This is a genomic window from Actinokineospora xionganensis, assembly GCF_014323725.1.
GTDB classification, from domain to species: domain Bacteria; phylum Actinomycetota; class Actinomycetes; order Mycobacteriales; family Pseudonocardiaceae; genus Actinokineospora; species Actinokineospora xionganensis.
The window spans coordinates 114,274-339,223 of sequence record NZ_JABVED010000002.1 but is presented as its reverse complement, the minus strand read 5'-3'; the positions used below and the strand labels follow the sequence as shown (position 1 = coordinate 339,223).

233 protein-coding genes and 4 tRNA genes (2 of these 237 running past the window's edge) are annotated in these 224,950 nt (G+C 69.2%); 181 read left to right on the top strand and 56 right to left on the bottom strand.

The window, feature by feature from the left end; all coding sequences use genetic code 11:
* A protein-coding gene (locus GPZ80_RS05205; protein ID WP_187218592.1) for an FtsX-like permease family protein crosses the window boundary here: on the top strand, positions 1-1,444 show its 3' portion. It extends 851 nt beyond the left edge of the window; the window shows 1,444 of its 2,295 coding nt (coding positions 852-2,295); its start codon lies off the left edge, out of view; its stop codon occupies positions 1,442-1,444.
* Between the two features lie 53 nt (positions 1,445-1,497).
* On the opposite strand, the gene GPZ80_RS05200 is transcribed toward GPZ80_RS05205, so the two are convergent.
* Positions 1,498-2,205 (bottom strand): phytanoyl-CoA dioxygenase family protein, encoded by a 708-nt coding sequence (locus GPZ80_RS05200; protein ID WP_187218591.1) that lies wholly within the window; start codon positions 2,203-2,205, stop codon positions 1,498-1,500.
* A gap of 220 nt (positions 2,206-2,425) precedes the next feature.
* Here GPZ80_RS05200 and GPZ80_RS05195 point away from each other — a divergent pair, with 220 nt between their 5' ends.
* Both GPZ80_RS05195 and GPZ80_RS05190 read left to right on the top strand, forming a co-directional pair.
* Positions 2,426-3,760 (top strand): 3-hydroxybutyrate oligomer hydrolase family protein, encoded by a 1,335-nt coding sequence (locus GPZ80_RS05195; protein ID WP_187218590.1) that lies wholly within the window; start codon positions 2,426-2,428, stop codon positions 3,758-3,760.
* 125 nt (positions 3,761-3,885) lie between these two features.
* Positions 3,886-4,830, top strand: a complete 945-nt coding sequence (locus GPZ80_RS05190; protein WP_222718863.1) for a zinc metalloprotease — start codon at positions 3,886-3,888, stop codon at positions 4,828-4,830.
* Positions 4,831-4,907: 77 nt separating this feature from the next.
* Here the strand turns inward: GPZ80_RS05190 and GPZ80_RS05185 are convergent, their stop codons facing one another.
* The 3 genes from GPZ80_RS05185 to GPZ80_RS05175 all read right to left on the bottom strand — a co-directional run bounded on the left by GPZ80_RS05185 (position 4,908) and on the right by GPZ80_RS05175 (position 8,994).
* The gene (locus GPZ80_RS05185; RefSeq protein ID WP_187218588.1) at positions 4,908-6,776 is read right to left on the bottom strand and encodes a helix-turn-helix domain-containing protein; all 1,869 of its coding nucleotides are present in this window, start codon (positions 6,774-6,776) and stop codon (positions 4,908-4,910) included.
* Positions 6,777-6,847: 71 nt separating this feature from the next.
* On the bottom strand, positions 6,848-8,176 hold the full coding sequence (locus tag GPZ80_RS05180) for an MFS transporter (RefSeq protein WP_187218587.1): 1,329 nt from the start codon (positions 8,174-8,176) through the stop codon (positions 6,848-6,850).
* A 56-nt stretch (positions 8,177-8,232) separates the two neighbouring features.
* Positions 8,233-8,994, bottom strand: coding sequence for a 3-hydroxybutyrate dehydrogenase (locus GPZ80_RS05175; RefSeq protein WP_187218586.1), 762 nt, complete (start codon positions 8,992-8,994; stop codon positions 8,233-8,235).
* 123 nt (positions 8,995-9,117) lie between these two features.
* Here GPZ80_RS05175 and GPZ80_RS05170 point away from each other — a divergent pair, with 123 nt between their 5' ends.
* From GPZ80_RS05170 to GPZ80_RS05155, 4 genes are all read left to right on the top strand, one after another.
* Positions 9,118-9,471, top strand: coding sequence for a TFIIB-type zinc ribbon-containing protein (locus GPZ80_RS05170; protein ID WP_187218585.1), 354 nt, complete (start codon positions 9,118-9,120; stop codon positions 9,469-9,471).
* 110 nt (positions 9,472-9,581) lie between these two features.
* A complete protein-coding gene (locus tag GPZ80_RS05165; RefSeq protein ID WP_312880150.1) occupies positions 9,582-10,091 on the top strand; it encodes a P-loop nucleotide/nucleoside kinase family protein in 510 nt (169 codons plus the stop codon).
* 327 nt (positions 10,092-10,418) lie between these two features.
* Complete coding sequence (locus GPZ80_RS05160) at positions 10,419-10,727, top strand: type II toxin-antitoxin system prevent-host-death family antitoxin (protein WP_187218583.1); 309 nt, start codon at positions 10,419-10,421, stop codon at positions 10,725-10,727.
* 3 nt (positions 10,728-10,730) lie between these two features.
* Entirely contained in the window at positions 10,731-11,252 is a 522-nt protein-coding gene (locus GPZ80_RS05155) for a type II toxin-antitoxin system RelE family toxin (RefSeq protein ID WP_187218582.1), read from the top strand.
* Between the two features lie 63 nt (positions 11,253-11,315).
* Here the strand turns inward: GPZ80_RS05155 and GPZ80_RS05150 are convergent, their stop codons facing one another.
* Both GPZ80_RS05150 and GPZ80_RS05145 read right to left on the bottom strand, forming a co-directional pair.
* Complete coding sequence (locus GPZ80_RS05150) at positions 11,316-11,978, bottom strand: hypothetical protein (RefSeq protein WP_187218581.1); 663 nt, start codon at positions 11,976-11,978, stop codon at positions 11,316-11,318.
* The gene (locus GPZ80_RS05145) at positions 11,975-12,430 is read right to left on the bottom strand and encodes a helix-turn-helix domain-containing protein (RefSeq protein WP_222718861.1); all 456 of its coding nucleotides are present in this window, start codon (positions 12,428-12,430) and stop codon (positions 11,975-11,977) included. The genes GPZ80_RS05150 and GPZ80_RS05145 overlap by 4 nt, the downstream gene beginning before the upstream one ends.
* 170 nt (positions 12,431-12,600) lie before the next feature.
* Here GPZ80_RS05145 and GPZ80_RS05140 point away from each other — a divergent pair, with 170 nt between their 5' ends.
* A complete protein-coding gene (locus tag GPZ80_RS05140; protein ID WP_187218580.1) occupies positions 12,601-12,894 on the top strand; it encodes a DUF2516 family protein in 294 nt (97 codons plus the stop codon).
* Complete coding sequence (locus tag GPZ80_RS05135) at positions 12,891-13,604, top strand: alpha/beta fold hydrolase (protein ID WP_312880122.1); 714 nt, start codon at positions 12,891-12,893, stop codon at positions 13,602-13,604. Before GPZ80_RS05140 ends, GPZ80_RS05135 begins: the two co-directional genes overlap by 4 nt.
* On the opposite strand, the gene GPZ80_RS05130 is transcribed toward GPZ80_RS05135, so the two are convergent.
* Positions 13,584-13,874, bottom strand: coding sequence for a hypothetical protein (locus GPZ80_RS05130; RefSeq protein ID WP_187218579.1), 291 nt, complete (start codon positions 13,872-13,874; stop codon positions 13,584-13,586). The two genes, GPZ80_RS05135 and GPZ80_RS05130, sit on opposite strands and share 21 nt — an antisense overlap.
* Positions 13,875-13,885: 11 nt before the next feature.
* Positions 13,886-14,107 carry a PspC domain-containing protein gene (locus GPZ80_RS05125; protein ID WP_187218578.1) on the bottom strand — a complete coding sequence of 74 codons (222 nt, stop codon included), beginning with the start codon at positions 14,105-14,107 and terminating at the stop codon, positions 13,886-13,888.
* 100 nt (positions 14,108-14,207) lie between these two features.
* Between GPZ80_RS05125 and GPZ80_RS05120 the strand changes: the two genes are divergently transcribed.
* Entirely contained in the window at positions 14,208-15,080 is an 873-nt protein-coding gene (locus tag GPZ80_RS05120; RefSeq protein WP_187218577.1) for an AAA family ATPase, read from the top strand.
* A 127-nt stretch (positions 15,081-15,207) separates the two neighbouring features.
* Here GPZ80_RS05120 and GPZ80_RS05115 read toward each other — a convergent pair whose 3' ends face one another.
* Together GPZ80_RS05115 and GPZ80_RS05110 are read right to left on the bottom strand one after the other, a co-directional pair.
* The gene (locus tag GPZ80_RS05115; protein WP_187218576.1) at positions 15,208-16,530 is read right to left on the bottom strand and encodes a M1 family metallopeptidase; all 1,323 of its coding nucleotides are present in this window, start codon (positions 16,528-16,530) and stop codon (positions 15,208-15,210) included.
* Between the two features lie 83 nt (positions 16,531-16,613).
* Positions 16,614-20,501 carry a Pls/PosA family non-ribosomal peptide synthetase gene (locus tag GPZ80_RS05110; protein ID WP_187218575.1) on the bottom strand — a complete coding sequence of 1,296 codons (3,888 nt, stop codon included), beginning with the start codon at positions 20,499-20,501 and terminating at the stop codon, positions 16,614-16,616.
* A 247-nt stretch (positions 20,502-20,748) separates the two neighbouring features.
* Between GPZ80_RS05110 and GPZ80_RS05105 the strand changes: the two genes are divergently transcribed.
* From GPZ80_RS05105 to GPZ80_RS05065, 9 genes are all read left to right on the top strand, one after another.
* Positions 20,749-21,057 (top strand): PadR family transcriptional regulator, encoded by a 309-nt coding sequence (locus GPZ80_RS05105; RefSeq protein ID WP_187218574.1) that lies wholly within the window; start codon positions 20,749-20,751, stop codon positions 21,055-21,057.
* 34 nt (positions 21,058-21,091) lie between these two features.
* Positions 21,092-22,177, top strand: coding sequence for a vWA domain-containing protein (locus GPZ80_RS05100; RefSeq protein ID WP_187218573.1), 1,086 nt, complete (start codon positions 21,092-21,094; stop codon positions 22,175-22,177).
* Positions 22,170-23,273: an XdhC family protein gene (locus GPZ80_RS05095; protein ID WP_187218572.1), complete on the top strand. Its 1,104-nt coding sequence runs from the start codon at positions 22,170-22,172 to the stop codon at positions 23,271-23,273. Before GPZ80_RS05100 ends, GPZ80_RS05095 begins: the two co-directional genes overlap by 8 nt.
* A gap of 294 nt (positions 23,274-23,567) precedes the next feature.
* A complete protein-coding gene (locus tag GPZ80_RS05090; RefSeq protein WP_187218571.1) occupies positions 23,568-24,110 on the top strand; it encodes a (2Fe-2S)-binding protein in 543 nt (180 codons plus the stop codon).
* A complete protein-coding gene (locus GPZ80_RS05085) occupies positions 24,107-26,539 on the top strand; it encodes a xanthine dehydrogenase family protein molybdopterin-binding subunit (RefSeq protein ID WP_187218570.1) in 2,433 nt (810 codons plus the stop codon). The genes GPZ80_RS05090 and GPZ80_RS05085 overlap by 4 nt, the downstream gene beginning before the upstream one ends.
* A complete protein-coding gene (locus GPZ80_RS05080) occupies positions 26,536-27,390 on the top strand; it encodes an FAD binding domain-containing protein (protein WP_187218569.1) in 855 nt (284 codons plus the stop codon). Before GPZ80_RS05085 ends, GPZ80_RS05080 begins: the two co-directional genes overlap by 4 nt.
* An 11-nt stretch (positions 27,391-27,401) precedes the next feature.
* Positions 27,402-28,178: an SRPBCC family protein gene (locus tag GPZ80_RS05075; RefSeq protein ID WP_187218568.1), complete on the top strand. Its 777-nt coding sequence runs from the start codon at positions 27,402-27,404 to the stop codon at positions 28,176-28,178.
* 132 nt (positions 28,179-28,310) lie between these two features.
* The gene (locus GPZ80_RS05070) at positions 28,311-29,453 is read left to right on the top strand and encodes a CapA family protein (protein WP_187218567.1); all 1,143 of its coding nucleotides are present in this window, start codon (positions 28,311-28,313) and stop codon (positions 29,451-29,453) included.
* 80 nt (positions 29,454-29,533) lie between these two features.
* The gene (locus GPZ80_RS05065) at positions 29,534-31,786 is read left to right on the top strand and encodes a HelD family protein (protein ID WP_187218566.1); all 2,253 of its coding nucleotides are present in this window, start codon (positions 29,534-29,536) and stop codon (positions 31,784-31,786) included.
* 108 nt (positions 31,787-31,894) lie between these two features.
* Here GPZ80_RS05065 and GPZ80_RS05060 read toward each other — a convergent pair whose 3' ends face one another.
* From GPZ80_RS05060 to GPZ80_RS05050, 3 genes are all read right to left on the bottom strand, one after another.
* Positions 31,895-32,380: a carboxypeptidase regulatory-like domain-containing protein gene (locus GPZ80_RS05060; protein ID WP_376771635.1), complete on the bottom strand. Its 486-nt coding sequence runs from the start codon at positions 32,378-32,380 to the stop codon at positions 31,895-31,897.
* Positions 32,377-32,982 carry an RNA polymerase sigma factor gene (locus tag GPZ80_RS05055; protein WP_187218565.1) on the bottom strand — a complete coding sequence of 202 codons (606 nt, stop codon included), beginning with the start codon at positions 32,980-32,982 and terminating at the stop codon, positions 32,377-32,379. The genes GPZ80_RS05060 and GPZ80_RS05055 overlap by 4 nt, the downstream gene beginning before the upstream one ends.
* Positions 32,983-33,113: 131 nt before the next feature.
* Entirely contained in the window at positions 33,114-33,434 is a 321-nt protein-coding gene (locus tag GPZ80_RS05050; RefSeq protein WP_187218564.1) for a protease inhibitor I42 family protein, read from the bottom strand.
* Positions 33,435-33,661: 227 nt separating this feature from the next.
* Here GPZ80_RS05050 and GPZ80_RS05045 point away from each other — a divergent pair, with 227 nt between their 5' ends.
* Entirely contained in the window at positions 33,662-34,204 is a 543-nt protein-coding gene (locus GPZ80_RS05045) for a YbaK/EbsC family protein (RefSeq protein WP_187218563.1), read from the top strand.
* Between the two features lie 77 nt (positions 34,205-34,281).
* Positions 34,282-34,974, top strand: coding sequence for a response regulator (locus GPZ80_RS05040; protein WP_312880121.1), 693 nt, complete (start codon positions 34,282-34,284; stop codon positions 34,972-34,974).
* On the opposite strand, the gene GPZ80_RS05035 is transcribed toward GPZ80_RS05040, so the two are convergent.
* Complete coding sequence (locus GPZ80_RS05035; RefSeq protein WP_187218562.1) at positions 34,945-36,081, bottom strand: LOG family protein; 1,137 nt, start codon at positions 36,079-36,081, stop codon at positions 34,945-34,947. The two genes, GPZ80_RS05040 and GPZ80_RS05035, sit on opposite strands and share 30 nt — an antisense overlap.
* A gap of 43 nt (positions 36,082-36,124) precedes the next feature.
* Here GPZ80_RS05035 and GPZ80_RS05030 point away from each other — a divergent pair, with 43 nt between their 5' ends.
* A complete protein-coding gene (locus GPZ80_RS05030; RefSeq protein ID WP_187218561.1) occupies positions 36,125-36,565 on the top strand; it encodes an SRPBCC family protein in 441 nt (146 codons plus the stop codon).
* The gene (locus tag GPZ80_RS05025; RefSeq protein WP_187218560.1) at positions 36,565-37,569 is read left to right on the top strand and encodes an NADP-dependent oxidoreductase; all 1,005 of its coding nucleotides are present in this window, start codon (positions 36,565-36,567) and stop codon (positions 37,567-37,569) included. The genes GPZ80_RS05030 and GPZ80_RS05025 overlap by 1 nt, the downstream gene beginning before the upstream one ends.
* Here GPZ80_RS05025 and GPZ80_RS05020 read toward each other — a convergent pair.
* Positions 37,566-38,420, bottom strand: coding sequence for a GNAT family N-acetyltransferase (locus tag GPZ80_RS05020; protein WP_187218559.1), 855 nt, complete (start codon positions 38,418-38,420; stop codon positions 37,566-37,568). The two genes, GPZ80_RS05025 and GPZ80_RS05020, sit on opposite strands and share 4 nt — an antisense overlap.
* 195 nt (positions 38,421-38,615) lie before the next feature.
* Complete coding sequence (gene purU, locus GPZ80_RS05015; protein WP_187218558.1) at positions 38,616-39,491, bottom strand: formyltetrahydrofolate deformylase; 876 nt, start codon at positions 39,489-39,491, stop codon at positions 38,616-38,618.
* A 166-nt stretch (positions 39,492-39,657) separates the two neighbouring features.
* Between purU and GPZ80_RS05010 the strand changes: the two genes are divergently transcribed.
* On the top strand, positions 39,658-40,401 hold the full coding sequence (locus tag GPZ80_RS05010) for a tyrosine-protein phosphatase (protein ID WP_187218557.1): 744 nt from the start codon (positions 39,658-39,660) through the stop codon (positions 40,399-40,401).
* A gap of 515 nt (positions 40,402-40,916) precedes the next feature.
* Here the strand turns inward: GPZ80_RS05010 and GPZ80_RS05005 are convergent.
* The 4 genes from GPZ80_RS05005 to GPZ80_RS04990 all read right to left on the bottom strand — a co-directional run bounded on the left by GPZ80_RS05005 (position 40,917) and on the right by GPZ80_RS04990 (position 43,871).
* Positions 40,917-41,588 carry a maleylpyruvate isomerase N-terminal domain-containing protein gene (locus GPZ80_RS05005; protein WP_187218556.1) on the bottom strand — a complete coding sequence of 224 codons (672 nt, stop codon included), beginning with the start codon at positions 41,586-41,588 and terminating at the stop codon, positions 40,917-40,919.
* A 161-nt stretch (positions 41,589-41,749) separates the two neighbouring features.
* Positions 41,750-42,505, bottom strand: a complete 756-nt coding sequence (locus tag GPZ80_RS05000; RefSeq protein ID WP_187218555.1) for a MerR family transcriptional regulator — start codon at positions 42,503-42,505, stop codon at positions 41,750-41,752.
* 52 nt (positions 42,506-42,557) lie between these two features.
* On the bottom strand, positions 42,558-43,370 hold the full coding sequence (locus GPZ80_RS04995) for a class I SAM-dependent methyltransferase (RefSeq protein ID WP_187218554.1): 813 nt from the start codon (positions 43,368-43,370) through the stop codon (positions 42,558-42,560).
* A 3-nt stretch (positions 43,371-43,373) separates the two neighbouring features.
* Complete coding sequence (locus GPZ80_RS04990; RefSeq protein ID WP_187218553.1) at positions 43,374-43,871, bottom strand: DUF2505 domain-containing protein; 498 nt, start codon at positions 43,869-43,871, stop codon at positions 43,374-43,376.
* Between the two features lie 25 nt (positions 43,872-43,896).
* On the opposite strand from GPZ80_RS04990, the gene GPZ80_RS04985 reads away from it, so the two are divergent.
* Positions 43,897-44,988: a UDP-N-acetylmuramate dehydrogenase gene (locus GPZ80_RS04985; RefSeq protein WP_312880119.1), complete on the top strand. Its 1,092-nt coding sequence runs from the start codon at positions 43,897-43,899 to the stop codon at positions 44,986-44,988.
* On the opposite strand, the gene GPZ80_RS04980 is transcribed toward GPZ80_RS04985, so the two are convergent.
* The gene (locus GPZ80_RS04980) at positions 44,985-45,716 is read right to left on the bottom strand and encodes an SDR family NAD(P)-dependent oxidoreductase (RefSeq protein ID WP_187218551.1); all 732 of its coding nucleotides are present in this window, start codon (positions 45,714-45,716) and stop codon (positions 44,985-44,987) included. The two genes, GPZ80_RS04985 and GPZ80_RS04980, sit on opposite strands and share 4 nt — an antisense overlap.
* Positions 45,717-45,834: 118 nt before the next feature.
* Here GPZ80_RS04980 and GPZ80_RS04975 point away from each other — a divergent pair, with 118 nt between their 5' ends.
* From GPZ80_RS04975 to GPZ80_RS04895, 17 genes are all read left to right on the top strand, one after another.
* A complete protein-coding gene (locus tag GPZ80_RS04975) occupies positions 45,835-46,998 on the top strand; it encodes a L,D-transpeptidase (protein ID WP_376771634.1) in 1,164 nt (387 codons plus the stop codon).
* Positions 46,999-47,212: 214 nt separating this feature from the next.
* Entirely contained in the window at positions 47,213-48,505 is a 1,293-nt protein-coding gene (gene mshA, locus GPZ80_RS04970) for a D-inositol-3-phosphate glycosyltransferase (RefSeq protein WP_187218549.1), read from the top strand.
* Positions 48,506-48,566: 61 nt separating this feature from the next.
* Positions 48,567-49,088, top strand: a complete 522-nt coding sequence (locus GPZ80_RS04965) for a type III secretion system chaperone family protein (RefSeq protein ID WP_187218548.1) — start codon at positions 48,567-48,569, stop codon at positions 49,086-49,088.
* 69 nt (positions 49,089-49,157) lie between these two features.
* Entirely contained in the window at positions 49,158-50,090 is a 933-nt protein-coding gene (locus GPZ80_RS04960) for a DUF4349 domain-containing protein (RefSeq protein WP_187218547.1), read from the top strand.
* A gap of 488 nt (positions 50,091-50,578) precedes the next feature.
* Entirely contained in the window at positions 50,579-51,319 is a 741-nt protein-coding gene (locus GPZ80_RS04955) for a phosphoglyceromutase (RefSeq protein WP_187218546.1), read from the top strand.
* Positions 51,320-51,599: 280 nt separating this feature from the next.
* Positions 51,600-52,844 carry a sensor histidine kinase gene (locus GPZ80_RS04950; RefSeq protein ID WP_312880118.1) on the top strand — a complete coding sequence of 415 codons (1,245 nt, stop codon included), beginning with the start codon at positions 51,600-51,602 and terminating at the stop codon, positions 52,842-52,844.
* Positions 52,841-53,530: a response regulator gene (locus GPZ80_RS04945; protein WP_091375785.1), complete on the top strand. Its 690-nt coding sequence runs from the start codon at positions 52,841-52,843 to the stop codon at positions 53,528-53,530. The genes GPZ80_RS04950 and GPZ80_RS04945 overlap by 4 nt, the downstream gene beginning before the upstream one ends.
* A gap of 23 nt (positions 53,531-53,553) precedes the next feature.
* Positions 53,554-54,507, top strand: a complete 954-nt coding sequence (locus GPZ80_RS04940) for a Ppx/GppA family phosphatase (RefSeq protein ID WP_187218545.1) — start codon at positions 53,554-53,556, stop codon at positions 54,505-54,507.
* Positions 54,508-54,594: 87 nt separating this feature from the next.
* Complete coding sequence (locus GPZ80_RS04935; RefSeq protein WP_187218544.1) at positions 54,595-56,214, top strand: Rv0497 family membrane protein; 1,620 nt, start codon at positions 54,595-54,597, stop codon at positions 56,212-56,214.
* Positions 56,211-57,017, top strand: a complete 807-nt coding sequence (locus GPZ80_RS04930) for a sugar phosphate isomerase/epimerase family protein (RefSeq protein WP_312880117.1) — start codon at positions 56,211-56,213, stop codon at positions 57,015-57,017. Before GPZ80_RS04935 ends, GPZ80_RS04930 begins: the two co-directional genes overlap by 4 nt.
* 126 nt (positions 57,018-57,143) lie before the next feature.
* Positions 57,144-58,070: a proline dehydrogenase family protein gene (locus tag GPZ80_RS04925; RefSeq protein ID WP_187218543.1), complete on the top strand. Its 927-nt coding sequence runs from the start codon at positions 57,144-57,146 to the stop codon at positions 58,068-58,070.
* Positions 58,071-58,131: 61 nt separating this feature from the next.
* Positions 58,132-58,989: a thioesterase family protein gene (locus tag GPZ80_RS04920; RefSeq protein WP_246476770.1), complete on the top strand. Its 858-nt coding sequence runs from the start codon at positions 58,132-58,134 to the stop codon at positions 58,987-58,989.
* A 30-nt stretch (positions 58,990-59,019) separates the two neighbouring features.
* The gene (gene proC, locus GPZ80_RS04915) at positions 59,020-59,850 is read left to right on the top strand and encodes a pyrroline-5-carboxylate reductase (protein ID WP_187218542.1); all 831 of its coding nucleotides are present in this window, start codon (positions 59,020-59,022) and stop codon (positions 59,848-59,850) included.
* Between the two features lie 144 nt (positions 59,851-59,994).
* Entirely contained in the window at positions 59,995-60,213 is a 219-nt protein-coding gene (locus tag GPZ80_RS04910) for a helix-turn-helix domain-containing protein (RefSeq protein ID WP_091376928.1), read from the top strand.
* Positions 60,214-60,351: 138 nt separating this feature from the next.
* Positions 60,352-60,453 (top strand): 30S ribosomal protein bS22, encoded by a 102-nt coding sequence (locus GPZ80_RS04905; RefSeq protein WP_018684825.1) that lies wholly within the window; start codon positions 60,352-60,354, stop codon positions 60,451-60,453.
* Positions 60,454-60,640: 187 nt separating this feature from the next.
* Positions 60,641-61,669 carry an NAD-dependent epimerase/dehydratase family protein gene (locus GPZ80_RS04900; RefSeq protein ID WP_187218541.1) on the top strand — a complete coding sequence of 343 codons (1,029 nt, stop codon included), beginning with the start codon at positions 60,641-60,643 and terminating at the stop codon, positions 61,667-61,669.
* A 26-nt stretch (positions 61,670-61,695) separates the two neighbouring features.
* The gene (locus tag GPZ80_RS04895; protein ID WP_187218540.1) at positions 61,696-62,673 is read left to right on the top strand and encodes a lysophospholipid acyltransferase family protein; all 978 of its coding nucleotides are present in this window, start codon (positions 61,696-61,698) and stop codon (positions 62,671-62,673) included.
* A gap of 11 nt (positions 62,674-62,684) precedes the next feature.
* Here the strand turns inward: GPZ80_RS04895 and GPZ80_RS04890 are convergent, their stop codons facing one another.
* The 4 genes from GPZ80_RS04890 to GPZ80_RS04875 all read right to left on the bottom strand — a co-directional run bounded on the left by GPZ80_RS04890 (position 62,685) and on the right by GPZ80_RS04875 (position 67,042).
* On the bottom strand, positions 62,685-63,941 hold the full coding sequence (locus tag GPZ80_RS04890) for a cytochrome P450 (protein WP_187218539.1): 1,257 nt from the start codon (positions 63,939-63,941) through the stop codon (positions 62,685-62,687).
* Positions 63,942-64,045: 104 nt separating this feature from the next.
* On the bottom strand, positions 64,046-64,942 hold the full coding sequence (locus GPZ80_RS04885; RefSeq protein WP_187218538.1) for an HAD family hydrolase: 897 nt from the start codon (positions 64,940-64,942) through the stop codon (positions 64,046-64,048).
* Between the two features lie 104 nt (positions 64,943-65,046).
* Positions 65,047-66,294 carry a DUF5667 domain-containing protein gene (locus GPZ80_RS04880; protein ID WP_187218537.1) on the bottom strand — a complete coding sequence of 416 codons (1,248 nt, stop codon included), beginning with the start codon at positions 66,292-66,294 and terminating at the stop codon, positions 65,047-65,049.
* 139 nt (positions 66,295-66,433) lie between these two features.
* The gene (locus GPZ80_RS04875; RefSeq protein ID WP_187218979.1) at positions 66,434-67,042 is read right to left on the bottom strand and encodes a sigma-70 family RNA polymerase sigma factor; all 609 of its coding nucleotides are present in this window, start codon (positions 67,040-67,042) and stop codon (positions 66,434-66,436) included.
* Between the two features lie 336 nt (positions 67,043-67,378).
* On the opposite strand from GPZ80_RS04875, the gene GPZ80_RS04870 reads away from it, so the two are divergent.
* The 10 genes from GPZ80_RS04870 to GPZ80_RS04825 all read left to right on the top strand — a co-directional run bounded on the left by GPZ80_RS04870 (position 67,379) and on the right by GPZ80_RS04825 (position 78,273).
* Positions 67,379-68,896, top strand: a complete 1,518-nt coding sequence (locus tag GPZ80_RS04870) for an AMP-binding protein (protein ID WP_187218536.1) — start codon at positions 67,379-67,381, stop codon at positions 68,894-68,896.
* Between the two features lie 14 nt (positions 68,897-68,910).
* Positions 68,911-69,126 (top strand): glutaredoxin family protein, encoded by a 216-nt coding sequence (locus tag GPZ80_RS04865; RefSeq protein ID WP_187218977.1) that lies wholly within the window; start codon positions 68,911-68,913, stop codon positions 69,124-69,126.
* A gap of 63 nt (positions 69,127-69,189) precedes the next feature.
* Positions 69,190-70,722 (top strand): molybdopterin-dependent oxidoreductase, encoded by a 1,533-nt coding sequence (locus tag GPZ80_RS04860; protein WP_187218535.1) that lies wholly within the window; start codon positions 69,190-69,192, stop codon positions 70,720-70,722.
* 95 nt (positions 70,723-70,817) lie between these two features.
* Complete coding sequence (locus tag GPZ80_RS04855; protein ID WP_312880116.1) at positions 70,818-71,474, top strand: fasciclin domain-containing protein; 657 nt, start codon at positions 70,818-70,820, stop codon at positions 71,472-71,474.
* A gap of 501 nt (positions 71,475-71,975) precedes the next feature.
* On the top strand, positions 71,976-72,788 hold the full coding sequence (locus GPZ80_RS04850; protein WP_187218534.1) for a redox-sensing transcriptional repressor Rex: 813 nt from the start codon (positions 71,976-71,978) through the stop codon (positions 72,786-72,788).
* Complete coding sequence (locus GPZ80_RS04845; RefSeq protein WP_187218533.1) at positions 72,785-74,131, top strand: glutamyl-tRNA reductase; 1,347 nt, start codon at positions 72,785-72,787, stop codon at positions 74,129-74,131. The genes GPZ80_RS04850 and GPZ80_RS04845 overlap by 4 nt, the downstream gene beginning before the upstream one ends.
* On the top strand, positions 74,131-75,066 hold the full coding sequence (hemC, locus tag GPZ80_RS04840) for a hydroxymethylbilane synthase (RefSeq protein WP_187218532.1): 936 nt from the start codon (positions 74,131-74,133) through the stop codon (positions 75,064-75,066). Before GPZ80_RS04845 ends, hemC begins: the two co-directional genes overlap by 1 nt.
* Before the next feature lie 20 nt (positions 75,067-75,086).
* On the top strand, positions 75,087-76,619 hold the full coding sequence (locus tag GPZ80_RS04835; protein WP_091375725.1) for a bifunctional uroporphyrinogen-III C-methyltransferase/uroporphyrinogen-III synthase: 1,533 nt from the start codon (positions 75,087-75,089) through the stop codon (positions 76,617-76,619).
* 61 nt (positions 76,620-76,680) lie between these two features.
* A complete protein-coding gene (gene hemB, locus GPZ80_RS04830; RefSeq protein ID WP_187218531.1) occupies positions 76,681-77,658 on the top strand; it encodes a porphobilinogen synthase in 978 nt (325 codons plus the stop codon).
* 243 nt (positions 77,659-77,901) lie between these two features.
* Positions 77,902-78,273 (top strand): hypothetical protein, encoded by a 372-nt coding sequence (locus tag GPZ80_RS04825; protein WP_187218530.1) that lies wholly within the window; start codon positions 77,902-77,904, stop codon positions 78,271-78,273.
* A 1-nt stretch (position 78,274) separates the two neighbouring features.
* Here the strand turns inward: GPZ80_RS04825 and GPZ80_RS04820 are convergent, their stop codons facing one another.
* Positions 78,275-79,276, bottom strand: coding sequence for an SIS domain-containing protein (locus tag GPZ80_RS04820; protein WP_187218529.1), 1,002 nt, complete (start codon positions 79,274-79,276; stop codon positions 78,275-78,277).
* Positions 79,277-79,610: 334 nt separating this feature from the next.
* Between GPZ80_RS04820 and GPZ80_RS04815 the strand changes: the two genes are divergently transcribed.
* The 12 genes from GPZ80_RS04815 to GPZ80_RS34205 all read left to right on the top strand — a co-directional run bounded on the left by GPZ80_RS04815 (position 79,611) and on the right by GPZ80_RS34205 (position 89,454).
* Positions 79,611-80,114, top strand: a complete 504-nt coding sequence (locus GPZ80_RS04815; protein WP_187218528.1) for a hypothetical protein — start codon at positions 79,611-79,613, stop codon at positions 80,112-80,114.
* Positions 80,111-80,563, top strand: a complete 453-nt coding sequence (mce1N, locus tag GPZ80_RS04810; protein WP_187218527.1) for a transport-regulating membrane protein Mce1N — start codon at positions 80,111-80,113, stop codon at positions 80,561-80,563. Before GPZ80_RS04815 ends, mce1N begins: the two co-directional genes overlap by 4 nt.
* A gap of 36 nt (positions 80,564-80,599) precedes the next feature.
* Positions 80,600-81,124, top strand: coding sequence for a hypothetical protein (locus tag GPZ80_RS04805; protein ID WP_187218526.1), 525 nt, complete (start codon positions 80,600-80,602; stop codon positions 81,122-81,124).
* A 45-nt stretch (positions 81,125-81,169) separates the two neighbouring features.
* Positions 81,170-81,550 (top strand): hypothetical protein, encoded by a 381-nt coding sequence (locus GPZ80_RS04800; RefSeq protein WP_187218525.1) that lies wholly within the window; start codon positions 81,170-81,172, stop codon positions 81,548-81,550.
* A 4-nt stretch (positions 81,551-81,554) separates the two neighbouring features.
* Positions 81,555-81,878: a hypothetical protein gene (locus tag GPZ80_RS04795; RefSeq protein ID WP_187218524.1), complete on the top strand. Its 324-nt coding sequence runs from the start codon at positions 81,555-81,557 to the stop codon at positions 81,876-81,878.
* A gap of 28 nt (positions 81,879-81,906) precedes the next feature.
* Positions 81,907-83,229 (top strand): glutamate-1-semialdehyde 2,1-aminomutase, encoded by a 1,323-nt coding sequence (gene hemL / locus GPZ80_RS04790; RefSeq protein WP_187218523.1) that lies wholly within the window; start codon positions 81,907-81,909, stop codon positions 83,227-83,229.
* Positions 83,226-83,855, top strand: coding sequence for a histidine phosphatase family protein (locus tag GPZ80_RS04785; RefSeq protein WP_187218522.1), 630 nt, complete (start codon positions 83,226-83,228; stop codon positions 83,853-83,855). Before hemL ends, GPZ80_RS04785 begins: the two co-directional genes overlap by 4 nt.
* On the top strand, positions 83,852-84,424 hold the full coding sequence (locus GPZ80_RS04780; protein ID WP_187218521.1) for a TlpA disulfide reductase family protein: 573 nt from the start codon (positions 83,852-83,854) through the stop codon (positions 84,422-84,424). The genes GPZ80_RS04785 and GPZ80_RS04780 overlap by 4 nt, the downstream gene beginning before the upstream one ends.
* Positions 84,425-84,562: 138 nt before the next feature.
* Positions 84,563-85,333, top strand: a complete 771-nt coding sequence (locus tag GPZ80_RS04775; protein WP_312880115.1) for a cytochrome c biogenesis CcdA family protein — start codon at positions 84,563-84,565, stop codon at positions 85,331-85,333.
* A 47-nt stretch (positions 85,334-85,380) separates the two neighbouring features.
* Positions 85,381-86,874, top strand: a complete 1,494-nt coding sequence (gene resB, locus GPZ80_RS04770; protein ID WP_187218971.1) for a cytochrome c biogenesis protein ResB — start codon at positions 85,381-85,383, stop codon at positions 86,872-86,874.
* On the top strand, positions 86,874-87,815 hold the full coding sequence (ccsB, locus tag GPZ80_RS04765) for a c-type cytochrome biogenesis protein CcsB (protein WP_187218520.1): 942 nt from the start codon (positions 86,874-86,876) through the stop codon (positions 87,813-87,815). Before resB ends, ccsB begins: the two co-directional genes overlap by 1 nt.
* A 355-nt stretch (positions 87,816-88,170) precedes the next feature.
* On the top strand, positions 88,171-89,454 hold the full coding sequence (locus GPZ80_RS34205; RefSeq protein WP_312880147.1) for a MinD/ParA family ATP-binding protein: 1,284 nt from the start codon (positions 88,171-88,173) through the stop codon (positions 89,452-89,454).
* A 132-nt stretch (positions 89,455-89,586) separates the two neighbouring features.
* On the opposite strand, the gene GPZ80_RS04755 is transcribed toward GPZ80_RS34205, so the two are convergent.
* Positions 89,587-89,772 (bottom strand): hypothetical protein, encoded by a 186-nt coding sequence (locus GPZ80_RS04755; protein ID WP_187218518.1) that lies wholly within the window; start codon positions 89,770-89,772, stop codon positions 89,587-89,589.
* A gap of 67 nt (positions 89,773-89,839) precedes the next feature.
* Positions 89,840-90,055: a BldC family transcriptional regulator gene (locus tag GPZ80_RS04750; RefSeq protein WP_187218517.1), complete on the bottom strand. Its 216-nt coding sequence runs from the start codon at positions 90,053-90,055 to the stop codon at positions 89,840-89,842.
* 147 nt (positions 90,056-90,202) lie between these two features.
* Here GPZ80_RS04750 and GPZ80_RS04745 point away from each other — a divergent pair, with 147 nt between their 5' ends.
* The 9 genes from GPZ80_RS04745 (at position 90,203) to GPZ80_RS04705 (ending at position 95,984) form a co-directional block, all read left to right on the top strand.
* A complete protein-coding gene (locus GPZ80_RS04745; RefSeq protein WP_187218516.1) occupies positions 90,203-90,673 on the top strand; it encodes an Lrp/AsnC family transcriptional regulator in 471 nt (156 codons plus the stop codon).
* Positions 90,663-90,956 (top strand): DUF4229 domain-containing protein, encoded by a 294-nt coding sequence (locus GPZ80_RS04740; protein WP_187218515.1) that lies wholly within the window; start codon positions 90,663-90,665, stop codon positions 90,954-90,956. The genes GPZ80_RS04745 and GPZ80_RS04740 overlap by 11 nt, the downstream gene beginning before the upstream one ends.
* 1 nt (position 90,957) lies before the next feature.
* The gene (locus GPZ80_RS04735; RefSeq protein ID WP_187218514.1) at positions 90,958-91,311 is read left to right on the top strand and encodes a DUF1304 domain-containing protein; all 354 of its coding nucleotides are present in this window, start codon (positions 90,958-90,960) and stop codon (positions 91,309-91,311) included.
* Positions 91,308-92,423, top strand: a complete 1,116-nt coding sequence (gene cds1 / locus GPZ80_RS04730; protein WP_187218513.1) for an L-cysteine desulfhydrase Cds1 — start codon at positions 91,308-91,310, stop codon at positions 92,421-92,423. Before GPZ80_RS04735 ends, cds1 begins: the two co-directional genes overlap by 4 nt.
* A gap of 92 nt (positions 92,424-92,515) precedes the next feature.
* Positions 92,516-92,869, top strand: a complete 354-nt coding sequence (locus GPZ80_RS32450; RefSeq protein WP_246476768.1) for a hypothetical protein — start codon at positions 92,516-92,518, stop codon at positions 92,867-92,869.
* Positions 92,866-93,783 carry a WXG100 family type VII secretion target gene (locus tag GPZ80_RS04720; protein WP_187218512.1) on the top strand — a complete coding sequence of 306 codons (918 nt, stop codon included), beginning with the start codon at positions 92,866-92,868 and terminating at the stop codon, positions 93,781-93,783. Before GPZ80_RS32450 ends, GPZ80_RS04720 begins: the two co-directional genes overlap by 4 nt.
* Positions 93,780-94,223 carry a hypothetical protein gene (locus GPZ80_RS04715; protein ID WP_187218511.1) on the top strand — a complete coding sequence of 148 codons (444 nt, stop codon included), beginning with the start codon at positions 93,780-93,782 and terminating at the stop codon, positions 94,221-94,223. Before GPZ80_RS04720 ends, GPZ80_RS04715 begins: the two co-directional genes overlap by 4 nt.
* The gene (locus GPZ80_RS04710; RefSeq protein ID WP_187218510.1) at positions 94,220-94,663 is read left to right on the top strand and encodes a hypothetical protein; all 444 of its coding nucleotides are present in this window, start codon (positions 94,220-94,222) and stop codon (positions 94,661-94,663) included. The genes GPZ80_RS04715 and GPZ80_RS04710 overlap by 4 nt, the downstream gene beginning before the upstream one ends.
* A 319-nt stretch (positions 94,664-94,982) precedes the next feature.
* A complete protein-coding gene (locus GPZ80_RS04705; protein ID WP_312880114.1) occupies positions 94,983-95,984 on the top strand; it encodes an ABC transporter substrate-binding protein in 1,002 nt (333 codons plus the stop codon).
* Between the two features lie 40 nt (positions 95,985-96,024).
* Here GPZ80_RS04705 and GPZ80_RS04700 read toward each other — a convergent pair whose 3' ends face one another.
* The gene (locus tag GPZ80_RS04700) at positions 96,025-97,218 is read right to left on the bottom strand and encodes an RNA-guided endonuclease InsQ/TnpB family protein (RefSeq protein WP_187218509.1); all 1,194 of its coding nucleotides are present in this window, start codon (positions 97,216-97,218) and stop codon (positions 96,025-96,027) included.
* A 143-nt stretch (positions 97,219-97,361) separates the two neighbouring features.
* Here GPZ80_RS04700 and GPZ80_RS32445 point away from each other — a divergent pair, with 143 nt between their 5' ends.
* From GPZ80_RS32445 to GPZ80_RS04670, 6 genes are read left to right on the top strand one after another with little or no spacing between them, the layout of a single operon-like run.
* Positions 97,362-98,240 carry an ABC transporter permease gene (locus GPZ80_RS32445; protein WP_312880113.1) on the top strand — a complete coding sequence of 293 codons (879 nt, stop codon included), beginning with the start codon at positions 97,362-97,364 and terminating at the stop codon, positions 98,238-98,240.
* Entirely contained in the window at positions 98,237-99,028 is a 792-nt protein-coding gene (locus GPZ80_RS04690) for an ABC transporter ATP-binding protein (RefSeq protein WP_187218508.1), read from the top strand. Before GPZ80_RS32445 ends, GPZ80_RS04690 begins: the two co-directional genes overlap by 4 nt.
* Complete coding sequence (locus GPZ80_RS04685; protein WP_187218507.1) at positions 99,025-101,619, top strand: sensor histidine kinase; 2,595 nt, start codon at positions 99,025-99,027, stop codon at positions 101,617-101,619. Before GPZ80_RS04690 ends, GPZ80_RS04685 begins: the two co-directional genes overlap by 4 nt.
* On the top strand, positions 101,616-102,050 hold the full coding sequence (locus tag GPZ80_RS04680; RefSeq protein WP_187218506.1) for a roadblock/LC7 domain-containing protein: 435 nt from the start codon (positions 101,616-101,618) through the stop codon (positions 102,048-102,050). The genes GPZ80_RS04685 and GPZ80_RS04680 overlap by 4 nt, the downstream gene beginning before the upstream one ends.
* Positions 102,040-102,396, top strand: a complete 357-nt coding sequence (locus GPZ80_RS04675; protein WP_187218505.1) for a DUF742 domain-containing protein — start codon at positions 102,040-102,042, stop codon at positions 102,394-102,396. The genes GPZ80_RS04680 and GPZ80_RS04675 overlap by 11 nt, the downstream gene beginning before the upstream one ends.
* Positions 102,374-102,964 (top strand): GTP-binding protein, encoded by a 591-nt coding sequence (locus tag GPZ80_RS04670; protein ID WP_187218504.1) that lies wholly within the window; start codon positions 102,374-102,376, stop codon positions 102,962-102,964. The genes GPZ80_RS04675 and GPZ80_RS04670 overlap by 23 nt, the downstream gene beginning before the upstream one ends.
* Here the strand turns inward: GPZ80_RS04670 and GPZ80_RS04665 are convergent.
* Complete coding sequence (locus GPZ80_RS04665) at positions 102,957-103,829, bottom strand: 1,4-dihydroxy-2-naphthoate polyprenyltransferase (protein WP_187218503.1); 873 nt, start codon at positions 103,827-103,829, stop codon at positions 102,957-102,959. The genes GPZ80_RS04670 and GPZ80_RS04665 overlap by 8 nt on opposite strands.
* 95 nt (positions 103,830-103,924) lie before the next feature.
* On the opposite strand from GPZ80_RS04665, the gene GPZ80_RS04660 reads away from it, so the two are divergent.
* Both GPZ80_RS04660 and GPZ80_RS04655 read left to right on the top strand, forming a co-directional pair.
* The gene (locus tag GPZ80_RS04660) at positions 103,925-104,551 is read left to right on the top strand and encodes a hypothetical protein (protein WP_187218502.1); all 627 of its coding nucleotides are present in this window, start codon (positions 103,925-103,927) and stop codon (positions 104,549-104,551) included.
* Entirely contained in the window at positions 104,539-104,787 is a 249-nt protein-coding gene (locus GPZ80_RS04655; RefSeq protein ID WP_312880112.1) for a helix-turn-helix domain-containing protein, read from the top strand. The genes GPZ80_RS04660 and GPZ80_RS04655 overlap by 13 nt, the downstream gene beginning before the upstream one ends.
* 6 nt (positions 104,788-104,793) lie before the next feature.
* Here the strand turns inward: GPZ80_RS04655 and GPZ80_RS04650 are convergent, their stop codons facing one another.
* The 3 genes from GPZ80_RS04650 to menE all read right to left on the bottom strand — a co-directional run bounded on the left by GPZ80_RS04650 (position 104,794) and on the right by menE (position 107,043).
* Positions 104,794-104,979, bottom strand: a complete 186-nt coding sequence (locus GPZ80_RS04650; protein WP_222718858.1) for a DUF397 domain-containing protein — start codon at positions 104,977-104,979, stop codon at positions 104,794-104,796.
* The gene (locus GPZ80_RS04645) at positions 104,945-105,820 is read right to left on the bottom strand and encodes a helix-turn-helix domain-containing protein (RefSeq protein WP_187218500.1); all 876 of its coding nucleotides are present in this window, start codon (positions 105,818-105,820) and stop codon (positions 104,945-104,947) included. The genes GPZ80_RS04650 and GPZ80_RS04645 overlap by 35 nt, the downstream gene beginning before the upstream one ends.
* Positions 105,821-105,909: 89 nt before the next feature.
* Positions 105,910-107,043 carry an o-succinylbenzoate--CoA ligase gene (gene menE / locus GPZ80_RS04640; RefSeq protein ID WP_187218499.1) on the bottom strand — a complete coding sequence of 378 codons (1,134 nt, stop codon included), beginning with the start codon at positions 107,041-107,043 and terminating at the stop codon, positions 105,910-105,912.
* A 30-nt stretch (positions 107,044-107,073) separates the two neighbouring features.
* On the opposite strand from menE, the gene GPZ80_RS04635 reads away from it, so the two are divergent.
* Complete coding sequence (locus GPZ80_RS04635) at positions 107,074-107,964, top strand: arylamine N-acetyltransferase family protein (protein ID WP_187218498.1); 891 nt, start codon at positions 107,074-107,076, stop codon at positions 107,962-107,964.
* Here GPZ80_RS04635 and GPZ80_RS04630 read toward each other — a convergent pair.
* On the bottom strand, positions 107,958-108,869 hold the full coding sequence (locus tag GPZ80_RS04630; RefSeq protein ID WP_187218497.1) for a 1,4-dihydroxy-2-naphthoyl-CoA synthase: 912 nt from the start codon (positions 108,867-108,869) through the stop codon (positions 107,958-107,960). The two genes, GPZ80_RS04635 and GPZ80_RS04630, sit on opposite strands and share 7 nt — an antisense overlap.
* 71 nt (positions 108,870-108,940) lie before the next feature.
* Here GPZ80_RS04630 and GPZ80_RS04625 point away from each other — a divergent pair, with 71 nt between their 5' ends.
* The 11 genes from GPZ80_RS04625 to GPZ80_RS04575 all read left to right on the top strand — a co-directional run bounded on the left by GPZ80_RS04625 (position 108,941) and on the right by GPZ80_RS04575 (position 121,031).
* The gene (locus GPZ80_RS04625) at positions 108,941-110,257 is read left to right on the top strand and encodes a hypothetical protein (protein ID WP_187218496.1); all 1,317 of its coding nucleotides are present in this window, start codon (positions 108,941-108,943) and stop codon (positions 110,255-110,257) included.
* A 295-nt stretch (positions 110,258-110,552) separates the two neighbouring features.
* On the top strand, positions 110,553-112,238 hold the full coding sequence (menD, locus tag GPZ80_RS04620; protein WP_187218495.1) for a 2-succinyl-5-enolpyruvyl-6-hydroxy-3-cyclohexene-1-carboxylic-acid synthase: 1,686 nt from the start codon (positions 110,553-110,555) through the stop codon (positions 112,236-112,238).
* Positions 112,239-112,309: 71 nt separating this feature from the next.
* Complete coding sequence (locus tag GPZ80_RS31995) at positions 112,310-113,398, top strand: DUF3592 domain-containing protein (RefSeq protein WP_222718857.1); 1,089 nt, start codon at positions 112,310-112,312, stop codon at positions 113,396-113,398.
* A gap of 42 nt (positions 113,399-113,440) precedes the next feature.
* Positions 113,441-114,364 carry a 1,2-phenylacetyl-CoA epoxidase subunit PaaA gene (gene paaA, locus GPZ80_RS04610; RefSeq protein WP_187218494.1) on the top strand — a complete coding sequence of 308 codons (924 nt, stop codon included), beginning with the start codon at positions 113,441-113,443 and terminating at the stop codon, positions 114,362-114,364.
* A complete protein-coding gene (gene paaB, locus GPZ80_RS04605; protein WP_187218493.1) occupies positions 114,361-114,654 on the top strand; it encodes a 1,2-phenylacetyl-CoA epoxidase subunit PaaB in 294 nt (97 codons plus the stop codon). The genes paaA and paaB overlap by 4 nt, the downstream gene beginning before the upstream one ends.
* Positions 114,651-115,532 carry a 1,2-phenylacetyl-CoA epoxidase subunit PaaC gene (gene paaC / locus GPZ80_RS04600; protein ID WP_187218492.1) on the top strand — a complete coding sequence of 294 codons (882 nt, stop codon included), beginning with the start codon at positions 114,651-114,653 and terminating at the stop codon, positions 115,530-115,532. The genes paaB and paaC overlap by 4 nt, the downstream gene beginning before the upstream one ends.
* Positions 115,526-116,017, top strand: coding sequence for a 1,2-phenylacetyl-CoA epoxidase subunit PaaD (gene paaD / locus GPZ80_RS04595; RefSeq protein ID WP_187218491.1), 492 nt, complete (start codon positions 115,526-115,528; stop codon positions 116,015-116,017). The genes paaC and paaD overlap by 7 nt, the downstream gene beginning before the upstream one ends.
* Positions 116,018-116,032: 15 nt before the next feature.
* Entirely contained in the window at positions 116,033-117,097 is a 1,065-nt protein-coding gene (gene paaE / locus GPZ80_RS04590; RefSeq protein WP_187218961.1) for a 1,2-phenylacetyl-CoA epoxidase subunit PaaE, read from the top strand.
* Between the two features lie 68 nt (positions 117,098-117,165).
* Positions 117,166-117,984, top strand: a complete 819-nt coding sequence (locus GPZ80_RS04585; RefSeq protein WP_187218490.1) for an ABC transporter ATP-binding protein — start codon at positions 117,166-117,168, stop codon at positions 117,982-117,984.
* Between the two features lie 30 nt (positions 117,985-118,014).
* Positions 118,015-118,974 (top strand): ABC transporter substrate-binding protein, encoded by a 960-nt coding sequence (locus tag GPZ80_RS04580; RefSeq protein ID WP_187218489.1) that lies wholly within the window; start codon positions 118,015-118,017, stop codon positions 118,972-118,974.
* A complete protein-coding gene (locus tag GPZ80_RS04575; RefSeq protein ID WP_187218488.1) occupies positions 118,974-121,031 on the top strand; it encodes an iron ABC transporter permease in 2,058 nt (685 codons plus the stop codon). The genes GPZ80_RS04580 and GPZ80_RS04575 overlap by 1 nt, the downstream gene beginning before the upstream one ends.
* A 138-nt stretch (positions 121,032-121,169) precedes the next feature.
* Here GPZ80_RS04575 and GPZ80_RS04570 read toward each other — a convergent pair whose 3' ends face one another.
* A complete protein-coding gene (locus GPZ80_RS04570; protein WP_187218487.1) occupies positions 121,170-122,003 on the bottom strand; it encodes an inositol monophosphatase family protein in 834 nt (277 codons plus the stop codon).
* Between the two features lie 176 nt (positions 122,004-122,179).
* Here GPZ80_RS04570 and GPZ80_RS04565 point away from each other — a divergent pair, with 176 nt between their 5' ends.
* The 3 genes from GPZ80_RS04565 to GPZ80_RS04555 are packed head-to-tail and all read left to right on the top strand — an operon-like array spanning position 122,180 to position 125,116.
* Positions 122,180-123,298, top strand: coding sequence for a glycosyltransferase family 4 protein (locus GPZ80_RS04565; protein WP_187218486.1), 1,119 nt, complete (start codon positions 122,180-122,182; stop codon positions 123,296-123,298).
* Positions 123,298-124,407, top strand: a complete 1,110-nt coding sequence (locus GPZ80_RS04560; RefSeq protein WP_187218485.1) for a glycosyltransferase — start codon at positions 123,298-123,300, stop codon at positions 124,405-124,407. Before GPZ80_RS04565 ends, GPZ80_RS04560 begins: the two co-directional genes overlap by 1 nt.
* A 22-nt stretch (positions 124,408-124,429) precedes the next feature.
* Positions 124,430-125,116: a demethylmenaquinone methyltransferase gene (locus GPZ80_RS04555; protein WP_187218484.1), complete on the top strand. Its 687-nt coding sequence runs from the start codon at positions 124,430-124,432 to the stop codon at positions 125,114-125,116.
* Here the strand turns inward: GPZ80_RS04555 and GPZ80_RS04550 are convergent.
* The 3 genes from GPZ80_RS04550 to GPZ80_RS04540 form a co-directional block, all read right to left on the bottom strand.
* On the bottom strand, positions 125,106-125,744 hold the full coding sequence (locus GPZ80_RS04550) for a DUF4328 domain-containing protein (RefSeq protein ID WP_187218483.1): 639 nt from the start codon (positions 125,742-125,744) through the stop codon (positions 125,106-125,108). The genes GPZ80_RS04555 and GPZ80_RS04550 overlap by 11 nt on opposite strands.
* Positions 125,745-125,800: 56 nt before the next feature.
* A complete protein-coding gene (locus tag GPZ80_RS04545; RefSeq protein WP_187218482.1) occupies positions 125,801-126,481 on the bottom strand; it encodes a DUF4328 domain-containing protein in 681 nt (226 codons plus the stop codon).
* 68 nt (positions 126,482-126,549) lie between these two features.
* Entirely contained in the window at positions 126,550-127,245 is a 696-nt protein-coding gene (locus tag GPZ80_RS04540; protein WP_187218481.1) for a DUF4328 domain-containing protein, read from the bottom strand.
* 129 nt (positions 127,246-127,374) lie between these two features.
* Between GPZ80_RS04540 and GPZ80_RS04535 the strand changes: the two genes are divergently transcribed.
* The 16 genes from GPZ80_RS04535 to nuoN all read left to right on the top strand — a co-directional run bounded on the left by GPZ80_RS04535 (position 127,375) and on the right by nuoN (position 146,216).
* Positions 127,375-128,568, top strand: a complete 1,194-nt coding sequence (locus GPZ80_RS04535) for an RNA-guided endonuclease InsQ/TnpB family protein (RefSeq protein WP_187218480.1) — start codon at positions 127,375-127,377, stop codon at positions 128,566-128,568.
* Positions 128,569-128,656: 88 nt separating this feature from the next.
* Positions 128,657-129,958, top strand: a complete 1,302-nt coding sequence (locus GPZ80_RS04530) for a geranylgeranyl reductase family protein (RefSeq protein ID WP_187218479.1) — start codon at positions 128,657-128,659, stop codon at positions 129,956-129,958.
* 295 nt (positions 129,959-130,253) lie between these two features.
* On the top strand, positions 130,254-130,652 hold the full coding sequence (locus tag GPZ80_RS04525) for an NADH-quinone oxidoreductase subunit A (RefSeq protein WP_091382944.1): 399 nt from the start codon (positions 130,254-130,256) through the stop codon (positions 130,650-130,652).
* 21 nt (positions 130,653-130,673) lie between these two features.
* Positions 130,674-131,225 (top strand): NuoB/complex I 20 kDa subunit family protein, encoded by a 552-nt coding sequence (locus GPZ80_RS04520; RefSeq protein WP_187218478.1) that lies wholly within the window; start codon positions 130,674-130,676, stop codon positions 131,223-131,225.
* A 4-nt stretch (positions 131,226-131,229) separates the two neighbouring features.
* On the top strand, positions 131,230-132,045 hold the full coding sequence (locus GPZ80_RS04515; RefSeq protein WP_187218477.1) for an NADH-quinone oxidoreductase subunit C: 816 nt from the start codon (positions 131,230-131,232) through the stop codon (positions 132,043-132,045).
* The gene (locus GPZ80_RS04510) at positions 132,042-133,382 is read left to right on the top strand and encodes an NADH-quinone oxidoreductase subunit D (RefSeq protein ID WP_187218476.1); all 1,341 of its coding nucleotides are present in this window, start codon (positions 132,042-132,044) and stop codon (positions 133,380-133,382) included. The genes GPZ80_RS04515 and GPZ80_RS04510 overlap by 4 nt, the downstream gene beginning before the upstream one ends.
* The gene (nuoE, locus tag GPZ80_RS04505) at positions 133,379-134,239 is read left to right on the top strand and encodes an NADH-quinone oxidoreductase subunit NuoE (RefSeq protein ID WP_187218475.1); all 861 of its coding nucleotides are present in this window, start codon (positions 133,379-133,381) and stop codon (positions 134,237-134,239) included. Before GPZ80_RS04510 ends, nuoE begins: the two co-directional genes overlap by 4 nt.
* Positions 134,236-135,540 carry an NADH-quinone oxidoreductase subunit NuoF gene (gene nuoF, locus GPZ80_RS04500; RefSeq protein WP_187218474.1) on the top strand — a complete coding sequence of 435 codons (1,305 nt, stop codon included), beginning with the start codon at positions 134,236-134,238 and terminating at the stop codon, positions 135,538-135,540. Before nuoE ends, nuoF begins: the two co-directional genes overlap by 4 nt.
* The gene (locus tag GPZ80_RS04495) at positions 135,537-137,981 is read left to right on the top strand and encodes an NADH-quinone oxidoreductase subunit G (RefSeq protein ID WP_187218473.1); all 2,445 of its coding nucleotides are present in this window, start codon (positions 135,537-135,539) and stop codon (positions 137,979-137,981) included. The genes nuoF and GPZ80_RS04495 overlap by 4 nt, the downstream gene beginning before the upstream one ends.
* On the top strand, positions 137,978-139,285 hold the full coding sequence (gene nuoH / locus GPZ80_RS04490) for an NADH-quinone oxidoreductase subunit NuoH (protein ID WP_187218472.1): 1,308 nt from the start codon (positions 137,978-137,980) through the stop codon (positions 139,283-139,285). Before GPZ80_RS04495 ends, nuoH begins: the two co-directional genes overlap by 4 nt.
* A complete protein-coding gene (gene nuoI, locus GPZ80_RS04485) occupies positions 139,227-139,874 on the top strand; it encodes an NADH-quinone oxidoreductase subunit NuoI (RefSeq protein WP_312880109.1) in 648 nt (215 codons plus the stop codon). The genes nuoH and nuoI overlap by 59 nt, the downstream gene beginning before the upstream one ends.
* Positions 139,871-140,704 carry an NADH-quinone oxidoreductase subunit J gene (locus GPZ80_RS04480; protein ID WP_187218471.1) on the top strand — a complete coding sequence of 278 codons (834 nt, stop codon included), beginning with the start codon at positions 139,871-139,873 and terminating at the stop codon, positions 140,702-140,704. Before nuoI ends, GPZ80_RS04480 begins: the two co-directional genes overlap by 4 nt.
* Positions 140,701-141,000, top strand: a complete 300-nt coding sequence (gene nuoK, locus GPZ80_RS04475; protein WP_187218470.1) for an NADH-quinone oxidoreductase subunit NuoK — start codon at positions 140,701-140,703, stop codon at positions 140,998-141,000. The genes GPZ80_RS04480 and nuoK overlap by 4 nt, the downstream gene beginning before the upstream one ends.
* 22 nt (positions 141,001-141,022) lie before the next feature.
* Complete coding sequence (gene nuoL, locus GPZ80_RS04470; RefSeq protein WP_187218959.1) at positions 141,023-142,987, top strand: NADH-quinone oxidoreductase subunit L; 1,965 nt, start codon at positions 141,023-141,025, stop codon at positions 142,985-142,987.
* Positions 142,984-144,633: an NADH-quinone oxidoreductase subunit M gene (locus GPZ80_RS04465; RefSeq protein WP_187218469.1), complete on the top strand. Its 1,650-nt coding sequence runs from the start codon at positions 142,984-142,986 to the stop codon at positions 144,631-144,633. The genes nuoL and GPZ80_RS04465 overlap by 4 nt, the downstream gene beginning before the upstream one ends.
* Positions 144,633-146,216, top strand: a complete 1,584-nt coding sequence (gene nuoN / locus GPZ80_RS04460; RefSeq protein ID WP_187218468.1) for an NADH-quinone oxidoreductase subunit NuoN — start codon at positions 144,633-144,635, stop codon at positions 146,214-146,216. The genes GPZ80_RS04465 and nuoN overlap by 1 nt, the downstream gene beginning before the upstream one ends.
* 46 nt (positions 146,217-146,262) lie before the next feature.
* On the opposite strand, the gene GPZ80_RS04455 is transcribed toward nuoN, so the two are convergent.
* Positions 146,263-147,126, bottom strand: coding sequence for a hypothetical protein (locus tag GPZ80_RS04455; RefSeq protein WP_187218467.1), 864 nt, complete (start codon positions 147,124-147,126; stop codon positions 146,263-146,265).
* 167 nt (positions 147,127-147,293) lie between these two features.
* Between GPZ80_RS04455 and GPZ80_RS04450 the strand changes: the two genes are divergently transcribed.
* From GPZ80_RS04450 to GPZ80_RS04435, 4 genes are all read left to right on the top strand, one after another.
* Positions 147,294-148,310 (top strand): polyprenyl synthetase family protein, encoded by a 1,017-nt coding sequence (locus tag GPZ80_RS04450; RefSeq protein ID WP_312880108.1) that lies wholly within the window; start codon positions 147,294-147,296, stop codon positions 148,308-148,310.
* A 145-nt stretch (positions 148,311-148,455) separates the two neighbouring features.
* Complete coding sequence (locus GPZ80_RS32440; RefSeq protein WP_246476764.1) at positions 148,456-150,063, top strand: sunset domain-containing protein; 1,608 nt, start codon at positions 148,456-148,458, stop codon at positions 150,061-150,063.
* Positions 150,064-150,285: 222 nt separating this feature from the next.
* Complete coding sequence (gene arfA, locus GPZ80_RS04440; RefSeq protein WP_187218466.1) at positions 150,286-151,371, top strand: channel-forming protein ArfA/OmpATb; 1,086 nt, start codon at positions 150,286-150,288, stop codon at positions 151,369-151,371.
* 11 nt (positions 151,372-151,382) lie between these two features.
* On the top strand, positions 151,383-153,143 hold the full coding sequence (locus GPZ80_RS04435) for a sunset domain-containing protein (protein ID WP_187218465.1): 1,761 nt from the start codon (positions 151,383-151,385) through the stop codon (positions 153,141-153,143).
* A gap of 129 nt (positions 153,144-153,272) precedes the next feature.
* On the opposite strand, the gene GPZ80_RS04430 is transcribed toward GPZ80_RS04435, so the two are convergent.
* From GPZ80_RS04430 to GPZ80_RS04415, 4 genes are all read right to left on the bottom strand, one after another.
* Complete coding sequence (locus GPZ80_RS04430) at positions 153,273-154,331, bottom strand: 2-oxoacid:ferredoxin oxidoreductase subunit beta (protein ID WP_187218464.1); 1,059 nt, start codon at positions 154,329-154,331, stop codon at positions 153,273-153,275.
* The gene (locus GPZ80_RS04425; RefSeq protein ID WP_187218463.1) at positions 154,328-156,238 is read right to left on the bottom strand and encodes a 2-oxoacid:acceptor oxidoreductase subunit alpha; all 1,911 of its coding nucleotides are present in this window, start codon (positions 156,236-156,238) and stop codon (positions 154,328-154,330) included. Before GPZ80_RS04425 ends, GPZ80_RS04430 begins: the two co-directional genes overlap by 4 nt.
* Positions 156,239-156,554: 316 nt before the next feature.
* Positions 156,555-157,316: an enoyl-CoA hydratase gene (locus tag GPZ80_RS04420; RefSeq protein WP_187218462.1), complete on the bottom strand. Its 762-nt coding sequence runs from the start codon at positions 157,314-157,316 to the stop codon at positions 156,555-156,557.
* A 175-nt stretch (positions 157,317-157,491) separates the two neighbouring features.
* Positions 157,492-157,941 carry an Lrp/AsnC family transcriptional regulator gene (locus tag GPZ80_RS04415; protein ID WP_187218461.1) on the bottom strand — a complete coding sequence of 150 codons (450 nt, stop codon included), beginning with the start codon at positions 157,939-157,941 and terminating at the stop codon, positions 157,492-157,494.
* Positions 157,942-158,015: 74 nt separating this feature from the next.
* Here GPZ80_RS04415 and ddaH point away from each other — a divergent pair, with 74 nt between their 5' ends.
* Positions 158,016-158,882, top strand: a complete 867-nt coding sequence (gene ddaH, locus GPZ80_RS04410; RefSeq protein ID WP_187218460.1) for a dimethylargininase — start codon at positions 158,016-158,018, stop codon at positions 158,880-158,882.
* Between the two features lie 178 nt (positions 158,883-159,060).
* Here the strand turns inward: ddaH and GPZ80_RS33280 are convergent, their stop codons facing one another.
* Positions 159,061-159,189 (bottom strand): hypothetical protein, encoded by a 129-nt coding sequence (locus tag GPZ80_RS33280; protein ID WP_281401158.1) that lies wholly within the window; start codon positions 159,187-159,189, stop codon positions 159,061-159,063.
* A gap of 155 nt (positions 159,190-159,344) precedes the next feature.
* Here GPZ80_RS33280 and GPZ80_RS04405 point away from each other — a divergent pair, with 155 nt between their 5' ends.
* Entirely contained in the window at positions 159,345-160,838 is a 1,494-nt protein-coding gene (locus GPZ80_RS04405; RefSeq protein ID WP_187218459.1) for an IMP dehydrogenase, read from the top strand.
* Here the strand turns inward: GPZ80_RS04405 and GPZ80_RS04400 are convergent.
* Positions 160,835-161,353, bottom strand: a complete 519-nt coding sequence (locus tag GPZ80_RS04400; protein WP_187218458.1) for a DUF6228 family protein — start codon at positions 161,351-161,353, stop codon at positions 160,835-160,837. The two genes, GPZ80_RS04405 and GPZ80_RS04400, sit on opposite strands and share 4 nt — an antisense overlap.
* Positions 161,354-161,404: 51 nt before the next feature.
* Between GPZ80_RS04400 and GPZ80_RS04395 the strand changes: the two genes are divergently transcribed.
* Together GPZ80_RS04395 and htpX are read left to right on the top strand one after the other, a co-directional pair.
* The gene (locus tag GPZ80_RS04395; RefSeq protein WP_187218457.1) at positions 161,405-162,190 is read left to right on the top strand and encodes a siderophore-interacting protein; all 786 of its coding nucleotides are present in this window, start codon (positions 161,405-161,407) and stop codon (positions 162,188-162,190) included.
* 71 nt (positions 162,191-162,261) lie between these two features.
* The gene (htpX, locus tag GPZ80_RS04390) at positions 162,262-163,113 is read left to right on the top strand and encodes a zinc metalloprotease HtpX (RefSeq protein ID WP_187218456.1); all 852 of its coding nucleotides are present in this window, start codon (positions 162,262-162,264) and stop codon (positions 163,111-163,113) included.
* Between the two features lie 77 nt (positions 163,114-163,190).
* Here the strand turns inward: htpX and rfbA are convergent, their stop codons facing one another.
* The 3 genes from rfbA to GPZ80_RS04375 all read right to left on the bottom strand — a co-directional run bounded on the left by rfbA (position 163,191) and on the right by GPZ80_RS04375 (position 164,852).
* Entirely contained in the window at positions 163,191-164,069 is an 879-nt protein-coding gene (gene rfbA, locus GPZ80_RS04385) for a glucose-1-phosphate thymidylyltransferase RfbA (RefSeq protein WP_187218455.1), read from the bottom strand.
* Positions 164,066-164,284 carry a hypothetical protein gene (locus GPZ80_RS04380; protein ID WP_187218454.1) on the bottom strand — a complete coding sequence of 73 codons (219 nt, stop codon included), beginning with the start codon at positions 164,282-164,284 and terminating at the stop codon, positions 164,066-164,068. The genes rfbA and GPZ80_RS04380 overlap by 4 nt, the downstream gene beginning before the upstream one ends.
* Before the next feature lie 76 nt (positions 164,285-164,360).
* Positions 164,361-164,852 (bottom strand): YajQ family cyclic di-GMP-binding protein, encoded by a 492-nt coding sequence (locus GPZ80_RS04375; RefSeq protein ID WP_187218453.1) that lies wholly within the window; start codon positions 164,850-164,852, stop codon positions 164,361-164,363.
* Positions 164,853-164,985: 133 nt separating this feature from the next.
* Here GPZ80_RS04375 and GPZ80_RS04370 point away from each other — a divergent pair.
* Positions 164,986-165,066, top strand: a tRNA-Tyr gene (locus GPZ80_RS04370).
* 650 nt (positions 165,067-165,716) lie between these two features.
* Positions 165,717-166,214, top strand: coding sequence for a hypothetical protein (locus GPZ80_RS04365; protein WP_187218452.1), 498 nt, complete (start codon positions 165,717-165,719; stop codon positions 166,212-166,214).
* A 56-nt stretch (positions 166,215-166,270) separates the two neighbouring features.
* Here the strand turns inward: GPZ80_RS04365 and GPZ80_RS04360 are convergent, their stop codons facing one another.
* Both GPZ80_RS04360 and GPZ80_RS04355 read right to left on the bottom strand, forming a co-directional pair.
* On the bottom strand, positions 166,271-167,470 hold the full coding sequence (locus GPZ80_RS04360) for a hypothetical protein (RefSeq protein ID WP_187218451.1): 1,200 nt from the start codon (positions 167,468-167,470) through the stop codon (positions 166,271-166,273).
* On the bottom strand, positions 167,467-167,991 hold the full coding sequence (locus GPZ80_RS04355; protein ID WP_187218450.1) for a SigE family RNA polymerase sigma factor: 525 nt from the start codon (positions 167,989-167,991) through the stop codon (positions 167,467-167,469). The genes GPZ80_RS04360 and GPZ80_RS04355 overlap by 4 nt, the downstream gene beginning before the upstream one ends.
* Positions 167,992-168,118: 127 nt before the next feature.
* Between GPZ80_RS04355 and GPZ80_RS04350 the strand changes: the two genes are divergently transcribed.
* Positions 168,119-169,099 (top strand): winged helix DNA-binding domain-containing protein, encoded by a 981-nt coding sequence (locus GPZ80_RS04350; protein WP_187218449.1) that lies wholly within the window; start codon positions 168,119-168,121, stop codon positions 169,097-169,099.
* A 79-nt stretch (positions 169,100-169,178) separates the two neighbouring features.
* Here GPZ80_RS04350 and GPZ80_RS04345 read toward each other — a convergent pair whose 3' ends face one another.
* Positions 169,179-170,084 carry a GNAT family N-acetyltransferase gene (locus GPZ80_RS04345; protein ID WP_312880107.1) on the bottom strand — a complete coding sequence of 302 codons (906 nt, stop codon included), beginning with the start codon at positions 170,082-170,084 and terminating at the stop codon, positions 169,179-169,181.
* Positions 170,085-170,378: 294 nt separating this feature from the next.
* Here GPZ80_RS04345 and GPZ80_RS04340 point away from each other — a divergent pair, with 294 nt between their 5' ends.
* From GPZ80_RS04340 to rplA, 13 genes are all read left to right on the top strand, one after another.
* Positions 170,379-173,042 carry a putative bifunctional diguanylate cyclase/phosphodiesterase gene (locus GPZ80_RS04340; RefSeq protein WP_187218448.1) on the top strand — a complete coding sequence of 888 codons (2,664 nt, stop codon included), beginning with the start codon at positions 170,379-170,381 and terminating at the stop codon, positions 173,040-173,042.
* A gap of 64 nt (positions 173,043-173,106) precedes the next feature.
* A tRNA-Thr gene (locus GPZ80_RS04335) sits at positions 173,107-173,179 on the top strand.
* A 63-nt stretch (positions 173,180-173,242) separates the two neighbouring features.
* Positions 173,243-173,315, top strand: a tRNA-Met gene (locus tag GPZ80_RS04330).
* 193 nt (positions 173,316-173,508) lie between these two features.
* On the top strand, positions 173,509-173,673 hold the full coding sequence (rpmG, locus tag GPZ80_RS04325; protein WP_091382724.1) for a 50S ribosomal protein L33: 165 nt from the start codon (positions 173,509-173,511) through the stop codon (positions 173,671-173,673).
* A 102-nt stretch (positions 173,674-173,775) separates the two neighbouring features.
* Positions 173,776-174,234: a MaoC family dehydratase N-terminal domain-containing protein gene (locus GPZ80_RS04320; RefSeq protein ID WP_187218447.1), complete on the top strand. Its 459-nt coding sequence runs from the start codon at positions 173,776-173,778 to the stop codon at positions 174,232-174,234.
* Complete coding sequence (locus GPZ80_RS04315; protein ID WP_187218446.1) at positions 174,231-174,635, top strand: MaoC family dehydratase; 405 nt, start codon at positions 174,231-174,233, stop codon at positions 174,633-174,635. Before GPZ80_RS04320 ends, GPZ80_RS04315 begins: the two co-directional genes overlap by 4 nt.
* 103 nt (positions 174,636-174,738) lie before the next feature.
* The gene (locus tag GPZ80_RS04310) at positions 174,739-174,954 is read left to right on the top strand and encodes a hypothetical protein (RefSeq protein ID WP_091382932.1); all 216 of its coding nucleotides are present in this window, start codon (positions 174,739-174,741) and stop codon (positions 174,952-174,954) included.
* A 76-nt stretch (positions 174,955-175,030) separates the two neighbouring features.
* Entirely contained in the window at positions 175,031-176,137 is a 1,107-nt protein-coding gene (locus tag GPZ80_RS04305; RefSeq protein WP_187218445.1) for an aminotransferase-like domain-containing protein, read from the top strand.
* Between the two features lie 153 nt (positions 176,138-176,290).
* Positions 176,291-176,363, top strand: a tRNA-Trp gene (locus GPZ80_RS04300).
* Between the two features lie 69 nt (positions 176,364-176,432).
* Positions 176,433-176,858: a preprotein translocase subunit SecE gene (gene secE, locus GPZ80_RS04295; RefSeq protein ID WP_091382715.1), complete on the top strand. Its 426-nt coding sequence runs from the start codon at positions 176,433-176,435 to the stop codon at positions 176,856-176,858.
* A gap of 71 nt (positions 176,859-176,929) precedes the next feature.
* Positions 176,930-177,748, top strand: a complete 819-nt coding sequence (gene nusG, locus GPZ80_RS04290) for a transcription termination/antitermination protein NusG (RefSeq protein WP_187218444.1) — start codon at positions 176,930-176,932, stop codon at positions 177,746-177,748.
* A gap of 82 nt (positions 177,749-177,830) precedes the next feature.
* Positions 177,831-178,262 carry a 50S ribosomal protein L11 gene (gene rplK, locus GPZ80_RS04285; RefSeq protein WP_187218443.1) on the top strand — a complete coding sequence of 144 codons (432 nt, stop codon included), beginning with the start codon at positions 177,831-177,833 and terminating at the stop codon, positions 178,260-178,262.
* A 120-nt stretch (positions 178,263-178,382) separates the two neighbouring features.
* Complete coding sequence (rplA, locus tag GPZ80_RS04280) at positions 178,383-179,102, top strand: 50S ribosomal protein L1 (RefSeq protein WP_187218442.1); 720 nt, start codon at positions 178,383-178,385, stop codon at positions 179,100-179,102.
* Between the two features lie 279 nt (positions 179,103-179,381).
* Here the strand turns inward: rplA and GPZ80_RS04275 are convergent, their stop codons facing one another.
* On the bottom strand, positions 179,382-180,170 hold the full coding sequence (locus GPZ80_RS04275) for a hypothetical protein (protein WP_187218441.1): 789 nt from the start codon (positions 180,168-180,170) through the stop codon (positions 179,382-179,384).
* A gap of 269 nt (positions 180,171-180,439) precedes the next feature.
* Here GPZ80_RS04275 and rplJ point away from each other — a divergent pair, with 269 nt between their 5' ends.
* The 15 genes from rplJ to GPZ80_RS04200 all read left to right on the top strand — a co-directional run bounded on the left by rplJ (position 180,440) and on the right by GPZ80_RS04200 (position 201,185).
* Positions 180,440-181,015 (top strand): 50S ribosomal protein L10, encoded by a 576-nt coding sequence (gene rplJ, locus GPZ80_RS04270; RefSeq protein WP_091382706.1) that lies wholly within the window; start codon positions 180,440-180,442, stop codon positions 181,013-181,015.
* 65 nt (positions 181,016-181,080) lie between these two features.
* The gene (gene rplL, locus GPZ80_RS04265; RefSeq protein WP_187218440.1) at positions 181,081-181,467 is read left to right on the top strand and encodes a 50S ribosomal protein L7/L12; all 387 of its coding nucleotides are present in this window, start codon (positions 181,081-181,083) and stop codon (positions 181,465-181,467) included.
* A gap of 211 nt (positions 181,468-181,678) precedes the next feature.
* Positions 181,679-182,878 (top strand): ABC transporter ATP-binding protein, encoded by a 1,200-nt coding sequence (locus GPZ80_RS04260; protein ID WP_187218439.1) that lies wholly within the window; start codon positions 181,679-181,681, stop codon positions 182,876-182,878.
* The gene (locus GPZ80_RS04255; RefSeq protein ID WP_091382700.1) at positions 182,875-183,669 is read left to right on the top strand and encodes an MlaE family ABC transporter permease; all 795 of its coding nucleotides are present in this window, start codon (positions 182,875-182,877) and stop codon (positions 183,667-183,669) included. Before GPZ80_RS04260 ends, GPZ80_RS04255 begins: the two co-directional genes overlap by 4 nt.
* Positions 183,670-183,672: 3 nt before the next feature.
* Positions 183,673-184,512: an MlaE family ABC transporter permease gene (locus GPZ80_RS04250; protein WP_187218438.1), complete on the top strand. Its 840-nt coding sequence runs from the start codon at positions 183,673-183,675 to the stop codon at positions 184,510-184,512.
* Positions 184,509-185,858 carry an MCE family protein gene (locus GPZ80_RS04245; protein WP_187218437.1) on the top strand — a complete coding sequence of 450 codons (1,350 nt, stop codon included), beginning with the start codon at positions 184,509-184,511 and terminating at the stop codon, positions 185,856-185,858. The genes GPZ80_RS04250 and GPZ80_RS04245 overlap by 4 nt, the downstream gene beginning before the upstream one ends.
* A complete protein-coding gene (locus GPZ80_RS04240; RefSeq protein WP_187218436.1) occupies positions 185,855-186,889 on the top strand; it encodes an MCE family protein in 1,035 nt (344 codons plus the stop codon). The genes GPZ80_RS04245 and GPZ80_RS04240 overlap by 4 nt, the downstream gene beginning before the upstream one ends.
* Positions 186,886-187,878 carry an MCE family protein gene (locus tag GPZ80_RS04235; RefSeq protein ID WP_187218435.1) on the top strand — a complete coding sequence of 331 codons (993 nt, stop codon included), beginning with the start codon at positions 186,886-186,888 and terminating at the stop codon, positions 187,876-187,878. Before GPZ80_RS04240 ends, GPZ80_RS04235 begins: the two co-directional genes overlap by 4 nt.
* Positions 187,875-189,071: an MCE family protein gene (locus tag GPZ80_RS04230; RefSeq protein WP_187218434.1), complete on the top strand. Its 1,197-nt coding sequence runs from the start codon at positions 187,875-187,877 to the stop codon at positions 189,069-189,071. The genes GPZ80_RS04235 and GPZ80_RS04230 overlap by 4 nt, the downstream gene beginning before the upstream one ends.
* Positions 189,071-190,279 (top strand): MCE family protein, encoded by a 1,209-nt coding sequence (locus GPZ80_RS04225; protein ID WP_187218433.1) that lies wholly within the window; start codon positions 189,071-189,073, stop codon positions 190,277-190,279. The genes GPZ80_RS04230 and GPZ80_RS04225 overlap by 1 nt, the downstream gene beginning before the upstream one ends.
* Positions 190,279-191,544 carry an MCE family protein gene (locus tag GPZ80_RS04220; protein WP_187218432.1) on the top strand — a complete coding sequence of 422 codons (1,266 nt, stop codon included), beginning with the start codon at positions 190,279-190,281 and terminating at the stop codon, positions 191,542-191,544. Before GPZ80_RS04225 ends, GPZ80_RS04220 begins: the two co-directional genes overlap by 1 nt.
* Positions 191,545-191,574: 30 nt before the next feature.
* A complete protein-coding gene (locus GPZ80_RS04215; RefSeq protein WP_187218431.1) occupies positions 191,575-192,138 on the top strand; it encodes an Rv1363c family protein in 564 nt (187 codons plus the stop codon).
* A 389-nt stretch (positions 192,139-192,527) separates the two neighbouring features.
* Positions 192,528-193,331, top strand: coding sequence for a hypothetical protein (locus GPZ80_RS04210; RefSeq protein WP_187218430.1), 804 nt, complete (start codon positions 192,528-192,530; stop codon positions 193,329-193,331).
* A 346-nt stretch (positions 193,332-193,677) separates the two neighbouring features.
* Positions 193,678-197,184 carry a DNA-directed RNA polymerase subunit beta gene (gene rpoB, locus GPZ80_RS04205; RefSeq protein ID WP_187218429.1) on the top strand — a complete coding sequence of 1,169 codons (3,507 nt, stop codon included), beginning with the start codon at positions 193,678-193,680 and terminating at the stop codon, positions 197,182-197,184.
* 101 nt (positions 197,185-197,285) lie between these two features.
* Positions 197,286-201,185: a DNA-directed RNA polymerase subunit beta' gene (locus tag GPZ80_RS04200; protein WP_187218428.1), complete on the top strand. Its 3,900-nt coding sequence runs from the start codon at positions 197,286-197,288 to the stop codon at positions 201,183-201,185.
* 444 nt (positions 201,186-201,629) lie between these two features.
* Here the strand turns inward: GPZ80_RS04200 and GPZ80_RS04195 are convergent, their stop codons facing one another.
* The 4 genes from GPZ80_RS04195 to GPZ80_RS04180 all read right to left on the bottom strand — a co-directional run bounded on the left by GPZ80_RS04195 (position 201,630) and on the right by GPZ80_RS04180 (position 205,893).
* Positions 201,630-204,179 carry a hypothetical protein gene (locus GPZ80_RS04195; protein WP_187218427.1) on the bottom strand — a complete coding sequence of 850 codons (2,550 nt, stop codon included), beginning with the start codon at positions 204,177-204,179 and terminating at the stop codon, positions 201,630-201,632.
* A gap of 134 nt (positions 204,180-204,313) precedes the next feature.
* Positions 204,314-204,511 carry a tautomerase family protein gene (locus tag GPZ80_RS04190; protein WP_187218426.1) on the bottom strand — a complete coding sequence of 66 codons (198 nt, stop codon included), beginning with the start codon at positions 204,509-204,511 and terminating at the stop codon, positions 204,314-204,316.
* Positions 204,511-205,239, bottom strand: coding sequence for an SDR family NAD(P)-dependent oxidoreductase (locus GPZ80_RS04185; RefSeq protein WP_187218425.1), 729 nt, complete (start codon positions 205,237-205,239; stop codon positions 204,511-204,513). The genes GPZ80_RS04190 and GPZ80_RS04185 overlap by 1 nt, the downstream gene beginning before the upstream one ends.
* Before the next feature lie 63 nt (positions 205,240-205,302).
* Complete coding sequence (locus GPZ80_RS04180; RefSeq protein ID WP_187218424.1) at positions 205,303-205,893, bottom strand: TetR/AcrR family transcriptional regulator; 591 nt, start codon at positions 205,891-205,893, stop codon at positions 205,303-205,305.
* Positions 205,894-206,046: 153 nt separating this feature from the next.
* On the opposite strand from GPZ80_RS04180, the gene GPZ80_RS04175 reads away from it, so the two are divergent.
* The 30 genes from GPZ80_RS04175 to secY all read left to right on the top strand — a co-directional run.
* A complete protein-coding gene (locus tag GPZ80_RS04175) occupies positions 206,047-206,388 on the top strand; it encodes a hypothetical protein (protein WP_187218423.1) in 342 nt (113 codons plus the stop codon).
* Between the two features lie 420 nt (positions 206,389-206,808).
* On the top strand, positions 206,809-207,546 hold the full coding sequence (locus GPZ80_RS04170) for a D-Ala-D-Ala carboxypeptidase family metallohydrolase (RefSeq protein WP_187218422.1): 738 nt from the start codon (positions 206,809-206,811) through the stop codon (positions 207,544-207,546).
* A gap of 477 nt (positions 207,547-208,023) precedes the next feature.
* Positions 208,024-208,398 (top strand): 30S ribosomal protein S12, encoded by a 375-nt coding sequence (rpsL, locus tag GPZ80_RS04165; protein WP_030473471.1) that lies wholly within the window; start codon positions 208,024-208,026, stop codon positions 208,396-208,398.
* A 1-nt stretch (position 208,399) separates the two neighbouring features.
* Complete coding sequence (gene rpsG / locus GPZ80_RS04160) at positions 208,400-208,870, top strand: 30S ribosomal protein S7 (protein ID WP_018682836.1); 471 nt, start codon at positions 208,400-208,402, stop codon at positions 208,868-208,870.
* A gap of 68 nt (positions 208,871-208,938) precedes the next feature.
* Positions 208,939-211,038, top strand: a complete 2,100-nt coding sequence (gene fusA / locus GPZ80_RS04155) for an elongation factor G (protein WP_187218421.1) — start codon at positions 208,939-208,941, stop codon at positions 211,036-211,038.
* Between the two features lie 131 nt (positions 211,039-211,169).
* The gene (gene tuf, locus GPZ80_RS04150; protein WP_091382664.1) at positions 211,170-212,363 is read left to right on the top strand and encodes an elongation factor Tu; all 1,194 of its coding nucleotides are present in this window, start codon (positions 211,170-211,172) and stop codon (positions 212,361-212,363) included.
* 389 nt (positions 212,364-212,752) lie between these two features.
* Positions 212,753-213,058, top strand: coding sequence for a 30S ribosomal protein S10 (gene rpsJ / locus GPZ80_RS04145; protein ID WP_003938093.1), 306 nt, complete (start codon positions 212,753-212,755; stop codon positions 213,056-213,058).
* A gap of 38 nt (positions 213,059-213,096) precedes the next feature.
* A complete protein-coding gene (rplC, locus tag GPZ80_RS04140) occupies positions 213,097-213,747 on the top strand; it encodes a 50S ribosomal protein L3 (RefSeq protein ID WP_187218420.1) in 651 nt (216 codons plus the stop codon).
* Positions 213,747-214,643 carry a 50S ribosomal protein L4, sunset domain variant gene (gene rplD / locus GPZ80_RS04135; protein ID WP_187218419.1) on the top strand — a complete coding sequence of 299 codons (897 nt, stop codon included), beginning with the start codon at positions 213,747-213,749 and terminating at the stop codon, positions 214,641-214,643. The genes rplC and rplD overlap by 1 nt, the downstream gene beginning before the upstream one ends.
* Positions 214,640-214,939: a 50S ribosomal protein L23 gene (gene rplW, locus GPZ80_RS04130; RefSeq protein WP_091382657.1), complete on the top strand. Its 300-nt coding sequence runs from the start codon at positions 214,640-214,642 to the stop codon at positions 214,937-214,939. The genes rplD and rplW overlap by 4 nt, the downstream gene beginning before the upstream one ends.
* 15 nt (positions 214,940-214,954) lie before the next feature.
* Complete coding sequence (rplB, locus tag GPZ80_RS04125) at positions 214,955-215,791, top strand: 50S ribosomal protein L2 (RefSeq protein WP_187218418.1); 837 nt, start codon at positions 214,955-214,957, stop codon at positions 215,789-215,791.
* A 17-nt stretch (positions 215,792-215,808) separates the two neighbouring features.
* Positions 215,809-216,090 (top strand): 30S ribosomal protein S19, encoded by a 282-nt coding sequence (rpsS, locus tag GPZ80_RS04120; RefSeq protein WP_018682829.1) that lies wholly within the window; start codon positions 215,809-215,811, stop codon positions 216,088-216,090.
* A 73-nt stretch (positions 216,091-216,163) separates the two neighbouring features.
* On the top strand, positions 216,164-216,577 hold the full coding sequence (rplV, locus tag GPZ80_RS04115) for a 50S ribosomal protein L22 (RefSeq protein ID WP_187218417.1): 414 nt from the start codon (positions 216,164-216,166) through the stop codon (positions 216,575-216,577).
* Complete coding sequence (gene rpsC, locus GPZ80_RS04110) at positions 216,577-217,407, top strand: 30S ribosomal protein S3 (protein WP_091382648.1); 831 nt, start codon at positions 216,577-216,579, stop codon at positions 217,405-217,407. The genes rplV and rpsC overlap by 1 nt, the downstream gene beginning before the upstream one ends.
* Before the next feature lie 3 nt (positions 217,408-217,410).
* The gene (gene rplP, locus GPZ80_RS04105) at positions 217,411-217,830 is read left to right on the top strand and encodes a 50S ribosomal protein L16 (RefSeq protein ID WP_091382647.1); all 420 of its coding nucleotides are present in this window, start codon (positions 217,411-217,413) and stop codon (positions 217,828-217,830) included.
* A complete protein-coding gene (rpmC, locus tag GPZ80_RS04100) occupies positions 217,830-218,069 on the top strand; it encodes a 50S ribosomal protein L29 (protein ID WP_187218416.1) in 240 nt (79 codons plus the stop codon). Before rplP ends, rpmC begins: the two co-directional genes overlap by 1 nt.
* Positions 218,066-218,338: a 30S ribosomal protein S17 gene (rpsQ, locus tag GPZ80_RS04095; protein WP_187218415.1), complete on the top strand. Its 273-nt coding sequence runs from the start codon at positions 218,066-218,068 to the stop codon at positions 218,336-218,338. Before rpmC ends, rpsQ begins: the two co-directional genes overlap by 4 nt.
* Positions 218,339-218,412: 74 nt before the next feature.
* Positions 218,413-218,781, top strand: coding sequence for a 50S ribosomal protein L14 (gene rplN / locus GPZ80_RS04090; protein ID WP_091382642.1), 369 nt, complete (start codon positions 218,413-218,415; stop codon positions 218,779-218,781).
* A gap of 15 nt (positions 218,782-218,796) precedes the next feature.
* Entirely contained in the window at positions 218,797-219,114 is a 318-nt protein-coding gene (gene rplX / locus GPZ80_RS04085; RefSeq protein ID WP_091382927.1) for a 50S ribosomal protein L24, read from the top strand.
* Between the two features lie 2 nt (positions 219,115-219,116).
* Positions 219,117-219,680: a 50S ribosomal protein L5 gene (gene rplE, locus GPZ80_RS04080; RefSeq protein WP_091382640.1), complete on the top strand. Its 564-nt coding sequence runs from the start codon at positions 219,117-219,119 to the stop codon at positions 219,678-219,680.
* Between the two features lie 4 nt (positions 219,681-219,684).
* Positions 219,685-219,870 (top strand): type Z 30S ribosomal protein S14, encoded by a 186-nt coding sequence (locus GPZ80_RS04075; protein WP_091382637.1) that lies wholly within the window; start codon positions 219,685-219,687, stop codon positions 219,868-219,870.
* A gap of 114 nt (positions 219,871-219,984) precedes the next feature.
* On the top strand, positions 219,985-220,383 hold the full coding sequence (gene rpsH, locus GPZ80_RS04070) for a 30S ribosomal protein S8 (protein WP_091382634.1): 399 nt from the start codon (positions 219,985-219,987) through the stop codon (positions 220,381-220,383).
* Between the two features lie 18 nt (positions 220,384-220,401).
* On the top strand, positions 220,402-220,941 hold the full coding sequence (gene rplF, locus GPZ80_RS04065) for a 50S ribosomal protein L6 (protein ID WP_091382632.1): 540 nt from the start codon (positions 220,402-220,404) through the stop codon (positions 220,939-220,941).
* 2 nt (positions 220,942-220,943) lie between these two features.
* Positions 220,944-221,345: a 50S ribosomal protein L18 gene (rplR, locus tag GPZ80_RS04060; protein ID WP_187218414.1), complete on the top strand. Its 402-nt coding sequence runs from the start codon at positions 220,944-220,946 to the stop codon at positions 221,343-221,345.
* Between the two features lie 31 nt (positions 221,346-221,376).
* Positions 221,377-222,051, top strand: coding sequence for a 30S ribosomal protein S5 (gene rpsE / locus GPZ80_RS04055; protein ID WP_091382628.1), 675 nt, complete (start codon positions 221,377-221,379; stop codon positions 222,049-222,051).
* A 1-nt stretch (position 222,052) separates the two neighbouring features.
* Entirely contained in the window at positions 222,053-222,238 is a 186-nt protein-coding gene (gene rpmD, locus GPZ80_RS04050) for a 50S ribosomal protein L30 (RefSeq protein ID WP_091382626.1), read from the top strand.
* Entirely contained in the window at positions 222,235-222,684 is a 450-nt protein-coding gene (gene rplO, locus GPZ80_RS04045; protein WP_091382624.1) for a 50S ribosomal protein L15, read from the top strand. Before rpmD ends, rplO begins: the two co-directional genes overlap by 4 nt.
* A gap of 117 nt (positions 222,685-222,801) precedes the next feature.
* On the top strand, positions 222,802-223,299 hold the full coding sequence (locus GPZ80_RS04040) for a GNAT family N-acetyltransferase (RefSeq protein WP_187218413.1): 498 nt from the start codon (positions 222,802-222,804) through the stop codon (positions 223,297-223,299).
* Between the two features lie 143 nt (positions 223,300-223,442).
* Positions 223,443-224,066: a LysE family translocator gene (locus GPZ80_RS04035; protein ID WP_187218412.1), complete on the top strand. Its 624-nt coding sequence runs from the start codon at positions 223,443-223,445 to the stop codon at positions 224,064-224,066.
* A 208-nt stretch (positions 224,067-224,274) separates the two neighbouring features.
* Positions 224,275-224,950: the 5' portion of a preprotein translocase subunit SecY gene (gene secY, locus GPZ80_RS04030; RefSeq protein WP_187218411.1), read on the top strand. 629 nt of this gene lie beyond the right edge of the window; only the first 676 of its 1,305 coding nucleotides appear in the window; the start codon lies at positions 224,275-224,277; its stop codon lies beyond the right edge, outside the window.

The window sequence follows — 224,950 nt, the reverse complement described above, 5'->3', positions numbered from 1 at the left end:
GTGGTGGATGGCGATCCTTATCGTGCTGGCGATCCCGGTCCTCGCCGTGTCCACCGCCCAGTTCGCCATGCGCCGCACGATCATCGAGCCGTTGGGCGTCGTCCGGTTCAGCAAGCCGGTCCGACGGCGGATGGCGTGGCGGTTCGCGACCGTCGGTCTCGGGGTCGCGTTGCTGCTGGCGGCCGACGGACTCAGCTCCAACAGCCAGTTCTGGGCCTATGTCGTCGCGTCCGGCGCCACTCTCGTGCTCATCGGTGTGCCGCTGCTGCTGCCGTGGGTCGTCGAACGCACGGTGGCCGTGGTGCGCGGTGGCCCCTCGTCGTGGCAGCTCGCGATCCGCAGGCTGCAACTCGACAGCGGCACGTCGTCCAGGGTCGTCGGCGGGGTCGCGGTGGTGCTCGCGGGCGCGATCGCGCTGCAGTGCGTGCTGGCGTCGCTCGCGGTCATATTCGACGCCCCACGGGAATTCGGGGAGGATCCCAGCGAGGCCAGCGCGACGGTGATGGGCACGAGCGAGGCGGTCGACGAGGTCGCCGAGTACCTCAGCCGGGCCGACCCGGCCGTTTCGATTTCCAGGTTCCGCGAAGCCTATGTCCGGTTCCCCGACGGCGACGCGATGGTGCACGTGCGAATCGTCGACTGCCCCACGATCGAACGGCAGCTCAAGGTCACCGATTGCGCCGACGGGCAGTTCTTCGTCCATCCCGGCGCGGAGGAACCGGCCGACGGCTTGACGCCCGGACGCGTCCTCTCCGTCCTGCACTACGGGGACGGCGGCCGAGGTCCAGGGCAGACGTATGGCAATTGGACAGTGCCCCCGGTTCGCCGAGCGCTGCAGTACTGGCCGACATCGATGTCCTGGTACGCGATCACCACACCCCAGTCCTTCCCCGTGGTGCCTGCCGAGGGGGTCACCGCGGGGCTCGTGGTCGACCCCGTCGACCCTGAGACCCTGGAGCGAATCCGCACCGGCGTTGCGCTGGCGCGGTGGGACGCGTACCTGTCGCAGCACATGGTGACCGAATACCAAGACCCCGACCGGGAGATGTTCGTGGCCGCCCGCCGCGGGCTGCTCATCGGATCGATGTTCACCTTGCTGCTGGCCGGAACCAGCCTGCTGGTGCTGGCGCTGGAACACATCCGGGAACGCCGCCGTCCGCTGGCGATCCTGGCCGCGAGCGGTGTCCCGACCGGGGCGCTGGCCCGCTCGCTGCTCTGGCAGATCGCGGTGCCGATCGGCCTTGGGATGGTGCTGGCGGTGGCGATCGGGGTCGTCCTCGCCGCCCTGGTCATGCGTCTCGCGGGCACTTCGACGCTGGTCGTCGACTGGGCGTGGGTGGGGACGATATCGCTGGCCGCGGTCGGGCTGGTCCTGCTCGTCTCGCTGGTGACCATGCCGTTTCTGCGTGGCGCCACCAGATTGAGCTCCATGCGAACCGAATAGCCGGGGGTTGTCAGCTGGGGACCGCTTCGGGGGCGGTCCCCAGCTGGCATTGTTCACATCAGCAGATACGCGGCGCTGCCCAGTCGTTCGATGGTGCCGTCCGACGGCGACGTGTCCAGCAGCGCCGCGACGCCGCGACGCTGGAACCTGGTCAGCACCGCGTGGCGGACTTGGCCGGTCTGGTTCTTCGTCCCCGAATGCCACAGGTGCGAGTTGAACAGCCAGCACGTCCCCGCCGCGCCCACCAGCACCACCTGGTCGGGGTGGTCCTCGTGTCCGTGCGGAGGCACGAACCCGTAGTCGAGGTGCGAGCCGGGGACCACGCGGGTGGCGCCGTTGTCCGCGGTGAAGTCCGTCAGCGCGACCACCGCGTTGCAGACCTGCCACCGTCCTGGACCCGCGCGGTCGATCGTGTCGATGTGCAGCGCCTGGCCGCCGTGGTCGGGGGTGCTCGCCCGGTAGTGCATCTCGCTGATGCGGAACTCGGGTCCCAGCAGGTGCCGGACCGCCGCGAGCAGGTGCGGGCGCAGCCAGAACGCGTTGAACACCATGCCCGCTTCGAGCAGTCCGCGCAGGTGCAGGGTCCCGCCCTGCCGCCCGCTGTCGCGAAGCCGGATCTCGACGTCGGCCAGCGCCGCGGCGACCTGGCCCGGGGACAGGAATCGGTCGAACCGGCAGTAGCCGAGTTCGTCGAGTTCGCTGAGCTGTTGCGGCGCCAGCAGGTCGGCACGGACTCCCAGTTCGGCGAGCACCTCATGCACGGATCCAGGTGTAGCCCAGCGATCGGCGCCACGCCACCGGATTCACCTGTTGGCTCCATCGCCCAAGGTCATTCTGTGTCCGGTACCACACTTTCGGCTGACTCGGCACTCACGGTGGGCACCACTACACCGGCGGGCCGGATTGTGTGTATCACGCGGGTATCGCCGCTGGCCCCCGCTCCCTACGTTGGCCTCACCCCGACGACGTGGAGGCCTCCCGATGTTCGCCCGCATCGCCTTGACCGCGGTCTGCCTGGCTCTCACCGCCGTGCCCGCCGCCGCGACCGGCCACAGTGGACGCTGCGCGGCCGACCGGCTGCACGTGCCCGGCGCGCAGCGCCAGTTGGCCGCCTGTCTGGACGACCTCACAACCGTCGGCACCGCGGTCACTGGACACACCGTCACCGCCGACTGGGCCGGACTGACCTCCGCGGGACTGCCCAGGCCCGTGGCCGTGCCCGGCGTCCAGCTCGACGGCCACTTCGACGACACCTCCACCGGCAACACCCATCACGGCTGGAACTCCGACGCCCAGTTCGTCCTGCGGATGCCGGAGCGCTGGAACGGCGGGTTGGTCGTCACCGGCGCCCCCGGGGTGCGCAGGCAGTACGCCAACGACCGGGCGATCGCCGACCACGTCCTCGCCGCCGGATACGCGTTCGCCGCCACCGACAAGGGCAACACCGGCATCGGCTTCCACAGCGACGGCAGGCGCCCCGGTGACGCGGTCGCGGAGTGGAACACCCGGGTCACCCAGCTGACGATCGCGGCGAAATCCACTGTGGCGCAACACTATGGCCGCCCACCCGCGCGGACGCTGATGGCCGGGCTGTCCAACGGCGGGTACCTCGTGCGCTGGCAGTTGGAGAACCGGCCAGGCCTCTACGACGGCGGTGTCGACTGGGAGGGCACGCTGTGGACCGAGGAGGGGCCGAACATGTTCACGTCCCTTCCCGCCGCGATCCGCCATTACCCGGCCTACGCCGCGGGTGATCCCGCCGCGCACCAGGCGATCCTGGACGCCGGTTTCGCGCCGGGCTCGGAATTCCTGTGGCCGTTCCACCACCAGGTCTACTGGGACCTCACCCAGCGCATCTACCGCGAGGAGTTCGACCCCGCCTTCGACGGCGACCGTCAAGCCGGAATCCCCTTCTGCGCCAGCGGAACACCGGACTGCGACGCGGACTACGACTACGCCGCGCGACCGAAATCGGTGCACCGGGCGGTGGAGCGGATCTCGCTGACCGGCCGGATCCACAAGCCGCTGATCACCCTGCACGGCACACTCGACGCCCTGCTCCCGATTTCGCGGAGCTCGGACGTCTACGCGCACCTGGTGACCGCACAGGACCGCGGCGCGCTGCACCGGTACTACCGGATCGACGGCGGGACCCATGTGGACGGTCTCTATGACGTCTATCCGGATCGGCTCCGGCCACTCGGCCCGTGCTTCCGGACCGCGTTCGACGCGCTGGAAGGTTGGCTGGACGGCACCCCGCCGACCGGAACTCTTATGCCGATATCCGCTTCTACCTGCGGGTACTCCGGAAAATGAACCAATATATGGGAATACGTTAATAGGTGACCCAGGTCACAAATGTCCCAGGGTGAATGCGCCCCCGGTGAGGATCCTGAAGTCCCACTCCCCTGCATGGAGGACATATGACTCAGGATCGTTCTATGCGTGCGCGCACCGTGATGCTCGCGGCGACGCTCGCGCTCGGTGGCCTGACCCTCGCCGGCGGTGCCGTCGCCGAGACCGGTGGTTCCGCCGTCGCCCTTCGCCCGGAACTGTGCGCGGGCCCGCTTTCCTCCGACCGCGTCAAGCCGGGCACCGCCCCCGGCGTGGAGCGCAACGAGATCACGCAGGAAGAGGCCGAGCGGGTCAACCGCCGGCTGCGCTTCCAGGTCGCGTCGATGAAGGCGAACGGCGCCTACTCGGCGGGCGCGACCATCCCGGTCGTGTTCCACATCATCACCGGCAACGGCGGTGTCGGCTCGATGTCCGACGCGACCGTGGCGCAGCAGATCAAGGTCCTCAACGACGGCTTCGCGGGCGCCGAGGCCCCGGGTGTCGCCGCGAACACCGGCTTCACCTTCACCCTGCAGGAGACCAAGCGCTGGTCGAACAACACCTGGTTCACCAGGCTGGACCGCTCCAGGGTCGAGAAGGAGATGAAGGCCGCGACCCGCGTCGGCGGCGCGAGCACCCTCAACGTCTGGTCGGCCGACATCGGCGGTCTGGGTTGGGCCTACTTCCCGTCGAGCTACAGCAGCAACCCGACCCTCGACGGCGTCGTGATCGACTACACCAGCGTCCCCGGTGGCAGCGCCACGAACTTCAACCTGGGCAAGACGCTGACCCATGAGGCCGGTCACTGGATGGGACTGTGGCACACCTTCCAGGGTGGCTGCACCACGACCAACGACTCGGTCGCCGACACCCCGGCGCAGTCCAGCTCGACGTCGGGCTGCCCGGAGGGTCGCGACTCCTGCTCGCTGCCCGGCCTGGACCCGATCCACAACTACATGGACTACTCCTACGACGACTGCTACAACCAGTTCACCCCGGGTCAGTCGACCCGCATGTCCGACGCCTGGGCCGCCTACCGCGCAGGCAAGTAAGGCTCTGACGGCAGGCTGTGTGAGGCAGCCGGTCGTTGCCGAAGGGGCTCGTCCTTGGACGGGCCCCTTTGGGCTGTCTAAGGCATGACGTCGTGCAACCGCAGGGCCAGTCGGATCTCCAGGGAACGTTCCGGGCTCTGCCAGTCCTCGCCGAGCAGCGAGCCGATCCGCTCCATCCGCTGCACCACCGTGTTCACGTGCACGTGCAGCACATCCTTGGCCTTGGTGAGGTTCGAGCCGCTGGCGAAGTACGCCCGCAGGGTTCGCAGCAGCTCCGTGCCCCGGCGCTCGTCGTAGGCCAGGACCGGGCCGAGCGTGGACCGCACGTACGCGTCCAGATCCGTCGCCTCGCCAAGCAGCAGGCCGACGAAACCCAGGTCCGCCATCGACCCGCCCTGTCCGGACCGCCCGAGCGCGAGCAGCGACCGCAGGCACCTCGCCGCCTCCGCGTGCGCCTCGACCAGGGCGCTGACGCCCGCCACCGGACCCGCGGCGCCGACCGTGACGGCGGTGTCCAAAGTGGACCCCAGGGTGGTCGCCATCCGCGCCGCCAGCTTCCCCGGCGCGGCCTCCCGGCTCAGCACGACGACCTGGTCGGCGTGCACACCGACCAGTGCGCCGTAGCGCGCGGCGGCGAGTGCCAGGCGTCGTCGCGGAACCTGGTCGGCGGTGGCCACCAGCACCGCGTGCGGCTCGGTCAGGTCGACGCCCAATCGCCTGCCGCGGGCGAGAAGGGCGCCCGGGTTGCGGTCGGGGGCGGTGAGCAGGTCGGTCAGCAGCTCGCCGCGGACCTCGTCCTCGGCCTGGGCCACCGACCGGCGCAGCATCAGCAGCAGCGCCGTCACCACGCCCGCGCGTTCGAACAGGCGTCGGTCGGCGTCGGCCAACTCGGGCCTGCCGGTGAGCACGAGACTGCCCAGCAGCTCCTGTCCCGCGTGCACCGCGCACACCCAGTTGTCCTGAGTGGACACCGCGCGCCCGGAAGAGCGGGACTTGCCGACGGCTTTCACCGACAGCCGAGCCGAGCCCGCACCGACCCGGGCCAGCTCGACTCCCGCGGCGTCGTACACGGCGATGCCGCCGTGCAGCACTTCCGCGACCGCGGCGGCCACATCGGGGACGTCGCCGCCGCGCAGCACGACGTCCATCAGCTTGTCGTGGGCCTCCTCCGCGCGGCGCATGGCGGCGTTGTGCGCGCTGATCGTCTCGTTGGCGCTGTTGAGATCCGCGAGCGCGAGCCGGGTCTCGTCGAGCAGGTGGGCGTTGTCGATGGCGATCGCCGCGTGGTCGGCCAACGAGGCCAGCAGCGCGACCTCCTCCGCGGCGAAGTCCCGCGGCGTCCGGTCGGCGGCGTAGAGGACGCCGATCACCTTGCTGCCCAACAGAAGCGGCACACCCAGGATCGCCGCCAGACCCTCGTCGCGCACGGAGGTGTCGATCGGGTTCGTGTGCCGGAAGCGCTCGTCGGCGAAGTAGTCACGGGTCGCGTAGGGCCGGGCGGTCTGCGCGACGAGCCCGCCGAGACCCTCGCCCATCGCCAGCGTGACCTGCTGGAACAGCGCCGACACCGAGCCGTCGGTGACCCGCATGTACGTGCGGCAGGCGACTTCGTCGTTCATCGACAGGTAGGAGACGTCCACGCCGAGCAGCATCCGCGCCCGGTGCACGATCGACCGCAGCACCGCGTCGGTGTCGCGCAGCCGGGCGAGATCGCTCGCGGTGTCGAACAGCGCGGTGAGCTCGGCTTCGCGCCGTCGGTGCTCAGCGACCGTGTGGCGCACCCGGAGCGCGTTCTCGGCGGCCTGCTCGACCAGCGCGAGCTCCGCCCCGTCGAGGCCCGAGGCCCGCGCGGTGGCGGCCACCTGCGCCAGTTGGTCCCCGCTCGCCCCGCGGGCGAGCAGGTCGAGCAGCGTGCGCACGGCGTCGTCGGCCATCACGATCGCCATCGTCGCACCTCATGCAATCCCCGAGTGGAAACCCCGGGGCCACCCGTGGTGGCGGATGGCCCCGGGGCTGGTCAGGACGCGCTCGGAGCCGGCTCGCGGGCCGTGCCGCCTGCCCGCTCACCCAGCGACTCGCCCTTGGACTCGCGGGCCGCGAGGACCGCGATCGTGGTGATCACGCACATCGCGACCACGTACAGCGACACCGGGATGGTGCTGTTGTACTCCCGGAACAGAGCGACCGCGATCAGCGGCGCCACCGCGCCCGCGGCGATCGACGAGAGCTGGCTGCCGACCGACATGCCCGTGTAGCGCACGTGCGTCGGGAACTGTTCGGCGAAGAACGCGGCCTGCGGCCCGTACATCGCGCCGTGCAGGACCAGGCCCACGGTGGCGGCCAGGATGATGGTCGCGGGCGACTTGGTGTCCAGCAGCGCGAAGAACGCGAAGCTCCACACCGCCATGCTCACCGCGCCGATCAGGTACACCGGCCTGCGGCCGATCCGGTCGGAAAGAGCACCCCACAAGGGGATCGAGATGAAGTGCACGGCCGACCCGACCAGCACCGCGTTGAGCCCGACGCCCTTGGCCATGCCCAGGCCGGTGGTGACGTACACCAGGATGAACGCGGTGATCACGTAGTACGACACGTTCTCGGCCATGCGCGCGCCGATGGCGATCAGCACCCGACGCCAGTGGCCGCGGAACACCTCGACCACCGGGACGTGCTTCTCCTCGCGCTCCGCGGCCTTCGCCTGCGCGGCGAGGAACACCGGCGACTCGGTGACGGTGAGCCGGATCCACAGGCCGATCACCACGAGGACACCGGAGAGCAGGAACGGGATCCGCCAGCCGTAGGACATGAACGCCTCGTCGGTCTGCACCGCGGCGAGCACCGCGAGAACGGCGGTGGCCAGCAGGTTCCCGCCCGGCGCGCCGCACTGCGGCCACGACGCCCAGAACCCGCGCCGCTTGTCGTCGCCGTGCTCGGAGACGATCAGCACCGCGCCGCCCCACTCGCCGCCCAGCGCGAAGCCCTGGATCAGCCGCAGCAGCGTCAGCAGGATCGGCGCGCCCACGCCGATGGCGGCGTAGGTGGGCAGCAGGCCCATGGCGAAGGTCGAGCCGCCCATCAGCAGCAGGCTCACCACGAGCAGTTGCTTGCGGCCGATCTTGTCACCGAAGTGGCCGAACACCAGCCCGCCGATGGGCCGGGCCAGGAATCCGATCGCGTAGGTGAGGAACGCCAGCAGCGTCCCGGTCAGCGGGTCGGTGTTGGGGAAGAACAGCTTGTTGAAAACCAGGGCCGCGGCGGAGGTGTAGAGGAAGAAGTCGTACCACTCGATGGTCGTGCCGATGAGACTCGCGCTCACGATGCGCACGAACGACTTGTCGGATGCCAAGGGAGACACCTCTTTCGGGGAGGCTGGGGGATGAGGACTGCGAGGATCAGGCCGGCTCAGGTCGCGGTCCAGCCACCGTCGACCGGGACCGAGGCCCCGGTCAGGTGGCCGGAATGTGGGCCGCAGAGCCAGAGCACGAGTTCGGCCACGTCCTCGGGCTCGATCAGCCGCTTGACCGGCGCGCGGTGCAGCAGCACCCGCTCGACGACCTCGTCGGCGCCGATCCCGTGCTCGCGGGCCTGGGCGTCGATCTGGTTCTGCACCAGCGGGGTCCGCACGTAGCCGGGGCTGACGCAGTTGCTGGTCACGCTGTGCGGGGCGCCCTCGATGGCGGCGACCTTCGAGAGCCCCTCCAGCCCGTGCTTGGCCGCCACGTAGGCGGACTTGAACGCGCTGGCCCGCAGGCCGTGGACGCTGGAGATGTTCACGATCCGGCCCCAGCCGCGGGCGTACATGTGCGGCAGGGACCGGCGGATCAGCAGGAACGGCGCGGTCACCATGACCCGCTGGATCAGGTCGAACCGCTCCGGCGGGAACTCGTGCAGGGCGGCCACGTGCTGCAGCCCGGCGTTGTTCACCAGGACATCGACGTCGGTCGGCAGCGTGTCGAGCGCGTCGGGGTCGGACAGGTCCACCCCGTGTGCCCAACCGCCGACCTCGGCGGCGACCAGTTCGGCGCCGGGCTGGTCCCGGTCGACGACATGCACCTTCGCGCCCGCCGCCGCCAGCACCCGTGCGCACGCCCGGCCGATCCCGCTCGCCCCGCCGGTGACCAGCGCGGAGCGACCGTCGAGGAGGTGAAGGGGATCACTGCTCATGGGTGGCGACGTTAGGTTCGGCGCGTCGGGCGAACCATGTGCGGGCAGGCCACAAACCGGCACGTTCGGGTGTCTGATCAAGCTATGCGGACACGGGCATGCCACTTTGCGTAGGCTGGCGACGTGATTTGTCCGAAGTGTCAGAACCCGATGCGTACGGTGGATCGTCTCGGCATCCACATCGACCAGTGCGACGGCTGCCGCGGGATCTTCCTGGACCGCGGCGAGCTCGAGCAGATCGTCGGTGCCGAGCAGCGATACACGACAGCCGCGGCACCGCCGCCTTACCAGGGTGCGCCTGCCCCGCATGTGCCGCCCGCACAGCACTACCCGCCTCCCGCACCGGCGTACGGGCACCGGGATTCGCCTCCCGGCTACCGTGACTCGCCCCCCGGGTACGGCCACGCCGGTTACGGCGGGCACGGCGGTCACTACAAGAAGAAGCGCAAGAGCTTCCTCGAAGAGCTCTTCGACTGAACCCGATGATCTGCGCGGCCTGCGGTGAGTGGGCCGACGCGCCCGCGGTCGAAGACTCCGTCCTCGTCTGTGCGCGATGTGGGCATCGGGAGCCGTTCCGGCGGCTCCCGATGTTCGCCGTGACCGGACCAAGCGGGACGGGCAAGTCGACGGTCTGCCGGGGTCTCACGAAGCTGCTCGGCGACCGCGCGGTCGTGCTTGAGCAGGACCTCCTGTGGGTCGGCGCCCTCCACGAGCCCGACGACGACTACGCCTCCTTCCGGCGGATCTGGCTGCGCATGGCGGCCACCATCCACCAGAGCGGTCGCCCGGTCGTCCTGTGCGGAACCGTCGCGCCCCCACAACTGGAACGCCGCCCCGAGCGCGTCCTGTTTTCGGAGATCCACTACCTGTCCCTGGTAGCCGACGACGACGTCCTCAGCAAACGTCTGCGCGCCCGCCCGGCCTGGCGCGGCTGGGACAACGAGCAGCGGATCACCGACATGCTGGACTTCAACACCTGGATCAAGAAGAACGCGGCGAGCACCTCACCGCCGATGGACCTGCTGGACACCACCACCGCCACCGTCGAGGAAACGACGGCCGCGGTCGCCGATTGGCTGCTCGCACGCCTCCCGTGATCGACCCGGGCCGGAGTTGTCCACAGACCCACCCCAGTTACCCACAGGTGTGCTCCCAGCCTGTCCACAGCCATTTTCGCTGGTTGCCCACAGTTTCCACCCCGCTGTCAACAACAGTCCCAAGGTTATCCACAATCTCGGGCCTGTTATCCACAGCGTTCCGCACACCCACCCCACGCACCCCACCCCCCGATAGACTCGCCAAGGGCAGCCCCCCGAGGTGGGTGGGGGCTTTGTTGTGGTCCGGGCGGTCATCGGCACTACTCGGTGGCCGTGGCACCGGGATCGCCAGTGGATAATCTGTGTAGATTTCTGTACAGTTGGCCCATGGCCGCACTGAAGCACGCGCGCGAGATCACGGTGACTGAAGCCAGCAGACGTGGCGTCGCCGGTCTCGTCGCGGATGCCGAGCACGGTGGGGCCTTGGTGGTCACCCGCCATCATCGCCGGGTGGCGGCGGTCGTCAGTGTTGATCGCCTCGCCGAGATCGAGGATGCGGCCGAGGATCTTCGCGACCTGGCGCTCGTGCTCGCCCGTTCAGTCACTGACAGCGGGCGTCGCACTTCCTTTGACGAGGTCTTGGCCGCCTTCGGGCACACCCGTGAGTCGCTCGCCGCGATCCAGGACGACGACTGATCCATGCCGGATGTCGTATTCACCGACGCCGCCATTGATGACCTGCGTCGGCTGGGGCCCGATGTGGCGCCAAGGGTGCTCAAGAAGATCCAGCTCTTGTTCGACAACCCCGAGGTAGGCGTGCCCCTCGGCGGAAAACTGACCGGCTTCCGCAAGCTCGTGGTCGGCCGAAACCACTGGCGCGTCGTCTATCGCGTCGATGAATCAGGCGCGATCGAGGTATGCGAAGTGTGGTGCGTGGGTGTCAGGTCGGACGCCGAGGTCTATGCGGAGGCAACCTCAAGGGTCGCGGAGATCTCGAACGAGAAACCGGCACTCGTGCGGCTCGTCGACGTGATCAACAGGCTCGGTCGGCTGGCGGGAGACACGATCGTCGAGGAAGTCCGCCAAGCTGAGCCGGTGCCGGACTGGCTCGCGGAACGGCTTATGCACAGCGCCGGGATTGCGGCGGAACGCGTTGCCGCGCTGGACCTTGAGCAGGCAGTGCGCCTCTGGGAGACGTTCATGACCTCGCCCCGCGACTGACCCCCTGACATACGTCAAGGCCCCGGTTCGATTTCTCGAACCGGGGCCTCGCCGTCGGGGGATTTACTTGGTGGTCTTCGTGGTGGAAGCCGTGGTGGTCTTGCGGGCAGCCGGCTTGCGGGCCGGGGCCGTCTTGTTCGCCACGCGGCGGGTGGTGCTGCGGACCTCCGAAGCGGCCTCGTCACCGGCCTCCTCGATGGCCTCCGCGACCTCGGCGGCGATCTTCTGGGTGCGCACGGCGGTCTTCTCGCCGACCGAGCGGGTCTTGCGGGTCACCTTGGCCAGGATGTCCTCGGCCAGGGCGCGGGCGTCGCCCGCCGCGTCGCCGGCGCGCTGCTGGGCGGCCTCGATGGCCTCCTCGAGCTGCTCGACGACCTTCTTGACCTGCGGCTGCGCCTTGAGCTTGTCCAGCGCGTCCTCGCCCTGGTCGGCCAGCTTCTGGTACAGCTTCACCGCGGCCTCGGTGTACTCGTCGACCAGCTTGCGCAGCTCGGCCGGGTCCAGCTTCTCGCGCAGGCCGGAGAGCTCGGTCGGGAGGTCGGCGGCGGCGGTCTTGGTGGACTCGGCGCGCACCTTGGCCTTGTTCACCGCGTCGGCGACGGCCTTGGCGGCCAGGTCACCGGCGCCCAGGGCGGCCAGCAGCGGGGTGCGGACCTGCTCGACGGCGGTGTTCACCGCGGCGGCGGCCTGCTCGCCTGCCTTGCGGACGTCAGTGCTCTTGGTCATGCGGGTTCACTCCTTGAGGTGGGGTCCGTCTTGGGGGTTTCGTCGTCCACATCAGACCCCTCCACTGTGGACTGGTTGGCGTTCTCGCGCCGGAATGACTCATAGATGTCAAGCAGGACTTGCTTCTGCCGCTCGGTCAGCTCGTCGGCTGCCCGCACGGCGTCGACCACGGGTCCGCCCGCCGGAAGATCGAGGATCCCCGCCTGGACGTAGAGCGCCTCGGCGGAAATCCGAAGCCCCTTGGCTATCTGCTGCAAGATCTCGGCACTGGGCTTGCGCAGACCACGTTCGATCTGGCTGAGGTACGGGTTGGACACACCAGCGAGCTTCGAGAGCTGACGCAGCGAGATCTTCGCCGAGTTGCGCTGGTGCTTGATGTACTCACCGATGTCGCGTCCGAGGTCGGCGACCTTGTCGATCGCCCTGGCCTCGCCGGTTCCGACCTCGTCCATCCAGCCTCCTTGTGACAGTTCCGACGCTACGCGCTACCGCTAGCAATTGCAAGCACTCTGCTTGCAACCGGACCGTGCGGTCTGTCACAACTACGGGTTACCCAACTGGCGCGAAGCGCTAACGGACACGCATGTGGTGAAGCGGACGGTTTCGCACGTAGGCTGGGCACGTGCCGGAGACCGCTTTTTGGATCTTGCGAATCATCGACTGGGCCGCCGTGCCCGTCGGTGTGTTCGCGCTCGTCCACGCGCTGATGCAGCGACCGGACGCCTATTCCGCCGCCGACCGCATGACCAAGATGGCCTGGGTCGGCATCACGGGCGCGTCCACGGTCGCGCTGCTGTTGTTCAGCTTCGCGGGCAGAGGCTGGATCTTCTGGATGGCGGGCCTGGTCGCCGCGCTCGTGTACCTGGTGGACGTGCGCCCAAAGCTGATCGAGGTCCAGCGCGGCCCCCGCTGGTGATCCGCCGGGCCTACGGGTCCGGTGATCCGGTCACCCTGGTCGTCCCCGGTCTCGGGGCCACCGCGGGCGAGGCGCGCATCCCGGCTTCCGGCCTGCCGGGCACCCGAATCGTGCTGACCCTCCCCGGTCACGCCGACGCCCCTGACCCGCCTGCCGACTACTGGACCTATCCGACGCTGGCCAAGGTCATCGGCCAGATCGACGCACCCCAGGCCGTCGGCGTCTCGCTCGGCGCCGCCGCGCTGTCCGCGCTGGTCAGCGCCGAGCCCGACCGCTTCGACCGGATCGTCCTGATGTTCCCCGCCGCCCTGTCGCGACCACGGACCAACGCGCACCTGGTCGAGGCGATGGCCGCCGCGGTCGACTCCGGTGACCGCGCCCGCCTGCGCGACCTGCTGGGCGTCCTCCCCGGCGCGGGCTCCTACCTCGAAGACCGCGCCGACGCCCTCATGCGTCTGGGCCCCGCCCTGCACGCCGTCGCGACCCAGGTGCCGGTGCCGGCCCCTGAGACGCTGCGCCAAGTCCGGGCGCAAGTCCTGATCATCGCCGCCAAGGACGACCCCCTGCACCCGCTCTGCGTCGCGCAGGAGGCCGCAGAGGCCTTCCCGAACTCCCGACTTGAGGTGCTGCCGTCGGCGTATCCGCTGGTCACGCACCGCAAGGAGATCCGGGCGCTGTTGACCGGCTTCCTAGGTGATCAGCACCAATAGCGTTCCCACCGCCACGGCCGACCCGATCAGCAGCGTCGCGCAGCCGCCGAGGACCACCCGCTGAGGGGTTCGCCCGCGCAGCGTCAGGAAGATCGCCAAAGCCACGGTGAGCACCGTGATCGCCATGAACGCGACCGCCCCCGAGTACGGCCGGCCGCGCATGGTGGGCGCGAAGAGCGCGACGAGGAAGCACACCACTCCGGCCGTCGCGAACAGCACGCCGGACGCGATCAGGACCAGTGCTTTGGTGGTTCCCGTCCGATCGGTCACGCCTGCAGAGCTTAGGCGGCTTCCTCGGGCATCAGGATCCAGCAGGCCAGGTAGATCAGCACGCCGGTGCCGAACCCGAGGATCGTCGCCACGACGAGTCCGATCCGCACCAGGGCGGCGTCGATACCGAGCGTCTTCGCGACACCGCCACACACACCGGCGACCATCTTGTCGGTCCGGCTGCGGCGCAGCGTGCGGGTGGTCTTGGTGTCTGCATCGCTGTAGTTCGTCATACCTCAAGGTTGCTCGACCACGGCCGCCCGGACATCGGGGAACGACCCTGGTTTTCGTCTCGGGGTCGTCTCCGGGTGCGCGCGCGGATACTGTGGCTGGATGGAGCAGCCGCGGGACGTCGCCGCCGCACTCGACCGTGTCGGCTACCTGGCCGACGAGGGTTTGGCCACCGCGGCCTTCCTCGCCATGCGGATGGGCCGCCCGCTGTTCTGCGAAGGCGAGCCCGGCACCGGGAAGACGTCGCTGGCCACCGCGCTGGCCGAGGCACTGGGCCTTGAGCTGATCCGCCTGCAGTGCCACGAGGGCATCGACGCCACCCAGGCCCTCTACGACTGGGACTTTCCCCGCCAACTCCTGCACCTGCGGGCCCTGGAGGCCGCGTCCCCCGGGCGGCTCGACCCGGACGAGGCGGAGAAGTCGCTGTACAGCCGCCGTTTCCTGCTCGCCCGGCCGCTGCTGCGGGCGCTGGAGGAAGCGCCGTGCGTGCTCCTGGTGGACGAGGTCGACCGGGCCGACGACGAGTTCGAGGCGTTCCTGCTGGAGGTCCTCAGCGAGAACGCGGTCACCATCCCGGAGCTCGGCGAGATCCGCGCTTCCGTTCCGCCCCTGGTGATCCTCACGTCCAACCGCACCCGCGAGGTCCACGACGCGCTCAAGCGGCGCTGCCTCTACCACTGGCTGGAACACCCGGACCTGGCCCGGGAGGTGGCCATCCTGCGCCGCCGGGTGCCGGGCATCGGCGAGCGTCTGTCCACACAGGTCGCGTCCGCGGTTCGGCGACTGCGGTCGGCGGAGCTGCTGAAGCCGCCCGGTGTGGCGGAGTCGATCGACTGGGCGCAGGCGCTGCTCGCGCTGAACCGCACGGAACTCGACGCGGCGAGCGCGGCCGTCACCCTCGGCGCGGTCCTCAAGTACCGGGAGGACGCCGATCGGGTCGTCGCCGCCGGGCTCGACGCGCTGCTCTCGCGCTAAATCGCTCGCGTTCACCGCACCCGCCGGCGCACCATTGACCCAGGCCGGCCCGGACGACGAGTGGCGGCGTCGGATGGGATGTGGAGCGGAGCCGCTCGGTGAAGCGGCTCCGCTTATCCCTTGGCTGCTACTTGGTCGGCAGCGGCGGCAGAATCGTGTCGAACAGCCATCGGGCGAACAGCTCGGTCAACGGCCACGGCGTGTGCCGCTGCGCCATTGTCGTGAACGCCTCAGTGGTCACCACGCCGTGCTCGTGAGTGGAGGTCCACTCGCGCAGCAGGGCGAAGAAAGCGCTGTCCCCCAAACGAAGTCGCAGCGCGTGCAAGGTCATGGCGCCGCGCGAATACACGCGGTCGTCGAAGATCCTCTGTGCGCCGGGATCGGCGAGTCGTAGATCTTGTGGCTGCACAACGGTTTCCCGCCAGGACCGGCGCGCATGGGCGTCGGCGCTGTCGCCGCCGGACACCTCCGACCACAGCCATTCCGCGTAGGTGGCGAAGCCCTCGTTGAGCCAGATGTGCCGCCACTCGGCGACGGTGAGGCTGTTGCCGAACCACTGGTGCGCGAGCTCGTGCGCCACCAGGTTCTCCGACCCGCGCCTGCCGTCGACGTGGTTCGAGCCGAAGATCGACAGCGCCTGCGCCTCGACCGGCGCGTCCAGCTCCGCGTCGACGATCACCACGCCGTAGCGGTCGAACGGGTACGGGCCGAACATCGCGTCGAACTCCGCGAGCATCTTCGGCTGCCTGCCGAAGTCGTGCTGGAACGGCACCACCAGCCGGGCGGGCACCGCCGCATGCACGGTCCCGGCTTCGCTGAGCGCGTACCGTCCGATCTGGACACTGATCAGGTACGCGGAAGTCGGCTGGGCCAGCCGGTACACCCAGGTGGTCGTCGACGCCGAGGTCCGCCGCGACTCCAGCACCCCGTTCGCCACCACCTGGTACGGCGACGCCACGGTCACCGCGATCCGGTACGTGGCCTTGTCGCTGGGGTGGTCGTTGCACGGGAACCACGACGGAGACCCGATCGGCTGGCTCGCCACGATCACCCCGTCGTCGAGGTAGTCCCAGCCCAACTCGCCCCACACGGTCGCGACCGGCTCGGGTGAGCCGACGTAGCGCACCTCCACCAGCACCGGGCTCACCGCGGGCAGTGGACGCGCGGGCGTGACGTGCAGCTTCGAGCCGCGCTGGGCGTAGCGGGCCGCCTTGCCCCCGACGGTCACCTTGGTGACCCGCAGCTTGCCGAAGTCGAGACTGAACCTGCTCAGCGCGTGCGTGGGGGCCAGGGTGAGCCGGGCCAGTCCGTCCAGCCTGCCCGGACCGACCCGGTAATCCAGTTCGAGGTCATAGTGCGTGACCCGATAGCCGCCGTTGCCGTGCTGCGGGAGGTATGCGTCGGCCGACGTCGTCGCGCCGGGCTCCCCAGCGTCAGCCTTGGCGCTCATGCGGCCACCTCACAGGTTCGGTGGCTCCACTCGCGAAGGCACTGTGTCGATGGTTCGCTCGCAAGCTCGCTCACTAGACCCATTCAACAGCAGCCGGGCCACGCCGCGATCGGGTTGCCCAGCCAGCGGCTGCCGTCGGGCACCGACTCACCCCGCATGACCAGCGACGCCGGACCCACGGTGGCCTGGTCACCGATCGACGCGCCGGGCAGCACGATGCCGTGCGGACCGAGCGTGCCGCCGTCGCCGACGGCCACCGCCGACATGCTCATGATCCGGTCGTGGAACAGGTGGGTCTGCAGCACACAGCCCCGGTTGACGGTGGCGCCGTCGCCGATGCGGACCAGGTCGTACTCGGGCAGCCAGTACGTCTCGACCCACGCGCCGCGGCCGACCTTGGCGCCCAGCCCGCGCAGCCACACGTTCAGCAGCGGCGTGCCCTGCGCCGAGGTGGCGAACCACGGCACCGCGAGCATCTCCACGAACGTGTCCGCCAGCTCGTCGCGCCACACGAACCCGCTCCACAGCGGACGCTCGATCGCCGTGAACCGGCCCACGAGGATCCACTTCGCCACCACGGCGACGGCACACGCGGCGATCCCTGCCCCGAAGAGCAACACCCCGCTCAGCGCCAAAGCCACACCGAACCCAGTCGAAGCGGCGAGCGCCTCGAACCCGGCCGCCACCAGCACCGCGAGCGCCAGCGACGCCATCACCGGCACGATCCGGCACAGCTCGACCAGTCCCCGAGCGATCTTCAACCGGGCAGGCGGGTCGAAGGTCGTGCTCTCGTCGCCCGTCTCGACCGTGCGCGGCAGCTTCATCGGCGGCATGCCCAGGTAGGACGAGCCCGCCTTGGCCTTCTTCGGCGTGGACGACAGCACGCCGACAAGGCCGCGCTTGGGCACCTTGCGCCCGGGTGCGGTCATGCCGGAGTTGCCCAAGAACGCCCGTTTCCCGACCCGCGCGTGCGCGATCCGCAGCCAGCCGCCGCCGAGCTCGTAGGACCCGATCATGGTGTCGTCGGCCAGGAACGCGCCGTCGTCGATCGTGGTCAGGCTGGGCAGCGCCAGCACCGTGGACGCCTCGACGCCGCGGCCGACCTTCATGCCCAGCGCGCGCAGCCAGACCGGGGTCAGCTGGCTCGCGTAGAGCGGATAGAGCCCGACCCGCGCGATCCCCATCAGCCGCTCGGTCGCCCAGGCCTGCCACGCGATCCGGCTGTGCACCGGGTGGCGGCCTTCCCGCAGGCCGATGCTCAGCGTCCGGACCGAGACCAGGATCAGCAGGGCGTACGCCACCAGCCACGACACCGTCGCGGGGGCGACCGCGAGCAGCGCCTGCCCGAGCGCCGCGCCGAGCGTCGCCGTGCCGGAGACGAACGACGAGAGAATCAGCAGCGCGGGCACCGCGGCGATCACCGGCAACAGGCTCAGGGCGAACGACGCCACCGCGTACGCCGCGACCCAGCGCTTCCGTCGTGGCGGGCGGGTCGCGCGGTGCGACGCCTTGCCCGTGCGGCTCGCGGGCGACCCGGACCACTGCTGGCCCATCGGCACCGATCCTTGGACGCCGGAACCAGGCGCGACCTCGGCGCGCTTGCCGATCCGCGCCCCCGGGAACAGCGTGCTGCGTGACCCCACTGTCGCGTCCGCGTCGACCCGGATGCGGCCGACGTGCAGGACATCGCCGTCGAGCCAGTGTCCGGAGAGGTCGACCTCCGGCTCGATCGCCGCGCCGCGCCCGAGCTTGAGCAGGCCGGTGACCGGCGGCAGCGAGTGCAGGTCGACGTCCTCACCGATGCGTGCGCCCAGAGCCCGCGCGTAGTGCGTCATCCAGGGAGCGCCTGCCAGGTTGGTCGCACCGCTCAGCTCGACCATCCGCTCGGCCGCCCAGAGCCGCAGGTGCACGCCGCCCCCGCGCGGGTAGCGGCCGGGCCGCACGCCGCGCAGCAACGTCCGCGCGGTTCCCGCGGCGATCGCCATGCGGCCCCACGGGCTCAGGAAGACCAGCCAGCCCGCGAAGACGAGCCACCACGACACGGTGGGCGCCCAGGGGAGCTGGATGAGGTTGTTCAGCGCGGCGAGCGTGACCACCCAGCGCGCGCCGACCACCGACAGCATCGGGATCGTCGCGAGAACCTGGATGACCTGGGCTTTTCGCGGTGTCGGCGCGACGACACGGTCGCTGCGGACGCTGCCCGCGGTGGCGTCGATCAGCTTCGCGAGGGTGGACAGCTTGGAGTGCTGGTAGACGTCGGACACCGAGATGGTCGGGTACTTCTGGCGGATTCGGGACACGAGCTGAGCGGCGGAGAGGCTGCCGCCGCCGTGGGTGAAGAAGTCGGCGTCCGGGTCGCCGATGCCGATGCCCAGCAGCTCGGTCCACAGCCCGGCCAGCCAGGCCTGGGTGGGGGACAACGCCTCCAGGTCGACCGCGCTGGTGTCGAGCGCGGGCAGTGGCCACGGCAGCGCGGCCCGATCGACCTTGCCGGACGTGCGCGTTGGCAGCGTTTCGACCTTCGCGAGCAACGGCACGAGGGCGGCGGGGAGCGCGGTGCGCAGCCGCTCCACGGCGGCGCTCTGATCGAATTCCTCGCCCGCCACGACGTAGCCGACGAGCAGTTGGTTTCCGGATTTCGTGGTGCGCACGGCGGCGGCCGCTCCCGCGACCCCCGGCAGTGCCCGCAGCGCTGCGTCGACCTCGCCGAGCTCGATGCGCCTGCCGCCGAGCTTGATCTGCTCGTCAGCCCGGCCAAGGAACAGCAGGCCCTCCGGCTCGGCCTTCACCAGGTCGCCGCTGCGGTACGCGCGCGACCAGGACAGCGCGGGCAGCGGCGCGAACTTCTCCTGGTCTTTGACCGGGTCGAGGTAGCGGGCCAGGCCCGCGCCCCCGATGACCAGTTCGCCGGATCCGCCCATCGGTACCAGTGCGCCGTCGACGTCGACCACGGCCAACTCCCAGCCGTCGAGCGGCAGCCCGATCCGCACGGGGGCATCGCCGGTCATCCGCGCGCCGCAGGCGACCACGGTCGCCTCGGTCGGGCCGTAGGTGTTCCAGACTTCCCGGCCCGGCACCGCGAGGCGCTCGGCCAACTCGGGCGGACACGCCTCGCCACCGAAGATCAGCAGCCGGATGTCGTCGAGCGCGTCGGACGGCCAGAGCGCGGCCAGCGTCGGGACTGTCGACACCACGGTGATCTCCCGCTCGACCAGCCACGGGCCCAGATCCACACCGGTCCGCACGAGCGCACGGGGCGCCGTGACCAGACAGGCGCCGTTGCGCCAGGCCAGCCACATCTCCTCGCAGGAGGCGTCGAACGCGACGGACAGCCCGGCCAGCACCCGGTCGTCGGGGCCGATGGGCTTGTCGGGGAGAAACAGGTCGGCTTCGGCGTCGACGAACGCGGCGGCCGACCGGTGGCTGACCGCGACGCCCTTCGGCTTCCCGGTCGAGCCCGAGGTGAAGATGATCCAGGCGTCGTCGTCGGGCGACGGCGTGCCGAGGTGGCCCAGCGGCGTCCCGCGTGGAGTCAGGGCTCGGCCTTCGCCGAGCACGGCGGCGACATCGGACTCGGTGAAGACCAGGTCGGCGCGCTCTCGCGGGTCGTCGAAGTCGACCGGCACGTAGGCGGCGCCCGCCGCGAGGACGCCCAGGATCGAGACGTACAGGTCGACCGAGCCGGAGGGAACACGCACGCCGACCCGGTCGCCCACACCGATGCCCGCGTCGTTGAGCGAGCGGCGCAGTGTGTCGACCTCCGCGAGCAACTCGCGGTAAGTGAGGACAGTGGTGCCGTCGTCGAGCGCGTAGGCGTCCGGGTGCAGTGCGGCCGTGGCGTCGAGGACCTCGACGAGGGTGCGGGGAGCGCTCTCGGGTCCGGCGCGGAACACGGCCAGCCCGCGCACAGCGGCGTCGGCGAGCGGGTCTGTCGGGTAGTGCAGAGGTGGGGAGTGGTCGGCCAGCGTCATGTCTCGCACCGCTTGGTCAGACGCATCTTCCACCTTTCGTCGAGGCTGTGACCTGGGTACTTTACGCCCGGTGACCATCTTTCCGCCCGTTCTTAGCCCCTTCGCGTGGCGGGCTTCACACGGTCGTGTCAACGATTTAGTACTCGGATGCTGATATCGGAGCACGATTTCAGTACTCATTAGGTTGTTGCTGAACCAGATCACTATGAAGTCGGTTTCCGATATCGAAGTGCGATATCGTGGGTCGATGGATGTGGTCCGGGACTTCAAGAACGGCGCGCTGCGGCTGCGCGTGCTCCAGTACGCCGCGAACGACGAGGTGCACGGCGCCTGGCTGACCGCCGAACTCACCCACCACGGCTACCGCGTCTCGCCCGGCACGCTCTATCCGCTGCTGCACCGCATGCAGGAGGCGGGCCTGCTGAAGTCGCGCGGCGAGGTCGCCGAGGGCAGGCGGGTGCGGCTCTACCGGACCACCAAGCGCGGCAAGAAGGTGCTCGCCGACTGCCGCGACGTCCTCACCGGCCTCGTCGCCGAGGTCGCTCAGTCCTCCTGACTCACTGGACAGAACTTAGGCGCAGACTGGGCAGGTGGACCCACTTCCAGGGCTGGTCGGCTTCGCCACCGCGGTGCGCGCGGCCGGTGTGGCCTGCGGCCCGGGCCGGGTCCGGGCCTACCTCGACGCGGTCGCCGAACTCGACCCCGCACAGGTCGGGCAGCTCTACTGGGCGGGCCGGATCACCCTGTGCGGCGAGCCGGACGACCTGCCGCGCTACGACGCCGCCTTCCACGCCTGGTTCACCGGTGCCACCGCGCGCCCGCGCACGCCGGGCCCACCCGCGATCCGCCGCAGCCGGCTGAGTCCGCTGGGTGACCTGGGAGCGGGTTCCTCCTCGCAGGCCCGCGACCTCGACCGCACGGCGAGCGACACCGAGGTCCTGCGCCACCGCGACGTGTCCGAGCTGACCGCCGCCGAACGCGCCCACCTGCGGGAACTCATCGCCCTGCTGCGGCCCGACCCGCCACTGCGCCGGGCGCTGCGGTGGCGGCCCGACCGGCGCGGTCCCATCGACAGCAACCGCACGCTTCGCGCGATGCGGGCCGCCGGTGGTGAGACCGTCCGGCTCGCCCGCAAACGCAGGCGCAGCCGCCCACGCCGGATCGTCCTGCTGATCGACGTCTCCGGGTCGATGTCGCCCTACGCCGACGCGCTGCTCCGCTTCGCCCACGCGATGGCCCGGCGGTCCCCGGTGGAGGTGTTCACCCTCGGCACCCGGCTGACCCGGCTGACCCGGCAACTTCGCCAGCGCGACCCCGAGTTCGCGCTCGCCGCGGCGGCCCGCGCCGTGCCGGACTTCGCGGGCGGGACCCGACTCGGCGAGACCCTCCGGGCGTTCCTGGACCGCTGGGGGCAGCGTGGGGTCGCCCGCCAAGCCGTCGTCGTCCTGTTCTCCGACGGCTGGGAGCGCGGGGACCCTAGGCTGCTTGGCGAGCAGATGGCGCGGCTGGGCATGCTCGCGCACCGGGTGTTCTGGGTGAACCCGCACGCGGGCGCCGAGACGTACGAGCCGGTCCAGTCCGGGATCGCCGCCGCCCTGCCCCATGTCGACCGCCTGCTGGCGGGACATAGCCTGGCCACATTGGACCGTCTGCTCCAGGAGGTGCGCCGTGCGTGACGTGCTCGACGAGGTCATGCGTCGCTACGAAGCAGGCGAGGCGGTGGCGGTCGGGACTGTCGTGGCCACCTTCTCCTCGGCCCCGCGCTCGGCGGGCGCGTCGATGATGGTCGCCGCGGACGGCACGGTGACCGGGAGCGTGTCCGGCGGATGTGTCGAGGGCGCGGTGTACGAGGTCGGCCGCGAGGTGCTGGAGACGGGGAAGCCCGCCCTGCAGCGCTACGGGGTCAGCGACGACGACGCCTTCGCGGTCGGGCTGACCTGCGGCGGGATCATCGACATCTACGTCGAGCGGATCGACCGCGACAGCTTCCCGGAGCTGGCCGCGCTGGCCGAGTCGGTCCACGCCGAGGTGCCCGTCGCCGTGGCGACCATCGTCGCCCACCCGACTCTCGTGGGCGCGCGGATCGTCATCTGGCCGGATCGCGTGGCGGGCTCCACGGGGTCGGCCCGAATCGACGACGCGATCGCGGACGACGCGCGGGGGCTGCTCGCCAGTGGCCGCAGCGGGACGCTGGTCTACGGCACCGACGGCGAACGGCGCGGGGAAGGCCTGTCGGTCTTCGTGAACTCCTTCGAGCCGCCGCCGCGGATGCTCGTCTTCGGTGCGATCGACTTCGCCGCCGCGATGGCCCGGCTCGGCACCTACCTCGGCTACCGCGTGACCGTGTGCGACGCCCGCCCGGTCTTCGCCACGACGACCCGGTTCCCGGGCGCGCACGAGGTCGTCGTCGACTGGCCGCACCGCTACCTCGCCGCCGAGTTGGCGGCGGGCCGGGTCGACTCGCGGACCGTCGTCACGGTCCTGACCCACGATCCGAAGTTCGACGTGCCGGTCCTGGAGGTCGCGCTGCGCTGCAAGCTCGCCTACGTCGGCGCCATGGGCTCCCGCCGCACCCACGACGACCGCATGGCCCGGCTCCGCGAAGCCGGTCTGACCGAGAGCGAGCTGTCCGCGCTGTCGTCCCCGATCGGCCTGGACCTGGGTGCCCGCACCCCGGAGGAGACGGCGGTGTCGATCGCGGCCGAGATCATCGCGCTGCGCTGGGGCAGGCAGGGCCAGCGGCTCGCCGACCTGTCCGGCCGCATCCACTAGTCCGCCACCCCGGAATTTAAACATTTGGTCACCTGCGTTGTGACACTCGCTGATGGGTGGCCACCGTGGTCGGCTGCCGTCGCGGTCCCCTTAGGTGCCGGTGGGATGGTTCGCAATGTCGTAGCCCGCGACTCGATCCGGTGACGGCAGGCGGAGTTGTCCACAGGCAGGCCCCATGGGGTTGTGAGGGCGGGAGAACAGGGGCACGCTCGGGTGTGAGCCCGGTCACGCACATTGGGCTCGGTCCGTTCTCCGCCAGCCCGGCTCCAGCGGGCGTGTTCGCTTGGAGGCACGATGCGCATCACCGTCACCGTCGACGGCATCGAGTACGCCGACGACGTCGAGCCCCGCCAGCTGCTCGTGCACTACCTGCGCGACAAGCTCGGCAAGGTCGGCACCGTCGTCGGCTGCGACACCAGCAACTGCGGCTCCTGCACCGTCCACCTGGACGGCCACAGCGTGAAGTCCTGTTCCGTGCTCGCCGTCCAAGCCCACGGCAGCGAGGTCACCACCATCGAGGGGCTGGCCCGCGACGGCAAGCTCCACCCGGTCCAGCAGGCCTTCCACGACAACCACGCGCTGCAGTGCGGGTTCTGCACGCCCGGAATGATCATGCAGTCGATCGATCTCCTCGCCGACAACCCCGACCCCGACGAAGCCGCGGTCCGCCACGGCCTTGAAGGCAACCTGTGTCGCTGCACGGGCTATCAGAACATCGTCAAAGCCGTCCGCGACGCCGCTCACCAGATGCGGCCGGGCGCGGGCCCGGAGGTCGAGCGGGTCGACGAACCGCACGTCAGCCGCACGAAGAGCCAGATCTCCGGAGGCGAGCGATGACCGCGACCGTCGAACCGGAAGTCGGCCGGTCCCGGCTCCGCAAGGAGGACGCCCGCCTTATCACCGGCCGCACCCGGTGGACCGACAACCTGACACTGCCCGGGCTGCTGCACGTGGCCTTCCTGCGCAGCACCTCCGCCCACGCGCGAATCGCGTCGATCGACACGTCCGCCGCCAAGACGAAGCCCGGGGTCATCGCGATCCTGACCGGCGCGGACCTCGCCGAGGAACAGGGCAGCCTGCCGTGCGCGTGGCCGATCACCGAGGACATGAAGGCGCCGCCCGCGCCGTCCCTCGCGGTCGACACGGTCAACTTCGCCGGTGAGGCGATCGCCGTGGTGATCGCCCGGAGCAAGGCAGAGGCGCACGACGCGCTGGAAGTCATCGATGTCGACTACGACGAACTGCCCGTGGTGCTCGACCTGGCCACCGCCATCGACGACGCCGACCTGGTGCACCCGGACCTCGGCACCAACAAGTCCGCGCTGTGGGTGTTCGACTCGGCCGAGGCGGGCACCGGGTCCGACGTCGAGGAGGCCATCGCGGGCGCGGAGGTGCTGATCGAGCGCACCTTCCGCCAGCAGCGGCTGATCCCGTCGTTCATGGAGCCGCGCTCGGTCGTGGTCGACCCGACCGGCGAACAGCTCACGGTCTGGTCCTCCACCCAGATCCCGCACATCCTGCGGCTCATGCTCGCGCTGACCACGAACACCCCCGAGCACAAGATCCGCGTCATCGCCCCCGACGTCGGCGGCGGGTTCGGCGGCAAACTCCAGGTCACGCCGGAAGAGGTCGTCTGCCTGCTCGCCGCCAAGCGACTGGGCAAGCCGGTGAAGTGGACCGAGTCCCGCTCCGAGTCGCTGGTGTCGGCCCACCACGGCCGCGACCAGCTCCAGAAGCTCACCCTCGCCGCCCGCCGCGACGGCACCGTCACCGGCCTCAAGGTCGAACTCCTCGCCGACATGGGCGCCTACCTCCGCCTGGTGACACCGGGTGTGCCGATCCTGGGCGCGTTCATGTTCAACGCGATCTACAAGTTCCCGGCGTACCGGTTCGCCTGCACCAACGTCTTCACGAACAAGACTCCGACCGACGCCTACCGCGGCGCGGGCAGGCCGGAGGCAACCTTCGCCATCGAGCGCCTGATGGACGAACTCGCCGCCGAGCTGGACATGGACCCGATCGCGGTCCGCGAGCAGAACTGGATCAAGAACGACGAGTTCCCCTTCACCACCGTCGCCGGGATGACGTACGACTCCGGCGACTATGAGGCGGCGACCGCCCGCGCGAAGGAACTCTTCGACTACGACGGCCTGCGCGCCGAACAGCAGGAACGTCGCCGGCGCGGTGACGTCGTGCAGCTCGGCATCGGGACGTCGACGTTCACCGAGATGTGCGGGCTCGCGCCCTCGCGGGTCCTCGGCTCGCTGGCCTACGGCGCGGGCGGCTGGGAACACGCGGCCATCCGCATGCTGCCCAGCGGCAAGGTCGAGGTGGTCACCGGCTCGTCGCCGCACGGCCAGGGCCACGAGACGGCGTGGAGCCAGATCGTCGCCGACCAGCTCGGCGTGCCGTTCGACCACATCGAGGTCCTGCACGGCGACACCCAGATCTCGCCCAGAGGCCTCGACACCTACGGCTCGCGCTCCCTGACCGTCGGCGCGATGGCCGTGCTCAAGGCCGGGGAGAAAGTGATCGCGAAGGCGCGCAAGATCGCCGCGCACCTGATGGAGTGCGCCGAGGACGACCTCCAGTTCGCAGGCGGCCAGTTCACCGTCCGCGGGACCGACAAGTCCACCGGCATCACCGATGTCGCGCTGGCCGTGTTCGCCGCCCACGACCTGCCCGACGGCATCGAGCCCTCGCTCGACGCCGAGGCCACATTCGACCCGGAGAACTTCTCGTTCCCGCACGGCACCCACCTGTGCGCGACGGAGGTCGACACCGAGACCGGGCACGTGAAGATCCGCAAGTACGTGTGCGTGGACGACATCGGCAAGGTCATCAACCCGATGATCGTCGACGGCCAAGTCCACGGCGGTCTCGCCCAAGGACTGGCGCAAGCCCTCTACGAGGAGGCCATCCACGACGAGACCGGCACCCTCACCACGGGCACCTTCGCCGACTACCTGGTCCCGTCCGCGGTCGACCTGCCGTCCTTCGTCACCGACCGCACGGTGAGCCCGTCGACGACGAACGCCCTGGGCGTCAAGGGGGTCGGCGAGGCGGGCACCATCGCGTCGACACCGGCGGTGGTCAACGCCGTGATCGACGCCGTCCGGCACCTGGGTGTCCGCGACATCCCGATGCCCTGCACCCCCATGCGCGTCTGGTCGGCGATCCAGGGCGCGTCCACGGCCGAGAGCGGCATCCGCGGCGAAGCGGGCGGCGGGCTCGGCTCGATCGACACGGCTGGAGGTTCGCGATGATCCCGGCGGCTTTCGACTACGTCGCACCCACCACGGTCGACAGCGCCGTGCGGGCGTTGGCCGAGGCGGGCGACGAGGCCAAGGTGATCGCGGGCGGCCAGAGCCTGCTCCCCGTGCTGCGCATGCGCCTGGCCGCGCCGACCAAACTCATCGACCTCGGCCGGATCCCGGAGATGCGCGGCGTGCGCGACGGCGGCGACCACCTCGTGATCGGCGCGATGACCACCCACTACGACGTCCAGCGCGACCCACTGGTGGCCGAACACGCCGAACTGATCAAGCTCGCCACGGACACGGTGGCCGACCCGCAGGTGCGCCACCGCGGCACGTTCGGCGGGTCACTGGCCCACGCCGACCCGGCCGGAGACCTGCTCGCCCCGGCGCTCGCCCTCGACGCCCGCTTCATCGTGTCCGGAATGGACGGTCGGCGTACGGTGTCGGCGGCCGACTTCTTTGTCGACTTCTTCACCACCGCCCTGCACCAGGCGGAAATCCTGGTCGAGGTCCACGTCCCGAAACACACGGGCTGGACCGCCCACTACGAGAAGTTCCAACGCGTCGCCCAGGCGTGGTCCATCGTCGGCGTCGCCGCCACGGTCCGCGCCGAGGCCGGGAAGATCGCCGAGGCCCGCATCGCCTTGACCAACATGGCCTCGGTCCCGATCCGCGCCACCGCCGTCGAGGACGCCCTGATCGGCAAGCAGGCCACCGCCGAGAACATCAAATCGGCGGCCGAACACGCCGCGGAAGGCACTTCGCCCACCACCGACGGCAACGCCGACCCCGCCTACCGCCAACACCTGGCGCGCGTCCTCACGTCGCGCGCCCTGACCGCCGCAGCGGGCGTCTAGGAGGCAGTCCAGTGCAGTTGGACCACCGGTTCACGGTCCCAGCCGACATCGGCACCGTCTGGGCCGCCCTCATGGACCCGGAACGGGTGGCGCCCTGCCTGCCGGGCGCCACCCTGACCGAGTACTCGGGCACCACCTTCGCCGGCACGGTGAAGGTGAAGGTGGGCCCGATCTCGTTGCTCTACAAGGGTTCGGGTGAATTCGTCGAAACCGACGAAGACGCACACCGGGCCACCATCAAAGCGTCCGGCAAGGACTCTCGCGGCAACGGCACCGCCACGGCGACCGTCACGGTCACCCTCGTCGAGAACGGCGTCAAGACGGACGGCGAAGTCCGCACGGACCTCGCCATCACCGGCAAGCCCGCCCAGTTCGGCCGGGGCCTGATCTCCGAGGTGGGCGCCAAGATCCTCACCACCTTCGCCGACTGCCTCGCGAAGAAGCTCGGCCCCGACACTGACGCCGCCGTCGACACCACCGTCGCCGCTTCGACCGCCCGGCTGTCACCACCGGGCGGCGACCCGCCGAGTGCCTCCATGGGGTCCGCCGATTCGCCCGGCCACGGCGATCCCGAGCCTGCCTCCATCAAGACCGACGAGCGCCAGGCGGTCCCGGAGATCCCGACCCAACCCACGCCGTCCCGTGTCCTGCGCTCGGTCCCCGAATTTGAGGCCGAACCCATCGACCTCATGGAGATCGCCGGGCACTCGCTGAAGAAACGCCTGCTCCCGGCTGTGGTCGCCGCAGTGGTGGTGGTGTTGGTGGTGATCCTCCGCCGCAGACAGTGATCACCTCACCCGGCCCCGCGTGGCGTCCCGACCCGCGTCGAGGTCGCCTGGGCACGTGGACGTCGACTGGCAGGTGCCCGCGAGCCCCTGCCGTTCGTCCGGGGCGACCACAGGTCCAGTAACGTGCCGATCGTGCGCAGGAGCCGAGTCACCGCTGGTCTGATCGGTTGTGCCCTGCTCACCGCCGCCGCGGGCTGCACCGAGGTCGCTCCCGTCCCGTCCGCGGCCTCCACGCCTTCCGCCGCGATCCCGCCGACCACGACGACCGTCGCTCCCGCGGGCTCCTTCACCCTGATCGCGGGCGGCGATGTGCTCATCCACCCCGCCCTCACCGAGCAGGCCACCGAGGACGGCAACGGCAAGCGCGACTACGCGCCCCTCTTCGCGGGGATCAAGCCGGTGCTGGAGCAGGCCGATCTGGCTCTCTGCCACCTCGAAGTCCCGATCGCCACCGCGAAGGGCCCGTTCAAGGGCTACCCGACCTTCTACGCCCCGCCCGAACTCGCCACCGGCCTGGTGCAGAGCGGTTTCGACGTCTGCTCGACCGCCTCGAACCACACGATGGACCAGGGCGCGGAGGGTGTCGCCAACACGCTCGACGCGCTCGACGACGCCAAGATCCAGCACACCGGGTCGGCCCGCTCGGCCGCCGAGGCGGCGAAGCCGCTGGTCCGGGACGTGGCCGGGGTCAAGGTCGGCTTCGTGTCCTACACGTTCGCCTTCAACAAGGGCACGACCCGCCCCACGCCGTGGATGGCCAACCTGCTGGACCCGGCGGCGGTCATCGCCGAGGCGAAGCGGGCCAGGGATGCGGGCGCCGAGGTGGTCGTCGCGAGCATCCACTGGGGCATCGAGGGCAAGCACGAGCCGACCGCCGACCAGCGCAAGATCGCCCAGCGGCTGCTCGGCGACCCGTCGATCGACGTGATCATCGGTCACCACGCGCACGTGGTGCAGCCCTTCGAGCGGATCAACGGCAAGTGGGTCACCTACGGGCTCGGCAACCAGGTCGCCAGGCACGAGGAGCCGAAAGGCACCACCGAGGAAGGCGTCCTCGCCCGGTTCCGCTTCGTGAAGTCGGGCCAGGGCTGGACCGTCGACCAGGCGGAGTACCTGCCGACGTTGGTCGACCTGGGCCCGCCGATCCGGCTGCGCGATCTCACCAGCGACACCGAGGTGTCGGCCGCGCGCAAGGAACAGGCGCTCAAGCGCACCGACGGCGTCGTGCTGAGCCGGGACGCGGCCACCGACGGATTGACCCGACCGGGCGGCTGAAATCGCGTGGTGTTTCCGTGCGCTATATTTGACGTTCGCACAAGAATGGCACCCATAAGGGTGCCGATGAATTGAATTATATGGCAAGTGGAGGGCGTTTGTCAACTGAGATCGACGGTGAGCAGGAATACGTTTCCCTGCTCTACACGCACCTCGACGATCTCCGCGCTGACGCGGACCTCCGCCTGGCCAAGACCCTGCGTGAGACCAGCAGCAATCCGCAGGCAATGACCCAGCGCGACGCCGCGACCGTTCATTACGGTGAGCGGTTGGCGCATTACAACGCGGTCGAGAACGGCCTGTGTTTCGGTAGGCTTGACTTCGCCGACGAAAGTCGCAGCTATATCGGCCGGATCGGTCTTTTCGACGAGGAAGACGATTACGAGCCGCTCCTGCTCGATTGGCGCGCGCCCGCCGCCCGCCCGTTCTACCTGGCCACCGCCGCCTCCCCGGACGGCGTGCGCAGGCGCCGCCACATCCGGACCAGCCGCCGCAAGGTCACCGGCGTCGACGACGAGGTCCTCGACCTCGGCGCGGGCGAGCAGCACGTGCACGAGGGCGTCACCGGCGAGGTCGCCCTCCTCTCCGCCCTCAACGCGAGCCGCACCGGCCGGATGGGCGACATCGTCGAGACCATCCAGGCCGAGCAGGACGAGATCATCCGCTCCGGCCTCAACGGGGTCCTCGTCGTCCAGGGTGGCCCCGGCACCGGCAAGACCGCGGTCGCCCTGCACCGCGCCGCGTACCTGCTCTACACCTTCCGCGAGCAACTCTCCCGCCGCGGCGTGCTGATCATCGGCCCCAATGCGACCTTCCTTCGCTACATCGGACAGGTGCTGCCGTCGCTCGGTGAGACCGGTGTGCTCCTCCAGACCGTCGGCGAGCTCTACCCCGGCGAGAACGGCACCCGCCCGGAGCCCGCCGCGGCGGCCGAGATCAAGGGCCGCCTGTCCATGGTCGAAGCGCTGCGCCGGGCCGTGCGCGACCGCCAGGAACTCCCCGACGAACCCATGGTCCTGATCGTCGAACGCGAGGAGATGATCCTCGAACGCGACACCGTCGCCGCCGCCCGAAGCCGGGCGAGGCGCTCCCGGCGCACCCACAACGAGGCCCGCCCGATCTTCGCGGGCGAGATCATCGCCGCACTGGCCCGGCAGGAGGCCGAGCGGCTCGGCGCCGAGTTCCTCGACGAAGCCGACCTCGCCGACATCCGCCGCGAACTGGGCGAAGAGCAGGAAGTACAGGACGCCATCGACCAGCTGTGGCCGAAGCTCAGCCCGCAGCGGTTCCTGTCCGACCTCTACGCGAGTCCCGACCGGCTCGCCACCGCGATGCCCGACATCCCGGAGCGCGACCTCCTCCTGCGCGACCCCGGCCTCGGCTGGACCGCCGCCGACGCCGCCCTGCTCGACGAGGCCGCCGAACTCCTCGGCGTCGACGACGCCGCCGAACGAGCGCAGGCAGCCCGCCGCCGCCGCGAGGAACAGGACTACGCCCAAGGCGTCCTCGACATCCTGCAGATGGAGGACGACGCCGACCCGGACATCCTCACCGCCTACGACCTCATCGACGCGGGCCGACTCGCCGCCCGCCACGACAACGAGGACCACCGCACGGCCGCCGAGCGGGCCGCGGCCGACCGCAGCTGGACGTTCGGCCACGTCATCGTCGACGAGGCCCAGGAACTCTCCGCCATGGCTTGGCGCGTGCTGATGCGCCGCTGCCCGTCCCGCTCGATGACCTTGGTAGGCGATGTCGCCCAAACCGGCGACCTGGCAGGCGCCGACTCCTGGGCCGACACCCTCGCGCCATACGTCGAGGACCGCTGGCGGCTGGCCGAACTGACGGTGAACTACCGCACGCCCGCCGAGGTGATGACGATCGCGGCCGACGTCCTCGCCGAACTCGCGGCGGATGTCGAGCCACCTCGCTCAGTCCGCGAGACCGGCGTCCCACCCTGGCGACGCGAGGTCGAGTCCGCAGCCCTGCCGGAAACCGTGGCCCGCCTGGCCGCCGAGAACGTGGGCCCCGGGACGCTCGCCGTCCTCGCCCCGGAGTCGCTGGTGGCCGAGATCGGTGCGGCCGTGGTGGCCCAAGTACCGGACGCCGCAGTGGGGGACCAGCCCGACCTGGAGAACAAGATCGTGGTGCTGACAGTGCGCCAGTCAAAAGGCCTGGAATTCGACTCGGTTCTCTTGGTCGAGCCTTCAAAGGTAGTCGCGGAATCCCCACGCGGCCTCAACGACCTCTACGTCGCCTTGACCCGAGCAACCCAACAGGTCGGCATAATCCACGCTGAAGATCTTCCCCCCTCGCTGGCCAAGCTGGCATAGGACGGACGACCCCGCCACGCCCTCCGTGCACCTGGAAATGCGCCACCACCAGCAAAAATACAAGGGGCCAAGACAAACAGGCACCCCACCAAAGGGTCCGGAAGACCGTCAGAGCACGACAGTAGGCGTGACCACAGTCCGAGGCTTCCCACCATTCATCCGCACCAAAATCTGCGTCGTCCCCCGCGGCACCTCAGTAAGCACGAACCGCCCACCCTCGTCCGCCGTCGTCGCGGTCGACCCATGATCGGCGACCCGGACCTCAACCCCATGCTCACCCGCGGGCACCAGCCAGCCGTCAATCCGCTGGCGCTCGCCGGTGCGGGTCACGTTGACCATGACAGTGAGGTCGCCGACGAAGAACGTGATCGTCCCGGGCGCCCCGCTGCGCACACCGACCAGGGGCCGCTGGTCGGCCCAGCGTGCGGCCTCCAGTTCGACCTCGGCGTCGATGTCCTCGATGGCGATGGCGAACTGGGCCCGCTCGACGAGGCCGACGGGCACCGGATCCAGTTCGTCGACCAGATGGGCGACCTGGGCCAGCCAGTAGTCCCGCTCGGCTGGTTCCATCTCGTGCTCGTCCTTGGTTCTCATTTGACCCCGTCCCCATTGTCGTACAAGTCGCGCAGCGAGCTCAGGCACCGACCGCGGGTGGGGCCGATGCTGCCGTGCGGCATCCCCATCCGGTCGGCGACCACTCGGTATTCGGCCCGGCCCGCCAGCACCGTCAGGCGCAGCAGCTCCTGGCAGCGCGGTGGGAGCTTGCGGAAAGCGGCCCACAGCTTGTGGTCGCGTTCGGTGCGCAGGACTTCGGCCTCGGGCATGGGCTCGGTGCTGAGCACGTGCTCGGCGATCTCCGGCGACAGCTCGATCTGACCGTTGCCGCGCTGGCGGGTCCGGTTCGCCTCCCGTCGGGCGGTCGTGATCAGCCAGCCGACCAGCGCGCGGGGTTCGGTGAGTCGGTCGACATGGCGCAGCAGCGCCAGCCACACCGTCTGCACGACGTCTTCGGCCGCGGACCGGTCAAGGCCCGTGCCGCGCGCGACATGCCAGACCAACGGCGTCAGCTCGGCCACGAGGACGTCGAGCGCGCCCTTGTTGCCGCCGCGTGCCGCGATCAAGCACGCCGCATGCCGGTCTGACCCCTCCAGCCCTTCCCAGGGCGGATTGGTCCCTACCGTGCGGAGCTCGGTCACCGCTCCCACCCCATCTTCCGTCTGCCGGGGTTGTGCATTCTCGTGCCAATGGTTACATCGCTCTGAAGTGGGCCGATGCGTCGCATCCGGATTCGCCTCACCCGAACTGGTGAGCCAACCCCAGGTCTTCATCACTGTGCGTGGAGTACGAAGGTGAGTGCCTGCTGTGCCTCGCCCTCCCACGGCCGGGCGAGTTCGGCGCGGAGTTCGTGCGAACCCGCCGCCGTCACGTCGAACGCGAGCCTGCGCACGCCCGCCGAGCCCCGTATGTCCACCTTCGCGCCGGGGTGCGTGACGTGCTCGTCGGCCACCATCCGCAGCGTCACCGGCAGTCGCCAGCGCCAGCGGTAACCGGTGCTCAGCGACTCCGGCAACCGCAGCTCCACCGTGTCCCCGCGGTGCAGCTCCGTCGGCCCGTCGGCGTCTGTCGCCGACAGGTGAACCAGCGCCATCGGTGGCTCCTCTACACATGGGATCAGACCGGGGACGGGCCGTCGCCGAATCGCGGCTCCGGGCTCGTCTGGGCAGCCGACACCCTTGTCGGGGCGGGATTCATCGCCACTCCTCGCGGTCTGAATATTTCTCCGGACACCTGTAAGAGCACGCTGGACCAGCCTGGATACGTCCCCGACCGGCCAATTTGCCGATCCCCGGCAACCACCGTGACTAATCTGGGCGAGTGATCTGGAACATCGCCGGAAGCCTGAACGTCGTTCCCGCCCTGGACCACGCCGATCTCCTGGCCGAGCCCGTGGCGAAAGCGCTTGCCACCCTGGACGGCGCAGACCGTGTCGGCGTGGCCCGCATCGATCCCGACCTGGCCGACACGGCCGCGTTCTGCCACGCCTACGGCTCGCCCCTCACCGCGTCGGCCAACTGCGTCGTCGTGCTCGGCAAACGCGGCGGCGACGAGAAGCTCGCCGCCTGCCTGGTGCTCGCCACCACCCGCGTCGACGTCAACGGCGTCGCCCGCCGCAGGCTTGACGTGCGCAAGGCGTCGTTCGCGCCGATGGACCGCGCGGTCGAGGCGACCGGCATGGCCTACGGCGGCATCACCCCGATCGGGCTGCCCGCAGACTGGCCGCTGCTCATCGACGCCGCCGTCGCCGCCGCGCCCGAACTTGTCATCGGGAGCGGAATCCGCGGCAGCAAGCTGTTCGTCCCGGGTGGCGTGCTCGCCGCGCTCCCGGGCGCGGAGGTCATCGACGACCTCGCCCGCTGAAGTACCTACGAACGTCGGTAGCCGAGAACGTGCCTGGTCAGGTCCCATTTGCCGGAGAACCTTGAAAGGGGCGTGCCGTGACGGCGCAGTTCGATGTGGACGGTCTGACCGCGGAGCGGGCCACCGTTCGCGTGGGCGTGGTCGACGACGAGCCGATGGCGCGCGCGTTCGTCTCCAAGATCCTCAGCTCGGCCCCTGACCTGCACGTCGTCGGCGAGGGAGCCGACGGCGGCGAGGCGCTGCAGCTGGCCCGCACCCAGGACCTCGACGTCCTGCTGCTGGACCTGAAGATGCCCCGGATGGATGGTCTCGACGCGCTCCGCGAGCTGCGCAGGCTCCCCACCATGCCCGCTGTGGTGGTTCTCACCACGTTCCACGCCGACCAGGCCGTCGCCTCGGCACTGCGACTGGGCGCGAAGGGCTTCCTGCTCAAGCACGTCGACCCGGCCGAGCTGGTGCGCGCGGTCCGTGTCGCGGCCCGCGGCGGGGCGGTCCTCGACCCGACGCTGACCCACGACCTGATGGGCCACCTTGCCTCCCACCACCTCGACCGCATCGGCGCCGCCGCCGAGGTCGCCCGGCTCTCCGCGCGCCTGCGCGACGTCCTGCGGTTGGTCGGCATGGGGCGCAGCAACAACGAGATCGCCGAGGAGCTGCGCCTGTCGGACTCGACGGTGCGCGGCTACGTCTCGGAGATCCTGGCGGCCACCGGCTGCTCGAACCGGGTCACCGCGGCGGTCCTAGCGCAGCGCGCCGGCCTGCTGGACTGACTTGGCGTAGGCCCGCAGCAGGGTCACGGCCTCGTCGATGTCGTCGGTGACCATGATCCATGGCTCGGCTTCGCGCCCGCGCGCGAGCCTGCGGACCAGGGGAGCGGCGGGCACGTCCTCGTTCCAGAAGCGGCTGCCGAGGAAGATCATCGGCGCTGGCGGGCCGATCGACGAGTAGTGGTTCTGCGTGTAGTCCTGGAAGACCTCCTGGACCGTGCCAGCGCTGCCCGGCGTGTAGACGATGCCGCCGGTGGCGATGGTCAGCAGGCCGTCCTCCCGCACCGAGTTGGCGAAGTACTTCGCGTGCAGCTCGCAGAACGGGTTGGGCGGCTCGTGGCCGTAGAACCACGTGGGGATGCCGATCGTGCGCGGGGTGTGGTCGACCGGCAGGTCCACCGCGAGGCCCGCGGCCAGCCAGTGGCCGATCTCGCTCGCGTCCACCGTGGAACCGCTCGCGAACTTCGGCGCGATGGCGAGCGACCGCACCACCTCGTCCACAGAGGACGACTGGGACAGCCGCACGCCCAAAGGGACGGCCTCCATGGCGCCCGGGCCGCCGCCGGTCAGCACGGTGAATCCCTCCTGGCCGAGGGTGACGCCGAGGTCGACCGCCTCGCGGTATCCGGGGGAATCGCGGGTCAGCGCGTGGCCGCCCATCACCGCCACCGGGTGACCTGTCATGGCGTCGGCGAGGGCCTCGGAGATGCTGTGGTCGTGCAGCCGCTCGGTCAGCGCGTGCAGTGGGTCGAGCTTGGTTTCCTTGGTGTGGCGGTAGATCCGGGCATCCGGGGTGTCCGCGTAGGACTCGGGGCGTGCGGGGTCGAAGCCGTCGAACAGCTCAGTGGCGGTGTAGAGCGTGGACCGGTACATGTCGTATGGCAGGTCCGGCACGGCGGGGAAGGCCAGCGCGCCCGCCGCCTCGGCCCGCCTGGCGGCCTCCGGGGTGAGGAGGCAGCCGAGGAACACGGCGCCGTCGAGCGCCGTGCGCAGCAGCGCGTCGTCCTCGCGGGCGGTCAGGTCGAGCCGGACGAGCACGACTCCCCGCAGGTCGCGTTTCTCCGCGCGGTGGCGGCGCAGCGTGTCCAGGTCGGTGATCTCAGTCCGCACGCGAGTAGCGTACGGGCGTCGCCGATTCGAGGTACGGAGAACGATGAACCAGGTCCAGGCTGTCGCCGAACAGGTGATCAATGTGCCCGTCGAGCAGGCTCGCGCCGCTGTCGCGGACTACGCGGACGTGCGCGGGAAGATCCTCACCGAGCACTACCGCGACTACGAGGTCCGCTCTGGCGGCACCGGCCCGGGCACGGTCGTGCACTGGACGCTGCAGGCCACCGCGAAGCGCGTGCGTGACGTCCTGGTCGAGGTCAGCGCACCGCAGCCGGGCGTGCTGGTCGAGGCCGACAAGAACTCCACGCTGATCAGCACCTGGACTGTCGAGGGGTCCGGGGACACGAGCACCGTGCGGGTCGTGACGACCTGGGAGGGTGCGAACGGCATCGGCGGGTTCTTCGAGCGGATCTTCGCCCCCGCGGGTCTGCGCCGCATTCACGGCGAACTCCTCGCCAACCTGAAGCGCGAACTGGAGAGCTGATGGTCACCGCCCTGGAAGTGCATCTCGCCGGCAGGCCCAAGGGCGTGCCGAGGCTGGAGAACTTCGCTTTCGTCGAGACCCCGCTGCCCGCTCCGGCGGCGGGTGAGGTCTTGGTGCGCAACCACGTCATGAGTCTCGACCCGTACATGCGGGGACGGATGAGCGCCGCGAAGTCCTACGCCGAGCCGTATGCGCTCGGCGAGGTGATGCACGGCGGGGCGGTCGGCGAGATCATCGAGTCCACTGTGGACTCATTGGCGGCCGGTGATTTCGTGCTGCACGGGGGCGGGTGGCGCGACCACGCGATCGTGCGGGCGGATGCGGTCGCCAAGGTCGACCCGGCGGTCGCTCCGCTGGGCGCTTACCTTGGCGTGCTTGGCATGCCGGGGCTGACGGCGTACGCCGGGCTGCTCGATGTGGCGGAATTTCGTTCCGGGGACACGATTTTCGTCTCCGCCGCCGCGGGAGCTGTCGGATCGCTCGTCGGCCAGATCGCGCGGCTGCGTGGGGCGAAGCGGGTCATCGGCAGTGCGGGCGGCCCGGACAAGGTCCAGCACCTGCTCGACCTCGGCTTCGACGCGGCACTCGACTACAAGGCGGCGCCGATCGGCGAGCAGTTGGCCGCGGCGGCGCCCGACGGCGTCGACGTGTACTTCGACAACGTCGGTGGCGACCACTTGGAAGCCGCCATCTCGGCCATGAACGTGCACGGCCGGATCGCCGTGTGCGGAATGATCTCGCTCTACAACGCGACCGAGCCGACGCCCGCGCCGCGTAATCTCATGCAAATCGTCGGCAAGCGCATTACCATGCGCGGCATGCTGGTCAGCGACCACTCGGCCCGCCGCGCGGACTTCATCCGCGAGGTCGGCGGCTGGGTCCGCTCCGGTGAATTGCGCTACACGGAGACCGTGGTCGACGGGCTGCGCAACGCTCCGGAGGCGTTCCTGTCGCTGCTCAGCGGCGGCAACACGGGCAAGATGCTGGTGCGGCTCGTCGACTAGCCGATCGCCTGGAGTAGCGGCGCGAACAGCCGGGTGCGGTCACCGGGCAGGGGCACGCCGCCGAGAACCATGGAAGTGGCCTGGAAGAGGACTTCCAGGCCATTTTCCTTGCCCCAGGCGAGCAAGTCGGGCTGCCTTGGGTCGAGATCGAGGCGGATCCGGCCGCCTTCCGCCAGGTCTGCGATGAGAGCGCGCGCGTCGGCCTCGTCTTGGGCGATCACCGGGCCGACCTGGACGTGGTCCTGCGTCGACATCGCCCGGCTCGCGGCGGCGTAACCCGTGATCGCCCCGTCGCGCTCGACGACTCGGATGCGGTCGGCGTACTCCGACAGCCTGGTCAGCACGTGCGTCCGGTCGACCCCGAGCACCTCGGCGTCCAACTTGAGGATGCCGGGCAGGTCGTGCGCGGTCGCGAGGCGCGTGGTGTTCGGCGCGGCTGCGGTGAAGCGGCCGAGGATGACCTCGCAGACGGAAACCGCTTGGAAGCCAAGCTTTTCGTAGAGTGGCCTGCCGTTGGAGGTCGCGTAGAGCGTGACGACGCTGTCGTCCGCTTCCGCGATCAGGTGGCGCATGATCCGTTTGCCGAGACCACGGCCCTCATACCGATCGGCCACGAGCACCATGCTGATCGCCGCCAGCCCGCCGAACCGCGTGAGAACGGCCGACGCGGCCAGTTTCCCGGCCGCGTCGGCGATTCCGTATCCCTGGCCTACCCGCAGCAGGAAGTCCCACTTGCGGTCCTCGTACGGCCATTCGCGGTTGTCCGCGAGCTCGAGGCAGGCAGTCAGGTCCACAAGGGACAGTGAACGGGGATCGGTCGTGGGAACCTGGTCGACGGGTCGGATGGTCATGGGGAAAGCATGGCGACACTCGGCGTTGGCAGGCAATCGAATTAACCGGGACAACACACGAAAGGCTGGCCGTCAAACGTTCATCCCCACGCTAAAGGGGCAATGACATACCCAAGGTCGCCACCTAACCTGGAATCGCCAAGTCAGAACGCCCGGCAGCTCACCGTCGCCCACGAGGCCGCGTGAGCTGTCAGGTCAGAAGACGACGGTTTTGTTGCCGTGCACCAGAATCCGCCCTTGCAGGTGGGCCCGAAGCCCGCCTGCGAGCACGACCTTCTCGATGTCCCGTCCCTTTCGCACCATGTCGGCCACGGAATCGCCGTGGTCGACCCGGATCACGTTCTGCTCGATGATCGGCCCGGCATCGAGTTCGGCGGTGACGTAGTGGCACGTCGCTCCGATGAGCTTCACCCCGCGCTTGTGCGCCTGGTGGTACGGGCGCGCACCGACGAACGACGGAAGGAAGCTGTGATGGATGTTCAGCGCGCGCCCCGCCCAGCGTGCGCACAACTCGGCGGGCAAGACCTGCATGAACCGCGCCAACACGATCGCGTCCGGGTCGGCGGCGTCGACCAGTTGGCTCAGCTGGGCGAAAGCCGCCGCCTTGCCCTCGGGGTCGCCCGGCGGAAAGGGCACGTGGTGGAACGGGATCCCGTGTGCCCGGGTGATGTCGGCGAGGTCGGTGTGGTTGCCGATGACCCCCCGAACGTCGACGTCGAGTTCGCCGCCGTGCACGCGGCCGAGCAGGTCGTAGAGGCAGTGGCCTTCCTTCGACACCAGGATCACCACGCGCCGCCTGACCCCGGTGTCGATGATGCTCCAGTCCGACAGGGGGCTCAGTTGCCGGGCGACCTCGGCGAACCTGGCCCGCAACTCCTCCACCCCGAAGGGCAGCGAGTCCGCCCGGACCTCCTGGCGGGTGAAGAACCAGTTGGTGTCGGGATCGGAGTGGTAGTCCGCCTCGACGATCCACCCACCCGCCTCGGTCAAGAACGACGCGATCCGCGCCACGATCCCGGTCCGGTCCGGGCACCCAAGCTTGATCACATAGCGACGTTCGTTCGACGGCACCCCCCGATTCTGTCAGGCGGCCCATGACGTCCGCGCTCCGGTGGGAGGCGGCTCACACCACCACCCATGCCCGTGACCAGCAAGAACATGAATCACCCTCCCGACCCGTCGTCCACCACGAAGCCGCCTGCCACCCCCTCGCCAAGATCGCTCATACAGTCGAGCCGTGAGGAGACACATCGAATTCACCCACCTGCACAACTTCCGCGACTTGGGCGGCTACGCCACCGCCGACGGCCGCACAGTCCGCTGGGGACGGCTCTACCGCTCGGACTCACTGTCCAAACTCGCCGCGCCGGACTGGGACCGCTTCGCCGAACTCGGTGTCCGCACAGTCATCGATCTCCGCTACCCGTGGGAGATCGAGCGAGCCGGCCGAGTGCCGGACTTCCCGGGTCTGGAGTACCACAACCTCAGCATCGAACACCGCCCCTACGGCCAGCCCTCGCTGCCGCCGACTGTCGACCCCGGCCCCTACCTGGCCGACCGCTTCGCCGAGGTAGCCGAGGACGGCACCGCTGAATTACGGCAGGCCCTGGCCCTGCTGGCAGCACCGAGCCCAGCCCCCACAGTGATCCACTGCGCCTCCGGAAAGGACCGGACGGGCTTGCTGGCAGCCCTCGTCCTCGCCCTACTGGGCGTCAACGAACCCGACATCGTCGCCGACTTCGCACTCACGGACCTGGCAACCGACCGCCTGGTAGCCGACTGGAAGGAGTCCAACCCGGACAAGGCCCTCACCTGGCCCGCCTACGGCCGGGCGCCCGCGCAGGCCATGACCCTCTTCCTGGCGGACTTGGCCGTCCGCCACGGCTCCGTCCAGGAGTACGCCATGAAGCACCTGGCAGCCGACCCTGCGTTGATCGCCGCACTCGAAGCCAACCTCTTGGAGGAAGCCGAAACCACCTGACACCCGCCCACTCGAACCTCACCCGCCGGCCTGTCGAATCGCTTGGGTCCGAGGAGGAATCCAGGCCCGCCGGTGAACCTCGGACCGCCGGTGAACCCCGGACCGCCGCTGGCAAACGCCGGACCGCTGGCAAACCCTGAACGCCAGGCATAACGTGCGGCACCCACCAGCGAGGCCGGGTGTCGGGACCACCGGTCGAGTTCGGCCGATGACACCGGATTATGAGTCCCCTGCTCTGCTATCCGCCGTATGGTCGAAGTGCTCGACTTTGGATCTCCGCCACCATCGGAGGGGCTGCCGGTCGACGCGTCGGGAGTGGAGGTTGGCGGGTTGCCGGATAGGCCGTTCGGTTCTGTAGGAGTGTGCGGGGGTGGGTGAGCCACCTGAACAGGCTGTTCTCCGGGCTGCTTGCGCTTCAGGTACTTGGCCGTTGCCGAACCGGCCGTCGGATCGGCCCCGTCGCGTGTGGTTGTTGGGGCTGAGATCAGGTTCGCATCGACGCGGCGGTCCCTCAGCTAAGGGGACCTGAGCTGGTTCAGCAGCAGCTGGTCACCCGTGATGATCGCGGTGCTCGGCCTGCGCCACAGGGCTCGGTACACCGCGTCGGCGGTGCCGACGACGGCGGCGTCGAAGTCGATCGCGGGGCACTCGTCGGCGCCTACCTCCACGCCCTGACCAGGTGCCAGCCGCAGGTTCCACACCCGGCCCGCGTCCGCCGCGTGCAGCAGGACCTCGGCGGGGGCGGCCACGGTGCAGCGGCGCGCGGCGATCAGGGACAGCAGTTCGTCGATGCCGTCGGCGGCGAAGTCGGGGTCGAAGAGCAGGGTGGGCACCGCCAGGCCGCGGGCATGCTCAGCGTCGAGGCGGTGGATGGCGGCTTCGTGGGCCGACCTTCGTGCCCACCACATCAGAGTCGTGTGCGGCCACAGTGCGGCGGCGGCGAGCAGGGTGTCGCAGAACGAGTCCGGGTTCCACCACGCCAGCAGTTCGTCCCAGTCCCGCGGCGCCGGGCGGCCCGGGGACTCCTCGCTGGGCCAGGACTGGGCTCGGGCCACATGGGACACCAACTGGTGGACAGTCCACTCCGGACAGGTCGGCACCGCCGCTTCCGGTCCCGCGTCGATGGCCGCCGCGCGCAGGGCGGCGGAGTGGAGGCGGATCTGGTCGACTGCCTTGGCGAAGTCCACGGTCCGACCTTAGAGCGCGCGGCAGGGGATCTGCAGCTCCCCCGCCGTGACCTTTAAGTCCGGTGCGAAGCCCAAGCGCAACCCGGTACGAGCGGCTTCACGCCTGCGCGCCAGGAACCACCCGGATCAGGAATCTCGCGCACCGGATTCACAGGCAGGACCTAGTCGAGCCTGGTGCGGGCGTACTCGGCCATCGCCGCGCGCAGGAATTCCGCGAGGCGCGGGTCGGTCTCGTCGAACTTCGCACGGAATCGCGGGTCGTCGGCGTACACGTCACCCAGGCCCGTGTAGGACTCGCGGTTCGGGGTCCAGAAGTTCTTCAGCCACTCGTGGTGGCCGTGGATCGTCTCCTGCACCAGCGGATCCGCCGGTTCCCGCCCCGCGTCGAGGTGCGCGACGAGTGCCTCCAGCGACGCCACCCAGGTCTGCCCCTGGCCACGCCACCAGTCCTCACCCTTGCCCTTGACCCGCTCGGTCGCGGCGTCCACGTGGGACGCTCCCCACCGCTCGCGGGCCTCCTGTTGCAACGCCGCCTGCCGAGGAGAGTCGAAACCCTCGAACCAGTGCTCAGCGGTCGTCATCTTGTTTCCTCCTTCCACATCCCTGATCGTCCGGGAGACGGTCTCGGCCAGCCGGTCGAACCGGTCGCGCTCGGCGAGCAGCCAGCGGTGGTGCAGGCGCAGCGCCTCCACCTTGTCGCGGCCGTTGTCGACGATCTCGGCGATCGCGTCGAGACCCAGGCCCAACTCGCGCAGGACCAGGATCTGCTGCAGGCGCAGCAGCTGCTCGGGCCCGTAGTAGCGGTAACCGTTGTGGCCCACCGACTCCGGCGGCAGCAGCCCGATGTCGTCGTAGTGCCGCAGCGTCCGCGACGTCACCTTCGACATCCGCGCCACCTGGGCGATCGACCAGCTCATCCCGCCTCCCTCTCTGTCGAGGACCACGGTAGAAGTTGACGCAACGTCAATGTCAAGGCGCGACGGCGGACCACTCGACGGTGACTTCGCCGAGCCGCCAGCGCCTTCGCGTGTCCAGCACCGGCCACCCCGCCGCGGCGAACGCCCGGATGGTCTCCACCCACCGCGCCCGCGGGCCGAACGGGGCGAACGACGCCGCGGTGGCCCAGCAGCCGTCCAGCGCGGCCAGCAGGTCATGCACCCGCTCGCCCGGCACGTTGCGGTGGATCAGGGCCTTCGGCAGCCGCTCCGCCAGGTCTGACGGCTGCTCGATGCCCGACGGCAGGCACGAGAGGGTGAAGGTCCGCGGCCCGGAAGCGTCGAGCGTGACCCAGCAGCACCGGCGGCCGATCTCGTCGCACGTGCCCTCGACCAGCAGGCCGCCGGGCGCGAGCCGCGAGCGCATCCTCGCCCATGACGCCGCGGACTCCTCCTCTGTGTACTGCCGCAGCACGTTGAACGTGCGCAGCAGCACCGGCCGGGCGCCCGCCAGTTCGAAGCCGCCACGCCGGAACTGCAGCCGGGGCGGGTCGGCGACCGGCAGGGCGGCGGCCACCCGCTCGGGGTCGATCTCCAGACCGAGGACCCGCACTTCGGGACGCACCGTGCGCAGCCTGGCCGCCATCTCGACCGTGGTGATCGGCGTCGCGCCGTAGCCGAGGTCGACGACGAGCGGGTCCGCCGCGGCCAGCAGCGCCGCACGTATCTCGGGAGATCCGACCATCCACCGGTCGACGCGGCGCAGCCGGTTCGGGTTGGTCGTGCCGCGCGTCGGGCTGCCCAGGGCTCGGGCGCGACCCGCGGCCAGGCGGGGGGTTCGGGCCACGAGCTACTTACCGGCGAGCCACTTCGCGGCGAACTCGGCCTCGGCGGCGAGCAGCCGGGTGACCTGCTCGGCGATCACGGACTCGATCTTGCCGCCGATGAACGGGATGCTGACCTTCACCTCGCCGCGGGTCGACCACTCGCTGCCGCCTGCGGTGTCCACGAGCCGGAAGACACCCTTGATGTCGCCGGGAACCGCGGAGACGTCTGCCGAGGTCGTGCCCGCGAACGCCGCGCCGTCGGACCGCCACGACTCGGTGCGCTCGACGATCAGGTCACCTTTGATCACCGTGCGCGCGATCGAGGGCAGGCGCTGGGCTTCGACGCCCTGGCGCAGCTTGAAGGTCACGGTGTCGCCGTCGGCCGAGTAGGCCAGCAGCGTGGCGTCCTTGCCGCCGAGTTCGCGCAGCCGCGCGTCGAGAAACGCCCGGTCGACCAGGGCGGCATGGATCTCGGAGGCCCGTCGGGTGAACGCGGCGCGGTGCTCGATGCGGCTTGCCATGGCCAGGAGGTTACCGTTGGGTCCCGTGACCAGCCTCCCACTCGGTGCCGGCGTCCGGACGGACGTTCCGCTCAGCGGCTACACCACCCTGCGCCTCGGTGGTCCGGCCGCCGATTTCGTGGCCGCCGCGACCGCCGCCGAGGTGGTCGACGCGGTCCGGGCGGCCGACGGCGCGGGCACCCCGCTGCTGGTTCTCGGCGGCGGATCGAACCTGGTGATCGCCGACGAGGGCTTCGACGGCACCGTCGTGCGGGTGGCCAACCGCGGCAGCAAGATCGACTGCACCTCGCCCGGCCGGGTCCAGCTGACCGTCGAGGCTGGCGAGGACTGGGACACCGTGGTCGCGGGCACGGTCGAGGCCGGGCTCGGCGGCCTGGAGTGCCTCTCCGGCATCCCCGGCTTCGTCGGCGCGACCCCGGTGCAGAACGTCGGCGCGTACGGCGTCGAGATCGCCCAGGTCCTGGTCTCGGTCGACCTGCTCGACCGCGAGACGACCGAGGTGCGCACGCTCGACGTGTCCGAACTCGGCCTCGGCTACCGCACCAGCATCCTCAAGGGCACCGACCGCGCCGTCGTGCTGCGGGCCCGCTTCGAACTGGTCGACGACGGAATGTCCGCGCCGATCCGCTACACCGAACTGGCCCGCGCCCTCGGTGTCCGCCAGGACGAGCGGGTCCCGGTGGCCGCCGCGCGCGAGGCAGTGCTGAACCTGCGGCTCGGCAAGGGAATGGTCCTCGACCCGCTCGACCACGACACGTGGAGCGCGGGCTCGTTCTTCACCAACCCGATCGTCGCCGACGCCGACATCGAGGGCGTCATGGCCCGCATCGTCGAACGGGTCGGCCCGGACGTGTCGGTGCCGAAGTACCCGGCGGGGCCGGGCGCGTCGAAGCTGTCGGCGGCCTGGCTGATCGAGCGCGCGGGGTTCGCCAAGGGCCATCAGGGCCCCGGTGGCCGGGTCGCCCTCTCCGCCAAGCACACCCTGGCGCTGACCAACCGCGGCACCGCGACGACGGCGGACCTGCTGGCGCTGGCCACGGAGGTCCGCGATGGCGTCCGCGCGGCCTTCGGCGTCGACCTGCACCCCGAGCCCGTGTTGGTGAACTGCTCGCTCTAGACCCGGTGGGCTCGGGTCGCTGAGGCCTGGGCGCGCGGCTTCATGACGATCTGGTCCAGGTTCACGTGCGGTGACCGGGTCACCGCGAACGTGATCACCTCGGCGACGTCGTCGGCGGTGAGCGGCTCGATGCCCTCGTAGACCTTCTCCGCGCGCTCCTGGTCGCCGTCGAACCGGTTGGCCGAGAAATCCGTCTCCACCATCCCGGGCAGCACTTCGGTGAACCGCACGGGCTGCCCGAGGTGCTCGCCGCGCAGGGTCCGGTGCAGCGCGGACTGGGCGTGCTTGGCCGCGGTGTACCCGGAGCCGCCGTCGTAGATCTCGGTCGCCGCGATGGACGTCACGGTGACCACGTGCCCATTGCCGGACGCGACCAGCTTGGGCAGCAGGGCCTTGGTCATCCGCAGCGTGCCCATGACGTTGGCATCCCACATCCACTGCCAGCGGTCCTCGTCGGCGTCCAGGACGCGGTCGAGCCCGCGGGCGCCACCTGCGTTGTTCACCAGGACGTGGCACGCTGGAACACGGGAACAGAAAGACTCAATCGACGCGGGATCGGTCACGTCCAGTTCGATCGCCTGTCCGCTGATCTCGGCGGCGACCTTCTCGAGCAGGTCAAGGCGCCGGGCGCCCAGAACGACGTCGAACCCGGCGGCCGCGAGGTGGCGGGCGGTGGCCGCGCCGATCCCCGCGCTGGCGCCGGTCACTACCGCGATTGCGTTGTTCACGGCCCAATCTTTCCCCACCCGCCGACAACCATGTATGAGCACGGTCACAGCGGCCCCACCCGGCGGCGGCTGGCGCGTCCTCATCGATGGGGACCAGACTCGACACAGGAGGCACACGGTGAGACGCAGTCGGACGGCAGTGGTTCTGGGAACTTTGTTCCTGGCCTTGGCCCTGCTTGCCGGATGCACGTCCGAGTCCCCTGGTGGCGGCGGTCCCACCGCCGACGACGCGCCGCCGAAGGCGAAGCTCGTCGCGAGTCCCGCCGCCGACGCGAAGGATGTCGCGCCCACCGAGCCGGTCACCGTGTCGGTCACCGAGGGCACCATCGACTCGGTCGAGGTGAAGAACGACGCGGGCAAGGCCATCAAGGGCGAGACCGCGCCGGACAAGCTCACCTGGAAGTCCACCGAGGTGCTCGGCTACGCCAAGAAGTACACCTACGAGGCATCCGCCACCGGGGCCGACGGCAAGAAGGTCGAGCTCAAGGGCGCCTTCACCACCCTCAAGCCCGCCAAGACCCCGCGGGCCACGGTCAACCCGGGGGACAACGCCACGGTCGGTGTCGCGATGCCGATCAGCATCAAGTTCCCCGAGGGCAAGGTGACCGACAAGGCCGCCGTCGAGAAGGCGCTCAAGGTCGAGACGTCGCAGCCGGTCGAGGGCTCGTGGGCGTGGCTGCACGACCAGCAGGTCGACTGGCGGCCCAAGGAGTACTGGCCCGCGGGCACGAAGGTCACGGTCACCGCGAAGCTCTACGGGCTGGCCTACGGCGGCGGCGCGTACGGCAAGGCCGACCTGTCGTCGAAGTTCACCATCGGGCGCAACCAGGTCGTGAAGATCCACACCCCCGACCACAAGATGAACGTCTACCGCGACGGCAAGCTCTTCGCGAGTTACCCGGCGAGCAACGGCAAGGACGCCGACCCGAACCTGAACACGCCCAACGGCACCATGATCGTCATGCAGAAGGACCCGATCGGCGACTTCTCCAACCCGCGGTACGGCTACACCAACGTCAAGAAGAAGTGGGCCGTGCGGTTCTCCAACCACGGCGAGTTCATCCACGAGAACGAGGAGAACCGGGCCAACATCGGCAAGGTCAACTCCTCGCACGGCTGCGTGAACCTGTTCGAGGCCGACGCCAAGGCGTACTTCGACAGCGCGATCATCGGCGACCCGGTGGAGGTCACCGGCTCCCAGGCGAACATGCCCACGACGTCGGATGTCTACGACTGGCTGATCCCGTGGAGCCAGTGGCAGAAGATGTCCGCCCTGGAATGACCGTTGGGATGGCGGGCCACCGAGCAACGCGGCCGAGGAACGGTCGGTCGGTGTGACATGGCTCACCCATGAGTGTGGAGGACCGCACTCGGGAAGATTCCGGGGTCGTTCCCGCGTTGGATCTCCCGGGTGGGTCTCCGCCCTTCGCCGAACGCGTCGACGAGGAACCGCGTCCTCCGCCAGCCATGCGGCGGACCGGAAGGGGTGAACCGGGGTGACTCCCACTCAGCTGCGCAAGCCGCGCCGCGTCGCGGTGCTGTCGGTGCACACGTCGCCGCTCGAACAGCCCGGCACGGGCGACGCGGGCGGCATGAACGTCTACATCACCGAGACCGCCACCCGCATGGCCCAGCGCGGTATCGCCGTCGAGGTCTTCACCCGGTCCACGTCCTCCGGCCTGCCCCCGGTCGCCGAGCTGGCGCCGGGCGTCCTCGTGCGCCATGTCTCCGCGGGGCCGTTCGAAGGCCTCGACCGCGCCGAGTTGCCCGCCGAGCTGTGCGGGTTCACCGCGGGCGTGCTGCGCGCCGAGGCCCGCCATGAACCCGGCTACTACGACCTCGTCCACTCCCACTACTGGCTCTCCGGCCAGGTCGGCTGGCTGACCCGCAAGCGCTGGGGCGTGCCGCTGGTGCACACGGCGCACACCCTGGCCAAGGTCAAGAACGCCGCCCTCGCCGCGGGTGACACCCCTGAGCCACGGCAGCGGGTGATCGGCGAGCAGCAGATCGTCGACGAGGCCGACCGGCTCATCGCCAACACCGACGTCGAGGCCGCGCAGCTGGTCTCGCTCTACGACGCCGACCCGGAGAAGGTCGACATCATCGCCCCCGGCGTCGACCTCGAACGCTTCCGGCCCGGCGGCAGGCACGCCGCCCGGCGGCGGCTGGGCATCGCCCCGGACGCGATCGTGTTCGCCTTCGTCGGCCGCATCCAGCCGCTCAAAGCCCCCGACGTACTGCTGCGCGCGGTCGCCGCGCTGCTCGCGCGCGGGGAGATAGCCCGCGAGCGCCTGGTCGTGCTGGTCGCGGGCGGCCCATCGGGCACCGGGCTGGAGCAGCCCGCCGCGCTGCAGGACCTGGCCGTCGCACTCGACATCACCGACGTCGTCCGGTTCCTCCCGCCGCAGTCGGGCGAGGCGCTCGCGGACGTCTACCGCGCCGCCGACACCGTGGCCGTGCCCAGCCACAACGAGAGCTTCGGCCTGGTCGCCCTGGAGGCGCAGGCCTGCGGCACGCCGGTCGTCGCCGCGGCCGTCGGCGGCCTCCCGGTCGCGGTGGCCGATGGCTTCTCCGGCCTGCTCGTCGCCGGTCACGCCACCGACGACTGGGCGGACACCCTCGGCAGGCTGGCCCAGAGCCCCCGCCTGCGCGCCGAACTCGGCACCGGCGCCGTCCAACACGCCCACCGCTTCTCCTGGGACCGCACGACCGACGCCCTCATCGCGGCCTACGCGGACGCCGACCACGCGCTGCGCTACTCGCTCGCGCGTGCTGAGGTGGCCGTGTGAGCGAGCTTGCGAGCGAACCAATGTCACGCGAGTGGAGCCACCGAACCTGTGAGGTGGCGCAATGAGCGATCTGGACACCCTGATCCAGAAGACCCTCGACGAGCGCGAACTGGCGTATGACCACCCCGCGCCGGGTCGCTTCCTGGTCACCCTGCCGGGGATCAAGAAGCAGCAGACCAACACGTGGCTGATCGTCGGCAACCACGGCCTCGTGGTGGAGGCCTTCGTGTGCCGCCGCCCGGACGAGGCGCACGAGGACGTCTACCGCTACCTGCTGCGCCGCAACGCCAAGCTCTACGGCGTCTCCTACACCGTCGACAAGGTCGGCGACATCTACCTGATCGGCCGGGTCGCGCTGAGCTCGATCACCGCCGACGAGCTCGACCGCCTGCTCGGTCAGGTCCTCGAAGCCGCCGACGGCGACTTCAACCCGATCCTGGAGATCGGCTTCGCCACCTCCATCCGGCGGGAATGGGACTGGCGGGTCTCCCGCGGCGAGTCGCTGGCGAACCTCAAAGCGTTCGAGCACCTGGTGCGGCCCGAGCGCGAAGATCGGCCGGGTCTGACCGAAACCGAGTCGTGACCAGCATTTCGGCAACGTAAGGAGCCTCCGCCGACGTCTGATGAGGACGACGGAACTGGGAGGCACCGAATGCGTTCGACCAAGCAGAGACGATTAGCAGGACTGTTGCTCGCCCTCGCCGCGACCGGCGGGCTGACCGCCTGCGGCTCGTCCGCCTCGGAGTCGGGCAGCGCCGCCGCGCCCGCCGACATGCGCGGCGAGAACCCCGCCATGGCCCCGGAGGCGGCCACCGGCTACAGCACCTCGGGTGGGGCGGACAAGGCGGCGCCCGGCGAGAAGCGGGAGCAAGCCGCGCAGGTGGGGCAGCCCGGCGTCGACCGCAAGCTCGTCCGCACGGCCACGATCGTCCTGGTCACGCCCAATGTGCGCGACAGCGCCGAGCAGGCCCGCCAGATCGTGGTGGGGACTGGCGGCTACACCGGTCAGGCGGAGGTTGGCGACCGAAGTGCCACGATGACCCTCTACGTCCCAAGCGACAAACTCGACGAGACGCTGCGCAAGCTCTCCGCGCCCGAATTGGGCAAGGAGGAGTCGCGCAGCCAGTCCGCGCAGGACGTCACCGAGCAGATCGTCGACGTCGAGAGCCGCATCCAGACCCAGCGGGCCAGCCTGGAGCGGGTGCGGGCGCTGCTGGGCCGGGCCCAGCAGATCTCCGAGGTCGTCCAGCTCGAATCCGAGGTGACCCGCCGCGAGGCCGACCTGGAGTCGCTGCTCAAGCGCCGGGAGCGGCTCGCGGGCAGCGTGGCCATGTCCACGGTGACCCTGCGGCTGTCCCGTGACAGCGCACCCCCGCCCCCGGCCGACGACGACACATTGCTCGGCGCGCTCGCGGGCGGCTGGAAGGCGTTCGTCGACACCACGTCGTTCGTCGTCCGGGCGATCGCCCAGGTGTTGCCGTTCGCCGTGGTGCTCGGCGTGCCCGCCTACCTGGTGTGGCGCCATCGTCGGCGGTCGGCGCGACCGGCACAGCCCGCGCCGCAGCCGGTGGCTCAGGAGTCCTGATTGAGTGGTCGCGGGGCGATTCAGCGAGGGGGGAGTCGCATATCTGGACCGCCCCGCGACCAAGACCCGCTCCGGTCACGTGGCGGGGGAGGCCACGGACACCCAGCGCGGGGGTGCGGCTCGGCAGGGGAGTCGAGCCGCACGTCGGCCACATCGGGTCAGGGAGTGCGTGGGAGCAGACCCGATGTGGCTTGAGTCAACTTGGCAGACGCCGGCAACCGACACAAGGCCACGTAGTACGCCGATCGTGGAAATAGCTGTCAGTAAGTAACAGTTTTGTCACGGAATCTCATGCTTTCGCGACTATCGGTCGCCGGTTGACCCGCTCCGCGCCACGGATTACTCCGAACGGGGCATAGTCCAGCTTCAGTGTGGTTTCGGTTACATCATCTGGCCCATCGCCGGCGGTCACCTGGCCCACGCCCCTTCGCGGGCGGGGAGACGTCCTTCACGGCCGCGGCGGCCTTCGGATCTGGCAGGCTCACCGCATGGCAATTGGAACCTTGGTGCTCATCCGGCACGGCGAGAGCGTCTGGAACGCGCAGAACCTGTTCACCGGCTGGGTCGACGTGGAGCTCTCGGAGAAGGGCGTCGCCGAGGCCGCCCGCGGTGGTCACCTCCTGCGTGAGGCGAACCTGCTGCCCGACATCGTGCACACCTCGCTGCAGCGGCGCGCGATCTCGACGGCGAACCTGGCCCTCGACGCGGCCGACCGGCACTGGATCCCGGTCAAGCGCGACTGGCGGCTCAACGAACGCCACTACGGCGCCCTTCAGGGCAAGAACAAGAAGCAGACCCTCGAGGAGTTCGGCGAGGAGCAGTTCATGCTCTGGCGCCGCTCCTACGACACCCCGCCGCCGCCCATCGAGAAGGGCAGCGAGTTCAGCCAGGACGGCGACCCGCGCTACGCGGGCATCGAGGCGCCGCTGACCGAGTGCCTCAAGGACGTCGTCGCCCGGGTCGTGCCCTACTGGGAGAACGAGATCGTCCCCGACCTCAAGTCGGGCAAGAACGTGCTGGTCGCCGCACACGGCAATTCGCTGCGCGCGCTGGTCAAGCACCTCGACGGCATCTCCGACGCCGACATCGCAGGCCTCAACATCCCGACCGGCATCCCCCTGCGCTACGACCTCGACGAGTCCGCCGCCCCCACCACCCCCGGCGGCCTCTACCTCGACCCTGAGGCCGCCGCCGTAGCCATCGCCAAGGTCGCCAACCAAGGCCGCTAACCCCTCGCGAGTCCAACGTTCAAAACAACGAGTCCAACGTTCAGAACATCCCAACTCGCCGTTCGCGCGTCGTGAACGTCGAAGTCGATGTGCTGAACGTTGGACTCGTTGTTTTGAACGTTGGACTCGCGAGTGACCAGGGGTTACTGGTGGGTAGGACACGAATGGGTGAACCGGGGTTGGCTGGGGCGCGAACAAGGGGGCCGGAAGGTGTCAGCACTGTCACTGAACGGCTTGTCGGGCTGGTCCAAACCCCTCCCCACCTGCTTACGATCCTCCTGTGGCCGCGTGGATCGCACTGTCGTGTGGAGTGCTCGTCGGTCTGTTCGTCGGATACCTGGTCGGGCGCGCCCGGCACGGGGACCCGACCCGCAGGCCTGCCGGACCGACCGTTTCGGATCTCGTCCAGCGCTGGGTGCACTCGTCGCACTCCGGGGTCGTCATCCTCAACCACTTCGGCGACGTGGTGATCTACAACCCGCGCGCCGCGGAACTCGGTTTAGTCCGCAACCGCCAGGTCGACGAGCGTGCCCGCAAAGCCTCCGAGCTGGTCCTGGAGACCGGTGACCCGGTGGAGATCGACCTCTCGCCGCTGGAGTCGCGCGGCGGACGGACCCCGGAGGCCGTGCTCGGCGAGGTCCGGCCCCTCGGCGAGGGCTACACCGTCGTCGACGCCGACGACCAGTCCGACGCCGTGCGGCTCGAAGCGACCCGGCGCGACTTCGTCGCCAACGTCAGCCACGAGCTCAAGACCCCGGTCGGCGCGATGGCGCTGCTGGCCGAGGCCGTGCTCGACGCCGCCGAGGACCCGGTCGAGGTCCGCCGCTTCACCACCAAGATCCTCCACGAGGGCAACCGCCTCGGGACCCTGGTGACCGAGCTGATCGCGCTGTCGCGACTGCAGGGCGCCGAGCGGCTGCCCGACATGAACACCGTCGACGTCGACGCGGTCGTCCGCGAGGCCCTCGGCCGCGCCCGGCTGGTCATGGAGTCCACCGGCATCGACGTCACCACCGACGCCGACAGCGGCCTGCTCGTCGAGGGCGACCGGACGCTGCTGGTCACCGCCCTGTCGAACCTGCTGGAGAACGCGCTCGCCTACTCGCCGCCGGGCAACCCGGTCTCGGTGAGCCGCTCGCTGGTCGACGGGTTCATCGAGGTCGCGGTGACCGACCGCGGCATCGGCATCGCCGAAGAGGAGCAGCAGCGCGTGTTCGAGCGGTTCTACCGCGTCGACAAGGCGCGCTCGCGGGCCACCGGCGGCACCGGCCTGGGCCTGGCCATCGTCAAACACGTCGCCGCCAACCACGGCGGCGAGGTCAAGCTGTGGAGCAAGCCCGGTCTCGGCTCCACGTTCACCCTGCGCATCCCCGCGCACCTGGACGCCCCGGCCACCGCCGGGGCGGACACCCTGAACGGCGCGGAGAAGACCAGGGCGGGCCGCACCGCGGTCGCGTCGCTGGCCGCGTCCGCCGCTCCGTCGAAGTCCGACGGCGCCGGTACCGATCACGGAGGAATGGCATGACGAGAGTGCTGATCGTCGAGGACGAGGAGTCCTTCGCCGACCCGCTTGCCTTCCTGCTCCGGAAGGAGGGGTTCACCGCCGCGGTGGCCGCCACCGGGCAGCAGGCGCTCGAGGAGTTCGACCGCAACGGCGCCGACATCGTGCTGCTCGACCTCATGCTCCCCGGGATGAGCGGCACCGACGTGTGCAAGGCACTCCGCCAGCGCTCGGCCGTCCCGGTGATCATGGTGACCGCCCGCGACAGCGAGATCGACAAGGTCGTCGGGCTCGAACTCGGCGCCGACGACTACGTCACCAAGCCGTACTCCGCCCGCGAGCTGATCGCCCGCGTCCGGGCCGTCCTGCGCCGCGGCGGCGAGGCCGGTGGCGACGGTGAGCTGCTCCCGCAGGTGCTCGCGGCCGGACCGGTCCGAATGGACGTCGAACGGCACGTGGTCACTGTGGACGGTGAGGAGATCCCGCTGCCGCTCAAGGAGTTCGACCTCCTCGAGTACCTGCTCCGCAACGTCGGCCGGGTGCTGACCCGCGGCCAGCTGATCGACCGGGTGTGGGGCGCGGACTACGTCGGCGACACCAAGACCCTCGACGTCCACGTCAAGCGGCTTCGCTCCAAGATCGAGCCGGATCCGGCCTCGCCGCGACACCTGGTGACCGTGCGCGGGCTCGGCTACAAGTTCGAGTCCTGACCTGAGCGGGTAGCGTTCCCCGGGTGCGCCTAGGGGTATTGGACGTCGGATCGAACACGGTCCATCTGCTCGTGGTGGACGCCCACCGGGGCGCCCACCCGACCCCGGCACGGTCGGAGAAGACCGTGCTGCGGCTCGCGGAGCGGATCACGCGCTCCGGCACGCTGTCCAAGGCCGGTGCGGACGAACTCGTCCGCACCGTCGCCTCGGCCAAGGAGTCGTCAGTCCGGCTGGGCTGCGCCGAGATGATGGCCTTCGCCACATCGGCGGTCCGCGAGGCGGGCAACTCGGCCGAGGTCCTCAGGCGGGTGGCCAAGGAAACCGGGGTCGAACTGCAGGTCCTCTCCGGCGAGGACGAGGCCCGCTACACGTTCCTCGCCGCCCGCCGCTGGTACGGCTGGTCGGCGGGGAACCTGCTCGTCCTCGACATCGGCGGCGGCTCGCTGGAGATCGCCGCGGGCATCGACGAGGACCCGGATTTCGCGTGGTCGCTCCCGCTCGGCGCGGGCAGGCTCACCCGGACCCGGTTCACCAGCGACCCGCCGCAGCGCGGTGAGATCGAATCGGCGACGGAGTGGCTCGCCGAGCAGTTGGCCCCCGTTGCCCGGCGTGTCGCGAAGTTCGGCCAGCCCGATCGGGTGGTCGCGACCTCGAAGACATTCCGCACCCTGGCCCGGCTGACCGGTGCGGCGCCGTCCTCGGCGGGACCGCGGGTGCGGCGCACGCTCACCGAGGCCGGGCTGCGCCAGCTGATCGCGTTCATCTCCCGCATGTCCGCGGGTGATCTCGCGGAGTTGGAGGGCGTCAGCCCGAGTCGGGCGCACCAGTTGGTGGCCGGTGCGTTAGTGGCGCAGGCCACTATGCGAGCGTTATCACTGTCGGAACTGGAGATCGGGCCCTGGGCCCTGCGCGAAGGCGTGATCCTCCGGCGGCTGGACCAGACGAACGGTGGGGACCACACTGTCTCCTCGGACTGAGAGAAGTCGGGGACTTCCCGCCCGGGAAGCCTCCGCGGAGCGTGCCGGCACTGGACGGATCGGCCAGCACGGGGCACGGTGGAGTGGATGAGTCAAGAAGGCGGGTCGGAGCGCACCCAGCGCACCGTTGCCGAGTTGCTGGCCAAATACGGCGGCACCTCGGGCGAAAGCGCACCCAGGCGACGGCGCCGCAAGCCCGAGGACGGCTCGGACACGGCGCCGCAGGCGATCATCGAGCGGGTGATGTCCGACAGCGGGAAGATGCTGCCGATCACCGAGGACCAGACGCCGCCGGAGCGGGTGTCGCACCGGCAGGGCCGCACCACGCACTCGCCCAAGCCCGCGCCGCAGCGTCGCCAGCCCGCGCCGACGCCACCACCGGAGCTGCTGGGCCGCCCGCCCCTGGGTGAGCCGCCACGCCATGATCCGCAGCGTCATGACCCACCGAGGCACGAGCCGCAGCGCCATGACCCAGCGCGGCACGACCCGCCCCGGCAGGAGCCGCCGCGGTCCGAGCCGGTCCGCCCTGGTCTCCGCCGACCCGAGCCGGTCCACCCGGAACCGCCACGGCCCGAGCCCGCCCGCTCGGAGCCGCCGCGGTCGGAACCCGCCCGGCCCGACGCGGTACGCCACGAGCCGACCCGGTCGGAGCCGGTGCGCCCGGAGATCCCCCGGCCCGAAGCGGTGCGCCACGACCCGGCGCGCCCGCCGCGTCCGGTCTCGCGCCCGACGCCCGCCGAGGGCCACACCGAGCAGATCCCGCGGGTCACCGACGACGGTCCCGACCCGAGCGAGCCGCCCGCGGGCCTGGCGGGTGGGCCCAACCGCCTCCCGCTGCTCCCGCGCCGCGGGCAGCGTCCCGAGCAGCCGCAGCCCGGTCAGCGGATGCCGCAGCCGTCGCAGCAGCTGCCCAATCCGTCGCAGTCGCCCGCGAAGCCGCAGCCCTCGCAGCCGATCCACAAACCGCAGCCGTCGCAGCCGCTGCCGCAGCAGTTGCCGCAGCAGTTGCCGCAGCCGTCGCAGCAGCTGCCCAAGCCGCAACTCTCCCAACAGCTGCCGCAGCCGTCGCAGCAGTTGCCGAAGCCGCCGCTGCCCGGCGGTGAGGCACGGCCGCTGCCGACCTTCCCGCCCGCGCCCAACCGGGGTGGCCGCGAATTCCCCGGCGACGCCTCCGAGACGGCCATCGACCCGCGCGGCCCGCGACCGGAGTTCCTCGAGGAAGTCGAGTCGTTCGATGACCGGGCGGCGGTCCGGTTCAACGAGTACCAGGCGCACGACGACCTCGACGAGGACTTCGACCGCGACCCGGTCCGCGACCCCGCCCGCGGGGGGACCGCCCGCGAGTTCGACGACTTCGACGACCGTGACTTCGACGAGGACTTCGACCCGGACCCCCGCGACAGCGACGACATCGACGACGATGACGAGGTCGACGAGGACGCCAACCCCGGTCGCGAGTGGGCGATCATGGCGGGCCAACTCGCCCTCGGCGTGGTCGGCGGCGCCGCGGTCTGGCTGGCGTTCAACTGGCTGTGGGGCTTCCTGCCCGCCGCCGCGCTGGCCGCCGCCCTGGCCGTGATCGTCGGCCTGGTGCTCATCGTCCGCAAGATCCGCAAGGCGGAGGACCTGCAGACCACCGTGCTCGCCGTGCTGGTCGGGTTGGTGGTCACGGTCTCGCCCGCGGTGTTGTTGCTCCTCGGTCGGTGACCGCGATCCCCGTCGGGCTGTCGACGGCTTCCGTGTGGCCGCAGACAGCGGCGACCGCGTTCAAACTGGCCGACGAACTCGGCTACGACGGCGTCGAGGTCATGGTCTGGGCCGACCCGATGAGCCAGGACGTCCCCGGCCTGCGCCGCCGGTCGGCCAGGATCGGAGTCCCGATCATGGCCGTGCACGCCCCCTGCCTCCTCATCACCCAGCGCGTCTGGTCACCGGACCCGGAGGTCCGCCTGCGCCGGTCCGTCGAGGCCGCACAGGACCTGGACGCGCGCACGGTGGTCGTGCACCCCCCGTTCCGCTGGCAACGCCGCTACGCCGACGCCTTCCCCGACCTGGTCGCCTCGTTGGAAGAGCGAACCGGGGTGGCGATCGCGGTGGAGAACATGTTCCCGGTCCGTCGGGGGCTGGGCACCAGGTCGATGGAGATGACGGCGTTCCGCCCGTCGATCGACCCGACCGACGTGGGTCACCGCAACTACACCCTGGACCTGTCCCACACGTCCGCCGCGCACATGGACGCGATGAAACTCGCCGAAAGAATGGGCGAAGGCCTGACCCACGTGCACCTGGCCGACGGCTCAGGACTGTCGAAGGACGAGCACATGGTCCCCGGCCGGGGAGACCAACCCTGCGCCGAACTCTGCGAATCCCTCGCCGCGAACGGCTTCAAGGGCCAGGTGGTCCTGGAGGTCTCAACCCGCAGGGCGCGGGGTCCGGCAGAACGGGCCAAGGACCTGGCGGAAGCGTTGCTGTTCGCCCGACTGCACTTGATCTCTCCGAACGGCCGATAGCCCGACACCGGTCCGGCGACCGCTCTGCTGCCGGAAGAGCAGCCGCGGGCGCCCGAATCGGAGGTCAAACGTAGGACGACCGGATGCCTTGTTCGCCCCCGGCGAGCCGCGTCGTACATTGTGCGCGTGAACCCGTTGCGCTCGTTGATCCTGGCCGCCGCCGGCAACGACACCATTCGCCGTGTCATCGCGACCGCGCCCGTGAGTCGGGACGTGGTCCGCCGCTTCGTGGCCGGTGAGACCACCGAGGAGGCTGTCGCCGTGACCCGGCGCCTGGTCGAGTCCGGTCTCGCCGTCACCCTCGACTACCTGGGCGAGGACACCACGGACGCGGCCCTGGCCGAGCAGACCGTCCAGGCGTACCTGGAGCTCCTCGACCGCCTCAAGGCCGAGGGCCTGTCCGGCCGCGCCGAGGTCAGCGTCAAGCTCTCCGCCGTCGGCCAGCTCCTCGACGAGGAACTCGCCCTCACCAACGCCTCGCGCATCTGCCGCGCGGCCGAGGACGCGGGCACGACGGTGACCCTCGACATGGAGGACCACACCACCACCGACTCGACGCTGCGCATCCTCGCCGAGTTGCGCACGACGTGGCCGTGGGTCGGCGCGGTCCTGCAGTCCTACCTGCACCGCACCCTCGACGACGCGGTCCGACTCTCCGGCGACGGTTCGCGGGTACGGCTGTGCAAGGGCGCATACAAGGAGCCCGACACCGTCGCGTTCGACGAGATTGGCGAGGTCGACCGCAGCTACGTGCGCTGCGCCAACGCGCTGCTCGCGGGAACCGGCTACCCCATGTTCGCCACCCACGACCCGCGCCTGGTGCGGATCATCGGTGAGCGCGCGGACCACCACGGCCGCAAACCCGGCGAGTTCGAGTTCCAGATGCTGTTCGGTATCCGTCCCGACGAGCAGCTGCGGCTGGCCCAGCAGGGCCACACCGTGCGGGTGTACGTCCCCTATGGCGGCCAGTGGTACGGCTACCTCATGCGGAGGATGGCCGAGCGTCCCGCGAACACGGTGTTCTTCCTCCGTGCGCTCATGAGCAAGAAATGAGTGACGCTCATCCCGCGGAGCCGCGCGGGATCCGGTAGCTCGGCGTGGCAGGCTGTTGCCCATGAGTAGTGCGACAGGCCACGGCGATGTGCGGGCGTCCGGACACGTGCCCGCGGGTGGGGCGTTCGCCGCCGCGGTCAAGGTTCGTCCGCTGGGAGACGGCACCTTCACCGCGGATCTCCCGGCCCAATGGACCGTGGGAGGGCGACCGCACGGCGGATTCCTGCTGGCCCTGCTGGCGCGCGCGGCGGTGGCGGGCCAGACCGGCGCGGGGGCGCCGCTGGTGGACCCGCTGTCGGTCAGCGCGCAGTTCCTGCGCCCGCCGGGGGTGGGTCCGGTGCTGCTGCGCACCGATGTCCGCAAGACCGGTCGTCGCACCACGGTCGTCTCGGTCCACCTTGAGCAGAGCGGCCGCGCGTGCGTCGAGGGCATGGTCACCACCGGCAGGCTGCCGCGGGAGCGGGCCGCCTGGGCCGACCTGCCCAACCAGCCCCCGGAGCCACCCGGCAACGCGATCGACTTGTCGACCGTCCCGTCGGCGTCGGTGTTCCGGCTGACCGAGACCTGCGATGTGCGGTTGGACCCGAACGGCGCGGGCTTCCTGCACGGCCACGTCGGTGACCCGCTGCGCCTGCGCCTGTGGGCGCGGCCGCGCGGCGAACACGCCGACCCGCTGTTCGCCCTGGTCGCGGGGGACATCTCGATGCCGGTGACGTTCAACCTGGGCAGGCTCGGCTGGTCGCCGACGGTCCAGCTGACCGCGCACCTGCGGTCCCGCCCGGCGCCGGGCTGGCTGCGCATCCAGGTCGAGTCCAAGGCCGTGCACGGCATGTGGTTCGACTCCGACGCCACCGTCGTGGACTCCACCGGCAGGCTGGTCTGCCAGGCCCGCCAACTCGCCCTCACCGCCACCGCTTAATCAGTAGGCGTGGGTCGTTAGCCTTGTCCCATGACTGAGGCGAACGCGCGGCCCACGATCGCGGTGCTCGGTGCGGGCAAGATCGGCGAGGCGCTGCTGTCCGGGTTGCTGCACGGCGGCCGCGGTGCCGACGAGCTGCTCTTCACCGAGCGCTACCCGGAGCGCTCGGCGGAGCTGACCAAGACCTACGGCATCCGCTGCACCGACGTGCCGACGGCGGCCAAGGACGCCGACGTGCTCGTCGTCGCGGTCAAGCCGCAGGACATCGAGCCGCTGCTCGACGAGCTCGCGCCGGTGGTCAACCCGGAGACCCTCGTGGTGTCCCTGTGCGCCGGTCTGCCGACGTCGCTGTTCGAGCGCAGGCTCCCCGCCGGAGTGCCCGTCGTCCGGGCCATGCCGAACACCCCGATGCTGGTGGGCGAGGCCATGAGCGCCATCTCGCCGGGCAAGCACGCCCGACCGGAGCACCTCGCGATTGTCGAGGACATGCTCAGCGCCGTCGGCAAGGTCGTGCGGGTGCCGGAGTCGCAGCAGGACGCCGTGACGGCCCTGTCCGGGTCCGGTCCGGCGTACTTCTTCTTCCTGGTCGAGGCGATGATCGACGCGGGCATCCTGCTCGGCCTGCCGCGCGCGGTCGCCGAGAAGCTCATCATCCAGTCCGCCGTGGGCGCCGCCGCGATGCTCGTCGAGACCGGCGAGCACCCGGTGATCCTGCGCGAGGCTGTGACGTCGCCCGCGGGGACGACCATCATGGCCATCCGCGAGTTGGAGAACCACGGTGTCCGCGCCGCCCTGCTGGCCGCCATCGAGGCTGCTCGGGACCGCTCCAAGGAGTTGGGCGCCGAACACGAAGCACACTGATCGGTTCTGCACTTTGCAGATTTGAGCCGAACGTGGCGTCGCTTTAGTCACACGTGTCCCGCTACTCTCGACAGAAGCACGTGCGTGTCGAATCCGTCGGTGGGGAAGCCGACGGCGCGACGCGTGTTGAAGGACGCGGTGATGATGCCGGCGAACAAACGCGACCCGGGCGCACCCGGACTTCCGCAGGTGCAATTCCTGACGGTGGCCGAGGTGGCGACCCTGATGCGGGTGTCCAAGATGACGGTTTACCGACTGGTGCACAACGGCGATCTGCCCGCGGTGCGGGTCGGCAAGTCGTTCCGTGTGCCAGAGAAGGCGGTGCACGACTACCTGCAAAACGCCTATTTCGACGCGGGCTGAGACCCCCGGTCAAGCCACGAAGGCCGACGGGTACGCTGGATAACCGTTGTGCCTGGTGTTTTGGCGTGCGTTCCGTGACGTGGCCACACCGGAGCGCCGGAACACCTGGAACGACCCACCTGAGAGCTGAGGACACACATGGGCTCGGTCATCAAGAAGCGCCGCAAGCGCATGTCGAAGAAGAAGCACCGCAAGTTGCTCCGCAAGACGCGCGTGCAGCGTCGCAAACTGAAGAAGTAGTTCGACGCATCCGGCGACGCCCGCACCTCCACGGTGCGGGCGTCGCCGCGTTTCGGCCGGTGGTCCAATCGGGTGACGTTGCCTAACAGCCCATGTGACCTGCGTTAAGACTGGGTTGCCCGGGCTTTTTCGATCTTGACTCACGAGTAGAGTCGGCCATTCCCAAGCGCCCACCCTAGGGAAACGCATGACGCCAAAAGTCGTCCTCGTCACCGGTGTCGGCGGCTACCTCGGCGGCAATCTCGCCGCCCGTCTGGCGGCGGACCCCGACATCGAGCGCGTCCTGGGCGTCGACACGGTGCCCCCGCCCAAGGACGTCGTCCGCACCATGGGGCGCGCCGAGTTCGTCCGCGCAGACATCCGCAACCCGCTCATCGCCAAGGTGATCACGTCCGCCGGTGTCGACACCGTGGTCCACGCCTCCACGACCACCAACCCGGCGGGCCCCGCCCGGCGCATGGTGCTCAAGGAGCTCAACGTCATCGGCACCATGCAACTGCTGGCCGCTTGCCAGCGCGCGCCCTCGGTGCGCAGGCTCGTGGTGAAGTCCACCGCCGCGGTCTACGGCGCCAGTTCGCGTTCGCCCGCGGTGTTCTCCGAGGACGACGCCCCCAAGGACCTCGGCTCCAGCGGCTACGCGAAGGACGCGGTCGAGGTCGAGGCCTACGTCCGGGGTTTCGCCCGCAGGCGCCCCGACGTCTCGGTGGCGACGCTGCGCCTGGCCAACCTCATCGGGCCGAGTGTGGACACCGTGCTCACCAGGTACTTCGCCCTCCCCATCGTGCCCACGGTGCTGGGCTTCGACGCCCGCATGCAGTTGCTGCACTCCGAGGACGCCCTCGCCGTGCTGGAGCTGGCCAGTCTGGGCGAAGCCACCGGGGTGTTCAACGTGGCCGCTGACGGTGTACTGATGCTGTCGCAGGCCATCCGGCGGGCGGGCAGGCTCCCGCTGCCGGTGCTGCGCCAGGCCCTGCCCGCCGCGGGCAGGCTGCTGCGCGGCGCGCGGCTGGTCGACTTCTCGCCCGACCACGTCCGCTACCTCAACTACGGCCGGGTGCTCGACACCACCCGGCTCAAAGCAGAGTTCGGGTTCACTCCCCGGTGGACCACCCGGCAGGCGTTCGACGATTACGTATCCGGCAGCAAGCTGCGCCCCGTCTTCACCCCCACGCTGCTCGCTGCCGCCCGCAGACGTGTCCTGGAGACACGTACCTAGATCTGCCCTTGGAAGGTGCCACAGGCATGCAGGAAGCCCGTGTGATCCCGTTGCAGAGAGCGGACCGGCGCCGCCGCGTCCCGACATCGGCGGCCCCGAAGCCCGACGGCCCGATCGTCGAGCCCACCCCGCTGCACCCGACCCGCGAACACCCGCCGGTATCCGCCGTCCGCCGAGGCATCGGCGACGCCCTGGGTTTCGCCGTGCGCAGGTTGACCGGCGACTACCCGATCGACGAGTTCGGCTTCGACCCGGACCTCACCGAGCGGGTCCTCCTCCCGCCGCTGCGGCTGCTCTACAAGAACTGGTTCCGCGTAGAGGTCAGCGGCATCGAGAACCTGCCTGTCGACGGCGGCGCCCTGGTCGTCTCCAACCACTCGGGCACCTTGCCCCTGGACGCCCTGATGACGGCGGTGGCCGTCCACGACAACCACCCCCGCCAGCGCTACCTGCGCATGCTGGGCGCCGACCTGGTCTTCCAGGTCCCCCTGCTGGGCGCCTTGGCCCGCAAGTCCGGGCAGACGCTGGCCTGCAACCCGGACGCGGAACAACTGCTCAACGCGGGCGAACTGGTCGGCGTGTGGCCGGAGGGCTTCAAGGGTGTCGGCAAGCCGTTCGCCGACCGCTACAAACTCCAGCGCTTCGGCCGCGGCGGCTTCGTCTCGGCGGCGCTGCGCACGGGTGTCCCGATCATCCCCTGCTCGATTGTCGGCGCCGAGGAGATCTACCCCAAGATCGGCGACCTGAAGACGGTCGCCAGGCTGTTCGGCCTGCCGTACTTCCCGATCACCCCGTTCTTCCCCCTCCTGGGCCCGCTCGGGGCGATCCCGCTGCCGTCGAAATGGCACATCCACTTCGGCGAGCCGATCCCCACCGACTCCTACGACGCGGGGGCCGACGACGACCCGATGCTGGTCTTCAACCTGACCGACCAGGTCCGGGAGACGATTCAGCAGACGCTGTACCGGATGCTGAGCCAGCGCGGAAACCCGTTCCTGGGCTGAGCGCCCAGGGCTCAGGCCGCGAGCACCAGCGACCGCAACCCGCGGATGACCGTGGTGTCGCGCCACCGTGGGCTGCGCGGCGCGCGAACGGCGGGAAGCCGCTCGGCCAGCGCGGCGAACGCGATCTCGGCCTCCATCCGCGCGAGCGGCGCGCCGAGGCAGTAGTGGATGCCGCTGGAGAAGCCCAGGTGGTCGCGTTCGGGGGTGCGGGTGAGGTCGAAGGTGTCCGGGTTCGAGTACGCCTCCGGGTCCCGCCCGGTCGATCCCAGGGCGACGATCACCATCCGGTCGGCGGGGATCTCCACCCCGCCGATCACCGAAGCGGCGTGCGTGATCCGCTGCGTCAGCTGAATCGGCGGCTCATACCGCAGCACCTCCTCCACTGCCGCGGATGCCATCGACGGATCGGACCGCAGCGACTCCCACTGCTCAGGGTTGCGAGCGAACGTCCACATCCCGTTGCCGATCAGGTTCGCGGTCGTCTCGAACCCCGCGATCAGGAGAAGTTCGCACGTCGTCACCAGCTCAAGCTCGGTCAGCTCGCCCGCGCCGAGCGATCGCACGAGAGCGCTGATCACGTCGTCCCCAGGGGCCTCGGTCCGCTGGGCGATCAGCGACCTGAACAGCGCCTGGAGGTCAGCTGTGGCCGACCGCAGCGCCCGGGCCTGCCGCAATGTGGTCGTCCCGTCCAGCGAGGCCCCGAGAACCCGCCCGTATCGGGCGAACCGCTCGGTGTCGACGTCCGGGATGCCCAGCAGGTCCGAGATCACCGCGATCGGCAGCGGCGCGGCGAAGTCGGCGATCAGGTCGAAGGTGCCCTTCGCCAGGGCGTCGTCGAGTAGCCGGGACGTGGTCTTGTGGACCACTTCGCGGTAACCCTCGATCTTGCGCGGGCTGAACGCGGGCCGGGCGAGCGCCCGCAGCCGGGTGTGATCGGGCGGGTCCTGTTCCAGGAACGTGGGAATCACCGGGGTCCCCTGCGGCAGCGGCGACTGCGTCGCGGGCGGCGGCTCCAGCCCGTCGCGGGTGCGCACACCGAAGGTGCGGTCCCGCAGGATCTGCGAACACAGGTCGTAGGTCGCCACGGTGTAGAAGCCGAACCGGCTCCGGTGGACCGACCGCCCACGCAGACCGGCGTAGATCGGGTACGGGTCGTACCGCCACGGCGCCGTGGCCAGCCGGGCAAGGGGGTCTCCCGCGATCGCGAACCCACGGGTGACCAGCCGCTGCGCAGCCAGCCGGGTGCCTACACGCAGTTCGGGCAGCATGCCCTCCAACGTATGCCTTGATCACTGGCGAGTCGATGGTGGCGAGGTCCGCCGCGCAGGTGCTCCAGATCGGAGTCTGGGCCGCCGAGTGGGCAGGGTTGTCGCTAGACGGCGCGTTTGCGGTATGCGAGGCCTGCTGCCACGGCTCCTGCCAACGCGCCTGCGCCGAGTACCGACGGGACGCCGATCTTCGCCGCCTTGCGGCCTGTGCGGAAGTCGCGGATTTCCCAGCCGCGTTTGCGGGCGACCTCGCGTAGTCCGCTGTCCGGGTTGACCGCCACCGCGGTGCCCACCACCGACAGCATCGGCACGTCGTTTGAGGAGTCTGAGTACGCGGTGCATCGCCGCAGGTCCAGGCCCTCGCGGGCAGCCAGGGAGCGCACCGCGTGGGCCTTCGCGGGGCCGTGCAGCATTTCGCCGACGAGTTTGCCGGTGAAGACGCCGTCGGTGCTTTCCGCGACCGTCCCCAGTGCGCCCGTGAGGCCGAGCCTGCGGGCGATGATGGTGGCCAGTTCGACCGGCGTCGCGGTGACCAGCCAGACCCGCTGGCCCGCGTCGAGGTGCATCTGGGCCAGCGCCCGGGTGCCGGGCCAGATCTTGTCGGCCATCAGCTCGTCGTAGATCTCCTCGCCGAGCCTGCTCAGTTCCTCGACGGTGTGGCCCGCGACGAACGAGAGGGCCTGTTCACGGCTGCTGCGGATGCCGTCGGCCGACTCCTTGCCGCCGACCCGGAACATCACCTGCTGCAGCGCGAACTTCACCAGGTCGGAGTTGCTGAAGAACTTGCGCGCCGCCAGGCCGCGGGCGAAGTGGAAGATCGACGCGCCCATCATGATCGTGTTGTCGACGTCGAAGAAGGCGGCGGCGGTGAGGTCCATCGGGATGCCGCGGTCGCCGTCGGGCTGCTCCAGCGAGACAGCCGCCTCGGCACTGGCAGCGCCCGCGAGCGCGGCGAGGCGCTCGAGTTCGGAGCCCTTGTCAGCCCCACGCCGTACTGACACCGCATGCCTCCCGGTGGGTCGGATATGTCATCCGTGCCGTGGTCACCAGCCTAGTGGTTCCACCGACAACGGTGCCCTCGGTATGCGCTGGTCCAGACGACGGGTCAGCCGAGTTGGACCCCGGGCAGCCCGGGGAGCAACGGCGCGACTGCGATCGTGGGAAGCGGCAACGGTAACGGCAGCGAGACGGTCGGCGCCGCCGAAGTGATGGTCTCCGGCGGCGTGGTGTTGGTCGGTCCTCCGAGAATCGGGGGGACCGTCACCAACGGCGGCGGTGTCGTCAGCGGGGGCGCTCCGGGCTCCGGCTGCCCTGGTGTGCTGGGTTGCGCGGGTGGCGGCGGAACCGCGGTGCCGACAGAGGGGGCGTTCGGCGCGTCCGTCGACGGTGCGTTGTCGTTGTCGGCCTGGGTGCCCGGCGTCGGCAGCAGGTCGGCATCGGCCCGACGCTCGCAGGCGGCCGTGGCGGGCATGGCGCCGATGTCGTCGATCGCACCGGAGGTGATCTGGTAGCAGGCCATCCGGGCGGTCAGCGCGGTCGCCCGCGCCTCGATCCGCTCCAACAGCGCCACGGACGCGTCCTGGCTGATGGCCGCGGCGCTCGGCAGGCGCGGGCCCAGCGCGTCGAGCCTGCCGCCCTGGATGTCGGCCCAGGAGCGAAGCGTCTCGAGCTGGGTTCCGTCGCCGCCGGTGGCCAGCGCGATGAGCTGGCGTGACCCGGCGGAGGCGTCGTTGTCGAAGTCGCGCAGCGCGGAGAGGTAGCCCCCGACCGGCGCGTCGGCCGGGTTCGGGTAGCGCTGGGTGAGGGTCTCGATCTCGGTGATGCGGGCGGTGGCGAACTGCAGATGCTTGAACGCCTTCTCCTCGTCGCCGAACGTCAGTCCGAGCGCCGCGGCCTCGCCGGTGCGCTTGATCGCATAGAGGGTGTCGCCGGGCAGCGCGTCGCGGGCGAGCAGCAGGCTCATTCCCGCCAGGGAGAACACCAGCGCCAGGACAGCGATGGCGGCCACGGCGAACCGGCCCCGCGCCCCGGACCCAGGTCTTGCGGATTCGGGGCGGATGCTTGGGGCGGACTCCGAACTGCGGCCGCGGGGCGCCCGTCCCGCGCGGGTGGGTCGGACCGGGCGGGGGCCGTGCGTGGTCGGCGCGGGCTCGGCGAGACCGGCGAGCACCTTGGCCCGCATCCGGGCCCGGGCGTCGCCGGACGGCGCGGTGAGCGGGGTCATGGCCGAGAGCAGGTCGACGACCGCGAGGTCGTCGTCGGTGAATCCGGGCAGCTCCGCGCGCGACTGACCGGCACGAGCGTCGCGCTCATGCCGACCCTGCGGGCTACGCGGCCCCGATCCGCTTTCCACCATCCCACTCCGACTCGTGTTGGCCCTGCTGAATCCCCAGGAAATCAGTATTGATCCCCGCTGTGTGAAACGACTGCCGGTGCCCGGGGTTACGGCCTCGGCGCGGTCCTGGGCAGGTCCACTCTGCAGGGTGAACGTTCTACCGAATTTCCGAGGGCAACAATTGTGCGAGCCTGCGCACGGCTCGGTGCTGGAGGGCCTTCACGGCCCCCTCGTTGCGATTCATGATGTGCGCCGTCTCGGCGACCGACAGCCCCTGCAGGAACCTCAGCACGATGCACTCGCGCTGGTCCTCACCGAGCTGCTGGACGCACACGAGCAGCGCCTCACGGGTCACCTTCGACATCACCTGCTGTTCGGGACCGGCCTCCGTGCGCTCGGAGTCGCGGATGTCCGACGTGGTGATCTCCAGCCGGAACCGGCTGGACTTCACGTGGTCGAGCACCAGGTTGCGGGCGATCGTGACGAACCACGCGCCCACGTCGCGGCCCTGGTAGCTGACCGACGTGATCCTGCGCAGCGCGCGCAGGAAGGTCTCGCTGGTGACGTCCTCGGCCAGCTCACGGTCACCGACCCGGAACAGGACGTACCGGAACACCATGTCGACATAGCGGTCGTAGAGCAGACCGAAGGCGTGGGTGTCCCCGCCCTGCGCCGCGCCGACCAGCTCCCACGCCACCGCGTGGGCGGCGTCGGTGTCGGGGGGGTCAGGGGTGGCCGGGCTGTTGATGGCTTCCGGTTCAGTCATCGGCTCGGCCTCGGCATCGGCGTCGGCCTGCGGGGATTCGGCGCGCGGCGACAAGGCCCGTTCCGTCGAGGGGCGGGCCTGAGGCACGGCTGGCGCCGTGGTCGGTCGCGTCTGGCGGGTCATCAAGCAGCCGCACACTCCTCACGCGGTCTTCGGCGGCCGTGTCCGCCGGAGGTCGTCAATCAGGCCTCAGTGGTAGTTACTTTGTAGTAGCCAACAAGCTTGAGGTCCAAGAATGTGACGCAGTGGGTAGTTAACCGTGACGTTGGTGACCCGTGCCACACTGCGTATCCCTGTGATTTTCCCCCTGCTTCCCGCGGAGATGAGGTCGAACACATGGCCCGTACGCCGACCGGCACGGTGGCGGATCTGATGGCGCGAACCTGCGAGAAAGTACCCCGGCACTTGGCCCTGGTCGATATCTCGGGCGCGCGTTCACTCACTTGGCAGCAGGTCGGTGAGCTCGTCGAGCGGTTCGCCTCGGTGCTGGTGGGAGCGGGTCTGGCCGCGGGCGACCGGGTCGCGCTGCGCCTGCCCAACACCGTCGAGTCCGTCGTGGCCCTCTTCGGGGTGCTGCGGGCGGGCGGGGTCGTCGTGCCGATCGGCACCGACGCCGCCCCGCGCGAAATCGAGCGGGTCCTGGCGCACAGTGGTGCCGCGTTCACAGCGGGCGACCTGAGTTCGCCCGACCTCACCGCCGTCGCGCTGCCCGACCTCGACGCGACCGACCCCGTCGAACCCGCCCCGAAGACCACCCGTGGCGGGGAGGACCTCGCGGTCCTCGCCTACACCTCGGGCACCGGCGGCACCCCGCGCGGCGTGATGCTGTCGCACCGGGCGCTGCTGGCCAACGTCGAGCAGTGCGCCGCGCTGCACCCCGCGCCGGTCATCGCGGGCGACCGCGTGCTGCTGACCGTCCCGCTGTCGCACGCCTACGGCCTCTCGGGCCTGTGGCAGGTCGCCGCCGCGGGCGCAACCGCGGTCCTGCTCGACAAGTTCGGCGTCGAGACAGCCCTGGCCGCCTGCCACGAGCATCGGGTGACCACGGTCATCGGCGTCCCCGCGATCTACCAGGCGTTCGTCGCCGCAGGCCACGAGCGGCTGGGCGAGGCGCTGTCCACCGTCCGGCTCTGCACCTCGGGCGCTGCCCCGCTCGACGCCGCCACCCTCGCGTTGTTCCGCCAGGAGACCGGCCTGGCCGTCTTCGAGGGCTATGGCCTCACCGAGACGGGCCCGGTCCTCACCTCGACCCTGGTCGGCGGTGTCGCCAAGCCCGGCTCGGTCGGTCGCGCGATCCCGGGTGTGGAGCTGCGCCTCGTCGACAACGAGGGCAACCCGGTCGTGGCGCTCACCGACCCCGACGAGTTCACCGCCGACCTCACCGACGAGGCCACCGACACCGGCCTGGTCGCCGCGCGTGGCGACAACCTGTTCAGCGGGTACTGGCCCGACGGCGAGGGCGGCCCCGACGCCGAGGGCTGGTTCCGCACCGGCGACGTCGGCTACTTCGACGAGGACGGCGACCTGCACCTGGTCGACCGGGCCAACGACCTGATCATCGTCAACGGATTCAACGTCTATCCGCACGAGGTGGAGCAGGTCGTCGCCGAACTCGACGTCGTCGCCGAGGCCGCCGCCGTCGGCGAGCCGGACGAGCGCACCGGCGAGCACGTCAAGGTCGTCGTGGTCCTTGTCCCCGGGGCCGAGCTGAGTGAGGAGACGCTGCGCGCGCACTGCGCCGAGCGGCTCGCGAAGTTCAAGATCCCGGCCACCGTCGAGTTCGCCAAGTCGCTGCCGCACTCGGTGATGGGCAAGCTTCGCCGGGCAGGCTTGCGAGGTACCGTGAAGCCGTGACCAGGGTGACCGTGATGACCAGGCAGGACTGCCACGCCTGCGAGGTGGCCAAGGCCGACGTCGGGCGGATCTGCGCCGACCTGGGCGTCGGGTGGGACACCGCCGACGTCGACAGCGACCCCGAGCTGCGCGCCGAGTACGGCGACCGGGTGCCGGTGATCCTCGTCGACGGCGAGGAACATGGGTACTGGAAGGTCGAGGAGCCCCGCCTGCGGGCCGCTCTGACGTAACTCCTTCGAGTCGTAAGACTCTGATAAGTCCATCCGTGGCCCGTCCAGGTTCGAATAGTCCGTATGAACGAGGACACCCCTGACCGGACCCTGTCGCGCCGGGTCGCCGCACTCATCGGCGTCGTGGCCGTCGCCGCCGCGCTCGCCGCCGGGCACCTGGTCGCGGGCTTTGTCGGACCCAACGCCTCGCCGTACCTCGCTGTCGGCAACGCCGCGATCGACCTGACGCCGCACCCGCTCAAGGACTTCGCGATCCGCACGTTCGGCGTCTACGACAAGGCCGTGCTGCTCGGCGGGATGGCGCTGACACTGCTCGCCGCCGCCGTCGTCGCGGGCCTGCTCTCCCGTCGGAGCCCGCGGCCGGGCCAGGTGCTGGCCGCGGTGCTGGGGATCCTGGCCGTGCTGGCCGTGCTCAACCGTCCTGACCTGGGCCAACTGGCCATCCTCGCCCCGCTGGCGAGCCTCTTCGGCGGGCTCGGAGTGTTCACCTGGCTGCACGGCCGGGCCTGCGACACCGAGTCCGACAGCCCGTCGCGCCGCAGGTTCCTGCTCATGACCGGCGGGGTGGCCGCGGGCGCGGCCCTGCTGGGCGCCGCCGGGCAGTTCCTCACCCGCCGCGTCGACGTCGAGGCATCCCGGGCGGGCATCGGCAAGCTGGTCCCGCGGACCCCCGCGCCCGCGATCCCGGGAGGCGCGGACCTGGCGGCCCAGGGCACCCCCACGTTCATCACCAGCAACCGCGAGTTCTACCGGATCGACACCGCGCTCACCGTGCCCCGGCTGCGGGCCGAGGACTGGCGGCTGAAGATCCACGGGATGGTCGACAACGAACTCGACCTCGACTTCGACGACATCCGCGGCCGCCCGCTGGTCGAGAAGACGATCACCATGACGTGCGTGTCCAACGAGGTCGGCGGCCCGTACATCTCCACCGCGAACTTCATCGGCGTGCCGATGCGCGACCTGCTGCTGGAGGCGGGCGTCAAGCCCGGCGGCGACCAGCTGTTCTCCACCAGCGTTGACGGCTGGACCACCGGCACCCCGATCGGCGACCTGATGGACGAGCGGCGCGGCGCGCTGCTCGCCATCGGCATGAACGGCGAGCCGTTGCCGCTTGAACACGGCTTCCCCGCGCGCGTGGTCGTCCCCGGCCTCTACGGCTACGTCTCGGCCACCAAGTGGGTTGTGGACATGGAGGTCATCAGGACCGGTGACAAGAGCTTCTACTGGGAGGACCGCGGCTGGGCGCGGGAGGCGCCGATCAAGACGCAGTCGCGCATCGACGTGCCGCGCGGCTTCGCCACCGTCCCGGTCGGGAAGGTCACCGTCGCCGGTATCGCGTGGGCGCAGACCGTCGGCATCGACAAGGTCGAGGTCCGAATCGACGGCGGACAGTGGCAGCAGGCAGTCCTCGCGGCGGAGGTCAACGACCAGACCTGGCGCATGTGGAGCGCCGAATTCGACCTGGGCCCGGGCAGCCACCGCGCCGAAGTGCGCGCGACTGACCGAAAAGGACAGACGCAGACCGATCAGCGGGTGGCTCCGATCCCGGACGGCGCCACCGGCTGGCACTCATCGCTTTTCACTGTCGCCTAAGGCTTTTTCCGAAGACACCCGATCGTGGACCCAACCCGCCGCGGATCAGCTCCGAAGAACCCTTGAATGTCCAAGTCGAAACGGAGTGATCCAAGGTGCTGAACTTCAAGCTGGTTTCCGGTGGCGCGGCCTTCGCGGCGGTGGCCCTGACCCTGACCGCGTGCGGCGGAGCCGACCAGCCGTCGGCCGGTTCCTCGGCCGCGCAGGCCCCCGCGACCACCACCGCGACGAGTGCCCCCGCGGCGGCAGGCGACGGTGTCACCACCGCCGCCGACACCTTCGGCCCCAACTGCAAGGACCTGCCCCAGGGCGACACCCCCGGCGGCCTGAACGCGATGGGCCCGCAGCCCGTGGCCACCGCCGCGAGCACCAACCCGCTGCTGACCAAGCTCGTCGCCGCCGTCGGCGCCGTCCCGGGCCTGGCCGACACGCTGAACACGACCGACAACCTGACGGTGTTCGCCCCGGCCGACCCCGCGTTCGCCGCCCTGGGCGACGCCAAGTTCGCCGAGCTGGCGGGCAACCCGTCGGCCCTGGCGCCGATCCTGCAGTACCACGTGGTCCCGAAGCGCTACGACGCCGAAGGCCTCAGCTCGGCGGGCACCCTCAAGCCCCTCGCGGGCGGCGACCTCAAGATCGAGGGCTCCGGCGACAACATCACCGTCAACGGCGCGAAGATCCTCTGTGGCAACATCCCGACCAAGAACGCCACCGTCTTCGTCATCGACAAGGTCATGACCCCCGGCATGTAACCCCGCGAGTCCAACGTTCCCGACAACGAGTCCAACGTTCGCGGTGGGCGAGTTGGGGTTCAGGACAGNTGACCCCCGGCATGTAACCCCGCGAGTCCAACGTTCCCGACAACGAGTCCAACGTTCGCGGTGGGCGAGTTGGGGTTCAGGACAGCGCGAGTCGCCCGTTCAGAAAAATGAGTTCGCATTTCAGGCACGTGAGTTCGCGGTTCGGCCGCGGGTCTCTGGTTCTTCGTGCCCGAAATGCGAACTCATTTTTCTGAACGGGCGACTCGCGGGTGGGTGGTTGGCATCGGGGGAGATGAGTGGGTGGGGTCCGGAGAGGAGGGTGGGGGTTGAGTTAGGGGGTGCCACGTGGGTGGTTGCCGTTCGGCGGGTGCGGCGGGGTACCGACCCCGGAGTGTGGGCTTGGTCAAGCGGGTGGCCAGCGACTTTGTGCATGCGTTCACAAGCGGTACCGTTAGCCCATCCCGGAGACGAATTCTGTCGAGGAGTACCAGCGTGGCGGCACAGCGAGGCCAGCGGAACGGGGTCGGCGACACCCCGCCCGCCCCGACAGCCGCCGAGATCACCGCACCCATCCCCCGGGTGGTCGCGGAGGTCCCCGCCGCGCGGGAACGAGCCCGGGCCATCCCCGAGGCCGCGGTCGCCCGGCTGGCCGTCTACCTGCGGGTCCTCTCCGGGATGCAGGACCAGGGCTCCGGCACCGTCTCCAGTGAGGAACTCGCCGTCGCGGCGGGCGTGAACTCCGCCAAGCTCCGCAAGGACCTCTCCTACATCGGCTCCTACGGCACCCGCGGCGTCGGCTACGAGGTCGCTGTCCTGATCGAGGAGATCGAACGGATCCTGGGCCTGACCAGGAAACAGAGCGTCGCGGTCGTCGGAATCGGTAACCTCGGACATGCCCTCGCCAACTACGGCGGGTTCCCCGGACGAGGCTTCCCCGTGACCGCACTGTTCGACGTCGACCCCGACCTCATCGGCGTGCCCGTCGGCGGGCTGCCGGTCGAGCACATCGACGACATCCCGACCATCTGCGCCGAGCGCGAAGTATCCATCGGTGTCATCGCCACACCCCCTCCCGCGGCTCAGACTGTGTGTGACCGTTTGGTCGAGGCGGGAGTTCAGTGCATCCTGAACTTCGCTCCAGTCGTGCTGCAGGTTCCCGACCACGTCGAGGTCCGCAAGGTCGACCTCGCGGTCGAGTTGCAGGTCCTGTCCTTCCACGTGGCCAGGCGGGCGGACAACGCGGCTGCCACCAACGGTGTGGCGCCGGAGTTCAACGGCAAGGTCAACGGGATGGTGGTGACATGAGCATTCTCGCAGTGGGCATGTCGCACCACACCGCTGACCTGCGCGTTCTCGAGCGCGTCACGGTCCCCGCGGTCGACGTCCCCAAGGTGCTCGCCGACCTGCTCAGCCGGTCCAACATCTCCGAGGCGCTGCTCGTCTCGACCTGCAACCGGGTCGAGGTCTACGCGGTCGTCGACGCCTTCCACGCCGGGCTGAACGACGTCGTCGACGTCCTCGCCCGGCACTCCGGCGACGACGTCACCGCCCTGCACGACCACCTCTACGTGCACTACGCGGGCTCCGCCGCCCAGCACCTGTTCACCGTCGCCGCCGGGCTCGACTCGATGGTCGTCGGCGAGCCGCAGATCCTCGGCCAGGTCCGCCAGGCCTACAACGTCGCCCGCGAGCAGGGCACCGTCGGCCGCACCCTGCACGAGCTGGTCCAGACATCGCTGCGCATCGGCAAGCGGGTGCACACCGACACCGGCCTCGACCGGGCGGGCGGCTCGGTCGTGTCCGAGGCGTTGGCCGACGCCGAGCAGGCCCTGGGCGGGCTCACCGGGCGCACCGCGCTGATCATCGGCGCCGGGTCCATGGGCGGTCTCGCCGCCGCGGCGCTGCGGCGCGCGGCCATCGGCGAGGTCGTCGTGGCCAACCGAACAGAGGCCAACGGCGCGCGGCTCGCCGCGTCGCTGGCCGAGCAGGGCGTCCCGGCCCGGTCCGCCGGTCTGGCCGACCTGCCCGAGCTCATCGCCGCCGCCGACGTCGTGGTCGCGTGCACCGGCGCAGTCGGCTCGGTCGTGCCGGTCTCCGCGGTGGCGCCGAGGTCGGACCGCCCCCTGGTGATCTGTGACCTTGGACTCCCGCGCGACGTCGAGGACGGCGTCGCCGCCGTCGCCGGTGTGCGACTGGTCGACCTCGACAGCCTGCAGCGCAGGCTCGCCGACGCGCCCAGCGGTCTCGACACCCGCCGCGCGGGCGAGATCGTCGCCGAGGAAGTCCGCGCCTACCTCGCCGCCCAGCGCTCCGCCGAGGTGACCCCCACGGTGACCGCGCTGCGCAAGCGCGCCGCCGAGGTCGTCGACGCCGAACTGCTGCGCCTGCACTCGCGGCTGCCCGATCTCGATGGCTCCACCCGCGACGAACTGGCCCGCACGGTCCGCCGCGTCGTCGACAAGCTGCTGCACACCCCGACGGTCCGAGTGAAGGAACTCGCGTCGGGTCCCGAGGGCTCCGGCTACGCCGAGGCCCTGCGCGAGCTGTTCGGGCTCGACCCGCAGGCGCCCGCGAGCCTGACCGCGACTCGGATCGACTCGATGCTCGAACCCACTGTGCTGGATTTCCCGTTGGACGGTGGTAGGTAATGGATCGCACGATCCGGATCGGCACGCGCGGCAGCGCGCTCGCCCTCGCGCAGACCGGCACCATCGCCGACGCGCTGGAGAAGGCGGGCGCCAAGGTCGAGATCATCACGGTCTCCACGCCGGGCGACCGCTCCTCCGCCCCGATCGCCGAGATCGGTATCGGCGTGTTCACCTCCGCGCTGCGCGACGCCCTCGCCGACGGCGAGGTCGACGTGGCCGTGCACTCCTACAAAGACCTGCCGACCGCGCCGGACCCGCGGCTGTCGATGGCGGCCGTGCCGCAGCGGCAGGACCCGCGCGACGCGCTGATCGCCCGCGACGGGCTGACCCTGGGCGAGCTGCCCGTGGGCGCCAAGATCGGCACCGGGTCGCCCCGCCGCGCCGCCCAGCTCGAAGCGCTGGGTCTGGGCTGGGAGATCGTGCCGATCCGCGGCAACGTCGACACCCGGATCTCGATGGTCACCGACGGCAAGCTCGACGCCGTGGTCCTGGCCCGCGCGGGCCTGGCCCGGCTCGGCAGGCTCGACGAGATCACCGAGACGCTGGACCCGATCCAGATGCTGCCCGCGCCCGCGCAGGGCGCGTTGGCCATCGAGTGCCGCGTCGACGACGTCGACGTCGAGCACCTCCTCCGGTCCACTGTGGAGGATGAATACACGAGGGCCGCCGTAGTCGCGGAGCGCGCCATGCTGGCCGCGCTCGAAGCAGGCTGCAGCGCCCCCATTGGCGCACTGGCCGATGTCGTCGAGGACTTCGACGCCGACGACAAGGTGATCTTCCGCCTGTCGTTGCGCGGAGTCGCGGCGACGCCCACAGGAGAGATCCTGCGCGCATCGGCCACCGGAGACCTGACCGCAGGAGAGCAGCTCGGTCGTGCGTTGGCCGCCGAACTGTTGGAACTCGGGGCCGGGGTGCTCTCCGGTCCCGAGGCGTAGTTGATGGGAAGTGGCCTGACATGACCACCCGTGCACGAAAGTCCCCCGGCCGCGTCGCGTTCGTGGGCTCGGGCCCCGGCGACGCCGGACTGCTCACCGTTCGCGCCAGGGAACTGCTCGAACGTGCCGAGCTCGTGGTGACCGACCCGGACGTCCCCTCGGGCGTGCTGGCGTTCGCCCGCGCGGACGCCGAGGTGCGTCCGGCCGTCGGGCAACCCGCCGACGTGGCGAAGGACCTGGTGACCGAGGCCAAAGCCGGACGCGTCGTCGTCCGCCTGGTCGCCGGTGACCCACTGACGCATTCCGCGGTCGTGGCCGAGGCGCAAGCCGTGGCGCGCACCAGCGCGGTGTTCGACGTGGTGCCCGGCGTCTCGGCCGCCACCGCCGTCCCCGCGTACGCGGGCATCGCGCTCGGCTCGACGCACACCGAGGTCGACGTCCGCGGCGACATCGACTGGGCGGGCCTGGCGGGCGTGCCCGGCCCGATCGTCCTGCACGCGACGTCGAGCCACCTGGCCGAGGCCGCGTCCTCGCTGGTCGAGCACGGCTTGGCCCCGCAGACCCCGGTCGCGGTGACCGCGGACGGCACGGGTTCGAGCCAGCGCACCATCGACACCACGCTCGCCTCGCTCGCCGCCGACGCCGGGGAGGTGTCCGGCAGCCTGGTGGTGACCGTGGGCGCCGCGGTGGCGCAGCGGTCGAAGCTGTCCTGGTGGGAGTCGCGCGCGCTGTACGGCTGGCGCGTGCTGGTCCCGCGGACCAAGGACCAGGCCGGTGAGATGAGCGAGCGCCTGCACATGCACGGCGCCATCCCGTCGGAGGTGCCGACGATCTCCGTCGAGCCGCCGCGCAGCCCCGCGCAGATGGAGCGCTCGGTCAAGGGTCTCGTCGACGGCCGCTACCAGTGGGTCATCTTCACCTCGACCAACGCCGTCCGCGCGGTGTGGGAGAAGTTCGCCGAGTTCGGCCTCGACGCCCGCGCGTTCAGCGGCGTCAAGATCGCCTGTGTCGGCGAGGCGACCGCGGAGAAGGTGCGTTCGTTCGGCATCAACCCGGAGCTGGTGCCCTCGGGTGAGCAGTCCAGCGAGGGCCTGCTGGCCGACTTCCCGCCCTACGACGACATCCTCGACCCGGTCGAGCGGGTCCTGCTGCCGCGCGCCGACATCGCCACCGAGACGCTGGCCGCCGGTCTGCGCGACCGTGGCTGGGAGATCGACGACGTCACCGCCTACCGCACCGTCCGGGCGGCCCCGCCGCCCGCCGACACCCGCGAGATGATCAAGACCGGCGGCTTCGACGCGGTGTGCTTCACCTCGTCGTCCACCGTCCGGAACCTGGTCGGCATCGCGGGCAAGCCGCACACCCGGACCCTGGTGGCCTGCATCGGCCCCAAGACCGCGGAGACGGCTCGCGAGTTCGGCCTCCGGGTCGACGTCCAGCCGGAGCACGCGACCGTGCCCGCCCTGGTCGACGCCCTGGCCGAGCACGCGGCGAGGCTGCGTGCCGAGGGCGCGCTCCCACCGCCGCGCAAGACCAAGCGCGCACGGCGCTAGACCACCCGCGGGCGGTGTGCTTCGGCACGCCGCCCGCGTTCTTTCTTCCGAAGGGTGCTCGATGTTCCCGAACCACCGCCCCCGCAGGCTCCGCACCACCCCCGCCATGCGGCGCCTGGTGTCGGAGACGGCTGTGCGCCCGAACCAGCTGGTGCTGCCCATGTTCGTCAAGGAAGGCGCCACCGAACCGGTCGCCATCGCGAGCATGCCCGGCGTCGTCCAGCACACCCGGGACAGCATGCGCAAGGCGGCGCTGGAAGCGGTCGAGGCGGGCGTCGGCGGCATCATGCTCTTCGGCGTCCCCACCACCCGCGACGCGGTGGGATCGGGCGGCACCGACCCCAACGGCGTCCTCAACGCAGCCCTGCGCGACCTGCGCGCGGAACTGGGCGACGAGACGGTCCTGATGTCGGACCTGTGCCTCGACGAGTTCACCGACCACGGCCACTGCGGAGTCCTCGACGCCAAGGGCAACGTGGACAACGACGCGACCCTCGCGGTGTACGCGGAGATGGCGGTGGCCCAGGCCGAGGCCGGCGCCCACCTGCTGGGCCCGAGCGGCATGATGGACGGCCAGGTGGCGGTGGTCCGCGAAGCCCTGGACGCGGCAGGCCACCTCGACACGGGAATCCTGGCGTACTCCGCCAAGTACGCGTCGGCCTTCTTCGGCCCCTTCCGCGAGGCCGTCGAGTCGCAACTCACCGGCGACCGCACGACGTACCAACAGGACCCGGCAAACATCCGCGAAGCCCTGCGCGAGACCACCTTGGACCTGACCGAGGGCGCGGACCTGGTGATGGTCAAGCCTGCCCTGGCCTACCTCGACGTGATCCGAGCCGTGGCGGAGATCTCCGATGTGCCGGTGGCGGCCTACCAGGTGTCAGGCGAGTACGCGATGATCGAGGCGGCGGCAGCCAACGGCTGGCTCGACCGCAGGCGCACGATCCTGGAAACCCTCACGTCGATCCGCCGGGCCGGGGCAGACGTCGTGCTGACGTACTGGGCAGTCGAAGCAGCAGGCTGGCTCCGCGAGAACTGAGCGGCACGACCACACGGCACGCGTGGTCGAAGCGGCTCTGCGAACACTGATCCCGGGCACCCGCGCAGGCGAGCCGCGAAGACATGCGGCGCATACTCCGCCGCATGTCCGAAGACGCTCCAGCCCCCCGGCTACATGTTCGACGAGCCCCAAGGCGAACTCCCCATACCCCTGACCGTCCACCGGGCTTTCGCCGCATGGGTGACGATCGCGGGTGCGTGGTTGCTCGGCACAATCGTGGTGATGACCGTGCGCACCGAAGACATCCGTGCGGGCACCCTCCAGATCATGTGGGCGTCCGGTGCTGATCCCACTGAGTCGGCCGTGAACGACCTTGTGGTCACCACCCAGGTGATCCGGATCGTGACGGCGGCCGTCATCTCCGGGCTGTTCCTGCTGTTCGCGATCCGGATGCGCGGGGGCCGCAACTGGGCGCGGATCACGATCACCCTGCTCGGCGCCGCCACCGTGGGTTACGCCCTGATCTTCCTGCCCGCCGTGTCCACGGTCGATGGCTTGTTCCTCGGTGCGCAGGTCATCATGGCCACCGTCGCGACGGTCCTCATGTATCTGCCCAGTTCGTCGCGCTACTTCGAGGAAGCCGGCCGCAGGTAGGTCAGAGGGTGACCGACCTGATCGCCGTGGTCCACGGTTCGCTCTCCAGGTGGGTCAGGTCCGGGTTCGCCCCCAGCTTCGCCGCCGCCGCTGAAACCAACCGCTGGAACGGGACCACAGCCACCAGCGGCCGCACCAACGGGTCCACCGCGGCGAAGGTGATGTCGTCGTCCGCGGTGTCGCCGACGGTCAGGACCGCCGATCCCAACGCCGTGAACAGGCCCAGTAGGTCGTCGGTCCGTCCGCCCTGGTTTCCGTGTCGGATGAGGAATGCCGCTGTCTCGCGGGAGAACACCGCCGGGGTGCCGTGCAGGGCGAACTCGGTGTGCATTCCCTCTGCCCACCGGTACGTGCCTTCCTTGAGTTTCAGCGCCGCCTCGTACGCGGTGATCGCGTCCAGTCCGGTTCCCGTCACCAGGGTCATCGAGGCGGACGCGACCGCGGTGACCGCGCGCACCGGGATTTCGCGGGTCAGGGTTTCCGCGATGGCGTCCGGGACCGATCGCAGGGCCTTGGCGAACTCGTCGGCTCCCAGGGTGGCCGCCACCATCCGTCCCAGGATGGTCAGCGAAGCCGTGTAGGACGCCGTGTGGGTGCTCGCCTTCTCCTGGGGGCAGGTGCGGACGATGACGTCGGCGGCGGGCTCGGCGGGTCCGATCCCGGTGACGGCATAACTCCTGGCGCCCGCCGCCCGGGCCTTCGCGAGGACCGCGTTCGGGTAGCGCTTGGTGCCCCGGTGGCTGACGACCACCACCTGGTCCTCGGGGTTCAGCGCTTCGGTGAGGGCGACATCGTGCGAGTCGAGGGCGGCCGGGCGGATCTTGCCGCCGGACAGGATGCGCACCCAGCCCGCCGCCACCCGGCAGGCGTGCAGCGAGGTCCCGTTCCCGGTGAAGACGATCGGCCGCGCCGGGTCCAGGGCGGGCACGTCGTCGCGCTCCAGCAGCCCGGCGATGATCTCCGGCTGCTGGGAGACGTGCCGGTCCAGTGCGAGGCCCGTCATTCGTGCCACTTCCTGTTCAGTCGGTGAACCGGCGCCAAGGCGCCGCGTTCTCGGGAGAGAGTCGGGACAAAGCCAGGTCTGCGAACCAGAGCGGTCACGTCGCGCTCGGGCGAGGGCCATGACGAATGCGAACAGCAACGTAGTGGCTACTCAACGGAAGGACTAGGGCCTGTGGTGTAGGTCATGAGCCACATCGGGACATGCACACAGTCGGTCTATCACCGTCTCACGAAGAGGCGATCACAGCAGGCAGAGGTTTGCTCCAGTCGGAGCATTTGCGCTGGTAGTGCTCCCTGTCCCGAGGATGATCACGGTGCCGGTATATCGTCGCCCGGTGACGGAAGACGAGCCCAAGCGCGAAGCCCCGATCATGCCCACCGCGGACGAGGCGTACCTGGCGGGCGAGGACCGAACGGATGCCCCCGGGGTCGTGCGGGCCGCGTTCTGGGTGTGGGTCGCCGCGGGGGTCGTCGGCCTGTTCGGCGCCCTCAGTTTCTTCTTCCTGCGCTCCAAGATCGTCGAGGAGACCCTGCGCCGGCAGCCCGGGCAGAACAAGGCCGAACTCGAACGCATCGCCACCGGCCTGTCGTGGTGGTTGGTGCTGGGGTCGCTGATGTTCCTCGGCTTCTTCGTCCTGCTCGCCTACAAGGCGCGTGGCGGCACCCGCAAGGCCCGCACGCTGCTGGTCGTCGTCGGTGTCTTCGCCGCGCTGTTCCAGTACTCGGTGGGCCGCGTCGGCATCCTCGGGCTGTTCAGCACGCTGCTGATCCTGGTGGCGCTGGGCATGATGTTCATGCCCGCGGCGCGGAAGTTCTTCGCGGTCAGCGACGAGCGGTGACCGCGGACGTCGACGAGCCAGTGCTCTACGCCGAACCCGGTTCGACCTGGTGGCCGGTCCTCTGGGGGCCGGTGTTCGCCGTCACGGGCGCGATCGTCGAAGTGGTCACCGGCCCGGTGCACTGGCTCGCCTGGCTGGTCCTCGCTGCCCTGCTGGCCGCGCTCACCGCGGGCTGGGTGAAGGCCCGCCGCCGCGTCTGCTCCCTGTCGCTCACCGAGCGAACCCTGAGGCAGGGCCAGGAAGAGCTCCCCGTCGACCGGATCGTCGCCGTGATCGACGGCGAGGACGCGCTGGGCAGGCCGCTGGGCGGTGGCCTGACCGTCCCGCGCAAGACCTATGAGATCCCGCTCGAACTCGACGACGGCACCACCGTCCTGGCCTGGGCCCGCGACGGGGCGGCGCTGCGCGCGGCGCTGACTCCGCTGGTCGGAGCAACTCCGCCGATCTGAGGTGCGCGGTCGGCCGCTCGGGAATAGTTTCGACCGATGACGAGCAACTACCCAAGTTTTCCCGAGTACTCCTCCTCGAACCCGGATCCGGTGGCGCCCGTCCGGCCCAAGCCGGTCGACACCTCGTTCATGCTGTGGATCGCCAACGCGGCGCTCGGGCTGCTCGGGTTCCTCATAACCGTCTCGGTCGGCAGGGAAGCCACCCGCACGCAGATCATCGATCAGCTCCGGGCGCAGGGCGAGACGTTCACCGAGTCGCAGGTCGACAGCCTGGTCACCGCGGGGATCATTTTCGCCGGAGTCATCGCGGCGGTGTTCTTCGGCCTGTACCTGCTGTTCGCGTTCAAGATGCGCGCGGGCCGCAACTGGGCCCGGATCACCCTGGCGGTCCTCGGTGGCCTCGGCTTGATCTTCGGTCTGATCGGGCTCGCACAGGGCACCGGGGGTGCCGTCTCGATGATCCTTTCCGTGCTGCAGATCGCCCTGATCGCCGGCGCCATCTACTTCATGTACACCAAGGAGGCGAGCGCCTACTTCGACGCGGCCAAGCGCAGGCCGTGACGAAGACTGCGTAACACCCCGAAGGGCGGCGGGGACTTACCTCGCGTGAGTCTCCCGCCCCTTCAGCGTCCCCGCGCGGTCGACGGCGCCTTCGCCTGCGCGGTGGCCGGATCCGCGCTCGCCGCGGTCCTGCTCGGCGTCGCCGACCGCTCGATCAGCTACTTAGGCCTGGGCGCGGCGGTCGCCGCCGTCGCGTCCCTGGCTCTCGCGTTCCCCATGCGCACCGGGCGGTCGTGGGCCCGGATCGGATTGTTCGTCAGCGCCCTCATCGGAGTCCTGTGCGCGCCCGCCGTGGCCAACGCCATGGGGTCGGCGGCTGCGCCGGTGCTCGGCGCGGTGTTGGTGGCGGCCTGGGCCGTCGTCATCGCCCTGCTCGCCCGCGCCGATGTCCGCGATTACGTCATGGTGCGTGACATGAGAGGCTGACCGGGTGACCGCCTCCGACCCGACCGTCACCGACGACGAGTCCGACCTGACCTGGCCCGTCCGCGAGGGCGCCGTGCACGAGCCGCGCCGCGCCGTGTGGGCCCTGGTCGAGATCGTCGTCGCCGCCCTCCTGCTGTGGCTCGCCTACTGGCTGTGGGGCGAAGGGGTCGACACCGTCGGCGGCGTGCGCGACCGGCCGGACCTGACCATCGAGCGCTACCAGGGTGGCTGGATCGGCGCGTCGGTCGCTGTCGGCACCCTGGCCTTGATCCTGCTGCTCGACGCCCTGCGCCAGCTGATCCTGGCGGTTCGCGCCCGCTCGAAGTGATCGTCGCGCCGTTTGAAACACTGACGGGGTGACTTCCGAGGTCAGCCAGGCACATGTCAGCAGCTCCGCCGCGCTATTCGACCGCGCGAAGGCCGTGACCCCGGGCGGGGTCAACTCACCGGTCCGCGCGTTCAACGCGGTCGGCGGCACTCCGCGGTTCATGGTCAGCGGAGCGGGCCCGTACCTGTGGGACGCCGACGACAACCGCTACGTCGACCTTGTCTGCTCCTGGGGCCCGATGATCCTGGGCCACGCGCACCCGGCTGTCGTCGACGCCGTGCGCTCCGCCGCGGGCAACGGGCTCTCGTTCGGCACGCCGACGGCGGGGGAGATCGACCTCGCCGAGGAGATCATCCGCCGGGTCGCGCCGGTCGAGCAGGTGCGTCTGGTCAACTCCGGCACCGAGGCCACGATGAGCGCGATCCGCCTGGCCCGCGGGTTCACCGGCCGCAGCCGGATCGTCAAGTTCGCGGGCTGCTACCACGGCCACGTCGACGCGCTGCTCGCCGAGGCGGGCTCCGGTGTGGCCACCCTGGGGCTGCCCACCACGCCCGGGGTCACCGGCGCGCAGGCCGAGGACACCATTGTCCTGCCGTACAACGACCTCGACGCGGTCCGCGCGACGTTCGCCGAGCACGGCCCGACGATCGCCGCGGTGATCACCGAGGCGGCCGCGGGCAACATGGGCGCCGTCGCCCCCGTCGCCGGGTTCAACGCCGGGCTGCGGGAGATCACCCGCGAGCACGGCGCGCTGCTGGTCATGGACGAGGTCATGACGGGCTTCCGCGTGTCCGCGGCGGGCTGGTTCGGCCTCGAGGGCGTCGCGGGCGACCTCTACACCTTCGGCAAGGTCATGTCCGGCGGGCTGCCCGCCGCCGCGTTCGGCGGTCGCGCCGACATCATGGCCGCGCTCGCCCCCTCCGGCCCCGTCTACCAGGCGGGGACGCTGTCGGGGAACCCCGTCGCCGTCGCCGCGGGTCTCGCGACCCTGCGCGCGGCCGACGCCGATGTGTACAGGGCGCTCGACGCGAACGCGGCCCGGCTGGGCGCGCTGTTCACCGAGAGCCTGACCAAGGCGAGCGTGCCGCACCGCGTCCAGTTCGCGGGCAACCTGGTGAGCGTCTTCTTCACCGAGGACGAGGTCATCGACTACGCGGGCGCCAAGGCCGCGCAGACCTGGCGTTTCCCGGCGTTCTTCCACGCCATGCTCGACCACGGCGTGTACCCCCCGCCCAGCGCGTTCGAGGCGTGGTTCGTCAGCGCCGCACTCGACGACGCGGCGTTCGAGGAGATCGCCGCCGCCCTTCCCCACGCGGCCGCCGCCGCGGCCGCCGCCGAGGAGCCCTCGTGAGCAAGACGATCGTCCACTTGTTACGGCACGGCGAGGTCCACAACCCGACCGGCATCCTCTACGGCCGGATCCCGGGCTTCCGCCTCTCCGCGACCGGTGAGCGCCAGGCGCTGACCGTCGCGGAGTACTTGCGGGAGCACGACATCGTGCACGTCGTCGCCTCGCCGCTCGACCGCGCCCAGCAGACCGCCACCCCGATCGCGGCGTCACACCGGCTCGAACTGGCCACCGACGACCGGCTGATCGAGTCCGAGAACGTCTTCCAGGGTCAGCGCGTCTCGGTCGGCGACGGCGCGCTGCGGTCGCCGAGGAACTGGCCGCACCTGCGCAACCCGCTCCGCCCGTCATGGGGCGAGCCGTACCTGGAGATCGCCCACCGGATGCTCGCCGCGGTCCACCGCGCCCGCACCGCGGCCGACGGCCACGAGGCGGTGTGCGTGTCGCACCAACTGCCGGTGTGGACGCTGCGGCGCTACCTCGAGGGCAAGCGGCTCTGGCACAACCCGGCCAAGCGGGAGTGCTCGCTGGCCTCGCTGACCAGCCTGGTCTTCGACGACGAGCAGCTCATCGACATCCGCTACGCGGAACCCGTCGGCGCGAGCGACCCGAAGGCGACGGGAGCATGAGAGCCCTGGCCCTCGGTCTCGCCGCGCTCCTGGCCCTGGCCGGGTGTTCGACCGGCAAGGACGCCGTGTCCTCGGGGTCGGAGTTCGTCTTCGTCTCCCCGAACGGCAAAACCGAGATCCGCTACGACGGCGACGACCGCAAGGTGCTGCCGGAGGTCTCGGGCCCGGACCTGATGGACGAGTCCAAGCAGCTCAAGCTGTCGGACTACCGCGGCAAGGTCGTGGTCCTCAACGTCTGGGGCCAGTGGTGCGGCCCCTGTCGCGCCGAGGCCCCGGAACTCCAGCGGCTGCAGGACACCTACGCGGACAAGGGCGTGCAGGTCCTCGGCATCGACGTCCGGGAGCCGGGCCGCTCGGAGGCCCAGGACTTCGTGCGGGACCGCAAGATCACGTACCCGTCGATCTTCGACCAGGGCGGCCGCAGCCTCCTGGCCCTCAAGGGCTACCCGCGAGCGGTGGTCCCCGCCACCTTCGTCATCGACAAACAAGGCCGAGTGGCCGCCGCCTACATGCGCGAACTCCTAGCCACCGACCTAAACCCCGTCCTCGACGAACTAATCAAGGAATAACCGCGAGTCGCCCCTCCAGGACAATGAGTTCAACGTTCCCGACATTGAGTTCGACGTTCGCGCGCCGCCGATGTGAGCCGGACCGCTTACACGAGCACCGCGCGAACGCTCTCAGCGACCACTCCTTACCCTGATCGGGTGGACCCAACCGAGCTCGCCACGTCCGGCCCGCTGCTGCTGGCCGCCGCTGTCGCGCTGCTCGCCGGGATGATCTCGTTCGCGTCCCCCTGCGTGGTCCCGCTGGTCCCCGGCTACCTCGCCTACCTGGCCGCCCTGGTCGGGGCCGAGGCCCCAGCCGTCACCGCCGACGAGGGCCGCAAGCGGGGCCGCTACCGGGTTCTGGGCGCCGTCGCGCTCTTCGTCCTCGGCTTCACCGTCGTCTTCGCCGCCACCGTCGGCAGCCTGGTCTGGCTCGCCGACGCCCTGCTGATCAATGAGTTGCTCCTGCAGCGCATCGGCGGTGTGATCACCATCGCGATGGCCCTGGTCTTCATCGGCCTGGTCCCCGCGATGCAGAAGGACCTGCGCGTCCACAAGGTCCCGCGCATGGGCCTGGCGGGCGCCCCGGTCCTCGGCGGCATCTTCGCCCTGGGCTGGACACCGTGCCTCGGCCCGACGCTGGCAGGCGTGCTGTCCATGGCCGCCGCCACCGGCGGAAACGCCGCCCGCGGCTACCTGCTGGTCTTCATCTACTGCCTGGGCCTCGGCATCCCGTTCCTGCTCATCGCGCTCGGGCTGCGCTGGGCGGTCGGCGCCTCCGACTGGCTGCGCAGGCACGGCCGGACCATCCAGTTCGTCGGCGGCGGGCTGCTGCTGGTCGTCGGCATCCTGCTGGTCACCGGGCTGTGGGCCGAAGTGGTCGGCTGGATGCGGGTGGCGTTCATCAGCGATGTGAAGCTGCCGCTGTGAGCCGGATCCTCGCCTTCCTGCGCAACACCTGGCGCGGACTCACCTCCATGCGCACCGCGCTCATCCTGCTGTTCCTGCTCGCCCTCGCCGCGATGCCCGGGGCGCTGCTGCCGCAGCGCTCGCTCAACCCGCCGAACGTCGACACCTACATCGCCACGCACGGCTGGTGGGGCCGCGTGCTCGACCGGCTGCAGTTCTTCGACGTCTACGCCAGCGTCTGGTTCTCCGCGATCTACCTGATGCTGTTCGTCTCCCTGGTCGGCTGCCTGCTGCCGCGCACCCTGGAGTACGCCAAGCAGCTCACCGCCAAGCCGGTCCTCACCCCGCGCAACCTCAGCAGGCTGCCGCACCACGAGACCGCGACCCTCGACGGCTCGCCCGACGACCTGATCGCCGCCGCCCGGACGCGGCTACGCGGCTGGCGGCTGGTCGAGCGCGAGGAGGCCGACGGCGCCCGCAGCGTCAGCGCCGAGCGCGGCTACAGCCGCGAAGCGGGCAACCTGGTCTTCCACTTCGCCATGCTCGGCCTCATCGTGACGCTCGCCCTGGGCAAGATGGTCAACTACGAGGGCCAGGTCATCGTGCTGGCCAACGGCTCCGAGTTCTGCAACTCGGGCACCCTCAACTACGACTCGTTCCGTCCCGGCCTGCGCGTCGACGGCACCGACCTGAGCCCGTTCTGCGTGCGGGTCAACAAGTTCGACGCCGAGTACCTGCCCAACGGGCAAGCCGACACGTTCCGCGCGGACATCGACTACCAGGCGGGCGAGGACCTCACGAGCAACACCTGGCGGCCCTACGACCTGGAGGTCAACTCGCCGCTGCGGACCGCGGGCGACCGGGTCTACCTGCTCGGCCACGGCTACGCCCCGACGTTCACCGTCACCTTCCCCAACGGCGAGTCCCGCACCCAGACCGTTCAGTGGCGCCCCGTCGACAACCTGACCCTGCTGTCCGAGGGCGCCACCAAGTTCGACCCGCCCGGCGTGACCGACTCCGCCGAGCGCCGGACCAAGCAGATCGCCGTCACCGGCCTGTTCGCGCCGACCGCGCTGATGCGCGACAAGATCCTTACCTCCGGCTTCCCGGACCTGATCGACCCGGCCGCCGCGGTCGACGTCATGCGCGGCGACCTGGGCATCGACTCCGGCCGCGGCCAGTCGATCTTCGAGATCGACCGCTCGCTCGTCGACAGCGGCAGGCTGAGCCGGGTTGCCCGGCAGAACCTCAAGCCGGGGGAGTCGATCAGTCTCGACGACGGCACCAAGGTCAAGTTCGACGGTGTGGTCCGCTGGGTGTCGCTGCAGGTCTCGCACGACCCGACCCAGGTGTGGGTGCTGGCCAGCGCCATCCTGATGATCCTCGGGCTCGGCGCGTCGCTCACGGTGAAACGCCGCAGACTGTGGGTCCGCGCGGTGCCCGACGGCGAAGGTCGTACCGTGGTCCGCGTCGGTGGCCTGGCCCGCACCGACCAGGCGGGATATGGCGAGGAGTTCCACCGGATCGCCGCCGAGCTGCTCAGTCCCAGGAGGGATACCTGATGCCGGTCAACGACACGCTGTCGACCTACAGCGACTGGACGTTCGGCGCCGCCGCGCTGGTCTACGTCTTCGCGATGGTCTGCTACGCCGTCGAGCAGGCGTTCAACCGCGCGGCGAAGAAGTCCGAGCAGGCGGTTCTGGTCGGGGCGGGCGCGCCGACCTCCTATGGCCTGATCGAGAAGCCCCCCGCGCGGAGCAGGCCGGAGCGGTTCGGCCGGATGGCCGTCGCGCTGACCGTGCTGGGCGCGGCGCTGCACCTCTCGGCGCTGGTCCTGCGCGGAGTCGCGACAGGGCGCGCCCCCTGGGGCAACATGTACGAGTACGGCATGGCCGTCACGCTGGTCGCGGTGGTGACCTGGCTGGTGCTGATGCGCAAGTACGACGTGCGCAGGCTCGGCGTCTTCGTGCTCACGCCGATCGTGATCCTGATGTTCCTCGGCGGCACCGTGCTCTACACCGAGGCCGCCCCCGTGCAGCCCGCGCTGCAGTCGTACTGGCTGGTCATCCACGTCTCCGCGGCCATCCTGTCCAGCGGCCTGTTCCTGGTCCCGGGCGTGGTCAGCGTCCTGTACCTGATCCGGGCGAGCCACGACGAGAACCCGGGGAAGTTCACCCGTTTCGGGCCGAAACTGCCGGAAGCGGACACCCTCGACCGCCTCGCGTACCGCACCACGATCTTCGCTTTCCCGATCTACACCTTCGGCATCATCTGCGGCGCGATCTGGGCCGAGGCGGCGTGGGGCCGGTTCTGGGGATGGGACCCGAAGGAGACCGTCGCGTTCGTCGCCTGGGTCGTCTACGCGGGGTATCTGCACTCGCGGGCCACGGCGGGCTGGCGCGGAAAGCGGGCCGCGGTCATCAACTCCGTCGGCTTCGCGATGGTCGTGTTCAACCTGTTCTTCATCAACCTGGTGATCGCGGGACTGCACTCCTACGCGTAGTGCCCCTCACCTGCGGTTGCTCGTGCGAAGTGCGTTACCGTCGACACGGAGGAACGGGGATTTCCCGCTGTCGGGTGCAGGAGGAGTCGCACGGGTGACTGGACGCCGAGAAGAGTCGGACCTGGCCTGGCGGCCGCCGAACAACGGTCCTGAGACCCAGGGCGACGGGCACGACTTCGGCCCGTCCGCGGAGCTGGGCGCTAGCCATCTGGACGAGGACGCCACGACGGACTCGACCGGCCACCCGGAGGCGTCCGCAGCTGACGCGGGGGCGAGCCAGTCCGGCCCGCACCAGGTGAGCGCGAGCCAGTCCGGCCCGCATCAGGTCAACCCGAGCCAGTCCGGCCCGCACCAGGTGAATCCGAGCCAGTCAGGCCCCCACCACGTCAACCCGAGTCAGTCGGGCCCGCACCAGGTCAACCCCGGTCAGTCCGGTCCGCACCAGGTCAACGCCAGCCAGTCGGGCCCGCACTACGTGAACCCCGGTCAGTCGGGTCCGCACCAGGTCAACGCCAGCCAGTCGGGCCCGCACCACGTGAACCCCGGTCAGTCGGGTCCGCACCAGGTCAACCCCGGTCAGTCCGGTCCGCACTACGTGAACCCGAGCCAGTCCGGCCCGCATCACGTGAACCCCGGTCAGTCAGGCCCGCACCAGGTGAACCAGCCCTACCCGCAGGGCCAGCCCTACGGCTTCCCGCAGGCGGGCAGGCCGCAGGACGGCGGCCAAGGCCACGACCTGTCCTCCGCCCGTCTGCTCAAGCAGGCCAAGCGCGCGCCGCAGTCCGGTTGGCGCAAGGCCGTCTTCGTAGCCAGCGGCCACCTGATCAACCCGGGCGAGAGCCCGACGGACGTGCGCAGGCGTGAGCTCATCGGCCGGGTCAACCAGCCGCTGCGCGGGTGCTACAAGATCGCCATGCTCAGCCTCAAGGGCGGCGTCGGCAAGACCACCACGACGACCACGCTCGGCTCGACGTTCTCGTCGCTGCGCGGCGACCGGGTCATCGCGGTGGACGCCAACCCCGACCGCGGCACCCTGAGCCAGAAGATCCCACTGGAGACCACCGCCACGGTCCGTCACTTGCTGCGCGACGCCGACCGCATCCGCCGCTACAGCGACATCCGCGCCTACACCTCGCAGGGCCCGTCGCGCCTGGAGGTGCTGGCCAGCGAGCAGGACCCGGCGGTGTCGGAGGCGTTCAGCGAGCAGGACTACCGGCGCACGGTCACCCTTCTGGAGCACTTCTACAACATCGTCCTGACCGACTGCGGCACCGGCCTGATGCACTCGGCGATGAAGGGTGTCCTCGACATCGCGGACTCGCTGGTGATCGTCTCGTCCGGTTCGGTGGACGGCGCCCGCAGCGCCTCGGCCACCCTGGACTGGCTCGATGCCCACGGCTACCGCGACCTGGTCTCCCGCTCCGTCGCGGTGATCAACTCGGTGCGCCCGAAGTCCGGTTCGGTCGACCTCGACAAGCTGGCCCAGCACTTCGGGTCCCGCTGCCGCGCGGTGTGCCGCATCCCGTTCGACCCGCACCTGGAAGAGGGCGCGGAGATCGAACTGGACCGCCTGGCCCCCGAAACCCGCCTGGCCCTCCTGGAAATGGCCGCCACCGTAGCCGACGACTTCCCCCGCTAACCCGCGAGTCCAACGGTCAGAACAACGAGTCCAACGTTCAGAACATCAACGGCGCAGGTCCGCCGCCCAACATGACGTTGGTGATGATGTTCTGAACGTTGGACTCGTTGTTCTGACCGTTGGACTCGCGGGTTAGGCGGGTGGGTCTTCTTTGGGGGGCTTGCGGGTCTTCTCGCCGAGTTTGCGGAGGAAGTCGGGGTCGTCGTCGGGGGCGATCGTGGAGCGGGTGGACGTGACTTCGGCCGCGCGCGGGCCGAAGGCCTTCCACATCAGCACCGCGATGGTGATCGCACCGACAGCGGCCAGCAGGTAAGTCATTGAGGCACCTCCGAAAAGCCTAGAACACGAGGTTAACCCGTTTGTCCGGATTTTGGGGACGCGCAGGTCAGACGTGCTCCGCGGGCTCCGTCGCTTCGGTGGTCAACTCGGCCAGCAGTGCCTGGACCTCGGTCTCGCGGAACCGGCGGTGTCCGCCGGGGGTACGGATGGACCCGATTCGGCCCGCTGTGGCCCACCGGGTCACGGTCTTTGGGTCGACCCGGAACAGGGCCGCCACTTCTCCGGGGGTGAGCAGGCGTTCCCCCACGTGGCCTACGGTCACCTTCGCCGCCTCCTTGATAGTCGACCAAACGGGATCATCGTGGCATCTCGCCCGTCGGGTACTCGAACGGTTGGGTGATGGTAAAGAGGTAGTAAGGGACAAAACGGCCGGTTCGGACACGCGCGGTCGGCGTCGTAGGCTTTCGCCGTGGACACTGTCGATCGCCGAATCATCGCGGCCCTGCGTACCAACGGCCGCGTCACCTACGCCGATCTCGGCAGGCAGGTGGGCCTGTCCGCGTCGGCCGTGCACGAGCGCGTCGGCAAGCTGGAGACCGCGGGCGTCATCACCGGCTATCACGCCATGGTCGACCCGCGGGCCGTCGGACTCGACGTCACCGCGCTGGTCTCCATCCATCCGACCGACACCGCCGACGACGAGGACGTCGCCGACGCCCTGGCCGAGCTGAACGAGGTCGAGTCCTGCTACCGGGTCGCGGGCGACGAGTCCTTCGTGGTCAAGGTGCGGGTGGCGACCGTGGACGACCTGGAGCGCTCGCTGAGCAGGCTGCGCCGGATAAAGGGTGTTGCGCGCACCCGCTCGACCGTGGTGCTGTCCACCAGGTTCGAGGGACGGCCCAACACCGTCGACGAGGAACGGAGCGCCCATGCCGAGTAACGTCCAGCCCGTGCAGGACAAGCCCGGCGCGCACCTTGGGCGCGACATCGCTCTCTACACCTTCGTGCGGATCGCCCTGGTCGGCGCCGTGACAGGGATCCTGGTGCTGTTCGACCTCCCGCTGCTGGTCTCGGTGGCCATCGCCGTGGTCGTCGGGTTCCCGCTGGGCCTGCTGCTGTTCCGCCGCCTCAACGACCGGGTCACCGCGGGCCTGGCTAACCGCTACGCAGAACGCGACCGCCTCCGGGCGGAGCTGCGCGGCGACGAACCGGATGAGGACTGAGATGGACACCGCAGCGAAGGTCATGCTCGGGCTGGTCGGCCTGATCCACGTCTACATCCTTGTGCTGGAGATGTTCCTCTGGAACACCTCGCTGGGCCGCAGGACGTTCGGGACCTCGCACGAGTTCGCCGCGGAGACCGCCATGCTGGCGGGCAACCAGGGGCTCTACAACGGCTTCCTGGCCGCCGGTCTTTTCTACGGTCTCGTCGCGGACTCGCTGTCGTTCCAGGTGTTCTTCCTGGTCTGTGTGATGATCGCCGGTCTCTACGGCGCCGCCACGGTGTCGCTGCGCATCCTGTACGTCCAGACGGTGCCCGCGCTCATCGCGCTGGTGCTCGTCCTGCTCGCGCGATGACCGCGGTCGACCGCTGCAGCGCCAAGACGCGTGACTGGGTCTGCCGGTCCATCAAGATCATCGAGGCCGACGCGAACCGCAGCGCCGACACGCACCTGCTGCCGTTCCCGCTGCCGCTGGAGTGGAACGTCCAGCTCTACCTCAAGGACGAGTCGACCCACCCGACCGGATCGCTCAAGCACCGCCTGGCCCGCTCGCTGTTCCTCTACGCGCTGTGCAACGGCTGGATCGTCGACGGCACCCCGGTCATCGAGGCCTCCTCGGGGTCGACCGCTGTGTCGGAGGCGTACTTCGCCCGGATGCTGGGCCTGCCGTTCATCGCCGTCATGCCGCGCACGACCAGCCCGGAGAAGATCGCGCTGATCGAGCGCCAGGGCGGGCGCTGCCACTTCGTCGACGAGCCCGGCCAGATCTACGCCGAGTCGCGCAAGCTCGCCGACGAACTCGGCGGGCACTACATCGACCAGTTCACCCACGCCGAGCGAGCGACCGACTGGCGGGGCAACAACAACATCGCCGAGTCGGTCTTCGAGCAGATGTCGAAGGAGCCGAACCCGGAGCCGGCGTGGGTGGTGGTCGGCGCGGGCACCGGCGGCACCAGCGCGACCATCGGCCGCTACATCCGCTACCGCGCCCTGGACACCCGGCTGGCCGTCGTCGACCCGGAGAACTCGGTGTTCTTCGACGCCTGGCGCGACACCGAGCCGGACCTGACCGGCAGCCGCGGCTCGCGCATCGAGGGCATCGGCAGGCCGCGGGTCGAGCCGTCGTTCCTCGGCCAGGTCATCGACCGCATGATCAAGGTGCCGGACGCGGCGTCGATCGCGGTCATCCGGGTCGTCGAGGAGCTGATCGGACGCCGTGCGGGCGGCTCGACCGGCACGAACCTGTGGGGCGCGTTCCAGATCATCGCCGAACTCCGCGCCGCCGGGATGTCCGGCAGTGTGGTGACGCTGCTGTGCGACGGCGGCGAGCGCTACTCGCACACCTACTACGACGACGCGTGGGTGGCGGCCCAGGGGCTCGACATCGAGCCGTACCAGGAGTTCCTGCGGCACTTCCTGGCCACCGGCGAGTGGCATGAGGACAGTCTCCCGCCAATTCGCAACTGAAAAGCCCTGACACCCGGTGGGAACCGACGTCGCGAGGCGGCCGTCAACCCTGGGACACACGCCGAGCGCGGGACACGTCAGGAGCACCACCGATGGGCGAACAGTTCAGGGTCGAGCCGGAGGAGCTGCGCGGCTACGCGGGTCTGCTCGACCGCAACGCGGGCCACTTCAAGACGATCGAGGACCACGCCCGGAGCAAGGGTGGCGACACCAGTGGCTTCACCGGCCTGCTGAGCCTGCTCGTTCCGGTGGTCGACGGCGTCGTCGACCTCTATGGCGAGACCCTCCAGTTCGCCAACGAGAAGCTCGGCAACGTCAAGACTTCCCTGGAAGGCGCTGCCGACGCCTATGAGACGGCCGACCGGACTTCCTGCGGCCGAATGACCACAGTGGACGGTCAGCGAAGCGCCGCGGCGAGCGGCGTCCCGACGGTGGGTGCGCGATGAGCTACGACGACTCGGTCGACCCGACCACCGCGCTGAACAACGCCGAGACCATCGACGGCGGACTGAAGATCGAGGACGCGATCCGGGACGCGGGCGCGCAGGTCCAGGTCGTCAACTGGATCTGGGAGCAGGTCGTCGGCGACGACCTGGTCAGCTCGATCATCACGCCGATCACCGGCGACTTCGAGAAGATCTCCGCCACCGGCAAGCAGTGGGAGAACATCTCCGGGGCCCTGCAGTCGGTCCGCGACAACCTCAACACCGGTCTCGACGAGCTCGACCCGCACTGGGACGGCGAGGCCGCGCAGAAGTTCGAGCTGCTGATCCGTACTGTGTGGACGGTCGGCATCGAGGCCGACGCCCAGGCCGCCAAGCTGGTCGGCACCGCGTTCGAGAAGGTCGCCGAGGCCTCGAAGAAGGCCTGCGACCTCGCTCTCAAGCTGATCAAGAAGCTGGTCAACAAGCTGATCGAGGCGATCGCGCTGATCCCGATCCCGGTCGTCGGGTGGGCGCGCGCGGTCAAGATGGTCATCGACGCGATCGAGATCTACAACGCGGTCATGCAGATCATCCGCGGCATCGAGCAGATCATCCAGGGCTGCCAGACCGTCGTCAGCGGCGTACGCGACCTCGGCTCGGCTTTGATGAAGATCAAAGACGTCCGTAACCTGAACGACGCCATCAACTCGGCCAACGACGTCTCCGACGCCAAGGGCGACATCAGCGACGGCGCGGCCTCGGTCAGTGCGGGCGCGAAGGATGTCGGCAAGGGCGGGGTCGGCGCGGCCAAGAACGGCTACAAGGGCTACGAGCACTACGGCCAGTACAAGGACGACCGGGCGGAGGCGAACCGTCCGGACCCATCGACCCAGAACCGCCAGGGCGCACCGCAGCCCACCGGAGGAACGCGATGAACGACGACTGGAAGAGCGTCCGGCTCCGCGAGGCCGAGGCGAGTCTCGACGTCGCGCTGGCGACGCTCGACGCGACCTTGGCCAGTGTCGAGAAGCAGTTCGCGGACAAGCCGCCGGACGGTCTCACCGATGCCGACATCGAGGCCATCTCCGAGCACGCCCGCGGCGCCGACGCGCCCAAGGCGCTGCGCGAGTTGCAGGCCCGGATCGACGCGGGCGACCTGACCTGGCGCGACATCACCAGCGGTCGGGCGGCGGGGGAGCCGGGGGTGCGCGAGGCGCTGGAGGCCGGCCTGCCGCAGCTGCGGCAGGCCTACACGTTGCTGGAGGAAGGCCACTCCGTCGACGAGGTCATCGAGGCGGGCAGCTCGCGGTCCGGTCGTCCGGATGACGGCGATGAGGGCGATGAGGGCATCGTGCTCCGCGAAGACGCCTGGTGAAGCGGGCACTGACGCTGGCCGGGCTGCTGCTCGTGCTGTACGCGGCCGTCTACTCCGTTGGCGCCTTCAGCGGCACGTACGTCTCCGGCACCGTCCGCGACCCGGCGATCTACCAGTGGACCGGCGGCACGATCGTGGTGCAGCGCAAGGCGAGCTCGCGCGGCTGCACGGTGACCGCGGACGGCGGACCCGAGACCGCGGTCCACATCGGTTCGCGCAAGGGCGCGCTCGGCGAGGTGACCGAACTCGAGCCCTGGTTCGGCGGCGGCGCGGTGATCAAGTGTCTCGGCGGGCTGACCGTGTGGACCGGCTGGGCCGCCGAGCTGCGGATCATCACCCGCAGTCCCGCGTTCTCCACCGGGGCGGCCGCGCTCGTGTCCCTTCCCATTCTCTATACGGTAATTCGTAGAAGGCGGAACGAGTCGGCGCGCAACCCCTGAACGTCGGGTATGGAATGTAATCCAGACCACTTTTTCGGCGTCGCGGCTTATTTCCGCTAATAGCCGCACAATTGCGCATAGTGACATGCTTTAGCGCCGATAGTCCGATCGGGTGAGATCCACTGGTGGCTCTCTAGTCGCCCTCGTCGTACCCCGTTAGGGTTTGCCCCGTTGGGGTTCACCGCGGGATGGGGGAGTTTGATGACGGAGTCCGGCGTCGACTCTACTGTGGACAAACGTATTCCCATTTTTTCCCAGGGCGAGCTCCCGCATTTCCCGGCTCGATAGCCGACCCGTTCGCCTCTCCCTGGAGTACGCAGTGAAGCCCAGTTCGGTCAGCAGGCTGATCGCCGCTGTCGTGTGCCTGTTAACAGTTTCAGGCGCGACGGCCTGCACGTCGCAAGCCGCCGAGTCGGGAACGAAGGTGACGCTCGGCTTCAGCGCGTGGCCGGGCTGGTTCCCGTGGCAGGTCGCGCAGGAGCAGGGGATCTTCGCCAAGAACGGCGTGAACGTCGAGTTGAAGTACTTCGACAGCTACACCGACAGCCTCAACGCCCTGGCGACCGGCGCGATCGACGCCAACAGCCAGACCCTCAACGACACGCTGGCCTCGGTCAGTGGCGGCGCCCAGCAGAAGATCGTCTTGGTCAACGACAACTCCACCGGCAACGACAAGATCATCGCCGCGGAGGGAATCGTCAGCGTCAGCGATCTCCGCGGCAAGAAGGTCGCCGTGGAGCAGGGCACCGTCGACCACTACCTGCTGCTCCTCGCGCTGGCCGAGGCGAAGCTGACCGAGAAGGACATCCAACTGGTGCCGCTGGCCACCGACGCCGCCGCCGCCGCGTTCGCCGCGGGCCAGGTCGACGCGGTCGGGGCGTTCGCGCCCTTCACCAGCGTGGCGCTCGAACGCCCGGGAAGCCGGGCCGTCGCCACCTCCGCCGAGTTCCCCGGCGCGATCCCGGACCACCTGGTGTTCACCGCCGAGTTCGTCAAGGACCACCCCGCCGAGGTCCAGGCCCTGGTGAACACCTGGTTCGAGACGGTGAAGTGGATCAGGGACAACAAGGGCGCGGCCACCGACATCATGGCCAAGCGCGGCGGGGTCACCGCCGACGAGTACCGCTCCTACGACGCGGGCACCACGATCTTCACCCGAAAGCAGAACCTCGACGCGTTCACGCCGGGAACCACGCCATCGCACCTGAACTTCCAGGCAGGCAAGATCGTCGACTTCATGGTCGACACCGGCCTGGTCAAGGACCGCCCGATCCTTGACGGCCTGCTCGACGACCGCTTCGTGAAAGCGGTCCCCGATTGACAGCCTCCCCTGCCAGGAGGCGTGGGGATTCCAACAGCGACTACCCGATGGAAAGGAGGTCACGTTGAGGTTCACGGTTCACTGGCTCACCCAACGGTGGGCCTCCCCGTGCAGTCACGGCATGTCCTGCCGCGAGCCGAATATTCTGTGCCGCGTTCACATCGGCATTGGCGGCGAAACCGCAGGACCGGCAGCGGAAGACGGCTTGGCTCTCGCGCGCCTCCCGATCCACGATCGCGCACGCCGAGCAACGCTGACTGGTGAACCGCGGATCGACCTTGACCACTCGCCCTGGGGCCTTGTGATCCAGGCGGGTGACGAGCAGGCCCCACCCGTTGGTGAGGATTCCCCTGTTCAGTCCGGCCTTCTGCCGCACGCCCCGGCCTGGCGCATCCCGGGTGCCTTTCGCCGACCGGGTCATGTTGGTGATCTTGAGGTCCTCGACCGCGATCACGTCGAACTCTCGGGCCAGGCGGGTGCTGGTCTTCTCGACCCAGTCCTTGCGCCGGTCGGTCTCGCGGGTCTTGAGCTTCGCGATCGCCGTTTTGACCTTGCCGCGCCGGTTGGAGCCACGTTGGGCCCGGGCGAGCTTACGTTGCAGCCGCAGCAGCCGCGCCATCTCGGGTCGGCGCAACGTGGGTGCGTTCAGCAGTTCCCCGGTGGACAACGCCGCCGACACCACCACTCCGCGATCCACACCCACCTCCGCACCCGAGCCCGGTCCGGCGATGGGCTTGGGCGCCACGGCGAACGCCACATGCCAACGGCCCGCCCGGTCCCGGGTGATGCGGTAGGACTTCACACCATCGACGGCGGCACGCGACCAGCGGAACCGCACCCACCCCACCTTGGGCACTTTGACCTCACCGATGTTGCGGGACACCCGGCGCAGGCCGTCGGGTTTGACCGCCACGATCCGGAAACCCTCGGCCCGCCCGCGTCGGCGCCAGGTGGGCCGTCGGTGGGTCCGGCGGAAGAAGCTCGCCATCGCCTCGGTGAAGTCTTTCAACGCCTGCTGCTGCACGATCACCGATCCGGCGGCCAACCACGGATTCGCAGCGCGCGCCTCGGTCAACTGCCTGCACTGTTCGGCATACCCGGGCGCCGATCTGCGTCCCAGCCGCCAGTGGGCGTGCTGTTCCACGGCGAGGTTCCAGACGAACCGCGCATGCCCACAATGCTCCAACAACGCCTGCTCCTGAGCGGGGGTGGGCTGGAGACGGAATCGGGACATGCCGATCAACGTAACGACCACCACCGACAAAACCCGGAGACACAGATGAATCGGGGCATGCCAGGGCCAGCTCGGGTCGTGGCGGTCGTATTGCTGCAGACTCTTTGCCGCCGTGAACGTCGAAGCATCCCCGGGGGATCCTGGTGAGTCCGCTCGCCGTCGGCGCCGCGGCGACCGACACCACCCGGTCCGGCCGGGAGGGATGGGGCCCGCTGCCGCGCAGGCCCCGACCCGGGCGGACCTCGCCGCTGCTCACGATCCGTGCCCCGATCTCCCGCCGCTCGCGCCTGACCCTGGCGGTGCTCTCGCTCGCCCTGCCGTTCCTCGCCTGGGTCGTCCTCGTGGCCAGCGGCGTGGTCCCGTCGCGGTTCCTGCCCTCGCCGGGCGCGGTGCTCGCGGCGGGCATCGGCATGGCCGAGTCCGGCGAACTGTTCGCCGACCTCTGGGCCACCGTCCAGCGGGTGTTGTTCGGGTTCGGCCTGGCCGTCGCCGTGTCGGTGCCGATCGGGATCGTCATGGGGACTTTCCGGGCGGGGCAGGCGTTGTTCGAGCCGCTGATCAGTGTGCTGCGCTACCTGCCCGCGAGCGCGTTCATCCCGCTGCTGGTCATCTGGATGGGCCTCGGCGAGCCGTCCAAGATCGCCCTGCTGTTCATCGGCACCGTCTTCTTCAACACGTTGATGGTCTCCGACGTCGTGCGCGGTGTGCCGCGCCCGCTCATCGACGTGTCGTACACGCTCGGCGCTCGGCGCGGCGAAGTGCTGCGCAAGGTGATCGTGCCGCACTCGCTGCCCGGGATCGTCGACGCGGTCCGGGTCAACGCCGCCGCCGCATGGAACTTCGTGGTGGTCGCCGAACTGGTCAACTCGACCGAGGGCCTCGGCTACCGGATCGTGCGCTCCCAGCGGTTCCTGCAGACCGACAAGATCTTCGCCGTGCTCATCGTGATCGGCCTCTGCGGGGTGCTGATCGACGTGGTGCTTCGTCTGCTGCGCAACAAGGTCGGGCGGTGGACGGGATGAAGCTCGAACTCTCCGGCGTCGGTAAGTCCTTCCGGACAGGGGCAGCCTCGGTTCGCGCGCTCGACGGCGTCGATCTCCGCGTCGCCTCGGGCGAGTTCCTGTGTGTCGTCGGCGCGAGCGGCTCGGGCAAGTCCACTCTGCTCTCGCTCGTCGCCGGGCTCGACGTGCCGACCGAAGGCCGGATCACCCTCGACGGCGCCGAGGTCACCGGCCCCGGCCCGGACCGGGGTCTGGTGCCCCAGGCCGGGACGCTGTACCCGTGGCGAACGGTCGAGCGCAATGTCGCCTTCGGACTGGAGCTGCTCCCGATCACACCGGAGGACCGGGCCGCCCGGGTCGACTGGCACCTGGCCGAGACCGGCCTGACCGAGTTCCGGCACGCGCTGCCCCGGCAGCTCTCCGGCGGTCAGCAGCAGCGAGTCGCGATCGCCAGGGCGCTGGCGTGCGAGCCCGAGGTCCTGCTGCTCGACGAGCCCTTCGGCGCGCTCGACGTGCAGACCAAGGAGGACATGCAGGTCCTCGTCCGCCAAGTGTGGCGCGACACCGGCACCACCGTGCTCATGGTCACCCACGACGTCGAGGAGGCGGTGTTCCTCGGCGGCCGGGTGGTCGTCCTGGCGTGCGACCCCGGCCGGGTCGCCGCCGACATCACCGTCGCGCTGCCCGAGGACCGTGACCTCGACATCAAGCGCCACCCCGACTTCCTGGCCCTGCGCGCGTCGATCGAGGACATCGTCCGCGCCCAACACCGGGCCCACACCGCCCGGGCGACGGCAGGTGGACGGTGACTCTGGGAATCCTGAGCAGGCTCGGCATCCGGGGCAGGCTCAACGTCCTGCTCTTGGTCCCGCTCACCGCGGTGGTCCTCGTGGCGGTCCCGTTCGTCGCGGGCGGGATCGGCGACGCCCGCTCCGCCGGCCGCACCGCCGACATCGCGGGCCGCGCCCGGGACTTCGGTGGCCTGGTGTGGGAGTTGCAGCGCGAGCGGTTGCTCACCGCCGGCTACCTGGCGTCGGCGAGCGGGGACAACACCGACCTGGTCCGCCAGCAGCGGACCGTCGACACCGCGGCCGCCGCCGCTCTCGACTCCCTCGAAGGCGAGGGCATCGAGGAACTCGCGTCCGCCTTGGTGCGCATCGGTTCGCTGCGCGAGCTGCGGCAGAGCGCGCTGCGCCGGGGCATCTCGCCGGACGCGGTGGCCCGCACCTACCACGCGGTCATCGGCGCGATTCTCGACGCGCTCCGCCTGGTGCCGCAGCGGACCAGTGACGCCGAGGGCACTCGGCAGCTCACCGTTCTCGACTCGCTGCTGCGGGCCAACGAGGAGAACGAGCTCTACGGCATGGCGATCATCGCCACCGCGCTCGACCCGACCACCGGGCAGGTGTTGCTGGACAAGGCTTCCGCGCAGGCCCGGATGCTGACCGAGCGGTTCGTCCAGCAGGCCGACGTCGAGCACGCGGCCGTCGTCGTCGCCGTCGACCAGGGCGACCTGGCCCGCGAGGTGGCCGCCCTGGCCGCGCGGCTGCCGCTGGACCCCGAGGCCAACGCGGGCGAGTCGTTCATCTTCGACGCCCTCGCCACCGTGCAGACCCAGTCGCGGATGCGCCGGGTCGCCCAGGACAAGGTGACCGACCAGGTCACCACGGCCGCCGCCGACCGCGCCTCCGACGCCGGGCTGATCGCGCACAGCGTCGGTCTCGGCGCGGCGCTGCTGATCATGCTGGTCGCCCTCCTCGCGATCCGGGTCAGCCGCTCGATCTCCGACCCGCTGCGCAGACTCACCGACGCCGCCACCTCAGTTGCCGACCTGGCCGAGACCGAACTGGTCCGGGTCACCGACACCGAGGTCGCCGAGGTGCAGGCGCCCCGGCTCGCGGAGATCGAGGTCGCCAGCGCCGATGAGATCGGCAGGCTCGCCGCCGCGTTCAACCGGGTGCAGAGCACGGCGTCCTCGCTGGTGGAGCGGCAGGCGCTCACCCGGCGCAACGTCAGTTTGATGTTCGTCAACGTCGCGCAGCGCACCCAGAACCTGGTCGGCAGGCAGATGGCCCTGGTCGACGAGCTCGAACGCGACGAGCAGGACGTCCGGCTCCTCGAACGCCTCTACCGGCTCGACCACGTCTCCACCCGCCTGCGCCGCAGCGCCGACAACCTCCTCGTCGTCGCGGGCACCGCCGACCGCGGCAGGCTCTCCGGGCCGATCGAGCTGTCCACCACGCTGCGGTCCGCGCTGGCCGAGATCGAGGAGTACCAACGGGTTCGACTCGGTTCGATCTCCGACGTCACCCTCGCCGCGGATATCGGCGCCGACCTGGTGCTGGTGTTCGCCGAGCTGATGGAGAACGCGACGTCGTTCTCCCCGCCGACCACGACCGTCGAGGTCGGCGCCAAGTTCCAGACCGACGGCACCTGCGTGATCGAGATCGTCGACCACGGCATCGGCCTGCCACCGGAGAAGCTGGCCGAGGAGAACCGTCGCCTGGTCGAGCGGGAGCGGCTCGACATCGTCCCGACCACCGTGCTCGGCCTGTTCGTGGTCGGACGGCTCGCCCGCAGGCACTCGCTGCGCGTCGAACTCGACTCCACCCCGGGCGGCGGCGTGACCGCGCGGGTCCACATCGCGGTCGAGTCCTACCTGCGCCGGGTCGTGGAACCGGAACCGGCGCCCCAGCCGCTGCTCCCGCTGATGCCGGGCTTCCAGATCCCGCCCGCCACCCGCACCGACGGGTTCTTCTGGTTCCCCACCTTCTCCGGCGAGCAGGCCGGGCCCCCGCCCTCATCCCCGCCTGCCGCGCAACCGGAGCGCGGCGGCCTGCGCCGCCGGGTCCCGAGCACCGAGCCCGCGGGCGAGACGCTGAGGCAGGCGAGCCCACCCCCCGAGCGTGACCCGGAGGCCGCGCGCGCCGCGATGGACGACTTCCACACCGGTTTCATCCAGGCGCAGGCCAGGCCCACCGAGTCGCGCGGCGGCCTGAACCGCCGGGTCGCGGGCGCACAGCTGCCCGGTACTCCCCCCACGCCACCCGCTCCCCGTCAGAGCAGGCCGCGGCACGACCCGGAAGCCGCCCGCGCTGCGCTCAACGATTTCCACGGCGCGTTCGCCCGTGCCGCGGACCCGCCGCCGTCCTCGGCGCGCGGCGGACTGAGCAGGCGCGTCCCCGGCGAGAACCTCGCGCCGGGGCTGCGTCCGGCCGCTTTCGCGTCGGCGCCACCGGCCGTGCGGGCCTGGCACAGGCGCGACCCCGAGTCCGAACGGGCCGCCTTCGACAAATTCGCCATGGGATTGGCGAAAGCGGCCATCGTTACGGATAACGTCAGCCCCCAGGAAACCGCCCCGCACCCAGGGACGAGTCCGAGGAGAGAGAGCACAAGATGAGCAGGCCGCCGGCCCCCGCGATCAGCGTCGATGCGCAGAACTTCAACTGGCTGGTCAGCAGGTTCACCCAGAACACCGCGGGCGCCATCGGCGCGATCGCGGTGTCCGCCGACGGCCTGCTGATCGCGATGTCCGCGGATTTGGTGCGGGCCAACGCCGACCGGCTCGCGGCGATCTCCTCGGCCATGCTCGGACTGGCCAACGGTGTGTCCGACAGCCACCCGCTTGGCCAGCCGGACAAGGTGATCATCGAGTTGGAGCGCGGCTACCTGCTGGTCTGCACGATCAGCATCGGCTGCTCGCTCGGCGTGCTCGCCACCAAGGAGGCGAGCCTGGGCACCATCGCCTACGAGATGGCGATGTTCGCCAACCGGGCCAGCGCGGTGCTGACGCCGCAGCTGATCGAAGAGCTCAAGAACAGTGTCGGATAGCCGACCGGACGTCTCCCTGCTGCGGCCCTACCTGCTCACCGCGGGTCGGGCCAAGCCGGTGGACGACACCTTGGAGATCGAGGCGCAGGTGATGTCCAGCAGCCTCGGCGCCGCGGCGCACTCCGACCTCGCCTTCGAGCGGCGCGAGATCATCGCGCTGTGCCGCAAGACCATGTCCGTCGCCGAGATCGCCGCGTCGCTCAAGCTGCACATCGGGGTGGCCAGGGTGCTGGTGGCCGATCTGGCCGAACTCGGATACGTCGTCCTCCGGCGGCCGGGCGCGACCCCGGCCCAGGATCTCAGCATGATCGAAAGGGTCATTCGTGGACTCGAAGCCATCCGCTGAGCGCCCGCAGCGTCCGCCGGCACCGGTCAAGATCGTCATCGCCGGCGGGTTCGGCGTCGGCAAGACCACCGCGGTGGCCTCCATCTCGGAGATCTCGCCGCTGACCACCGAAGCCGCCATCACATCGGTGGGCGCGGAGATCGACCGGGTCGGGGAGGTCCCGGCGAAGACGACGACCACGGTCGCCATGGACTTCGGCTGCATCACCATCGACGAAGAGGTGAAGCTGTACCTGTTCGGCACCCCCGGCCAGGACCGCTTCGGCTTCATGTGGGGCGACCTGGTGCGCGGCGCGTTGGGCGCGCTGGTCATTGTCGACACAAGACGGATGGACGACTGCTACCCGGCGGTCGACTACTTCGAGAAGGCCGGTCTGCCGTTCGTTGTCGGGGTCAATATGTTCGGCGGCGAACTCGCCCACGAGCCCGACGACATCCGCTGGGCGCTGGCCATCGCCGACGAGGTGCCACTGATCATGTTCGACGCCCGCGAGAAGCTCTCCGTGCGCGACGCGCTGTTGGCCGTGCTGCGCAACACCTTCGCCAAGGCGCGGGCCGCGGCTAGCTGAGTCCGACGGCCAGGGCGGTGATGACCGCCCACGCCAGCATGGCGAGCCCGGTCTGCTTGAGCACCGGGATCAGCGCGGGCCCGGTCGCCTTGCCGAGGACCAGTTTGAGCGCGGGCACGACCAAGACCGCGGCGGCCAAGCCGGCGAGCGCCCACCAGGTCTGGGTGACCAGAGCGACGCTGACCACGAACGGGATCGCCACCAGGGCAGCGAAAAGCACCCGCGTGCCTTCCTCGCCGAGCCGCACGGCCAGCGTGGTCTTCCCCGCGATCCGGTCGGTCGGCACATCCCGCAGGTTGTTGGCGACGAGCACCGCCGCCGAGAACGACCCCATCGACACCGCGCACGCGAGGCCCGCCCAGCTGACTGTCCCGGCCTGGATGTACTGCGTGCCAAGGACGGCGACGAGCCCGAAGAACAGGAAGACGGCGACCTCGCCGAACCCGGAGTACCCGTACGGCTTGGACCCGCCGGTGTAGAACCAGGCCCCCGCGATGCACAGCGCGCCCACGGCCAACAGCCACCACTGCGCGCTCACGATCACCAGCACCAGCCCGGCCAGCGCGCCGATGCCGAAGCAGGCGAACGCGGCGAGCTTCACCGAGGACGGGGTGGCCAACCCGGAGCCGACCAGCCGCAGCGGCCCGACACGGTTGTCGTCGGTGCCCCGGATGCCGTCGGAGTAGTCGTTGGCGTAGTTCACCCCGACCTGCAGCGACAGCGCCACCACCAGCGCGAGCAGCGACTTCCACCAGGAGAACCCGCCGAGCGCCGCCGCCGCGCCCGCGCCGACCAACACCGGCGCGACCGAGTTCGGCAGCGTCCGCACCCGTGCGCCCTGGACCCATTCCGCGACTGTCGCCATGCGTCCATCTTGGTTGACGGGTCGGAACAGGGGGGCGACAGGCCCGGGTTTATCGATTATCGTTGTTATCGATAAACGTTAACCCGGGGGTGGCGATGACCAAGAATCCGCTGGATCCGATCCAGACGTCGGTGAAGTTGGTGTTCGCGTTCGTTCTGGCCATGACGGCGATCAGCTTGGTGACGGCGGTCGGGGGTTCCGGGGCCATGTTCGGCTTCGGGAGCGCGAGTGTGTGCGTGGAGGCGAGTTCCGGGTTCCCGGTCCGCGGGTCCGAGGAGACCCTGGTGCCTGACCTCGCACCGGGCGCGGGCGCGTCGGTGGCGGGCGTCCGCTTCTGCGCTCACGAGCCGTCGGGTGCGCAGCAGGCCTGGCACGTGGCGACCAAGCTGCCGAGTTTCCTCGTGTTCGCGGTGACGCTTTCGCTGGCCATGCTCATGTTCCGCGCCGCGAGGCGCCACGGGGTGTTCGTCGACAGGTTCGCCGCGCGCTTGCGGATCGTGGGTTGGGTGGTGCTCGCGGGCAGCGTGACCGCCGCTCTCGTCGAAGCGTGGGCCCGCCAACGCCTGCTCCAGTCGATGGTCGACCATCCGCTCAGCCAGTTCTGGCTGTGGGACGTCGAGCCCTCCATCCTGGCGATCTTCCTCGGCACGCTGCTGATCTCGTTCGCCCGGGTGCTGCGGATCAGCGCCCGCATGCGGGAGGACCTCACGTGGACGGTGTGACCGACGCCCACGAGATCCACGACATCTCAGTGCACCTCGACCGTGTCCTGGCCGAGCGCGGCATGACCCTGACCGAGTTGTCGAGCCGGGCGGGTATCTCGCTGGTGAACCTGTCGGTGCTCAAGAACGGGCGGGCGCGGGCGGTCCGGTTCAGCACCCTGAGCAGGCTGTGCGCGGTGCTCGACTGCCAGCCCGGCGATCTGCTCAGCCACGGCCAGGCCGGGGTGCAGGAGTGATCGGCCTCAGTTGTTGATCAGGTCCACCGCGCCGACCAACGCGCCCCAGGCGGCAGGCGTGACGGTCAGGACAGGCCCGTCTGCGTTCTTGGAATCCCGCACCCGCGCGTGTTCCACCCCTAGAGAAACCTCGACGCAATCGGTTTCGCCTCCTGAGCTAAAGCTGCTCTTGCGCCACCCGCCTTGCGTCATCCCAGCCGCCTTCCGCCCGGTCGTACTCGTCCGCCAGCGTGGCGACGAGCCCTCGAGATTGTCCCGCATCGAGGGCGACCTTGGCTATCTGCCTCATAAGCGATTGGAAGTCCGCCACCTGCCGGGCGTCTTCCAGGAACAGGCCGGCGATGTGGCAATCGAGGTAGACCAGGGGTGCGAACTTCGGATAGCCCAGCAGCCGAAACGCTCCGCCGAAGACTGCGGTGTCGCGGGCCGACGATGGCAAAATGCGGATCTGGATGTTCCGCTGGTCGGCGAAGAACAGCATCGCGAGCAGTTGCTCGGCCATCGTTCGGTAGTCGCCGACCTCCAAGCGCAGGGCGCGCTCGTGAACGAAGAAGGTGAACTGGGTTGGGTTGTTGCGGAACAGGATCCGCTGCCGCTCCATGCGCGCTTGCAGCAATGCTGCCCGCCGCTCATCGGTGAAATCTTGGCGGGCGAGCAGTGCGCGGACGTATGGCTCGGTCTGCAACAGGCCGGGGATGACTTCGGGTTCGTAGCTGATCGACCGGGTGGCGGTGGTCTCGTGGAAGATCAGCGACCGCAGGGAGTCCGACATCCACTGCCCGTGCGGCGCCAGCCAGTAGCCCCGGTCGTCGCCGGCCTCTCGACAGAACGTGATCAGCGCTTCCACGTCCTGATATCGCGCGCCGCAGGTCGCCAGGTAGTGCACCACCTCCGTCTCTGAGGTAGTGCCCCGATATCCCGTCTCGATCCGGTGCAGGTGCGCGATGGAACGCCCCAACTTGGGCGCGAGGTCCCGCAGCGTCAGCCCCGCCGCCTCCCGGTGCTCCCGCAACAAATCGCCCAGCTCGCGCACGCTAGCCCGGTTTCTCGCTCCCATTCCCCACACGCTAGGGACTTCCTGTGCCGCCCGGTGTCCCCGCGCGCCGATTCCACCCCATCGCGCTAGCCGTTCCCGCCCTGGGAACAGAACATCTCGACCAGCGCCCGCCGGTCCGGTTTCCCTGGTCCGATCAGCGGTAGTGCCGCCAAGACGATGAAGTCCTTGGGTGCCGCGGGGGCACTGAGTTCGGCTCGCACGACCGACCGCAGCTCGCCTTCGTCCACCGCGCCGGTCAGCACCAGCGCGGCCGCGACCCGCTGCCCCCACTGCGCGTCCGGCACGCCGACGACGCAGGCTTCCGCGACATTTCTCTGCGCCGTAAGGACATTTTCGACCGCGGCGGGGGCGACCTTCACCCCACCGGTATTGATCAGGTCGTCGACTCGGCCGAACACACGCAGCACTCCGTCACGAAACCCGCCCGCGTCCGACGTCCGGAACCATTCATCTACAAAGGACTCCTTGGTTGCTTTCGGGTCCAGCCGGTAGCCGTTGGCCAGCATGGGGCCGCTCAGTTCGATGACCCCATCGTCGATCCGCACGTCCACCCCGTCGAGCGGCACCCCGTCGTAGACGCATCCACCCGCGGTCTCCGACATCCCATACGTGGTGCGGACCCGGACCCCGGCGTCGAGCGCGCGTTCCAGCGTGCGCGCGGACACCGCCGCCCCGCCGACCAGGACCGCGTCGAAGGCGCGCAGCGCGGCGAGCGCGTCGCCGCCGTCCTCGACGATCCTGGTCAGCTGGGTCGGGACCAGCGCGGTGTACACCGGGCCGAGGGAGCCGAGCGCGTCCGAGGCCGACTCGGTGAAGACCTTGGGGCGGAACGCGGTGCGCGGCATCACGACCGGCTCGGTGCCCGCCACGATCGACCGCACCAGCACCTGCACCCCGGCGATGTGGTGCGCGGGCATCGCGAGCAGCCACGTGCCCGGCCCACCGAGGCGCGTGTGGGTCGCGTCCGCGGAAGCCCGCAGCGCCTTCGCCGACAGCAACACGCCCTTCGGCTTGCCGGTCGAGCCGGACGTGCGCACGACCAGCGCCGTGTCGGGTTCCAGCGGCTCGCCCGGCGCCATGTCCTCACCGGACTGTCCCATGGCGACCGGCAGCACGGCGGGACCCGAGCCGTCCAGCGCCGCCCGTAGCGCCTTCATGAATTCGGATGTGTCCGGATCGAGAACTCGCAGGTCGTGCATATACACAGTTTCCACCACTAGCCTCTGGCGATGACCAAAACCTGGGGGCGGCAAGTGAACGAGCCGCTGCGCGATGCCTACCTGACGAGGCTCGGCTTACGCACCCCGCCGCCCGCGACCCTGGACACATTGCGCGAACTGCACCGGGCCCAGGTCGAGAAGATCCCGTACGAGACCGTCTGGATCGCCCTCGGCGAGCAGCGCACCGTCGACCCCCTCGACTCCCTGCGCTACCTGCTGCGCGGCCGGGGCGGCTACTGCTACCACCTCAACGGCGCTTTCAGCACCCTGCTCGCCTGGCTCGGCTTCGACGTCCACTGGCGCGTCGGCGGGGTCCAAGGCGGCAAGGGCGACGAGCCGGGTATCACGGCCAACCACCTGGTGATCGAAGTCCACGGCCTCGACGGTGGACCGTGGATGGTGGACGCGGGCCTCGGTGACGGCCTGTACGACCCGATCCCGCTGGCCGAGGGCGTCTACGAGCAGGCGCCGTACACCTTCGCGCTGCGTCCCTCCGAAGTCGTCCCCGGCGGCTGGCGCCTCGACCACGACGCACGCGGATCGTTCATCGGCATGGACTTCGCCCCCGCGCAGGCCAAGGTCGACGACTTCCTCGCCAAACACGACCACCTGTGCACGTCCCCGGACTCCGGCTTCGTCCGCGTCGTGACGGTCTCGAACCGCGACGCGAAGACAATCCGCGAGTTGCGCGGCCGGCTGTACAAGGAGACCAACGCCGACGGCGTCACCCACACCGAGATCGCCGACCGCGGCGACTACTTCGGCCTGCTCGGTGACGTCTTCGGCCTGCCTTTGCCGGAAATCGGCGCGGACCGCCGAGACGCCTTGTGGGCCCGACTGTGCGTGGACCATGAGCAGTACGTGGCGGGCAAAGGCGCCCGCCGCCGCGCCGCTCAGTAGTAGTACGGGAAGCGTGACCAGTCCGGGTCGCGCTTCTCCAGGAACGAGTCGCGCCCCTCGACGGCCTCATCGGTCATGTAGGCCAACCGGGTGGTTTCGCCGGCGAAGATCTGCTGGCCCACCAAGCCGTCGTCGATCGCGTTGAACGCGTACTTGAGCATCCGCTGCGCTGTCGGCGACTTGCCGTTGATCTCCCGCGCCCACTGCAGCGCGGTCGCCTCCAGCTCCGCGTGCGGCACCGCCTGGTTCACCGCGCCCATCTTGACCATGTCCTCGGCGGTGTACGTCCGGCCGAGGAAGAAGATCTCCCTGGCGAACTTCTGCCCGACCTGCCGCGCCAGGTACGCCGAGCCGAAGCCACCGTCGAAGCTGCCCACGTCGGCGTCGGTCTGCTTGAAGCGGGCGTGCTCCGTGCTGGCCAGCGTCAGGTCGCACGTCACGTGCAGGCTGTGCCCACCGCCCGCGGCCCAACCGGGGACGACCGCGATGACGACCTTCGGCATGAACCGGATCAGCCGCTGGCACTCCAGGATGTGCAGCCTGCCCGCGCGCGCCGGGTCGACCGTCTCGGCGGTCTCGCCGGAGGCGTACTGGTAGCCGGTGCGCCCGCGAATGCGCTGGTCACCGCCGGAGCAGAAGGCCCAGCCGCCGTCCTTGGCCGACGGGCCGTTTCCGGTGATGAGGACACAGCCGACATCGGAGCTCATCCGCGCGTGGTCGAGCGCGCGGTACAGCTCGTCGACCGTGTGCGGCCGGAACGCGTTGCGCACCTCGGGCCGGTCGAACGCGATCCGCACGGCGCCCGTGTCCACGGCGCGGTGGTAGGTGATGTCGGTGAAGTCGAACCCGTCGATCTCGCGCCACTGCGCCGGGTCGAACAGCTCGGATACCTCGCGGTCAGCCACACCGCGAGCATGCCGGCGCGCCTGTGGACAGTCGTTCGCGGGGTTGCGGGTCGGCGTGTAAAGCTGGGGGTGTGCACGACCTCGACTCGGCTCTGGAAGTGATTCGCGCGCGGGACGACACCGCGGCGAAGCACGCGCACGCCCTCTGGCAGGTGATGCGCGCGACAGCGGCCCACCCGACCAAGGTCACCAAATACGAGGTCCAGCAGATGGTGTGGGGCACGCTGCCGCTGGCCGCCCGCCGCCCCGACGGCGCCGAGGCCTTCGACGACCTGCACGACACCTGCGAGGCCTTCGCCGAGCTGCTCGACCTTCTCGGCCACGGCGACTACGCCTGCCTCTGCCGCGGCGAGGCCACCCACGCCATCCTCGACGCCGCCCGCGACGACGACCGCTACCGCGCCCTGGTCGAGCGGGCCTGGCGCTCCTCCGGCGTCTACCCCCCGGACCCGCCCACGCTGACCTGGTCAGACCACGCGGGCGATGTCGAACAGGCCCTCCGTGCGGCGGCGGGCCGGATGCTCGAGGAAGCCATCGACGCGGGCACCCTGCGCGCCGACGGCACCGACGAGCCCGAACGCGTCGAGCTGGTGCTGCGGCTGCTGATGAGCCCGGACACCACCGGCGAGGACACCTGGTTCGGCAAACTCCTCGATGAACGCCTCGACTCGTGGATCCTCGGCCGCGGCAGCCAGACCCGCCGCGAGGTCCTGGTCCGCCTGCGCCCCGACATCCGCAGGCCCCCCGAGGCCGCGGGCTACGATCTCCCGGCCTTGGAGACCCTCCTCGACGCCTGCCGCGGCAAGGGCGCCCGCCTCACCGAGCGCGGCTACCTGCCCACCGCACTGGTCGCCGAACTCGCGGCGGTCATGCCCACCTGCCGCGAAGCCCCGTCGGCGGGCCGCGGCGAGTCCGCCTGGCCCCCGATTCGCCTGCTGCGGGAGCTGGCCACCGACTTCGGCCTGGTCGAGCGCTCAGGCTCGCGGCTGCTGCTCACCGACCGCGGCGACACCGTCGTCGACGACCCGGACGCCCTGCTCATGGCCGTCGGGGAGACGATCGTCGCCACCGACCGCCCGGCCATGGCCGTCATCCAGGAAGTAGTCCTCGGCGCGCTGCTCCTGGAAGACCGGATGTCCCCGGACCGCATCTTCGCCAAGATCGCCCACGTCCTCACCGAAGACACGTGGACCGACCCTGCCGGGCTCCCGCTCGGCGAGCCCCACGCCCGCGAAGCAGCCTCCCGCTTCCTCAAAGCCCTGAGAACCCTCGACGCCCTCGACGCCGACTGGAACGCCCGCCGCGTAGGCCTCACCGACGCAGGCACCTCCATAGCCCGCTGGGCGCTCCGCACCCAAGTCCTGTTCCCACCCCCCACCCTCCCGTGACCCCCACCCCCGCGACACCGAGTTCCCCGCCCGCGACCGCGAGTCCCACGTTCGCGACCGCGAGTCCCACGTTCGCGACCGCGAGTCCCACGTTCGCGACACCGAGTCCGCCGTTGGCGCCCGCGAGTCGCCCCTTCCGGCAGGTGAGTTCAACATTCGCGGGTGCTCGCCCGGCGCCGTCTCGCCGCTGGTCGGCGAACTCTCGGTCGGTTGCCACGGGCTCTACGGTCCCGACCGCGAGTCGCAAGTCAGGGACCGCGGGCCGTCGGCTCGCGGTCGATCGGAATGGAGTCGAGTGAACCCGTCCACCGCGATGGCGACCGTCGTCGTCGACGAGCTGGTGCGCAACGACGTGCGGCACATCGTGCTGTGCCCCGGCTCCCGCAACGCCGCCCTGTCCTTCGCCCTTCACAAGGCGTCGCTGGCCGGGGTGCTCACCCTGCATGTCCGCGTCGACGAACGGTCGGCGGCCTTCTTCGCCCTCGGCATCGGCAAGGCCACCGGCCGCCCCGCCGCCGTGGTCTGCACTTCCGGCACCGCCGTTGCCAACCTGCACCCGGCCGTCCTCGAAGCCCACCACTGCGGCATCGGCCTGCTCCTGATCACCGCCGACCGCCCGCCCGAGCTGCACGGCACCGGGGCCAACCAGACCATCGACCAGCGCAACATCTTCGGCAGCTCCGCCGTCGCCGTCGACTTCCCGGTCGCCGAGGCGCGCGCGGGCCTGAACCCCGTCTGGCGCGGGTTGGTCTGCCGTGGCGTCGCGCGCGCGGAGACAGGGCGCCCGGTCCAGCTCAATATCCCCTTCCGCGAGCCGCTCGTCCCCACCGACGCCGCCGACTGGCCCGACAGCCTCGACGGCCGACCAGACGGCTCCCGCTGGACCACCTCCTCGGCCGCTCGCACCGTGCCCGGCAACCGCGTCGACTTCCCCCTGCCCGCCCGCTCCCTGATGGTCGTCGGCAGCGGCGATCCGGCCCGCGCGGCCGCGGCGGCGGTGGTCGCGGCGAAGGCGGGCTGGCCGGTGGTCGCCGAGCCCGTCGGCGCGGCGGCCGCGGTCATCGGCGGCGCCCACGTCCTGCGGCGCGGCCCGCTGCTCCTCGGGAGCGGCGCCCTGCCCGAACACCTGCGGCCGGACGCGGTGATCGTCGTCGGCAGGCCCACCCTGTCGCGCGGTGTGCGCGGCCTGATGGACCGCGCCCCGGTCTACGGCATCGGTGACCATCCACAATGGACGGACCCGCAGTACGTCGCCACTCACGTCCGCGGCTGGCTCGACGACGACGATCTCACCCACGTCACCGACTACGACCCCACCTGGCTCGCAGGCTGGCGCGCCGCCGAGAAGGCCGCCGTCAAGGCCGTCGACTCCGTCCTCGACGACCAGCCATGGCCCACCGGCCTGCACGTCGCCCGCGACGTCGTCGCCGCTCTGCCCGCGGGCGCGACCCTGTTCCTCGGCTCGTCCAACCCGGTCCGCGACGTCGACATCGCCGCCGACCACCGCGCCGACCTCACCATCCACGCCAACCGCGGCGTCGCGGGCATCGACGGCAACGTCTCCGCGGCGGCGGGCACCGCCATCGGCACCGGCGGCCCGACCTACGCCCTCATCGGCGACCTGACGTTCCTGCACGATCTCAACGCCCTGCTCTTAGGCCCCGAGGAAGAACGCCCCAACCTGACCGTGGTCGTCCTCAACGACGACGGCGGCGGCATCTTCTCCCTGCTGGAACAGGGCGCCGACGAACACGCGGCCGGCTTCGAACGCGTCTTCGGCACGCCCACCGGCGCGGACCTGAGCAGCCTCTGTGCGGGTTATCACGTGCCGCACACGGTGGCGGATTCCGCGGCCGCCCTCACCGAGGCGCTCGCCCCCGCATCCGGCTTGCGCGTGATCGAAGTACGCGCCGACCGGGCCATTCTGCGCCCGCTGCACGCCCATCTCCGCGAGACCATCGCCCGCCTCCACACCCCATAGGCCCACCAGCGACGACGCGTCATCTGAGGGAAACGCCGACCAGCGAAAACCGGTGCGGATAGGCTCGGGGGGTGGCAAAGATGGAGGAGCGGGGATCCCCCGTCCGGGCCTTGGACGGCGTCGGACCGGACCTGGTGACGCCCCTACCCGCCCAAACCCCACATCGGCCCACCGGCGGGGACAAGGTGAACTCCCAGCTCAAAGCCCCCGCCGACCCGGTCGCCACCGCCGAGGCGCCACCCACCGCGATGGCCCACTTGGCGGACGCCGACCCCTGGTCAACCGCCGAAGCCGAGGCGACGCGGTCGGCCCCACCCGAATCCGCGGAGCCGGCAAAGCAGGTCGGCGACACCTGGTCGGCCGCCGAGGCAAGCGAAGTGACGTTCGAACGCACCCAACTGGCCGACTCCACCGACGATGCTGCTTCCAAACCCAGCCCAGCTGGATCACCTGGCGGCGGGATCACGGAGGCGCGCCTCGCTGAGCGGGCTGATGATGGGGCTGCGGTATCGCGCCTGCCTGGGTCGGCCGCTGAATCGGTCCCCGCCGATGTTGACGCCACTGAGCCCCACCCCGCCCAGCGGCCAGGCGCCGGTGTCGAGCCGCACGTACCCGACAGCGAAGGCGATGGCGAGATGCCCGCCCCCACCAAAACGCACCGTGACCACGTCGAGCCTCACGATGCGCTCCCCGACGGAGTCAAGCCCCAGCCCTACAAGCTCCGCCGGGCAGCCGCCTGCGCCATCCTCTTCATCGCCGTCATCACCACCCTCCTCGGCTTCCTGCTGGTCATCGCCGCGGGCGCCGAGGACTCCGCCATCGAGAGCCATACCGGCCGGGCCGACGCCGAGGTCCTCGACGTCACCGCCCACCGCACGCTCGTGCGCTTCCAGACCCCCGACGGCGCCGAGCACGTTCCCAACGTCGGTGTCCTCTACCCCGAGGCGCTCGAAGAGGGCCAGGTCGTCCGGGTCGAGTACGACATGCGTGACCCCGACCTCGTCCGGGTCGCCGGTCGGGGCGCCACCCTGACTTTCCTGCCCGCCTTCACCACCCTCTTCGCCGTCTGGACGGTGTCTGTGGGGCTGGTGTGGTGGCTGCGCAAGCCGGGGCCACTGCACCTTCGTTCGTTGCGCGCACGGCGCAAGCTCGCGGTGTAACACCTCTCTTCAAAATTTGCCTCCAGGTGTAACATCGACCGTGTGGACCTGGAACGCGAATTCGAGCGCGTCGTCGCCGCCGACCATCGGATCGAGCCGCGCGACTGGATGCCGGACGGCTATCGCAAGACGCTGATCCGGCAGATCGCGCAGCACGCGCACTCCGAGATCATCGGCATGCAGCCCGAGGGCAACTGGATCAGCCGCGCCCCGAGCCTGCGGCGCAAGGCGATCCTGCTGGCCAAGGTGCAGGACGAGGCCGGTCACGGCCTCTACCTCTACGCCGCCACCGAGACCCTCGGCGCCGACCGCGAGGACCTCACGACCAAGCTCATCGAGGGCCGCCAGAAGTACTCCTCGATCTTCAACTACCCCACGCTCACCTTCGCCGACGTCGGCGTCATCGGCTGGCTGGTCGACGGCGCCGCGATCTGCAACCAGGTGCCGCTCTGCCGCACCTCGTACGGCCCGTACGCCCGCGCCATGATCCGCGTCTGCAAGGAAGAGTCCTTCCATCAGCGCCAGGGCTACGAACTCCTCATGACCATGATGCGTGGCACCGACGCGCAGAAGGCGATGGTGCAGGACGCCGTCAACCGCTGGTGGTGGCCGTCCCTGATGATGTTCGGCCCGCCGGACGCCGAGTCGTCCAACACCGAGCAGTCCATGGTCTGGCGGATCAAGCGGCACACCAACGACGAGCTGCGTCAACGCTTCGTCGACATGTCCGTGCCGCAGGCCGAGAAGCTCGGCGTCACCCTGCCGGACCCGAAGATCGCCTGGAACGCCGAGCGCGGCCACCACGACTTCGGCGACATCGACTGGGACGAGTTCTGGCAGGTCGTCAAGGGCGACGGCCCGTGCAACGCCGAGCGGATCGAGAACCGCCGCAAGGCGCACGAGGACGGCGCGTGGGTTCGGGAAGCAGCTGCCGCTTACGCGGCTAAGAAGGAGCGGGTGGCATGACTGAGCCCAGGTCGTCTTGGCCTCTTTACGAAGTGTTCGTTCGCGGCAAGCGCGGGCTGAACCACGTGCACGTCGGCTCCCTGCACGCACCCGACGACGAGATGGCGCTGCGCAACGCGCGCGACCTCTACACGCGCCGCAACGAGGGCGTGAGCATCTGGGTCGTCAAGGCTGACGCCATCACCGCGTCCAGCCCGGACGAGAAGGACCCGTTCTTCGCCCCCGCGGGCGACAAGGTCTACCGGCACCCGACGTTCTACGCCATTCCCGAGGATGTGCCGCATCTATGAGCTTCGACAATGCCTACGAGTCCCTCGTCGAGGGGCACGAGGAGAAGCACTGGGCCTTCGGCACCGGCTTCACCCACGCGCTGTCCGGTGTGGACCGCGCCATTTCGTCCACTGTGGACCGTGACGACCTCGCCGCCTACTGCCTCATGCTCGGCGACGACGCCCTGGTCTACGCCCAGCGTCTCGCCGAGTGGTGCGCCAAGGCCCCTGAGTTGGAAGAGGACGTCGCGCTGGCCAACATCGCGCTCGACCTCCTCGGCCAGGCCCGGATGCTGCTCTCCCGCGCCGGGGAGATCCAGGGAACCGACGAGGACGCCCTGGCCTACCTGCGCGACTCGTCCGAGTTCCGCAACGTCCATCTCGCCGAGATCGACTGCGGCCCCGGCCCCGGCGGCGACTTCGCCACCACCATGGCCCGCCTGCTCGTCTTCTCCGCGTGGCGCCTCGCGCTGCTGCACCGGCTGACCGGCTCGGCCGACCCGGTGCTGGCCGCCGTCGCCGCGAAGGGCGTCAAGGAGCTGACCTATCACCGCGACCACGCCGCCCAGTGGGTGCTGCGACTCGCGGGCGGCACGGACTACTCCCGCGAGCGCATGGTCGCGGGCCTCGCTGTGGTCTGGCCGCACCTCGACGAGCTCTTCACCGCGCACCCCATCGAGCACCGCCTGGCCGAGGCGGGCGTCGCCGTCGACCCGGCCGAGCTCAGGTCCGAAGTGGACAGCGTGCTCGACACAGTGCTGGGTGCCGCCGGTCTGACCCGTCCCGACGTCGCGAGCGTCCCGGGCGGCGGCCGAGGCGGCGTGCACACCGAGGCCATGGCGCCTCTCCTGGCCGAGATGCAGGTGGTCGCGCGCGCCCTGCCGGGAGGCGTGTGGTGAGCGCGCGTCAGGTCGCCGAGCAGGTGCTCGACCCCGAGCTCCCGGTGCTCACCCTGGCCGATCTCGGCGTGCTGCGCGAGGTCAGCGAGGTCGGCGACCGCGTGGTCGTGACGATCACACCGACGTACTCCGGCTGCCCCGCGCTCGACGAGATGCGGTCGGACCTGCACGAGAAGCTCACCGAGGCGGGTTACCGCGATGTCGAGATCCGTACCGTCCTGCACCCCGCGTGGACCACCGACTGGATCAGCGACGACGGTCTGCGCAAGCTCACCGAGCACGGCATCGCCCCGCCGTCGCGCATCGGCCCCCGCGCGGTCGGCCCGATCCCGCTCACCTTGGAGCCACCGAAGCGCCGCGTGAGCTGCCCCCACTGCGGCTCCGCGCGCACCACCGAACTGTCCCGCTTCGGCTCCACCGCGTGCAAAGCCCTGCGCCGCTGCGAGGACTGCCGAGAGCCGTTCGAACAAATCAAGGAGATTTAGTTGACCGCCGCCGCCATGACCCGCCGGTCAACCTTCCACTCGCTCCCCGTGAAGCGGGTGGACCGGCTCTGTGACGACGCCGTCGCGGTCACCTTCGACATTCCCGCGGACCTCGCCGACGAGTTCGCCTTCCGTGCGGGCCAGTACCTCACGCTGCGACAGGACGTCGAAGGCCGCGAGGAACGCCGGTCGTACTCGATCTGCGCCCCGGTCGGCGCCGACCCGCGCATCGGCGTGCGGCGCGTCGAGGGCGGCCTGTTCTCCAGCAAGCTGGTGAACGACCTCGAACCCGGTGACACGCTCGAAGTCCTTGCCCCGCAAGGAAACTTCACCCCCGATCTGACCACCCCGAGCCACCACGCGTTCGTCGCCGCGGGCTCCGGCATCACGCCGGTCATCTCGATCGTCGGCACGGTCCTGGCCGAGCCGGGAAACCGCGTCAGCCTCCTCTACGGCAACCGCCGCTCCGACACGGTCATGTTCGCCGAGGAACTCGCCGACCTGAAGGACCGCTACCCGACCAGGTTGCAGCTCGTACACGTCCTGTCCCGTGAGCCGGGCGATGTCGAACTGTTCTCCGGCCGCCTCGACGCCGAGCGCTTCGCCGCGCTGTGCGACCAGGTCGTGCCCGCGACCGACATCGACCACTGGTGGCTCTGCGGCCCCTTCGGCCTGGTCCAGGACGCCTACGCGGTCCTGACCGAGCGCGGCGTCCCGGCCACCAAGATCCACCGCGAACTGTTCTATGTGGACGAGCCGCCGCCCGAGCCCAAGCGCGCCGAGGACCGTCGGCCCGACGGTCCGACGTCCGCCGTCACGATCCTGCTCGACGGCCGCGAGACCACCCTCGCGCTGCCGTACGACGAGCCGATTCTCGACGCCGCGCAGCGCGTCCGCGCCGACCTGCCGTTCGCCTGCAAGGGCGGCGTGTGCGGGACGTGCCGGGCGAAGGTCGTCGTCGGAGAGGTCGAGATGCGTCGCAACTACGCGCTCGAACAGCACGAGCTGGACGCCGGGTTCGTCCTCACCTGCCAGGGCCTGCCGGTGACGGATTCGGTGACGGTCGACTTCGACGCTTAGTGATCAACCCTGGTAGACGTGGTGCAGACCACGTCGACGGGGATTGAATTTAGGTTAGCCTAACCTCCATGTCAGCTGGAGGACTCGTCGCGATGGCCGGGCGCAGCCTGGTCCTCGCGCACCACGACCGGACCGTGGTCGAGGGCGTCTCACTCGACCTGCGGGCGGGCACGGTCACCGCGCTCGTCGGGCCCAACGGGTCCGGCAAGTCGACGGTGCTGCGCTCGCTGGCCCGTCTGCACCGGCCCACGGCGGGCTCCGTCGAACTGAGCGGCCGCGCGGTGTCGGCCTTGTCCGCCAAGGACTTCGCCCGCGAGGTCACCCTGCTCACCCAGCACCGCCCGGTCCCGGCAGGGGTGTCCGTTCGCGACGTCGTCGCCTTCGGCCGCTACCCATACCGGTCCGGCTGGCGCGGCGCCGACCTCGAAGGAAACGCGGCGATCGACCGCGCCATGGCACTCACCGGCGTCGAACCGATGGCGAACCGCGGCGTCGACGAACTGTCCGGTGGCGAACTGCAGCGCGTCTGGCTCGCCTCCTGCCTGGCGCAGCAGACTTCCGTGCTGCTGCTCGACGAGCCGACCAACCACCTCGACCTGCGCTACCAGGTGGAGATCCTCGACGTGGTCCGCGACCTCGCCGACGACGGCGTCGCGGTCGGTGTGGTCCTGCACGACCTCGACCACGCCGCGATCATCGCCGACCACGTCGTCCTGCTCGCCGAGGGCCGCGCCGTCGCAGGCGGCGATGTCGCCGAAGTCCTCACCACCGAGCACCTCTCGCAGGCCTACGGCGTCACCGTCCACGTGGCCACCGACCCGGTCACCGGTGCGGTGCACTGCCGCCCGGTCGGCAGACACGCGCCGCGTGCCGTGTCCAACGCCTGATTTCCCCCTCCCCGATAGAAAGACGAGCACATGCGCGCACTGCCCCTGATCGCGGCCGCGATCCTGCTTTCCGCCTGCGGCACCACCGAAACCCCGGCCACCGACGACACCAGGGGCGCGGACGCGCCGGTCACGGTCACCGACGCGCGAGGCAAGGAGGTGACCCTCAAGTCCGCGGCCAAGAAGGTCGTCGTGCTGGAGTGGGGCGAGGCGGAGATGGTCGCCTCCCTCGGCGTGATGCCCGCGGGCGTCGCCGATCCCGACGGCTACAAGAAGTGGGACTCCGCCGCCCCGCTCGACGGCACCGTCAAGGACGTCGGCAAGCGCCAGGAACCCAGCGAGGACGCGATCGCCGCCCTCGCCCCCGACGTGATCATCATGGCCGAGGAGCGCGACTCCACCCTGGTGCCGCGGCTGGAGAAGTACGCGCCGGTCGTGGTCACCAAGAGCACCGACGCGACCCGCAACTTCGACCGCCTGCGCGAGGACTTCAAGCTCATCGCCGCCACCCTCGGCAAGACCGCCGAAGCCGACAAGCTCCTCACCGACATGGACGCCAAGCTCGCCGAGAGCCGCAAGGCCGTCGAGGCCAAGGGCGCGTCCGGCACGCCGTTCCTGATGGCCGACGGCTGGAAGGAAGGCAGCACGATCAACATCCGCCCGTTCGGCAAGGGCTCGCTCGTCTCCGACATCGCCGAGAACGTGGGCCTGAAGAACGCCTACACCGGCAAGGTCGACCCGCAGTGGGGCCTGGGCCAGACCGACGTCGAGGGCCTGAGTTCGATCACCGACCCGAAGACCATCCTCCTCTACAGCGCTTCCGGCGAAGACGTGTTCACCGAGGGCCTTGCCGCGAACCCGGTGTGGCAGCGACTTCCGTTCGTGGTGTCGAAGAAGGTCACCAAGTTCGCTTCGGGCACCTGGACGTTCGGCGGACCGAAGTCGGTCATCACCATCGCCGAGCAGGTCGTCAAGGCCGCCACCGCCTGATGTCGACGGATCTCCTTGTGCGGGGGCCCGCCCGCACCCGCGCGGGTGTGGTGACGGTCGGGACGCTGTCGGCGATCGCGGTGCTCTCAGCCGTTCACCTCACCCAGGGCACCTCCTCGGTCGACGTGTTCGACGTGCTCAAAGCCGTGGTCGGCCAAGGAGATCCGGCCACCCTGGCGGTGCTCGAAGGCTCGCGGCTCCCGCGGCTGCTGACCGCGCTGCTGGTCGGGCTGGCCCTGGGTGTGGCGGGTGCGGGTATGCAGTCGGTGGCCCGCAACCCGCTCGCCTCACCGGACACCCTCGCGGTCAACGCGGGCGCCCACCTGGCCGTTGTCGCCGCCGCGGTGGCGGGCCTAGCCCTGCCGACCGTCCCCGCCGGGGCCGTCGCGTTCCTCGGCGGCCTCGCCGCGGCCACCGCCGTGCTCGGGATGTCCGGCGGAGGCACGGCAAGCCCCCGGCTCGTGCTGGTCGGTTCTGCGATCGCTCTGACCCTCCATTCCGCGACGATCTTGCTGCTGTTGCTGTTCGAGCAGGAGACAACCGGCCTGTTCGCCTGGGGCAGCGGTTCCCTGACGGTCAGCGACCTGGTGGCGACCCAGCAGATGGCCCCGGTCGTGCTGGTCGCCGTCGTGGCACTGATCGCGATGGGCCCCTCCCTCGACGTCCTCGCCCTCGGCGACGACACCGCCACCGTGTTCGGCCTGCGGGTCCGCCGCACCAGGGTCGGCGCCGTCCTGCTCACCGTCGCCCTCACCGCCGCCGCCGTGACGGTGGCGGGCCCGGTCGGCTTCGTCGGCCTGTGCGCACCCGTGATCACCCGCCTGCTCGCGCCCAAACTCGGCGGACACCGGATCACGTTGCCGCTGTCCGGCCTGGTCGGCGTCGTCCTCGTGCTCGGCGCCGACGTCGCCCTCCGCGCCGCCATGGGCTCGGCCGAGGCCCTGCGGGTCCCGACCGGCGTGGTCACCACGATCCTCGGCGCCGCAGTCCTTGTCTGGCTCGCCCGACGCGGCCGGTCAAGTGGCCCGGCACCCAGCACACCCACGGGTCGGGTGGCCGTCGCCGGGTCGCGACGCGGGCTCATCGCGACCGGGGTCGTGCTCACGGTTCTGCTGGCCGTCACTCCTCTCATCGGACTTCTGCTCGGCGACCGCCTGGTGCTGCTCGGTGACCTCGCGAACTGGCTTTCCGGCCGCACCGGACCGGCCCTGACGTTCGTGCTGGACCAACGACTCGCCCGGGTCGCCGCCGCCCTCACCGCCGGAGCCGCGCTGGCCATCGCGGGCTGCGCCGTGCAATCCGTCAGCCGCAACCCATTGGCCGAACCCGGCCTGCTCGGGATCACCGCGGGTGCGGGCATCGGCGCCGTCACGCTGATCACCGCCGTGCCGATGGCGGGCGCCTGGCACATCGCGGGGGCAGCCGGAGTCGGGGCCGCGGCCGCGTTCGCCCTGGTCTACGGACTGGCGTGGCGATCGGGACTGGACTCCGACCGGTTGGTGATCATCGGAATCGCTACCTGGTCGGGTGGAATGGCCGTGATCACGCTGCTGCTCGTCACCTCCGATCCGTGGAACACCGCGAAGGCACTGACCTGGCTGTCGGGCTCCACCTATGGGCGCACGCTCGAACAGCTCATCCCGATCGGCTTGGCGCTGTTGGTGCTGACACCGCTGCTGTGGTCCCGGCATCGGGAACTCGATCTACACGCTCTCGACAACGACACTCCTCGGGTGCTCGGTCTCCGGGTGGACCGCTCCCGGTTGCTGCTCCTCGCCGCTGCCGCGGTGCTGGCCGCGACGGCGGTGTCGGCGATCGGGGTCGTGGGCTTCGTCGGACTGGTCGCGCCGCACCTTGCCCGGTCGCTCGTCGGTGGGCGGCATGGGCGGGTGATCCCGGTGGCGGCGGTGTTGGGCGCTGTGCTGGTCAGCGTCGCGGATACGTTGGGGCGCACCGTGATCGCGCCGGCGCAGGTGCCTGCTGGGCTGGTGATCGCGTTGATCGGGACGCCGTATTTCGTGTTGGTGTTGTGGCGGACTCGGTCACGTCTCGGCTGACACCGGTAGGGGGCTGTGCGGCTGGGTTCTCCCATACCTCCACCCTGCCGCTGCGATGGCCGCGGGACATCGGTCGAATGTGTGGGATCCGGGAGTCGATCGAGGTAGGCGAAACTCAATCGAAAGTTGGGCAACCGGTCACGCGTTGGCCGACTCCTGCCACCACGTGAGCACCTGGTCTGCCACCCCCGGCGCGGCCACCAACAGACCGTCGACCGGCAACGCCAAGTCCTCCCCATGCCGGTCCAACACCGCCGCGCCCGACTCCAGGGCCAGTGCGACCGAGCCCGCGACGTCCCACTCGTGGTAGCTGTGCAGGACCGCGGCGGCCGCGTGGCCGAGGGCTACCTGGGCGATGGCCAGGGCCGCCGACCCCAGCACCCGTACTCCTGCCCGGGCGGACGCGGCGCGTTCGATGAAGCCGCCCATTCCCGGCCACGGGCCGGTGCGGGTCAGTTCCGTGCACACGATCGCGCCCGCGGTCGAGGTCCGGTCGGTCAGGGAGACGCGCTGCCCGTTCGCCCGGGCGCCGCGTCCGCGGGCCGCGGCATAGATCTGGCCGCGGAAGGGGTCCGCGACCACGCCGACGACCGGGCCCTCCGCATCCACCAGGGCGAGGCTGTAGGCGCACCAGGGGACCCCGGCGACGTAGTTGGCGGTGCCGTCGACCGGGTCGACGACCCAGCGGAACTCGGCGTCCTCGGAGCCCACGTCCGCGCCGAATTCCTGGCCCACAACCGGAATGCCCGGAAATTCGGCGGTCAGGATGCGGCGGGTGTGGCGTTCGAGGGTGCGGTCGGTGTCGGTGACCCAGTCGAAGGGTGAGTCCTCGATCCCGGGCCTGGCCCCGCGTCCGGCTGTCGCGGTGATGACATCCGTGGCGTCGTTGGCGAGGCGTCCAGCGACCTCGAGGGCCCTGGACAGCAGGCCGGGCTCGACCGGCTTGCGGGGACGAGAGGACAAGAGCGTCATGCCAACCTAGAGTGACCACTCCGGGTGTCCGTGGTGCGACGCCGAGGTGACCACCCGCGGATGACCAGGCCAAGCTTGGCCGTGTCCACCCGACTCACGGGGTGTTCCGGCGCAGTTCGCCTATCGGTCATTCGGGTGACCCCTCGCGGGCAATAGCCAGGTGCGACGTTGCTGTTGTGCGCGTCGCCATCGTCACCGAGAGCTTCCTGCCGCAGGTCAACGGGGTCAGCAACTCCGTGCTGCGGATCGTGGAACACCTCCATCAGCGCGGGCACCAGGCGATGGTCATCGCGCCCGGTGCCGGGCCCGACCGCTACCTGCACGCGAACGTCAGTCGTGTGCCCGCGGTCGACCTGCCCGTCATCACGTCCCTGCCCATCGGCGTCCCGACGCCGAAGATCCTCACCGACCTCGCCGACTTCGAGCCCGACGTCGTCCACCTCGCCTCGCCGTTCGTCCTCGGCGCGGGCGGACTCTGGGCGGCCAGACGACTCGGCGTGCCGACCGTGGCCGTCTACCAGACCGACGTCGCCGGGTTCGCCGCCGCGTACGGCCTCAGCCGCGGCTCGCGGGCGGCGTGGCGCTGGATTCGCCGCATCCACGCCAACTCCGACCGGACCCTGGCGCCGTCCACCGCGTCGGTCCGCGACCTGGCCAGCCACGGCATCCCCCGCGTCCACAGGTGGGGGCGAGGGGTCGACACCAAGCGCTTCGCCGCCGAACACGTCGACCGTGCCCTGCGCGCGGAACTCGCGCCCGACGGCGAGCTGCTCGTCGGCTACGTCGGCAGGCTCGCGCCGGAGAAGCAGGTCCAGCACCTCGCGGTGCTCAACGACCTGCCGGGCGTGCGGGTCGTCGTGGTCGGCGACGGGCCGGACTTGGAGAACCTGCGCGCCCGCCTGCCCGGCGCGGCGTTCCTCGGCTTCCGCGGTGGCCACGACCTCGCCGCGGCCTACGCCAGCCTCGACGTCTTCGTCCACACCGGACCGCACGAGACGTTCTGCCAGACCGTCCAGGAGGCGATGGCGTCCGGCCTGCCGGTGATCGCACCCAACGCGGGCGGCCCACGCGACCTGGTCGACCACGGCCGCACCGGCTTCCTCCTCGACCCGGCGCGCTTCGGTCCGGAACTCCGGCCGACCGTCGAGCGGCTCGCCGACACCCTGCTGCGCCGCCGAATGGGTGCGGCGGGGAGGGCCGACGTGCTGAGCCGCACGTGGTCAGCGGTGTGCGAGGAACTGGTCGGCCACTACGACGATGTCGCCATTGGAAGGCGACGGTCCAAGGCCGCCTAGTGCGAATCGTGCAGCTCGCCAACTTCTATGGCCCGCGCTCCGGAGGTCTTCGAACCGCGCTGCACCACCTGGGCGCGGGATACGTGGCCGCCGGGCACGAGGTCACCCTCGTCGTCCCCGGCGGGCACCGCCGCGACGAATGGCTGCCGTCCGGCGTCCGGCGGCTCACCCTGCCCGCCCCCGCCATCCCCGGCACCGGCGGCTACCGGGCCGTCGACCCGATGCGGGTCAAGGCACTCATGCCAAGCCTGCGGCCGGACCGCCTGGAGGTCTCCGACCGGCTCACCCTGCGCGGCATGGGCCACTGGGCCGCCGACCACGACGTCCCCAGCGTGGTCATCTCCCACGAGCGGCTCGACCGACTGCTGGAGCAGTTCCTCCTGCCCGGCCCGGTCGCCCGGCGCTTCGCGGACGCCGCCAACCGCCGGATGGCCGCCTCCTACGACACCGTGGTCTGCACGACCGAGTTCGCGCGCGGGGAGTTCGACCGCATCGGCGCGGACAACATCCGCCGCGTCCCCCTCGGTGTGGACCTCACGACGTTCGCCCCCACCCGCCACGACAACGCTCTTCGCGCGACCCTGGCCGCCGGCGCGGACGCCCTGCTCGTGCACTGCGGCAGGCTCTCCCCGGAGAAGCACGTCGAACGCAGCGTCGACGCCCTCGCCGAACTCCACGGCTCCGGGCACCGGGTGCGGCTCGTGGTCGCGGGCGACGGCCCCCGGATGGCCGCTTTGCGCAGGCGCGCGAGCGGCCTGCCGGTCACCTTCCTCGGCTTCGTCTCCGACCGCGCCGACGTCGCCGCGCTCCTGGCCACCGCCGACGTCTCACTCGCCCCCGGACCGCATGAGACGTTCGGGCTGGCCGCGCTGGAAGCCCTCGCCTCGGGCACCCCGGTGGTCGTCTCGGAGTCGTCAGCCCTGGGCGAGCTGGTGCGCCCGGAGTGCGGCGCGGCGGTCTCAGACCACGCCCCTGCTTTCGCGGGCGCGGTCGAGGGGCTGCTCTCCGTACCGGAGCCGGATCGGCGTGCCGCCGCCCGGGCGCGCGCCGAGCAGTTCGACTGGCCCACGTCGGTCCGCGGAATGCTGACCGCGCTGAGCCTCAACTGAGGTCTTCTCGTACAGTTCGGCCATGGCTCGCGCCGGTTTGGACAAGGATCCGCAAGACATCGCCGAGATGTTCGACGGAGTCGCCAAGGGGTATGACCGCACCAACTCGGTGATGACCCTCGGCTTCGATCGGCGATGGCGCGAACAGACCCGCCGCGTCCTCGACGCGGGACCGGGGGAGAAGGTGCTCGACCTGGCCGCGGGCACCGCGGTCTCGACCATCGAGCACGCCCGCTCCGGCGCCTGGTGCGTGGCCGCCGACTTCTCCCAGGAGATGCTGCGCGGCGGCAGGTCCCGGGCGGTCCCCAAGGTCGCCGCGGACGCCTTCCACCTGCCGTTCGCCGATGACGCCTTCGACGCCGTCACCGTGTCCTTCGGCCTGCGCAACATGAACGACACCGTCGCCGCGCTGCGCGAGATGGCCCGGGTGACCAGGCCGGGAGGGCGACTGGTGATCTGCGAGGTCTCCCAGCCGCCCGCCAAGATCCTGCGCTGGCTCTACCACAACACGGTGTTGCGCGGCCTGCCGCTGGTGACCCGCCCGTTCTCCTCGAACGCCGAGGCCTACGCCTACCTGGCCGAGTCGATGCGCGACTGGCACGACCAGCGCACCGTCGCGGAGATGATCGCCGAGGCGGGCTGGGGCGAGGTCGAGTGGCTCAACCTCACCTTCGGCGTCGTCGCGCTGCACCGGGCTGTCAAGCCGTAGCCAGGGCCAGGTCGTCTCGGGGCCGCTCCTGCCAGCGGCCGATCCGGACGATCACCACGATGATCAACGCGCCCGCCACGATCATCAGGGCCGCGCTCACCGACTTGACGATCGCCAGCGTGTAGTACTTCTCCAGGGTCGGCGACGTCTGCTGGTCGTTGACCAGCGCCGACACCCGGCCGATCACGAAGCTGCCGACCCAGCACGCCCACCACACCCACAGCAGCGGGCTGCCCGGAACCTGCTTGAGCGACTCCAGCCGCCACGGCGTCTCCGGCTTGCTGGCCTTCCACACGTCGGACATGACCTGGTACGGGAACCACAGGTTCACCACCGGGCAGAACCACGACCCACCGACCCACGGCTTCGAATGCCGATGCGGCGCGTCGCAGAGCAAGTCGGCGTTCGCGCGGGCGCGGTAGAGCCACAACAGGAACGTGATCGCGGCGGCGGCCAACACGAAGAAGTAGGTCGCGCCGTACTCGATGGTCAGGTCGCGGGCGGCGAGCGCGTCCTCGAAGGTCGCGTCGCGGCGCTTGTAGTCGACCACGGCGAGGTAGGCGTTCCAGTTCGCCACCGCGGAAGCGATCGCCAACCCGACTGAGGCCGCGATCAGCACGGACGCCACGATTCCACGCCTGCCTACCGGCCGAAGGGAGAGATATCGGCGAGGCTGTGTTCCGGTCATGACACTCCCCGCGGCGGCGACTGCCAGCGGGTGATCTGCCGCACGGCCAGGATGATGAGCACTCCGGACACGGCCAGCAAGAACATCGTCAGGGTATCGGCGATCGTCGCCACCAGGGTCATCTCCATTGTCGGCTTGTCCTCGTAGGTGACCACCGCCGCGACCTGTTGGATCACGAAAGCGGCCACCCAGCAGCCCCACCAGAGCCCCAGGTGCCTGCTGCCCGAGACGAACCGCAGTGGCGCCATCCGCTCGGCCTGGAGCGTCTCGAGCCGCCGCGGCGTGTCCGGGTTGCTCGCTTTCCAGACGTCGCTGACCACCTGGTAGGGGAACCACAGGTTGACGACCGGGCAGACCCACGACCCCACGACCCAGCCGCGGGAGCGCCGGTGGGCCACTTCGCAGATGGTCTCGGAGTTGAGCCGTGCCCGGCGCAGCCAGACGACGAACACGACAGCGGTGACGACGAGCGCGCCGCCGCGGCTCCACGCGACCGCGAAGAGGGTGTCTTTCGCCGCGAGCAGGTCGGCCGCGCCGACCGTCAAATCATCGTCGAAGAATCGCTCGAGCAGGAAATAGATATTCCAAGTGGACCATGCCGACACGACGCCGAGCGTGGCGGTGATCGCGATGAGGACGGCGGAGACGGCGCCCAGCCCGGCCACGGGTCTCAACATTCGGTAGAGGTACGGGTCTACAGCTGGTGCGGTCATGGTTCCCCAGTCAGTGGCGCGTATGCACGATGTCAGACGCGAGGCTGTGCCTGCCAGCGGATAATCCGATGGGTACAGAGGATGATCAGCACACCCGCGACGGCCGTGAGCATCTCGGCCGCGGTGATCACGACCGCGCCCGCCAGCAGTTCGTCCAGCGGGGTCCTCGTGGGGACCAGCGCGCCGAGTGTGCTGACGGCGTAGGACGCCAACCAGAACCCCCACCACAGGCCGAGTAGAGGGCTTGCCTGCACCGTGCGCAAGGAATCCAGCCTGCGCGGGGTGGCCGGGTCACTGGCCTTCCAGATGTCCATGACCACCTGGAACGGGTACCAGAAATTGACGATCGGGACGACCCAGCTCCAGCCGACCAACCGACCGGAGCGGCGATGGGGCGCGTCGCAGAAGATCTCGGCGTTGCGGCGGACCTGGTACAGCCACGTGATGAACGCGATTCCCGCGAGCACGAACACGAGGTAATCGGTGACGACCAGGGAGATCCACAGGTCCTCGGCGGCGACGACCTCATCGGGCCCGACCGTCGCGCTGCCCTGCTCGAACTGTTCGAAGACGTAGTAGCTGTTCCACGCCGACCACGCCGTCACCAACCCGGTGGCGACGGCCAGCGCGATCAGGACGACGGCGAGATAGCCCGCGAGACCAGTCGGTCGGACGAGCAGATAGCGACGTTGCTCACCCAGCAGGACGGCAGCGTTCGGTGCGGTCATTACTCCCCCAGGAGCGTCGTCGACGTGCCGCGAGACATCGGACACGGCGGGCGAACTGTTTCACACCTCAGTCGACGCGTGGGCCATGCGATCCCGTTTCTGTCGGTGCTGATCAGTAGGTTGATCGGCATGTCCAGGTTCCGTCTGCAGCCGACGCCCGCCCAGGAGCGGCTGTTGTTGGAGCATTGTGGGCATGCCCGGTTCGTGTGGAACCTCGCGGTGGAGCAACACGCCCACTGGCGGTTGGGACGCAAGGCGGCACCGGGGTACATCGCGCAGTGTCGCCAGTTGACGCAGGCGCGGGCGGAGAACCCGTGGTTGGCGGCGGGGTCGGTGATGGTGCAGCAGCAGGCGTTGAAGGATTTCGCCCAGGCGATGGCCAGCTTCTTCCGCCGGACCCACCGGCGACCGACCTGGCGCCGCCGCGGACAGATCGAGGGTTTTCGGATCGTGACGGTCGGTCCGGGCGACGTTCGTCGAGTGTCCCGCCATGTCGGCGAGGTCAAGGTGCCCAAGGTCGGCTGGGTGCGGTTCCGCTGGTCGCGTGCCGTGGTCGACGGTGTGAAGTCCTACCGGATCACTCGGGATCGTGCCGGTCGTTGGCATCTGGCGTTCGCTGTGGTGCCCGAGCCCATCGCAGGGCCGGGCACCGGTGCGGTGGTGGGTGTGGACCGGGGTGTGGTGGTGTCGGCCGCGCTGTCCACCGGTGAACTGCTGAAAGCGCCCGCCCTTCGCGGAACCGAGCAGGCCCGCCTGCTGCGGCTGCAGCGCAAGCTCGCCCGGGCACAACGCGGCTCCAACCGGCGCGGCAAGGTCAAGACGGCGATCGCGAAGCTCAAGGCCCGCGAGACCGACCGGCGCAAGGACTGGGTGGAGAAGACCAGCACCCGCTTGGCCCGGCAGTTCGATCTGATCGCGGTCGAAGACCTCAAGATCAGCAACATGACCCGGTCGGCGAAGGGCACTATCGACACCCCCGGTCGGGGTGTGCGGCAGAAGGCCGGGCTGAACCGGGGAATCCTCGCCAACGGGTGGGGCCTGCTCGCGGCCCGCTTGGGGCAGAAGGCTCCGGGCCGGGTGGTGAAGGTCGATCCGCGGTTCACCAGTCAGCGTTGTTCGGCGTGTGGGGTTGTGGTTCGGGGGGCGCGCGAGAGCCAAGCCGTCTTCCGGTGCCGGTCCTGTGGTTTCGCTTGCAACGCGGACGTGAACGCGGCCCTTAATATTCGATTCGCGGCAGGGCATGCCGTGGCTGCACGGGGAGGCCTGCCGTTGGGTGAGCCTGCGAACCGTGAACCTCAACGCGACCTCCTCATGGTGAGGTAATCGCTGTTGGAATCCCCCGCCTTCGGCTTGGGGGAGGATGTCAACTCTAGACTCGGTGGCGTATGTGAAAGCTTTCTCAAGGAGCGTCATGAGCACTTCGATCAGTCGCCGCAAGGCGGGCGAGGACGCCGAGGTCATCGTGGTGGGCGCCGGCCCGGCCGGTTCCACCGCCGCGACCTACCTGGCGCGCGCGGGGCTGGATGTGTTGCTCCTGGAGAAGAGCACCTTCCCCCGCGAGAAGGTCTGCGGCGACGGGCTGACCCCGCGCGGGGTCAAGCAGCTCATCGACCTGGGGATCGACACCCGCGAGGAAGCGGGCTGGCTGCACAACAAGGGCCTGCGCGTGGTCGGCGGCGGGGTGACCCTCGAACTCGACTGGCCGGACCTGGCTTCCTTCCCGCCCTACGGCGTGGTCCGCACCCGCCAGGACTTCGACGAGATGCTCGCCCGCACCGCCCAGCGCGCGGGCGCCCGGCTCGCGGAGCAGACGACCGTGATCGGCGCGGTCACCGACGAGCGCACCGGCCGGGTCGTCGGCGTCACAGCGAAGGCGGGCCCCGACAAGACCCCGGTCACCTACCGCGCGCCGATCATCCTGGCCTGCGACGGCGTCTCCGCCCGGCTCGCGCTCTCGCTGGGCATGGAGAAGATCGACGACCGGCCGATGGGCGTCGCGGTCCGCCGCTACTACGCCAGCCCCCGCAGCAAGGACGACTACCTGGAGTCGCACCTGGAGCTGTGGGACAAGTCCGACCCGGCCAACCCCGTCCTGCTGCCCGGCTATGGCTGGATCTTCGGCATGGGCGACGGCACGGTCAACGTCGGGCTCGGCATGCTCTCCACGTCGAAGGCCTACGGCAAGACCGACTACCGCAAGCTCATGCGCTCCTGGCTCGATGGCACCCCCGAGGAGTGGGGCTTCCGCGAGCACAACGCGCTGGGCAAGATCGGCGGCGCCGGCCTGCCCATGGGCTTCAACCGGACCCCGCACTACCGCGACGGCCTGCTGCTCGTCGGCGACGCGGGCGGCATGGTCAACCCGTTCAACGGCGAGGGCATCGGCTACGCGATGGAGTCCGCCCGGCTGGCCGCCGAGTGCGTCGTCCAGGCGATGGCCCGTGGGGAGGGACCGGCTCGCGAGCGCGCGCTGGCCGGGTATCCGCTGGCGCTGCGGCAGTCGCTGGGCAGCTACTACCGGCTCGGCAACGTCTTCTCCAAGCTGATCGGAAATCCGGTGGTCATGCGGACGGCCACCAAATACGGAATGCCCCGCGAGACCCTCATGAAGCTCGTTCTGAAGCTGCTCGCGGGCCTTTACGACCAGAAGGACGGCGACGCTTTCGACCGCGTGATCACCGCGGCGACTCGGCTGGCACCTACTGTCAAGTAACTTCTGTTCGCAGGCGCTAGCACCGCGTTAGCGCAGGTCGCGGCCCTCTCGATGACTCTGTTGTGGACATCACTCGTTCACGGAGAGTTGCCGAGGGGGCCGCGTTTCGCGTTGTGAGCCAGGTCCTAGACTGGCGCCGATATGTTGTGAAGCCCTTCACATCCGAGCGGTTTGGCTTGTGAATGTTTTCACAAACTACACCCGAATTAGTTAGGTCATCCTAACCAGCTCGGGTGTGACCGAGGACCCATAGGGTTCCGGCCGTAGGCGGCGGGAAAGGACAGCGGCGGTGTCGATGCTCCAAGCACAGTCAGCGGATGTGTCGTCAGGCTTGGGGATCTACTTCCCCTTGGTCGTGATGTTCGTCCTGGCGGCGGGCTTCGCGGTGTTCTCGGCGTTGCTGGGCCCGCTCCTGGGCCCGAGTCGCTACAACCGGGCGAAGTTCGAGGCCTACGAGTGCGGCATCGAGCCATCGCCGCAGCCGGTCGCGGGCGGTGGCCGCGTGCCGGTCGCCTACTACCTCACGGCGATGCTCTTCATCCTGTTCGACATCGAAATGGTGTTCCTCTACCCGTTCGCGGTCTCAGCGGACGCCCTCGGCCTGTTCGGCCTGGTGGAGATCTTCTTGTTCATCGCAACGGTCGGCTTCGCGTACGCCTATGTCTGGCGTCGCGGCGGCCTCGACTGGAACTGACGGGGGAAGGAGGCAGACGTCATGGGTATCGAAGAGAAGCTCCCCAACGGAATCATGTTGGCCAGCCTGGAAAAGCTGGTGAACTGGGGACGCAAGAACTCGCTGTGGCCTGCCACGTTCGGACTGGCCTGCTGTGCCATCGAGATGATGACCACCGGCGGTCCGCGCTACGACATCGCCCGCTTCGGCATGGAGGCCTTCCGCGCCTCCCCGCGCCAGGCCGACCTGATGATCGTCGCCGGCCGGGTCACCAACAAGATGGCCCCGGTCCTGCGGCAGATCTACGACCAGATGGCCGAGCCGCGCTGGGTGCTGGCGATGGGCGTGTGCGCCTCGTCGGGCGGCATGTTCAACAACTACGCCGTGGTGCAGGGCGTCGACCACATCGTGCCGGTCGACATGTACCTGCCCGGCTGCCCGCCGCGCCCGGAGATGCTGCTCGACGCGATCCTCAAGCTGCACGCCAAGATCCAGGACGAGCCGATCAACGCCACCCGCGCCGCGATCCGCGCCGCCAGTGGTGAGCGCACCGAGCTGATCGCGTCTTCGATCAAGTACGCGAAGAAGAAGTAGAGCCATGACTGACACCCCCACCACCGGCGACGAGCCCACCGAGGACAGCGGGCGCGCCCCTGGCACCGAGTACTCGAGCGCCGCTCGGCCCGAGCCCGGCCAGGAGCCTGAGAAGGACCTGGCCCGTCCCGCCGAGCACCAGGCGCCCGTCCCCGCTGAGCCCGTCGTCCTGGGCCGCACCCGCAAGGGCATGTTCAACGTCGCGGGCACCGGCGACACCACCGGCTTCGGCGGTCTGAGCCTGCCCGCGTACGCCCCGGCCCCGGCCGAGCGTCCGTACGGCGGCTGGTTCGACGAGCTGACCGACGACCTGCGCGCGGCCATGGCCCGCCGGGAGATCCCGGCCGAGGCGATCCAGCAGGTCACCGTCGACCGCGGCGAGATCACCTTCTACGTCCGCCGCGAAGACCTGGTCGCGCTCTGCTGGACCCTGCGCGACGAGCCCGCCCTGCGCTTCGAGCTGTGCAGCTCGGTGTCCGGTGTGGACTACGGGGTCGACATCCCGCAGCGGCTGCACTCCGTCTACCACCTGACGTCGATGACGTTCCGCCGCCGCATCCGGCTGGAGGTCGCGGTCGACGTCACCGACGCGCACATCCCGTCGGTCGTCGAGGTCTACCCGACCGCCGACTGGCAGGAGCGCGAGGCCTGGGACATGTTCGGGATCGTCTATGACGGACACCCCGCGCTGACCCGGATCCTCATGCCGGACGACTGGGATGGCCACCCCCAGCGCAAGGACTACCCGCTCGGCGGGATCCCGGTGGAGTACAAGGGCGCGGAGATCCCCCCGCCCGACCAGCGGAGGTCTTACTCGTGACCACACAGCCGAACAACTCGCATCCACACTCTGTTGACTATGCGGACGAGCGCGACACGACCGAGGGTCGCGTCTACACCGTCACGGGTGGCGACTGGGACGAGATCCTGGACGACGCCATCCACGACGAGCGCATCGTCATCAACCTGGGCCCGCAGCACCCCTCGACCCACGGCGTGCTCCGCCTGGTGCTCGAACTCGAGGGCGAGACGGTCACCCAGGCCCGCTCGGTCGTCGGCTACCTCCACACCGGCATCGAGAAGAACTGCGAGTACCGCACCTGGACCCAGGGCGTCACCTTCGTGACGCGCATGGACTACCTGGCGCCGCTGTCCAACGAGGCCGCGTACTGCCTGGCGATCGAGAAGCTGCTCGGCGTCGAGGCGCCGCGTCGCGCCCAGGTCGCCCGGGTGATGCTGCTGGAGCTCAACCGCATCAGCTCGCACCTGGTCGCGCTGGCCACCGGTGGCATGGAGCTCGGCTCGCTGACCGCGATGACCGCGGGCTTCCGTGAGCGCGAGGAAGTCCTGCACCTGCTGGAGCACCTCACCGGCCTGCGGATGAACCACGCGTTCATCCGGCCCGGCGGTCTCGCGCAGGACCTCCCGGCGGACTATCACCAGAAGGTCAGCGACTTCCTCAAGGTGATGGACTCGCGCCTGCCGGACTACGACAAGCTGCTGACCGGTCAGCCGATCTGGCGCAACCGGCTCGTCGGCATCGGGTACCTCCCGGTCGACGCGTGCCTCGCGCTCGGCATCACCGGCCCGATCCTGCGGTCCGCGGGCCTGGCCTGGGACCTGCGCAAGACCGAGCCGTACCTGGGCTACGAGGAGTACGACTTCGAGGTCCCGACCTCGAACGCCGCCGACGCCTTCGCCCGGTACCTGCTGCGCGTCGAGGAGATCCACCAGTCGCTCAAGATCGTGCGCCAGTGCCTCGACAAGCTCGAGCCGGGCCCGGTCATGGTCGCCGACCAGAAGATCGCCTGGCCCGCGAAGCTGAGCATCGGCGCCGACGGCATGGGCAACTCCCTGGAGCACGTCCGCAAGATCATGGGGCAGTCCATGGAGTCGCTGATCCATCACTTCAAGCTGGTCACCGAGGGCTTCAAGGTGCCCGCGGGCCAGGTGTACGTGCCGGTCGAGTCCCCGCGCGGCGAGCTGGGCTACCACCTCGTCTCCGACGGCGGCACCCGCCCGATGCGCGTGCACGTGCGCGAACCAAGCTTCATCAACCTGCAGTCGATGCCCGCGATGTCCGAGGGCGGCATGGTCGCCGACGTGATCGCCGCCGTCGCCTCGATCGACCCCGTGATGGGAGGTTGCGACCGATGAGCAGCACCGGTCAGACCTACGGCGGCTCCAGTCTCGGAGCCGGCACGACGCACCAGGAGACGGTGCCCGACGTCGACGTCACCGGTATCTCTCCGGTTCCGGCGGGGCATCTCGTCGAGGAGTCCTCCGCGGACTTGAGCATCTTCGGCGAGGACATCGTCACCAAGGCGCAGGAGATCGTCGCGCGCTACCCGCAGTCGCGTTCGGCGCTGCTGCCGATGCTGCACCTCGTGCAGTCAGTCGAGGGGAAGGTCAGCCAGTCGGGCATCCAGTTCTGCGCCGCCCAGCTCGACCTGAGCGCGGCCGAGGTCAGCGCGGTCGCGACCTTCTACACCATGTACAAGCGCAAGACCTGCGGTGAGCACCTGGTTTCGGTGTGCACCAACACCTTGTGCGCGGTGCTCGGCGGCGACGCCATCTACAAGGCGCTCGGTGAGCACCTCGGTGAGGGCGGCAAGCGCTTGGGCCACAACGAGACCGTGGGCGAGCCGGGTGCGCCGGGCTCGATCACCCTGGAGCACGCCGAGTGTCTCGCGGCCTGCGACCTGGGCCCGGTGCTGCAGGTCAACTACGAGTTCTTCGACAACCAGACCCCCGAGTCGGCCGTCGCGCTCGTCGACGCGCTGCGCGCGGGGGAGAAGCCCCAGCCGACGCGGGGCGCGCCGCTGCGCGACTTCCGCACCGCGGAGCTGGAGCTCGCCGGGTTCTGGCCCGAGGACGAGGTCGACTACCGCTCCACTGTGGACGGCCCGTCCGCCGCGGTGGAGACGCTGCGCGGGGCCAAGCTCGCCGAGGACCGCGGCTGGACCGCTCCCGCGATGACCGATGTCGCGCTGCCGGAGGTCGAGAAGAAGTGACTACTCCCAACAAGCCCGCGCCGGTCACCCCCGTGCTGACCAAGCGCTGGCTGTCCCCGCAGTCCTGGTCGATCAAGACCTACGAGCAGCTCGAGGGCTACACCGCGCTGCGCAAGGCGCTCAAGGGCACACCGGAACAGCTCGTGCAGCTGGTGAAGGACTCCGGTCTGCGCGGCCGCGGCGGCGCGGGCTTCCCCGCGGGCATCAAGTGGTCGTTCATGCCGCAGAACGAGGACAAGCCGCACTACCTCGTCATCAACGCCGACGAAGGCGAACCGGGAACTTGCAAGGACATCCCGCTGATGATGGCCGACCCGCACTCGCTGATCGAGGGCTGTGTCATCGCCTCGTACGCGATGCGGTCGCACCACTGCTTCATCTACGTGCGCGGCGAGGCCCTGCACTGCATCCGCAGGCTCAACGCGGCGGTCCGCGAGGCACACGCCGCCGGGTACCTGGGCAAGGACATCCTCGGCTCCGGGTTCGACCTGGAGATCACCGTCCACGCCGGTGCGGGCGCCTACATCTGCGGCGAGGAGACCGCGCTGCTCGACTCGCTGGAAGGCCGCCGAGGCCAGCCGCGACTCAAGCCGCCGTTCCCCGCCGCGGCCGGTCTCTACGCCGCGCCGACCACGGTCAACAACGTCGAGACCATCGCCAGCGTGCCGTTCATCGTCAACGGCGGCTCCGACTGGTTCCGCACCATGGGCACCGCGAAGTCGCCCGGCCCGAAGATCTACTCGATCTCCGGCCACGTCGAGCAGCCCGGCCAGTACGAGGCCCCGCTCGGCACGACCCTGCGGGAACTGCTCGAACTCGCGGGCGGCATGAAAGACGGCGTCCCGCTGAAGTTCTGGACCCCGGGTGGCTCGTCCACACCGATGTTCACCGCCGAACACCTCGACGTCCCCCTGGACTTCGAAGGCGCGGCGGAAGCCGGATCCATGCTCGGCACCACCGCGGTCATGGTCTTCAACGAGACCGTGTCCGTGCCGTGGGCGGTCATGAAGTGGACCGAGTTCTACGAGCACGAGTCCTGCGGCAAGTGCACCCCGTGCCGCGAGGGCACGTACTGGCTCGCGGGCATCCTGCAGCGCATGGTCGAAGGCCACGGCACCCCCGCGGACATCGACACGCTGCTCGACATCTGCGACAACATCCTCGGCCGCTCGTTCTGCGCGCTCGGCGACGGCGCGGTCAGCCCGATCACCAGCGGCATCAAGTACTTCCGCGACGAATTCCTGGCCCTGTGCGAGAAGAACAGGGTCGGCGCGCACGCACTGGCAGGAGCGCAGTCATGACCATCGCGCCCGAGAACCCCACTGACGTCGAGAAGCCGCCCGTTCCCGAGGGACACGTGCGGCTGACCATCGACGGCGCCGAGGTGATCGCGCCCAAGGGCGAGCTGATCATCCGCACCGCCGAGCGGCTCGGCATCCAGATCCCGCGGTTCTGCGACCACCCGCTGCTCGAACCGGCGGGCGCGTGCCGCCAGTGCCTGGTCGAGGTCGAGATGGGCGGGCGCCCCATGCCCAAGCCCCAGGCCTCCTGCACGATGACCGTCGGCGACGACATGGTCGTCAAGACCCAGCTCACCTCGCCGGTCGCCGACAAGGCGCAGCAGGGCGTGATGGAGCTGCTGCTCATCAACCACCCGCTCGACTGCCCGATCTGCGACAAGGGCGGCGAATGCCCCCTGCAGAACCAGGCCATGTCGAACGGCCGCACGGACTCGCGCTTCGTCGAGACCAAGCGGACCTTCCCCAAGCCGATTCCGATCAGCACCCAGGTGCTGCTCGACCGCGAACGCTGCGTGCTCTGCCAGCGCTGCACCCGGTTCTCCGCGCAGATCGCGGGCGACCCGTTCATCGAACTGCTCGAACGCGGAGCGCAGCAGCAGATCGGTATCGCCGAGGAGAAGCCCTTCCAGAGCTACTTCTCCGGCAACACCATCCAGATCTGCCCGGTGGGCGCGCTGACCAGCGCCGCGTACCGGTTCCGCTCCCGCCCGTTCGACCTGGTCTCGACCCCGAGCGTGTGCGAGCACTGCTCGTCGGGCTGCGACGAGCGCACCGACTGGCGGCGCGGCAAGGTCATGCGCAAGCTGGCGGGCGACGACCCCGAGGTCAACGAGGAGTGGATCTGCGACAAGGGCCGCTTCGCCTTCCGCTACGCCACCGCGAGCGACCGGATCACCCGGCCGCTCGTGCGCGACGCGAAGACCGGCGAACTGGTCGAGTCGAGCTGGACCGAGGCGCTGCAGGTCGCAGCCGTTGGCCTGGCGAAGGCGCGTGACGGCAAGGGCGCCGCGGTGCTCGCGGGCGGTCGGCTGACCGTCGAGGACGCCTACGCCTACGCCAAGTTCGCCCGCATAGCCCTGCGCACCAACGACATCGACTTCCGCGCCCGCCCCCACTCGGCCGAGGAACTCGACTTCCTCGCTTCGACCGTGGTCGGCACGACCCCGGAAACCGGAGTCACCTTCAAGGGCATCGAGAACGCCCCCGCCGTGCTGTGCGTGGCGTTCGAGCCAGAAGAGGAAGCGCCGATCGTGTTCCTGCGGCTGCGCAAGGCGGCCCGCAAGCACAAGACCAAGGTCTTCCACGTCGGACAGTGGACGAGCCCCAGCGTCGAGAAGACCCAGGGCACGCTCCTGGCCTGCAAGCCCGGTGCCGAGCCCGGCGCGCTCGACGGCCTGGCCACGCACGCCCCGGACGTCACCGAAGCCCTTGGTGCCGAAGGCGCGGTGATCCTCGTCGGCGAACGCGCCGCGCAGGTCCCCGGCCTGTTCAGCGCGGTGCTGCGGCTGGCGAACTCCACCGGAGCCAAGGTCGCGTGGATCCCTCGCCGCGCGGGTGAGCGCGGGGCGCTCGACGCGGGCGCCGCGCCGACGCTGCTGCCCGGTGGCCGCCTGGTCACCGACATCTCCGCCCGAGTCGACGTCGAGCAGGCGTGGGGCCTCAAGCCCGGCTCGCTGCCCGCCGCCCCCGGCCGCGACACCGACGGCATCCTCGCCGCCGCCGCGGACGGCCGCGTCGACGGTCTCGTCGTCGGCGGTGTTGACCCGTTCGACCTGACCGACCCGGCGCTCGCCGAGCGGGCACTGACCGCCGCGGGCTTCATCGTCAGCCTCGAACTGCGGCACAGCGCGGTCACCGCGCACGCCGACGTGGTGCTGCCGATCGCCCCCGCGGTGGAGAAGTCCGGCAGCTACCTCAACTGGGAGGGTCGCCGCCGCGAGTTCGGCAACACCCTCGAAGGCACCGGCGCCATGCCCGATGGCCGAGTCCTCGACTCGCTCGCCGTGGAGATGGACGTCGACCTGTTCACCCAGACCCCGGCCGCCGCCGCGGCCGACCTGGCCCGGCTGCCGGTCGTGCCCCGCACGGCCATCGCGCCGGACGTGCAGGCGGCTGCGGCCGCGACCGGCACGGTGCTGGCGACCTGGCGGATGCTGCTGGACAACGGGTCGATGCAGGACGACGAGCCGCACCTGGCGGGCACCGCCCGACCGGTGTTCGCGCGCCTGTCCCTCAAGACCGCCACCGACCTCGGTATCGCCGTGACCGGCACCGCCAAGGTCGCGACCGACCGCGGCGCGATCACTGTGCCGGTCCAGGTCGCCGACCTGCCCGACGGCGTGGTCTGGCTGCCGGGCAACTCCGGCGACTCGGCCACCCGCCGGGTCCTGGGCGCGGGCCACGGCTCCGTGGTGACCGTGGAACCTGGAGGCAACTCATGAACCGGGCGCAACTGCTCGCCGACGACCCGATCTGGCTGATCGCGATCAAGTGTGTGGTGCTGCTCGGCTTCGGCGCGATCGCCACCACCGCGATGATCATCCTGGAACGCAAGATCGTCGCCAGGATGCAGCAGCGGCCCGGCCCCAACCGGGTCGGACCGAACGGCTGGTTCCAGTCCCTCGCGGACGCGATCAAGCTGCCGTTCAAGGAACAGATCATCCCGGACACGGCCGACCGGAAGGTCTACTTCCTCGCGCCGGTCATCGCGACGATCCCCGCGTTCCTGGCGCTCTCGGTGATCCCGTTCGGCCCCGAGGTCTCCATCTTCGGTGAGCGGACCGTGCTGCAGCTGATCGACCTGCCGGTCGGTGTGCTGGTCGTGCTGGCCTGCTCGTCGATGGGTGTCTACGGCATCGTGCTCGCGGGCTGGGCCTCCGGCTCGCCGTACCCGCTGCTCGGTGGTCTCCGGTCGGCCGCGCAGGTGATCTCCTACGAGATCGCGCTCGGCCTCTCGATCGTCGCCGTCATCCTCTACACCGGGTCGCTGTCCACCGGCGACATCGTCGACGCACAGCAGACCGGCTGGTACTTCTACCTGCTGATCCCAAGCTTCCTGATCTTCATCATCTCCATGGTCGGTGAGACCAACCGGGCTCCGTTCGACCTCCCCGAGGCCGAGTCCGAGCTGGTCGGCGGCTTCCACACCGAGTACAGCTCGATGAAGTTCGCCCTGTTCTTCCTCGCCGAGTACGTCAACATGGTCATCGTCTCCGCGATGGCGACCACGCTGTTCCTCGGCGGGTACATGGCGCCGTGGCCGTTGTCGCTCATCAACGACAACATGTTCAACTCCGGCTGGTGGCCGCTGCTGTGGTTCCTCGGCAAGGTGTGGCTGTTCCTCTTCGCCTTCATCTGGCTGCGCGGCACGCTGCCCCGCATGCGCTACGACCAGTTCATGCGCCTGGGCTGGAAGATCCTCGTCCCGGCCAACCTGGTCTGGATCGTCCTGGTCGTCGCGCTGCGGGCCTTCCGCAACGAGGAGGCCATCTCCGCGCCGACGATCCTGATCGCGGGCGGTGTGGTGCTGGTGCTGCTCATCGGCCTCAGCTTCCTGCTGCCCGAGCGCAAGGTGGAGCTGGACGACAACCGCGTGCCGGTCACCGGCGGCGGCTACCCGATCCCGCCGCTGGATCTGCGGGTGCCGGACAAGAACGCGAAGCCCGCCCGGGTGCGTCGCTCGCGGCGTGAGCCCGCAGCGGTCGCCGCGGGTGACAAGGAGTCTGGCGCGGTGGAGACACAGTGAGCGTCTTCGTCAACCCACGCAACGGTCACGAGGAGCTGACATGAGCGTCTTCGATCCCCTCAAGGGCTTCGGGGTGACCTTCTCGACGATGTTCAAGAAGGTCGTCACCGAGGAGTACCCGGAGAACTTCCCCGGCACCGCACCGCGCTACCACGGCCGCCACCAGCTCAACCGGCACCCGGACGGCCTGGAGAAGTGCGTCGGCTGCGAGCTGTGCGCCTGGGCGTGTCCGGCCGACGCGATCTTCGTCGAGGGCGGCGACAACACCGACGACGAGCGCTACTCGCCGGGTGAGCGCTACGGCGCCGACTACCAGATCAACTACCTGCGCTGCATCGGCTGCGGCCTGTGCATCGAGGCCTGCCCGACCCGGTCGCTGACCATGCTCAACGACTTCGAGCTGGCCGACGACGACCGGCAGCGGCTGATCTACACCAAGGAGCAGCTGCTCGCGCCGCTGCTGCCGGGCATGGAGCAGCCGCCGCACCCGATGCGCCTGGGCGACAACGAGCAGGACTACTACGTCAACGCTCCGTTCCTGGCGCGCAAGCACGGCTACCCGGACTCCGTCGGGGAGGAACTCAAGTGAGCGCGACGCTCCTCGCGGTCCAGCAGACCGTGTCCACCGGTGAGGCGATCACCTTCTGGGTGCTCGGCCCGCTAGCCCTGGCGGGCGGGCTCGGCATGATCTTCGCCCGCAACGCGGTGCACTCGGCGCTGTTCCTGGTGCTGACGATGCTGAGCCTGGGCGCGCTGTACATGGTCCAGCAGGCGCCGTTCCTAGGCTTCGTGCAGATCATCGTCTACACCGGCGCGATCATGATGCTGTTCCTGTTCGTGCTGATGCTCGTCGGCCGTGACTCCTCGGACTCCGTCGTCGAAGTGCTGCGCGGCCAGCGGCTGTGGGCGGGCGTCCTCGGCGTCGGCCTCGCGGTGCTGATCGTGGCCGCGATCGCGCGGTCGCTCAACGAGGTCACGATCATGGGGCTCACGGGCGAACAGGCCAACGGCGGTGACGGCAACGTCGCCAACATCGGCCGCCTGATCTTCACCGACTACCTCTTCCCCTTCGAGTTGACCTCGGCGCTGCTGATCACCGCCGCCGTCGGCGCGATGATCCTGGGCTACGTCGACCGGCACCAGAAGGGCCGCAAGACGCAGAAGGAACTGGTCGAGGCCCGCTTCCGCGGCGAGCACGACCGGCCTTCGCCGCTGCCCGGCCCCGGCGTGTTCGCCACGGCGAACTCGGTGGCCACCCCGGCGCTGCTGCCCGACGGCTCGGTCGCCCCGGAGTCGCTCTCGCGGCTCATCGAGGCCACCGCGTCGCAGAAGCTCGAGCGGGATCGCAAGGCCGTCGCGGGCACGCTGCCCGAGCCCGACGCCCGCGCGCTCGCTCCCGGTAAGGAGGACGGGTCATGACCCCGACTTACTACTTGCTGCTGTCGGCGCTGCTGTTCACCATCGGCGCGGTCGGCGTCCTGGTGCGCCGCAACGCCATCGTCGTGTTCATGTGCATCGAGTTGATGCTCAACGCCGTGAACCTGACGCTGGTGACGTTCGCGCGGATCAACGGCGACCTGTCCGGCCAGGTGATGGCGTTCTTCGTGATGGTCGTGGCCGCCGCCGAGGTGGTGGTGGGTCTGGCGATCATCATGTCGATCTTCCGCACCCGCCGCACCGCCTCGGTCGACGACTCCAACCTGCTGAAGTACTAGGGAGAACTCGGTGTCGGGAAAAATGAGCCTCGCTACCGGGGGGCTAGACACAGTGGTACAGCAGGCGAGCGGCGCGGCGAGCGCCGCCTGGCTGCTGCTCCTGCTGCCCGCCTTCGGCGCGGCCGTGCTGCTGCTCGGCGGCCGCCGCACCGACAAGTGGGGCCACCTGCTCGGCAGCGCCACGGTCATCGCGGCCTTCGTCTACGGCCTGGTCCTCTTCTTCGGCAGCACGTCGCTCGCCGCGGACGACCGGCTGCAGAACCTGAGCCTGTTCGAGTGGATCAACGTCGGCGCGCTGCAGATCGACTTCGGGCTGCGCCTCGACCCGCTGTCGCTGACCTTCGTGCTGCTGATCACCGGTGTGGGCTCGCTGATCCACATCTACTCGATCGGCTACATGCATGATGACGCCGGTCGGCGTCGATTTTTTGGGTATCTGAACCTGTTCATCGCGGCGATGCTGCTGCTGGTCCTGGGCAACTCGTTCGTGACGCTCTACTTCGGCTGGGAGGGCGTCGGTCTCGCCTCCTACCTGCTCATCGGCTGGTACCAGGGCAAGGACTTCGCGGCCACGGCGGCGAAGAAGGCGTTCATCATGAACCGGGTCGGTGACGTCGGCCTGGCCCTGGCGATCTTCCTGATGTTCAAGACCATGGGCAGCACCCAGTTCGACGTGGTGTTCGACAAGATCGGCGACCAGTCCACCGCGACCGTCGTCGCGATCGGCCTGCTGCTCCTGCTCGGCGCGTGCGGCAAGTCGGGCCAGTTCCCGCTGCAGGCCTGGCTTCCGGACGCGATGGCCGGTCCGACCCCCGTCTCGGCCCTGATCCACGCGGCGACGATGGTGACCGCGGGCGTCTACCTGATCGCCCGCTCCAGCCCGATCTACTCGCTGCCTCAGGCCGCGGACGCGCGCTTCGCGGTGATGATCATCGGTGCGCTCACGCTGATCATCGGGTGCGTCATCGGCTGCGCGTACGACGACTTCAAGAAGGTCCTCGCGTACTCCACGGTCAGCCAGATCGGCTACATGATCCTGGCTGTGGGCCTCGGCCCGGCCGGGTACGCCCTGGGCATCATGCACCTGCTCACGCACGGCTTCTTCAAGGCCGGGCTGTTCCTCGGGGCTGGTTCGGTCATGCACGGCATGAACGACGAGGGCGACATCCGCCGCATGGGCGGGCTGGCGCGCAAGATGCCGGTCACCTTCATCACCTGGACCCTGGGCTACCTCGCGCTGATCGGCTTCCCGTTCCTGTCGGGCTATTTCTCCAAGGACGCGATCATCGCGGCGGCCTTCGGCGAAACCGGCTGGCGCGGCTGGGTCTTCGGCGGCGTGGCCCTGCTCGGCGCCGGGATCACCGCGTTCTACATGACGCGCCTGCTGATCCTGGTGTTCCTGGGCAAGCCGCGCTACGAGAACCTCAAGTCCGAGGACGGCCGCGACTACCACCCGCACGAGTCGCCGGCGAGCATGACGATCCCGATGATCGTGCTGGCCGTCGGCTCGATCGGCGCGGGCGCGTTCCTCGCCCTCGGCGACCGGCTCGCGGGCTGGCTCGAACCGACCGTCGGCGCGACGCTTGAGACGCACGGGCCGCTGTCGCACGGCCTGATCGCGGTCCTCACGGTGGCGCTGTCCTTCCTCGGCGCGCTCATCGCGTACCTGATCTTCGGTCGCCGCGAGCAGCCGGTCACCCGGCCGGTGCGGGTGTCGTTCCCGGTCCGCGCCGCGCGCGCCGACCTGTACGGCAACCACCTCAACGAGGCGCTGTTCGGTCGGCCGGGCATCTGGCTCACCCGGGCGCTGGTCTTCGTCGACAACCGGGGTGTGGACGGCCTGGTCAACGGTCTCGCGGCGGGTCTGGGCGGTAGCTCGGGTCGCCTGCGGCGCACCCAGACCGGCTTCGTCCGCTCCTACGCCCTATCCATGCTCGGAGGGTCGATCCTGGTGATCGCCGCGTTCTTGATGGTGAGGTTCGCATGAGTCCGACCGTCTCCGGCGACGGCTCCTGGGTCATGGCCGTTCTACTCCTGTTGCCGCTCGTCGGCGCGGGAGTGGTCATGGCCCTGCGCAAGAACGACCGCCTGGCAAAGCAGGCCGCGCTCGTCTTCTCCATCGGCGAGCTGGCCATGGCCGCGTGCGCGTGGGGCAAGTTCGAGGCGAGCGGGGCGCGGCTGCAGCAGTCGTTCTCCTTCGACTGGATCCCGTCCTTCGGCGTGCACATCTCCTTCGGCGTCGACGGCATCGCGCTCGTGATGATCGCGACCATCGCCGTGCTGACCCCGATCGTGATCGGCGCGGGCTGGGCCGACAAGCTGCCCGAGGGCCGCACCGCGGGCGGGTTCTTCGCGCTGATCCTGCTGGAGCAGGCACTCACCATCGGCGTGTTCGCCGCGACCGACGTGTTCCTGTTCTACGTGCTCTTCGAGATCATGCTGATCCCGATGTACTTCCTGATCGGCTCCTACGGCGGCGCCCGCAGGCAGTACGCGGCGGTGAAGTTCTTCCTGTACTCGTTCCTCGGCGGCCTGATCATGCTGGCCTCCGTGATCGCCTGCTACGTCATGGCGGGCGACGAGTTGGGCAAGGGCACCTTCGACTGGCAGACGCTGGTCGGGGTCGTGTCCGACGCGCCACTGAGCACGCAGATCTGGCTGTTCCTCGGCTTCTTCGCCGCGTTCGCCTTCAAGGCGCCGCTGGTGCCGTTCCACACCTGGCTGCCGGACGCCACCGCGGAGGCGCCGATCGTCGTCGGTGTGCTGCTGGTCGGTGTGCTCGACAAGGTCGGCACCTTCGGCTTCCTGCGCTACCTGCTGCCGATGTTCCCCGACGCGAGCAAGGAACTGGCGCCCTACGTGCTGGTCCTCGCGGTCGCGGGCATCATCTACGGCGCGATGCTGGCCTCCGGACAGACCGACATGAAGCGGTTCGTCGCCTACGTCTCGATCGCCCACTTCGGGTTCATCGCGCTGGGCATCTTCGCGTTCAGCTCGCAGGCCATGGCCGGTTCGGTGACCTACATGCTCAACCACAGCATCGCCACGGGGATGCTGATCCTGGTCATCGGCATGGTGATCTCCCGCGGCGGCTCGACCCGCATCGCCGACTACGGCGGCATGTCGAAGCTGACCCCGGTGCTCGCGGGCATGCTGCTGATCGCGGGTCTGAGCACGCTGTCGCTGCCGGGCACGAACTCGTTCATCAGCGAGTTCCTGGTCCTCATCGGCTCGTTCCCGAACCAGCCCGTGTTCACCATCATCGCCACCACCGGCATGGTCCTCGCGGCCATCTACGTGCTGTGGCTCTACCAGCGGATCATGACCGGTCCGCTGCGCGGCAACGCCTTGGTCACCCAGGAACCGCCCATCGACGCGCCGGTGGACGCGACCTCCGGCGGACCCGGCGCGGTGAAGGTCAAACTCGAACCCGAGGTCAGCGCGCACAAGGCGATCTTCGACCTGAACGGCCGGGAGAAGCTGGTGCTCGCACCGCTGCTCCTGCTGATCATCGGCCTGGGCGTGTACCCGAAGCCGGTTCTCGACGTCGTGACTCCCACAGTGGACGCCACGATGTGCGAAGCGGCCCTGGTCGACCCGGTTCCCGCAGAGAGGCAACTGCAGTGTCAGTGATGTCGACGGTCCTGCTGCTCGCCCAGGACCAGCCGTTGCCCCCCACCCCCAAGGTGGAGGCGCCGCCGCTCACCGCGATCTGGCCGATCCTGATCGTGCTCGGCGCGGCCTGCGTGGGTGTGCTGTTCGAGGCGTTCCTGCCCCGCCACCAGCGCTGGCCCGCGCAGGTCGTGCTCACGCTGCTGGCGGTGGTGGGCGCGGGACTCCAACTCGCGTTCTACCTGACCGACGCTCCCGCGGCCGGTGAGCTGGCCATGTTCGGCACGCTCGCCGTCGACCGGCCCGCGCTGTTCCTCTGGGGCACGCTGCTGGCGCTGTCGTTCGGCGCGGTGCTGCTGATCGCCGACCGCTCCGTCGAGCCCGGCGGCGCGTTCGTCGCCACCGCGGCGATCCGCCCCGGCACCCTCCAGGACAGGGCCCAGGTCACCGCGACCGGCATGCAGACCGAGGTCTTCCCGCTGACGCTGTTCGCGCTCGGCGGCATGATGATCTTCTGCTCGGCCAACGACCTGCTGACGATGTTCATCGCACTGGAAGTGCTGTCACTGCCGCTGTACCTGATGTGCGGCCTCGCCCGCCGTCGTCGCCTGCTCTCGCAGGAAGCGGCGGTCAAGTACTTCCTGCTCGGCGCGTTCGCCTCGGCGTTCTTCCTCTACGGCCTGGCCCTGCTCTACGGCTACGCCGGCTCGGTTCGCCTCTCCGACATCGCGGCCGCGGCGGCCGGCACGGACCGCTCCGACACGCTGTTGTTCGCCGGTATGGCGCTGCTGATCGTCGGCCTGCTGTTCAAGGCCTCCGTCGGCCCGTTCCACACCTGGACCCCGGACGTCTACCAGGGCGCGCCGACCCCGGTCACCGCGTTCATGGCCGCCTGCACCAAGGTCGCCGCGTTCGGCGGCATCCTGCGCGTCCTGCAGGTCGCGTTCGAGGCCACCAGCTGGGAATGGCGCAGCGTCCTGTGGGGCGTCGCCATCGTCTCGATGATCATCGGTGCGGTCCTCGGCCTGACCCAGACCGACGTCAAGCGGATGATCGCCTACTCCTCGGTCGCCCACGCGGGCTTCCTGCTCGTCGGCGCCATCGCACTGACCGAGAAGGGCCTGTCGGCGACGCTGTTCTACCTGCTGACCTACGGCTTCACCACGCTGGCCGCGTTCGGCGTGATCAGCCTGGTCCGCGACTCCTCGGGCGAGGCGACGCACCTGTCGCAGTGGGCGGGACTGGCGAAGCGCTCGCCGCTGGTGGCGGGCGTGTTCACCTTCATCCTGTTGGCGCTCGCCGGAATCCCGCTGACCAGCGGGTTCGTCGGCAAGTTCGTCGTGTTCGAGGCCGCCCTGGCCGACGGCATGGCGCCGCTGGTCGTCATCGCCCTGGTCGCCTCGGCGGTCGCGGCGTTCTTCTACCTGCGGGTGATCGTGCTGATGTACTTCAGCGAGCCCGCCGCCGACGGCCCCACCGTCACGGTCCCGGGCGCGTTCACCACGGCCGCCATCACCCTCAGCGTCGTAGTGACGCTGCTGCTCGGCATCGCCCCCGCCTTCGCCCTCGACTGGGCCGCGGGCGGAGTGTTCGCCATCCGCTAGACGGTCGGTGAAACGGGGCCTCGCGATGTTCGCGGGGCCCCGTTTCTCATGTGCCCAGCTTCGCCGGGAGTTCGATTTCCAGTTCCCTGGCCCGACCCTCGCCGACCGCGACACAGGTGCTCTTGACCTCCACCTGCGACGTCGTGCCGACCGTGGCCCGACCGATCGTGGCCCGACGCGCCACCACCTCGTGCCCGCCGAGGGTTGTCGCGTGCGAGGACTCCCAGTCCTTGGTGCTGTCCCACCGAGCGGCCTGGACCCGGTCGCCCAACTGAAGTTCGATGTCGGCCAAGGTCCAGTAGACGGCCATGGAGACCACGTACTGGGCGCCCTGGTAGTTGTCGCAGGTCTCCCAGGTGGCGGTGGCGTCTTCGGCCTGAACTGCCTCGCGCACCATCCGCCCGGCCAATTCCCCGTCACCCGCGTTCGAGGGCGCCTTGGTGACGATCGGGACGACCACGACGGCGACGAGGGCCACCGCGACGCTCGCGCCGATCACGACGCCCTTGCGGGTCGGCGCGGGCGGCCCGGCCATGCGCACCGCCACGAAGATCCACACCACCGAACCGATGAAGCCGAGCACGAACAGCCAGCCCACCGCGTCCAGGGCCATCAGCGCGCTGTCCGAGCCAACCCTCGTCGAGCCGAGCACGGGAATCCTGGCGGTGGGCGTGTCGCCGTAGTCGGCCACAAGCAGCCCGGCGCCGACCAGGGACACGGCCGCCGCCACGAACGGAGCCGCGAGGTCGCTCGGCAGCGTTCCCCGCTTCGCGGTCCTGATGGCGAAGAACAGAGGCGCCAGCGTGAGGACCGGTCCGATGACCGTGAACAGGTAAATCACGAGCAACCAGCCGTCCGCGGACAGCCGCAGAGCGAGGAAGAGCACCACAGCCGCAAGCCGCACAGTCACGTTCACCTAGGTTCGCACGGGTGATCCTGACTCATCGAACCCCGATCGAGAATCCGGACTACTACTCAAGCGGGAACGTTGCGTGAGTCACGCCCATTGCCTGACGTGGAAGTTCAACCGCCAAGTAGGCTCATTTTCACCAACCACGCTGATCAGGAGCGCCGCGAGTGACTGACACCGAGAACTCGGCCATTTCCGAGGTGCCCGCGTCGCTGGGACTCGACAACGCCGACCCGGCGCTCGTCGACGCCGTCGTCACCGGACTGGCGACGGTCGAGGAGCTGCTGCGCTCCGTCGTGCGCAGCGACGTCGATTTCGTCGACCAGGCCGCGCTGCACCTGGTGAAGGCGGGCGGCAAGCGTTTTCGGCCGCTCTTCACCCTGTTGTGCGCGCAGTTCAACGACGGCAACACGGAGCAGGTCATCGCCTCCGCCGCCGCGGTGGAGCTGGTCCACCTGGCCACGCTGTACCACGACGACGTCATGGACGAGGCCACCATGCGCCGCGGCGACGCGAGCGCCAACGCCCGGTGGGACAACTCGATCGCCATCCTGACCGGCGATTTCCTCTTCGCCCACGCGTCGATGCTCGTCGCCGACCTCGGCGCCGCCGCGACCCGGATCATCGCCGAGACCATGCGCGAGCTGGTCACCGGCCAGCTGCGCGAGACCGTCGGCCCCCGCGACAGCGACCCGATCGAGCACTACCTGTCGGTGATCGGCCAGAAGACCGGCTCCCTGATCGCCACCGCGGGCCGCTACGGCGCGATGTTCTCCGGCGCAACCCCAGAGCAGACCGAGGCGCTGTTCAAGTACGGCGAGATCATCGGCGCCGCGTTCCAGCTCTCCGACGACGTCATCGACATCGCCTCGCCCGCCGCCGAGTCCGGCAAGACGCCCGGAACCGACCTGCGCGAAGGCGTGCTGACGCTCCCGATGCTCTACGCCATCGACGATGGCGGAGACCCCCGGCTCACCGAGCTGCTCGCCGGCCCGATCACCGACGACGACGGCGTCGAGGACGCCCTCACCCGGCTGCGGAAGTCGCCCGGACTGGAGCGCGCGCGCAAGACTCTCGACGAGTACGCAATTTCGGCGAAGAACGAATTGGTGTCCCTTCCGGAATGCGCGGCACGCGAGGCATTGGATCTGTTGACACGTTATGTAGTCGCCCGTACCCGATAAGGCACTACCGGCGACGCGAAACTGTGATGTGTCCGGGAAATCCCGGGGAGCATCCCTGTCGTGAACTCGACCGCAGTAGCCTCCTCTAGGCTCGAACAACGGTCTTACGCGCCGCGATGGCGCGGCCGGGAGGGAGAAGTGGCAGATGCCGTTCTTCGGTCAGGTGTGGGTGTGGAGCCTCGCCGGATTCCTGGTCGGCGCGCTGCTGTGCTGGATCCTGATCGCGAACCCGGCGCGCAAGCGCGTCGCGGATCTGCAGAACCGGCTCGCCGCTTCCCGCAGGCGTGAGGCCCAGGCGCCCGCCGAGGACTACGCGACCTCGTACGCCGACCCTTTGCCGCGTGCCACGGACTTCGCCGACGATTACGAATCGCACGAGTTCCGGTCGGCGCCCGCTCTCGTTCCCGGCTTCGAGTCCCAGGACCGCGGCGACTACCGCGACGGTTTCGCCCAGCTCGACCAGCGTGACGCGCACGGTGAGCACGACGACCACCGCGATGATCACGATGACCGTGACGAGCGCGATGGCCAGGACAGCCGCCGCGGCGACAGCGGCGAGTTCGACCAGGCCCTGTTCGCCGCCGAGCACGCCCGCCTCGACACCCAGGACGACTACGACGCCGAGCCGGACCGCGCCGACGACGCGCAGGACGAGCAGCGCGACGAGTACGACCGGCGGGACGAGTACGACCACGCCGAGGACGGTCAGGACGACGCCGACGAGCGCGGCGCCCTGCGCCTGGGTGAGGTCGAGGAGACCCGGCACGCCGGGTCGCTGCTCGCCGACGCCGCCGAAACCACCCAGTACATCCCGGCCGACCGCGCGGCGGAGCTGAGCGAGGCTCCCGCCGAGAAGTGGTTGCCCGGGCAGGCCGAGCCCGGCGACGAACACCTCGTCGACGACTTGGCCGAAGCCGAGGCCGAAGTCGCCCGCAGCCGTGAGGACGACCGCTCCGACACCGGTGGCGGCACGATCTTCACCCAGCACACCACCCCGATCCCCGCCGAGTTGATCCGCCGGATCGATGCCGAAGGCGAGCAGGACAACACCGACGACGCTCTCGTCGACGATCTCGATGAAGAGCAGGAGGACCAGGCCGCACCGGACCGGACCGTCAGCGCCCCGGCGCCCGCGGCGTCGATCGACGCCGCCACGCAGTTCGTCCGCCCCGTGCCGCCCACGTCCGTCGTCGAGCCGGATCCACTGCCCGCGCCGCCAGTCGCGCAGCCAGTGGCAGCGACCGAGCCCGCGGAGGAACCGAACTTGGCGTACGGAGAGGTGCGCGTCACCACCACGACCAGCGCGCTGCCCAAGCGCATCCCGGCCAAGCCACAGGGCCGGATCCCGTTCGGCATCCAGCCCGCCCCGCCCGCGCCCGCCACCCCGGCGACCGCGACGGCGCCCGCGGCCGAGGCCGAGCGCTCCCTGTTCGAGCCGATCCGCCCGGCGGACGAAGCCGTGGCCGCGACGTCGGTCCTGCCCGAGAGCCGACCGCGGCGCTCGCGCACCGCGCTGAAGCAGGCGCCGATGGGCGGGGTCGACCCGTTCGTCCCGCCGGGCCCGTTCGGTCCGGGATCGGCGATGCCGTTGCCCGGTGGGGAATCGCCGTCGGGCGACTACGTCATCAAGGCCAGCGTCACCGCGCTTCGGTACTGCTCACCCGAGTCGCCGAAGTTCGACCGGACCATCGCCGAGGTGTGGTTCCGGTCGGTCGCCGACGCCGAGCGAGTGGGGTTCCGACCGCTGGCTTGACGCCGGGGAGTCGGCCGTTCACTCCAAGTGGCGGCTATGTTGCGGGAATGATAAAAGACACCGTGCGCTTTTCGGAGTGCTAGAGGTCGTCCAAATGGACGATCGGAGGTGTTTGTCCCGTTCGGAGCTGCCATGCCAGGTTCCGTTTCAGATTCCCTTCAACCAGGCGAAACTCTGATTCGTCGCACGAAGACCACGAACTACGATCGACGCGGCGGAATTTTGCCCTGGCTGTTGGGGCTGGTGCTGATCCCGGCGCTGCTCGCGCTGCTGGCGACCGTCACGCCGTTCGGCAAACGCGATGAAGTCGAGTCCGATCTCGCGCTCAAGTCGCAGAACGCTCTCGCGGCAGCGGGAATCTCCGGAGCCGACGTGCGGATGGACGGCGTCGTCGCCAACGTCTCGGGTGTCCCGGCCGGGCAGATCGACGCCGCGCGCGGCGCGGTCGAGTCGGTCGACGGGGTCTGGTCGGCGTCCGTCGCGGGTGGACCCGCGGGCGACACCGCGGGCACGGACTCCACTGGTCCCAACGCTTCCAGTGCGCCGGCGAGCTCGGCGAACCCGGTGCCACCGGCGCCGGGTGTCCCGATGAAGGCCGACCTCAAGGACGGCTCGGTCGTGCTGAGCGGCGCCGTTCCCGATGAGGCCGCGCGCGCGGCTCTCGTCGCGTCCGCCACCCAGGCCGCGGGCGGACGTCCCGTCGTCGACCAGTTGACCGTGACGCCGGGAGCGACGCTTCCGTTGCCCGCGGCCGAACTGGGCAAGGCCGTGGGCATCCTGGGCACCGCCCCGGGTGACCGCGGCGTGAGCTGGGACGGCGACACGGTGACCCTGTCCGGTTCGGTCCCGACCGAGCAGGACAAGGCCGCGGCGGAACAGGCGGCGACCGCGATGGCGGGCGGCGCCAAGATCGACAACAAGCTGACCGTCGCCGCCCCGCCGGTCGACAAAGCGGCTGTGCAGCAGCAGATCAACGCACTGATCGCGGCCCAGCCGATCACCTTCCAGCCCAACTCGGCCACGCTCACCCCCGCGGGGGAGAACACGGTGCAGCAGATCGCGCCGCTGCTCAAGGGCGTGTCCATCGAGGTCGGCGGCCACATCGCCGACGCGCCGGGCAACGACAGCGTCGACGGGCAGCAGCTCAGCGACCAGCGCGCCGCCACCGTCCAATCGCGACTCGCCCAGCTCGGGGTCGCCGCGGACCGCATCACCGCCAAGGGCTACGGCAGCACCAAGCCCGTGGCGCCCAACAACACCGCAGCAGGCCAGGCGGCCAATCGCCGGGTCGAAATCGTCGTCCTTTAGGAGACCAGACCATGAAATATCTCTTCGGGCAGGTGTGGCTCTGGTTGCTGCTGTCCTTTCTGCTGGGTGCGCTTTTCACCTGGCTGGTTCAGCGGTTCTTCCGCAAGCCCAAGGTCGAGGTGACCGAGGAACGCATCGGTGGCCCCGCCGTCAAGGACAGCGACCGCTCGCCCAAGCGCGCCGCGAGCACGGACAAGGCGAGCGCCTCGGCACGGCCACGTGCTTCCGCACTGGGCTCGCTCGACGACGATGAGCGCACCGGAACCCTGCGCGCCGACGACACTCCGGGCGACGACACCCCGACCGGCCGCATCCCGGTCCAGACGCTCGACGACACGGGTCGCTCCGGCACGTTGAAGGGCTCACTGGACGACGAGCCCAAGTCCGACCCGGCCGCCATGCTCGGCGCGGCAGGCCTCGCCACCGCGGGCGGCGCCGCGGTGGGCAAGATGGAGGACAAGGACGAGGACTCAGCCAAGGAGACGGCCACCGCCGCCACCACGGCCAAGCACCACCTCGTCGAAGAGGACGACTCGAGCAAGACGGAGTGGATGGCCGCCCCGCCGCCCTCGATGGAGGAAGGCAACCGCGACACCCTCCCCGCCATGTCCGACGAGGAAGCCGTGAGCGACCTGAACGTGAGCGGCTCCGCGACCAGCGGCGCGGCCGCGGGCGCGGCGGCCGGGATGGCGGCACGGCGGGCGGGCACGACCGACAAGAACGGCTCGCCGACCGACGAGGACAGCGGTCCGGGCACCCTCGCGGGTTCCGGCCCGATCGCCGGTGCCGCCGCCACGGGCGTGGCCACCGGCTCGGGCGCCGACGGCCTCGCGGGCACGGGTCCGGTCGCCGACCCGGAGTCCGACAAGGGTTCCGGCAACGGGTCCGACCAGAGTTCCGACACGGGCCTCGGCTCGCACGTCGTCGGTTCCACTGGTTCCGGCGCTGACCGCGGCCTCCCAGTGGAACCGGAGTCGGACACGGACGCGGACGCGGGCAAGGGCGGCACCCCGATGTTCGCCACCTCCACGGCCGTCGCGGAGGCGCCTGCCATCGAGGAGCCGTACGGCCCGGGATCGGCGCGTCCCGGACCCGGTGGGGCGTCCCCCGGCCCCGAGTACACCATCAAGGGCAACGCGGACTCGATGCTGTTCCACACCACCGAATCCCCGTACTACGGCCGCACCAAGGCGGAGGTCTGGTTCAAGTCCGCCGCCGACGCCGAGCGCGCGGGCTTCACGCCGTGGTCTCGCACCAAGCGTGAGGCGCGGCCCGCCGTGGCACAGCCGACGTGGGAGGCGGGCGAGTACGCGGGCTCGGCCAAGCCGAAGGCCGACGGCACCGCCCCCGCGGAAGAGTTCAAGGTCAAGGGCAACGTCGACTCCATGCTGTTCCACACCGAGGAGTCAGCGTTCTATTCGGTGACCAAAGCCGAAGTCTGGTTCCGCGACGCGGAAGAGGCGGAGGCGGCGGGATTCCGGCCCTGGAACCGCGTCGGTGGTGCGGAACGGGGTCAGACGGAGGTCCCGCGGCAGGCGGTCGCTCGGGTGCCTGAGGGACCGTTCGGGCCGAACTCGGCGAATCCGAAGGCTGATGGATCGGCGCCTTCGGATGAGTTCACCATCAAGGGGAACGCGGACTCGATGCTGTTCCACACGACCGAGTCGCCGTACTACCCACGGACTCGGGCTGAGGTCTGGTTCAAGACCGCTTCGGATGCGGAGCAGGCTGGGTTCACGGCCTGGAACAAGCGCCGCAGCGAGAAGAGCTAGGCAGGACGGGTATGAGTGGCCGCTACCTGTGCGGGGTGGCGGCCACTCTGCTTGCCTGGACGAGGGTGCAGGGATCAAGAACAAAGGGCCGCCACCCTACTGGGGTAGCGGCCCTTTGTCTGGCTCAGATCAAGGTGCGATGGTCCAGGTGTCCTTGCCGTGCAGCAGGCTTCGCAGGTCTGCGGGCTTGCTCTCCACGGCCTGCGCCACCTGCGCCCGGGCCAGATCGTCGTAGGTGTCCCGGCGTACCGACCTGAAGACACCCGTGATGGTGTGGCTCAGGTCCTGAGTGGACAGACGCGACAACGCGAAGGCGTAGGACGGGTCCTCGATGTGGGCGTCGTGCACCACCAGGGCTTCCTCGCCCACCTCGCTGACCTTCGCGACCTCCAGCGACCCGAAGCCCGACCGGACCACGCCGTACTCGCCTTCCGCGCCGAAGCGGATGGGCTTGCCGTGTTCCAGGTTGATCAGGCGCTGCTCGGCCTCGCCCGGCTCCTTCAGCACGTCGAAGGCGCCGTCGTTGAAGATGGGGCAGTTCTGGTAGATCTCCACCAGTGCCGAGCCCCGGTGTTCCGCCGCCTGACGCAGGACGTCGGTGAGGCCGACCTTGTCGGAGTCCAGTGCCCGGCCGACGAACGTCGCCTCGGCGCCCAGGGCCAGGGACACCGGGTTGAACGGGTGGTCCAGTGAGCCCATCGGGGTCGACTTGGTGACCTTGCCCGGCTCCGACGTCGGCGAGTACTGGCCCTTGGTGAGGCCGTAGATCCGGTTGTTGAACAGCAGGATCTTCAGGTTCACGTTGCGGCGCAGCGTGTGGATCAGGTGGTTGCCGCCGATCGACAGCGAGTCGCCGTCGCCGGTGACGACCCACACCGACAGGTCCGGGCGCGCGGTGGCCAGGCCGGTCGCGATGGCCGGGGCGCGGCCGTGGATCGAGTGCATCCCGTAGGTGTTCATGTAGTACGGGAACCGTGAGGAGCAGCCGATGCCGGAGACGAAGACTATGTTCTCCCGCTTGAGGCCCAGTGTCGGCAGGAACGACTGCACCGCGTTGAGCACGATGTAGTCGCCACAGCCGGGGCACCAGCGGACTTCCTGGTCGGACTTGTAGTCCTTGGCCTTCTGCGGCTCGTCGGTCGTCGGCACCCCCGCGAGGCCGGGCAGCCCAAGATCAATCGCGGTCATGCGTCGACCCCTTTCACGATGTCCGTGAGGACGTTCTGGAGTTCCTCGGCCATGAACGGCAGGCCCGCGACCTTGGTGTAGCTGATCACGTCGACCAGGTACCGCCCACGAAGCAGCAACGACAGTTGGCCGAGGTTCATTTCCGGAACGACGACCTTGTCGTAGCTCCGCAGGACCTCACCCAGGTTGGCGGGGAACGGGTTCAGGTGGCGCAGGTGCGCCTGGGCGACCGCGTGGCCGAGCTTGCGCACCCGCCGCGCCGCCGCGCCGATCGGGCCGTAGGACGAGCCCCAGCCCAGCACCAGCACCCGCGCCTTGCCGGACGGGTCGTCCACCTCGATGTCGGGCACGTCGATGCCGTCGATCTTGGCCTGACGCAGCCGGACCATCTTGTCGTGGTTGTCCGGGTCGTAGGAGATGTTGCCGGTGCCGTCCTGCTTCTCCAGACCGCCGATGCGGTGCTGCAGACCGGCGGTGCCGGGCAGTGCCCACGCGCGGGCCAGCGTCTCCGGGTCGCGCAGGTACGGCCAGAACTCGCCGGACCCGTCCGGGGCGTTGGGCTCGGTGGCGAACTCCACCGTCAAGTCGGGCAGCGTGTCCAGCTCCGGGACCAACCACGGCTCGGAGCCGTTGGCGATGGCGCCGTCCGAGAGCAGCAGCACCGGGGTGCGGTACTTCAGCGCGATCCGGGTGGCCTCGACCGCCGCGGCGAAGCAGTCCGCCGGGGACTGCGGGGCGATGATCGGGACCGGGCACTCGCCGTTGCGGCCGTACATGGCCTGCAGCAGGTCGGCCTGCTCGGTCTTCGTCGGCAGACCGGTGGACGGGCCACCGCGCTGCACGTCGATGACCAGCAGCGGGAGTTCGGTCATCACACCGAGGCCGATGGTCTCCGACTTCAGCGCGACACCCGGGCCGGACGTCGAGGTGACACCCAGCGCGCCGCCGTAGGAGGCGCCGAGCGCGGCGCAGATGCCCGCGATCTCGTCCTCGGCCTGGAACGTGGTGATGCCGAACTGCTTGTATTTGCTCAGCTCGTGCAGGATGTCCGACGCCGGGGTGATCGGGTACGTGCCCAGCAGCACCTGCAGCTTCGACTGCACCCCGGCCGCGACGATGCCGTACGCGAGCGCGGTGTTGCCGGTGATCTGCCGGTACGTTCCCGCGGGCAGCTTGGCGGGTGCGACCTGGTAGGTGACGGCGAAGGCCTCAGTGGTCTCGCCGTAGTAGAACCCCGCGCGGAACGCGAGGACGTTGGCCTCGGCGATGTCGGGCTTGCGGGCGAACTTCTCGCGAAGGAACGCCTCGGTGCCCTCGGTCGGCCGGTGGTACATCCACGACAGCAGCCCCAGCGCGAACATGTTCTTGCAGCGCTCGGCGTCCTTCTTGCCCAGGCCGGTCTCGGCCAGCGCGCCCTGGGTGATCGTGGCCATCGCGACCTCGTGCACCTGGAAGGACGACAGCGAGTCGTCTTCCAGCGGGTTCGCCGCGTAGCCGACCTTGGTCAGGTTGCGCTTGGTGAACTCGTCGGTGTTGACGATCAGCGTCCCGCCCGCGGGCAGATCGGCGATGTTCGCCTTGAGCGCCGCCGGGTTCATCGCGACCAACACGTCCGGCCGGTCGCCCGGGGTCAGGATGTCGTAGTCGGCGAAGTGCACCTGGAAGCTGGAGACACCGGGGATCGTGCCCTGGGGGGCGCGGATCTCGGCGGGGAAGTTGGGCATCGTCGACAGGTCGTTGCCGAACGCGGCTGCCTCTGAGGTGAACCTGTCACCTGTCAGCTGCATACCGTCGCCGGAGTCGCCCGCGAACCGGATCACGACTCGGTCGAGTTTGGTCCCGGCCTGACGGGAAGACCCGGCGGAGTCAGCGCCTCCGGCCACGTCGCCGTCCACACTTGTGCTCATGAACTCGCCGATCCCTCTCTCCTGACAGCGTGCTTGGCCAGTGCCGTCCGCTACTGCCAAGGGTAGTCTTCCGCCCCCGGCGAAGCTGGCGTTCGATTGCTCAACCCGGCCTGGTCGCCGACCACTTCGCCTTCCACGGTAGGCATCGAAATCGGCGGGTCCCTCGCAACGCGCTACACATCACAGTCGGGAGACTGCGATCGCGGTCCGAGTGTCCACAGGGTGGTCCGGAAACCCCAAATTTAACTGTAACTCATGGTTACAGTATCCCAGATGCCGGCGGAAGAAGTTCGCTGTGTGGTACGCCACGTAGGGTCTACGGGTTGCCGCTGATCTTGGCCCGCATCTTCGCCAGGAGCTGGGCGAACTCCGGGGTATCCATGGACGCCACCTGGGTGATCAGCTCGGCTTCGACCGCGTCGGCGTGCGCGTCCATCGACGCCGTCGCGCGCATCGTCCGCTTGATGGACCGCACTAGGTCCCGCGGCCCGGCGGCGGCGGGTGCGGCGAGCGCCACGGCCGCGTCCACCAGCGCGTCGTGGTCGCCGTCGACGGTGCGCAGGACCAGCCCGACCCGCTCGGCCTCGGCCGCGTCCGGGATCTGGCCGAACAGGGTCATCGCGGTGGCCGTCTGTGGCCCGACGATCCGCTGCAGCATCCACGTCATGCCGCCGCCCGGGTGGATGCCCAGCTGTAGGAACCGGGCGTCGAACCGCGCCTTCGGACCCGCTAGCCGCACGTCCGCGGCGAGCGCCAGGTTCAGCCCGGCGCCGACCGCCGCCCCGCCCACCGCCGCGATCGTCGGCAGCGACGACCGGGCGACCGCGAGGAAGCCCGCGTAGATCGCCCGCAGCCCCTCCTCGCGCGATTCGCCGAGGACGGTGAGATCCGCCCCCGCGCAGAACGCGGGCGGCGCGCCGGTGATCACGATGGCGGAGGTCTGGTCGTCGGCCTCGCACTCGCCGACCAACTCGGCCAGCCGTGCCGACATAGGCAACGTCAGCGCGTTGCGTCGGTCGGGAGCGTTGAGCGTGATCACGGCGACGCCGTCGCGGCGGTCGAGGAGAACGTCGGTCATGCCTGCGGACCCTAACTGATTGATTCCCAGCTGTTACCAGGTCTCGACCGGCCCACGACGCCGCTGCCCGCGTTGCGGGAACAGCCAAGTACAACCCGGTACGAGCGCTGTCCCCGCGCCTTGGCAGCGACGCCGTGGACCGGCCGATACCAGGCAACAGCTGGGAATCAATCAGTTAGCCGGGCTCAGGCGCGGGGGGACGTTCGAGCAGTGTCGACAACACCACAGTGGAAACAGTGCGGGACACCATGTCGATGGCCCGCAGGCGCTCCAGGGCGTCCTCCAGGTGGTGGATGTTCGCCGCGCGCAGGTGGACGATCGCGTCCGCGGCGCCGGAGACGGTGTACGCGGCCACGACCTCGGTCAGCGGTTCGAGCTTGCGGCGAATTCGGTCGGGTGAGACGTTGCCCTGGCAGTGCACTTCCACAAAGGCCTCAGTGCCCCAGCCGAGTGCCTCAGGATTGACCACCGCGGTGAACCCACGCAGCACGCCTGTCTCCAGGAGACGGTCCACGCGGCGCTTCACGGCCGGGGCCGAAAGCGACACGACTTTCCCGATCTCCGCGTAGCTCGACCGAGCATCGGCGACAAGCTGCGCAATGATTCGCTGATCTATGACGTCCACACGCAACATTGTGCATGCTCAAGAGCAATGGAGCGACATTGATGTGTGTCGAATGTGGCCATACATTTCGATCCATGACGCTGCTCTCCGAAACCGCGGCCCACACCGCCGTGGCCGAGCGGGTTCCGACGACCCGCCGCTACCTGATGTGCGAGCCCAAGTACTTCACCGTCGAGTACGTCATCAACCCGTGGATGGACCCCGACCAGCCCGTCGACACCGCCAAGGCGGTCGCACAGTGGACGGCGCTGAAGGAGACCTACGAGCGGCTGGGCCACAAGGTCGAGACCATCGAGCCGGAGCCCGGCCTGCCCGACATGGTCTTCTCCGCCAACTCGGGCACCGTCGTCGACGGCCGCGTCCTCGGCTCCCGCTTCCGTGCCCCCCAGCGGGCGGCTGAGGCCGACCACTTCCGCCGCTGGTTCCTCGACAACGGCTACCGGGATGTCGTCATGCCGGAGCGGATCAACGAGGCTGAGGGCGACTTCGCCTGGACGGGCGAGGTCCTGCTCGCGGGCACCGGCTTCCGCACCGACCCCGGAGCCCACGCCGAAGCCCAGGAGACTCTGGGTGTCCCCGTGGTGTCCCTCCACCTTGTCGACCCGCGGTACTACCACCTCGACGTCGCACTGTTCGTGCTGTCGGAAGCCCGCGACGGCCGCCGCGCCGAGATCGCCTACTACCCGGCGGCCTTCTCCGAAGGCACCCAGCGAGTCCTCGCCCGCCTCTTCCCGGACGCCGTTATCTGTACGGAGGAGGACGCGGCCTGCCTCGGCATCAACGCCGTCTCCGACGGCCGCAACGTGGTGCTGCCGGTCGAAGCCACCCGCCTCGCGGCGGTCCTGGCGTCCCGCGGGTACGAGCCGGTGATGGTGGACATCTCCGAACTCCGCAAGTCCGGCGGCGGCCCCAAGTGCTGCACGATGGAACTCCGGGGATAAATTGGTGACTCTCCGCGACTAGCGGTGCGCCGAGCTCCGCGCCCTCCTGGGCTCTTGAGCTGCGGCTATCCGAGTTCCGGGGTTCCGTGCCGTCGGTGACTGTGTGTCGATCGCGGGCGTCTTCACGGAAAACAGCGAAGCGGCTCCCAGTGACCACGCTGGGAGCCGCTCGTGTTCGTCACCCGCCGAAGCGACGGACGTCGATCACGTACATCAGTCCGATCACGGCCTGCCCGATCAGCAGGACCGCGACACCGGCCCACAGCAGCGTCGCCGTGTCATCCCGGAAGAACGACGATGCTGCCACCACGACCGTTGCGCTCGCGCTCGCGGGGTAGTTCCAGCCTCGTTCACGGCGGATTCCGGGACGTTCGGGTGCCTGAAACCCCCAGTCGCCCGTCCGGCATGCTGTCGCAACCGCGTTGGGGCGTGTATAAGCGCATGTTGGATCAAGGGGAGACCGTGGCACAGCTGGTAGAGGGCATTTCGCGAACGTTCAACGAGTTCCTGCTGCTGCCGAATCGGACCTCGCTCGAGTGCACGCCCGCCGCGGTGGATTTGCGGGCGCCGCTGGTTCGTCACGTGGCCGGGGAAGCGTCGGCGATCGAGCTGCGGACGCCGTTCACCTCCGCGATCATGCAGGCCGTCAGCTCCCCGGAACTGGCGATCGCCCTGGCGCGTGAAGGCGGTCTGGGCTTCCTGCACCACAACCGGTCGGTTGAAGACCAAGTGGCCGATGTGCGCGCCGTGAAGAACTTCAAAGCCGGCTTCGTCGTCAGCGACACCAACGTGCGCCCCACCGACACGCTCGGGCACCTGTGGGAGCTGATGGAGCGAACCGGCCACACCACGGCCGCGGTGACCGACGACGGCACGGCTTCCGGCCGGTTGCTCGGCCTGGTGACCTCCCGGGACTTCCACCCGCAGCGGCACGACGCCGCCGCGTTGGTCAGCACCCGCATGGTGCCGGTCGAAAAGGTCGCGCACAGCAGCGACGACATCGGGCTCTCCGAGGCGAACGCGCGGCTGTGGGAGGAGCGCCTGGACTGCCTGCCCACGGTGGACGAGTCGGGGCGGCTGCGTCACCTCGTGTTTCGTTCGGACTACACCGACAACAAGCGCTTCCCCACCCAACTGGTGGACGACGGCAAGCGCCTGCGGGTCGGTGCGGGTGTCAACACCCACGACTACCGCGACCGGATCCCGGCACTGGTCGAAGCCGGGGTCGATGTCCTGGCCTTCGACTCCTCCGACGGCTTCAGCGACTGGCAGGCCGAAGCGCTGACCTGGGCGAAGAAGCACTATCCCGAGGTGCCCGTCGGCGGCGGCAACGTCGTGGACGGTGAGGCCTTCACCTTCCTCGCCGACGCGGGCGCCGACTTCATCAAGGTCGGTGTCGGTGGCGGCTCGATCTGCATCACCCGCGACCAGAAGGGCATCGGGCGCGGCCAGGCCAGCGCCGTCCTCGACGTGGCCGCCGCCCGCGACGCCTACCGCGACAACACCGGCCAGTACGTGCCCATCTGCTCCGACGGCGGGCTGCTGCACGACTACCACGTCACGCTGGCCCTGGCGATGGGCGCGGACTTCGTGATGATGGGCCGCTACTTTGCCCGCTTCGACCAGGCCCCCGGCGCGAAGGTCCCCACCCGCGACGGGTTCGTCAAGGAGTACTGGGGCGAGGGGTCGAGCCGGGCCCGAAACTGGCAGCGCTACGGCCAGGGTGGCCGCGGCCTGCTGTTCGAGGAAGGCGTCGACGGTTACGTGCCCTACGCCGGCGACCTCCACGAAGGCCTGGCGACGACGATCGCCAAGATCAAAGCCACCATGGTCTCCTGCGGCGCCATGGACTTGGCCACATTCAAGGCCACCGCCCGCCTGACCTTGGTCTCCGAGCAGAGTTTCCAGGAGAGCCACGCCACCGTCACGGTTCGGGAGACCGCGGGCCTGGACTAGCGATGGAGGAGCCGGTGGATCTCGCCGCCGAGCTGATCGAGTTCCGCGCCACCCTCGACGTCGAGCCGCACGCATGCCGACCACGCGCCGTCCGCACCGCGCCAGGGGCGGAGAGTCCAGGTGACCCGGACGTGTCCACGGCTTGGCGGCTCCACCTCCACCGTGAGGTCCGCGTCGTCCGAGGTCCACCGGCGGGGCGCTCGTATTGTCTCCGCGGCCGTGGCACACAGGAACTCGCCAAGGTCGCTCCTAGCCATCTTCAGCGAGTGCAAGGCAGCGCTCATGCCCGGAGCGCCCAGTTCCACGCACACGGCGAGGACGTGCCCATCCCCATACGGGTCGTGCGGGTTCCAGAGCCGAACCCAGGTGTCGAGGCCGATCGAGACCGCGTCGGGATCGTCCGGATCGAAGACGCACGTCATACCGGCTCGGGCATCCGGTCGAAACTCCGCGAGCCGATTCGCGGTGGTCTCCTGGACCTCGAACCTGTGCGCACGGTCATCGGCGAACTTCAAACCCGCACCCTCGATAAACCTGCCGAAACCCGGCGAGTGAGGATGGCACCGATGAACGCGAACGAAACCCCCGCCCGCCGCCGCTCCCGCAGGCAGGAGACCCGCCTCTGGCGCGTCCCCGTGGTCCGGGTCGAGCGGATCACCCCGCACATGGCGAGGGTCACGGTCCAGGGCGACTCCCTGGCCGACCTCGCGGGCGCCGGGACCGACCAGAACGTGATGCTCTACTTCTACCCCGACGACCTCGTGCTGCCCGAGCCGCTGACGCTCGAGTCCGCGCGCGCCCTGTGGTCCCAGGTCCGCCCGCTGACCCGCACGTACACGATCCGCAGGCACGACCCGGTGACCAACGAGGTCGACTTCGACTTCGTCCTGCACGGCGACTGCGGTCCCGCGTCCGCCTGGGCGGAGCGTGCCAAGGTCGGCGACGAACTGATCTTCGTCGGCCCCTCGCCCGCCTACCAGCCCGACCCGGCCGCCGACTGGTACCTGCTCGCCGGGGACGAGACCGCGCTGCCCGCCATCAGCGCGATTCTGGACGTCCTTCCGAAGGGCAAGCCCGTGCTGGCGTTCGTCGAGGTCGCCGACGCCGCCGAGGAACACCCCGGCCTCGACCTCACCTGGCTGCACCGCGACGGCGTGCCCGCGGGTGAGAGCACGGTCCTCGTCGACGCCATCCGGGCCGCGGAACTGCCCGATGGCCTGCCCGAGGTGTGGATGGCGGGGGAGCGCACCGCGATGCTCGCCGTCCGCGCCCACCTGCTCGACGAACGCGGCTACCCGAGGCAGCGTGTGCGGCCCACCACATACTGGCGGCTGGGCGAGAGCGGCAACTGAGGAACTTCTCAGTAGGCACGGGCGTTTGTCTTCCGGACCCAACAGGAGCTTTACATCGGGGAGGCGACAACGTGCAGTGGCATGGCAACGGGCTCAAGACCGTTCTGCTGCTGGGCGGCATGAGCACGCTGATCCTGCTGGTCAGCTCCCTGTTCGGGCGCACCGCGCTGATCATCGGCGGCGGTGTGGCGGTCCTGCTGAGCGTCCACGCCTTCATCAACTCGGACAAAATCGCACTCCGGGTGATGCGTGCCCGACCGGTCTCCCAGGCTGAGCACCCGGCGCTGTACCGAATCGTCGCGGAGCTGGCCACGGCCGCCCGCCAGCCGATGCCGCGCCTCTACCTCAGCCACACCCTCGCCCCCAACGCCTTCGCCACCGGCCGCAACCCCCGCACCGCCGCGATCTGCTGCACCACGGGTTTGCTGGACCTACTCGACGAACGCGAACTGCGCGGCGTCCTCGCCCACGAGCTGTCCCACGTCTACAACCGCGACATCCTCATCTCCTGCGTAGCGGGCGCGTTGGCAGGCGCGGTCAGCATGATCGCCGGCATAGCCATGCTCACCGGCTTCTTCGGCGACGATGACGACGACAACCCGATCGCCATGCTGGTGGTGGGCATGCTCGGCCCGGTCGCGGCCACCATCGTCCGCATGGCCGTAAGCCGCTCCAGGGAGTACCAGGCCGACGAATCGGGCGCGAAACTCACCGGGGACCCACTGGGCCTCGCCATGGCCCTGCGCAAACTGGACGCCGGAACCAAGGCCGCGCCACTGCCCGCCGAACCCGCTTTGGTCTCGCAGTCACACCTGATGATCGCAAACCCGTTCCGCACCAACGCCCGGTTCGCCCGCAGGTTCACCACCCACCCACCGATCGACGACCGCGTCGCCCGCCTGGAGGCAATGGCCGAGGCCTAGCGCCGTGGTCTGGGCGACTCGCCTGTCAGTACCCCGAATAACAGGCAAGCCCCCCACAGGACACCCCGTGTAGCGACCTAGCGAGCCCCAGCAGCCTTCGCCACGGCCATCACGTACTCCCCATACCCCGACTTCGCCAGCTTCTCGCCCAGCGCATAGCACTCGTCCGCCGTGATGAACCCGCGCTCCAGTGCGACTTCCTCAAGGCAAGCCACCCGAACCCCCGTCCGGTGCTCCAGAACCTGCACGAACTGCCCGGCCTCCAGCAGCGAGTCGTGAGTGCCGGTGTCCAGCCACGCGAACCCGCGCCCCAGGTCCACCAACTTGGCCCGCCCTTGCCGCAGGTACTCCAGGTTGACGTCGGTGATCTCCAGTTCGCCCCGCGGCGACGGCCGCAGGTTCTTGGCGATCTTGACGACGTCGTTGTCGTAGAAGTACAGACCGGTGATGGCCCGGTTCGACCTGGGCTTCGCCGGCTTCTCTTCGATCGACACCAGCGTGCCCTCGGCGTCGACCTCGCCGACGCCGTACCGCTCGGGGTCCTTCACGCGGTAGCCGAACAGCACGGCGCCGTCCAGCGTGGTGACGCTCTCGTGGAGCTGGTGGGAGAAGTTCTGCCCGAAGAAGATGTTGTCGCCCAGGATCAGCGCGACCGGGTCTTCGCCGATGAACTCCTCACCGATGATGAACGCCTCCGCCAGCCCGTTGGGCTCCGGCTGCACGGCGTAGGAGAAACGCACACCCAGTTGGCTGCCGTCGCCCAGCAGGCGCTCGAAGTTGGGCAGGTCGGTGGGGGTCGAGATGATCAGGATGTCCCGGATGCCTGCCAGCATCAGCACCGACAGCGGGTAATAGACCATGGGTTTGTCGTAGACCGGGAGCAGCTGCTTCGACACCGCTTGGGTGATCGGATGCAGCCGCGTCCCACTTCCTCCGGCGAGGATGATGCCCTTCATCGCGGCTCCTGTCGTGTCTCGTCCAGCATCGAGCCTCGGCCGCTTTCGTTTACCGCTTTCGCCCGCAATGTGAGCAAATCGCGCCGCAGCGCGCACGCCCGGTGGAACCGCGCCCGGTCGCGCAACGCCAGCGCGACATCGATCGACCGCATCACGAACGAGAGCCGACGCTCGATGTCGTCGACGTCGATGATGCCTTTGTCGTGCTCACTCATGGCGACCTCCGGCAGGGGGACGGGGGTGAATCTCCACCTTGCCGCCGAGACACCCCGCCGGGGTCTCCCATCTTGCTTACCGGTAGTTCGTGAACTGCAGAGCGATCCCGAAGTCGCCGGTCTTGAGCAGGGTGATGACGTCCTGCAGGTGGTCCTTTTTCTTGCCGGTGACCCGCAGTTGGTCGCCCTGGATCTGGGCCTGGACGCCCTTCGGGCCTTCCTCACGGATCTTCTTGGCGATCTCCTTGGCCTTCTCCGAGGAGATGCCCTGCACCAGGGTGCCGGTGACCTTATAGACCTTGCCGGAGAGCGCGGGCTCCTCGACGTCGAATGCCTTCTGGGAGATGTTGCGCTTGATCAGCTTCTCTTTGAACACCTCGATCGCCGCCGCGCAGCGCTCCTCGGTGTCGGCCTGGAAGGTGATCGCCTCGTCACCGCTCCAGCTCACCTGGGCGCCGGTGTTGCGGAAGTCGAACCGAGTGGACAGTTCCTTCGCGGCCTGGTTGAGCGCGTTGTCCACCTCCTGCCGGTCGACCTTGCTCACCACGTCGAAAGACGGGTCCGCCACGTGTCTCGCACCTCCACATCAAGGGGTTCTGGTGGCCAGGATGCTACCGCCGCGCGGCACTGGGGGTACCGATTGGAACCCGGTGGAGGGGGTTGGGTATTGTTCCCTCCGTCCAGCGGCGCTGGACGAACCCGGCGGGTTGCCCGAGCGGCCAATGGGAGCGGACTGTAAATCCGTCGCGAAAGCTTCGAAGGTTCGAATCCTTCACCCGCCACACCAACGAAACAAGCCTATGACCTGTGCGACGGTCATAGGCTTGTTTCGTTGTGTCCCGGGTCCGCCACCGCTGGCGTGGTCACACCAATTACTTCTTATGTCATCGGTCGGCCCGTTGAATTAAGGCGGGCCCGGCCGCATCCCTGCAAATGCGGCCGGACCCGGTCCCCATCGCGCGCGAGGGCAGCGCGATCGGGAGGTGCCGCCGGGTTTCAACTTTCCCGGCGGACGTCTCTTTAAATTTCAGTCCCCAGTCGCTGAAATTCTGTGAATTGTTGGTGTCCGCCGGACGTCGGGCAGGATTTCGCCCGGCGAATGCGGGGTCGGGAGTGCCCCAACGAGGATGCGTTCGCCCGCGGTCCCGCCGCAGGGCGCCCCTGCCGGCCAGTGGCGGGACCGCGACCTCGGCGTTCCCCGGATATGCCGGATGCGATCACGCGTTGCTCTCTTTGGACTGAACGCCTGCGGCCATTTGTCGCACTTTCCGGCCGACGCGCGAAGCGTCGACCTGGTGTCACCCGAAAGATGGACGTGTACCACCATGCTCTGTGACTAACTTTCCATTCCTGACTCCGGGAGGGAGTAATGGTGTTGTCTTCGAAAATCAAGCGTCTTTTGCTAGTCGGACTGTCAATACTGTCTATTACGGTGTCGGCGCCGAGCGCGGCCGCCGATGACGGAAAGAATCAGCGGGACCGGCCGGACGCGGCGCAGCGGGTGCCTGGTCGACCGGACCCGAACGCGCCCTGGGTGGATTTGCTCCCGGACGATGGGAAGGATCGTCCGGGAGCCACATCGCAGTACACGGTCGCGGCCTACTACCTGCCGTTCAACTTCTCGTACGACTTCTCGACGAGCCTGGCTTCCCGCTCGTTCTGGCCGTCGTACAACGGCACCGCCTGCGTGAACCTCCGCGCGACCGGCAGCACGGATCCGAGCTACTGGTGGCGTGAGATCAAGGTCGAGATGTGGAACGCCTACGGCGTCGACACCCGCATCGGCCTGCCCGTCCGGTACAAGCTCGACGGGTACTACTACGGGTACTGCTGGCACGGCCTCAACCCGTACAACGAGCACTACTTCCGCCTGACCAAGGACTGGGGACCCTCCAGAGTGTGGGGCGACGGTTGGGCATCGCCGAACTGATCCGGTATGGCGGGGGTGGGGCTGGCGCTCCACCCCCGCCGCGGTTGTGAGTCTGTTCATCGCTGCCTGACCCGCATCGCGGTCGTGACCGTGTTCGGGTCGACCAGCCGCTCGACGGCCAGGCGGTCCTGGCCGAGCCTGCCCAAGTTGATCACCAGGTCGCCGTTGGCGAGCACCACCCGGTTACCAGGATGCAGTTCTCCTGGCCCGGTGGCCTCGAAGGTCAGCACCCCGGCCCGCTCGACCAGGTTGCCGGGAATGCTCGACCGCGCGATCTGGACCGTGCCGATCGAGCTCAGCCCCGTGAGCCCGGTGTCGACCGTGCCGTCCGCGCCCGCCACCCCGACCAGCCCTTCCGCGGTGACGATCAAGTCGCCCGGGCGGACGTCGCCGATCGCCTTGGTGGTCTGCCCCACCGTCGTCAGCGTCACGGACTCGACGTCCGGGTCGGTCAGGGCGGGCGCCAGCCGGACCGCGATCGGTGCCAGTGCGGCCACCTGCACGGTCGAGTTCCACGCCGCCATCCCGGTCTGGCCCACGAGCCACACGACGCCGTCCGGCTCGATCGGCTGTTCCTCCTCGAACTCCATGTCGTACGTGGACGACCGGAACTTGATCGCCGTCGCCCCCGGCGTGGCCAGCGTGAAGCCGACCGCGCCGCCACCGCGCAGTTCCTCGTCGCCCGACGCGGGCTTCGCCGCGATGAAGCCGATGGCCCGCTGGCCCGGCTCCGCCGTCGTCACCGCCCGCAGGAACAGCTTCGTCTCGTCGGCGACGCCGTGGATGCTGACCGCGCTGGTCACGAAGGCCACCCGGCTGCGTCCGCCGTCCATCGGCGCGACCATGGCGATGACCACCATGCTCGCCGACCGGTCTACCCGCTTGCCCGCGTAGATCGTCCGCACCGGCCCGGTGGGCCCGTTCTCCCCGGCGCCGCGCCAGAGCGCCTCAGCCCGCTCGTGCAGCGCCATGTCGCCCACGAGGTTGCCGCGCATCGGCCACTCGACCACCGGCGCGGCCGGTGTCGCCAGATCGGGCTCGGCCTGCCGCCAGCTCACGACGAACGCGCCCGCCACCGCGATCAGCACGACGGCCAGCGCCGCCACTATCTGGACCGTGTGCTGCCGCTGTTCGCGCCTGCGGGTGTGCACCCTGCGCAGCATCCGGTCGACCTGATCGACGTGCGCATGCACGTCCATGGCCCCCAGTTCGTGGCGGAGCCGGGCCACGGTCCGATCCTGCTCGTCCGCGATCATGCCCACCTCCTCCCCGGCGAAGTGACTACCGTGGCGTGCTCCACGGCCCCCGCCTTCCACGTTTCCCTGACCTTCGCCAGCCCCCGGCTGGTCAGTGATTTGACGGTGCCGACCGAACACCCCAACTCGACCGCGGTCTGCGCCTCGGTCAGATCCAGCCAGAACCGTGCGACCACGGCGGCCCGCTGGCGCGGCGGCAGTATCTGCAGGACCGCCAGGACGTGTTCGCGCGCCACCACGGCACCCGCGAAATCCTCGAGGTCCAACTGTCCGGCGATCTCGTCGAGCGTCACCAGGGGTTTGCGCTTGGCCGAGCGCAGAAACTCGTGGTAGATCGCCTTGCGCGCGTAGGCGACCGCGTTGTCCGCGGGAACCTTGCGCCATCTCTTAAGGCAGCGCACCAGCGCTTCCTGCAGGACCTCTTCGGCGTCCCAGCGGCGCCCGGTGAGCATCACGGCGTAACGCAGGAGCTGGTCGTACCGCTCCCGGACGAACCCGTCGAAATCCAGGTCCTCCCGCATGCCGCCACACCCCCCATCCGCGCCGATTCACGTCCCGATCCACCCCCTAGACCGTGGGGAGCGCCGAAAGGTTGCCGCGATCGCCGAACTTTCCCCGATCGGACCCATGACCGCTACCTTCTGGGCCATGACGACGGTGAATCCGCTGGTCGCGCGCACTGTCGCCCAGGGGCTCGCGGGTCGACGGCCGACGTCGGCCGCCGAAGCCGTGCGCCGGGTCGTGGCCCTGCAGGGGCAGGACGTCCGGGCCAACCGGCTCGCTGTCCGCGCCCGAACCGACGGCCTGAGCCGCGCCGACGTCGACACCGCGGTCGCCACAGGGGAGGTGATTCGCACCTGGGCAATGCGCGGAACCCTGCACATGCTCGCTGCCGAGGACGCGGGCTGGATCGTCGCGCTGCTCGGTCCGCGGTTCGCCCACGGCCTGCGTGGCAGGCGATCCCGACTCGGTCTGGACGACGACCTCTCCGCCCGCGGCGCCGAGGTGATCGCCGACGCCGCTGCCCAGCCTCGGACCCGGGCCGAACTGGTCGAGACACTGCGCGCCGAGGGCATCGACCTGGACCCCCGAACCCAGGCGCCCGCCCACCTGATCGCCTACGCGGCGATGACCGGTCTGATCCGCCGCGGCCCCGACCGCGGTGACGACGAGCCGACCTACGTGCGGTTCGGAGATCTTCCCGCCGTCGACGAGCCGCGTGCGCTCACCCGACTCGCGCAGCGGTACCTGGCAGGCCACGCGCCCGCTTCCGCAGAGGACTTCGCCACCTGGTCGGGCCTGCCGTTGGGGAAGGCCCGTTCCGGGTTCAACGACGCCGAGGAACCGCCGCCTGCCGCCGATCCCGGCCGGACCGTCCGGCTGGTCGGCCACTTCGACGCCTATCTCCTCGGCTACCGCGACCGCCCGGTGCCCGCCGAGCACGCCCGCAAGCTCCAGGCGGGCGGCGGATTCGTCATGCCCGCCGTGCTGGTCGACGGCCGCGCGGTCGCGACCTGGCGTCGCACGCGCGGGAAGGTGGAGGTCGAGTCGTTCGGGCGGCTGCCCAAGGGCACCACCGACGCGGTGGACGCGGAGATCGCCGACATCGCGAGGTTCCTCGGGGACTGAACTGCGAACTCGATGTCCTGGGCGTGGAACTCGGTGTCGTGAACGTGGAACTCGGTGTTTTGAACGTGGGACTCGCGGGTCAGAAGGTGGGGCGGCGGATCCAGGTGGTCCACAGCGGCCGGTAGCCCATGGCGTACCAGAACGGTGTCGAGTACGGGTTGGCCAGAGCGTGGTGCAGCAGCGTCACCGGCGGGCCCGCGGCGTCGATGACGGCGTGCGCGTGGGCGGCGAGGGCCGCGCCGACCCCGCCGCCGCGCTCGGACTCGACCACACCGAGGCAGCCGAGGTAACCCGTGGCGGACGCGGCGACGTAGCCGCTCGCCCAGTTCGACACCGGCGGCAGCTGGATGTGGACCATGCCCACCACCCGGCCCGCACGTTCGGCCAGCCACACCAGCGGCTCCGGCTGACCGAGCAGGAACAGGAGTTGGTTGCGCAGCACCTCCGCGGTGCTCTCGCGCGGCGTGATCTTGCCGAAGGGCGCGTCGAAGCGCACGACCGCCAGGTTCAGCTCGGTCGCCACCGCCAGATCCGCCGCGGTCGCCGCCCGGACGCGAACACCCGGGTCGCCTGGCGGCCCGCCGCGGCAGGCCTTGCGTACCGCGAGCACGCTGCACGGCACGAACCCGCGGTGGACCAGCGCCGACACCGCCTCGGTGTCCCGGCTCGGCAGTTCGATCACCGCCGCGGAGTCCTTGTCGCCGGGCGCGACCGTGTCCCTGATCGACTCCAGCCACTGGTCCAGCAGCGCGCCGAGCACGGTGGCCCGGTCGTCGCCCGCCAGCCGGACGTCCATCCGGTGCGTGCGCGCAGGCTCCCAACTCCTGGCCGCCAGCCCCACCGGCAGGTGCTGAAACCAGGTGACCGCCTCTCCGCCGTCGACCGACAACCGCGTCCCCGCACGGAAGTCCGCGGGGGCGGGCAGCAGGGGATCCGACGCGCCGACGCGGGCGGCGTGCTCGGCGATGATCGCGGCGGGGTCCACGCGCCCATCCAACCGCAGGCGGAACCCACGTCCGTGGTCCACGGTTCACCCGCACGGGGTGATCGTGGTCATTCGGCGACAATCCGCCGATCGCGTCGGACAGTGCCCACGCGCACGTCACGGTCGGCGCAGTGTCATCAACCTGCGGGGGACATGGCCGGATCATGGTGCCGGCGGGTAACTAGCACACGTGCCTCTTTCGCCTGATCGGGGTACAGTCAGCGAGCCGTCGGGGGACCCGCCATGTGCGGGGTACACCAACCGGGCCCACCATCGGCCGTCCGAGGAGGTTGCATGCCGGACCACTCAGGCGCGGCCGAACCGGTGGCGACACCGTCGCCGCCACCCGCTGAACATCCGCAGTGGCCTGCCGAGGATCCGGCGCCGAACCGGCGCTTCCTGGTCTTCTCCCTCATGGTGCTCGTCTCGGCCGTCACCGCCGCCTGCCTGATGTCGTGGTGGCTTCCCTCCTACCCCCGCCCGCAGCTGATCTGGATCGGCCTGCTGCTCGCGCTCGGGTTCCTGATCGCCGAACAGCTCGCGATCAACATCGACGTCCGCAGCGGGGTCTCATGGTCGATCTCCTTCTGTGAGATCCCCTTGGTCATCGGCCTGTTCGTGGCGCCGTTCGAAGTCGTCCTCGCCGCCCATCTCGCCGCGGGCGTGGGCACGCTGCTCGTGCGCCGGGTCCATGACCGAATCCTTTACAACGCGGGCGCGATGATCTTCGAGATCTGCTCCGCGTTCGCCACGCTCACCCTCGTCAACCAGCTCCTCGGGGGCTTCGGGCCGTCTTGGGCCGGAGTGATCGCGGGCGCGCTCGTCGCGCCGCTGTCGAGCACCCTGCTCGCCCTCGTGTGCGTGCGCGTCCTCGGCCGCCGGATGCGCGTCGGCGCGGCCGTGCGCCTGGTCCTGCGCACCCTCGTCCTCGGCATGGTCAACGCCTCCGCCGGCGTGATCGGCTACCAGGTCGCGGTGCACGCCGAGTCCGGCTGGCCGCTGCTGGTCCTCGCCCTCGGCGGCCTGTCCGCCCTCTACCTCGCCTACTCCGGGATGCTGCGCGAACAGCGCGACCTCGAAGCGCTCTCGGAAGTCAGCCTCATCGTCGCCCGCGCGGGCCACCAGGCCGCCGCGAAACCGTCCCTTGGAGTCGGGGAGTCCGCGCGCGTCGACGACAGCGCCGACGACGAGTGGCAGGTCATCGCCGACCGGATCAAAGACCAACTCGGCGCCGCCCGAGTCGTGCTGCGCCTGCGGTTCGACGCCCAGCAGCCGCTGCACACCGTCGTCTCCGGTGAGGAGCTCCCGGCCGAGATGCACGGCGTCGACGCCACCGGCGCCCGCGCCGACGCGCTGCTGCGCCTGCCCGGCTCGCAGGTCCGTCACTTCCGCCGCGGCGACGCGGCCCCGGAGATCCGCCACGCGCTGATGCGCCGCGGCGCCGACGAGGCCCTGGTGGTGCCGCTGCGCAGCGGCAGCCACCTGCTCGGCATCGTCGAGGCGCACGACAAGCTGTCCCGCTGGCGCGGCTTCGGCAGGCCCGACGTCCGGCTCATCGGCACCATGGCCAGCCACCTCGCCACCGCGATGGACAACCGCAGGCTGCTGGCGACCCTGCGCCACGACGCCTACCACGATCCGCTGACCGGCCTGCTCAACCGCCTCGGCTTCCGCCGGGCCGCGGGCGACCAACTGCGCCGCCACCCCGACTCCGTGGTCCTGCGCATCGACCTCGATGTGCTCGCCACCGTGAGTGACGCCCTCGGCTACGCGTGGAGCGACCGGATGGTCGTCGCCGCGGGCCGCAGGCTGCGCGACGAACTCGGCTCCGCCGTGGCCCTGGCCCGGCTCGAAGGCGGCGCCTTCGCCGCGCTGCTCGTAGACACCGACGACGACCGCGCCCAGACCATCGCCGAACGGCTGCGCGCGTCAGTCGCCGCTCCGTACCCGGTCGACCGGCTCACCGTCGAGGCGGGCTCGGTCGTCGGCTACTCGACACCGAAGTCGCTGGAGGGCGAGACCCTGGCCGCCGACGTCGACGTCGACGCGCTGCTGCAGCGGGCCGACGTCGCGCTGCGGGCAGCCCGCTCCAGCGGCGACAACGTCCGCGTCTACCTGCCGACCATGGGCCAGATCTTTCTGCGCCGCTTCCAACTCGTCACCCAGTTCCGCCAGGCGCTGGAGACCGGCCAGGTCAAGGTCCACTACCAGCCGAAGGTCGCGCTGCCCAGCCGCCAGGTCCTCGGCGTCGAGGCGCTCGTGCGCTGGCGCCACCCCGAGTTCGGCAAGCTCGACCCCGACGAGTTCGTCCCCGCCGTCGAGGCGGCGGGCCTGATCGACGCGCTGACCGGGTTCGTGATGGACCAGTCCCTGATCCGGGTCCGCAAGTGGCTCGACCGGGGCCTGCGGATCTCCGCCGCGGTCAACCTGTCGGTGCGCAGCCTCGACGACGCCGCGTTCCCCGACCGCGTCGCCGGCGCGCTGCAACGCCATGGCGTGCCGCCGGAACTGCTCACCCTGGAACTGACCGAATCCGGCGTCATGGCCGACCCGCAGCGGGCTCTGCCCGTCCTGCGCAGGCTGCACGCGCTCGGCGTCGTGCTCGCCGTGGACGACTTCGGCACCGGCTACTCCTCGCTGGCCTACCTCCGGCAGCTGCCGGTCGACGAGGTGAAGATCGACAAGAGTTTCGTGCTCGGCATGGGCACGGATCTGGGCGACCACGCGGTGGTCCGCTCGATCGTCGAACTCGGCCACTCGCTCGGCCTCACGGTCGTCGCCGAGGGCGTCGAGGAAGACGTCGCGCGTGATCAGCTCGCGGCCATGGGATGCGACGTCGCCCAGGGCTACTTGATCTCCCGCCCGCTGTCGGAAAGTCGGCTGGAAGCGTGGCTGCAGGCCAGAACCATGCAGGCCAAGGGCTTGCGCGACGAGACCGTGTTGACCTTGCTCTCGTGATGCCACCCCCGGTTTTGGAGCTTTCCGGGGAGCTGTGTAAAGTTACGCCCGTCCCCAGGGACAAGCCCCTTTAGCTCAGTCGGCAGAGCGTCTCCATGGTAAGGAGAAGGTCTACGGTTCGATTCCGTAAAGGGGCTCGACAGATCGGCCGCGTTGCACCGAGATATCCTTGCGGTGTGTCGCGGCTTGATCCATGTCAAAGCGGTGTAGCTCAGCTGGTAGAGCAAGCGGCTCATAATCGCTGTGTCGCCGGTTCAAGTCCGGCCACCGCTACGCGATAGGCGTCCTATGCTGGCGGAGAGCGCCAGCCGGGTCGCTTCGCAATAGCTTCTGGGGGCGGAGCCCCCAGGCCCCACCCCAGGGGGCTTGCCCCCTGGACCCCCTCCGTAGGTGGGGGACCCGGCGGGGAACGTGTGGTCCCGTCCTGGTTGGTTGTTTCTTCTTGTTGTTGTAAGGAAGGTTTGTTGTGGCTTCTACTGATGTGCGGCCGAAGATCACGTTGGCGTGTGAGAGCTGCAAGCACCGGAACTACATCACCAAGAAGAACCGGCGTAACGACCCGGATCGCCTGGAGATGAAGAAGTTCTGCCCGAACTGCAAGACTCACCAGCTCCACAAGGAAACTCGCTGACGCGAGGGTCCCTACAGATTTCTGCTTTCTGCCGAGACCGTCCTACCCGCTGGTAGGGCGGTCTTTGGCGTTCGTGGGTCGGGGCTTGGGTAGCCTTCGCCGGTGGCCTTGGATCAATCATTTGTCGGGCGGTCGTATCCGCCGTCGTCGGTGTATGAGGTAAGTCGGGAGAAGATCCGCGAGTTCGCCGAGGCGATCGGGGATCCGAACCCGTTGTTCGTCGATGTCGAGGCCGCGCGGGCCGCCGGGTACCCGGACGTGATCGCGCCGCCCACCTTCACGACCATCGTCAACCTCGCCGCGATCAACCGGATCGTCAGCGACCCCGAACTCGGGCTGGACTACAGCCGGATGGTGCACGGGGACCAGCGGTTCACCTACCACCGCCCACTCGTCGCGGGCGACCAGCTCGTCGTGACGAGCTACGTGGACAACATCATGAGCCGCGCGGGCAACGACTTCATCACCCTGCGCGCCGAGATCGCCGACGCGAACGGCGACCCGGTCGTCACCGCCAAGGCCCAGCTCGTCGTGCGCGACGCCGAGGAGGCCGACGAATGAGCACCCCACAGGTCGGCGACACGCTGCCGACGATCGAGGTCACCCTCACCCGCGCCGACCTCGTGCGCTACGCCGGGGCCTCGCTCGACTTCAACCCCATTCACTGGAACGAGCGCTTCGCCCGCGAAGTCGGCCTACCCGATGTGATCGCCCACGGCATGCTGACCATGGCCATCGCGGCCCGGATCGTCAGCGACTGGGACGGCGAACTGCTCGACTACTCCGCACGCTTCACCCGGCCCGTCGTCGTCCCCGACGACGACAAGGGCGCGCTGGTCGAGGTGTCCGGCAAGGTCGGCGCAGTCAACGACGACGGCACCGTGCGGATCGACCTGACCGCGAAGTTCGACGGCAAGACCGTGCTCGGCAAGCCCGTCGCGGTGCTCCGCCCGCGTTCATGAGCTGTTTCGGGGAAGGTCATCGCCAGCCATTGCGGTGACACCTGGACGGGTGCAGGCTGAGCACGCTTCGTGACCGTCGTTACACGCTCCAGGAGGAACGTTCGTGGCCGTGAACCTGAACAAGCTGGTCGACAAGGCGTATGAGGACAAGAGCCTGAGCGAGCTGCTCGACGCTCCGCCGTCCGCGCTGGAGGGCCTGACCCCCAAGCACGACGAGCTCCTCGCCGAGCTGGGAATCAAGTCCGTCGCCGACCTGGCGAAGTGGAAGTACGCCGAGCGCGCGTCCGCCATCGCCGCCCTGGCGCCCTTCCAGGCCTGAGAATCGCCGCGCTGGGGAGCCCCCGACCGGGCTCCCCACGCGCGGGGCATCGGGATTTCAGATGTAGTGTCGCAGCGTGACGGCATCTGACCTCATCTCCTTCGCCCGCGGCGCCCCCTCCCTCGACATCATCGACGTCGACGGCCTCAAAACCGCCGCGGACGCCGCACTCACCACCGACCCCGGCGGCGCGCTGGGCTACGGGACGGCAGTGGGCTACGTCCCGCTGCGCAAGTACCTCGCCGACCTTCACGGCGTGCCGGTCGAGCAGGTGCTGGTCACCAACGGCTCGATGCAGGCCGACGCGTTCCTCTTCGACGAGCTGGCCAAGCCCGGTCAGCCGGTCATCGTGGAGCGCCCGACCTACGACCGCACGCTGCTGGGCCTGCGCGGCCGTGACGCCGACGTGCGCCCGGTCTCGCTCGACGTCGACGGCATCGACACCGACGAGCTGGCCGCGCTGCTCGAAGGCGGCCTGCGCCCGACGTTCGCGCACATCATCCCCAACTTCCAGAACCCGGCCGGCTACACGCTGAGCCTGGCCAAGCGCAAGCGCCTGCTGGAGTTGGCCGAGCAGTACGACTTCACGATCTTCGAGGACGACCCGTACCGGCTGATCCGGTTCGCGGGCGAGGCACTGCCCTCGATGCTGGAGCTCGACGAGGGCCGCGGCCGGGTCGTGTTCGCCAGCTCGTTCTCCAAGACCGTGGCGCCGGGCACCCGCGTCGGCTACCTGGTCGGGTCGGCCGCGCTGATCGACAAGATCCGGGTGCGCGCGACCAACACCTACATCTCGCCGAACATGCTCGCGCAGGCGATCGTCCACCAGTTCTGCGTCAGCGGCGGCATGGAGCGCTCCATCGCCACCGTCAACGCGGCGCTGGCCGAGCGGGTCCAGGTGCTGTGCGCGGCCCTGGAGAAGCACATCCCGGAGGCGAAGTTCACCGCCCCCGAGGGCGGCTACTTCATGTGGGTCGAGCTGCCCGATGGCGTCGACGTGGCGAAGCTGCTGCCCGCCGCCGAGGAGCGCGGTGTGACGTTCGTCAAGGGCACCGACTTCCTCCTCGAAGGCGGTCAGTCGACCCTGCGCATGGCGTACTCCGGTGTGCGGGTGGACCAGATCGAGGACGGCATCACGCGGCTCGCCGAGGCCCTGAAGTCACTTCAGGTCGCGGCGGGCTGAGCCCGCGGCCGGGCTCGGGGTACTCGGTTGCGGTACCTCGGGCCCGGTACCGTATGCTTCCGTGCTTGAACGCCCTGACGCTCCCCGCTTGGTTAGAGTGGGGATAGTCAAAGGCGTCCGAACGCGGTCCAGCGGCTCGCTGGTGGGCAGCGAAGGGGTGTAGCTCAATTGGTAGAGCAGCGGTCTCCAAAACCGCAGGTTGCAGGTTCAAGTCCTGTCGCCCCTGCGTTTGACGTCCAGCCCGGGTGAACCCCCGGCCGGGGCGGTGAATACACACCGAGTTGGAGGAACTGGCGTGGCCGAGGACAAGGAACGGGAAGAGGGGCAGCAGGAGCGCCCGTCTCGTCCGGTCACCGCCGCTGCGCGGCGGGAACGCCGTGGCACGGCTCGCCCGGCCGCCCGTAAGGACGCGGACAGCAAGTCCGACCGGGCCAAGGCCCGGGCGGCGAAGTCCGGCGCCAAGGCCGACTCCGACGCGGCCGACCGCAAGGGTCGGCCCACCCCCGCCAGGGACCGCAAGGAGTCGAAGGGCTCCATCTTCGCCCGCATCTCCCGGTTCCTCCGCGAGGTCGTGGCCGAGCTGCGCAAGGTCATCTGGCCGACGCGCAAGCAGATGATCACCTACACCACCGTGGTGCTGGTGTTCGTGGCCTTCATGGTCGCCCTCATCTCGGGCCTCGACCTGGGTCTCGGCAAGGGCGTGTTCTGGCTGTTCGGCTGAGCTTGCGCCCAGCGGGGCGCGCCGGTCGAATAAGCGGAATACGTGTTGTATGAAAGGAAGCGAGACCAACTGTGACCTCCGAGAACGGCGCCGCGGGCGGCAGTGAGCTGACCAGCCTCACCGACGACGAGGTTGTCACCCCGTCGCCGGAAGGCGATGTCGAGCCCACCGAAGCCACCGAGTCGGACGCCGTGGAGACCGCCGAAGCCGAGACCGCTGTGGAGTCCTCGGAGTCCGAGGACACCACGGCTGCCGAGGCCGACGCCGCCCCGATCGACGAGGCCCCCGCCGATCCGGCCACCGAGATGCGCGACGCCCTGCGCCGCGCTCCGGGTGACTGGTACGTCGTGCACTCCTACGCGGGCTACGAGAACAAGGTCAAGACCAACCTCGAGACCCGCATCCAGACCCTCGACATGGAGGACTACATCTTCCAGGTCGAGGTGCCGACCGAAGAGGTCACCGAGATCAAGAACGGCCAGCGCAAGCTGGTGCAGCGCAAGGTGCTGCCCGGCTACATCCTGGTCCGCATGGAGCTCAACGACCCGTCCTGGTCCGCGGTGCGCAACACCCCGGGCGTGACGGGCTTCGTCGGCGCCACCTCCAAGCCGTCCCCGCTGACCATCGACGAGGTGCTGAAGTTCCTCCTCCCGCAGGTCGAGGAGGCCAAGCCCGCGAAGGGTTCGGCAGCGGCGCAGTCGCGCGGCCCGCAGGTCGAGGTGGACTTCGAGATCGGCGAGTCGGTCACCGTCATGGACGGCCCGTTCGCCACGTTGCCCGCCACGATCAGCGAGGTCAACGCTGACGGGCAGAAGCTGAAGGTCCTGGTGTCGATCTTCGGCCGGGAGACCCCGGTCGAGTTGTCGTTCAACCAGGTCTCCAAGATCTGACCGGTCCGAGCACCGGACCGGCCGGCCACCCGGGCGCAGCCATTCGCCCGCGGTGGACAACGCGATAACAGGAAGCACGGAAATGCCACCCAAGAAGAAGAAGCTCGCAGCGATCATCAAGCTGCAGATCAAGGCGGGACTGGCCAACCCGGCGCCGCCGGTCGGCCCCGCGCTTGGTCAGCACGGCGTCAACATCATGGAGTTCTGCAAGGCCTACAACGCCGCGACCGAGTCGCAGCGTGGCACCGTGGTGCCGGTCGAGATCTCCGTGTATGAGGACCGCACGTTCGACTTCAAGCTCAAGACCCCGCCCGCCGCGAAGATGCTGCTCAAGGCCGCCGGTGTGGAAAAGGGTTCGGCCGAGCCGCACAAGGTCAAGGTCGCCAAGGTGACTTGGGACCAGGTCCGCGAGATCGCCGAGACCAAGAAGGCCGACCTCAACGCCAACGACGTCGAGCAGGCCGCGAAGATCATCGCGGGCACCGCTCGCTCGATGGGCATCACGGTCGAATAAGCACTACCCGCTAGACCAAGCAAGTGTGGGAGGGCCAGGCGCTGGTCCGCACCACGACTGATCCGTAACGCCGGGGACGGTTTCCTGCCCCAGGTGTGCAATGAATGTGAAGGAACAGCAATGGCAAAGCGCAGCAAGGCTTACCGTCAGGCGGCCGAGCTGGTCGACCGCGAGCGGCTCTACAGCCCGCTCGAGGCCGCCCAGCTGGCCAAGGAGACCTCCAAGGTCAAGCTCGACGCGACCGTCGAGGTCGCCATGCGACTCGGCGTCGACCCGCGTAAGGCCGACCAGATGGTCCGCGGCACCGTCAACCTGCCGCACGGCACCGGCAAGACCGCCCGCGTCATCGTCTTCGCGACCGGCGACAAGGCCGCCGAGGCCGAGGCCGCGGGCGCCGACGCCGTGGGCTCGGAAGACCTGATCGAGCGCATCCAGGGCGGCTGGCTCGACTTCGACGCCGCGATCGCGACGCCCGACCAGATGGCCAAGGTCGGCCGCATCGCCCGCGTCCTGGGCCCGCGTGGTCTGATGCCGAACCCGAAGACCGGCACCGTGACGCCCGACGTCACCAAGGCGGTCAACGAGATCAAGGGCGGAAAGATCAACTTCCGCGTCGACAAGCAGGCCAACCTGCACTTCGTCATCGGCAAGGCCTCGTTCGACCACGCCAAGCTGGTCGAGAACTACGCCGCCGCCCTCGACGAGGTCCTGCGGGCCAAGCCGTCTTCGGCCAAGGGTCGGTTCCTGAAGAAGGTCACCTTCAGCACCACCATGGGCCCCGGCATCCCCGTCGACCCGGCGCGCACCCGCAACCTGATGGAAGACGACGCCAACGCGTAAGCGTCAGCGACACGAAGAAAGGCCCCGCCTCGGCGGGGCCTTTCTTGTTGCTGGGGGCTGGGTGCGACCGGCGCAACCAGTCGGACTGCCCATGCCTGATCTCCACACTCAAAGGCGAACCACCCATTCAGGCACCCGCGCGCCAAACTTCAAGCAGCACGCTTCTTGGTTTTGTCCAAGACACCCAGCAGCACGAGCGCCACGACGATCACGGTGACGGACACGATCCACACCATGGATCCGGCAGATCCCGAACGCGCGCGTCCGCCTCAAGTCAGATCAAGGGGTAGGGCATGTCGGCTCGGAAGCGAATCCGGAGATCGTCCACTGCTCGCCCCGGGCGTTCGGGATCTTGCGCAGGGTGAATTCCCCAAGACGGGGCCCGTCCCGGACCACCATCTCGCACGAGCTGATCACGACTGTCCCGTCCGCCTTCGGCAGCATCTTCGCCGGAGCCGGGAACGAGGGCTCCGCGTAGTCGTTGGCCACGCCGACCTGCTTGTTCAGCATGTGCACGGCCGCCTCGCAGTCCGCCGCCCCGAAAGCGTCCGCGAATTTAAGCGCCACCGCCTCGGTCTCGAAGCGGGTGCAGGCGTCCGGTAGGACGTCCTGGGCGATGTTGTCGTACAGCGCCCGCACCGCCTCCTTGGGCGAGGACGCGAACAGCACCGTCCGCTCCGTCTTGCCGCCCCCGGTCTCAGAAGCGGGCAGCGCCTCGTCCGGGCCGCCGAGGTAGTGCTGGTACGCCCACATCGCCGCCAACGCCAGCACCAGCAGGAAGACGAGTCGGCGGACCCATTTGCCGAGCAGGATGCGGAGCCAGGTGGGCTTACCCCGCTTTGGCGGCGAGTTTCGCTGGAACTCCTGGAAGCGCTGGAACTCCTGGAACTCGCGCCACTGCTGGTCCGGCACCGGACCCGGTGGCACGGTGGGTACCTGCCTCGGTGGAACACCCGGCACCTGCCCTGGCGGGGGCGCGGGCGGGACGAACGGAGGGGTCTGGTCGGGCTGCTTTCCCCGGTCACCGGACGCTGGGGTCAGTCCCTTGGGCTCTTCGTCGTCGGCCACCCGACCATCATGCCGTGGACCCGATTTGGAGACCGCATAGAGCACCACGTACTCTCATCGTTGGTTCTACCGAAGACCGCTGGTTGCTCCCGAGGTGCAAGCCGAGGAAGCCGAAGGTCCCGCGTCATGTGGGCGGCCCGCGCAGGAGGACGAGGAAGTGTCAAGCGCTCGCGCGCTTTTTACGCCCCGTGCCACTGCGCCGGGGCGTTCTGCGTTTCCGGGGCCCTCGATGCCGGCGAATACCCAATGCACATCGAGAGGAGGCGACCATGGCGAAGCCTGACAAGGTGAATGCAGTCGCCGAGATCGCGGACAAGTTCCGCAACAGCTCGGCTGCCGTCGTCACCGAGTACACGGGCCTCACCGTGTCGCAGCTGACGAAGCTGCGTCGCGCTCTCGGCACTGGCACGACCTACCGCGTCGCGAAGAACACCCTCGTCAAGCGGGCAGCCGATGACGCTGGGGTGGAGGGGCTTGAAAACCTCTTCATCGGGCCGACCGGCATCGCTTTCGTCGAAGGCGAACCGGTCGACGCGGCGAAGGCCCTGCGCGATTTCGCGAAGGAAAACAAGGGTCTGGTCATCAAGGGCGGCTACATGGATGGCCGCCCGCTCACGGTGGAAGAGGTCGCGAAGATCGCGGACCTCGACTCCCGTGAGGTGCTGCTCGCCAAGCTGGCGGGCGCGATGAAGGGCAACCTGGCGAAGGCCGCTGGCCTGTTCAACGCCCCGGCGTCGCAGGTCGCCCGCCTGGCCGCTGCTCTGCAGGAGAAGAAGGCCGCCGAGGGCGAGTCCGCCCCCGCCGCCGAGGCTCCCGCCGAGGACGCTGTCGCAGCCGAGAGCTGAACACAACCACCCGGAAATACACCGCGCCCGTTCTACCGGGTGTGCAAGTGAAAGGAACCGCCAAAATGGCGAAGCTCAGCACTGACGAGCTGCTCGACGCGTTCAAGGAAATGACGCTGCTGGAGCTCTCCGCGTTCGTGAAGCAGTTCGAGGAGACCTTCGAGGTCACCGCCGCTGCCCCCGTCGCCGTCGCCGCTGCCGGTGGCGCCGCTGCTCCGGCCGAGGCCGCTGAGGAGCAGGACGAGTTCGACGTCGTCCTCGAGTCGGCCGGTGACAAGAAGATCCAGGTCATCAAGGTCGTCCGTGAGGTCGTCTCGGGCCTGGGCCTGAAGGAGGCCAAGGAGCTGGTCGAGGCCGCTCCGAAGGCGATCCTGGAGAAGGTCAACAAGGAGGCCGCCGAGGCCGCCAAGGAGAAGCTGGAAGCCGCTGGCGCCAAGATCTCCGTGAAGTAGTTCTCACTTCACTCTAAAGAGGCCCGGTACCTACTGGTACCGGGCCTCTTTTGTGTTCTAGCTCATACCCGATTTCCTGTGACAAGGGCCATCCAGGTACGTTCCCAACTCAGCGGTAACTTCGGCAGTAACCCGGAGGCCCCGCCGTCGTTGCATGGAAGACACCGTCCGCACTCGAAGCGGCAGGTAGAACCACAGGTCGGGAGGTTCGATGGGCGCCGAGGTGGTCATCGAGGGTCTGACGAAGTCCTTCGGTAAGCAGGCCATCTGGCGGGATGTCACGTTGACCCTGCCGCCGGGTGAAGTGTCGGTCATGCTCGGGCCCTCGGGCACCGGCAAGTCCGTCTTCCTCAAGTCCATGATCGGTCTGCTCAAGCCCGACCGTGGCAAGTGCGTGATCAATGGCGTCGACATCGTCACCTGCAGCGAGGCCAAGCTCTACGAGACCCGCAAGCTGTTCGGCGTCCTGTTCCAGGACGGCGCGCTCTTCGGCTCGATGAACCTCTTCGACAATGTGGCGTTCCCGCTGCGTGAGCACACGAAGAAGTCCGAGGCCGAGATCAAGCGCATCGTCTTCGAGAAGCTCGAGCTCACGGGCCTGCAGGGCGCGGAGAAGAAGCTTCCAGGCGAGATCTCCGGCGGCATGCGCAAGCGCGCGGGTCTGGCTCGCGCCCTGGTGCTCGACCCCGAGATCATCCTGTGCGACGAGCCGGACTCCGGTCTCGACCCCGTTCGCACGGCGTACCTCTCGCAGCTGCTCATCGACCTGAACGCGCAGATCGACGCGACGATCCTGATCGTCACCCACAACATCAACCTCGCGCGCACGGTGCCGGACAACCTGGGCATGCTTTTCCGCAAGGAACTGGTCATGTTCGGCCCCCGCGAGGTGCTGCTGACCAGCGACGAGCCGGTCGTGGAGCAGTTTCTCAACGGCCGCCGCCTCGGTCCGATCGGCATGTCCGAGGAGAAGGACGCCGCGCAGATGGCCCGCGAGCAGGCTCACGCCGACGCCGGTCACTCCGACGGCTCCTCCGAAGAGGACGTGCGTGGTGTCGTCCCGCAGATCGAGCCGACCCCGGGCATGCCCGAGCGGGCCGGTGTGCGCCGCCGCAAGGACCGCGTCATGCGGATCCTTAACACGCTGCCGCACGCCGCCCAGGAAGGCATCATCGAGTCGCTGACCGACGAGGAGCGCGCTCGCTACGGCGTGCACTCGCACATGGTCCCGGCCGCCGCCCAGTCGCGGCCGCGGCTCGACCAACCGACGCAGCAGATGGCACCCGTGCAGCCGTCGCCGAGGCCGCGACCGGTGGAGGACCCGCCGCGCGGCTTCCAGGGGGATCTGTCCGATCCCCAGGTCGCCCGCCTGCCGGACACCACCTGGAAGCCCCCGGGCGGCGCTTCATGACCACGCGCACCGCTCCCGCGAACTTCCCCGGTGCCGGTGCGCTCCGCGAGACCGGCAGGCTGTTCGCGCTCGGGCTCGACGTCGTCGTCAACGTCTTCCGGCGGCCGTTCCAGACCCGCGAGTTCATCCAGCAGTGCTGGTTCATCGCCAGCGTGACGATCCTGCCGACCGCGCTCGTCGCGATCCCGTTCGGCGCGATCGTGGCCCTGCAGCTGGGCACCCTGATCGTGCAGCTCGGCGCGCAGTCGTTCACCGGCGCCGCCAGCGTGCTCGCGATCATCCAGCAGGCCGCGCCACTGGTCACCGCGCTGCTGGTCGCGGGCGCGGGCGGCAGCGCGGTGTGCGCCGACATCGGCTCACGCACCATCCGCGAGGAGATCGACGCGATGGAGGTGCTCGGCGTCTCGCCGATCCAGCGCCTCGTCGTGCCCCGGGTGCTGGCCTGCATGTTGGTGGCGGTGCTGCTCAACGGCCTGGTCAGTGTCGTCGGCGTGATGGGCGGCTACTTCTTCAACGTCGTGCTGCAGGGCGGAACGCCAGGTGCCTACCTGGCCAGCTTCTCGGCCCTGGCCCAGCTGCCCGACCTGTGGATCAGCGAGCTCAAGGCGCTGATCTTCGGCTTCATCGCCGGTGTCGTGGCCAGCTACCGCGGCCTCAACCCCAAGGGCGGCCCGAAGGGGGTCGGCGACGCGGTGAACCAGTCCGTCGTCATCACCTTCCTGCTGCTGTTCTTCGTCAACTTCGTGCTGACCGCGGTGTACCTCACGGTCGTCCCGGCGAAGGGGAGCTGACCCATGGCCTCGGTGACAGAGACCGCCAAGAAGGTCGTCGACCGTCCGTTGCGGACACTCGACGACCTCGGCGACCAGCTCTCGTTCTACATCCGCGCGCTCGCCTGGATTCCGCGCGCCCTGCGCCGCTACATGCGCGAGACGATGCGCCTGCTCGCCGAGGTCAGCTTCGGCAGCGGCGCGCTCGCGGTCATCGGCGGCACCATCGGCGTCATGGTCGGTCTGACCGTGTTCACCGGCATCGTCGTCGGCCTGCAGGGCTACGCCGCGCTCGACCAGATCGGCACGGCCGCCTTCTCCGGGTTCGCGTCGGCCTACATCAACACCCGCGAGGTCGCGCCACTGGTGGCCGGCCTGGCGCTGTCGGCAACGGTCGGCTCCGGCTTCACCGCCCAGCTCGGCGCCATGCGGATCTCCGAGGAGATCGACGCGCTCGAGGTCATGGCGGTGCCCAGCCTGCCGTTCCTGGTGACCACCCGGATCATCGCGGGCTTCATCGCGGTCATCCCGCTCTACATCATCGGGTTGCTGTCCTCGTACCTGGCTTCGAGAACGATCACCGTGTACTTCTACGGCCAATCCGCGGGCACGTACGACCACTACTTCAACCTGTTCCTCCCACCGGAGGACGTGTTCTGGTCGTTCGGCAAGGTGCTGATCTTCGCGGTCATCATCATCCTGACGCACTGCTACTACGGCTACAACGCCAGCGGCGGCCCCGCGGGCGTCGGCGTGGCCGTGGGCCGCGCGGTGCGGACCACGATCGTCACGGTCGCGCTGGTGAACTTCTTCATCGGCTTCGCGATCTGGGGCACGACGACGACGGTGAGGATTGCGGGATGAGCGCCGAGATCGGAAAGGTGATCAAGCGCAGGCTGCTGGGTCTGGGCTTCATCGTGGTGATCGCGGCGCTCGTGTCGCTGAGCATCGCGATGTACAACAAGGCGTTCACGCCCGTCGCGAAGGTCTCGCTGACCACGGACAAGGTCGGCAACCAACTCGCGGTGCACTCGGATGTGAAGGTCCGCGGCCTGATCGTCGGCGAGGTCCGCAAGATCACGCCGACCGCCGAGGGCGCCACGCTCGACCTCGCGATCAACCCGGAGATGATCGACGTCATCCCGCGCAACGTCTCGGCGCGGTTCCTGCCGAAGACGCTGTTCGGTGAGCGCTACGTCTCGCTGCAGATCCCCGAGGAGATCGACGAGCAGGCGCTGCGCGCGGGCGACACCATCAAGCAGGACCGCTCGATCCGCGCGGTCGAGTTGGAGCAGGCGTTCGAGAGCCTGCTGCCGGTGCTGCAGGCGGTGCAGCCGCAGAAGCTGTCGAGCACGCTCACCGCGATCTCGACCGCACTGCAGGGCCGCGGCGACGACCTCGGCAAGTCGCTGGCCGACCTCGGCGAGTTCGTCGGCGAGCTCAACCCGCACCTGCCCAAGCTGCGCGAGGACCTGCGGCTGCTGGCCTCGGTCAGCGAGACCTACGGCGATGTCACGCCGGACCTGGTCCAGGCGCTGACCGACCTGACGGTGACGTCGAAGACCGTCGCCGAGCAGCGGGCCAACCTCGACGCGCTGTTCGCCACCGCGACCACCGCTTCGCGTGACCTGGAGTCGTTCCTGCGGGCCAACGGCCCGAACATGATCCAGCTCGCCGATAGCTCCCGGCCCACGCTGGAGGTCCTGGCCCGGTACTCCCCGGAGTACCCGTGCCTGCTCCAGCTGATGACCGAGGCCGTCAAACAGGTCGACACGACCCTCGGCAAGGGCACCAACAAGCCCGGTCTGCACGCCAACATCGAGGTGACGGTCAACCGCGGCGCCTACAAGCCCGGTGTCGACGAGCCGCGCTACGAGGAAGACCGCGGTCCGCGCTGCTACGACTTCACCCAGTTCCCGAACCCGTTCCCGCAGGCGCCGCCGGACGGCCCGCTCAAGGACGGGTCAAGCTTCCCGGCGCCTGCCCGCTCGTCGTCGGACGGCCTGCTGCCGCCCGCGAACACGACGCAGTACACGTCGCCGAACGCGGCGGGCGGCGAAGGTCTCGGCCTGCCCAACTCTCCCGGGGAGATCGCCTTCGTGTCGCAGTTGCTCGCGCCCGGAATGGGCGTCGAACCCGACCAGGTCCCGAGGTGGAGCACGCTGCTGCTCGGCCCGGCCTTCCGCGGCGCGGAGGTGAGGTTCGAATGAGGGGAATGGCCGCTCCGCTGATCAAGCTCGCGCTGTTCATGGCGATCACCATCGCCGCGACGGGCGTGCTCGCGATCAGCATCGCCAACACGAATCTGAGCTCGACGAACTCCTACTCGGCACGGTTCTCCGACGCGACGCTGCTGCTTCCCGGCGACGACGTGCGGATCGCCGGGGTGCGGGTCGGACAGGTCGAGGAGGTCTCGATCGCCGACCGCAACCAGGCCGAGGTCAAGTTCTCCGTCGCCGCCGACCGCAAGCTGCCCGAGTCGGTGATGGCGCAGATCAAGTTCCGCAACCTGGTCGGCCAGCGCTACATCTCACTGACCCAGGGCGCGGGCTACGACCCGAACTCGGTGCTCGACCCCGGTGAGTCGATCCCGCTGGAGCGGACCCGCCCGGCGCTCGACCTCACCGAGCTGTTCAACGGCTTCAAGCCGCTGTTCCAGGCGCTCTCGCCCGACGACGTCAACAAGCTGTCCTACGAGATCATCACGGTCCTGCAGGGCGAGGGCGGCACGGTGGAGAACCTGCTGGCCCACACGGCGTCGCTGACCACCACGATCGCCAACAAGGACGCGGTGATCGGCGAGGTGATCACGAACCTCAACGGCGTGCTCGGCACGGTCAACAGCCGCGGCGAGCAGCTCTCCCAGCTCATCGTGCAGATGCAGCAACTGGTCAGCGGCCTGGCCGAGGACCGTGAGCCCATCGGCGACGCCATCGAGGCGATCGGCGGCCTGGCCACCACGACCACGGGTCTGCTGCAGGAGGCCCGCGAGCCCCTCAAGCAGGACATCGCGGCGCTGGGCACGCTGACGAAGAACCTCAACGACAACGAGAAGACGGTCGAGCACTTCATCCAGTTCATGCCGACCAAGCTCAGCACCCTGACCCGCACCGTGAGCTACGGCTCGTGGTTCAACTTCTTCCTGTGCGAGGGCTCCGGTGAGGTCAGTGTGCCCGGTCTGATCACCCACCCGATCAACATCACGCCGCTGCCCGCGACCCAGGAAAGGTGCGTGTCATGAAGCCTTTCCGGTCACGCAACCCGATCCCGATCGGCATCGTCAGCATCCTGGTGATCGCGCTCGCGCTGGTCGCCGCGGTCAACTCCGACGACCTGCCGGTCATCGGCGGCGGCACCAGCTACAGCGCCGAGTTCAGTGAGGCGTCCGGCATCCAGGCCGACGACGAGGTCCGCATCGCGGGCATCAAGGTCGGCAAGGTGTCCGATGTGGAGCTCGACGGCGACAAGGTCCTGGTCACCTTCAAGATCAAGGACGCCTGGATCGGCGACCGCACCCGAGCCGAGATCAAGATCAAGACCCTGCTCGGGCAGAAGTACCTGTCGCTGGAGCCCGACGGCGCCGAGGTCCTCAACCCGGACGTGCGCATCCCGCGCGACCGGACGATGGCCCCCTACGACGTTCTCGAAGCCTTCCGCGGCCTGGCCGAGACGGTCAACGAGGTCGACACCGTGCAGCTCGCCAAGAGCTTCGAGGTGATCTCGGAGACCTTCGCCGACACCCCGGACGAGGTGAAGGGCGCGCTCAACGGCCTGCAGTCCCTCTCGCGCACGATCTCCTCGCGTGACCAGGAGCTGGCGACCCTGCTGAGCAACACCCGCAAGATCAGCCAGACCCTCGCCGACCGCGACGCCGAGGTGGCCAAGCTGCTCTCCGACGGCAACCTGCTGCTCGGTGAGCTGAACAGCCGCAAGAAGGCCATCAGCGCGCTGCTGACCGGCACCAAGACGCTCTCGCAGGAGCTGCAGGGCCTCGTCGCCGACAACAACGCGCAGCTCGGCCCGGTGCTGCAGAGCCTCGACCAGCTCACCTCGATGCTGCAGCGCAACCAGGACTCCCTCGCCGAGGGCATCAAGAAGTTCGGCCCGTTCGCGAGGCAGTTCAACAACGCGATCGGCAACGGCCGCTGGTTCGACAACTACATCTGCGGGCTGCTGCCGCCCTCGTTCGGCCCGCTCAACCAGCCCGGCTGTCTGGGGGACCCGTCATGAGCAGTTTCTCCACGAAGCTGGGCAAGGACGCCGCCCGGACGGTGGCGATCGTGTGCGTGCTCGGCCTGGTCATCGCCGCCGCGCTGTGGTGGCTGCTCAAAGAGACGAATGAGAAGCGCTACACCGCGCTGTTCCCGGGCACCGTCGGCCTCTATGAGCACAACGACGTCCGGGTGCTCGGCGTGCAGGTCGGCACCGTCGAGAAGGTGACGCCCAAGGGCGACGTGGTCGAGGTGCGGATGCTCGTCGACCGCGATGTCAAGATCCCCGCGGACGCCATGGCCGTCATCGTCGCGCCGTCGCTGGTCTCCGACCGCTACGTGCAGCTCACGCCCGCCTTCACCGGTGGCGAGCAGATGGCGACCGGCACGGTCATCCCGCGCGAGCGGACCGCCGCGCCGCTGGAGGTCGACGACCTCTACGCCAGCCTGAGCCGGGTCAGCCGCACCCTCGGCCCCAACGGGGTCAACCGGGACGGCGCCCTGTCCGACCTGCTCAACACCCTCGCCAAGAACCTCGACGGCAACGGCCAGGCGATCAACGACACGGTCACCGACCTGAGCAAGCTGACGTCCACGCTCTCGGGCAACTCCGAGGACCTGTTCGCCACGGTCGACAACCTGCAGAAGTTCACGACGACCCTCGCGGGCAGTGACGACCAGGTCCGGCAGTTCAACCAGCAGCTGGCCGAGGCGGCCAGGTTCCTGGCAGGCGAGCGCGGCAACCTCGCCGCGTCGGTCGACCAGCTCGGCATCGCGCTCACCACGGTCCAGCAGTTCATCAACGACAACCGCGGCCGGATCAAGTCCAATGTGGACAAGCTGGCCACGGTCACCCAGGTGCTCGTCGACCAGCGGGCCGCGCTCGCCGAGACGCTCGACATCGCGCCGCTGGCCCTGAGCAACCTGGTCAACACCTACAACGCCGCGTCCGGCACCACCGACGCCCGGGCGAACCTCAACGAGCTGACGCAGCCGCCGATCGTGACGATCTGCAAGCTGGTCCGCCAGGGCACCCAGGGCACGCTGCCACCCGCCCTCGCCGATGTGTGCGACCAGCTCGCGCCGATCGTGCAGGGCGCGGTCCCGCTGCCCTCGCCCGCGCAGGTGATCGACGGACTCCGCAGTGGCCACATGCCGTCCCTGCCGCTGCCGATGGCGGGCGACCCAGTCGGATCGGGAGGGGGGAACTGATGACCACCAGGATCAAGCTCGCTTGCGTGATCACCACCGCGGCCGCGGCGGTGTCGCTGTCGGGTTGCGGGTTCACCGGCATCTACGACCTCCCGATGCCCGGCGGTGCCGACCTCGGCGACCGGCCGTACACGGTCAAGGTCCAGCTCCGTGACGTCCTCGACTTGGTCCCGCAGTCCGGGGTCAAGGTCAACGAGGTCACCGTCGGCCGGGTCGACGAGATCGCCCTCGCGCCCGACGGCTGGACCGCCGAGGCCACGCTGCTGGTCAACGGCGACGTCGAACTGCCCGCGAACGCGCTGGCCAAGCTGCGCCAGTCCAGCCTGCTGGGCGAGAAGTACATCGAGCTCAGCGCGCCGCCCGGCGGCAAGGGCGAAGGCGTGCTCGCCGACAACGCGTTCATCCCGGTCGAGCGGACCAACCGCAACACCGAGGTCGAGGAAGTCCTGGGCGCGCTGTCGATGCTGCTCAACGGTGGTGGTGTCGAGCAGTTGCAGAGCATCACCAAGGAGCTCAACAACGCGCTCGCAGGCAATGAGACCGACATCCGCGCGCTGCTCGACAACGTCAACGTGATGGTCACCGAGCTCGACGCGGGCAAGGCCGACATCACCCGCGCGCTCGACGGCATCAACCGGCTCGCCAGCACGCTGAACGCCCAGCGCGACCAGATCGCGGGCGTCATCGACAACATCGGGCCCGGCCTCAAGGTGCTCACCGACCAGCGCCAGCAGTTGGTGACGATGCTGCAGAGCCTCGACTCGCTCTCGGGCATCGCGGTCGACACCGTCAACAAGAGCCAGGCCGACCTCGTCGCCGACCTCAAGGCGCTCGCGCCGACCCTGCAGAAGCTGGGGGAGGCGGGCAACAACCTGCCCAACGCGCTGGAGCTGCTGGTGACGTACCCGTTCACCGACCAGGCCGTGAAGGGCGTCAAGGGCGACTACTTCAACCTTTACGCCACCCTCGACCTGAACCTGGGCGAGATCGTGAACAATCTCGGCCGCAGCAGGCAGAACCCGCTGCAGGACCTCCACCTGCCCGGCGGTCTGAGCGGTGGGCAGGATGGTGTGCCCGGCAACGCCCCGCCGGTGCTGCCGCTGCCGCAACTGGGCGGCGGCCAGTCCACGCCGGTCCAGCCTGGCTCCACGCAGTCCGGCAGCGGCATGGGCGGCCTCTTCGACGTGCTCCTCGGAGGCGGTTCCTGATGCTGACCAAAACCGTCCGCCTCCAGCTCGTGGCGTTCTTCGTGATCGCCGTGGTCGCCGTGGTCTACGCGGCGTTCCGCTTCACCGACCTCGGCCGCGTCTTCGGCGCCGACGGGTACCGGGTCAAGATGGACCTGGTCCAGTCCGGCGGCATCTTCACCAACGCCGAGGTCACCTACCGCGGCGTCAACGTGGGTCGGGTCGGCGAGATCAAGCTGACCCGCGAGGGCATGCGCATCGACCTTGAGATCGAGCCGTCCGCCCCAGACATCCCGGCCGACCTCGACGCCGTGGTCGCCAACCGGTCCGCCGTGGGCGAGCAGTACGTCGACCTGCGCCCCCGCAAGGACGGCGGCGAGGTGCTCAAGGAGGGCTCGGTCATCCCAGCCGACCGCACCAAGACGCCGATCAGCACCGACGAGGTCATCCGCGACCTGGACAACCTGGCCACCTCGGTCCCCACCGATTCGCTGCGCACGGTCGTCGACGAGCTGGAACGCGCGTTCTCCGGCACCGGCGACGACCTGCAGGTGCTGCTGGACAACCAGATGGCGTTCACCCAGACCGCCCGCGAGCACCTGCCGCAGACGATCAAGCTGATCGAGGACGGCGCCATCGTCCTCAACACGCAGATGAAGCAGTCGGGCAACATCAAGTCCTTCGCGGGCGACCTCAAGGCGCTCTCCGCGCAGCTGCGCGAGTCCGACCCGCAGATCCGCACGCTGATCGCGGCCACGCCCGGCGCGGCCGACTCGATCACCGGGCTGCTGCGCGAGTCGGGCAACGGCCTCGGAGCGGTGTTCGCGAACCTGCTGACCGTCTCCAACATCATGGTCACCCGCACGGACGGGCTCGAACTCGCGCTGGTCGCGTACCCGCTGGTCGCGGTGGGTCCGAAGACCGTGATCGACGAAAAGGGCCAGACACACCTGGGGCTGGCGCTCAACCTGTTCGACCCGCCGCCGTGCACCCGCGGCTACGAGGGCACCGAGCGTCGCGACGGCAACGAGACGGCCCCGGCGCCGGTGAACGAGCAGGCCTACTGCGCCGAGCCGGTCGGCAGCCCGATCAACGTCCGCGGCTCCGCGAACGCGCCGTTCGGCGGCAAGCCGGTGGCACCGACCCAGGAGCAGCTGGCGGCCAACCAGAACCGTGACTCCGAGCAGCTGCACGAGCTCGCGACGAACAGCATTCCCGGCACGGTGACCCAGCCCGGCATCGGCGGCCTGTCGGGTCTGGCGGGCCTGCTGGGCCTGCCCGCCTGACCGTTTCGCACCCGTCTACCCTGGAGTGTCATGACCAGCACGGACCCTGAGATCGACGACGTCACCGACGAGCAGCCCGCGCGCAGGAGGCTGAACCCGTTCGTGCTCGTCGCCCTCGGTCTGGTGGTCGTGAGCGCCGCCGCGGCGGTCTGGTTCGGCGTCGCCTGGGTCAAGGCCGCCAACGACGACGACCTCGAGCTGTCCCGGATGCGCGACGAGGTCACCCGGGTCGGCGAGCAGGCGATCATCACGTTCAACACCCTCGACTACCGCAAGGTCGACGAGGATCTCGACCGGTGGCTCAACGCCTCCGTCGGCCCCCTGCACGACGAGGTCGTCGGCAGGCGCGAGACCAGTAAGACGGCCATCCAGCAGGCCAAGACGGTGACCAGCGCGCGGGTGCTCAAGTCCGCGGTGACCGACCTGCGCGACCGTGAGGGCAAGGCCGTCCTCATCGCCGCCATCCGGATCGATGTCACCCCCGACGGCAAGCCGACCACGTCGAAGTACCAGCGCATCCAGGGGTCGCTGGACCGGACCGACGCGGGCTGGAAGCTCAGCGGCGTCGCCTTCGTGCCGTTCACCCCCGCCTGATCGCCGAGAGGACTGTCCACACAGTGCCCACGCCCCCGTCGCGCCGCCGCCCGGTCACGCCCCCGACGACGCCCGTCCGCCGCCCCAAGGTCGCGGGCCTGCATCGCCCCACCGGCGCCGAGCACGCCGACGTCGAGCAGGCGGACAGCAAAATACTCGAGCCCACCGACTCCACCACCGAGTCGTCCACAGCGCGCCCCAGCGATCCACAGCCCACCAAGCAGGACCGGAAATCCCCCGCCACCCCGATAGACTGGGCAGGGGCCGTCCCCCCGGAGAGGGTGGGGGCTGCGCGGGGTTCGGTCGAAGCGGAAAACGAAAACGCTGTCGGCGGATCGGATGAGTCCACTGAGTCGGCTGAGTCCTCTGTGGCCGGTGGGGTCGACGCTGTGTCCGAAGAGGATGCCGAGGCGCGTCGAGTGGGCTCCGACGAGGGTGATGTCGATGTCGTCAGCCCGGCCGTGCTGGGCGTCGACCACGGCACCGATGAGGATGCCGCCCAGGTGCCCTCCCCGCGGCCCGCGGGCAAGCGCAGGGCCACCGGTATCCGCGTTCCCGAAGACCTCGCCGCCGCCGAGCGCGGCCCCGCCGGCGATGACGACGGTGTCGACGAACGGTCGCCGGAAGAGGTGGCCGCCGCCGCCCGAAACCGGTCCATCAACCTCGCCATCGTTCTCGCGGTGGTCGCCCTGGTGCTCGCCGGGCTGGCCCTGTGGTTCCGCGGCGAGGCCAACTCGCTCACCGGTGGCGCCGACGGCACCAACCGCGCCCTCACCGACAGCGCCGCCACCAGCGAGGTCCAGGGCAAGCTCACGGTCGCCATCGAGAAGACCCTGACCTACAGCTTCGCCGACCTCGACGCCACCGCCAAGGCCGTCAAGGAACACCTAGCGGGCAACGCCGTGTGCGAGTACGACAAGCTGTTCGGCCAGCTCAAGGAGCTCGCGCCCGCGCAGAAGCTGGTGCTGACGACCAAGGTCCGCCAGATCGGCGTCACCCGGCTCGACGGCGACAAGGCCGACTTGTTGGTCTTCGTCGACCAGTCGACGACCCGCACCGACCAGAACCAGACCACCGCCAGCGGCGCCCAGTTCGGCATCCGCGCGGAGAAGCTCGACGGGACCTGGAAGATCACCGATTTCGACATGCTTGATCAGCCACTGCCCGACGGCAAGCCCGCGCCAACGTGCTGAGTCCCAGCTTGTAGCAGGCAAGTTTCCCCAGGTCAAGCGGCTATCTGTGAGCGGCTCGGCGCTGCTGCAAAAGTGGATTCTCAGGCGTGGCATCTTGACTACGCGACCGTCCGGGGTCACGCTGATACCCAGCACGTACTGAGCGGGAGGACCGATTGAGCGGCGGGCCTCGACAGTCGCCCATTTAGTGGCTAGACTGCCCCTTTGCGCTGCCCACTTTCCGCACGCCCTTTGCCAAGAGCTAGGATGTTGGGCACCACGGCACCCTTGACAGGCGCGTATTCAGCTTGCTAGCGCGAGCAGAGCATGTGACTGTCAACCGCTCATAGTCCTGGAAGGACGCATCTTGGCAGTCTCCCGCGCGACCAAGGCCACTGCTGCGACCAACTCCGCCACTGCTTCGAACTCGGGTATCCCGGGAGCGCCCCGTCGGGTCTCCTTCGCGAAGATCCGCGAGCCCCTGGGTACGCCCAACCTGCTGGACCTGCAGATCCAGTCGTTCGAGTGGTTCACCGGCAACGAGATGTGGTTCCAGCGCCGCATCGATGCCGGTGACGAGAACCCTGTCGGCGGCCTTGAGGAAGTCCTCAACGAGATCTCCCCGATCGAGGACTTCTCCGGCTCCATGTCACTGTCCTTCTCCGACCCGCGCTTCGACGAGGTCAAGGCCTCCGTCGAGGAGTGCAAGGACAAGGACATGACCTACGCCGCGCCGCTGTTCGTCACGGCCGAGTTCACCAACAACACCACTGGCGAGATCAAGAGCCAGACGGTGTTCATGGGTGACTTCCCCGTCATGACCAACAAGGGCACGTTCATCATCAACGGCACCGAGCGTGTCGTGGTGTCGCAGCTGGTCCGTTCGCCCGGTGTCTACTTCGACACCGCGATTGACAAGACCACCGACAAGGACGTCTTCAGCGTCAAGGTCATCCCGAGCCGCGGCGCGTGGCTCGAGTTCGACGTCGACAAGCGCGACACCGTCGGTGTCCGCATCGACCGCAAGCGCCGCCAGCCGGTCACCGTGCTGCTGAAGGCCCTGGGCTGGACCACCGAGGCCATCCGCGAGCGGTTCCACTTCTCCGAGACGCTGCTCGCCACGCTCGAGAAGGACCACACCGCCGGCACCGACGAGGCGCTGCTCGACATCTACCGCAAGCTGCGCCCGGGCGAACCGCCGACGAAGGAGAGCGCCCAGACGCTCCTGGAGAACCTGTTCTTCAAGGAGAAGCGCTACGACCTCGCCAAGGTTGGTCGCTACAAGATCAACAAGAAGCTTGGCCTCGCGATGCCGACGAACACCGGCGTGCTGACCGAGGACGACATCGTCACCACCATCGAGTACCTGGTCCGCCTGCACGCGGGCGACACCTCGATGGTCGCGGGCGAGGGCGAGAACCAGCGTGAGATCCCGGTCGAGGTCGACGACATCGACCACTTCGGCAACCGCCGCCTGCGCACCGTGGGTGAGCTGATCCAGAACCAGATCCGGGTCGGCCTCTCCCGCATGGAGCGCGTGGTCCGCGAGCGGATGACCACTCAGGACGTCGAGGCGATCACGCCGCAGACCCTGATCAACATCCGCCCGGTCGTCGCCGCGATCAAGGAGTTCTTCGGAACCTCCCAGCTGTCGCAGTTCATGGACCAGACCAACCCGGTCGCCGGTCTGACGCACAAGCGTCGGCTCTCGGCTCTGGGCCCCGGTGGTCTGTCCCGTGAGCGCGCGGGCATGGAGGTCCGCGACGTCCACCACTCGCACTACGGCCGCATGTGCCCGATCGAGACGCCGGAAGGCCCGAACATCGGCCTGATCGGCTCCCTGTCGAGCTACGCGCGGGTCAACCCGTTCGGCTTCATCGAGACCCCGTACCGCAAGGTCGTCGAAGGTCAGGTCACCGACCAGATCGACTACCTGACCGCGGACGAGGAAGACCGGCACGTCATCGCCCAGGCGAACGCGCCGCTCGACGACGAGGGCCACTTCGCCGAAGAGCGCGTGCTCGTCCGCAAGCGCGGCGGTGAGGTCGAGTTCATCGAGCCGTTCGACGTCGACTACATGGACGTCTCGCCGCGCCAGATGGTCTCGGTCGCGACCGCGATGATCCCGTTCCTCGAGCACGACGCCGCGAACCGCGCCCTGATGGGCGCGAACATGCAGCGTCAGGCGGTCCCGCTGCTGCGCAGCGAGTCCCCGCTGGTCGGCACCGGCATGGAGCTTCGCGCCGCGGTCGACGGCGGCGACCTGGTCACCGCCGCGAAGGCCGGTGTCGTCGAGGAGCTCTCCGCCGACTTCATCACCGTGATGGCCGACGACGGCACCCGCCAGACCTACGGGATGCACAAGTTCCGCCGGTCGAACCAGGGCACCTGCATCAACCAGAAGCCCATCGTGGCCGAAGGCCAGCGGGTCGAGGTCGGACAGGTCATCGCCGACGGGCCGTGCACCGAAGACGGCGAGATGGCCCTCGGCAAGAACCTGCTCGTGGCGATCATGCCGTGGGAAGGCCACAACTACGAGGACGCGATCATCCTGTCGCAGCGCCTCGTGCAGGACGACGTGCTCACCTCGATTCACATCGACGAGCACGAGATCGACGCGCGCGACACGAAGCTCGGCGCCGAGGAGATCACCCGGGACATCCCGAACGTCTCCGAGGAGGTCCTCGCGGACCTCGACGAGCGCGGAATCATCCGGATCGGCGCCGAGGTCGGCGCGGGCGACATCCTGGTCGGCAAGGTCACGCCCAAGGGCGAGACCGAGCTGACCCCGGAGGAGCGCCTGCTGCGCGCCATCTTCGGTGAGAAGGCCCGCGAGGTCCGCGACACGTCGCTGAAGGTGCCGCACGGCGAGACCGGCAAGGTCATCGGCATCCGCGTCTTCTCCCGTGAGGACGAGGACGAGCTGCCCCCCGGCGTCAACGAGCTGGTCCGGGTCTACGTGGCCCAGAAGCGCAAGATCCAGGACGGTGACAAGCTCGCGGGCCGCCACGGCAACAAGGGCGTCATCGGCAAGATCCTGCCCGTCGAGGACATGCCGTTCATGCCGGACGGCACCCCGGTCGACGTCGTGCTGAACACCCACGGTGTTCCGCGTCGTATGAACATCGGGCAGATCATGGAGTCCCACCTCGGGTGGATCGCCAAGCAGGGTTGGTCCATCGAGGGCCACCCGGACTGGGCGAAGAAGATCCCCGAGGAGCTCTTCGAGGTCGAGCCCGACACGAACACCGCCACGCCGGTGTTCGACGGCGCCCGCGAGGACGAGATCACCGGCCTGCTCGGCTCGACGCGGCCCAACCGCGACGGCGAGCGCATGGTGGGCTCGGACGGCAAGGCGACCCTGTACGACGGTCGCAGCGGCGAGCCGTACCCGTACCCGGTCTCGGTCGGCTACATGTACATCCTGAAGCTGCTCCACCTGGTCGACGACAAGATCCACGCCCGTTCGACCGGCCCGTACTCGATGATCACCCAGCAGCCGCTCGGTGGTAAGGCGCAGTTCGGTGGCCAGCGCTTCGGTGAGATGGAGTGCTGGGCGATGCAGGCCTACGGCGCGGCGTACACGCTGCAGGAGCTGCTGACGATCAAGTCCGACGACGTGCTCGGCCGCGTGAAGGTCTACGAGGCCATCGTCAAGGGCGAGAACATCCCGGAGCCGGGTATCCCGGAGTCCTTCAAGGTGCTCCTCAAGGAGCTCCAGTCGCTGTGCCTCAACGTGGAGGTGCTGTCGTCCGACGGCGCCGCCATCGAGATGCGCGACGGGGACGACGAGGACCTGGAGCGCGCCGCCGCGAACCTGGGTATCAACCTCTCGCGCAATGAGTCGCCGTCCGTGGACGACGTCGTCAATTAACCTCGCTGCCGCCGCCGGGAGGAACCGGAAACTCCTCCCGGCGGGCAGGCACTGATCCCCCCATTTTCGTGCTGTAACCAAGAAGGGGAGAAGGAACCGACGTGCTGGACGTCAACTTCTTCGACGAGCTCCGCATCGGCCTTGCGACCGCAGACGACATCCGTCAGTGGTCCTTCGGTGAGGTAAAGAAGCCCGAAACGATCAACTACCGCACCCTCAAGCCGGAGAAGGACGGGCTCTTCTGCGAGAAGATCTTCGGTCCGACCCGGGACTGGGAGTGCTACTGCGGCAAGTACAAGCGCGTGCGCTTCAAGGGCATCATCTGCGAGCGCTGTGGTGTCGAGGTCACTCGCGCCAAGGTTCGCCGTGAGCGCATGGGCCACATCGAGCTCGCCGCGCCGGTCACCCACATCTGGTACTTCAAGGGTGTCCCGAGCAGGCTGGGCTACCTGCTCGACCTCGCGCCGAAGGATCTCGAAAAGATCATCTACTTCGCCGCGTACGTGATCACCTCGGTGAACACCGAGCTGCGCCACAACGACCTGCCCACCCTCGAGAACGAGATGGGCGTCGAGCGCAAGCAGGTCGAGAACCGTCGCGACGCCGACATCGAGGCCCGCGCGCAGAAGCTCGAAGCCGACCTGGCGCAGCTTGAGGCCGAGGGCGCGAAGAGCGACGTCCGCCGCAAGGTCAAGGAGGGTGGCGAGCGGGAGATGCGCCAGCTCCGCGACCGCGCCCAGCGTGAGCTGGACCGGCTCGACGAGATCTGGTCGACCTTCACCAAGCTCGACATCAAGCAGCTCATCGCCGACGAGATGCTCTACCGCGAGCTCATCGACCGCTACGGCGACTACTTCACCGGGTCCATGGGCGCCGAGGCGATCCAGACCCTGGCGCGCGACTTCGACGTCGACGCCGAGGCCGACATCCTGCGCGACACGATCCGCAACGGCAAGGGGCAGAAGAAGCTTCGCGCGCTCAAGCGGCTCAAGGTCGTCGCGGCGTTCCAGGCGACCCGCAACTCGCCCATGGGCATGGTGCTCGACTGCGTCCCGGTGATCCCGCCGGACCTGCGGCCGATGGTCCAGCTCGACGGTGGCCGCTTCGCCACCTCCGACCTGAACGACCTGTACCGCCGCGTGATCAACCGCAACAACCGCCTCAAGCGACTGATCGACCTCGGCGCGCCCGAGATCATCGTCAACAATGAGAAGCGGATGCTGCAGGAGGCCGTCGACGCGCTGTTCGACAACGGCCGCCGCGGTCGCCCGGTGACCGGACCGGGCAACCGCCCGCTCAAGTCGCTGTCCGACCTCCTCAAGGGCAAGCAGGGTCGGTTCCGCCAGAACCTGCTCGGCAAGCGAGTCGACTACTCGGGCCGTTCGGTCATCGTCGTCGGCCCGCAGCTCAAGCTGCACCAGTGCGGTCTGCCCAAGGCGATGGCGCTCGAGCTGTTCAAGCCGTTCGTCATGAAGCGGCTGGTCGACCTCAACCACGCGCAGAACATCAAGTCCGCCAAGCGGATGGTCGAGCGTGCGCGCCCGGCCGTGTGGGACGTGCTCGAAGAGGTCATCACCGAGCACCCCGTGATGCTGAACCGTGCGCCCACGCTGCACCGTCTCGGCATCCAGGCCTTCGAGCCGCAGCTGGTGGAAGGCAAGGCCATCCAGCTGCACCCGCTGGTCTGTGAGGCGTTCAACGCCGACTTCGACGGTGACCAGATGGCGGTCCACCTGCCGCTGTCGGCCGAGGCTCAGGCCGAGGCGCGCATCCTGATGCTGTCGTCGAACAACATCCTGTCCCCGGCGTCGGGTCGCCCCCTGGCGATGCCGCGTCTGGACATGGTCACGGGCCTGTACCACCTGACCCGCCTCAAGGAGGACGGGCTGGGCGCCGGACACGCGTACTCCTCGCCCGCCGAGGCGATCATGGCCTACGACCGCAAGGTCCTCGGCCTGCAGTCCATGGTCAAGATCCGCATCTCGGACCGGACCCCGGGCCCCGGCATGCAGCCTGAGGACTGGGCTCCCGGTCAGCCGTGGCTGGCCGAGACCACCCTGGGCCGCGTGCTGTTCAACGAGCTGCTTCCGCCGGACTACCCGTTCATGAACGAGCCGATGCCGAAGAAGCGTCAGGCCGCGATCGTGAACGACCTCGCGGAGCGGTACCCGATGGTCACCGTGGCGCGGACGCTGGACCGGCTCAAGGACGCGGGCTTCTACTGGGCCACGCGTTCGGGCGTCACCATCGCCATGTCCGACGTCATCGTGCCGCCGGCCAAGGTCGGGATTCTCGAGGACTACGAGAAGAAGGCCGACACCGTCGAGAAGCGCTACCAGCGTGGTCAGCTCTCCGCCACCGAGCGGAACAACGAGCTGGTCAAGGTCTGGAGCAACGCGACCGAAGAGGTCGCGAAGGCGATGGAGGACAACTACCCCGACGACAACCCGATCCCCACGATCGTGAAGTCGGGCGCGGCGGGCAACATGACCCAGATCCGTCAGCTCTCGGGCATGAACGGTCTGGTCACCAACCCGCGTGGTGAGTTCATCCCGCGACCGATCAAGGCCAACTTCCGTGAAGGCCTGTCGGTGCTGGAGTACTTCATCGCGACGCACGGTGCCCGCAAGGGTCTGGCCGACACCGCGCTGCGTACCGCCGACTCGGGTTACCTGACCCGTCGTCTGGTGGACGTGTCGCAGGACGTCATCGTCCGCGAGGTCGACTGTGGGACCACCCGCGGCATCGTGATGACGCTGGGCGACCCCATCGAGGGTGGCAAGGTCCTGCGCGACCAGCACGTCGAGACCAGCGTCTACGCGCGCTGCGTCGCCGACGAGGTCAAGGACTCCGAGGGCAACGTCCTGCTCAACCGGGCGGACGACCTCGGCGACCCGGCCATCGAGAAGCTGCTGGAGTCCGGTGTCTCCAAGGTCAAGGTCCGCTCGGTCCTGACCTGCGAGGCCGCGGTCGGCGTCTGCGCCACCTGCTACGGCCGCTCCATGGCGACGGGCCAGCTCGTCGACATCGGCGAGGCCGTCGGCATCGTGGCCGCGCAGTCCATCGGTGAGCCCGGCACGCAGCTGACGATGCGTACGTTCCACCAGGGTGGTGTGGCCGGAGACGACATCACCACCGGTCTGCCGCGTGTCCAGGAGCTGTTCGAGGCCCGCGTCCCCAAGGGCAAGGCCCCGATCGCCGACGTCGACGGCCGCGTGCGCATCGAGGACGGCGACCGTTTCTGGAAGATCACCCTCACGCCGGACGACGGCAGCGAGGAGATCATCTTCGAGAAGCTGTCGAAGCGTCAGCGGCTCGCCGCGACGCCGACCGGACCGCTCGCCGACGGCGACCACGTCTCGGTCGGCCAGCAGCTGCTGGAAGGCACCCGCGACCCGCACGAGGTCCTGCGAGTCATGGGTCCCCGTGAGGCGCAGCTGCACCTGGTCGAGGAAGTCCAGAAGGTCTACCGCGCCCAGGGTGTGTCGATCCACGACAAGCACATCGAGGTCATCGTCCGGCAGATGCTGCGCCGGGTCACGATCCTCGACAGCGGCACCGCCGAGTTCCTGCCCGGCGCTCTCATCGAGCGCGCCGTGTTCGAGTCGGAGAACCGCCGCGTCGTGGGCGCCGGTGGCGAACCCGCCTCGGGTCGCCCGGTCCTGATGGGTATCACGAAGGCCTCGCTGGCCACGGACTCGTGGCTCTCGGCCGCCTCCTTCCAGGAGACGACCAGGGTCCTGACCGATGCCGCGATCAACGGGCGCAGCGACAAGCTCGTGGGTCTGAAGGAGAACGTCATCATCGGTAAGTTGATCCCGGCTGGTACCGGTATCAACAAGTACCGCAACATCCAGGTCCAGCCGACCGAAGAGGCACGAGTGGCGGCTTACGCCATCCCGTCCTACGACGACGGCTACTACACGCCGGACGTGTTCGGCACGGGCACTGGTGCGGCGGTTCCGCTGGACGACTACGACTTCGGCCGCGACTACCGTTAGTCCGAAGTAGACAGACAAGAAACGCGCCCCCGGCCACCCGGCCGGGGGCGCGTTTCGTTGGGTTCACTGTCTGTGTGGGACAGCTCGGGTGGTGCCGCTGTCAGTCCACCCACGTCTACGACAGCCTGTTCCAACTCGTCCCGCCCCACGATGCTCAGCCCGCTGCCCGGTCGGCACCGGGTGCCGAAGCAGACCGCAGGCGCTAGGCCATTGATCAGCGGCTACTTGCGGCTGCACGGCCCGCGGGCAAAGCCGAGGGCGCCGCGTTCCTGGAGATGACCAGGACCGAAGCCGCCGCGATATGGCCCGATGGGCTGGCTGAGGTCACCGTCGACGGGCGCACCGCCCACCTTCCTGGTCCGCAGTGGACAGACAAGAAGCGCGCCCCCAGCGGCTCGGCTGGGGGCGCGCTTCGCTTGGCTCCTCGCTTCAGTACCTACAGGGTCAGCCCAGGTGGTAGCCGAAGACGTCGGCGATCACGTGGACGCCGCCGACGTTGTTGTAGAACTGGACCTTGCCGTCGATCACGGGAACGGTGACCAGGTTGGGCACGGTCGCCCCGGCCACGAAGTTCACTGTGGACGCCAGCGGCCGCGGCGCGCCGGACGGCCATACGGTCAGGAAGCTTGTCGCTGTGGAGTCGGTGGCCGTCACGTTGAGGGTGATCGCGGTGGCGTCCGCGGGGACGCCCTTGATCCCCGCGACCGGCAAGGTGACGGTCTGACCCGCACCCAACAGGCCTTGCCGGACTCCAGTGCCGGAGCGGGTGTCCATAAGCCGTTGGGGATCCAGCGGGGCGAACACCTTGCCGCCTGCCTCGTGCGGTGCGAGGTGGTAGCCGAGGACGTCGACGATCACGTGGGCGGACGCCGGGGTGGTGAACCCGAAGGTACCCCCGTACGGCGACTTGACGATCACCATGTTCGCCACGGTCTGTCCCGCATGGAAGTTCAGGTTCGACGTGGTGGCGGTGCCCCACGGTGCGGTCACGGCCAAATAGCCATCCCGGTCCGGTTCGGTCACGGTCACGTTGAGGACGACGGACACGCTCCCGCCTTGGCCGCTCGCGATGTCCGGCACGGTCGCCACGTGCTGGCCGCCGGGCCTGGTCTTGGCGCCCTCCCAGTCCTTGCGCGTGTCCAGGATGCGCTGGGGTGCGCGTGGGTAGAACAGTGACGGGCTCTTCGGCGAGTGGTAACCGAAGAAGTCCGCGACCACGTGCACCCGGCCCGCGTTGTTGTAGAAGGCGACCTTGCCGTCGACCACCGGCACCGTGACCAGGTTCGGCACAGTCTGCCCGGCGACAAAGTTCAGGTTCGAGGTCGCCGGTCGGGCCCGGCCGTTGGGCCACACGGTCAGGTAGCTCGACGCCGTCGGGTCGATCGCGGTCACGTTGAGAACCACGGATGTCGCTTCCGCGGGCACACCCGCGAGGGTGAGGGTGCGCTGTTCGGCCGGGCCGATCGGCGCTGACTGGGTTCGGGTGTCCATCAGCCGAACCGGCTCGACGGCGGTGTACCCGGCGGTGCCCGCGGGCAAGGCCACGTCGGCATGCTGGACCGTGTTGTCGGGGCCGGTCTCGAACGTGGTGACCCGATCGGCTTCGTCGCCCACGGAGAGAGCCAGGCGGTACGGCCCCGGCGGTGCCTGGGGTACGAAGGTCACGGTCGTGGTGACACGTCCCGCCGGGTTTGTCACGGTCGTGCCGGTGTACACGGGCTGCGTGGACGAGTAAGGGGCCCACGCGTCCAGGCGCGCCCACGTGGCCTTCGGCGCCGTAGCGGTGAGGTCGAACTCGACGGTTGCCATGCCGCCCTTCGCCCAGTCGATCTCCGTGCCACTCACCACAGTGTTGGAAACCGTGGGCCGCGGCGGCTCGGCCGCGACGACCGAATCAAGCGTCGGTCCGTTCTGGTACCAGGTTTCGTAGACGGCGGTCGCGCCGTTCTGGTCGATGATGAGCAGACCCTGGATGGGGCAGGCGATGAATTCTCGCGGAACCCGGATGGGGATGGAGACGGTGCCACCGGGTTCCGCCGGGAGGATGGGAGTGCCCGCGACGCAGCCCCCTCGAATGTCGAGCTTCGCCGAGACCGCGCGTGATCCGCTCGCCATGGTGGCCACCAGGTCGACCTTCGCGTCGGGCTCCCAGGAGTTCACCGGGTTGTTGTGGAGCACCGGCTTCCCGACCACGATCGAGTTGCCGGTCACCTGCAGTGGTGCAAGCGCGAGGTCGGTGTACTTACCGACCACACCGGCGTTGTCGACCAGTTCGACCTGCGCCACCGACCAGGTCCCGGCCGGGGCTCCCGCCGGGAGCGTCACTTCGACGGTCTGACGTGAGGCCTGCACGGTGTACCGGCTCTGGCCGGTTGCCGTCGCGGAACCTGGTCCGCGCAGCGTAAGGGCCATGCTGTGCACACCGGACTGCGTGTCCTGCACGTTCAGGAGATAGCGCAGCGTGCCGATTCCCGCGTGCGTCGGGTACCTCTGGTCGTCGGTGATGAGGTCCGAGTAGGTCGGTGGACTCTCGTCGACGATGGTGGTCGCGACGAAGCGGCTGTCGAAGGCGGCTTTGAGCTGTTCGTCGGTCAGTTCCATCGAGTGCAGGGGAATGGCGGTGGTCTCGGCCGCGAACCGTGTCACAGCCCAGGTCGTCAACGCGGTCGTGCCCGTTCGGGGCACGTCGAACTCGTATTCGTACGTCGACTCGTCGCCCGTCGTGGAGACCCAGCTCGCGGTGCCCGCGGCACTCGTGCCGCGGATGAACTTGATCGTCCGCGCGGGGAGAGCCGTGGCCGGATCGGTCGCGAGGTCGAACGACCCGCGGTGATGATTCCTCGGTTCCTTCACCTTGAACGTCAGCACGTTCCGGGCCGGCCCGTTGGTGGCGTCGAGATTCGCACTGCTCCACGAGAGAGCCACCAAGCGCAGTTCGTCTTCGGCGGCCGACGCGGGTGCGGCGGTGAAGGAAACCGCGATGGAAACGACCAAGGCCGCGCCGAATAGACGCGGCCATCTTGATGATGACAAAGGAAAGTCCCCTCAGATTGCCCCAGCCCCAGTGTGCTCGATTATGGGGGAGGAGAACGTTCCGGGTCGAGGCGCCTCGACCCGGAACCCCTCGGTCAGGACTGTCGGAGTTCCTCCACGCTGCGCCCGTGCACGCCCCAGTCGGCGAGGTCGACCTCGTCGATCAGGACGAATGTGGTGGCCGGGTCCTTGTCGAGGACATCGCGCAGCAGATCCGTGACGCCCGAGATCAAGGCCGCCTTCTGCTCCTTGGTCGCGCCTTCTCGGGTGATCTTTATGTTGACGTACGGCATCAGGCCCGCCCGCCCACGTAGCCGCCGTCCACGTTCAGGATGTGGCCGGTGACGAAGCCCGCGTCCGCCAGGTACAGCACCGCCGCGGTCGTGTCGGACACATCGCCGACCGTGTTCAGCAGGGCCAGGCCCGCCAGGTCGTCCACGTTGATCCCGTCGTGCAGCGGGGTCCGGATGATGCCGGGGGCCACCAGGTTCACGCGGATGCGATAGGGGGCGAGTTCAGCCGACAGACTCACGGTCAGCGAGTGCACCCCGCCCTTGGTGACCAGTGGTGCGGACGCGGGCACGCCCGACTTCGCGTGGTCGACGAAGACGGTGCCGATGTTGACGATCGCGCCGCCGTCGCCTTGGGCGATCAGCCGGCGGACCACGGCCTGGGTGACCAGGTAGGTGCCCCTGAGGTTGATCGACAGGTACTGGTCGAGTTCCTCCTCGGTGACATCGACGAACGGCTTGACGCCGAAGATGCCCGCGCTGTTGACGAGCAGGTCGACGCCGCCGAAGCGGTCGACGGCCGCGGCGACCAGTGCCGCGCCGGTCGTGGCGGCGCCGATGTCGCCCGGCACGGTGGCGACCTGGGTGGGGGAGCCGAGATCGGCGGCCGCGGCGGCGAGCTTGTCCGCGTCGCGGCCGTTGATGACGACGTTTCCGCCTCGCTTGACGTATTCGCGGGCGACGTCGAAGCCGATGCCGCTCGACGCTCCGGTGATGATCGCGGTGGACATGCAACTCCTGTCAGAACAAGACGACCAGTCGTCTTGGAATTGGGATAAAAAAAAGAGACCGAGTCAGGGCTGGAAGTAGCCGTCGAGCAGCCTGCGGAGGCACTTGTGCAGCGGTTCGACCGACCGCTCCACCTTCATTCGGATCACCGCGCCCTCCCAGGACTCGATGAGCATGTCCGCCAGTTCGGCGGCGTCCTCATCGGCCCGGATGAGCCCGAGCCGCTGCGCGTCGGCGATGGCGTCACGAACGCCGTCGCGCCAGTCCAGGAAAGCGGTGGACAGCGCGACCCGACAGGCCTCGCTCTCGTCGAGTTCGCCCGCGAGGTTGGCCAGCAGGCAGCCGCCCTCGAACCGGGTCCGCTCGAACTCGGCGGCCTGGGCCTGAAAGAAAGCCCGTAGTCCGGTGACCGGATTAGGCGCGTTCTCCAGGGCTGCGGCCAGGCTTTCGGCGGTGCATCGCTGGGTGTGCTCGATCGTCGCCACGGCGAGCGCTTCCTTGCTGGGGTAGTAGTTGTAGAACGAGCCCTTGGGGATCTCGACGCTGTCGAGCAGGTCCTTCAAGCCCGTGCCGTGGTAGCCCTGCCGCAGAAACGCGTGCGTGCTCGCTTCGAGCAGCCGCTTGCGGGTGCCCTCGCTGAGCCGTGGTCGCGCCATGCCGGGAACAATACGACCAGTCGTCTTGAAACGCAAGAACCTTCTCTCCCGACTGTCCACAAGCTAGTCTTCAGCACCCGAGGCTCCGGTCTGTGCCGTTCGGACCGACCAGGGTGCTCGACACGGGCACGGGGCACCGGGTAGGGCGGTGTCGTGCGCGAGATCGACCCGTTCGGGTCGATCCGACTGGCGGTCGGCGGCCAAGGTGGCATTCCCGCGGGCGTCACCGCGGTGGCCATGAACCTCACCGTCACCAATTCCACCCAGTGCGGCTACATCACCGGCACAGCGGGGCAGTCATGGCCGCTGGCCTCGACCGTCGACTTCGTGGCCGGGCAGACCGTGCCGAACATGGCGATCCTGCCTGTGGCCGCCGACGGCCGTGTCGACTTCTACAACGGAAGCCCAGGCACGACCGGCTTGATCGCGGACGTCACGGCCTGCTTCGTCAAGACGCCCAGCGCGGATACCAGCCGATCAACGCCACCCGCCTGATGGGCTCCCGTCAGGGCGCCGCCGGTCCACTGCCCGGGGGCAGGCCTGGTCCCGGAAGGTCGCCACCGGTGAGGTTTCCGCCCACGCCAACGCCGTCATGCTGAACGTGCCGGTGATCCCGACGCACGGTCGACACCCTGACCGTTTTTGACCGGACCCAAGCCGCTGGGCCCGTACGCGGACACGACGTACAACGTGCTCAACGGTGTCGCTCTCCCGCCCTCGCCATCAGGGCGCGAACGAGGTGGCGTTCCACAATTGCGGCCCGGGCACCCCACTTTCATCGACGGTTCACCCAAGGCCCGCGCGACCCCTCGTGTGCGGCGATCGGACCCCTAACAACGTCGTGGTCCATTGACCCTCATTCGAGCGCTCCGTCACTCTCCGAGAGTCCTGTCGCTCGGATCAGTGAGGTGCCGTGTGAACCGACGCTTGGCCCGACTCTTATCCACCCTTCCCATCCTCGCCGCCGCCATCCTGTCCACCCTCGTGCTCACCGCCGCCCCGGCCCAGGCCGACGGCTGCTACACGTGGGGCCGCACCCTGTCCCAAGGCATGTCCGGTGAGGACGTGCGCCAACTCCAGATCCGCGTCTCCGGCTACCCCGGCTACGGCGGCGTGCTCGCCCTCGACGGCCAGTTCGGACCCGGCACGAAGTCCGCCGTGACCCGCTTCCAGCAGGCCTACGGCCTCGGCGCGGACGGGATCGCCGGCTCCGCGACCTACAGCAAGATCTACGCGCTGCAGGACGATGACTGCACCCCGGTCAACTTCTCCTACGCCGAGCTGAACCGCTGCAACAGCGACTGGTCGGGCGGCGCGGTCTCGGCGTCGACGGCGAAGTTCAACGCCCGGGTGACGATGTGGAAGCTGCAGGCGATGCGCCACGCGCTCGGTGACCAGTCGATCACCGTGACGAGTGGCTTCCGCAGCTACGCCTGCAACAACGCGGTCGGCGGCGCCTCGAACAGCCGTCACCTGTACGGGGACGCCGCGGATCTCGGCTCCGGCCCGCATTCGCTGTGTCGCCTGGCACAGCAGGCCCGCAGCCACGGCTTCACGGGCATCCTCGGGCCGGGCTACCCGGGCCACAACGATCACACGCACCTCGACGGCCGCTCCAGCCGCTTCTGGTCGGCGCCCAACTGCGGCATCTGACCTGCGGAAACCAGGCCGCGACGGGCCGACGCCCCACCAGCGTCGGCGCGTCGCGGCCCATTTCCTGAGATCGACTGGACGCCAGGACTACCATCAGAACTCGTACCCCCGGCTGGGTTGACACAGTGCGCGTCCCTATTGTGAAAGTCGTAAAGGGACCCCGATTTGTCCCCGCGCCCGTGGGGAAGGTATCTTTGCTACTCGCGCCCGACCCATGTCGGGTCGATCCGTGTGCCTGTGCCGCGCGGTCCGCGAACTGGATGGTCGTTTACCCGATCGCCACGAAGCGGGCTCCTGTCAGTCACGCCGGAGTTCCTTCCGAACCCCGCTGGGATGTTTCACTCCCGCGTGGGGTGCTGCCGGGAACGGGCGACACGCCCGACCTCGGGGGACGGGCGGAACAGCAGGAACCGTAAGTACACAGTGCATATCGGTGCCCGATAACGGGTGTCGACATGAAGCAGAGAAAGCCGGTCTATGCCCACGATCCAGCAGCTGGTCCGCAAGGGCCGCCAGGACAAGGTCGCCAAGCAGAAGACTGCGGCTCTCAAGGGGAGCCCGCAGCGGCGTGGCGTGTGCACCCGTGTGTACACAACCACCCCGAAGAAGCCGAACTCGGCACTGCGCAAGGTCGCACGCGTGAAGCTGACCAGCGGCATCGAGGTCACCGCGTACATCCCGGGTGAGGGTCACAACCTGCAGGAGCACTCCATGGTGCTCGTTCGCGGTGGCCGAGTGAAGGACCTGCCGGGTGTTCGTTACAAGATCATCCGCGGCTCGCTGGACACCCAGGGCGTGAAGAACCGCAAGCAGGCCCGCAGCCGTTACGGCGCGAAGAAGGAGAAGAGCTGATATGCCCCGCAAGGGACCGGCCCCTAAGCGGCCGCTGATCTCCGACCCGGTGTACAGCTCGCCGTTGGTCACGCAGCTCATCAACAAGGTGCTGAAGGACGGCAAGCGTTCCGTCGCCGAGCGTATTGTCTACGGTGCCCTCGAGGGTGCCCGCGACAAGACCGGCACGGACCCCGTGGTCACGCTCAAGCGTGCGCTGGACAACGTGAAGCCGACCATCGAGGTCAAGAGCCGCCGCGTCGGTGGCGCCACGTACCAGGTGCCGATCGAGGTCAAGCCCGGTCGTTCCACCACCCTGGCGCTGCGCTGGCTCGTCTCCTTCTCACAGGCCCGCCGTGAGAAGACCATGATCGAGCGTCTCATGAACGAACTCCTCGACGCCTCCAATGGCCTTGGTGCCAGCGTCAAGCGTCGCGAGGACACCCACAAGATGGCCGAGTCGAACAAGGCCTTCGCCCACTACCGCTGGTGACAACCGGCCTCGGCCTCCCGGCCGGGGCTCCAGCGGCGCCGTAGCTGCAAAGACAGGGGAAGAAACCCGTGGCACTCGACGTGCTCACCGACCTGGCCAAGGTCCGCAACATCGGGATCATGGCTCACATCGACGCGGGCAAGACCACGACGACCGAGCGGATCCTCTTCTACACCGGGATCAGCTACAAGATCGGCGAGGTCCACGACGGTGCCGCGGTCATGGACTGGATGGAGCAGGAGCAGGAGCGCGGCATCACGATCACGTCCGCCGCGACGACCTGCTTCTGGAAGAACCACCAGATCAACATCATCGACACGCCCGGTCACGTCGACTTCACCGTCGAGGTCGAGCGCTCGCTGCGCGTCCTCGATGGCGCCGTCGCCGTTTTCGACGGCAAAGAGGGTGTCGAGCCCCAGTCCGAGCAGGTCTGGCGCCAGGCGACCAAGTACGACGTCCCGCGTATCTGCTTCGTCAACAAGATGGACAAGCTGGGCGCGGACTTCTACTTCACCGTGCGCACCATCTCCGAGCGCCTCGGCGCGAAGCCGCTGCCCATCCAGCTGCCCATCGGCAGCGAGGGTGACTTCATCGGCGTTGTCGACCTGGTGCAGATGCGCGCGCTGACGTGGCGTGGCGAGGTCTCGAAGGGCGAGGACTACACGGTCGAGGAGATCCCGGCCGACCTCATCGACAAGGCCAACGAGTACCGCGAGGCGCTCATCGAGGCCGTCGCCGAGACCGACGACGACCTGATGGAGCTCTACCTCGCGGGCGAGGAGCTGTCGGTCGAGCAGATCAAGACGGGTATCCGCCGGATCGTCACGAACCGGTCGGCCTACCCCGTGCTCTGCGGTTCGGCGTTCAAGAACAAGGGCGTCCAGCCCATGCTCGACGCCGTGATCGACTTCCTCCCGTCCCCGCTGGACGTGCCGCCGGTCGAGGGCACACTGCAGGACGGCGAGACCAAGGTCCTCCGCGCGCCGAACACCGAAGAGCCGTTCTCCGCGCTGGCCTTCAAGATCGCCTCGCACCCGTTCTTCGGCAAGCTGACCTACGTCCGGGTCTACTCCGGCAGGCTCGCTTCCGGCTCCCAGGTCATCAACGCGACCAAGGACCGCAAGGAGCGCATCGGAAAGCTCTTCCAGATGCACGCCAACAAGGAGAACCCGGTCGACGAGGCCATCGCGGGTCACATCTACGCGGTGATCGGCCTCAAGGACACCACGACCGGTGAGACCCTGTGCGACCCGGCCAACCCGATCGTCCTGGAGTCCATGACGTTCCCCGACCCGGTCATCCAGGTCGCGATCGAACCGAAGACCAAGGCCGACCAGGAGAAGCTGGGCACGGCGATCCAGAAGCTCGCCGAGGAAGACCCGACGTTCCGGGTCAACCAGGACGACGAGACCGGCCAGACCATCATCGCCGGTATGGGCGAGCTCCACCTCGACATCCTCGTCGACCGCATGCGGCGCGAGTTCAAGGTCGAGGCGAACATCGGCAAGCCGCAGGTCGCCTACCGTGAGACGATCCGCCGCACGGTGGACAAGCTCGACTACGTCCACAAGAAGCAGACCGGTGGCTCCGGCCAGTTCGCGAAGGTCATCATCAAGCTCGAGCCGCTGGCCACCACGGACGGCGTGCTCTACGAGTTCGACAACAAGGTCACCGGTGGTCGCGTGCCGCGGGAGTACATCCCGTCGGTCGACGCCGGTGCGCAGGACGCCATGCGTTACGGCGTGCTCGCCGGATACCCGCTCGTCGGGTTGAAGCTGACCCTGCTGGACGGCGCGTACCACGAGGTCGACTCGTCGGAAATGGCCTTCAAGGTCGCCGGTTCGATGGCGCTCAAGGAAGCCGCGCGCAAGGCCGACCCGGTCCTGCTCGAGCCGATGATGGCGGTCGAGGTGACCACGCCCGAGGACTACATGGGTGAGGTCATCGGAGACCTGAACTCCCGCCGTGGCCAGATCCAGGCCATGGAGGAGCGCAGCGGTGCCCGGATCGTCAAGGCACTGGTTCCGCTGTCAGAGATGTTCGGGTATGTCGGCGACCTGAGGTCCAAGACCCAGGGTCGCGCGAACTACTCGATGGTGTTCGACTCCTACGCCGAGGTTCCCACGAACGTCGCCAAGGAGATCATCGCAAAGGCTACGGGGGAATGACCCCCAACCGGAGCACCGCACGATAGGTGCGGGCTCTCCGGGGGGTCTCCCCGGGGTCCGCACATTTGACCCTGAATAGCCGCCACCGAATGTCCGGTCAGGCGGGAAGTACTAGTCCAGGAGGACACAAAGTGGCGAAGGCGAAGTTCGAGCGGACCAAGCCGCACGTCAACATCGGGACCATTGGTCACATCGACCACGGCAAGACCACGCTGACCGCGGCGATTTCCAGGGTCCTGCACGACAAGTTCCCCGACGTGAACCCTCTGATGAACTTCGATCAGATCGACAAGGCGCCGGAAGAGAAGCAGCGCGGTATCACGATCTCGATCGCACACATCGAGTACGAGACCGGCAAGCGTCACTACGCGCACGTCGACTGCCCGGGTCACGCGGACTACATCAAGAACATGATCACCGGTGCCGCCCAGATGGACGGCGCGATCCTCGTGGTCGCCGCGACCGATGGTCCGATGCCGCAGACCAAGGAGCACGTGCTCCTGGCCCGTCAGGTCGGCGTGCCGTACATCGTTGTCGCGCTGAACAAGGCCGACATGGTGGACGACGAGGAGATCCTGGAGCTCGTCGAGCTCGAGGTTCGCGAGCTGCTGACCGAGTACGAGTTCCCGGGCGACGACCTGCCGGTCGTGCGCGTCTCCGCGCTCAAGGCCCTCGAGGGTGACGCCGAGTGGGGCGAGCGCCTCATGGAGCTCATGACCGCGGTCGACGAGAGCATCCCGGAGCCCGAGCGGGAGACCGAGAAGCCGTTCCTCATGCCCATCGAGGACGTCTTCACGATCACCGGCCGCGGCACCGTCGTGACCGGCCGTATCGAGCGCGGCATCATCAAGGTGAACGAGACCGTCGAGGTCGTCGGAATCCGCGAGAAGGCGCTGTCGACCACGGTCACCAGCATCGAGATGTTCAAGAAGTTCCTCGACGAGGGTCGGGCGGGTGACAACGCGGCGCTGCTGCTCCGCGGTGTCAAGCGTGAGGATGTCGAGCGCGGCCAGGTTGTGGTTCGCCCCGGCACCACCACCCCGCACACCGACTTCGAGGCGCAGGCGGTCATCCTGAGCAAGGACGAGGGTGGACGTCACACCCCGTTCTTCAACAACTACCGCCCGCAGTTCTACTTCCGCACCACCGACGTGACCGGTGTCGTCACCCTCCCCGAGGGCACCGAGATGGTCATGCCGGGCGACAACACTTCCATGACCGTGAAGCTGATCCAGCCGATCGCCATGGACGAGGGTCTGCGGTTCGCCATCCGCGAGGGTGGCCGCACCGTTGGTGCCGGACAGGTCACGAAGATCATCGCTTAGTCCCGATCCGGGGTGTCCGAGTTAGCTCGGACACCCCGGTTTGGATTGCCGCACACTCGTGTGGCATTCTTTATGGGTTGCTCGTTGCGGGGCGGCCGGTCAGTTTCTTACACCGGCCGCCCTGGCACGAGTGCCGGGGTCTTTCACGACCCTCAGATCTTTGGTTTGGCCCCCGTGGCGATGAGTACTCCACCAATGGAGCTCGGAATCGACAAGGGACCCGCATGTGAAGTCGGCGCGACACGCCCGACCGCGTGGACCGGGGAAGCCAGAGATCTGAACACCGATTTGACTTATGAACAGGGAAGCGGCGCGGCACGGCCTTTGCGGGCCCGCCGAGGATCGCAACCGCACCGCAGCGGTACGAGACAGAGGAACGGCAAGCCATTATGGCGGGACAGAAGATCCGCATCCGGCTCAAGGCCTACGACCACGAGGCGATCGACGCGTCCGCGCGCAAGATCGTGGAGACCGTGACGCGCACCGGCGCGCGGGTCGTCGGGCCAGTGCCGCTGCCCACCGAGAAGAACGTCTACTGCGTCATTCGCTCGCCGCACAAGTACAAGGACTCGCGCGAGCACTTCGAGATGCGTACGCACAAGCGTCTGATCGACATCCTCGACCCGACGCCGAAGACGGTCGACGCGCTCATGCGCATCGACCTGCCGGCCAGTGTCGACGTCAACATCCAGTAAAGCGTGCGTGGCGAGAGCGGCGGAGAGTAACGATAGCCATGTCTGACAGGCAGATGAAGGGAATCCTGGGCACCAAGCTCGGGATGACCCAGATCTTCGACGAGAACAACCGGATCGTTCCGGTGACCGTCGTCAAGGCGGGACCCAACGTGGTCACGCAGATCCGTAACCAGGAATCCGACGGCTATGTCGCGGTCCAGCTGGCGTTCGGCGCCATCGACCCGCGCAAGGTCAACAAGCCTGAAGCCGGCCACTTCGGCAAGGCGGGTGTGACGCCGCGCCGCTTCCTCGCGGAGCTGCGCACCACCGACGCCACCGAATACGAGCTCGGCCAGGAGATCACCGCTGAGGTGTTCGAGGCCGGTCAGGTCATCGACATCACCGGGACCACCAAGGGCAAGGGCACCGCGGGTGTCATGAAGCGGCACGGCTTCAAGGGTCTGGGCGCCTCGCACGGCACCCAGCGCAAGCACCGCTCCCCGGGTTCCATCGGTGGCTGTGCCACCCCGGGCCGCGTGTTCAAGGGTCTGCGGATGGCCGGCCGGATGGGCAACGTCCGGGTCACCACCCAGAACCTCAAGGTGCACCAGGTCGACGGTGGGTCCGGCCTGATCCTCATCAAGGGCGCCGTTCCGGGGCCCAAGGGCGGTCTCGTGTTCCTGCGTACCGCAGCTAAGGGTGGTGCCTGATGACCAGCATTGACATCAAGACCCCCGCGGGCAAGACCGACGGCACTGCCGAGCTTCCCGCAGAGATCTTCGACGTGCAGGCGAACATTCCGCTGATGCACCAGGTGGTCACGGCGCAGCTCGCCGCGGCCCGCCAGGGCACGCACTCGACGAAGACTCGTGGCGAGGTCTCCGGCGGTGGCCGCAAGCCGTACCGCCAGAAGGGCACCGGCCGCGCCCGTCAGGGCTCGACGCGTTCCCCGCAGTTCGTCGGTGGCGGTATCTCGCACGGCCCGCAGCCGCGCGACTACGCCCAGCGGACCCCCAAGAAGATGAAGGCCGCCGCCCTGCGCGGTGCCCTCTCCGACCGGGCCCGCTCCGGCCAGGTGCACGTGGTGACCGGTCTGGTGGACGGCGACAAGCCCTCGACCAAGACCGCCCGCAACCTGCTGGCCACGCTGACCGACGCCAAGCGCGTTCTGGTCGTGCTGACCCGTGACGAGGACGTCGCCTGGGTGTCGGTGCGCAACCTGCAGAACGTGCACGTGATCGCGCCGGACCAGCTGAACACCTATGACGTGCTCGTCAACGACGACATCGTGTTCACCAAGGCCGCGCTCGACGCGTTCCTGTCCGCCCCGACCCGCGGCGCCAAGGCTTCGGCCAAGGGCTCCGAGGTCCAGGGCCTCGTCGGCGGCGCGCGCTTCGGTGCGGGCAGCCACGACGCGCTGGAGGACGGCTCGCAGCCGGAGGGTTTCCCGATCAAGGGCAACGCCGACTCGATGCTGTACCACGTGCCGGGCACCGCTTTCTACGACCGGACCGTTGCCGAGGTGTGGTTCGCCACCGCCGAGGACGCTGAGAAGGCAGGCTTCCAGTTGCCGCCGTCGCAGCGGAAGTCTGAGGAGGACAAGTGATCCCCGACCCCCGCGACATCCTGCTCGCGCCGGTGATCTCCGAGAAGTCCTACGGGCTGCTCGAGGAGAACAAGTACACCTTCGTGGTGTCTCCGGACGCCAACAAGACCCAGATCAAGATCGCGGTCGAGAAGGTCTTCGGCGTGAAGGTGGTGAGCGTCAACACGCTCAACCGCAACGGAAAGCGCAAGCGCACCCGCACCGGGTTCGGCAAGCGCAAGGACACGAAGCGCGCGATCGTCACGCTCTCCCCGGAGAGCAAGCCGATCGAGATCTTCGGCGGCCCGGCCGCGTAAGGGACTGACTAAAACATGGGCATCCGCAAATACAAGCCGACCACCCCGGGCCGTCGTGGCTCCAGCGTGTCGGACTTCGCCGAGATCACCCGGTCGACGCCGGAGAAGTCGCTGATCCGTCCCCTGCATGGCAAGGGCGGGCGTAACGCGCACGGCAAGATCACCACCCGGCACAAGGGTGGCGGTCACAAGCGCGCGTACCGCCTCATCGACTTCCGTCGCAACGACAAGGACGGCGTGCCGGCCAAGGTCGCTCACATCGAGTACGACCCCAACCGCACCGCCCGCATCGCGCTGCTGCACTACGCCGACGGCGAGAAGCGCTACATCATCGCGCCGAACAAGCTGTCGCAGGGCGACCCGATTGAGAACGGCCCCCGCGCCGACATCAAGCCGGGCAACAACCTGCCGCTGCGCAACATCCCGGTCGGCACCGTGATCCACGCGATCGAGCTCCGCCCCGGTGGCGGCGCGAAGATCGCCCGGTCCGCCGGTGTGAGCGTGCGTCTCGTCGCGAAGGACGGCCCCTACGCCCAGCTGCGTATGCCGTCCGGCGAGATCCGCAACGTCGACGTGCGCTGTCGCGCCACGGTTGGCGAGGTCGGCAACGCCGATCACTCCAACATCAACTGGGGCAAGGCGGGCCGCATGCGCTGGAAGGGCAAGCGCCCGACCGTCCGCGGTGTCGCGATGAACCCGGTCGACCACCCGCACGGTGGTGGTGAGGGTAAGACCTCCGGTGGTCGCCACCCGGTGAACCCGGCCGGTAAGCCCGAAGGCCGCACCCGTCGCAACAAGCCGAGCGACAAGTTGATCGTCCGCCGCCGTTCCACCGGCAAGAACAAGCGCTGAGCAGGGAGGTAGAAGCAATGCCACGCAGCCTGAAGAAGGGCCCGTTCGTGGACGACCACCTGCTCAAGAAGGTGGACGCTCTCAACGAGTCCGGCAAGAAGACCGTGATCAAGACTTGGTCGCGTCGCTCGACGATCATCCCCGACATGCTGGGGCACACGATCGCCGTGCACGACGGCCGCAAGCACGTCCCGGTGTTCGTCTCCGAGGCCATGGTGGGTCACAAGCTGGGCGAGTTCGCCCCGACCCGCACGTTCAAGGGCCACATCAAGGACGACCGCAAGGCCCGTCGCCGCTAGGCGGCTCGAACTAAAGCACAGCAGTTCCCCGCCAGGCGGGGCTGTACCAGAGAAAGAGCAAGGGGAAGCAGCGATGAACGCCCGTAACGAAGCTCCGGCGCAGGAGGAATTCCCTCGCGCCGTTGCTCGGGCTCGCTACGTTCGCGACACGCCCATGAAGGTGCGCCGCGTCGTCGAGCTCATCAGGGGACGTAGCGCCAGCGAGGCCCTGGCCGTGCTCCAGTTCGCGCCGCAGGCGGCTAGTGAGCCGGTCGCGAAGGTGCTCGCCAGTGCCATTGCCAACGCCGAGAACAACCTCAACCTCGACCCGGACACCCTTTGGGTGTCGACGGTGTACGTGGACGAGGGCCCGACGTTGAAGCGTTTCCGTCCGCGTGCCCAGGGGCGCGCCTACCGGATCCGCAAGCGCACGAGCCACATCACGGTCGAGGTCGAGTCCCGGCCGAAGCCCGCAGCCAAGGCTGCCAAGAAGGGTGGTGCCCGCTAATGGGGCAGAAGATCAACCCACACGGCTTCCGGCTTGGGATCACCACCGACTGGCGGTCCCGTTGGTACGCCGACAAGCAGTACGCGGAGTACGTCGCGGAAGACGTGAAGATCCGCCGCCTCCTGTCCAAGGGCATGGAGCGCGCCGGCATCTCCCGCGTGGAGATCGAACGGACCCGTGACCGGGTTCGCGTCGACATCCACACCGCGCGTCCCGGCATCGTCATCGGCCGTCGTGGCGCCGAGGCCGACCGTATTCGCGGCGAGCTCGAGAAGCTCACCAAGAAGCAGGTTCAGCTGAACATCCTCGAGGTCAAGAACCCCGAGGCCGACGCCCAGCTGGTCGCCCAGGTGACCGCCGAGCAGCTGTCCAACCGTGTGTCGTTCCGGCGCGCGATGCGTAAGGCCATCCAGTCGGCCATGCGCTCGCCGCAGGTCAAGGGCATCCGGGTGCAGTGCGGTGGCCGTCTCGGCGGTGCCGAGATGTCCCGCTCGGAGCACTACCGCGAGGGTCGCGTCCCGCTGCACACGCTGCGCGCCGACATCGACTACGGCTTCTTCGAGGCCCGCACCACCTTCGGCCGTATCGGCGTCAAGGTGTGGATCTACAAGGGCGAGGTCGTCGGCGGTCGCCGCGAGCACGAGGCGCGTTCGGCCGCTCCGTCGGCCGACCGTCGCGAGCCGCGTCGCGAGCGTCCGAACCGGGCGCGTCGCTCCGGTGCCTCCGGCACCACCGCCACCAGCACCGAGGCGGGCCGTGCGGCCGCCGAGGCGCAGCAGACGAAGGCAGAAGCCCCCGCGGCAGAAGCCTCTGGCAACGGGGAGAGCTGAGTCATGCTTATCCCGCGCAGGGTAAAGCACCGTAAGCAGCACCACCCGAAGCGATCGGGCGCTGCCAAGGGCGGCACGCGCGTCACGTTCGGCGAGTTCGGCATCCAGGCGCTCGAGCCCGCGTACGTCACCAACCGGCAGATCGAGTCCGCTCGTATCGCCATCAACCGGCACATCCGCCGTGGCGGCAAGGTGTGGATCAACATCTTCCCCGACCGCCCGCTCACCAAGAAGCCTGCCGAGACCCGCATGGGTTCCGGTAAGGGTTCCCCCGAGTACTGGGTGGCCAACGTCAAGCCGGGTCGTGTCATGTTCGAGATGAGCTTCCCGAACGAGACCGTGGCGCGCGAGGCACTGCGCCGCGCGATCCACAAGCTTCCGATGAAGTGCCGCATCGTCACGCGTGAAGGTGGTGACTTCTGATGGCAGCGGGAACCACCGCGGCAGACCTCCGCGAGCTCAACGAAGAAGAGCTCGTGCTGCGTCTGCGTGAGGCGAAGGAAGAGCTCTTCAACCTTCGTTTCCAGATGGCCACCGGGCAGCTCGACAACAACCGTCGACTGCGCACGGTCAAGCACGAGATCGCCCGGATCTACACCGTCATGCGTGAGCGCGAGCTTGGCCTGTCGGCAGCCCCGGAAAGCAATGAGGGCGCAGCATGAGCGAGAACGAGACCGAAGTTCGGAACAACCGCAAGGTCCGCGAGGGCCTGGTCGTGTCCGACAAGATGGACAAGACCGTCGTCGTCGCCCTGGAAGACCGCAAGAAGCACCCGCGGTACTCCAAGGTCCTGCGCTCCACCACCAAGGTGAAGGTGCACGACGAGGCCAACACCGCGGGTATCGGCGACCGGGTCCAGATCATGGAGACCCGCCCGCTGTCGGCGTCCAAGCGCTGGCGGCTCGTCGAGATCCTCGAGAAGGCCAAGTAACCACAAGCTGTTCCAGGTAAGACCGAGCTTGTCAGGTCGGAAATCTGGCGAGCCAAGAATGGTCAGGAGTTGAAGTGATCCAGCAGGAGTCGCGGCTGCGTGTCGCCGACAACACCGGTGCGAAGGAAATCCTTTGCATCCGTGTTCTCGGTGGCTCGGGCCGTCGCTACGCGGGCATCGGCGACATCATCGTCGCCACCGTCAAGGACGCGATCCCCGGCGCGGCGGTGAAGAAGGGTGACGTCGTCAAGGCGGTCATCGTTCGCACCGTCAAGGAGCGTCGCCGTCCGGACGGGTCCTACATCAGGTTCGACGAGAACGCCGCCGTGCTGATCAAGCCGGAGGGTGAGCCCCGTGGGACCCGCATCTTCGGCCCGGTCGGCCGCGAGCTGCGCGACAAGAAGTTCATGAAGATCATCTCGCTCGCGCCGGAGGTGCTCTGACTCATGAAGACCAAGATGAAGATCAAGAAGGGCGACACGGTCGTCGTCATCGCGGGCAAGGACAAGGGCGCGAAGGGCAAGGTCATTCAGGCCTACCCCGAGACCTCCAAGGTCCTCGTCGAGGGTGTGAACCGGGTCAAGAAGCACACCCGGATCTCGCAGACCCAGCGCGGCGCCCAGTCCGGCGGCATCGTCACCCAGGAAGCGCCCATCCACGTGTCGAACGTGATGCTGGTGTCCGAGGGCAAGGCGGTCCGCGTGGGCTACAAGTTCGATGACGAGGGCCGCAAGGTCCGTATCGCTCGCGGCAGCGGCAATGGGAAGGAGATCTGATCATGACTACCACTGAGAAGATCATCCCCCGTCTCAAGACGCGCTACCGCGAGGAAATCACGGTCGCTCTGCGGGACGAGTACAACTACGCCAACGTCATGCAGATCCCCGGCGTGGTCAAGGTCGTCGTCAACATGGGTGTCGGCGACGCCGCCCGCGACGGCAAGCTGATCGAAGGCGCGGTCCGCGACCTCGCCACGATCACCGGCCAGAAGCCCGAGGTCCGCAAGGCCCGCAAGTCCATCGCGCAGTTCAAGCTGCGTGAGGGCATGCCGATCGGCGCCCGGGTCACCCTGCGCGGCGACCGCATGTGGGAGTTCCTCGACCGCCTGCTGACGATCGCGCTGCCGCGTATCCGCGACTTCCGCGGCCTGTCGGGCAAGCAGTTCGACGGCAACGGCAACTACACGTTCGGCCTCAACGAGCAGTCGATGTTCCACGAGATCGACCCCGACTCGATCGACCGCCAGCGCGGCATGGACATCACCATCGTCACCACCGCGATCAACGACGAAGAGGGCCGGGCGCTGCTGAAGCACCTGGGCTTCCCGTTCAAGGAGAACTGAGCCGATGGCGAAGAAGGCTCTTGTCCACAAGGCTTCCAAGAAGCCGAAGTTCAAGGTGCGCGGCTACACCCGGTGTAACCGCTGCGGCCGTCCGCACTCGGTGTTCCGCAAGTTCGGCCTGTGCCGAATCTGCCTGCGCCAGATGGCCCACGCCGGCGAACTGCCCGGCGTCAGCAAGTCCAGCTGGTAGGACCGTCCGGTCCGCTGCGGTTATCCACAGTGGACCGGACTGCCTGGCCCGCTTTACCCCCAGTTCGCCGTAGGCCCGCAAGGGAACCCCGGCGAGAAAGGTTGACAGGTCACCATGACGATGACCGACCCGATCGCAGACTTCTTGACCCGTCTGCGCAATGCCAACTCGGCATACCACGACGAGGTCGTGCTGCCGCACTCGAAGCTCAAGGCGCACATCGCCGAGATCCTTCAGCGTGAGGGCTACATCACCGGCTTCCGCGACGAAGACGGCGAGAAGGGCAAGAACCTCGTCGTCGAGCTGAAGTACGGCCCCAACCGCGAGCGCAGCATCGCCGGTCTGCGCCGGGTGTCAAAGCCCGGTCTCCGGGTGTACGCGAAGTCGACCAATCTGCCGAAGGTTCTCGGCGGCCTGGGCGTGGCGATCATCTCCACGTCCGGCGGCCTGCTGACCGACCGTCAGGCCAACAAGCAGGGCGTGGGCGGAGAAGTCCTCGCCTACGTCTGGTAAGGGAAGGGGGAGAAACGTATGTCTCGCATCGGAAGGCTTCCGATCCCCGTCCCGGCTGGGGTCGACATCAACATCGACGGTCAGAACGTCAGCGTGAAGGGCCCCAAGGGCACCCTGGCACTCACCGTCTCGGAGCCCATTGTCGTCGAGCGCGCCGAGGACGGCACGCTTGAGGTCAAGCGCCCCAACGACGAGCGGCAGAGCCGTGCGCTGCACGGTCTGACCCGTTCGCTTGTCAACAACCTGGTCGTCGGTGTCACCGAGGGCTACGAGAAGAAGCTTGAGATCCACGGCGTCGGTTACCGCGTCATGGCGAAGGGTTCGGACCTCGAGTTCGCGCTCGGCTTCAGCCACCCGGTGAAGGTCGTCGCCCCTGAGGGCATCACCTTCACCGTGGAGAGCCCCACCAAGTTCTCCGTCTCGGGTATCGACAAGCAGCGAGTCGGCGAAATCGCCGCCAACATCCGCAAGCTGCGCAAGCCCGACCCGTACAAGGGCAAGGGCGTCCGGTACTCCGGCGAGAAGATCCGCCGCAAGGTCGGAAAGACGGGTAAGTGATCATGAGCGAAGCGACTATCACGAAGCGCAAGCCGGTGGGCACCGATGTGTCCACCAAGCGCCGCGTCTCGAAGACCCGCAGGCACTTCCGGCTCCGCAAGAAGATCAGCGGCACGCCGGAGCGTCCTCGCCTGGTCGTTCACCGGTCGGCGCGGCACATCACCGTGCAGATCGTCGACGACCTCGCGGGCCGCACGCTCGCGTCGGCAACCTCCCTCGAGGCGGATGTCCGCGCGGTCGACGGCGACAAGAAGGCCCGTTCGGCCAAGGTCGGCGAGCTGGTTGCCGGTCGGGCCAAGGACGCCGGCATCTCCGCGGTCGTGTTCGACCGCGGCGGCAACAAGTACACCGGCCGTATCGCGGCGCTGGCCGAAGCGGCCCGCGGCGCGGGGCTGGAGTTCTGATCATGCAGAGCAACAAGGGAAGGAACGCCTGATGCCGGGACGTACGCGGCAGTTCGGCGGCCAGGGCGGACCTGGCGGCCAGGGCGGCCAGGGCGGTGGCCAGGGCGGCGAGCGTGGCGAGCGTCGCGGTCGCGGCGACCGTCGCGATGGTGGCGGTCGTGGTCAGGCTCAGGAGAAGAGCCCGCACCTGGAGCGCGTTGTGGCGATCAACCGCGTCGCCAAGGTCGTGAAGGGTGGTCGTCGCTTCAGCTTCACCGCCCTGGTCGTGGTCGGTGACGGCGACGGCATGGTCGGTGTCGGCTACGGCAAGGCCAAGGAGGTGCCCGCCGCGATCGCGAAGGGTGTGGAGGAAGCCAAGAAGAACTTCTTCCGCGTCCCGCGTATCGGTGGCACCATCCCGCACCCCATCCAGGGCGAGAAGGCTGCCGGTGTGGTGCTCCTGCGCCCGGCCAGCGCCGGTACCGGTGTTATCGCCGGTGGTCCGGTTCGCGCCGTGCTGGAGTGCGCGGGCGTCCACGACGTGCTGTCGAAGTCGCTCGGTAGCGACAACGCCATCAACATCGTGCACGCCACCGTTGCGGCCCTCAAGGGTCTGCAGCGTCCGGAAGAGGTCGCGGCCCGTCGTGGCCTCCCCCTCGAGGACGTCGCTCCGGCAGGCATGCTCCGCGCCCGTGCGGCGGCCGCGGCCGCTGGGCAGGTGGGATGACATGGCACAGCTCAAGGTGACCCAGATCAAGAGCACCATCGGCACGAAGCGCAACCACCGCGAGTCCCTCCGGACCCTCGGTCTGCGCAAGATTCGTCAGTCGACGGTGCGCGAGGACACCCCTGAGGTGCGTGGCCTGATCCACTGTGTCCGCCACCTCGTAGTCGTTGAGGAGGTCGACGCCTGATGTCGATCAAAATCCACCACCTGCGTCCGGCCCCCGGCGCCAAGCGCGACAAGATCCGTGTCGGTCGCGGTGAAGGCTCCAAGGGCAAGACGGCTGGTCGCGGTACCAAGGGCACCAAGGCGCGCAAGAACGTCCCCGCGCGCTTCGAGGGTGGCCAGATGCCGATCCAGATGCGGCTCCCGAAGCTCAAGGGCTTCAAGAACCGCTTCCGGACCGAGTACCAGGTCGTCAACGTCGGAGACGTCGCTGTGGCGTTCCCCGACGGCGGCGCCGTCGGTATCCCGGACCTGGTGCAGGCCGGTCTCGTCCGCAAGAACTCGCTCGTGAAGATCCTCGGCAACGGGGACCTGAACGGCGTCAAGCTGGACATCACTGCTGACAAGTTCTCCAGCAGCGCTGTGGAGAAGCTCAACGCCGGTGGCGGTTCCGCCATCGCGCTGGTCTGATCCAGACAGAAACACCCGACGAAGCCGGGCACGCGATTCGCGTGCCCGGCTTCGTCGCGTCCGGATCGGGGTTGGCACAGGAGTTGGCTCAGCGGCGGGTGAGGGACACTCCTCACTGTGATCGTTCGACTGACCCCGCTCGACGAAGCCCTGACCGAGGACCTCCTGACGGTCGCGGTGGCCTACGCGGAACCCGACGACGTGATGCCCGCCGTCGAGGGCCCGCCGGGCTGGACGGAGGCCAGGCGCACGGCGTTCCGCGAGTTCCACCGCTCCCACGCCGGAGGCGCCGAGGGCACCCTGATGTACGCCATCCAGCTGCGCGGGGAGATTGTCGGAATGATCCGCCTGCGTCACCTGGACGAGCCCGGGACGGCCGAGACCGGCATGTGGCTCGGCAGGCACATGCGCAGCCAGGGGATCGGCGTGGACGCCCTCCGCATCCTCCTGGACATCGCCGCCGAGGCGGGCATTCACAAAGTCCGCGCTGACACCACACCGGACAACACAGCGGCCATCCGGGCCCTCACCCGCTGCGGCGCCACCCTGACCACCACGCTGACCAAGGTGACCGCCGAAATCCCCACCCACCCCACGGCCCGTCCCCAAAGCTGACCTCGCGACCTGACCACAGCCGGAGCCGCCGCTGTGGGCGTGCGGCCGGTGAAGCCCGTGCGGCAAGCCCGCAGGCATCACCGGGCGTGAGATATCCGAAATCCGCGCGCGCCGCCGGCATCAGCCCTGGTAGGCATGGCCCCATGTGGCTGCTCGTCTTCCTCGGCGCCGCCTTCCTGGTCGCCATGACCCCGGGGGCGAACAACCTGCTCGGCATGCACCACGGCATGCGCTACGGCACCGCCAGCGGCGTCACGGGCCTGTTCGGCAGGCTCACCGGCTTCGCCATCCTCATCGCCGCCGTGGCCGCCGGCCTGGGCAGCCTCCTCGCCGCGTCCGAGCACGCCCTCACCGTCGTCAAGTGGGTCGGCGTGGCCTACCTGGTCTGGATCGGCGGCCGGATCCTCTACACGAGCTTCCGGGCCGGGGCCTTCACCGCGGCCGACGACGTGACAACAGCGCCGAGCCTCTTCGCGCTCGCGCGCAAGGAGTTCCTCACCGCGGTCACCAACCCGAAGGCCGTCCTGATCTTCACCGCGTTCGTCCCGCAGTTCATCGACCCGGTTCGTGGCCAGGTCACGGCCCAGGTGCTGACGCTCGGCGCGGTCTACCTGGTGGCCGAGTTGGCGGCCGGAAGCATCTATGTCGGTATCGGCGCGGTCGTCCGCGCGGTGCGCATGAGCAAGCGTGCCCAACGCAACCTGGACCGCGGCACAGGTGTGATTCTGCTGGGAATGGCCGGGATGTTAGCTTCATCACCGCGCTGAGGCTATCCGCGGGGCAGGTTTGGCCACCCCATGGGTGATAGATGCCCCGGTAGTGCTGTTACAGTCGTCAGCACGCTTCGGGGTAGGTACCCCGAAGCGTTCCTGGCTTGCCAGCACCTGGCAGTCGGGACATGTTCCCTGCCGGCGACCAGCCGGTTAAGCCGTTCACCGGCACTGAGTTGCCGGTGACGCCGATGGAGGTTCCTGCGTGCTCAGCGCCTTCCGCTCGGCTCTCGCGACGCCGGACCTGCGCCGCAAGATCCTTTTCACGCTCGGCATCATTGCGATCTACCGCGTGGGCGCGGCCCTGCCGTCGCCCGGTGTGTCGTATCCGAACGTCAAGAAGTGCATCGAGGGCGTCCAGACCGAGGGCATCACCCAGCTGCTGAACCTGTTCAGCGGCGGCGCCCTACTCCAACTTTCGGTGTTCGCGCTGGGGATCATGCCCTACATCACCGCGAGCATCATCATCCAATTGCTCACCGTGGTCATTCCGCGGTTCGAGCAGCTCAAGAAGGAAGGCCAGGCCGGTCAGGGCAAGCTGACGCAGTACACGCGCTACCTGACCATCGCCCTCGCCGTCCTGCAGGCGACCGGCATCGTGGCCATGGCCAACGGCGGTCAGCTCTTCGGCAACTGCCCGGACCCGGTCATCCCGAACAGCACCACGTTCACCCTCGTCGTGGTCGTCACGACCATGACCGCGGGCACCGCGGTGATCATGTGGTTCGGCGAGCTCATCACCGAGCGCGGCATCGGCAACGGCATGTCCCTGCTGATGTTCGTCAACATCGCGGCCCGCATCCCGTTCGAGGGCAAGACCATCCTCGACAACCAGGGCGGCGTGACCTTCGCGGTCGTCTGCGTCTTCGGCCTGGTCATCA

Excerpts from the sequence above, each read along its gene's own strand:
- GPZ80_RS04555 (WP_187218484.1), top strand. The coding sequence starts at position 124,430 with ATGGCTCGCGCCGGTTTGGACAAGGATCCGCAAGACATCGCCGAGATG.
- GPZ80_RS04435 (WP_187218465.1), top strand. The coding sequence starts at position 151,383 with ATGAAATATCTCTTCGGGCAGGTGTGGCTCTGGTTGCTGCTGTCCTTT.
- rplA (WP_187218442.1), top strand. The coding sequence starts at position 178,383 with ATGGCAAAGCGCAGCAAGGCTTACCGTCAGGCGGCCGAGCTGGTCGAC.
- GPZ80_RS04585 (WP_187218490.1), top strand. The coding sequence starts at position 117,166 with ATGTCAGCTGGAGGACTCGTCGCGATGGCCGGGCGCAGCCTGGTCCTC.
- GPZ80_RS04530 (WP_187218479.1), top strand. The coding sequence starts at position 128,657 with ATGAGCACTTCGATCAGTCGCCGCAAGGCGGGCGAGGACGCCGAGGTC.
- ddaH (WP_187218460.1), top strand. The coding sequence starts at position 158,016 with ATGACGCTGCTCTCCGAAACCGCGGCCCACACCGCCGTGGCCGAGCGG.
- GPZ80_RS04735 (WP_187218514.1), top strand. The coding sequence starts at position 90,958 with ATGGACACCGCAGCGAAGGTCATGCTCGGGCTGGTCGGCCTGATCCAC.
- GPZ80_RS04315 (WP_187218446.1), top strand. The coding sequence starts at position 174,231 with ATGAGCACCCCACAGGTCGGCGACACGCTGCCGACGATCGAGGTCACC.
- GPZ80_RS04350 (WP_187218449.1), top strand. The coding sequence starts at position 168,119 with ATGACGACGGTGAATCCGCTGGTCGCGCGCACTGTCGCCCAGGGGCTC.
- GPZ80_RS04635 (WP_187218498.1), top strand. The coding sequence starts at position 107,074 with ATGACCAAAACCTGGGGGCGGCAAGTGAACGAGCCGCTGCGCGATGCC.
- GPZ80_RS04920 (WP_246476770.1), top strand. The coding sequence starts at position 58,132 with ATGAGTAGTGCGACAGGCCACGGCGATGTGCGGGCGTCCGGACACGTG.
- GPZ80_RS04360 (WP_187218451.1), bottom strand. The coding sequence starts at position 167,470 with ATGATCGCGGACGAGCAGGATCGGACCGTGGCCCGGCTCCGCCACGAA.
- GPZ80_RS04075 (WP_091382637.1), top strand. The coding sequence starts at position 219,685 with ATGGCGAAGAAGGCTCTTGTCCACAAGGCTTCCAAGAAGCCGAAGTTC.
- GPZ80_RS04190 (WP_187218426.1), bottom strand. The coding sequence starts at position 204,511 with ATGCCGTACGTCAACATAAAGATCACCCGAGAAGGCGCGACCAAGGAG.
- GPZ80_RS04035 (WP_187218412.1), top strand. The coding sequence starts at position 223,443 with ATGTGGCTGCTCGTCTTCCTCGGCGCCGCCTTCCTGGTCGCCATGACC.
- GPZ80_RS05115 (WP_187218576.1), bottom strand. The coding sequence starts at position 16,530 with ATGAGCGCCAAGGCTGACGCTGGGGAGCCCGGCGCGACGACGTCGGCC.
- GPZ80_RS05030 (WP_187218561.1), top strand. The coding sequence starts at position 36,125 with ATGAACCAGGTCCAGGCTGTCGCCGAACAGGTGATCAATGTGCCCGTC.
- GPZ80_RS05155 (WP_187218582.1), top strand. The coding sequence starts at position 10,731 with ATGCCGGATGTCGTATTCACCGACGCCGCCATTGATGACCTGCGTCGG.
- GPZ80_RS04965 (WP_187218548.1), top strand. The coding sequence starts at position 48,567 with ATGAGCGATCTGGACACCCTGATCCAGAAGACCCTCGACGAGCGCGAA.
- rpmD (WP_091382626.1), top strand. The coding sequence starts at position 222,053 with ATGGCACAGCTCAAGGTGACCCAGATCAAGAGCACCATCGGCACGAAG.
- GPZ80_RS04890 (WP_187218539.1), bottom strand. The coding sequence starts at position 63,941 with ATGCTGCCCGAACTGCGTGTAGGCACCCGGCTGGCTGCGCAGCGGCTG.
- rpsJ (WP_003938093.1), top strand. The coding sequence starts at position 212,753 with ATGGCGGGACAGAAGATCCGCATCCGGCTCAAGGCCTACGACCACGAG.
- GPZ80_RS04945 (WP_091375785.1), top strand. The coding sequence starts at position 52,841 with ATGACGAGAGTGCTGATCGTCGAGGACGAGGAGTCCTTCGCCGACCCG.
- rplP (WP_091382647.1), top strand. The coding sequence starts at position 217,411 with ATGCTTATCCCGCGCAGGGTAAAGCACCGTAAGCAGCACCACCCGAAG.
- GPZ80_RS04780 (WP_187218521.1), top strand. The coding sequence starts at position 83,852 with ATGAGAGCCCTGGCCCTCGGTCTCGCCGCGCTCCTGGCCCTGGCCGGG.
- rpsC (WP_091382648.1), top strand. The coding sequence starts at position 216,577 with ATGGGGCAGAAGATCAACCCACACGGCTTCCGGCTTGGGATCACCACC.
- GPZ80_RS04495 (WP_187218473.1), top strand. The coding sequence starts at position 135,537 with ATGACCATCGCGCCCGAGAACCCCACTGACGTCGAGAAGCCGCCCGTT.
- GPZ80_RS04720 (WP_187218512.1), top strand. The coding sequence starts at position 92,866 with ATGAGCTACGACGACTCGGTCGACCCGACCACCGCGCTGAACAACGCC.
- GPZ80_RS04225 (WP_187218433.1), top strand. The coding sequence starts at position 189,071 with ATGACCACCAGGATCAAGCTCGCTTGCGTGATCACCACCGCGGCCGCG.
- GPZ80_RS04715 (WP_187218511.1), top strand. The coding sequence starts at position 93,780 with ATGAACGACGACTGGAAGAGCGTCCGGCTCCGCGAGGCCGAGGCGAGT.
- GPZ80_RS04215 (WP_187218431.1), top strand. The coding sequence starts at position 191,575 with ATGACCAGCACGGACCCTGAGATCGACGACGTCACCGACGAGCAGCCC.
- GPZ80_RS05175 (WP_187218586.1), bottom strand. The coding sequence starts at position 8,994 with ATGAGCAGTGATCCCCTTCACCTCCTCGACGGTCGCTCCGCGCTGGTC.
- GPZ80_RS04515 (WP_187218477.1), top strand. The coding sequence starts at position 131,230 with ATGACTGACACCCCCACCACCGGCGACGAGCCCACCGAGGACAGCGGG.
- GPZ80_RS05025 (WP_187218560.1), top strand. The coding sequence starts at position 36,565 with ATGGTCACCGCCCTGGAAGTGCATCTCGCCGGCAGGCCCAAGGGCGTG.
- GPZ80_RS05085 (WP_187218570.1), top strand. The coding sequence starts at position 24,107 with ATGACCGCGACCGTCGAACCGGAAGTCGGCCGGTCCCGGCTCCGCAAG.
- GPZ80_RS05125 (WP_187218578.1), bottom strand. The coding sequence starts at position 14,107 with ATGACGAACTACAGCGATGCAGACACCAAGACCACCCGCACGCTGCGC.
- rpsE (WP_091382628.1), top strand. The coding sequence starts at position 221,377 with ATGCCGGGACGTACGCGGCAGTTCGGCGGCCAGGGCGGACCTGGCGGC.
- nuoK (WP_187218470.1), top strand. The coding sequence starts at position 140,701 with ATGACCCCGACTTACTACTTGCTGCTGTCGGCGCTGCTGTTCACCATC.
- rplX (WP_091382927.1), top strand. The coding sequence starts at position 218,797 with ATGAAGATCAAGAAGGGCGACACGGTCGTCGTCATCGCGGGCAAGGAC.
- rpsL (WP_030473471.1), top strand. The coding sequence starts at position 208,024 with ATGCCCACGATCCAGCAGCTGGTCCGCAAGGGCCGCCAGGACAAGGTC.
- nuoH (WP_187218472.1), top strand. The coding sequence starts at position 137,978 with ATGAACCGGGCGCAACTGCTCGCCGACGACCCGATCTGGCTGATCGCG.
- GPZ80_RS04955 (WP_187218546.1), top strand. The coding sequence starts at position 50,579 with ATGGCAATTGGAACCTTGGTGCTCATCCGGCACGGCGAGAGCGTCTGG.
- GPZ80_RS04580 (WP_187218489.1), top strand. The coding sequence starts at position 118,015 with ATGCGCGCACTGCCCCTGATCGCGGCCGCGATCCTGCTTTCCGCCTGC.
- GPZ80_RS04235 (WP_187218435.1), top strand. The coding sequence starts at position 186,886 with ATGAAGCCTTTCCGGTCACGCAACCCGATCCCGATCGGCATCGTCAGC.
- GPZ80_RS04825 (WP_187218530.1), top strand. The coding sequence starts at position 77,902 with ATGACCGTGCGCACCGAAGACATCCGTGCGGGCACCCTCCAGATCATG.
- GPZ80_RS04395 (WP_187218457.1), top strand. The coding sequence starts at position 161,405 with ATGAACGCGAACGAAACCCCCGCCCGCCGCCGCTCCCGCAGGCAGGAG.
- GPZ80_RS04340 (WP_187218448.1), top strand. The coding sequence starts at position 170,379 with ATGCCGGACCACTCAGGCGCGGCCGAACCGGTGGCGACACCGTCGCCG.
- GPZ80_RS05150 (WP_187218581.1), bottom strand. The coding sequence starts at position 11,978 with ATGACCAAGAGCACTGACGTCCGCAAGGCAGGCGAGCAGGCCGCCGCC.
- GPZ80_RS04230 (WP_187218434.1), top strand. The coding sequence starts at position 187,875 with ATGAGCAGTTTCTCCACGAAGCTGGGCAAGGACGCCGCCCGGACGGTG.
- GPZ80_RS04845 (WP_187218533.1), top strand. The coding sequence starts at position 72,785 with ATGAGCATTCTCGCAGTGGGCATGTCGCACCACACCGCTGACCTGCGC.
- nuoN (WP_187218468.1), top strand. The coding sequence starts at position 144,633 with ATGTCGACGGTCCTGCTGCTCGCCCAGGACCAGCCGTTGCCCCCCACC.
- GPZ80_RS04240 (WP_187218436.1), top strand. The coding sequence starts at position 185,855 with ATGAGGGGAATGGCCGCTCCGCTGATCAAGCTCGCGCTGTTCATGGCG.
- GPZ80_RS05110 (WP_187218575.1), bottom strand. The coding sequence starts at position 20,501 with ATGACGCTGGCCGACCACTCCCCACCTCTGCACTACCCGACAGACCCG.
- rplB (WP_187218418.1), top strand. The coding sequence starts at position 214,955 with ATGGGCATCCGCAAATACAAGCCGACCACCCCGGGCCGTCGTGGCTCC.
- GPZ80_RS04820 (WP_187218529.1), bottom strand. The coding sequence starts at position 79,276 with ATGACGGGCCTCGCACTGGACCGGCACGTCTCCCAGCAGCCGGAGATC.
- GPZ80_RS32450 (WP_246476768.1), top strand. The coding sequence starts at position 92,516 with ATGGGCGAACAGTTCAGGGTCGAGCCGGAGGAGCTGCGCGGCTACGCG.
- GPZ80_RS04260 (WP_187218439.1), top strand. The coding sequence starts at position 181,679 with ATGGGCGCCGAGGTGGTCATCGAGGGTCTGACGAAGTCCTTCGGTAAG.
- GPZ80_RS04870 (WP_187218536.1), top strand. The coding sequence starts at position 67,379 with ATGGCCCGTACGCCGACCGGCACGGTGGCGGATCTGATGGCGCGAACC.
- GPZ80_RS05105 (WP_187218574.1), top strand. The coding sequence starts at position 20,749 with ATGGATGTGGTCCGGGACTTCAAGAACGGCGCGCTGCGGCTGCGCGTG.
- GPZ80_RS04520 (WP_187218478.1), top strand. The coding sequence starts at position 130,674 with ATGGGTATCGAAGAGAAGCTCCCCAACGGAATCATGTTGGCCAGCCTG.
- GPZ80_RS05020 (WP_187218559.1), bottom strand. The coding sequence starts at position 38,420 with ATGACCATCCGACCCGTCGACCAGGTTCCCACGACCGATCCCCGTTCA.
- resB (WP_187218971.1), top strand. The coding sequence starts at position 85,381 with ATGCGCACCGCGCTCATCCTGCTGTTCCTGCTCGCCCTCGCCGCGATG.
- rplJ (WP_091382706.1), top strand. The coding sequence starts at position 180,440 with ATGGCGAAGCCTGACAAGGTGAATGCAGTCGCCGAGATCGCGGACAAG.
- hemC (WP_187218532.1), top strand. The coding sequence starts at position 74,131 with ATGGATCGCACGATCCGGATCGGCACGCGCGGCAGCGCGCTCGCCCTC.
- GPZ80_RS05000 (WP_187218555.1), bottom strand. The coding sequence starts at position 42,505 with ATGAGCTGGTCGATCGCCCAGGTGGCGCGGATGTCGAAGGTGACGTCG.
- GPZ80_RS32440 (WP_246476764.1), top strand. The coding sequence starts at position 148,456 with ATGCCGTTCTTCGGTCAGGTGTGGGTGTGGAGCCTCGCCGGATTCCTG.
- GPZ80_RS04650 (WP_222718858.1), bottom strand. The coding sequence starts at position 104,979 with ATGACGCAAGGCGGGTGGCGCAAGAGCAGCTTTAGCTCAGGAGGCGAA.
- GPZ80_RS04740 (WP_187218515.1), top strand. The coding sequence starts at position 90,663 with ATGCCGAGTAACGTCCAGCCCGTGCAGGACAAGCCCGGCGCGCACCTT.
- rpsG (WP_018682836.1), top strand. The coding sequence starts at position 208,400 with ATGCCCCGCAAGGGACCGGCCCCTAAGCGGCCGCTGATCTCCGACCCG.
- rplE (WP_091382640.1), top strand. The coding sequence starts at position 219,117 with ATGACTACCACTGAGAAGATCATCCCCCGTCTCAAGACGCGCTACCGC.
- paaB (WP_187218493.1), top strand. The coding sequence starts at position 114,361 with ATGACTGAGCCCAGGTCGTCTTGGCCTCTTTACGAAGTGTTCGTTCGC.
- GPZ80_RS04420 (WP_187218462.1), bottom strand. The coding sequence starts at position 157,316 with ATGACCGACGTTCTCCTCGACCGCCGCGACGGCGTCGCCGTGATCACG.
- cds1 (WP_187218513.1), top strand. The coding sequence starts at position 91,308 with ATGACCGCGGTCGACCGCTGCAGCGCCAAGACGCGTGACTGGGTCTGC.
- paaE (WP_187218961.1), top strand. The coding sequence starts at position 116,033 with ATGACCCGCCGGTCAACCTTCCACTCGCTCCCCGTGAAGCGGGTGGAC.
- rplV (WP_187218417.1), top strand. The coding sequence starts at position 216,164 with ATGAACGCCCGTAACGAAGCTCCGGCGCAGGAGGAATTCCCTCGCGCC.
- GPZ80_RS04430 (WP_187218464.1), bottom strand. The coding sequence starts at position 154,331 with ATGACCGCGATTGATCTTGGGCTGCCCGGCCTCGCGGGGGTGCCGACG.
- GPZ80_RS04355 (WP_187218450.1), bottom strand. The coding sequence starts at position 167,991 with ATGCGGGAGGACCTGGATTTCGACGGGTTCGTCCGGGAGCGGTACGAC.
- paaC (WP_187218492.1), top strand. The coding sequence starts at position 114,651 with ATGAGCTTCGACAATGCCTACGAGTCCCTCGTCGAGGGGCACGAGGAG.
- GPZ80_RS04250 (WP_187218438.1), top strand. The coding sequence starts at position 183,673 with ATGGCCTCGGTGACAGAGACCGCCAAGAAGGTCGTCGACCGTCCGTTG.
- GPZ80_RS04690 (WP_187218508.1), top strand. The coding sequence starts at position 98,237 with ATGAAGCTCGAACTCTCCGGCGTCGGTAAGTCCTTCCGGACAGGGGCA.
- GPZ80_RS05065 (WP_187218566.1), top strand. The coding sequence starts at position 29,534 with ATGGCAAGTGGAGGGCGTTTGTCAACTGAGATCGACGGTGAGCAGGAA.
- rplC (WP_187218420.1), top strand. The coding sequence starts at position 213,097 with ATGTCTGACAGGCAGATGAAGGGAATCCTGGGCACCAAGCTCGGGATG.
- rplK (WP_187218443.1), top strand. The coding sequence starts at position 177,831 with ATGCCACCCAAGAAGAAGAAGCTCGCAGCGATCATCAAGCTGCAGATC.
- GPZ80_RS04245 (WP_187218437.1), top strand. The coding sequence starts at position 184,509 with ATGAGCGCCGAGATCGGAAAGGTGATCAAGCGCAGGCTGCTGGGTCTG.
- GPZ80_RS04895 (WP_187218540.1), top strand. The coding sequence starts at position 61,696 with ATGCAGGAAGCCCGTGTGATCCCGTTGCAGAGAGCGGACCGGCGCCGC.
- GPZ80_RS05060 (WP_376771635.1), bottom strand. The coding sequence starts at position 32,380 with ATGAGAACCAAGGACGAGCACGAGATGGAACCAGCCGAGCGGGACTAC.
- menE (WP_187218499.1), bottom strand. The coding sequence starts at position 107,043 with ATGCACGACCTGCGAGTTCTCGATCCGGACACATCCGAATTCATGAAG.
- GPZ80_RS05050 (WP_187218564.1), bottom strand. The coding sequence starts at position 33,434 with ATGGCGCTGGTTCACCTGTCGGCGACAGACGCCGACGGGCCGACGGAG.
- rplD (WP_187218419.1), top strand. The coding sequence starts at position 213,747 with ATGACCAGCATTGACATCAAGACCCCCGCGGGCAAGACCGACGGCACT.
- GPZ80_RS05145 (WP_222718861.1), bottom strand. The coding sequence starts at position 12,430 with ATGGACGAGGTCGGAACCGGCGAGGCCAGGGCGATCGACAAGGTCGCC.
- GPZ80_RS04380 (WP_187218454.1), bottom strand. The coding sequence starts at position 164,284 with ATGAGTGAGCACGACAAAGGCATCATCGACGTCGACGACATCGAGCGT.
- rpsS (WP_018682829.1), top strand. The coding sequence starts at position 215,809 with ATGCCACGCAGCCTGAAGAAGGGCCCGTTCGTGGACGACCACCTGCTC.
- GPZ80_RS04570 (WP_187218487.1), bottom strand. The coding sequence starts at position 122,003 with ATGACGCTCTTGTCCTCTCGTCCCCGCAAGCCGGTCGAGCCCGGCCTG.
- GPZ80_RS04185 (WP_187218425.1), bottom strand. The coding sequence starts at position 205,239 with ATGTCCACCGCGATCATCACCGGAGCGTCGAGCGGCATCGGCTTCGAC.
- GPZ80_RS04805 (WP_187218526.1), top strand. The coding sequence starts at position 80,600 with ATGACGAGCAACTACCCAAGTTTTCCCGAGTACTCCTCCTCGAACCCG.
- GPZ80_RS04660 (WP_187218502.1), top strand. The coding sequence starts at position 103,925 with ATGACCAAGAATCCGCTGGATCCGATCCAGACGTCGGTGAAGTTGGTG.
- proC (WP_187218542.1), top strand. The coding sequence starts at position 59,020 with ATGACTGAGGCGAACGCGCGGCCCACGATCGCGGTGCTCGGTGCGGGC.
- rplR (WP_187218414.1), top strand. The coding sequence starts at position 220,944 with ATGAGCGAAGCGACTATCACGAAGCGCAAGCCGGTGGGCACCGATGTG.
- hemB (WP_187218531.1), top strand. The coding sequence starts at position 76,681 with ATGTTCCCGAACCACCGCCCCCGCAGGCTCCGCACCACCCCCGCCATG.
- GPZ80_RS04425 (WP_187218463.1), bottom strand. The coding sequence starts at position 156,238 with ATGAGCACAAGTGTGGACGGCGACGTGGCCGGAGGCGCTGACTCCGCC.
- GPZ80_RS04525 (WP_091382944.1), top strand. The coding sequence starts at position 130,254 with ATGCTCCAAGCACAGTCAGCGGATGTGTCGTCAGGCTTGGGGATCTAC.
- GPZ80_RS04910 (WP_091376928.1), top strand. The coding sequence starts at position 59,995 with ATGCCGGCGAACAAACGCGACCCGGGCGCACCCGGACTTCCGCAGGTG.
- rplF (WP_091382632.1), top strand. The coding sequence starts at position 220,402 with ATGTCTCGCATCGGAAGGCTTCCGATCCCCGTCCCGGCTGGGGTCGAC.
- GPZ80_RS05195 (WP_187218590.1), top strand. The coding sequence starts at position 2,426 with ATGTTCGCCCGCATCGCCTTGACCGCGGTCTGCCTGGCTCTCACCGCC.
- GPZ80_RS04535 (WP_187218480.1), top strand. The coding sequence starts at position 127,375 with ATGTCCAGGTTCCGTCTGCAGCCGACGCCCGCCCAGGAGCGGCTGTTG.
- rfbA (WP_187218455.1), bottom strand. The coding sequence starts at position 164,069 with ATGAAGGGCATCATCCTCGCCGGAGGAAGTGGGACGCGGCTGCATCCG.
- GPZ80_RS05090 (WP_187218571.1), top strand. The coding sequence starts at position 23,568 with ATGCGCATCACCGTCACCGTCGACGGCATCGAGTACGCCGACGACGTC.
- GPZ80_RS05080 (WP_187218569.1), top strand. The coding sequence starts at position 26,536 with ATGATCCCGGCGGCTTTCGACTACGTCGCACCCACCACGGTCGACAGC.
- GPZ80_RS04540 (WP_187218481.1), bottom strand. The coding sequence starts at position 127,245 with ATGACCGCACCGAACGCTGCCGTCCTGCTGGGTGAGCAACGTCGCTAT.
- GPZ80_RS04465 (WP_187218469.1), top strand. The coding sequence starts at position 142,984 with ATGAGTCCGACCGTCTCCGGCGACGGCTCCTGGGTCATGGCCGTTCTA.
- GPZ80_RS04835 (WP_091375725.1), top strand. The coding sequence starts at position 75,087 with ATGACCACCCGTGCACGAAAGTCCCCCGGCCGCGTCGCGTTCGTGGGC.
- rpsH (WP_091382634.1), top strand. The coding sequence starts at position 219,985 with ATGACGATGACCGACCCGATCGCAGACTTCTTGACCCGTCTGCGCAAT.
- GPZ80_RS05185 (WP_187218588.1), bottom strand. The coding sequence starts at position 6,776 with ATGGCGATCGTGATGGCCGACGACGCCGTGCGCACGCTGCTCGACCTG.
- GPZ80_RS05160 (WP_187218583.1), top strand. The coding sequence starts at position 10,419 with ATGGCCGCACTGAAGCACGCGCGCGAGATCACGGTGACTGAAGCCAGC.
- GPZ80_RS04220 (WP_187218432.1), top strand. The coding sequence starts at position 190,279 with ATGCTGACCAAAACCGTCCGCCTCCAGCTCGTGGCGTTCTTCGTGATC.
- nuoL (WP_187218959.1), top strand. The coding sequence starts at position 141,023 with ATGAGCCTCGCTACCGGGGGGCTAGACACAGTGGTACAGCAGGCGAGC.
- GPZ80_RS04545 (WP_187218482.1), bottom strand. The coding sequence starts at position 126,481 with ATGTTGAGACCCGTGGCCGGGCTGGGCGCCGTCTCCGCCGTCCTCATC.
- GPZ80_RS04680 (WP_187218506.1), top strand. The coding sequence starts at position 101,616 with ATGAGCAGGCCGCCGGCCCCCGCGATCAGCGTCGATGCGCAGAACTTC.
- GPZ80_RS04575 (WP_187218488.1), top strand. The coding sequence starts at position 118,974 with ATGTCGACGGATCTCCTTGTGCGGGGGCCCGCCCGCACCCGCGCGGGT.
- GPZ80_RS04755 (WP_187218518.1), bottom strand. The coding sequence starts at position 89,772 with ATGACTTACCTGCTGGCCGCTGTCGGTGCGATCACCATCGCGGTGCTG.
- GPZ80_RS04990 (WP_187218553.1), bottom strand. The coding sequence starts at position 43,871 with ATGGCAAGCCGCATCGAGCACCGCGCCGCGTTCACCCGACGGGCCTCC.
- GPZ80_RS04905 (WP_018684825.1), top strand. The coding sequence starts at position 60,352 with ATGGGCTCGGTCATCAAGAAGCGCCGCAAGCGCATGTCGAAGAAGAAG.
- rpmC (WP_187218416.1), top strand. The coding sequence starts at position 217,830 with ATGGCAGCGGGAACCACCGCGGCAGACCTCCGCGAGCTCAACGAAGAA.
- ccsB (WP_187218520.1), top strand. The coding sequence starts at position 86,874 with ATGCCGGTCAACGACACGCTGTCGACCTACAGCGACTGGACGTTCGGC.
- GPZ80_RS04865 (WP_187218977.1), top strand. The coding sequence starts at position 68,911 with ATGACCAGGCAGGACTGCCACGCCTGCGAGGTGGCCAAGGCCGACGTC.
- GPZ80_RS05190 (WP_222718863.1), top strand. The coding sequence starts at position 3,886 with ATGCGTGCGCGCACCGTGATGCTCGCGGCGACGCTCGCGCTCGGTGGC.
- GPZ80_RS04960 (WP_187218547.1), top strand. The coding sequence starts at position 49,158 with ATGCGTTCGACCAAGCAGAGACGATTAGCAGGACTGTTGCTCGCCCTC.
- GPZ80_RS04900 (WP_187218541.1), top strand. The coding sequence starts at position 60,641 with ATGACGCCAAAAGTCGTCCTCGTCACCGGTGTCGGCGGCTACCTCGGC.
- GPZ80_RS04875 (WP_187218979.1), bottom strand. The coding sequence starts at position 67,042 with ATGACTGAACCGGAAGCCATCAACAGCCCGGCCACCCCTGACCCCCCC.
- GPZ80_RS05165 (WP_312880150.1), top strand. The coding sequence starts at position 9,582 with ATGTTCGCCGTGACCGGACCAAGCGGGACGGGCAAGTCGACGGTCTGC.
- GPZ80_RS04665 (WP_187218503.1), bottom strand. The coding sequence starts at position 103,829 with ATGGCGACAGTCGCGGAATGGGTCCAGGGCGCACGGGTGCGGACGCTG.
- GPZ80_RS04180 (WP_187218424.1), bottom strand. The coding sequence starts at position 205,893 with ATGGCGCGACCACGGCTCAGCGAGGGCACCCGCAAGCGGCTGCTCGAA.
- GPZ80_RS04860 (WP_187218535.1), top strand. The coding sequence starts at position 69,190 with ATGAACGAGGACACCCCTGACCGGACCCTGTCGCGCCGGGTCGCCGCA.
- rpsQ (WP_187218415.1), top strand. The coding sequence starts at position 218,066 with ATGAGCGAGAACGAGACCGAAGTTCGGAACAACCGCAAGGTCCGCGAG.
- rplL (WP_187218440.1), top strand. The coding sequence starts at position 181,081 with ATGGCGAAGCTCAGCACTGACGAGCTGCTCGACGCGTTCAAGGAAATG.
- GPZ80_RS04700 (WP_187218509.1), bottom strand. The coding sequence starts at position 97,218 with ATGTCCCGATTCCGTCTCCAGCCCACCCCCGCTCAGGAGCAGGCGTTG.
- GPZ80_RS04255 (WP_091382700.1), top strand. The coding sequence starts at position 182,875 with ATGACCACGCGCACCGCTCCCGCGAACTTCCCCGGTGCCGGTGCGCTC.
- GPZ80_RS05120 (WP_187218577.1), top strand. The coding sequence starts at position 14,208 with ATGGAGCAGCCGCGGGACGTCGCCGCCGCACTCGACCGTGTCGGCTAC.
- GPZ80_RS04935 (WP_187218544.1), top strand. The coding sequence starts at position 54,595 with ATGAGTCAAGAAGGCGGGTCGGAGCGCACCCAGCGCACCGTTGCCGAG.
- nuoE (WP_187218475.1), top strand. The coding sequence starts at position 133,379 with ATGAGCAGCACCGGTCAGACCTACGGCGGCTCCAGTCTCGGAGCCGGC.